Source organism: uncultured Altibacter sp. (assembly GCF_963972995.1).
Lineage (GTDB): Bacteria > Bacteroidota > Bacteroidia > Flavobacteriales > Flavobacteriaceae > Altibacter.
Genome location: NZ_CAXAXI010000001.1, coordinates 56,812 through 223,707 on the forward strand (window position 1 = coordinate 56,812; position 166,896 = coordinate 223,707).

Here is a 166,896-nt window from a genome sequence, read left to right on the forward strand (position 1 = left end):
CAGCAACTTGCTCGTCGTATAATTGTGTAGCTTCTTCCAAGGTAAGGTCCGGTTGTTCTACCACACCTCTTTTTAATTGAATGAGTGCCATCACCGAATAATTGATGATCCCAATAAACTCACTGGCAGCTCCCTCGTCCACTTTTCGTTCGGCATTTTGCTGCAATCCGCGAATACGCTGGGCTTTTATAAAGATCTGGTCGGTTAGCGAAGGCAATCTAAGAATGCGCCAAGCACTTCCGTAATCCTTCATTTTATTGATAAACAGGGCTCTGCATCGTTCAATAACATCGTTATACTGTTCTGAAGTGTTGGGCATGGGGTTTCTACTATTTTGCGTAAATTTCGGGTAAATAAATCAATTTAAAAAATTGCAAACCATCAATTGTAACGGGAAACTTTTTGACCTCTCTACTCCCAGGGTCATGGGCATCATCAACGTAACCCCTGATTCTTTTTACGATGGAGGAATGACGGTTGCTTCGGAAGCAATTTTGAAACAAGCCGGAAAAATGCTTTCTGAAGGAGCTTCCATACTCGACATAGGTGGTTACAGCTCGCGCCCCGGCGCCTCAAGCGTTTCTGAAGCGGATGAATTACACAGGGTACTTCCTGCCATTGAAACAATCCTTGCAGAATTTCCCGATGCGATCCTTTCCATCGATACCTTTCGGGCCTCCGTCGCTAAACAAGCAGTCATGAAAGGTGCAGCCATTGTCAATGATATTTCTGGGGGACGTTTGGATGATACTATGTATCATACCGTGAGCCAATTGGGCGTCCCTTACATCTTAATGCACATGCGCGGTACACCTCAAACCATGACACAGGAAACCAACTATGACGATGTCACACGAGAGGTGCTTTTCTATTTTTCTGAAAGGCTGGCTTTGGCCAGAGCAGCCGGGATCAATGACATTATTGCAGATCCGGGTTTCGGCTTCGCCAAAACCCGACAACAGAGCTTCGAGTTATTAAACCATTTGGAGCAGTTTCAAAGTCTTGAGATTCCTTATCTGGCCGGGGTCTCTCGAAAATCGATGGTTTATAAATCACTGGATTCCACACCGGAAGACGCATTAAACGGAACCACGGCACTCAATACAGTTGCATTATTAAAGGGAGCTTCCATCCTGCGAGTCCACGATGTAAAGGAAGCGGTAGAATGTATCACTTTGGTTCACAACCTAAAATCCAAACCATAATTTTCTATATATTTAACCTACATTTACAAAAAGCGAAACGCCCTTGGAACTCTTAGATTTTACCCAAATTAAGATCATCGATATCATTGACGTAGTGCTCGTAGCTTTTTTAATGTACTACATCTATCGCCTTGTAAAAGGGACAGTGGCCATCAATATCTTTGTGGGAATCGTAATTCTCTATGGCATTTGGAAACTCACCGAACTTCTTGAAATGGAATTGTTCAGCAAGATCTTGGGAGGATTCTTGGGAGTGGGAATGTTTGCCTTAATCGTGGTTTTCCAACAAGAGATCAGAAAATTTTTACTCATGTTGGGGTCAACGAACTTTGGAGCACGCCGTAAGTTTTTAAAACAATTCAAACTCTTATCAAGTGAAAGCGGAACCATCACCAATGTAAAAGAGATCATCGAGGCTTGTAAAAAAATGAGCACCACGAACACAGGTGCTATCATTGTCTTGCAGCGTAATAACAGTCTGGATTTTGTAAAGAATACCGGTGATGAGATGCGTCTCGAGGTCAATCAACCTATTATTGAAAGTATTTTTTATAAGAACAGCCCTTTACACGACGGAGCCATCATCATTGAAGAGAATGTCATTACCGCTACCCGCGTGATCCTCCCGGTTTCCAATGATCGATCCATTCCGCTTCGTTTTGGGTTGCGACACCGTGCAGGCGTTGGAATAACCGAAAAAACAGATGCTGTTTGTTTGGTGGTTTCAGAAGAGAACGGACAAATATCCTACCTAAGGGACGGGGATTTCGTGTTGTTTGAAAACGTAGACGATTTAAAAAAACAACTTGAAAAAGACCTAACCTATTAAAGGCATGAATTGTAAAAATTGCGAGCACCCACTTCATGAACAAGACAGTTTCTGCAGCAACTGTGGAGCTAAGGTCGTACACCACAGACTTACTTTGAAATATCTATGGCACGAGATCACAGAGAAGTATTTTAATGTAGAAAATACATTACTACGCACCTTCCTGAAGTTATTTTCCCACCCCGAAATTGTAATTGGCGGATATATTGAAGGCGTACGAAAAAAATATGTAAATGCAGTAAGTTATTACGCTATTGCGCTCACCATTGCAGGATTACAATTATTTATACTGCGTAAATTCTTTCCTGAAGCATTGGATCTCTCAATTATGATCCCTGAAAGTACGCCTCAGGCAGATATGGATATGGAATGGACGTACGACTACTATACTATATTGGCATTAATCAATATTCCGATTTATGCGCTTATGGCCCGACTTACTTTTATTGGATTGGATACGTTCAATTTTACCGAGCATCTAGTGATCATGGCCTACGTGTTCGCACAATTCACTTTAACTACCTTCCCCATTATTATGACCATGGTGTTACTTGGCGGTAATTTTTACATTGCCAGTTATGCGATGTTTCCCTTTCTTTTCTTGTATACGGCCTTTGCCTATAAGCGCTTATATATGTTATCCATCTGGAACATCCTTTGGCGCTCTTTATTCTTTATAGTGGTTGCCGGGATCCTCATGCTTATATTAGGACTAATACAGGTTGTTGTATTGATTTTTACTGGAGATTTTCAGGAAATGATAGAGCTGGAAAAAGCCAAAAGAGGTGTTTCCTACAGCATTTCTTCAGCCATGAACTGGACCTCATACAGGTTCCGGTAGTAGCCGTCTTGTTTTTTGAGTAATTCTTTGTGGGTTCCCGTTTCAACAATCTTACCGGCATCCATAACCAATATGGTATCAGCTTTCTTAATCGTTGCTAAACGGTGGGCTATGACTATAGAAGTACGCCCCTGAGTAATCTTCTCGGTAGCAGTTTGGATCATCTCTTCAGAATAGGTGTCAACTGACGATGTTGCTTCATCTAGAATAAGGATGCTTGGCTTACTCACATAGGCTCTTAAGAATGCGATGAGTTGCCGCTGTCCGGAGGATAACATGCTCCCGCGTTCTTTCACATTGTAATGATACCCTCCGGGCAGCGTCTTAATGAATTTGTGAACTCCTATTTCCTTGGCAGCTGCAATCACTTCTTCTTCGGTTATTGCGGGATCATGGAGGGTGATGTTATTGAGTATGGTATCTGCAAAAAGAAATACATCTTGTAGAACGATAGCAATATTGCTGCGCAGCGAGGCCAAGGTGTACTCTTTGATATTGACCGTGTCAATATGGATCGAGCCGCTGTTTATTTCATAAAACCGATTAAGAAGATTGATAATGGTAGATTTTCCTGCTCCTGTAGCACCAACTATGGCAACGGTTTGCCCCGGCTGCACCGTAAAGGAAATATCTTTTATCACCGCTTCATTCTCATTATACCCAAAACGCACATTCTTGAATTCTATCAGCCCTTTGGTATGCTCCAGTGTTATGGTCCCTTCATCTGATATGTGAGATTTTGTGTCTAAAATACCAAAAACCCGATTGGCTGCAACCATCCCCATTTGCAGGGAATTGAACTTATCTGCGATCTGTCGTAAGGGGCGAAAAAGCATTTGTGCCAATTCAATGAACATGGTGATGATCCCTAGTGTGATGATGCCACCGCCTACAGCATTCAATCCGCCGTACCAAACTACTAAACCGATCGCTACCGATGAGGCCATCTCTGCAATCGGGAAGAAGATCGAGTTATACCACACTGTTTTTACCCAGGCTTTTTTATGTTTTTCATTTATTTCCTTAAAATGCCGGTATTCTGTCTCCTCACGTGTAAAGATCTGCACGATCTTCATCCCTGTGATGCGCTCTTGAACAAATCCGTTTAAATTGGCCACCTGATTTCGCACTTCTTCAAACGCCACTTTCATTGCCTTTTGAAACACCCGTGTGGCATAAATAATTAAAGGCAGTATGGTAAAGACAATTAATGAAAGGCGCCAGCTTTGATATAGCATAAAGCCGGCGATCACGAACATCTTCAACAAATCACTAATGATCATGAAAAGACCTTCGCTAAAAATGCTCGAAATGGTCTCAATATCATTAACCGCCCTTGTGGTCAAACGACCCACGGCACTTTTGTCGAAGTATTTCATTCGGAAGCTCATCATCAATTTAAAGAGCTTGACACGAATATCTTTGATTACACTTTGTCCCAACCAAGTGGCATAAAAAATAAAGGCGAATTGAAAGAGTACCTCAAGCAAAAGCACTCCAAGCATCAACGTAACAAAATACACCAATTGATCACCGTCTTGAGGGACGATGGACTTATCGATGGTTTGCTGTAATAAATAAGGTCTCAAAATAGCGAGACCGGACATAACAATCGCAGCAAAGGCCACAAAATAGAAGATCAAACGGTAGGGTCTCGTAAAGGCCAATAACCGTTTGAAGAGTTTAAAATCGAATGCTTTTCCGGATTCTTCCATAGTACTACTGCCCCAGCGCCTCGTTTACATGATTGTTTACAAAGATACGCTTTGGATATTGAACACGCGTTAAAAATAAACCATGCGCAGGTGCCGAAGCTCCCGCCTTAGTTCTGTCCTTGCTTTTTAGAATGGTATGAAAATCATCTAAAGTAATTTTTTCAAAACCTACTTCCAATAACGTTCCCACGATGGCTCTCACCATGTTGCGTAAAAACCGATCTGCCACTATTGTAAAAACCAACTGCCGGTTCTCTTCTTTCCAAAAGGCCTTACTAACTTTGCAATGATACGTCTTTACATCTGTTCTAGATCTGGAAAAACATTGAAAATTGGTATAGTCCAATAATATCTTTGCGGCTTGGTTCATCAATACTACGGAAGGCTTTTGATGGATTAAATAAGCAAGATCGGTAGAAAAAGGATCTTTCTCCAAATTGATCACATATATGTACTCGCGTTCTATTGCGTCAAATCTGGCATGCGCTTCTTCTTTGACTTCCAATATGTGTTTTACAGAAATATCCTTCGGAAGGAGTGAATTAAGCCTAAATTGTAAGACCGAAGCATCCTCTAATGCTTCAGTATCGAAATGCGCAAACATCTGTTTGGCGTGAACTCCCGTATCTGTGCGTCCTGCGCCGGTTACCTTGATCTCTTTCCGAAGCAAGGTAGAAAGACTTTTTTCAAGAACCTCTTGTACACTTATGGCGTCGGGTTGTACTTGCCAACCGTGATAGTTTTTTCCGTTGTAGCTTATTTCAATAAAATAGCGCAAGAATCTGTACTTTTGAACTACCGTCAAAGATACGCAAACCTAACACTTCATAAGACAGAAGCCTTTCAGAAATACATGAAAAAAATCTTATTGCTTAGCGATACCCATGGTTATATGGACGACAAGATATTGAAATACGCGCAACAGGCCGATGAGGTATGGCATGCCGGTGATATTGGAGATCTTTCGGTGACCGATGCCATACAAAAATACAAACCCTTGCGGGCCGTATACGGAAATATCGATAGTACCGTAGTGCGCACATCGTTTCCGGAGCATCAGCGTTTTCGGTGTGAAGATGTTTCGGTGTGGATTACCCATATTGGAGGCTATCCGGGTCGTTATGCTTCAGGAATAAGCGCAGAGATACAGGTCAATACGCCTCGCCTATTTATCTGCGGACATTCTCACATTCTAAAAGTAATGCCAGATAAAAAGTACGGATTGCTACATATGAACCCCGGTGCTGTGGGAAAACATGGTTTCCATAAAGCGCGCACGATGCTTCGGTTTGAGATCGACGGCGACCGAATCCAAAATCTGGAAGTGATTGAATTTCCAAGATAGGCACCTTTTACAGTAAACACAAAAAACCCCCGAAGATGGCATTCTTCGAGGGTCTTGCACTAATAGATACTAAGACGTAGTTTAACGCAATCGGTCTACAGATTTTACGAGATCCTCGTCCCTTTTGATGGCCTTATTGGCCAGCACTAAAAAAACGATAGAAATGATGGGAAAAAGCACCCCAATACCCTTCTCTGAGACCCATGTCTCTCCGGATAAGGTTAGCGACCTGTATACGAAAACTCCCAGTAATACAAAGTTTAATATGATCGTTAAACGGTTTAGCACAAATTGCATCTGCCGTTTTTTAAAACTTAAAATTGAAATAATGGTTAAAGCAATACTAACAAAAATAAGACCAAAAACAAGAGGCTCACTTCGTTCTATCACGGTTACGCCGGCTGCATCCCGCACCACGGGAAACCATACATACAATGCACCCATCACCAATATGGAGATGATTAAATAGATGGTTTGAATGCGTTGCAACATAAATAAGCTTCTTTGGCTGCAAAAATAGAACTTATTTATAAAAAATTTAAATGTAAAATTTAATTTATTGTCGTATACTTGCAGTATCAATTCGTAACCACTTCAATAACGGTTACTTAGTCTTCGATAATTTTTCAGCTAACTACACACGTATCTAAGAAATTAGTATCAATTTAAAATCATAGTATTTTTACATGTTTGAAATTTCAGAATTAAAAGCAAAATTGTTACCTGAGCTTCAGGAACTTGCTAATGCTTTGGGTGTTCCAAAATACCGAAGCTTAAAAAAACTAGACCTAGTCTATCAGATCCTTGATTACCAAGCAGCGAATCCTAAAGCTGTAAAGTCTGTTACCCAAGAAGAGAACACTTCAAAAGACACTTCAGAAAAAAAGGAAAGCAATGAGAAAAAGGACACACGATCTTCTTCTCATAAAGACAATCGCGATCGCAAATCGCGAAATGATAACCGTAATCAAAAAAATCGTTCCAAAGATCAAGATCCAAGATCGCAAAAGGAGGACTCGAAGAAGTCCGATTCCGGTTCCGATCAAAAAGATACTAACAGATCCAAGGACGGGAATCAACAAAAGAATACCAAAGACAATCGCAACCAGAAGGACGGGAACCAGCAGAGCGCTTCAAAGGATAACCGAAATCAAAAGGACGGGAATCAGCAAAACACTTCAAAGGACAACCGCAACCAGAAAGACGGCAATAAACAAAACAATTCGAAAGATAGTAGATCCAACGGGAACAAAGACAATCGTAACCGATACAAAGAACCCGATTTTGAGTTTGACAGTATCATTGAAAGCGAAGGTGTATTGGACATCATGCAGGATGGCTATGGTTTCTTAAGATCCAGTGATTATAACTACTTGTCTTCTCCGGATGATATTTATGTATCTCAATCGCAAATTAGATTGTTTGGCCTTAAAACAGGTGACACGGTTCTTGGCGAGGTACGTCCTCCAAAAGAAGGTGAAAAGTATTTTCCTTTGATAAAGGTGAATAAGATCAACGGACTAAACCCTAATGTGGTTCGTGACCGTGTTTCATTTGAGCATTTAACACCTTTATTCCCGCAAGAGAAATTTAACATAGCCGATAAGCAGAGTACGATTTCTACGCGAATCATCGATCTATTCGCCCCTATTGGAAAAGGACAACGGGGTATGATTGTTTCGCAACCTAAAACAGGTAAAACCATGTTGCTTAAGGATATTGCAAATGCAATAGCCGCGAATCACCCGGAGGTTTATCAAATCATCTTATTGATCGATGAACGCCCTGAAGAGGTGACCGACATGCAACGAAATGTGAGTGGCGAAGTTGTTGCATCTACATTCGATAAGGAAGCAAGCGAACACGTACGTGTCGCCAATCTTGTGATCGACAAAGCTAAACGTTTGGTAGAATGTGGTCACGATGTAGTGATCCTGTTAGATTCCATTACGCGTTTGGCAAGAGCTTATAACACCGTACAACCTGCCAGTGGTAAGATATTAAGTGGTGGTGTGGATGCCAATGCATTACACAAACCGAAACGATTCTTTGGTGCTGCCAGAAATATAGAGAACGGTGGTTCTTTGAGTATCATTGCAACTGCTCTTACCGAAACAGGCTCTAAGATGGACGAGGTGATCTTTGAAGAATTTAAAGGAACCGGCAACATGGAACTTCAATTGGACAGAAAGATCTCCAACCGAAGAATTTTCCCGGCTATCGACCTTACGTCTTCAAGCACACGTAGAGACGACCTATTATTAGACGAGAATGTTATCCAACGCATGTGGGTATTGCGTAAATACCTTGCAGATATGAACCCGGTGGAAGCTATGGAATTTATTAATGAGCGTGTAAAGCAGACTCGTAATAACGAAGAGTTCTTGATCTCAATGAATGCTTAATACATTCAACTGAATTAATACGTATAAAATCCAAGGCCGGAATTAAATTCCGGCCTTGGATTTTTTTATAAGTTTGAACAGCATTCGAATCTAAATAAATAACTGGACATCTTGAACATAAAAAAAGCCTCGCTATATGCGAGGCTTTTCAATTTATAAGATATTTCTTACTTCTTAACGATCTTGTCAACAAGCGTACCAGCAGAAGTCTTTACATTTAACATGTAAATTCCTTTCGCTAGCGAGGAAGTATCGAACGTACCGTTCACCAAACGAAGACCGGTATCTTTTCCTAAGATGTCGTAAAGCTTTGCTTCATTTACGGTGATGTTTGATGGAATCTTAACATTCAATATGTCACCAGCTGGGTTAGGGTACACAGAAGCGATGTTGTTGATGTTGTCTTCAACTCCCAATACTTCTTCCCCTACTAAGTTCATAATCAAAACTTGCGTCAATCCTAAAGTAGAAAAGTTTGTTGGAGTTGCAGCACCACAATCTGCCGCCTGAATAAAGTTAATCCCGGAAGGTCCTTGCTGGTTAGCAGCAAAACGTGTAAAGTTAGTATCTGTACCATCATCTACCAATACTGCCTCGTAAACAATATTGTCACCGGCTGGAATAGTAGCCGAAAGCGGCACTGAAATAATAGTTTCTGCATCAGCAGTTGTGATAGTTACAGTTGCTGTTCCTTGAAGTGTTTGAGTCCCTCCTGGAAATGCACCGCCATTACTGGAATACACATTTAAAGTAAGAGGAAAACCTGCTGGAGAGATAACGGGTCCAATACCGATCTCAGCGTCACTCACTTCAAAAGCATCAGTAATACCGAAATCACCTGCAAGATCAAACTCAATAAAAAGATTGTTGTTTCTGAAACTGGTTGGGCTTGCACACGCAATTTCTTCTCCGGTTTCAATAGCTTGACTGTTATTGTAGGTAATGGTGACCGAACCACCCTTATTGGTTGCAGTACCGGCTGGTCCGTTGTTTATCACAGTTCCATCACCTCCAGGACCAACCATTGAGGTTTGAGCCTGTAATGCAAATGAAGCTGCGACAGCTGTCAGAAATAAAGTAATTTTTTTCATAATTCTTTGGATTTAAAGTTTAACATTGAGTAACAAATATAGAAAAGCAATTCATAAAAACATATTTTTTCTGTTAAAAGTTTAAGTATATATTGACTTAAGCTATTAATGCTAGTAGAGTTACTTGGAATTTTGTTATTTAGCTAAATGAAAAAATCGATCCTTTTTCTTGTCGTCCTTTTAAGTATTTCCTGCGGAAAATCTAGTGACACAAATGATTTTGATTTCACTATTCCTTTTGAAAAAACAGAGGGTACCGAAACAAGTACCTATCAAGAAGTCGTGGAATTCTATACGCAACTTTCAGAAAAATATACTGAAATTGCCATGTATACCATGGATAAGACCGATAGCGGTGAACCACTCCACCTTATCACGTTTAATCCGAATCGCTCTTTTGAATCTGAATTCTCTTCAGAAAAAGATAAAAATATCCTGCTTATAAATAATGGTATTCACCCGGGAGAGAGTGACGGCATTGATGCCTCTATGATGCTACTTCGGGATCTTGCAGCAGGAAAGATTCCTGCACCTCAAAATACGATCATAGCAGTCATTCCTGTATACAATATTGGAGGCGCTTTAAACCGCAACAGCACCAGTCGCACCAATCAAAACGGCCCGAAATCATACGGTTTCAGAGGGAACGCCCGCAATTACGATCTCAATCGGGATTTTATAAAAGCAGATACTCGCAATGCCTTGGCATTTATCGATATTTTTAAAACGGTCAAGCCCGATCTTTTTATCGATACGCATGTGAGTAATGGTGCCGATTATCAATATGTGCTTACGCATCTGTTCACGCAGCACAACAAGCTTGGCGGCGAATTGGGAAACTACCTTCATGAGGCCTTTATGCCAAAACTGGAGGATTCACTTCGCAAAAAACAATGGGACATCACACCCTATGTGAATGTGTTCAATCAAACACCCGAGAGTGGATTCACTCAGTTCATGGATGGTCCCAGATACTCCACAGGGTATACAACACTCTTTAATACTTTGGGCATGATGATAGAAACTCATATGCTAAAACCGTATAAAGATCGTGTTGAGGGAACTTACGAGCTTTTAAAAAGCTTTATAGCAATTGCAGATGCTGAACATGAAACCATCAAACACTTACGTGAAAAGGCCAACAAGCAATGGCAGGTTGGTGATCATTATCCTATACAATGGCAAGTGGATAGTTCAAAGACCTCTATTTTGTCCTTTAAAGGATATGAAGGTGAAATGATTCCTAGCGAGATCACGGGAGCACCACGACTTAAATATAACCGAGAGAAACCATTTGAAAAGGATGTGATCTATTACGATTACTTTAAACCGGCCGATTCCGTTACTATCCCGGAGTATTACATTATTTCCAAAGGCTATCACAATGTGGTGAACCTTCTAAGGGCGAACGGCATTAAATGCGATTTGATTCAAAAAGATACTACCGTAACTGCGCAAGTCTATTATGTAGACACCTATGAAACGGTTCGAAACCCTTACGAAGGACATTACCTCCACTATAACACCAATGTAAAGACCAAGACCCAATTAGTAAAGGTTTCAGAAGGAGACTATAAGGTGGCTACACAACAGGAAGGCATTCGCTATATCTTGGAAACATTAGAACCGCAAGCAACCGATTCCTTTTTCAATTGGAACTTCTTCGATACCATCTTACAACAAAAAGAAGGATTTTCACCCTATGTTTGGGAGGATAAGGCCCAACATTTTTTGGAGGAGAATCCAATTATTAAGAAACAATTTGAAGCAAAAAAAGAGACCGATCCTGCGTTTGCAGCAAATTGGTTTGCGCAATTGGATTGGATCCACAAACAATCCCCCAATTACGAAACATCACACCTGCGTTATCCTATCGTTCGGGTGGGTGGTTAAGTATTCCTTCGGAAAAAGCAACTTGATATTCTCATAAGAATCCTGAAGGGCTTTCTGTGTTTTCTCAAAGTTCTTCCAACGTACTTTTTTAATACCTTCTGAAGGTTCCGGGATCAATGGACCATCGTAGGTTGAATACATTTCGTACCAGTAGGTAACCTTCAATTTAAACTTTTCATTGCGCCTAAACACATGATAGGTTTTTGTAAGAAAGCGTTTTACCACCAGATCCTTTACTCCGGTTTCCTCAATGGTTTCCCGAACGGCCGCTTCTTCGTAGGTTTCACCTTTTTCTACTTTTCCCTTCGGAAGGTCCCATTTCTTGTTGCGTCTAATGAACAGAATCTCCTTCTTATCATTAAACACCATACCCCCGCCGGCCTCAACAACGGGTAATTTTTTCCGAAGAAATTGTTCCAGCTTTTCAGGATTCTTATGGTAGAGGTTTACATAGGTAAGTTCACCATTATTGATCGCATTGATCAATTTCTTGAACTTCGCTAATTTAAGGGGGATGGCCGTATACTGTTTCCCTATTTTTTTTTCCGTAGAAAGGATTATAGGAATATCATTGACAAAAACTTTATACATTTGCACTATGATTTTAAATAAAGAAACAGCACAAAAAACGGCTGAATTATTATTGCAAATTAATGCAATTAAATTGCAACCACAAAAACCTTTTACGTGGGCTTCGGGATGGAAATCGCCTATCTATTGCGACAACCGGATCACCTTATCCTACCCACCTATTCGAAATTTCATTCGTGAACACATGGCGGCACAAATTGAGCAAGTGTATGGGCGCCCCGATATGATTGCCGGCGTGGCAACCGGTGCTATAGGAATGGGTGCACTGGTGGCAGATTATATGAACTTGCCGTTTTGTTACGTTCGCCCCGAGGCCAAGCAGCACGGTCGACAGAACAAGATTGAAGGTATGGTTGTCGAAAATCAGAGCGTGGTAGTTATAGAGGATCTTATTAGCACCGGCAAAAGCAGTTTGTTGGCTGTTGAAGCATTGCGCGAAGCGAATATGAACGTAAAAGGCATGATGGCCATTTTTACATACGGTTTTGCCGTAGCCGAAGAAAATTTTACAAAAGCAGCGGTTTCTTTACATACGTTGAGTAATTACGACAATCTATTGAAGCAGGCGGAGAAATCGCGTTATATTTCTGCCAAAGAATCGAAGCTACTGTCGCTTTGGCGTAAGGACCCCTCCAACTGGGACCCTACCGCAACCCCCGTTTCCAAAAAGGCATAGTTATTGTCTGTTACCATCACCTCTAAAAAATCTGCTATGGAATTGAAAAGTAAAAAAGTAATCGTTCAAAAGTCGGCATCGCAATTATGCGACTTTCTTAGTGAAGTGAAGAATTTTGAGCAACTCATGCCCGAAAGCATCAGTAAATTTGAAGTGATCAAAGAAGATGCTTTCGTTTTTGCCCTTAAAGGAATGCCGGAGATCGCCTTGGAAGTAAAAGAGGTTGACGCGCCAAACAAAGTGGTCCTAGGCGCTATAAGCGACAAGATCCCTTTCACTCTTATAGGGCATATCAATGCGGTTACCGAAACCTCCTCGGAAGCCGAGCTTCATTTTGAAGGTGATTTCAATCCAATGATGGCCATGATGATCAAAGGGCCAATATCCAAGTTCTTAGAGACCCTATCCGATAATTTGGAAACGATCTAGAACAATAATTTAATTTCTTTTAGCCCGAATTCCTTCACCGAATCATCCTCTAGGGAAATCTTTAACTTTCCTTGGGAGCTAACACCTAGTATAATACCGTTAAAACGATTTCTGAAGGCATCTTCAAACACCGAAACCTTTCCTCTTCGGAACATGCTGTCTTCATATTTTTTCTGAAATGTTTCTAAAGGGGTTGTGGCGATTAGTTGCAATTGTAGCTGCATCTCCTTTGCAAGATCACGAAGTATCGTGTCGAGGTCGTATGTTTTTCCGGTTGAAAGATACAAGGAAGACGCTTGCGGAAGCTCCGAAAGATCCTCGTTGTTCACATTGAGGCCCAACCCTATAATCGATCCAACAATGTTTGATCCCTGCAACTGATTTTCAATGAGAATGCCACCAATTTTTTTATTGTATGACAATATGTCGTTTGGCCACTTAATAGAAAGTCCGGGAATGTTGAGACGCTCTAACGTTTCTTTTGTCGCTAATGAAACTGCAAAAAGCACCTTTTCCGCATCCCTTGCAGGCAGATCTTCAAATCGCTTGAACATACTAAATGTAAGGCTTTTGGACGCTTGGGATAACCACTGAGATCCCATTTGCCCTCGTCCATGTGTTTGTCTGGCGGCAACTACTACCAACCCATCCTCAACAGCGTAGCCCTTACTTAATTCTTTCAGGTAGCTATTAGTGGAATCAATGGCACTAAGTTTGATTATTTTCAAATCACAAAAGATTGTGTTAATGTTACGCTCACAAAGCGTTTCAAGAAACAAAAAAGTAATAACTTTGTGCAAATAAATAGTATTAATGTCGAAAAAAGAAGTAGGAACAGATCAACTTGTAACACAAATTATTTCAGGAATTGAAGAAGTAAAAGGTCAGAATATTGAAATTCTGGACCTCCGCGAGATAGAGAACACCGTATGCGACTATTTTATCATCTGTGATGGTACCTCCAATACGCAGGTCAATGCGATTGTAAATTCCGTTCAAAAATTAACCAGCAAAGCCTTAAAGGAGAAACCCTGGCACGTTGAAGGAAGCGACAATGCCGAGTGGGTATTAATGGATTATGTTCATGTCGTTGTGCATGTGTTCCAAAAACACATTCGCGAATTCTACGATATAGAAGGACTTTGGGGAGATGCGAAGTCGGTTAAGATTGAAACAACTTATTAAAAAGAAAATAGCCTCATGGCAGAAGAAAATAAAAAACCCGAAAATAAAAAACCAAGGTTCAATGCCTATTGGATCTACGCTGCGATCATTTTAGTTTTCCTCGGAATTCAGTTCTTTGGCGGCAATAGCTGGTCGCAACCGGCCAAAACCACACAAGCGCAATTCCAAACCTATTTAAAGCAGGGGGATGTTGAAAAGATAGAGATCATCAATAAGAAGATCGCTAAGGTCTATTTAACGCCCGATGCCAAAACTAAAGAGGTTCACTCTAAAAAGGACGGAAATTCTATTTTCCCTCCGGGCGCCAACGATCCCACATATCAATTTGAATTTGGAGATCTTCAAAATTTTGAGAACAGCATTAAACAAATTAAGGAAGAGAACAATCTGGATACTCAGATCGTTTGGAACACCGATAGCAATATGTGGGGTGAGTTGTTTCTTACCTTGTTACCCTTTATTGTGATCATTGGTATTTGGATTTTTATCATGCGCCGTATGTCATCGGGTGCCGGAGGAGGTGCCGGGGGACAAATTTTCAATATTGGAAAATCGAAAGCGAAGTTATTCGATGAAAAAACCGATGTAAAAACCTCGTTCAAAGATGTGGCAGGATTAGAAGGCGCCAAAGAAGAGGTTCAAGAAATAGTTGATTTCCTGAAAACACCGGCCAAATATACAGCTCTTGGAGGCAAGATCCCTAAAGGAGCCTTGTTGGTAGGACCTCCGGGAACCGGTAAGACCTTATTAGCAAAAGCCGTTGCAGGAGAAGCAAAAGTGCCATTCTTTTCCTTATCGGGATCAGACTTTGTGGAGATGTTCGTGGGTGTGGGAGCCTCTAGGGTTCGCGATCTTTTTAAGCAAGCAAAAGAAAAATCCCCTGCCATTATCTTTATCGATGAGATCGATGCGATTGGTAGAGCCAGAGGTAAGAATAATTTCTCGGGGTCCAATGACGAGCGTGAAAACACACTCAACCAGCTACTTACCGAAATGGACGGGTTTGGCACCAATACCAATGTGATCGTATTGGCAGCTACCAACCGTGCCGATGTTTTGGACAAAGCATTAATGCGTGCCGGGCGGTTCGATCGCCAGATCTATGTAGATCTGCCGGACGTACGAGAGCGTAAAGAGATCTTCGAGGTGCACCTGCGTCCTATCAAGATCGATGATTCACTGGATCTCGATTTCTTGGCAAAGCAGACTCCCGGGTTTTCCGGAGCCGATATTGCGAATGTTTGTAATGAAGCGGCACTTATCGCTGCCCGACAGGAAAAGACGTATGTGGGCAAACAAGACTTCCTAGATGCCGTAGATCGAATTGTTGGGGGGCTTGAAAAGAAAAACAAGATCATTACTCCTGAAGAGAAAAAAGCGATCGCTTTCCACGAAGCCGGTCATGCCACAGTAAGCTGGATGTTGGAGCATGCCGCTCCTTTGGTTAAAGTTACTATTGTCCCCAGAGGGCAATCCTTAGGTGCTGCCTGGTACTTGCCTGAAGAACGATTGATCGTGCGTCCCGAGCAAATGTTAGATGAAATGTGTGCAACCATGGGAGGTCGCGCTGCCGAGAAAGTAATCTTCGGAAAAATTTCTACAGGAGCATTAAGTGATCTTGAAAAAGTAACTAAACAGGCACGTGCCATGGTAACCATCTATGGTCTTAATGATGCTGTTGGCAACCTAACGTATTATGATTCTTCGGGTCAAAATGAATACGGGTTTACCAAGCCATATAGTGAAAAAACCGCAGAGTTGATCGATAAAGAGATCTCAAGGATCATTGAAGAACAATACCAACGTGCGGTTGATTTGCTTGAGAAGAACAAAGACAAACTTACGCTTCTTGCGAATGAACTTTTGGAAAAAGAAGTGATCTTTAAGGACAACCTTCAAAGAATTTTTGGAGACAGACCTTTTGAAAAGACAGAAGAAGAAAAAGTGGCAACAACATAAGTTGCCACTTTTTCGTTTCTATAGGTAAACTTTGGATTTAGGCATACTAACTTCTGTTTAGATTTTATATATTTGAAGAATAACCTAATAAAACTCCTCAATACCCCTAGTACATGAGTCTATTTAAAAGACTTTTAAACCCAAACTACAAGTCAGAAGAAAAAGCAAAGAAATCTGACCAGAGTAAATATTATCCCGAGGAGAAACTACCGACCGACGAAAAATTTACCTACAACTTCAATAAAAATGGCGGAAAGTTCTTGTATTGTGAAAATCAAGAAGAGGTATCTGAAGCATTCGACAACATATTATTAGAAAACGATTGGTACGAGCGGGATGTGTTTTGTATCAACGACCAATTGACATCGCGATTTGACGGTTACAACCTCAACTTTAGTAAAAAAACAAACGCTACCTTTTTCTTATCTACCTGTGAATCATTGGTCGCTAATAATGGCTCCATTCTTTTAAGTTCTAATCAGATAAAGGAAAAGAAGCTAAAAGAACTTCCATCAAACTTTATTATTTTCGCTACTACCAGTCAATTGGTGGAAAACATTAGCGAAGGGCTGCGCAAAATAAAAAATCAAAGTCAAAGCCATATTCCCAGTAATATTACCACCATTCAAGACTTCGAGACCGAAAAAGAAAAGGACTTCATGAGTTATGGAAGTAGCACAAAAAACCTATATTTGCTGCTACTGGAAGACCTATAATCTATGAAGGAACTTATCGTGCGATCCATATCGGGTGTCTTGTACATTTCGATCATTATCTTTTCTATGTTTGCGTCGCGCGAATGGTTCATGGGACTCTTTTTTATCCTTGCATTAATCACTCTAAACGAATTTTTGCGATTGGTTCATCTCACCAGCTATTTAGCTTATGTGCTACTGGCTGTAGCACTCTATTTCTTGAGTTATTCGGTTTTTGATATAAATGCTGTTTATCTATTCTTGATCCTTTCGTGTTTTGTGAACTTATTCCTTTTAAAAGATGTTTTATGGGTCAATAAGATTCCCATGTTTGAGAAAAAGAAATACATAACCATAATTTTTTATATCATTAGTGGCTTTGTATTCTTGACCTTAATTCCTTTTCGTGACCAAGAATTTACACCAAAAGTGGTGATAGGGGTTTTTGTATTGGTTTGGGCCAATGACAGCTTTGCCTATCTTATAGGAAAGAATTTTGGACGCATCAAGTTGTTGGAGCGTATCTCACCAAAAAAAACCGTGGAGGGATTTTTGGGCGGTCTGGTAGGGTCCATTTGTGCTGCTTTTATTATCTTTAAATACACAGACTTATTTGATCTTGCTACGTGGTTCACATTGGCAGCAATCGTAACTGTTTTTGGTACCATAGGAGATCTTATACAATCAAAGTTCAAACGGCAGGCCGGTGTAAAGGACAGCGGTATTTTAATGCCGGGGCACGGTGGGCTTTACGACCGACTGGACAGTATTATTTTTGCAAGCCCGTTTGTATATGCTTTTTTAGAAATTGTAACCTATGTTTCATAAGGAAGGACATAAAATTATTTTAGTCGCATTTTTTCTATGTGTGGTACTTAGCCTCACGACACATTTTATTACTGAAAACACCACCATAAAAGCGGTGATCATCATTTCGCTGTTGGTATTACTTGGATTGGTTTTGCAGTTTTTCAGAAACCCGAAACGGAATTTTAATCCCGATAATGCACAGGTCCTCTCCCCGGTCGATGGAAAGGTTGTGGTGATTGAAGAAGTGTTTGAAAAAGAGTATTTCAACGATAAACGCCTTCAGATATCGGTCTTTATGTCCCCTATCAATGTGCATGTCACTCGTTATCCGGTGGGTGGCAAGGTGATTTACAGTAAATACCATCCCGGAAAATATTTGGTGGCCTGGCATCCAAAATCTTCCGAAGAGAACGAAAGGACCACCGTAGTCGTAGATAATGAAGAATTTGGTCCGGTACTGCACCGGCAGATCGCCGGAGCCATGGCAAAACGTATCGTGAACTATGCCCAAGAAGGACAAGAAATACACCAAACAGATGATAGTGGCTTTATTAAATTTGGATCGAGAGTAGACGTGTTCTTACCATTAGACGCAAAAATAGATATAAAGCTTCACGCCAAAGTGAAAGGCGGATTGACTGTATTGGCTTCAAAATGACACCCGAAGAATTAAATACTGCTTTTGAAAGTGCGGTGGAAAGTATCAACAACCACACCGAACCCTTCCCTGCCGATGTTTTATTGAAACTCTATGCCTATTATAAACGTGCAACCAACTCCCAAGACCAACCCAGTAGTGATAATCCGCTTATTGGCGCCTTTAAGACCAATGCACTGTTCCAAACACGCGAACTGTCCAGTGAAGAAGCCAAACTTCTATATATCGAAGCTGTAAAGCAGTATTTTTTATACAGAAAGTAGCTGTAAAAAGACTTCATTCGCACGTATACTGCTCAAAAATACTTCAACTCCAAACATCCCACTTCAAACTTCGATTATTTTAAGTTAGCCAACGAAGCTTTTAACGTTTCGATCTTTGCGATCGCATCGGCTTCTTTTTGCTTTTCCATGGCAACTACCTGCGCGGGTGCCCCACTAACAAATCGTTCGTTTTTCAACTTTCCTTGAACACTTTTTAAAAAACCTTCAGTATATTTCAGTTCTTCCTGTAATTTTTCAATTTCTTCGGCTACGTCAATGGCACCGGCCATAGGAATAAAATACTCATTGGATTTTACACGAAACGTAAGTGCTCCGTCTATCGCTTCGGAAGTATATTTCAATTCTGAGATATTTCCTAGCTTCTGAATAACGGGATCAAAATCCTTAGACTGCCCTTCATTATTAATCACCCACAAAGAAATAGAGTCCCTAAATGAAATATTCTTCTCTTTCCGAATCGTACGTACACCCGAAATCACTTCCGAAGCAACCCCAAAATCGGCGATCAATTTATCATTAGTTTGAACCTCATTAGGCCATGAAGCAATGATGAGGGCATCTTCGGGACTACGCTTTGTAATATGTTGCCATATCTCTTCAGAAATAAATGGAACGAAGGGATGTAAAATCTTTAAATTATCTTCCAGGATCGTGATTACCTCATTGTATGTTGAAGTTGCAATGGGATCCCCATACCCGGGTTTTACCATTTCCAAGAACCACGAACAGAAATCATCCCATATAAGTTTATAGGTAGCCATGAGCGCATCGCTTATACGATACTTACTGAAATGGTCCTCGATCTCGGCCAATGTCTTCTGAAATTTTGCCCGATACCAGTTGATAGCGATCGTAGCTGTTTCGGTTGGTGCTTGCGTTTCTGAAACATCCCAACCGTCGATCAACCTATATGCATTCCATATCTTAGTCACAAATCCGCTTCCCTGTTTACACAGATCTTCGTCGAACATGAGGTCGTTTCCGGCCGGAGAACTCAACAGCATTCCTACGCGAACTCCATCGGCACCGTATTTATCCATGAGCTCAATGGGATCTGGAGAGTTCCCCAAGGATTTACTCATCTTTCTGCGTTGTTTATCGCGTACAATACCTGTAAGGTAGACGTTGGTAAACGGTTTCTCATTTCTATATTCGTAGCCAGCAATGATCATACGGGCAACCCAGAAAAAAAGGATCTCGGGAGCCGTGACCAGATCATTGGTTGGATAATAGTAATTGATCTCCTTATTATCCGGTTCTAAAATACCTCCAAAGACACTAATGGGCCATAACCATGATGAAAACCAAGTATCAAGTGCATCGGGATCCTGCGTAAGATCTGCCCGCGTAAGCTTCTCGTTACCCGATTTCTTTCGCGCTTCTACAAGAGCATCTTCCAAGGTCTCTGCAACAACAAAATCGTTCTTCCCTACACCATAATAATAGGCAGGGATTTGTTGACCCCACCATAACTGACGCGAAATATTCCAATCTCGCACATTTTCCATCCAATGACGGTAGGTATTGACAAACTTTTCCGGAACGAGATGAACCTCTTTTTCAAGAACAGCATCCAAGGCGGGCTGTGCCAATTCTTTCATTTTCAAAAACCATTGGTCGCTCAATTTCGGTTCAATGATAGCTCCCGTACGTTCACTTGTTCCCACCTTGTGCGTATGCTGTGCGGTTTTGAGAAGCACTCCCATAGCATCCAATTCTGTCACAATCTCTTTTCTAGCTACAAAACGGTCTTTGCCCTCGTACTGCATTCCGTACTGATTTAAACTACCGTCCTCATTTAAAATATCAATCACTTCCAAATGGTGCTTATCCCCTAGCGCCTTATCGTTCTCATCGTGTGCCGGCGTTACCTTTAAACAGCCTGTCCCAAACTCCATATCGACATAGTCGTCTTCAATAATAGGAATAATACGGTTGCAGATAGGGACTACCGCTTTTTTTCCTTTTAAATGAGAAAACCGTTCGTCATTAGGGTTGATACAAATGGCAGTGTCACCCAATATGGTTTCCGGTCTGGTCGTAGCGATGGTTAAAAATTCTTCACTGCCTTCGATCTTATAATTGAGATAATATAGATTTCCTTGTTTCTCTTCATAATTTACCTCTTCATCAGACAGGGTAGTTTTGGCTTGCGGATCCCAGTTCACCATGCGATATCCCCGGTAAATATGACCTTTTTTATAAAGGTCAACAAAGACTTTAATAACAGAGGCTGACATATCGTCATCCATGGTGAATTTGGTGCGTTCCCAATCGCAGGAGGCTCCTAGTTTCTTTAGTTGCTCAAGTATAATACCCCCATGTGTATGTGTCCAATCCCAAGCATGTTTCAAAAATTCATCACGGGTAAGATCTGCTTTACGGATTCCTTCCTGTTGGAGTTTGGCTACTACCTTCGCTTCTGTAGCAATGGAGGCGTGATCTGTTCCGGGCACCCAACAGGCATTGAAACCTTTTAAACGGGCTCTTCGAATCAATACATCCTGTAGTGTATTGTTCAACATATGCCCCATGTGCAGTACCCCGGTTACGTTTGGAGGTGGGATGACGATGGTGTATGGCTCCCTATCATCTACTTCACTATGAAAATAGTTATGCTCCATCCAGTAGTTATACCACTGCTCTTCCACCTTTTGAGCATTATATTTTGCCTCTAATCCCATGTTTGGTCTGATTTTTGAAATGTAGTATGCAAAAGTAGTTATATCTGCAAGATTACAAAAGTGAATAACTTATTTTGCAGTTTGTAAGAAAGATACTTACTTTAGCTATTCAAAATTATAGAAAATATGAAGAAATTGGTACTTATAGCCTTAATTGCTTTGGTGAGTTTTAGCGCACAAGCACAAGCAAAGATCAGCTTTAAAACTGACACCATAGACTATGGTGAAATTGCAAAAGGAAGTGATGGAGTACGTGTGTTTGAATTTACAAATACCGGCAATGCCCCGCTTATCATTTCAGATGTGAAATCCAGTTGTGGATGTACTGTTCCTAAAAAACCGGATGGTCCGATAGCTCCCGGTGAAAGCAGCACGATTCAGGTAAAATACGATACAAATCGAGTGGGTCCCATACGAAAGACCGTTACCGTTTATTCGAACGCCGATGAACCCATCAAAGCCCTTAAAATTAAAGGTGAGGTTTTGGATGAAGGAAAAAGCGTTCTCGAGAAGACAGAATAATTACGTTAATTATTTTTACTTGACCGTCCGCCACAGTGCGGACGGTTTTTTTATAGCACTTCTTTGAGTACAAACTTTTTTATAAGCTTTACACCGTTTCGTTCGATTTGAAGTTTTATGCGTTTGCCTTCTTGAGAACTGAAAAGTGCAACGATTTCATATAATTTATATTTATAGGCAGGTCTCCCGTTGATTGATAGGATCTCATCGTTCTTTAGAAGACCCGCCAATGCTGCAGGGGAATTCTCTCGAAGTTCGGCAACAATGTATCGTGGCACTAAAAAAAAATTAAAAATTGTCTTGAACTGTAAGGTAAATGCATTGTCGTTTTCGGAAGAAATATTAGTTGGAATTTTTACACTATCTGATGTTTGTTCCTCTTTGACGACGACCAATCCGTCGTGCTCGACCGTAATTCCGCTCATATTGTAATAAAAGGGATCGCTAAATGAGTTATTTTTTTTTAAGATCATTTGTTGTGAGGAATAATCCATTGTTACTGTAAAGCGTTTTAAAATACCTCCTCCAAGACTTCCACTACGATCATCATAGAACTTAATGTCTTCTAATGCGTCTTCACTAGGGTAAGCAACATTCACATTAGCAAGAACATACGTCCCAAGCTGTGCTTTTTTTAGCTTAGAACGTTTGCCATAAATATTCCCGCTAAGTCCTAATCCTAAAAAATCTTCAAAATAATTTTGGGGAGCTTCTACTATCCCAATCGTTTCGTCAAAGATCCACAGCGCATCACTGGCTCCGGAATCTATCAATAGGGTAACATCAACCAAAGTGTCACCCGAACCCACCTTCATATCTATATAGGGTTTGTTCTCATACAATCTAATTGGAAAAACCTCGCACCTGCTACATACCTTCGGTTCGTATTTTTCAGGATCGAAAAAGGTGAGTTTTTTTCTTGTATAATCAGTCTTTACGATAAACTTCTTAAAAAAATCGTATCCAATAATCCCATGGATGGGCAAACCCATTCTTGGCGAGAGGTTCAAGGATTGTTCAAAGATCACATAAATAGTATGCTCTTCGTCCACTGCATTCCCAACAGTTACCTTATTTCTTTCTGTACGCAGTGCATCAATACTTCCTCCCGTTCCAAGACCACGAATACGAATAGGTCTGGTATTCTTTAACTGTATAGAATCCTCTTGGGACAATCCAAACAGTATGGTTGTATTGACTCCTGTATCCAGAAGAAAGGAGAACTCTGTTCCATTTATGGTGACAGGAATAACCACTAAGTTATTAACCAACTCAAAATCGATCTTATCTTTGATGGTTCCATCCGGCAACGTAAATCCTTCCTGCCCTACTACAGAAGGAGGCAGCAACACAAAAATTCCCAGAAAAAGGGACAGGAAGCGTATTTTAGAAAATGTTTTCAACAGTATTGAAGATATAAAAATTTGGTGAAACATGCTCTTTGCCGCATGGGAATCTTAAATATATTTCGGAACTTTGCTCTTAAATTTCATCACTATGCCTTCAGTATCCAACAAGGGAAAGAATATGCCGGAATCACCTATACGAAAGCTGGTTCCATATGCCGAAAAAGCATATAAAGACAAAAAAACAGTATACCATCTTAATATAGGGCAGCCGGACATAAAATCACCACAAATTGCCATGGATGCTGTCGCCAATCATCATTTGGAAGTATTGGCATACACGCGATCTGAAGGGTCTGAAGAATATCGAAAAAAGATAGCGAACTATTACAACCGGCTGAACATTCCTGTAGATGCCAATGATATAGTTGTCACAACAGGAGGTAGTGAAGCATTATTATTCGCTATGGGAAGCATCGCCGATGTTGGTGACGAGATCATCATACCTGAACCTTTTTATGCAAACTATAACGGCTTTGCTACTGCTTCCGGGGTAACGATCGTACCCGTGATTTCAAAAATAGAAAACAATTTTGCGTTGCCCCCCATTTCAGAATTTGAAAAATTGATCACTCCTAAGACCAAGGCTATTTTAATTTGTAATCCGGGCAATCCTACGGGATATCTATATTCCAAAGAAGAGATTAAATTGTTAGCGGCTATGGTAAAAAAGCACGATCTGTTCTTGGTGGCAGACGAGGTGTACCGTGAATTCACATACGATGGCTCTAAGCATTATTCGATCCTTGAGGAACTCGGCATGGCAGAGCATGGCATACTTATCGACTCAGTATCGAAGCGCTATAGCATGTGTGGGGCACGCATTGGGTGCTTGGTCTCGAAAAACAAAGAAGTTATTAGAACCGCTCTTAAGTTTGCGCAAGCACGTCTTAGCCCACCTACCTTCGCTCAAATTGCCAGCGAAGCTGCCTTACTAACACCCCAAAGTTATTTCGATGAGGTAATTTCCGAATATCAAGAAAGACGTGATATTCTTGTAAGAAGTCTAAAAGAGATCCCCGGAGTGAAGGTGGGAGAGCCCAAGGGTGCGTTTTACTGTATCGTAGAACTTCCCGTTAAGAACAGTGATGCGTTTGCCCAATGGTTATTAGAATCATTCGATCATAACGGCGAAACGATTATGGTGGCTCCTGCCGCAGGCTTTTATTCAAGTCCGGGTGTAGGGCTTAATCAAGTACGAATTGCCTATGTGCTTCGGAAAGAAAGTCTTATCCGCTCGGTTGAGATCCTTAAAGCAGCGTTAGAAGAATACAACGATTAATGCATCTCGAAGAGTACACATCACTGAAAGCGTATAATACCTTCGGAATTGATTCGAAAGCCAGATATTTTATAGAGATCAACGCTATTTCAGAATTGATTGAAGTACTTAAAACGCATCGAAACAAAACGTTATTTGTACTTGGGGGAGGTAGCAATATGCTGCTCACAAAAGATATTAATGCATTGGTTCTTCATATTAATCTTAAGGGCATTGAGGTAGTGACAGAAGATGAAGATCGAATTTCACTAAAAGTTATGGCCGGAGAGAATTGGCATGATTTTGTCATGTACTGTATCTCACATAAGTACGGTGGTGTGGAGAATCTCTCGCTTATCCCCGGAAATGTAGGCACCGCTCCTATTCAGAATATAGGCGCATATGGGGTAGAATTGAAAGATGTGTTCCAATCCTGTACAGCGGTGGAAGTCGCAACGGGTGAAATAAAAGTATTCAATAAAGAGGCCTGCGACTTCGGGTACAGGGATTCTATCTTCAAAACCAGATTTAAGGGAAAATATATTATCACCAGTGTGACTTTATCCCTCACTAAAAGAAATCATTTGACCCACACTTCGTATGGCGCAATTAAAGAAGTATTGGCTGAAAATAATTGTACAGATCCCACCATTGCAGATATATCCCAGGCGGTGATCGCCATTCGACAATCAAAACTCCCCGATCCTAAAATTTTGGGAAATAGCGGAAGTTTCTTTAAAAATCCTATTATTGACACCGATGCCTTTAAAGCTTTTCGCCTTGCGTTTCCTGATGCTCCCTTTTATGAAGTATCTCCTACGGAATTTAAGATTCCGGCAGGTTGGCTGATCGAAAAAGCGGGATTTAAAGGAAAGCGATTTGGTGACGCAGGTGTCCATGAACATCAAGCACTGGTTCTGGTAAATCACGGTAATGCCACCGGTCACGAGATATGGGAGCTTGCCTTAAAAATACAGAGGGAAGTGAAGCAAAAATTCGGGATCTACATCGAACCCGAAGTAAATGTCTTTTAGTTGGCTACGAAGACAGCGTCCACAACGTGAACCACGCCGTTGGAACCATGAATATCACTTTTCCCAATTTTTGCCTGTACTCCTGAAGCCGAAGAGATCACAATATCATTACCTTCTTTAGTAACCGTAAGAGTTTCACCGTTCAAGTTGGTTAGGGTATAGTTACCGCTCTTACTATTTTGGAATAAAGTAGCCGAATCCAACGATCCACTCACAATATGGTTTTTCAAAATGGCAGAAAGTTGGTCTTTGTTTTCTCTGCGGAACAAACCATTTCGAAGTTCTTCCTCAAGATTGTCAAATGCCTCATTGGTAGGAGCTAATACAGTATAAGGCCCTTCATCCTTCATCATAAGATCGGTCAACTGAGCACTTACCAAAAAGCTTGTAAAGGCTTTTAACTCGGGGGTGACCATCAATTTACTCAAGACGCTCTTTGCTTGTTTCTTTTCAGCTTCCGTAGGGATCTTCCGTTCCTTTACCACAGGTTTTTCGGAAACGACCTGCGTGGTCTCTCCTGAAGTATCTCCGGTTGATTCCTTCGCGTCGTTCTTACAACTTAGAAGAGTGACAAACACAAGCAACGGCAAAAGAACTCGGTACATATATTTCATACTTTTTTGGCTTCAAATTTGTGCTAAAAATAATCAAATTACGAGCACATGACAAAGAAAGATTGTACTTTTGTGCTTTAAAATTGCGCTATGGAACTTTTAGTGATCACCTTAATTTTATTATTCTTAGCCATCGCAGGAATCGCCATAAAATTATGGGCGAAGAAAGATGGCAAATTTGCGGGAACCTGTGCAAGCCAAAATCCTTTTTTAAACAAAGAAGGTGAGAGTTGTGGTTTTTGCGGAAAGACGCCGGACCAGTTTGAGAACTGCACCGAGACGTCTCACAAACAATAACAATAGGACGGTGTATGGTGCTATTTTACGTTTTTACGGCAGTGGTCATTATTAACTGTTGCTATTTCCTCCTCTTTTCTAAATTTTCTTTCCTCAACCCTTCTAAAAGCCTAGTACAGGACATCGCTCCGGTTTCCTTATTGATATGTGCCAAGAATGAGATTGAGAACCTACAAAAAAATATTCCGCTGTGGCAAAGACAGTCCTATCCTAACTATGAAATCATCTTAATCAATGATGCCTCGTTCGATGACACATTGGAGGTGATGGAGCACTTTTCTGAAAAGGACCCGCGCATTAAGATCGTGAATGTAGAGAACAATGAAACCTTTTGGGCCAGTAAGAAATATGCCCTCACCTTGGGTATAAAACGCGCCAAACATCAACGAATGGTTTTTACCGACGCCGACTGTAGTCCGGCAAGCGATGCCTGGTTGAGCCAAATGGCTTCTCATTTTTCTAAGGATAAGCAGCTTATTTTGGGATATGGAGCTTATGAAAAACGTTCGGGTTTCTTAAATAAGATCATTCGCTTCGAAACCGTGCTTACTGCCCTTCAGTATTTTTCCTATGCCAAAGCAGGGATGCCGTACATGGGCGTTGGAAGGAATCTGGCGTATACTAGTGATCTCTATTATGCCAATAATGGTTTCATATCGCATGTGAAGATACCATCGGGCGATGACGATTTGTTTGTAAATGAGGTCGCCACCGGCGCTAATACAACTATTTGTTTTGATGAAATGGCTTTTACCTATTCAGCTCCAAAGAATACCTGGAAAGAATGGATGCATCAGAAAAGACGCCATATTACCACAGCAAGTTATTATAAGCCCAAACATAAATTTCTATTGGGACTTTTTTACTTGACCGGCTTCTTATTTTGGCCGCTGGCGGTCGTAGCCTTATTGATAAATTGGAAACTGGCCTTACCGATTATTCTTGCTCGAGTGGGCTTTCAGTATCTAGTCTTTGGAAAGGCTGCCAAGAAATTGAAAGAAACAGACCTTATCCCCATATTGCCCTTATTAGATTTATTTTTAGTATTCCTACAATTGAGTATCTTTATTTCCAATAGCAACTCAAAACCGAAGCGGTGGAAATAACGCAACAGGATATAGATCATCAAATTCAGAAAGCAAAAAAGGGAAAACAAAGTGCATTCAAGTTCTTGTTGGATCATTACTGGAATGAAGTATATGGCTTTCAAATGAAGCGGGTTCGGGATGAGTATGAAGCCGAAGATATCACGATCGAGACATTTTCCAAAGCATTTGATAAAATAGATACTTTTGATGAGAATTATGTATTTAGCACCTGGCTTGTGGCGATTTCAAAGAATATCCAGATAGACAAGACCCGAAAAAAAAATGCTTCCATCTATTCCCAAACGACCGATGCCAGTGAAGATCATATTCGAAAAATAGCCGATGCGAATCCTACACCGGAAGATAAATTGATCACAGAACAGAATTTGGCAGAGTTGCTCCAATTCATAAAAGAGCTAAAACCTCACTACCAAGAGATCATTAACCTGCGCTATTTTCAGGAAATGAGCTATAATGAAATCTCCGAAGCCTTGGAAGAACCACTCAACAACGTAAAAGTAAGGTTGTTGCGAGCCAAGAAATTATTGGCCGAGATCATTACCCAACATCATTAGACGCAATGAAGATCCTCAAGAGACTCGGACCCGGTTTTCTGTTCGCTGGAGCTGCCATAGGTGTTTCTCATTTGGTTCAATCCACGCGTGCCGGAGCCGATTTCGGATTTGGATTGCTGTGGGCACTGGTATTGATAAACGCCATAAAATACCCATTTTTTGAGTTTGGACCGCGCTATGCTGCCGCTACGGGAGAAAATTTACTGACTGGATACGCCAAAATGGGAAAAGGTGTTCTTGTCGCCTACTTTATCATCACATTGGGGACCATGTTTACCATTCAAACAGCAGTTACCATTGTAACCGCAGGGATCGCCTCCTCCTTATTTGGCACAGGATCTGTAGTACTCTGGACTGCAGTGATCACAGGAATTTGTTTTTTTATTTTGATCTTAGGCAGGTATAAGATCTTGGATTCCTTAATGAAAGGAATCGTTCTTTGCTTAACCCTAAGTACGATCTTCGCTGTTGTATTAGCAGTTAAGCCAGAATCGAACCTCTCTTTTACGCAAATCCTACCAACAGATGCACTTTCGGTAGCGTTCTTGATCGCTTTCATGGGCTGGATGCCTGCGCCTCTCGATATCTCTATCTGGCATTCTATTTGGACGGTAGAAAAGAAGAAACTAGATGCTACGATCACTTCAAAACAGTCTCGTTTCGATTTTAATGTAGGATATCTTAGTACGACACTGCTCGCCATAGGTTTTTTAGCGTTGGGCGCTCTAGTGATGTATAATAGCGGTGAACGATTTTCAGAAAATGGAGGGGAATTTGCCAATCAGTTGATCTCAATGTACACCTACAGCTTGGGAGAGCCTACAAAGATCATTATTGGCATTGCGGCCCTAACCACCATGTTCAGTACTACGCTTACCACGCTGGACGGCTCCCCAAGGGTGATGAATGCTTCCGTAGAAATCTTAACCGGCACGCCTTCCAAAAGAGGATACCTGTTTTGGCTACTCATTCTGGTAACGGGCACCTTGTCCATCTTTTTCTTTTTTGTTTCTGAAATGGGCCTGCTTATAAAAGTAGCGACCATACTTTCCTTTTTAACCGCACCATTCTATGCCATTATCAACTATAGTCTTCTATGTGGAAGCCATACCCCCGCCGAAGCCAGACCTTCCATATTTATGCGTTACTACAGTCTCGTATCCATTGTAGTGCTTATTGCTTTTAGCTTCTGGTTTCTCACAACAATCTAATACGTTTTTCTAGGTATTCTTTGTACCTTTGTATCTACTTATGAATACAGAAACCATAGAACTGAAAAAACCAGCCCCAAAGCCAAAGTGGCTGCGGGTGAAACTGCCTACCGGTAAAAAATACACGGCACTTAGAGGCCTGGTAGATAAATATGACCTCCATACTATTTGCACCTCCGGAAGTTGTCCCAATATGGGAGAATGTTGGACCGAAGGAACCGCAACGTTTATGATCTTGGGTAATATTTGCACGCGTTCTTGTGGCTTTTGCGGTGTAAAAACCGGCAGACCCGAAACGGTGGATTGGGACGAACCCGAAAAAGTAGCGCGTTCCATTAAACTTATGGAGATAAAGCACGCTGTGATCACATCGGTAGATCGCGATGACCTCAAAGACATGGGTTCGATTCTTTGGGCTGAAACGGTTAAGGCCATCCGCCGAATGAACCCCGAAACCACATTAGAGACACTTATTCCCGATTTTCAGGGCGTGACACGCCATATTGATCGTATCATTTCGGTACAGCCCGAGGTTGTATCACATAATATGGAAACCGTAAAGCGCTTAACCCGTGAAGTTCGTATACAGGCAAAGTACGAACGTAGTTTGGAAGTGCTTCGCTATCTGAAAGAGCAAGGGATTAAACGCACCAAGAGCGGGATCATGCTGGGGTTGGGTGAAACCGAGAACGAAGTGATCCAAACCCTGGAAGATTTGCGAAACGTAGGACTTGATATTGTTACTATTGGTCAATATCTTCAACCTTCCAAACGGCACCTTCCGGTGAAAGAATTTATTCACCCGGATCAGTTTGAGAAATATGAAAAAATAGGACTGGACATGGGATTTCGTCACGTAGAAAGCGGAGCTCTGGTGCGCTCTTCCTATAAAGCCCAAAAGCACTTAACGTAGTTTATGCACACGGAGGCCCCTATTCGAATTGGCATTAACGGCTTCGGACGTATTGGTCGTAATTTGTTTCGATTATTACTACACCACCCTACTATTGAGGTCGTGGCCGTAAATGATATTGCCGATGCTAAAACGTTGGGTCATTTGCTAAAATACGACAGCATTCACGGAGTATTACACGAATCCATTGAAACCAGTAAAGACACGATCACGGTGGCGGGAAAAACAGTTCGGTTTTCTTCGGAAAAAGATGTGTCGGCATTGAACTGGCAAGGAATTGATATTGTTGTTGAATGCACCGGAAAGTTTCGGTTTCGGGAACAGCTTCAGAAGCATTTGGATAACGGAGCCAAAAAAGTGATCCTATCGGTTCCCCCTTCCGAAGATGATATTAAAACAGTAGTACTGGGTGTGAATGAAGGAATCTTAAACGATGAGGACACTATAATTTCCAACGCTTCTTGTACCACCAATAATGCGGCCCCAATGCTCCAGGTTGTCGATAAATTATGCGGTATAGAACAAGCCTACATTACTACCATACACTCCTACACTACCGACCAAAGTTTGCATGACCAACCGCATAGAGATTTACGAAGAGCACGTGCCGCAGGACAGTCGATCGTTCCTACCACAACGGGTGCTGCCAAGGCATTGACAAAGATCTTTCCGGAGCTGGCTTCAGTGATTGGCGGCTGTGGTATTAGGGTTCCTGTCCCAAACGGATCGTTGACGGACATTACGTTGAACGTTCGAAGAGAAGTTACCATTAAAGAAGTGAACGAAGCGTTTAAGCAAGCTTCAGAAAAAGAATTGAAAGGGATCCTTCAATACACGGAAGACCCTATCGTTTCTATTGATATTGTAGGGAATACCCATTCCTGTATTTTTGATGCACAAATGACCTCGGTCATTGGTAAGATGGTCAAAATAATAGGTTGGTACGATAATGAAATTGGTTATTCCTCTCGAATTGTCGATTTAATCCTACAATTTTCCTCAAAAAAGACCTCATTATCGAGGAAATGACTATATTTATCGCCGAAGTACATAAGATAAATGAAGAGTATCTCTCTAACATACAAGATATTACTCCCCGCCTTCTGCTGTCTTATGCTCTCTTTTGGTGCTTTGGCACAAGAGACGGCATTAGATACTATTGGCACAGTTAAGAAGTTTCAAAAAGAAGCTAAGACAGCCGTGCAAGCACAGGATTTCGAGACAGCCATGATTCGGCTTAACAAAGCCAATAAATTAGTAAGTACATCCACCGACCTGTTATTACGGATTGATGTATTATTAAGTATTGCAGAGCTGAACTATTACCTTCAGAACTATTCAAAAGCAGCTTCAGAAACAAACAATGCCATCATCCTGCTCAATAAGATCAACGATCAGGAAAAGTTGGCGAAAGCATATAGCTTATATGGGTTTATTCTAACCCGTACGGGCGATTTTACCAATTCTGAAAAATTTCTAAGAGAAGCCGATAAGATCATCACTCAGTTAGGCGATGAAAAAAAACAGGCCGACGTCGTCTTAGGCTTTGGAATATTAGAATTAAAAAAGAAGAACTTTAAAACAGCTATCAACTATTTTGATGCTGCCATACCGCTATTTCAAACCTATAATCTTAACTATCAAGAAGCATTTACGCACCTAAATAAAGCCGAAGCCTTGCTTAGCTTATCCCCTGAGGAGGTAAGCTACAATCCTTTAAAACAGGCTGAAGCCTCACTTCAGAAATCGATAGCGATCAGCGAAGCTAACACCTACGCTAAATTAAAGATAGACAGCTATAAGATCGCTTCTTATATTGCCATTCGCCGTAATAATAACAGTATGGCACAGGAGTACTTGGACTTATACGAAAGAAAAAGTGATTCGCTATATCAACTGTATCTTAGTGCGATCTCGAAAGGAGTAGATGCCGAAACCGATGTTGGAAATTTGGAAGAGATCATCGTGACACAACAAAATGACCTTGACAAAAAGCAAAAGTCGATCAATTTTGGTAAGATGACCACAGGTTTGAGTATCGCGTTGATCGTGATCCTGTCGTTGCTTACACTGTCACTTTATAAAAACAACAATTTACGAGCCAAAGCAAACGAGTTGCTGCAAGACAAGAATAACGAGTTACTCTTGGCAAAAGAGAAAGCCGAAAAAGCTTCTTTGGCGAAAGCACAATTCCTCTCTACCATTACACACGAATTGCGTACACCATTATATGCCGTAACTGGTCTCACACACTTATTACTGGAGGAAGACCCCAAACCTCATCAAAAAGAACATCTAAACTCATTGAAATTCTCCGGAGAATATCTCTTATCGCTCATCAACAACATTCTAGACCTCAACAAACTGGAAGCCAACAAGGTAGAAATAGAGAAGACCACTTTCTCCTTGAAGAAGCGCATCAATGATGTATTGGTTGCCTTAAAAAAATCGGCAGACGACCGTAAGAACAACTTACACCTTGAATTTGACGAATCCATCCCCGATAAGCTCGTGGGTGATCCCTTGAAGTTATCCCAGGTATTGATCAACTTAATTGGCAACTCGGTTAAGTTCACTCAAAATGGCGATGTGACCGTTCGAGTGCAAAAGCAGGAACAAACGGATAAAAAGGTAATGCTTCATTTCGAGATCGAGGATAACGGTGTGGGTATTTCTAAGAAGAAGCAAAAAAGTATTTTCGAAACTTTCTCTCAAGCTTCCTTACAGATCAACCGAAAATTTGGCGGTACCGGCTTAGGGCTTTCCATTGTTAAGAATCTCTTGGAACTCATGGGCAGTAAGATTCAGCTCGACAGTCAGTTGGGCAAAGGATCCAAATTTTGGTTCAATATCAAGTTCGATATTTCCGAAGAGGTACAAGTAGACACAAACCCCAAGAACATTATTTACGATGTAGATTACGTAGCTCTAGAGAATAGAAAGGTATTGGTGGTCGAGGATAATAAGATCAACCAAATGATCACGAAGAAGATCCTTGAAAAAAACAAAATGCAGTGCATGGTGGCAGACAATGGTATGGACGCCATCGATCTCGTAAAAACACATGATTTCGATGTGATCCTCATGGACATCCACATGCCGGGAATAAGTGGTATCGAGGCGACCCAAAAGATCCGTGATTTTAACAAACATTTGCCGATCATCGCCCTTACTGCGGTTACCATTGACGAGAATCTGGACGAATTCTACCGCGCCGGATTTAATGAGATCATTCCTAAACCCTTCAAGACTGAAGAATTCTTCGAAAAGATTTACCGTACCTTGGAAGGACGCAAGTTTCCGGTGAATACTTAATCGGCTTTTTTTAATGTAAACCTAATTTGCTTTCTTATAAACTCCTGGAAAAACGCTTCCTGCTCATTGAGAAAGATGGTTTTGATAGGCAGGTAGTACAATGCAAATTTCTGAAGCTTAGGCTGTAGCCTCATATAATCCTTTTCTGTTGTAAGAATGATGTCTTTCTTTTGTAATTTTTTTACTTCTGAAGCACTAAAATCGTGATGGTCTGCGAATTTTTCATGCTTAAAAACATATCCGTTTTTTTTCAGAAAATCCACCAATGGCTGCGGGTTCGCGATACCCGTAACCAAAGTGAAAGGTTTGTCCATAAGGTATTCCAATTGTAAGGTTTCGGTCTTCCCGTAGATAAACGAATCGTAACCAATCCGGGTGAAATACAGTTTTTGATGGGGTTTCAATTGCATTCTAAACTGGATCTCTTGTTGCTTGGCATAGGAAACTCCTTCAGGACATTTGGTCACTAGGATCATATCGGCCCGTGCCGCGCCTAAGCGGGATTCACGAAGGTTTCCGGCAGGTAATAGATAATCATCCAGATACAAGTTCGAGAAAGAGGTGAGCAGTATTGATGTGGAGGGCTGTACTTTTCTATGCTGAAAGGCATCATCCAATAATACAACATCCACTGAAGCTTCCAACTTCTCAACACCTGTACGCCTGTCGGCACATACTGCTACTTTCACATTCGGGTAATTCTGTTTTATTTGAAGCGGCTCATCGCCAACCTCATCTACAGTGCTATTCGTTGCTACTTCCAGATAACCGGAGGTTTTTCGTTTATATCCTCTACTTAGAACAGCCACAGTATAATCCTCAAGCAGAAAAGACAACAAGTACTGTATCATAGGTGATTTACCTGTGCCGCCTGTGGATAAGTTTCCAACGCAGATAAGTGGGGTTTTATACGATCTGCTTTCCCACCATCCACGATCATAAAAATAATTACGCATCCCGGTGATAGCACCGTATACTACCGAGAAGGGAAACAATAAGATACGAAGTCGCTTCATGCAACGAAAATACTAATTCCCTTTTAAAGGAACGTTCCCATTCTTACATTTCGAATTTGCGTTACAGAAATGTTTTCCGGTGGCCGGAAGATTCTGTTATCTTTACGCTAAATTATCACAGTATGAAGATAAAGGAAGTTATATCGATCTTGGAATCATGGGCGCCGAGAAGCTATGCAGAAGATTTTGACAACACCGGATTATTAGTAGGGGATGAAAATACTTCAGTAACGGGTGTTTTGGTCACCTTAGATACTTTGGAAGCAGTAGTTGATGAAGCGATATCAACCGATTGTAATCTAATTGTAAGTTTCCACCCCATTATTTTTTCAGGATTAAAAAAAATAACCGGGGCTACCTATGTTGAACGGGTAGTGCAAAAAGCCATCAAGCACGATATTGCCATTTACGCCATTCACACGGCCTTGGATAATGCTTGGGAAGGGGTGAATGCAAAAATATGTGCGCAGTTGGGCTTAACCAATAGAATGGTGCTGATCCCGCAGTCGGGAACCATAAAAAAACTACGTACCTTCGTTCCGCTATCAGCTGCAGATAAGGTTCGCAGCGCGCTGTTTACTGCAGGAGCAGGTGCCATTGGCAACTATGAGCATTGCAGCTTCAATGTTGCCGGAAAAGGCAGCTTTAAAGGAAATGAAGCATCAAATCCCACACTTGGCACAAAGGGTGAGCTGCATTTCGAAGAAGAGATACAAATAGGGGTCACGTTTCAAAAACATCTAGAATCCAATGTACTTCAAGCCCTGAAAGCAGTGCATCCGTATGAAGAAGTAGCCTATGAGATCACTACACTAGAAAATACCAATCAGCATATTGGCATGGGTATGGTAGGTGAATTGGAGCAGGGTCTTTCAGAAAAGGATTTCCTAAATCACCTGAAGTCAAAGATGAAAACCGAAGGGATCCGTCATTCGGCTTTTTTGGGTCACACCATACACAAAGTGGCTGTTTTAGGTGGAAGTGGTAGTTTTGCGATAGATGCCGCCAAACGCCTTGGAGCAGATGCATTTGTGAGTGCAGATTTTAAATACCACGATTTTTTTAAAGCTGAAGGTGCCATCCTGCTTGCCGATATTGGGCATTATGAAAGTGAACAGTTCACAAAAGAGCTTTTAGTTTCTTTCCTTAACAAAAAAATTAGTAATTTTGCAATCGTTTTATCTAAAATAAACACCAATCCTATTAGCTATTACTAGAATATGGCAGCAAAAACAGAAAGTACTGTAGAAGAGAAGTTAAGAGCATTATTCGATTTGCAATTAATCGATTCTCGTATCGATGAAATCCGCAATGTTAGAGGGGAACTTCCCTTGGAAGTAGAAGACCTGGAAGATGAGGTTGCCGGAATGAATACGCGTCTTGAAAAATTGAAGTCGGATCTCGATGTCATCGACGAAGAGATCAAAGGAAAGAAAAACCTTATCGAGGAGGCAAAGAGCCTAATTAAAAAATATACCGGACAACAGGACAACGTTCGCAACAACCGCGAATACAATTCTTTGAGCAAAGAGATCGAGTTTCAGGAACTGGAGATCCAATTGGCCGAAAAGCACATTAAAGAATTTAAGGCACAGATCGAGCAGAAGAAAGAGGTTATTGACGAGACTAAAGCTCGTTTAAAGGAACGTCAAGAGCACCTAAAGCATAAACAAGGTGAATTGGACGAAATTCTTTCAGAAACAGAAAAAGAAGAACAAGCCCTCATTAAAAAATCTGAAGATTACGAGAAGCAGATCGAAGAGCGCTTGATAAAAGCGTACAAGCGCATTCGTTCCAACGTTAAGAATGGCTTGGCTATTGTTCCCGTCGAGCGTGGCGCTTCGGGTGGTTCTTTCTTTACCATTCCTCCACAAGTACAAATGGAAATCGCATCGCGTAAAAAGATCATTACAGACGAACACAGCGGTCGTATTTTGGTAGATCCTGAGTTGGCCAACGAAGAGCGTGAGAAGATGGAGAAATTATTTGCGAAAGTAAAATAATACGCTTTTGAATATTATAACAAAGCCTTCACACTACGTGAAGGCTTTTTTTATTACTTTGAAAGAAAGGAACAGTACATATCCCCGACTCTATTAAAAAAAAAGAATATGAAAAAGAACATTCTCGCACTTACAGCAACACTTCTTATCGCTTTTGCCGGCTCATGTAAGCCTTCTAATGAAACAAACAAAGAAGCCGAAGCGAAAGCACAACAACAGATCATTCCCACAGAGGTCCCTGCTCAAGATGGTTTAAAACGGGCCTATTTTGCCAGCGGATGTTTTTGGTGCGTGGAGGCCATTTACGAGAGTGTGAAAGGTGTAAAAGAGTCGATCTCCGGTTACAGCGGCGGTCATACCGAGAATCCTACTTATGAAGAAAGCAACACGGGACGCACCGGACATGCCGAAGCTGTAGAGATCATCTACGATCCTCAGGTGGTGTCATTTGAAACGCTGGTGGATGTGTATTTCGGTTCACAAGATGTGACGCAGGTGAACGGTCAAGGTCCCGATCGAGGTTCTCAATATCGCTCTATTATCTTTTATCAAAACGATACTGAAAAAAGGATCATTGAAGCTAAGATCGCGGCACTCAACAAGACATTGGGGGATGAAAAAGTAGCCGCTCAGGTGCTGCCTTTCCAAAAATTTTGGGAAGCTGAAGGATACCATCAAAATTACGAGAAACGCAATCCCAACAATCCCTACATCCAAAATGTATCAATCCCCAGACTGAAACGTTTTCAGCAAAAGTTTCCGGAACTTTTAAAAGAGGATGCAAAACATTAGTTGTTTTTAGTCGCATGCACTTCGAAGACCAAGGGATATAATTTGTTTTCCAATTCATACATGCCATCTTTATTTTTTTGAAGCTTCGGAAAGATAGCATACGGCGATGCGTCGTGTTCGTGCAAGGAATCGATTCGCAACCCTGCACCGGTCAGCGCAGAGACTACCTCTCCTAAAGCGTGGTTCCAACTATATTCCTTACTTAGTATCGGGGCTTCCATATTGGCGTAGGTGCCTTGATATTCTTCATAGATCACATCCTTTTGATGGTAGCCGTATCGCATTATAGGAGGTGACTGGGTATAATCGAACATCCAAGCGATGGGATGAAACTCTATCATATAAAAAACACCTCCCGGTCTTAGCCGCTCGGCAATCATTCGTGCCCAAGGCTGTAAATCGGGCAACCACCCAATCACTCCGTAACTTGTAAAAACGACATCGAAAATTTCTGAAACAAACTGTGATGTATCCAATACGTTGCAACACACAAAATTTGCGTTTAACGATAGAGATTCATTTAATTGTTGGGCAAATTCGATCGCTTTTTCAGAAATATCCACACCCGTAACTTGCGCACCTCTTCGAGCCCAGCTTAAGGAGTCCTGGCCAAAATGACATTGCAAATGCAACAGAGAGGCTCCTGAAACATCGCCTAGCGCGGCTACTTCATATTCATTCAATGAACATTTTCCTTTTAAAAATGCCTCGACATCATAGAATTCGCTGGCAGCATGAACGGCTACTTTTTTATTCCATGTTTCTTTATTTATGTCAAATGCTTTTTGAAAGTTCATAGATTATAAATGTAGGTAAAATTAGAAAAGTGAAAGATTAACACAACAAGGATGTTTTAAAAATACGTGAGTAAGCACTACTGCTTTGTATTCTTGCTAACACAAGAACAAAACACATTTCTAACAATTTTAACAGCTTTCGTTAAACAGGGGTTAAACTTGAAGCATTGAAAGACCGAATATTGTAGCTTTAGTACACTAATCTAAAACACCAATAATTATGAGAGATTTAATTTGGTTAATCGTAGTGATACTTCTAGTAGGATGGCTGGTAGGTTATTTTGGCTTCGGAGACGCAGTTGGAAGCCTTATTCACATTCTGCTCGTACTTGCCATCATCGGTATCTTATACCGTTTGGCAACCGGACGCAGACCGTAACCTTGTAACAATTTAAAGCTATAAGCCCTTTTAATGATTTAAAAGGGCTTACACCGTATATCCCGAAGCCAAAAGAGTTTTATATTCGGGGTGGCGTTTTACATAGCTAGCAATGAAAGGACAGAGCGGAACTAATTTCAGACCATCTTCTTTTATTTGTTCCAAGGCGTGTTTTGCCATGGAAGATGCGATACCTTGCCCTTCCAACGCATCGGGAACTTCGGTATGTGTCAAGTACATCTTATCTTGAGCACGAATGTATTCGATCACACTTGTCTTTTCTTCCACGGTGGTTTCGAAGCGTTTCTTTTCTTTATTCTCTATTATTTCCATGATTACATTTTATGAGAGCCGTCACAAAAAGGTTGGTTACCACTTTGTCCGCAACGGCAAAAGGCCGTAGCTCTCGCTTTCTGCTCTTCTCGACCATCATCGTGTACAATGGATATGGCCCCATAGACCATTAAGGGACCATTCTCCATGATCTCGATTCGCATCATTTCCTTTTTTGTTTCGCGATCAACTGTCGCGGGCCCGATGGCATTCAAATAATGACTTAAAGCTCCGCTAGGGCATGCCTTTACCGTATTGATGATAGCTTCCGTATTGGAATTTGCTACCTGTACCCAAGGTTTTTCCTTGGGCTTAAAGACTTCCGGCAAATTGTGCACACATTTAGCAGAGTGGATGCAAAGCTCAGGCTTCCATAATACCGTTACCTCTCCGTTTGAATATTCTTTTGTCTTTCCCATTCTTAAAGTTACAAAAATTATCGATGCTACATTAGTTTGTGTATTTTTACTGAAAATCAAATTCAAATGCATAGAATTTTACTCCTCTGTCTGCTTTTTTTAAGTTTTGTGAACTGTAAGAACCCTTCTTCTTCTGAAGCAGATCGGGAAAAAGAAGCTACATCCAATCGGGAATTGACTACTGCCGAAGCTATCGCCTATAAAAATGGCTACGCAAAATGGAAAGAGGTCTCGGAGCTCACGTTTACATTTAATGTAGACCGTGGCGATACTCATAGTGAGCGCTCGTGGATCTGGAATCCGCAATCGCAGCAGGTAACCCTTATCACAGGAAAAGATACTGTTTCGTACAATCGCAAGGAAACAGATAGCATTCCTACCCGGGCCGATGCTGCTTTTATCAACGATCGATATTGGCTGCTAGCTCCCTTTAATTTAATGTGGGATGAAGGAACGACCTTTTCGGAAGCAGCCAACGTCATCGCTCCTATTTCAAAAGATACCTTAAACAAATTAACGGTAGTATATGGTTTGCAAGGCGGATATACACCCGGCGATGCCTACGACTTCTTCTATTCCAAGGATTTTATAATTCGCGAATGGATCTTCCGGAAAGGAAACGACAGCCTTCCGTCCCTTATAACTACCTGGGAGGATTACGCGCAATTTGGCGGACTCGAACTGGCAACCATGCATAAGGACAGTACAGGCACTTTTAAACTTTATTTTACAGATATTTCGGTGAAATAGACGCCTAGGACTTGATCATTTTTTGAGACCAAACTACAGCATCTCCGTCGTACAAGAGAACCAAATACATTCCTTGTTGTAGTTGCGAAATAGGAAGCTGAAGACTTTCCCCATTACTGAAATCGGCAGGGGTCGAATACACCTTTCTGCCTTGCAAAGCGAATACCGAAAGTTTCAACGGGCGATTTGAGCGGTACAGTACATTGACTATCTCCTGTGCCGGATTGGGATACAGAACTCCTTCCGAAGCTATCTTCCCGGTAAAGAATCGTTCTGCAAACGAAAACGCTTGTTTCCCTACTTTAGCACCAATGATCCGCCCGGGAATGTCATCAATGGGAGGATGAATTCCTCCCCAAATACGTGATAAACTAGTCTGATCACTTGCGTCTTGATAGGTTGCCCATTGTAATTCCATATCCACCGAAGGACCCTTTTCGAATTTTAAAAAGGTGTCTTTCTCGATAGTGAACGTACCCATGCCCCCTGGAAAATATTCATTGCCGGTTAGTGTGGTCAAAATTTCGGCAGCTGCCCTCGAAAATGTAGAATGGCCCGAAACATAACCTGCAAAAGGAGGTGTTACAAAAGAAGGACGTTGGTACGGAAACCATTCTTCCGCCAGGATCCAATCGACACCAGCAATATCATTTACGGGATCTACTATAAATCCCGGTCCGCGCCACGTGAACAGCTTAAGCTTATGCAGATTTTCTTCAAACGCTCCCGCAAGTGGGTCGCCTTCTTTCACCAACTCAATAAACCCCGGAACGAGGGGCAAACCATGCGGGTGATAATTCGGTTGTGCAGGATCGCTGGACTGACCTTTGTCGGCCATGTACCTAAGAGCGCTTATGGGCCGCACATAATCGTAATATCCTTTAATGCCCCAAGCGGTAACAGCTACATCGTGCATAGCTCCTCCTAAAATTAAATACGATTTTACATCCCATTCGAGATCGCTTAATTCGGGACCTACACCTTTTAGCTTCTTAACAAGGGCAGGATGATCACTAACATAGTTAAGAATCGTAAACCAATGGCCCGGCGGTGTCTCACTATCGGGTCCGTCGGCCCAAAATTCGGCTAGTACTCTGGTATAATCCCCTCTCGGAACCCACTGCTCTTCATAAGGTGTTCCGGTAACCGGATTGATATCTCTTCCCGTACTGGGGTCTCCCCCATTTTGGAAATCGTAGAAATGAGTGTACTCTTCAAATTCCTTCGGATAGGATTCCATCGCCAAGTTCCCCAGATTTTTAGGAGAAATATCTATGAGTGTAGGATCTGCCGGGTCGAGATGTGACCCCCAGGCGGCTACCATAGAAAAACCCCATTTGTAAGGGTCTGCAATCCCAAGTCCTTCCTGTATAAAGGAAGGTGGTCCGGGATCATGGTAGACATGATAGGTATTGCCGGAAACATCTATGGTCTTTTTATCCTCTTCTGAAAGAGAGAAGGGCGTAACCGCACCCCACTCTGGACCCAGAAAAGGTGGTTGTCCCCCCGGAATCGTGTTTCCACTTTGATCCACATAATTTTCTACTTTCAAGGGTTGCCAATGGTTAGGGAACGCCATATCGGGATTACCCGAAACATCGGTGTTTAAAGGATCATTGAGTGGCTGGTAGAACCTATTCTCATAATCATTCGCTTCATTGGAACCGTCTTGCAGTCCAAAGGCGATCATCTGTGCTGCTACATAATTCCCCAAGGCCGCCGGATCTCCACTGGAATAATTGGTAGTGGTATTGTCGGTGGGATACCCATAGGAATCCATCAACGCGTCAATGGAGAGGAGGATCTCCTCATGACCTGGTGAATTTACGAATCGGTGACGCATCAATCGATAGACCGCATAGCTCATGGCTTTTTTTTGTGCTTCGGAAGGAGTTTCGGACGTGACAAAACCATCAAACGGGCAGGTAAAGCCGCCTACTTCCTTTCCGAGGAAATAAGGCTCCGCCGCATCATCAAATACCGCCCACATATCGTAGAGCAAAACAGACGAGTGGAAGAGGTTTCGGGCATGTACGGTAGGTCTTGCAAAGTCATTGCGAATAGCATGCAATAGCTCTTCGTTCCATTGGCGTGCTACAGACTGCCCGAAAGAGGTCCAGCCAATGGCGAGTAGAAGCAACAAGAATACGCAACGTTTGCCCATGATTTTTTTTTTCAAATATACTACGAAGGTGTATCAATCCCAAGTGCCGATGTACCGATACTTCAAATATTAATTGCTATTTTTGTTAGGATTCGAAAAACCAGCCTGCGTCTATGTTCCATAACAGTTTAGATTTCGCCAGAAAGTGTGATGCGGAAGACCCATTATCCCCTTTTAGAGATCAATTTCATATCCCAACCGATGCTTCGGGAGAACCTCTTATTTACCTCTGCGGAAATTCACTAGGACTTCAACCCAAGATCACTTCTGAATATATTCAGAAGGAATTGAAAGATTGGGCTGTGCTAGGCGTTGAAGGACACACCGAAGCCGAACATCCTTGGCTCCCATATCACGAGTTCCTTACCAAGAACATGGCGACCTTGGTAGGAGCTAAACCTAAGGAAGTGGTCATGATGAACACCTTGACTACTAATCTCCATCTAATGATGGTATCGTTTTACACCCCTACACCCTCCAAATATAAGATCGTAGTGGAGAGCGATGCTTTCCCAAGTGATAAATATGCCGTGGAGAGTCAGTTACGGTTCCACGGATTTGATCCCAATGAGGGACTTATTCTATGGAAACCCAGAACCGGTGAGGAATTGTGCCGATTTGAAGATTTGGAAGCCATTATGGAAGAACACGGAGACACTGTGGCACTGCTCATGATTGGCAGCACCAATTATTACACCGGCCAGGCATTTCCGCTCAAAGAAATCACACACCTTGGGCATCGTTTTGGTTGTAAGGTTGGGTTCGATCTTGCACACGGCGTGGGGAACATTCAGCCAAACCTTCATGACGTAGGTCCCGATTTTGCGGTGTGGTGTAGTTATAAATACCTTAATAGCGGTCCCGGAAGTCTGGGTGGCTGTTTTGTACACGAACGCCATGAAAGCAATGACAATCTGAAACGTTTTGCCGGTTGGTGGGGTCATAACAAGAAAACACGTTTTAACATGCGCCACGATTTCGATGCGCTTCCGGGTGCCGAAGGATGGCAGTTAAGCAACCCCCCCATCCTGTCCATGGCTGCGATCCGGGCATCGCTCGACACCTTCGCAGAAGCAGGATTTGACAATCTTCTTAAAAAAAGTGATAAACTCACAGGATTTCTGGAGTTTCTCATCGATGCACTAAAGAACGATCATATTCGCATCATCACCCCTCGGGACCCTAAGGAGCGGGGATGTCAATTGTCCATACAGGTAAAGAATGCCGATAAAACGTTACATACAAGATTGACCGAAGCGGGCGTCATTAGCGATTGGCGTGAGCCCGATGTAATACGTGTTGCCCCTGCACCCTTGTACAATAGCTTTGAGGATGTATTCCAATTCACCCAACGATTAAAAGATGTGTTACAGTAAATGAAAAACGACAAGATCCTTATCATTGGCGCAGGCCTTTGCGGGAGTTTATTAGCCCTGCGTATGGCTCAGCGAGGGTACGATGTGACCTTGGTAGAAAAACGTCCCGATCTTCGGAAAGTGACACAAGATGCCGGACGCTCCATTAATCTTGCTCTGAGCAATCGTGGATTGAGAGGTTTGCGATTGGCCGGTGTTGAAGCTGAAGCAAAAAAACTGTGTATCCCAATGTATGGAAGAATGATACACGATACGCAAGGAAAAACTTTTTTAAGCAAGTACAGCGGACGACAAAACGAATACATCAACTCCATCTCCCGACCGGGATTGAACATGCTCCTACTGGATGCAGCAGAAAAAATTCCCAATGTCAATATCGTTTTCAATCATGGCTGTAAGAGTGTTGATCTCGAGCATGCTTCCGCAGTCTTTAAGGATTATGAAACCGGAGATGAAATCACCATTCAAGGAGATATAATTATGGGTACCGATGGAGCAGGCTCTGCCGTTCGTAAAAGTATGTTTCAGCATAAAAAATTTCTCTTTAGCTTTTCACAGCAATGGCTTACTCACGGTTATAAAGAATTGGAGATACCGGCCACTAATGAGGGAGGGTATCGTACCGACAAAGGTGCACTGCATATTTGGCCGCGTGGCGAAGATATGCTCATCGCATTACCCAATTTGGACGGCAGTTTTACCGTGACGCTTTTCGCACCCTATGAGAACAGTGAATACTGTTTTAAAAATTTAACCTCCCAAGAGAAAGTTATAGCTTACTTTAGTAAAGAATTCCCGGATGCCTTAGCATTGATGCCGCGATTGGGAGAAGAATTCTTCCAAAACCCCACAGGACCTCTAGGTACAATTAAATGTTCCCCTTGGAGTTGCTACGGAAAAGCACTGCTGCTGGGCGATGCGGCACATGCGATCGTACCATTTTACGGACAAGGGATGAATGCTTCTTTTGAAGATGTGGTCGTGTTCGATGAGATTTTAACATCGCATGAAGGAGACTGGGACCGAGTCTTCAAGGAATACGAAAAAGTACGTAAAAAAGATACAGATGCCATTGCCGATCTAGCCGTAGATAATTTTCACGAAATGAAGGAGCATACGGCCAGCCCGCTGTTTCAACAAAAACGAAAATTGGAAACCGCGTTTGAAGCCGAGTTTCCTAACGACTACTACTCCAAGTATTCCTTGGTGACGTTCAATGAGAAAATAAGTTATGAAGTGGCTATGAAAAAAGGAAGAGCACAGGACAAAGCCATCCTGAACTTGCTTGACGATGGCAAACTCCGTGAAGAAATGAACTTAGCTGAGAAATTGAAACTTGTAAAAAAGGTAACAGATGAGATCCTCCACGACGATGCCGTGGCACGAAATTTAAAATAAATATCATGAGTAATAAAAGCAGATTAGTTGATGGTAAAGCAACTCCCCGTGGGGCATATCCTCATGTGAAAAGGGTTGGTGACTTTATTTTTGTAAGCGGAACCAGCTCGCGATTACCCGACAATACTTTTGCAGGTGTCCATCAGGTAGATGAAATGGGCAGTATGCGATTGGATGTGCGTGAACAGACACGCGCGGTTTTGGAAAATATAAAAGATTACTTAGCCACCGAAGGAGCTACATTGGAAGACGTGGTAGATGTCACTTCTTTTTTGGTGAATATGAACGATTTTGCAGGTTATAATGAGGTATATGCTGAGTTCTTCGAAAAAGAAACCGGTCCGGCACGCACTACGGTGGCTGTTCACCAACTACCTCACCCCTATCTGGTGGTTGAGATTAAAGCCATGGCGTATAAGCCCACAGGAAATTAGACACCGAAAGTAAACTGATCCTGTAAAATAATGAACGTATGCAGAAAATCCTAAATTATATAAACGGCAACTACTGCGATCCTATATCCGGCGATTGGTTGGATAATTATAATCCCAGCAATGGGGAAGTATATGCTCACATAGCCAACAGCAATATAAACGATGTCAACGCAGCCTATAAGGCGGCTCGCAATGCCTTTCCTGCATGGTCCAATACGCCAATTGAAGAACGCAGTCGTATACTTTTGAAAATCGCATCATTGATCGAAAAGAACATGTTGGATTTAGCGACAGCCGAAGCTAAGGACAACGGAAAACCTTTGAGTCTTGCATTGGCAGTAGATATCCCTAGGGCATCTAGTAATTTCCGTTTTTTTGCGCACGCCATTACACAGTTTTCGAGTGAAGCGCATGAGAGTGTAGGTCTAGGCTCCATGAATTTCACCTTGCGACAACCCATTGGTGTCGTAGGATGTATCTCTCCCTGGAACTTACCGCTGTACTTGTTCACCTGGAAGATCGCACCGGCTATGGCAGCAGGGAATACCGTCGTTGCCAAACCCAGTGAAGTAACCCCCATGACCGCCTCTTTGCTAGGTGATATTTGCAGTGAAGCCGGGCTACCTAAAGGTGTACTTAACATCGTACATGGGGATGGTCCCACGGCCGGTCAGGCCATCGTAGAACACCCACACATTAAAGCAATCTCTTTTACCGGAGGGACTAAAACCGGTGAACACTTGGCGCGTACGGCCGCTCCCATGTTTAAAAAATTATCGTTGGAATTGGGCGGTAAGAATCCCAACCTCATCTTTGCCGATTGTGACTATGACACCATGCTGGCTGTTACCGTAAAATCTTCCTTTGCCAACCAAGGGCAGATATGTCTCTGCGGAAGCAGGATCTTCATTGAACGACCTTTATTCGAGCGCTTTAAGAAAGATTTCGTGACAAAAGTGAGTAAGCTCAAGGTAGGTGACCCTTTTGATGCCGAAAGCGACTTGGGAGCATTGGTCTCTAAGCCACATTTGGAAAAGGTTCAGTCTTATATTCGGTTGGCTGAAGAAGAAGGCGGAACCATCCTCTATGGAGGGCAAGCGGTGACCGTGAATGGACTAGAAAACGGATATTTCTTGCAACCTACCGTTATTGAAGTTTTCGACGACCAATGTCGGGTAAATCAGGAAGAGATCTTTGGACCGGTGGTCACGCTTATGCCTTTCGATACCGAGGAAGAAGCGTTAAAAATGGCCAATGGCGTTCGCTATGGCCTGTCTGCGACGGTATGGACCAACGACCTAAACCGAACCATGCGTGTCTCAAAACAATTGGAAGCAGGTATTGTGTGGGTAAATACATGGCTCAATCGTGATCTCCGTACACCCTTTGGTGGTGTGAAAGACAGCGGCGTGGGCCGCGAAGGTGGTTTTGAAGCCTTACGGTTTTTTACGGAAGCAAAGAATGTGTGTATTAAGTATGAGTAGGAAGTTGGAAGTTGGAAGTTGGAAGTTAATTTAAAAAACTAAGAATATGAATTTAGATCTCACAAATAAGAATGCCTTGATCTGCGGAAGTACCGCCGGAATTGGAAAAGCGTCTGCGATTCAATTGGCCAAGTTGGGAGCTACCGTTACTTTGGTCGCTCGTGATGAAGAAAAACTGAAGCATACCTTGTTGGAACTTCCATTTGAAAAGGGACAAAAACACAATTATTTTGTAGCCGATTTCAATAATCCCGATACGTTGAGAGAGAAAGCATCCATTGCGACCGCAGAAAAAACATTCCATATCTTATTAAATAATACCGGAGGTCCCAAAGGAGGTCCCATTTTTGAGGCCGCTACTTCTGAATTTGAAAAAGCTTTCACCCAACACCTTATATGCAACCAAATCTTGGTACAGGCAGTGGTACCCGGCATGAAGAAAGCAGATTATGGCCGTATTATCAATATTATCTCGACCTCGGTGAAGCAACCCATTGACGGATTAGGTGTGAGTAACACCATACGGGGTGCGGTGGCCAATTGGAGCAAGACCTTGGCGAATGAACTGGGAGCCCACGGCATTACCGTGAACAATGTCTTACCCGGATTCACGGCTACAGACCGACTTGACGATATTGTTGCAAATGCAGCCAATAAGATGAATAAGTCTGAGAAAGAGGCAGGCGAATTCATGAAACAATTAGTTCCCGCAAAACGTTTTGCACAACCGGGAGAGGTTGCTAATGCGGTGGCTTTTCTTGCCAGTGAGGCTGCGAGTTATATCAACGGAATTAACTTGCCTGTTGATGGTGGAAGGACGAAAAGTTTGTAACTTTAACCTGACATCTGTGCCCAAACCTTGAGCTTTAGGAATCGGTGCTTCCATGGAGTCCGGGCAGGGATTGGAGCAAGCTACCGTGTAGCGCGGAAAGCCCGGTCGAGCGATCGAGCGAGAGTCCGCCAAAAAACAATGAAACGAAACCTATGAAACGAAAACTTCGCATAAATGGTCATTCACACCTTCTTCCGTATCCGGAAGAGATCCCGCAATTCATGAAGGATAAAGGGATTTTTTGGGTGGACAAGGACCGAAAGTTCATGCTTCAGAAAAACTGGAGTCGTCCCGTAACGGATTCGAGTTTTTTCCTAAACGAAAAACTGGAATGGATGGAGCGTTTTAAGATCGACCATGCGGTGGTCCTTAATTTGTCACAGCTTTACGGGAACGGGTTACGGGTGGAAGAAATGAAACAGGCCCTTCGGTTTCAGAACGATTTTAACGCTAAAGTACAACACGACCATCCGTCGAAATTCACTTGTGGGTTTGTGGTCCATCCGGGCTTTGTACGGGGTGCTTTGTGGGAAATAGAGCGTTGTGTGGAGGAATTGGGCTTACAGTTGTTGTGTCTGCCCACGCATTACATGGACACTATTGGCACTTGGCGCTGTATCTTTGATGAAGAGAACGAACCCATTTTTGAGCTGGCCAGCAAATACAATCTGGCTGTGGAAATCCACCCCTACGACGGGGAGAAATTTATCTTATTGGAAAATACGGCCTGGCGGTTCCACTTAATATGGATGCTGGCGCAGTGTGCAGATGCTTATCATTTTTTAACTCTGAACGGCTACGCCGATAAATTTCCGAACATGCGTACCTGTTTTGCACATGGGGGACAATTGGCACAGATCAACCTGGGAAGGCGCATACAAGGTTTCGATGGCAGACCCGACCTTTTTGAAGGTAAAGTACATCCGCGGAGAGCCGTTGGTCATAAGAATATATTTTTCGATACCCTTGTACATGATACAGGTTCTCTGGAGCTTTTGGTAAAGAATCAGGGAGCGAAACAAGTTCTTATGGGATTAGATGATCCGTATCCGTTGGGAGAAATGGAAAGTTTACAGCAGTCTTCGTATCCCGGGAAGATCCTAGATCTTGCTATGGAACGAAAGATCCTCAATTCTGAACAGTGCGATGCGATATGGGAAGACAATGTGATCCAATGGCTGTGCGGAGATGATGAAGCAGCCAAGAAAAAATTAATGAAACGGATCTTAGGTGAATAATCTAGTTAGTTGGAAGTTGGCGCAAGGAAGCAGGAAGAGGGAAATTGCTTCCATACAACCAATACTCCATTCTCAATTCGTAATACTCAATACAAATACATGGATTTTCTTCCTCCAGAAATAGATGCCTACGCAGTTGATCATTCGCAGCGGGAACCCCAATTATTACAGGAATTGAACCGAGAAACTTGGTTAAAAGTCTTGGCTCCACGTATGCTTAGCGGGCATTTTCAAGGACGGGTGTTAAGCATGATCTCAAAACTTATTCGGCCAAAGTACATTCTGGAAATAGGCACTTACACGGGGTATTCGGCGCTGTGTTTGGCTGAAGGAATGGCTTCGGAAGGAGTGCTGCACACGATCGATCATAATGAGGAGCTGTACGATCTTCAGCGTAAATATTTTGACAAATCCGGTTGGGGTGCACAGATCATTCAGCATACCGGAGAGGCATTAGAGCTCCTTCCGAAGTTACAGCAACCCTTCGACCTGGTCTTTATCGACGCAGACAAGATCAACTATCCACGGTATCTTGAGATCCTTCTTCCGAAGCTATCCAAAGGCGCTGTCATTTTAAGTGACAATGTACTGTGGAGCGGCAAGGTAGTGAGATCTATAGCAGCGGATGACGAAGACACCAAAGCGCTAGTAACCTACAATAAACTGTTGAACGAACATCCGCGTTTAGAGACCGTGCTGCTTCCTATTCGCGACGGACTCACCATTTCACGCGTAAAAGATTAAGGTATAAAGATCTTATTTTTTATGGCATAAAGCACCAAGCCGGTACGGTTGCGCAGGTTTAATTTTTCAAACAATACATTTCTGTAACCTTCTATGGTCTTATAACTTAAGCACATTTGATCTGCGATCTCTTTATAGGTCATTTCGGTACAGGCATGTTTAATAAACTCGATCTCGCGCTCCTTTAACGAAGCTACTGAACTTTCTTTTGGCACCAGTGAGTCGACCAATATCTTTGCTACGGTATTAGTGTGGTAATACCCTTTTTTTATAACTTCAAGCAGGGCATTTTGCAGTTCGCTCTTTTTGGCGTCTTTCATGAGATATCCTTTGGCACCGGCGCGCAGCATTTTAAGGATGGTGTTTTCATCTTCTTCAATGGACAATGCCAATACTTTTACTTGGGGAAAATGTTGCCGTAAATGGTCTGTGGTCTCAATACCATTTAAGATAGGCATGTTGACATCCATGAGAACGATGTCCGGAATATTTCTGGGATTCTTAAACTTCTCTATTAGTTCTTGTCCGTTATTACACAGATATAGTATTTTGAACTGTTCAAAATCATCTATAAGACCTCCTATGGCCTGAGAGAGTAAATTGTGATCGTCTACAACAACTACCGAATACTTCATAACACATCAATTTGTATAGGTTAGTGAAAACTGGGTTCCCTCGTTAGGTTCCGAAGTTATTTTCACATCGGCTCCTATTAGTCTGGCTCTGTTTCGAATGTTGCTTAAACCAATTCCTTTCTTTATGGTACTTTCTGAAGTATCGAATCCCACCCCATTGTCCCGCGCTATTATTTGAAGAACATTGTTACTGTAATCCACATTCACACTAAGATTCGAGGCTTTGGAATGTTTCACGGTATTGGTAAAGAACTCCTGAAGCATCCTAAAGATAATGATCTCTTTCTTATTATCAATGAAAAAAGAAGTTCCGGTATGACTTAGCGAAGCTTCCAGGTACTTCAAACGATTAAAACGCTCTACTTCCTGTTGCAAGGCCTCCACGAGCGACAAATTGTTTAGCGTACTGGGATTGATGAGTTTGGAGAGACTGCGCAATTCATTTAAACTCGTGCCAATGGTCGTTATGGCTTCTTCGATCGCCTCCGGACTCCCTTTTGCATTTTGCAACTGTATTTTTGCCAATGTTAACAGTTGACCAATATTATCGTGTAATTCCCAGCTCACATTGCGCAATGTGTCTTCTTTGATCTCGATCTGGGTCTCTATCAATTCCTCCTGAAATCGATTTTCGGCTTCTTGTTGCTCCTGAATCAATTTGTTCTTTCGCTTCTGAAAAATGGCAAATAGAAGTATAACAGTGAGTGCCAAAAACAGGGCAATAACCGAGAATATAATTAAAAACGATTGTACTTCTTTTTCGTCCATATAAATCCGATGCTATAGCAGCCGTAAAGAATACTATTAAGAATTAATAAAATTACCAAATAACTCAATCCTCTAAATTCAATGTATCCAGATAAAGAAAACAGTGGGATCATTCCCATATAGAATAACAAAAGCGCTGTAGAGATCCAAAAACTAAGTTTGTATTTCACTATTAGTACTTCATCACTATTCAACAATTGGTAAAAGTGGAACAGTGTAAGAATAAGGACACTTAGTGCACCCGTAATAAATGTGAATTTATGATATTCCACCCAGCTTTGATACACCAAACTCCAAGCAGCTACAATCAAAAAAATTGCACTCAAAAGAAACACAAGCCTCTTAAATAATTGACTCTCTAAAATACTGTGATACCAATAAAAGTAAAAAAGGAAACTAGTAATGGTAAATGCATTGTATAGCCAGAAATTTTTAACATCGGCCACATATCCCAAATAGGCACCTAGAAGTTCAACCATAAAAGTATACCATAGAAAATACAAGAAGAACTTTTCGGTGGACTCCTTATATTTTCCAAAATAAATTGTTGCAAGAATGGCTGCCGTAAGCTCTAGAACTAAAGGAATTATGGACAATGGTTGAATCTCCATACGCTATGGAATCAATAGTTAGTTGGGGGTTGCCCTCCTTGAGAATAATTTAAAGGTGGTATTCCGCCAATATTGTTGTTGGATGGTTGCACAGGCAGGAATCCTTTTCTAAGATCGGACGGAGCCTGTTGTGTAGTAGGCACCAAAAAAACCGTAGAATAGCCGGCATCGGGATAATTGCTGTTTTGCGGATAGGCCCCAAAATAGATACGCATACCTAAATTCTCTAGCCCTTGGTTACGCGCTTCGTACTCTACATACTCAATATACTTTTTAAGAGTATCCAGCGAGAACCAAAATTCACGGGTATCTTGGTATCCAAGAGCGGCATTGATTACATTATAGCGTGTTTCAATAAAATCTTCTTCTAACGCATTCGCTTCTTCGTAGCTAATGGTTTGTTGGGGCGGTTCCACTTGAGGATCGCAAGATGCACATACAATAACAAGTGCTATTACTGCAGAACATGCTAGCATGTTTTGAAAAAATGATTTCATAATCTATTGATTTTTAAGGTTTCCGTAAAATTAGGTATTTAAATCTTACAAAAATGCAGCCTAAAACTTAGGCAATTTAGAAATCAATGTATATCTCTGTTTTTCAGACCTTTATCATGTTTTCTATGACAAAGAATAGGGGTTTTTCCCCTAAGACCTGCCATGTTTTACCTCGCTACTCTTAAGGGGTATCTTGGACATATCTTCTTTTTTATAACATTAAAAAACAGGAGTTATCTCGTGCTAAAATCAGTTGTTTTACTCTAGATACCCGAAAATAAATATCGCATCTTTGAAGTGTTCAGAAAAAGTATAATTAGCCAATAGTATCCAGCAATGCCCTCTTCAAGACGTAAGCAGCTTTGGGGAGGGTATTGTTCTTTTATTATTCTAACGATTTGGACGATCTATCACCTTCCATGTACCGCAACACCCGCTTCGATACTTTGTAGAACAAATACCCCATGATCGTACCTACCATAGCGCCTACAAGGATATCACTAGGATAATGAACCCCTACGTAGATTCTGCTCAATACAAAGATCAGCGGCCATAGGTACATGAGGTAGATGGAGTGATTAAACCGCCGGAGGGATAGTACAGTAAAGGTGGTAATTGAAAAACTGGAAGAAGCATGACCCGAAAAGAAACTAAAGGTAGCGGGCTTTTGTAAGATGCGGATGAGTTCAGAAAAAGCAACTACATTGTTAGGGCGCAACCGCGCCACAAAATCTTTGGTCGTATCTGTGATAAAAAGCGTTATAGCAAAAGTTAACAGGACAAACGCAAAAACTACAGCTCCTTTTCTTCCTTTATAGTAATAGAAGATCAACGCTACAATGAAAAGAAAAAGAGGAATCCAAGATTCGATTTGTGTAACAAACAACCAAAAACCATCGTATTGCTCAATTCCCAGATTATTCAGGAAAATGAATAGTTTACGATCCCATTCTTTGAGTGCCTCGAACATTTAGAATTTTCTTTTTACCGGCCCGGTGATCTCGTCCACATCCTCCTTCACTTTATCGATCTCCTTTCGCACGTCTTTGGTGATATCGAGATCGATGCCTTGTTTTTCGGCGCTCTTACTTATTTCGCTTTTAATGTCATTGGTCGCATCCTTGATCTGCCGCATTCCCTTACCCAATCCGCGAGCGATCTCCGGCACTTTATCGGCACCAAATACCATGAGCACGATAAAGAGAATAAATGCGATCTCCGCACCACTTATGAATAAAAAGAAACTACTGAAATTCATACCGCAAATATACGGAAGTTTCGCACTCGACATAAAAAAGCCCCGTTAAAGTAACGAGGCTTTCAGTTTATATAAGAGAGGTTTATTCTCCCTTCGTATCATTCTTGAACTGATCGAATTCACCTAATTGTTTGCGTTTTGGCCAAGTGTTATTAGATGTATCGATATCGGCAGTTTCCTCGTCGGGATCCACAACGATCTTGGTGATCTCTTTTTCTGAAGCGATCACTTTTCCAACAGTTTCATCGTTCTTCCTCCAGATCTCGGCCGGATAGGTGATTCGTTCGGTGGTTCCGTCACTGTATGTATATTCTGCAATGATAGGCATGGGGATTCCTCCCGGTTTTTCAAAAATCACTTCATAGAAATACTTAGGACTCTTCAATTTCGCGCGATCCTGTGCTGAAACGTTGTCCATAATGTACTCCTGAAGCGTTTTTACATCTTCTAATGTTGCATTACGCATACTTTCCTCAAAATCTTCGCTTCCCTCCTCTACCAAATATACCAAAGGCGGCAGGTCACTTTCCTTCATGCCTCTCGCTTCCATCATCTCTCTTACTTCTTTATTCATTTTTGAAGTCACGTAGAATTTCTTTACTTCCTTCACACCGATATCTGTAAAGTCGGTGGTATAGAACCAAGCCCTCCAAAACCAATCCAGATCTACTGCCGAAGCATCTTCCATAGTGCGGAAAAAATCCTCAGGCGTTGGATGTTTGAACATCCAACGTTGTGAATAGACCCTAAAGGCATAATCGAACAACTCACGGCCCATAATGGTTTCTCGCAGTATGTTCAATCCGGTGGCCGGTTTTGAATAGGCATTAGCACCAAAATTATAGGTGTTCAATCCTTTGGTCATGATAGGCGCCAATGAACTTTGGTCTCCGGCCATGTAGTCCACAATATTCTTAGCCGGGCCGCGACGGGAAGGATAGGATTTGTTAGGAGCGATCGCTTCCGGATACCATTCGCCAAAATCCTGCTCGGCCACGTATTGCACAAAGGTGTTTAATCCCTCGTCCATCCAAGTCCATTGCCGCTCATCACTATTTACGATCATGGGGAAATAATTGTGCCCCACTTCGTGGATGATGACACTTATCATTCCGTATTTAGTGCGTTCGCTGTAATTTCCGTCTTCATCCGGACGCCCGTAATTCCAGCAAATCATTGGATATTCCATTCCTTGATTCTTTGCATGTACAGAGATGGCTTTGTGATACGGGTAATCGAAGGCCATTCGAGAGTAGGTCTTCAAGGTACTGGCAACCACCATCGTGGAATAATCTTCCCATAACGGATTTCCTTCCGGCGGATACACCGATACGGCCATCACATCTTTGTTGCCAATCTTTACGGCCATCATATCCCAAATAAAGCGCCGTGATGTGGCAAATGCATAATCACGTACGTTCTCTGCTTTGAATTTCCAAGTCTTGGTATTTGTTGCAAACCCTTTAGAGGCTGCTTCTGCTTCGGCTTGCGTTACAATAAGCACCGGCTTATCGTACGTTTTCTTAGCTTGCTCGTAACGATTCATCATTTCTTTCGAAAAGACCTCTTTTCTGTTTAACAAAACTCCTGTAGCATCCAAAGTATGGTCGGCCGGAACTGTAATATTCACTTCGAAGTCTCCGAAAGGTAAAGCGAACTCATCCCGCCCCCAGAACTGACTGTTTTGCCATCCTTCCACATCATTATAGACAGCCATACGCGGATAGAACTGTGCAATCACATACCCACGGTTCCCGTCGGCAAAGGTCTCGTACCCACTTCGAGCACGGTCCACGGTATGATCCGGAATATTGTACCACCATTTAATAGAAAAAGTAAATTTTTCGCCCGGCTTTAATGCTGAAGGCATTTCTACACGCATCATGGTCTGGTTGATCGTATAAGGAAGATCTCCTCCTTTGGCATTCTTCACTTCCTGAATATTGAACCCTCCATCAAAAGGCGCGCCCATATATTGACCTACAAAACTACCTGTCATTTGTGCAGGTGTTGCCCCGCTAGGTTCTATCAACGGCGATTTTGAATCTTTGGCACGAACATTTTGGTCGAGCTGTACCCACAAAAACTCCAGAACGTCGGGTGAATTGTTGGTATAGGTGATGGTTTCATTTCCGTATAGCTTAGTGTTCTTATCATCTAAAATGATATCCATTACATAGTCGGCTTGTTGCTGATAGTATTGGGGGCCCGGGGCTCCACTAGCCGTTCTAAACACATTGGGTGTTGAGAATTCTTCGTACAATTGCTTGAAGCGGTTGTTGTTGTAATGTCCGGGTTCCCTTTTAGGGGTTTCACTTTCATCTTGAGCGTGACTTATTCCTGCGATTAGGAATAGAACGACCATAGAGAGGTACTTTGCTACTTTCATAATGGTAAGAGAGATTTTATAAAAATTTTAAGAGTTTAAAAATAGGTCTAATTATATATTTAAGAGGCGGTTCATTCTAAATTTAACAATCCTTTAGGATTGTCTTTATCCAAAACCATACTCCTGCGTTTTGCCGGTGTTTTTAAATGAATGATATTTTGCTGATCCTCGAACATTTCAAACAAGATCTCATTTTCGACTTCTAAGGAAGAAAGCTTCGGAACTTTGGTGATCTCAATATATACTTTAAGCACGTCAATATCGTATTCCTTTCCTATATACGTGAGGGTAACGGGTTTCCCGTTGACTAAGACTTTGAACTTTTGAAGGATATATTTTTTCAAGTATTCGGCATCTTCTCCCGTTTCTTTTTTCGTACCGATTGAAATAGAAGGATCATACCGTAGTTGTAAAACATCCTCAATATCGTCCACAAAGATCTTACTAATTATTTGCAAGGACTGTTTTTCTTCAACATACTCGATGGTCGTGGTACTCACATAGAACTTATGGGCTTCAGAACCACTTGTAAGTATCGGGAATACTAATAGCAGAACACTATAGAATAAAAATCTCATTAAATGAATGTTTCAAATGGTATTAGACGCTGTGTGAAGGTATTCGTTACAAAGACTATTCCTTTTTTTCAAAACTTCGTGCATTGTAAATAGCGCTTCGGATTTGAAAGGTTTCTAACACCAATGCATATTGTTCATTCTCAAAATCGCTTTGCAGATTGGAGGTTTCGATACAAAACAGTAAGAAATCCTCTAATTTTCCCCTTGGTATCGTATAGGCTTCTTCAAAGAAGGACGCCGTATAAAAAGCGATTATATGCTGTACTGTTACATTCTCATGGTCCCATTTCCTTTTCAGTTTCAATTTTCGGTAATACCCACTTAAATGCTTATACATGGCCTCCAGATCTACGGCAGTTGCAAGTCCTAAATAAGGCACGATAGGCACGATCTTTTCCTCCCCCTTTCCTTTGAAGCCGGGAATGCCGACATCATTAAAATTTAAAGGCTTTTCGGTTTTTATGTTTTTAATGTCGGTTTCTAAATTTCCTGAAAGATTGGGACCAAAAACGACTTCCTTTAGTTCATTCACAAGCGGGTTTAAAAAAATTACAAGTATTCGATTTTCATAGTGTTCTTTGGTGACAATGATGGTTTGTGGAACAAAATTCACAGAAGAGATTAAAAGGGTATCCTGCTCCCGTACTGTGATCGAAAAATTTCCCAGAGCATCTGTTACCGAATTGTAATGGGAACTTTTATTTAAAATGTGGATACCTTCCACATCCGCTTCGTTGGTGATTTTCCCTTGCAGTATTCGCTCTTGTCCTGCTGACTTCCAAGCAAGAAAATAAAAAACACCTGTAATAAAAAATTTATTTACTGTCAAGTTTTTTCAGGTACATTGCGCTTTCACGCTGTATAAAAGCCAGCAACAGCAATTCATTTTCGGCTTTTAGTAATTCTCTTTTCACCCCCCTTTCTTCCAGGAAATAAAGAAAGTCATTTACCCGATTCTCCGGTATACCGAACGTTTCAGAAACGTAGGAGTTGCTAAAACGCTGTCGCAGTGCGGTGTGTAATATAAGTTTATTTGCAAACTCTTGTTCGGCATTTTTATTCTTCTTCGGAAAAAGAAGTCCTGCCAAGCCTACAAAATCTAAACTAGCTTGTTTCTGCCCGTTGTAATAAGCTTCTTCGGCTTTATTGCCTTTTACGGAAGTGGACTCGTCTGCAGAAAATTCGTATTCGAACTCAAGGGTTTCATACGAGAGGTCCCACCCCGGATTGATCGTAGCTGTTTTAATACGATTGAGATCGGCTATGATGTTCCCTGAAAGGTCATACGGGCGAACAATCACTTCTTCCAATTGATTCACGGCAGGGTTGAGGTAGATCGCCATGCGCTCACTTTCAATCACGCCGGCATCCACGATGACCGTGAAACTTTGAAACTGTAAAGCCGTGACTTGCACCCGGTCATTCTCTGCCACTTCCAATTCAAAAAGACCTTCGGCATTGGTGATGGTTCCTTTTTGTGAAGAAATATTATAGACACTTACACTTTCTACATCCTCCCCTATGGGCGCCGTGATCTTTCCTTTGACCAACACCCGCTCAATGTCCTGCTGTGCCATTCCGCATAGCGGAACAAAGATTAGTAGAAGTAAAAAGTACTTTTTTCTCATACTTTAAAAGTATGGATTTGTTTTCTTATCAAAGTCATAAGGTTTCGGTGGATATTGTTAAATTTACTCTTTTAGAACCTACCCTATGAAGAATCTAATTGTAGCAAGTACCTCGACGGTGTACGGCGGCGGCTATTTAGACTATTTATCTGAAACACTTTCCGAATTATATAAAAACACCAAAGAAGTGATCTTTATTCCCTACGCTCGACCCGGCGGAATGACACACGATGCCTACACCGAAAAAGCTTCCGAAGCTTTCAAGAAAATAGGAAAAGAACTGCGAGGACTTCACACGTTTACAAACCCACAACAAGCTTTGCGGGAAGCCACAGGTGTTTTTACGGGAGGCGGCAATACCTTTGTTCTTGTCACAGCGCTACATCAATTGCAATTAATGCAACCCTTAAGGGAAGTGATCTTCAACGGCATTCCCTATTTAGGTACGAGTGCAGGCAGCAATATTTGTGGTGTTACCATGCAAACTACTAACGATATGCCCATTGTCTATCCTCCCTCCTTCAAAACGTTGGGGGTTCTTCCTTTTAATATCAATCCGCATTTCTTGGATCCCGATCCCTCCAGCAACCATATGGGCGAGACCCGGGAAACACGCATCAAGGAGTTTCACACACAAAACACCATTCCAGTGATAGGGCTTAGGGAAGGCAGTTGGCTTGAAGTGAACGGCGACACTATCACGTTACGAGGTACCTTAAACGCACGTATCTATAAACAAGGAAAGGACCCGTATGAACTAGACACGAACTCGATAGTGTCTTTCTAAACGATTTACAATTCTTTAATGAAGTGATACCCCTTAGCGACAAACCCCTGATTGTAATAGAATTTATGCGAAGGAAAATTATGTACGTATGTGTTTAACTCAATCCAATTGCAATTTTTTTGCCGAGCGTAGGCATAAATAAATTCCATAAGATCTTTACCAAGGCCACGATTGCGATAAGCCTCTTCAATGATCACATGATCGATCTCCATGCTTTTCCCCGCATAATGTCTGGTTTGGAACCACATACCGCACGTACCTATTAGCGTTTCTGAAGTATAAATGCCAAGACATTGGTAGTTTTGGGAGGCCATCTCCTGTACCCGTTCCGTTAGAACAGCTTCAGAGATACTGTAACTCCCCAATTTTTGCAGCAAAGGCACGATGCTTGTGATATCTTGTTTGGCGATTAAACGGATCTCGATATTGGTATCTTTCAAAATAGTACTACTTTTAGAACAGGACTAAGATATAAAATGAAGCGAAGTAAATTCATAAAAATAAGCGGGGCGGCTGCACTGGGTGTAAGCTTAGTGCCACAATTCTCCTTTACAGTCTTGCAAGATATTTTTACGCGGGATCAACTTATAGGCAAAGGCAATCCGGACATCACGGGTGATTCGTATACTTCCAAGATGCACAAAGAAGCAAAAGCAGCTTTTGAAAGAATGAAGCAAGAAGCGGCTGCGGAAGGGATTACGATTGAAGTCGTTTCTGCCTACCGAAGTTTTCAACGGCAAAAAGAGATCTTCGAAGGCAAGTACCGTCGCTTTACAGATCAAGGCTTATCTCCTTCCGAAGCGATTACAAAAATTATTGAATACTCTACCATTCCCGGTACTTCAAGACATCATTGGGGGACAGACCTGGACCTTATAGACAGTAGTGTTCCTCGACCTCAGAATGTACTTCAACCGGAACATTTTCACGGCACAGGTCCTTTTTGCAGACTTAAGGAATGGATGAACCGGCATGCCAATACATTTGGTTTCTACGAAGTATACACAGACAATGCACATCGAAAAGGATTTAAATACGAGCCGTGGCACTTTAGCTACGCACCCGTTTCTATACCCATGCTGAAAGCCTACAAAAAGCTAGATGTGCAAAAGATCCTTCAGGAAGAGAAGATCCTGGGAGCGCAGCATTTTTCCGAAGCATTTATCGCTACCTACCGAAACGAAAATATTTTAGATATCAATCCCGAATTACTTTCGTAAATTTAGAATTCAAAATCTGAAACTCATGAGAGGTAGCTGGAAAATTCGCATACTGATTGGATTGGCCATAGTCGCTTTTGCATTTTTTAGAAAATGTGCCATGACCGAAGAAAACCCATACACCGGCAAGGAGCAAGCGATCTCATTGACCACAGAAGAAGAGATCGCCATTGGCTTGCAAAGCGCCCCACAGATGGCTGCCGAATACGGCGGACTCTACCCGGACGAACAGATGCAGGCATATGTAGATATGGTTGGTGCCAAGTTGGTTGACAACACGGTGGCTCGTGACACCCCCTATCGTTATGAATTCCATTTGCTGGCCGATCCCAATACTATTAATGCTTTTGCACTTCCCGGCGGACAGATATTTATCACGTATGCCTTGCTTTCCAAACTGGAAAACGAAGATCAGTTGGCCGGAGTATTGGGGCACGAAGTCGGTCATGTACTAGGACGACACTCTGCCGAACGTATTGCCAACAGCGAGTTTTGGCAAACACTGGCCCAAGGTGCTTCGGTGGGAGCCGATGCCGGAAATGTTGTGGCAGGTATCGGTCAAAATGTGTTACTAGGTAACGGTCGTGATGACGAACTGGAGAGCGACGATCTGGGCGTACGCTTCATGATCAAGGCAGGCTACGATCCGTATGAAATGATCGAAGTGATGCAAATCCTTAAAGATGCCGCTGGACCAAACCGTGCTCCCGAATTTAAGAGTACGCATCCTGATCCGGAGAACCGAATAGAACACATTATGGAGGCCATTAAAAAATACGGAGGATCGTGAATAATTTCATTATACCAAAGATCCAAACGCTCAAAAACTAAACACTAAAACCAATCAACATGAAAAAATTAACCAACAGACTGTTATTGCTTACATTGTTTTTTGTCGTGGCTTTTACATTCCAAAGTTGTGAAGAAAAGGAAAAAGAGGAAACCAAAGAAGTTGAAAAGGAAATGATCGTGGCCTCTGAAAAGCCTGAGTATTTCTCGCTTCGACCTGAAGTAGAAAAAGCGTATGGGTACTCCCATGCCGTAAAAATTGGGAACAGTATAAAAATCTCCGGTGCTGTGAGCATGGACGATCAAGGAACTCCCACGGCAATTGATGACATGGAACAACAAATGAAAAATTGCTACGCAGACATTGAGAAGATATTAAACCATTACGGCTGTACTTTTGATGACGTAGTGGTTGAAAACATTTTTACAACCAATATGCCGCAATTACTCGAAAAATCAGCTTATAGAGCCGATATCTACAAAAATCAGTTCCCAACGGGCACATGGGTTGAGGTAACATCCTTGGCACTACCTGAGTTTATGGTAGAAATAGAGATTGAGGCACATAAATCTGAGTGATCACTGCAAGCACTAAACAAGCGGTGAAGGGGGAAGTGCTCTTTTTAGGTAAGCACGCAACCGGCTTTTAAATAGTAAAAAACCTTTATTTTTTTACACGTACTTTGTGAGTATCTTTGCCGTATGAACAAAAAGGTCCTTCTCTTGATCCTGGATGGTTGGGGTGTAACGCAAGATCCTTCGGTGTCTGCCATCGCTCAAGCCCATACCCCTTTTATCGATTCGTTGTATAAGAAATATCCAAATGCGCAATTACTTACACATGGAATGAATGTGGGACTTCCCGATGGACAAATGGGAAACAGCGAGGTAGGACACATGAATCTTGGAGCCGGTCGCATTGTATACCAAGACTTGGCCAAAGTCAATCTTGCCATTCAGAACGGCACATTGCAAGACGAACCCGAGTTGAAAAAGGCGTTTCAGTATGCCAAGGAATATCATAAAAAAGTACATTTTCTTGGGTTGGTCTCTAATGGAGGCGTTCATTCGCACATAGAACATTTAAAAGGACTATTGACAGCCGCACAAACCACTGGCCTTACTGATGTTTTCGTACATGCCTTCACTGATGGACGTGATGTCGATCCTAAATCGGGTGCAGGGCATATAAAATCGTTGGAGGATCACATGGCTAAGACTACAGGCTCCTTAGCTTCGGTGATAGGAAGGTACTACGCCATGGATCGCGATAAGCGCTGGGAACGTGTAAAAAGAGTATACGATCTGTTAGTCTTCGGAAAAGGTACAGCTTCAGAAGACGCAGTTCAAAGTATTGAGACTAGTTATTCCGAAGGGATTACAGATGAATTTTTGGAACCTATTGTGATGACAAACCACGGTGAGCCGCGAGCTACCATTTCTGAAGGGGATGTAGTACTCTTTTTTAATTTCAGGACCGATCGCGGCAGGCAACTCACCGAAGTGCTCACTCAAACCGATTATGAAGGTTTTGGTATGAAAAGTATACCGTTGTATTACGTAACACTTACCAATTACGACGATTCCTTTAAAGGTATCAAGGTGATCTACAACAAGGAAAACATTACCGAACCCTTGGGCGAAGTGCTGGAACGTCACGGAAAAACGCAAATACGCATCGCAGAAACCGAGAAGTATCCGCACGTTACTTTCTTTTTTAACGGCGGACGGGAAACGCCTTTTAAAGGTGAAAAACGTATTCTTTGTCCTTCTCCAAAAGTGGCTACCTACGACCTCCAGCCCGAGATGAGCGCCTACGAGGTGCGCGATAAGATCTTACCGGAAATCAAAAACAAAACGGCTGATTTCATCTGTTTGAATTTTGCGAATCCTGATATGGTGGGACACACGGGCGTTTTTGAAGCAGCCGTCAAAGCTTGTGAAACAGTGGATGCTTGCGCTAAGATCATTGTGGAAGAAGCATTGGTCCAAGGGTATGCCACCCTCCTCCTGGCAGACCATGGCAACAGCGAAACCATGCGCAATCCGGACGGATCTCCCAATACAGCCCATACCACCAATCCGGTGCCCATTATCATTATTGATCGCGAAGTACAATCTATACGCGATGGCATCTTAGGTGATGTAGCTCCTACCATCCTTGCCTTGATGGGGATCGAAAAACCGGAGGTAATGACGCGTTGGTCTTTGTTGTAAGCCTTCTTACACCATCTTTTCTTCTGAATATTAAACTTTAAGAATGGTAATATTCTTCGTATTTTTGCCGTTTGATTGACGTATCATGCACGAAACCTATACCATAGCGGTCGATTTTGACGGAACTATTGTTGAGGATGAGTATCCCAAAATAGGCAAGCCAATTATCTTTGCTTTCGACACCTTGAAGAAGCTACAAGAACGCGGTCACCGATTGATCCTTTGGACCTATCGAAACGGACGAGCCCTTGATGAAGCAGTAGCCTTTTGTAAGGAACACGGTGTCACCTTTTATGCGGTTAATAAAAGTTTTCCCGAAGAGGAGTTCGATCCTAAATACAGCAGAAAGATCAACGCCGATCTCTTTATTGACGACAGGAATGTGGGCGGACTGAAGAGTTGGGGAGAGATCTATCAGGATTTGATTGGCGAAACCAAATCTGATACCGGAAATACAAAAAAGAGAAGAAAAGGTTGGTTTTCCTTTTAAAGACATACTATGATTATACCAAAGACTTCGGAAGAAATTGAACTCATGCGTGAAGCGGCGCTCGTGGTGTCCAAAACATTGGGGGAACTTGCCAAAGAGGTGAAACCCGGTGTTACAACCCTGTATTTAGATTCTATAGCCGAAACCTGTGTGCGTGATCATGGAGCCGTACCCGGATTTTTGGGATTATATGATTTCCCGAACACCCTGTGTATGAGTCCTAATGCTCAAGTCGTGCATGGAATCCCGAACGATACACCTCTGCAAGATGGGGATATTATTTCAATTGATTGCGGTGCAATAAAAAACGGCTTCTACGGTGATCACGCCTATACTTTTGAAGTCGGGGAAATAGCACCTGACGTAAAAAAATTACTGAGAGTGACCAAAGAATCCTTGTATGTTGGTATTCGGGAATTTAAAGCCGGTAACCGCACGGGAGACGTTGGGTATGCCATTCAGCAACATTGTGAAGCACATGGCTACGGCGTTGTACGCGAGCTGGTAGGTCATGGATTAGGAAGAAAGATGCATGAGGATCCGGAAATGCCTAATTACGGCAAACGCGGACGAGGCAAAAAATTCATTGAAGGGATGACCGTCGCCATCGAACCCATGATCAACCTTGGCACTAGACGTATTGAACAGTTACAGGATGGCTGGACGATCTTAACGCAAGATCGCAAACCCAGCGCCCATTTCGAACACAACGTCGCTTTGGTAGATGGCAAACCCGAACTGCTTTCCACCTTTGCCTATATCTATGAGGCTTTAGGAATTAAAAGCAATGAAGAGGACGAATTTAGACAGAAAGCGCTGGTATTGTAACACCATACACAATGCATCAGCTCTTTAAATATTTTCTGAATCTCATTCCTAGAACGCTCCTCATTAGACTTAGTTATCTGGTACGTCCGGTGGTGGCCTTCTTTCTTCGTGGAAATCGGTATACCGACCCTATAGACGGGCAGTCCTTTCGAAAATTTCTTCCCTACGGCTACGAGAAGGTGCGTGACAATGTATTAGCGCCCGGTACACTGTCTTTAGAACGGCACAGATTGTGCTGGTTGTATCTGAAACGTGAAACAACCTTTTTTTCACAGCCACATAAGGTATTGCACTTTGCACCGGAACAGGCGTTCTACAAACGATTTCGTAAACTGAAACACCTCAACTATACAACTACCGACCTCAACTCGCCTTTGGCTGATGTAAAAGCAGATATTTGCGCACTTCCATTTGACGATGAAAGTTTCGATTTTATTATTTGTAATCACGTTTTAGAACACATCCCAAACGACACCAAAGCGATGCAGGAGTTATACCGTGTCTTGACACCGGGTGGCATGGCTATTCTTCAGGTTCCGTATGATGCCGAAAGGAAAACGACCTTTGAGGACAACACCATTACCGATCCAAAGGAACGCGCCAGGATCTTTGGGCAATATGATCACGTGCGTATCTACGGAATGGATTATTTTGAAAAACTGGCGAACGCAGGCTTTAAAGTACACGCAGTAGACTATACCAAGACACTTTCCGAAGAAGAAATCGACACCTACCGTCTGGCTCAAGGAGAACTCCTTCCCGTTTGTAAAAAACTACTTGTTAAGTAACCTCTTAAAGCCCTCGGTCATAAATACCTGTGGCGCATCTAATGTATCACTGTACGTAAGATAGGCTTCCAATTGTGGTGACTTTTCCAGCAAAGCTTTGGATCGCTTTAGCCCCAAGGCCATAAAAGCGGTCGCATAGGCATCGGCTTCGGCACAGGTTTCTGCCACTACCGTTGCACTGGTCACATCACTTTGTTCGGTCGAACCGGTGAGCGGATTGATAGTGTGAACGTATTTCTTTCCGCTTACGGAGTCCACCCGAAACTTTCGGTAATTCCCTGAGGATGCCATCGCTTTATCTTGAAGTTGAATGGTAATTTGAAACGTACGGTCATCAAGTTGAGAATCCACTGTCTCGATTCCAACTACCCAAGGTTGCCCCTTGGCGGGGTTGGTCCCTTTGGCTAAAATTTCGCCCCCCAATTCAATTAAATAAGCATCTACTCCTTCCGCCGTGAGAAAAGCACCTATTCTGTCTATGCCATATCCTTTTGCTATGGCATTGAAGTCGAAATAGATCTCAGGATGTGATTTTTCTACGGTTCCTTCGGAAGTAAGACGCACTTTGTCGAATCCAACATACTGCAATAAAGAATCGAGTGTTGTGCTGTCTATCTTTTGAAGTGGATTTTCGTCACCAAATCCGTAGGCATTCCGAAGCACACCAACAGTTGGATCAAAATATCCTCCAGAACGCTTATGTACTTCTTCAGAAAGTCTAAACACAGCTTTAAAATCGGTGTCCACTACAAGGTCTGAAGCTCCTTTATTAATCTTTGAGATATCACTATTGGGCATGTACGTGCTCATGGAGCGATTGATCGTATGAATAACCGAATCGACTCCTTTTTCAATACCGGCTAGATCGCCACCCACATATTGAATGGTATAGGTAGTTCCAAAAGCATCGCCTTGTAACACGGTTACTTTTGAAGTCTCATTTTTACATGAGAGCAATACTAGTAAAACCGCAAAAACACCAAATTTTCTCATACGATTTCCTGTAAACCATTATAGACCATTGTATAATCTTCCCCTTTTATAACCGGCTTGGCGTAGTCGCTTCCGTGTCCTAATCCCACTCCGGCATAAAAAGTTTTCGCTTCAAATTTAAGTGCGTGTTCCTTCATTGTTTGCATGAGAACAGGATCATACACATCTGCATTTTTAGGATAGGAAACGGCGCGCACTACCACAAAATGTAAATTTTTATCCCGAAGTGCCACGAATTGAGGATCCTTTTTCAATTTTGAATTTACGCCTAAAAATTCGAAACCGTTTTCCTGTAATTCCTTGCCCACGATGTTCATGGCGAGGTTGTGCAACTCCTGTGCTGTTAGCTCTTCTTTCATATCAACTACAAAGATACACGAGCTGAAGAAATTGCCTCTAAACTTCCATAAAAAAAACCGTTCCCAGGCAGAAACGGCTTTTCTCAAAAAAAAATTATGGAATATTACTCTTTAATAATGCGTTTTGTTACTGTTCCGTGTTCTGTTGTAATCGCAATAAAGTACATGGCAGAACGCAATGATGACACATCCAAAGTGTAATTGGCACTTTGGTTATACTGTATCTTTTGAACGCGTCGTCCGGTGACATCCACTATCTCTACTGCTAGGACCGGTGTCCGCGGTGAGAGAATGGTGAGTATATCCCGTACCGGATTTGGATAGATCGATATGGTTTCTAAGACAACATCGGGCGTCTCTAAAATTACTTCAGGTTCAAATTGAAGTCTGAATCGCTCATTAAAAGTTCCTTTTATGCTTGAGAATGTATACTCTGAAACCGTAAGATCTGTAACCGTATTTTCAAAGGTATCAACTAAATAAATTGCCCCTTGAGACACCTGAGGCCCTTCAACATTGGCCAATGAGATCACAAAATTGGTTTCCGCTTCCACTTGGGTTGCAAAGCCCATAGGCACCTTCACCGTGCTTTCAAATACACCTCTGTTTTGAATACCTAATTGTTCACTTCCATCGTCTAAATGTGAATAAAGAGAAATAGCAGTTGCCATACGATTGGTATCGTAACCTTGGTCAAGACCGTTGCTTGCCATGGGGTTGAAGCCTACCAATGCATAACTTCCAATATTGTAAGCATCATTTCGTACACGAAGTAATACTTTCTCTACATCTGCCAAGGGCGTTCTTAATGTAGTGTTACCCGTGGTAAGACGCATAGCGTTGGTAAAAGTGACCGATCCGGTTCCTGGATTGGCACCTCCATTTACTTTAATCCCGAAGCCTTGACCCGTGGCGACAATACCGTTAGGCGTCGTTGATGTACCGGGGTCGTTGGCCGCAGGTAATGCTCCACCCGGAGTGTACATAGAAATATCTCCCATACTGAAATTGATACTTCCATATCCCGGAATGCTGGAGCTTGGTGGCGTAAGATGTTCCCAGAAGTACAATTCGTTGATAAATGGATTATTATTTATAAGATCGTCTCCAGAAATCGCTGAAGGATACGGATTTGCCAAGGCATTGGGCGTACCATCCGGATTGATCCCTGTCCCATTGTAGGTTACTGTTCGAGTTACATCTCCGTTATTAAGCGTTCCTTGATCGTAGACAAAAGAATAGGTTTGATTCGCAGGATCTGTATACCCCGATTGCGGTCGTACTATATATCCTTCGCCCACATTGATCACCCCGTTGTAGGAGTTCCAAAAATCTCCATTGTCATCGGCAAAATTAGTTCCCCCTGCAGGAACCCCTGTGTGGGGAACGAAATTCCCCGGTGTGTGATCTAAAACTAAAAAGGCTGAATTAAACACTCCGTTTCTCGTCTCTGCACTCATAGGGCTACCCATAACCATAAAATCACGAGTTTGTAAGACAGGTGTTGTAAGATATACCTCGATGGTTCCGTTGTTTGTTACCGTGGCTGCAGGATCTACTTGTACAACGCTGCCGGTATGTAATACATCCATATCACCATTCACCGTAATATTTCCATTTACTTGTAGAAAGTCATTGGGAGAAACCGTAAGGAACACTCCATTATTTACAATTAAAGTACATGCACTAAGGTCTCCATGGAGCGCTGTATCATAATTCCCGGAGAGAATCACAGGATTTGATGTAGTGGGCACTCCAACCGGTGACCAGGTACTGCCATTCCATGTTTTGGTTACACCGGGACAGTTTACAAAAGCGCCAATCGGTCCAAAATAATAAGTGCCATCAAGGCCCGTAAAGTTTCCTGTGAGCGTCACATTAGAACCAAAGGCACCTACAGTTAAGGTTGCTGTTTCAGTGAAACTAGAGGCATTCCCTCTAGCGGCTACAAGGTTATTTCTTGTAACCCCTACCGTTCCACCTACGGCGGTTTCCCAACCTGCTATTTCAGCTTCGGTAAAATAAAAAGTGATGCTTGTATCTCCTGCACCAGTTGTGGTTGCCGGGTTAATATCGAATGTTTTGTCCATCACCAAATTTGGTATGGTGCTTCCGTTATAGGCTTGTGCTCCTGTTCCCGCCCGTGAAACTGACATGTCTACACAACCGTAATTGTGCGTATTGTTATTGGTAATGGACATCATGATGGCTCCCGAACCGGCATCTGCACCGTACAAGGTTCCCATTCCCGGTACCAATACGAGGTCGTTGGTCGTAGCTGTATTCACAGCGGTTTGAATCGGTGATTCTACAGTAGCCACAACATCTAACGCATCGAACAAGAGAATTCCGTTATTTGCTGATGAATTGTAGTGGCGGATGACAAAATAGCCGGTTTGTCCGGCCAAGCTAGTATTGTTTACCGTTCGTATATCTCCAGTATTTGCAGTAGCATCTCGTTCTTCCAAGATGATCCCTGCATCAATGGCAGCATAGGAAGCTATACTCGTTGTCCATTGCAGACGATAATGCTCTATTGTGTTGAATCCTGCAACGGAAAAAGTAAAGGCCGTGTTGGTCGTCCCTGCAGGGATCGTGATCTGTGGACTGATCAAATAATTATTGGCTGTAGCCTTTGGCGGATTTGCGGACGGGTTCAATACGGTAAGGTCTGTCTCTGAAGCTGCGAACTGTCCGGTAAAACCTGTATAGCCTCCGGATGTAAAGGACAGCGATAAAAATCCGTTTCCATCCCCGTCTCTGTCGAGGTTGGTCCATCCTGTCCAATCTTCAAAATCTTCACTATAAACGTTTATATTTTGTGTACTGGCAGGAACCAGATCGTCATCATGGATGGTAATCGTAACTGAATCGGCGTTGGTATTGGCAGTGGCATCACCTCCATTAGGATTGACGGTAAAGTCTACCGTAAGGGTTTCAGGCACTTCCACAAAACCATCGTGATAGACCCGAACGATCATATCCTGTGACGTGGTTTGTCCTTGTAAAAAAGTTAATGATGTTGTGATCAGGTCGAAGTCTGCTCCACTAGTAGCTGTTCCTCCCGAAACCGTGAAGGTTACATCGGCATCTTGAGAAGGTGCCATAGCGATGTTCACCGGAATGGAAACATCGGTAAAACTACAGTCCGTTTGTTCTGTTGTGGTAGCAGTGGTTGTCCCGAAAGAGATCTCCGGTGATGCTGCTGCAATGATTCCTCCGGTAACAATAAGAGAGAAATTTTGCGAACCGCTTGAAAGGGTTCCTTTATGTGTTACGGTAAGGGTATATTGTCCTGAAGCACCGGCGATATCAATTCGTTCGTATGGATCTACCGTGTTGTCGCCAAAACCATTGGTTGTCACACCGGTTAAACGCCATGGTGTATATACGGTACCATTACTCAGCCGAAGATCAAGGTCATTGACCAGTGCAGGTGTATTGCTGTTGGTTCCGTTATTTACAGCACCGGCAGGATCGGTCCAAGAGATCGAAGCTTTGAGTGGGTTCACGCCGTCCGACTGTATGGTTACTTGGTAAGATTGCCCCTGATTCAAGGTAAGTTCAGAAATTACCGCACCGGTAGGTGCCGCGGTGATCGCTTCGGCAGCAGCTTTAGTATTCATTTGCCCCCAACCCGTGTTGGCATCGGGACCGGTAGGCGCCACATCGTCTGCGGTATGAAGTGCCAGACCTTTCAGTGTAGCGGCTCTCATGAAGGTAGCATTCAGATCGAAATAATGATCCTGCAACAATAATAAGGATCCGCTTACATTGGGTGCCGACATTGAAGTACCTGTCAAATTTCCGTAGGCACTATCACTCGTTTCCAAGGAAGAATACAAGCTTGTCCCGTTCCCCATGATATCCGGTTTAATACGGTAGTCGTCTGTAGGTCCTTCGCTACTTCCGGAATTTCTGGTAACTGAGATCAGGTTTCCATTGGCATCCACATTCGCATCTTGTCCGTTGGCAATCACAAAATTGTTCTTGGCCGTGGCCGTTCCATTCAATTTATCGTATGCTGATTGGCCATTGAGCGGAATTGCATTGGCCGTATTGTTTGCACCGTCGTTTCCTGCGGAATTTACCATTAGGTAATAAGGCGCACTGTACATTAGTTGATCCCATTCTCTGGCATCTTGGCCATATTGACCAAACCAAGCGTCCGGAATGGCCGTTGCATTATAACCATACGAGTGATTAGAAATAAGCATCCCTGCTGAAGCTTCCGCAGTCGCCTCGGCTAGATCGTTGTTCCAGTCGTGTGTCTTGGCATCGGCCTGCCACGCCATTCCTTTGGCCGCGGCTACCAATCCTGAAGCGACAATAGTTCCTGTTACGTGTTGCGCATGAAAACTGTTGCCGTTGATAGCGGTGACACCATCATTAATAGACACTCGATTTGTTCCTCCCGGACCATCAAATTCCTGATGTGTAGGGCGTGCGGGACCGCCGTCCCAAACATGGGCAGTCAATCCATCTCCATTTACATTGAGTCCCAAGGTACCACCGGTATTTAAATGGTTCGCCCGTGTAGAGATAGCCGCATTCACATTGTGTAGGGAATAGTAGAGCAAGGTTCCATTGGGGCCTATGCGTTGTAATTCATCGAAGGTTCCGTCTTCATTATATTTTTGTATGGGCAAGTTGTTCACCAATGCATAAGCGATGGCTTCCTGTTTCTCTAGGTTTCTTCGTGTTGAAAAAATACTGTACAAGGCGGCAAGTTTACCTTGGTCGTATTCTGCCGTGATCTTTTGAAGTGCTTTGGCGTATTGGGTAGTATCAACTTTTCTCGGCGTGTTGGCTTTCCCTTTAGTTAGTGTTTGCGAAGAAGCCGTAAAAACAGCTAATAGCAGCGCCAATAGTAGAAAATTTTTCATAAGCAATGTGATTTAGGGGGCTTAAAAAACTCTGTTTGAACGAAATAAACATGCCAAAAATAATATTTTATCGTTATAATGCAATTTTTTATCGATAAAATACATGTTTTTTTAAGAACTAAATTAAAAAAGCCGTTCCAATATATTGAAACGGCCTTGTTTTTATTATAGTATGTGTTTATCCTCCAAAGTCATCAAAACGTATATTCTCGTCCGGGATCCCAAAATCCTCGCCCATTTTTTGAACCGCTTGGTTCATTAAAGGAGGACCACAGAAATACAATTCGATATCTTCAGGCGCTTCATGATGATTCAAATAATTATCGATAACGACCTGATGAATGAAACCAACAAAGCCGTCTCCTTCATCGTTGATATCCTTCTTCACTTTCCAGTTGTCCTCAGGAAGCGGTTCAGAAAGTGCCATGTAGAATTTAAAGTTCGGAAAATCCTTTTCCAAGTTTCTAAAGTGATCGATATAGAATAATTCACGTTTAGAGCGTCCTCCGTACCAATATGTTACCTTTCGGCCGGTCTTCAACGTTCTGAAAAGATGGTAGAGGTGCGAACGCATAGGCGCCATTCCTGCTCCCCCGCCAACGTACAGCATTTCTGCTTCAGAAGGATTGATAAAGAACTCCCCATAAGGCCCTGAAATCACCACTTTATCGCCCGGCTTCTTATCGAAGATATACGAAGAAGCGATCCCCGGATTTACGCTCATCCATTGATTCTTCGCTCTGTCCCATGGTGGTGTGGCGATACGAACGTTCAACATGATCTCACGTCCTTCGGCAGGATAGGAGGCCATGGAGTATGCACGCTCGACTGTTTCGGTATTCTTCATGACCAACGGCCACAACCCAAATTTGTCCCACTCTTCTTGAAACTTATCCGGTGTCTCGTGTTCTTCAGGATGTGCAGTGATATCAATATTCTCATATTTAACTTCACAAGGAGGTATCTCAATTTGAATGTATCCACCAGCCTTATAATTCATATCTTCAGGTATCTCTACCACAAACTCCTTAATAAAAGAAGCTACGTTATAGTTACGCACGACAGTAGCATCCCATTTCTTTATACCGAAAACCTCTTCAGGTATATGAATATTCATATCCTGTTTTACTTTTACCTGACATGACAAGCGGGCGCCTTCTTTCAATTCTTTTCTGCTGAAATGCGGTGTTTCCGTAGGAAGTGCTTCACCACCTCCCGAAAGGACGTGACATTCACATTGAATACAGGTTCCTCCACCCCCGCAAGCCGAAGGCAAGAAGATCTTTTGGTTACCCAAGGTAGATAATAAGGTACCACCGGATTCTACCTCAATGACCTTTTCATCGTTGATGGTAATCTTTACCGGTCCTGAAGGTGATAATTTTTGTTTAGTAAAGAGCAATAGGGCAACCAATAACAAGGTCAAAACCAAAAAGGCTACTACGGTCGCAATAATGACTCCTAAGGTACTTGCTGCTAAAAACATATTATTGTTGTGTTATTTCTGAAACCTCAGTGATCTCAATAGTTTCTGAATTATCTTGTATAGTTTCTTCGGTTTTAAGACCTACTTCACCATCAGTTTCCAAAGAAGAAGTTTCCTCTCCCCCGCCTGTTAACATTCCTCCGAAGCTCATAAATCCAATCGCCATAAGCCCTGTAATAATAAAGGTGATCCCCAATCCTCGAAGCGGAGCCGGTACGTTGCTATACCGGATCTTTTCGCGAATGGCTGCAATTGCCACGATCGCCAAGAACCAGCCTATCCCGGAACTGAACCCGTAATTTAATGCCAAACCAAAGGTAGCAATATCACGTGATTGCATGAACAATGAACCTCCAAGTATCGCACAGTTTACAGCGATAAGTGGTAAAAAGATCCCTAATGAATTATACAATGACGGAGAAAATTTCTCCACTACGATCTCTACCAACTGAACCATGGTAGCAATGGTAGCAATAAAGAGAATAAAGGACAGAAAGCTCAGATCGTAATCGGCGTATCCTTCACCTAACCAAACCAATGCTCCTTCTCGTAAGATGTATTGATCCAGCAGCCAGTTCATTGGCACTGTCACGGTTAATACAAAAATAACCGCTGCCCCAAGTCCCACTGCCGTACTTACTTTTTTGGAGACCGCCAGGTAGGAGCACATTCCCAAGAAATAGGCAAATACCATGTTGTCTACAAAGACCGACTTAAAAAACAATTCTATATGTTCCATTTTTCTGTTATTCTAATATTGTGTTATTCAGCAAAACGAATTTCTATTTATTCTTTTCGTTCTATTCTGAATATTAATTCTCTTCGATCAATTCCTTATTTCTGCTTCGTTGTACCCAGATGATCAATCCTACAACGATCAATGCCATTGGGGGTAACACCATGAATCCATTGTTTTCGTATCCAATGGCATAAAGACCCGATTTTTCAACGGGGTCACCCAACACCTTAAAACCAAATAAGGTTCCCGATCCCAACAATTCACGGAAGAACCCAACAATAATGAGGATCACGCCATAACCTGCTGCATTTCCAATTCCGTCAAGGAAGGATCTCCAAGGGCCATTCCCTAAGGCAAAGGCTTCAAAACGCCCCATAATGATACAGTTGGTGATGATCAATCCAATAAATACCGATAGTTCTTTACTCAATTCATACGCGAATGCCTTCAGCACCTGATCCACGATAATTACCAACGTAGCAACTACAATAAGCTGCACGATGATACGTATTTTCGACGGAATGATATTTCTCATCAAAGAGATCACCACGTTTCCTACACCCAATACAAAAACCACCGAAATCGCCATTACGATCGAAGGTTTCAACTGAGCCGTGATCGCCAAAGCCGAACATATTCCCAACACCTGAATCGTGATCGGGTTGTTATCTGCTAACGGGTCTAAAATTAATTTACTGTCCTTTTTTGATAGAAGTCCCATAGCTTACTGATTTAATTTTTGAAAATAGGGTACGTACATTCTAATATCCTTTTTAAGCATGGCAGAAACTCCGTCGCCGGTAATAGTCGCTCCCGCTAAGGCATCTACTTCATTATCTGAAGTATCTGTATTCTTAGGATCGTTGTTTCCTTTGGCTACCGTGATTCCTTCAAAAGCATTTCCATTTAAGAAGCTTTCTCCGGTAAAATCATCCATAAAGTACCGTTGCTTGATCTCTGCTCCAAGTCCGGGTGTCTCTCCTTTATGATCAAAATAAACGCCTTGAATTGTCATTCCCTTATCTACAGCAACAAATCCCCAAATGGCATCCCAAAGACCTTTCCCACGCACCGGAATCACATAAAGTTCCTTTCCGTCCTTTTCGCCAATAAAGAGAGGCAATCTGCGTGTATAACCTTCCTCTTTTGCCAAGGTTTCTTCTTTTTTAAGATCGATCAAAAATGCCTGATCGTCTTCTGTAATATTATCTCCTTGGATCACCAATTGTTTGGTGATATACTTATTGAACTCTTCCTCAACCCTATCTGTTGGAATAAAGGTAACATCGTTTGGGCCTTCATTGTCATTGACATTCATGGCATATAAGATGTTCTGCATCTTTTCATACTTCTCATTTGCTTTCACAAGCGGTTTAAGTCCACTGGCAAACCCTGCCAAAATAGACCCAACCACGATCACCATGACAATGGCGAAGATGACGGTATAACTGTTCTTATCTGTGTTAATAGCCATTCTTATGCTGTTTTAACTTTTAAACGTTTCATTCTTCTCTTAATGTTGCCTTGCAACACATAGTGGTCAATGGTTGGAGCAAAGACATTCATTAGCAGGATTGCTAAGAAGACACCTTCGGGATACGCAGGATTGAACACACGTATCAGTATGGATATAAATCCGATAAGGAATCCGTAAATCCATTTTCCTTTGTTAGTCTGAGATGCCGTAACAGGATCTGTTGCCATATAAACCGCACCAAACAATATACTTCCTATAATCAGGTGTTGCCAAAACGGAACGGTCATCAATCCATAGAATTTACTTCCTTCATTAATCCAACCCATTTCCACCACACCATTGAAGATCAATCCCATAGCAAGGGCTCCTATGAGTGTGCTGAAAATAATTCGCCAGCTTCCCACTTTGGTAAAAATAAGGAACAAGGCGCCAAATATGATCAACAATTTCGAGGTCTCTCCAACAGATCCCGGGATAAACCCTAAGAACATATCTTGCAGGCTATAGACGACATCTTGATTTTGTGCATAACTACCCAAAATGGTCTCACCCGAAATGGCATCTGCATTCGATCCCGCTGCAATTTCTTTCGCTCTTTCTACCGCACCATGAACCCAAACCTTATCACCACTCATCCAAGTAGGATAGGCAAAGAATAAAAAGGCACGGATGGTAAGCGCCGGATTTAAAATATTCATTCCGGTACCGCCAAATACTTCTTTTCCTATCACCACCCCAAAGATCACGGCTACCGCCAACATCCATAGCGGAATATCTACCGGCACGATCAACGGAACTAACATTCCCGTCACCAAATACCCTTCTTCTACTTCATGACCTTTTATCACAGCGAATAAGAATTCTACCGCCAGTCCTACTCCGTAGGATACAATAACCAAAGGTAGTACGGTCCAGGCGCCCATGGCAAAGTTTTGCCACGACCAAAATTCTCCACTGAAAAATCCTGCAGCGGCTTCGATCTCTCCTGTGGCTAAATAATGCTGGTATCCTGCATTATATATTCCAAATACCAAACAAGGGATCAAGGCCATGATCACCGTATTCATGGTACGCTTCAGATCGTCCGCAGCGCGAACATGCGACCCGGAGTGTGTCGTTTCATTGGGTAGATACAAAAAGGTGTGCAAGGCATTGAATGCCGGTGCCATTTTTTTTCCTTTGTATTTTTCTTTTAGCGTATGTAATTTTTGTTTCAATCCCATAGCATTATCCTATTTCTTTATACATTAAGTCAAGACCTTTTCTTATGATCTCCTGGTGGGGTTGTTTTGATACACAAATGAACTCGGTAAGTGCGAAATCTTCCGGGGCCACCTCGTACATCCCCAAGGCTTCCATAGCATCGAGATCTTCTACCATACAGGCTTTTAAAATTTGCAATGGATAAATGTCCATTGGGAAAACCTCTTCATAATTTCCGGTGACCACAAAAGCTCTGTGTTCGCCATTGGTATTTGTGTCCAATTCGAATTTCTTATTTGGAAAAAGCCATGAGAAGGTCAATGCTCTTGATGTGGATATCTTATCGAACACGGGCTTGTTCCATCCGAAGAACTCATAATCGTCTCCTTCCGGGATCACAGTAACGGTATTGTTGTAAAATCCAAGATTGCCTTTTACCGAGATCTGCTTTCCGGTAAGTACGTCGCCGCTTATCACCCGAACGTTCTCCTCGGTCAATCCTGAATCATATAAAAACGTCGCCACTTCAGCGCCGATCTTGGTCGTATAATATTTTGGTGTCTTAACAGAAGAACCTACCAAAGCGATCACGCGTTCTGCGTTAAATTTACCGGTAAGCAATAAATCCCCTATGATCACCAGATCCTGAGCATTCACTGTCCAAACGGTTTCACCTTTGTTCACCGGATCGATCTTTGCAATCTGCACTCCCACATTTCCGGCCGGGTGCGGCCCGCTCACTGTATGAAGGGTGATGTCTTTTAATCCTTCAAAAGGAGATACGCCTGTTTTTCCTACAGAGACATGCACTTTCCCCTCGGTAAGTTTGCTCAGTGCGGTAAGGGCTGCCTGTAATTGTTTTTCTTTACCGCGCAAGGTCACATCATAATCGGCCGCCAGTGGCGCTGTGGCATAACCCGAAATAAAGATAGCTTTTGGAGTGCTATCCGGATTGGCAATCACGTGATACGGACGCTGTTTTATAAACGGCCAACATCCTGCAGCCAGTAAATGCTGCTTAATGGCTTCCGGTTGCATGGAAGACGGGTCTGCCACACCAAAATCTTTATAGGTATCTTGAGGTTCGGCTTCAATGACCAGTTCGGTAATAACGCGTTTTGCGCCGCGCTCTATCTTGGTGAGTGTTCCGCTAACCGGTGAAACGAATTTGATCGCTTCATTTGCCTTTGCGTAGAAAACAGTGTCTCCGGCTTGTAGTTTAGCACCTTCTTTAACTACCATTTTAGGAGTAATCAAGTGAAAGTCTGAAGGTCTAATCGAGAAGGTTCTGGATCGCGGCGCGTTGGATATTGTTTTATCGGCTTCGCCTTTCAATCGTATGTTTAGACCCTTTTTAATCTTAATGTCTTTGGACATAGGATGCTAGTGTTAAATTTCTTTTTCTTCCCGTCCCGATGAGTATCGGGATTTAAGGGAGTGCAAATTTATAAATTTAATGTAGCATCACATAATAATTGCGTATAATTTTAGCAGCATTGGGTACGGATTTTTTTCAAGAAATGCTGTGTACCGAATAGCTCCCTAAAGGCGGCATCTCAAGTAGGGTAAATAACAAGAAGGAATGTGCTGTAAGACATCTTCTTACTTTTTAATAAACTTTTTTATTTCAGTTTGACCCAAGGAGTCTTGAATACGAAGAAAATAAATACCTCGCGAAAGCATAGACACATCTATCATTTTTTCTGAAATGTTTTCCGAAGAAGGCCGAAGAACCCCCATACCCTGTACATTGTATATTTCCAATGTGAAGTTGGCCATATCCCGTTCTGAAACAAGATACAGTTGGTCCCCCACCGGATTGGGAGCTACCTGAAACATGCTAAGATCGAAAGCAGCTGCGGATAGCAGTTCATTCCCATACACCGCTTGGTCTCCGTCTGCGTTCTCAATGGTAAGGACTACTTCCCCGTTTCCTCCCGAACTGAAGGAATAGGTGAAGGGGTTTTTGGCAAAATTATTATCCAGATAATAAATTTCATAGTGATCTTCCATGAATTCCCAAAGAATAGGATCTCCACAAACTCCCGGAAGCACAACACCTCCGTCCCCTATTTCAAACACATCGTTATTAGTATATTGAATAATATTCTGAAAACCTTCTTCACAAGATGGATGTACCACTTCAATAAATTCGGAATTAAAATAAGCCCTTCCTTCAAAAGAAGGATAGGGAGGAAAATAGTCTGTTTCTTCAATTATAAGTTTTTGCAGATACCAATCATTATCAAACAATTGCGGGTCTTGGGCAATGCCGGTAAAACTTAGAGCGATAAAAAACAAGAAGGATAGGGCTTTCATGGTTTAAAAATTTTAATTAATTTACAAAATTATTCTTTAACCAAATTTTTGGAAGCAACTATTTCTCCATCACAAATCAAAGCAACAGAATAAAATCCCGGTTGATAGTTGGAAATATCTATAACAGCCTCAAATAATTCAGTATCTAAAATATAATTGTTTGAAGTACCACTGTGCGTATCCACCACCATTAAATAAGCAGATGTCGCTTCATCTGCTTCATAAGAAACAGTTACTATACTTGAAGCAGGGTTAGGCACTAAAGTATTTAAACTATATGGGTTTACAATCACTTCCACTTCGTCATAATCCTTATAGCCGTCGATGTCTGAGATAATTTCCAATTTATATGTTTGTGTCACATTAGGAGATACCGTTAAATCAGTACCTGTGTAGATGAGATTTCCGGCAGGATCATACCAATTGTATATAGCGGCTTCGTTAATCTGTTCCGCGCTAATGGTAATATTCTCGTTCTTATCTATCTCTTTGTCTTGTCCCGCATCTGCCGTAAATGTATCTCTCGGGATTCGCTTTATTTCAAAAGTTTCTCCCCCAATTACTTCATCGGTATCATTGTCTCTTTGTGCTAAGTGATAAATAAATTCTCTTTTAGAAGTCGATTCCTTTGTTAAAAAGTTGAACGTAATATAAGCAGTACCGAGTTCGTTTGGATTGAATTGGATATTATCCAATCGTGCGTTATTTCCTTTAATTATTTTTGTCCTGCTTATTCTTGTAGAATCTAAATTATGTGATAGTCGCCCTCCTCTAACCCATGCATTATATAGCACATCATCCATCTCAAGGGTAACTTCTGCTTCTTCATAAATTGATTTCCCTGTCTCATTAGCCTCCTTACTCAATTCTAAATTATAGGTTTTGGTAGTAGAGAAAGGATTTCCTACACCCACTACACCTCCAATTAAAGAAGATATATCTGGAATAATATCTACTACCGTTGTATTTTTCCATGCAATATTATTATTATTCAAAACATTTTGAACAATTGAGATTCCTTCAGGAAAAGTCATGGGATCATTAGGTGTATCAATTCTTGCCAACAAACAGAAATGCCAAGGATTAGAATTGATATTAATATAATCCTGTGGGTTGGGCATATTAGTCCATTCAAATTCAATGATAGCCTCCTCTCCTATTCCTAATGGAGGAATGGTTATTGTCCCTATCTCATCTCCCATTAAAACAAAGTTGCCTGAGCCCGGCGGGTTTTCAATAGAAAAATTTCCCTCCCAATGTAAAGGCCATTGCAATGAAGTGTTAGCCTTTGACCAATATAGTTTCAGATTGTCCCCACCAGTTGATGCTTGACAACTATTATTTGTGACTCGTACATATACATAATTGGAGTTATTTGGATCGTATTCGGGGTTTTGATGTTCTTTGATGAGCTTTCCATCATTTTGGTTTCTAACCCAAATATCTTCACTGCGCCAAGGTTGAGTAGTCGCAGTATTTGGTTCCGCAAATCCATCAACGTGAGAATCTTGCATTGCGAGATCAAGACCGGGGGCAGGGTTAAGGGTACATTGTGCTGTTAGGACAGCCCGATACGCATTAATTCTTCCTGTGCCCAAAAGACCAATATAAGGCTGATTGTGTGGAATACAGTAAATATCATCTGTAGTATTTCTTATTATGTCTTTAACTTCGAAAAGGGTTAAACTAGGATTTACAGAAAATATTAGGGCTGCCAAGCCTGTAACATATGGAGTTGTTATTGAAGTTGCAGATGCTATTCTATATCCAGAAGGGTGTTCATCATATTTATCGGTGATTGCTAACACAAGTTGTCCCGGAGCACTTACGTCCACTTTATCATTGTGGGTATGTGAATGCGTTTCGGAAGGTACATGTGGTCGAAATTCATGAATATCCAACCATGATCTTTCCCAATATATATTACCATCCGGATTTACAATATTATGATGATAGCCAATTGGAAATCTTGCACCTACGCTGGTTACAGAAAGTGTAGCATCATAAGACGCCGGATAGGCATATCCATTCCCATCTGCACCACAACTGTTCCCTATTACACCATTACCTGCTGCCGCAACAACCAAAACACCATTTTCAGTTACTTCAGCAATTACATCATCCAAAAATTGTTTGCTTGGGCTTTGTTCGCAAATCACCCAACTACAATTGATTACCCTTACACCGGGATAATTAGACAGCACAAGTAAACCATTAATCAAACCACTTGCGTAACCTCCACATGTTGCTCCCACTAATTTTGCGTTATATGCTAAACCTGCAATGCCTACATTATTATTTGTTTTTGCAGCGATGCCTCCTGCAACACCTGTGCCATGGTTTGTAGTATTATTAACAAGTATTATATTATCAATCATTTGACCATTTAAATCTTCGTGGTTAAGATCAAATTTTGAATCTGCTACACCAACTAAAACATTCGGATCACCTGCAGTAATCGTCCATGCTAAGGGAGCATTTATGAGTTCTAAAGCTGCATTTCTACCACCAGTAATTATATCATCATAATCATTAGGATATATAGGGGAAGTGTCTGTGACTGGCATAGAGCCATCTGTAAAAACAATCTCTTCATTTATCACTACTCTTTCAACTTCATTTCGAGTAGAAATATCATTGATTTGTGAATTAGAATCCATTGTAATAACATAAACTCTTTGCAACCTAGGAGTTTCTGCTGTAGGAAAAGCTTTCTCAAAAGAATAAACTGTTTTAGCATTAATGATTGATGAAAAATCATTAATGTTGGTAGTTATGGAGATAGTACCATCAGAGTGGGTAGTTCTTTGGATACCTCCTAAATCATATCCGTCTTTCAGCTCAATATAATAACTTTGTTGATTTTGAGTAAAAACAACATTTATAGAACAAATAAATAGTAAGAAAAATACAGCTTTTTTCATTGGATGGTTAGTTAAAGTTAATTAGTATGTATTCAATCTAATTTGCTTAAGTATAAATTTGAGATAAATAATAATTCTTTACAACCAATTATATAAAAAACAGGAAAAATCCTGTTGGAAAAGAAGGATTTTTCCTGTTCCATCAACAACCGCTTTTGCTGAAATTTTTAAGGCACAAAATTTGTTTATCTTTAGCCTCATAAAATTGTCTCTATGTTACAAAAGTTTGTTGTCCTTACGCTTCTTGTCTTGCATGCTTTTCCCTCCTTCTCCCAAGCCGAAGAAAAAGTTGCACCGCCTTACATCAGCACCATACAATTTAGCGGAACCACTTCCCAAAGTCAGTTGCCCATCATTCGTTTAGGGGAACGGTTGCAGCTTTCCTTTGATGCATTGAACGGACAGGAAGAAGATTTTTATTACACCATCACACATCACAATTTCGACTGGACGCCCAGCGATCTGTCAAAAGGTGAATATCTGGACGGCTTCGATGAGGTGCGTATTGAAACCTACGAGAACTCCTTGAACACCCTTCAAATCTTTTCGCATTACACCCTTACCATTCCCAATCGTGAGACTAGAAGAATTGAAAAGAGCGGTAACTATCTACTCAGCATCTACAACGACGATAACGAACTTATTTTCTCTCGAAAATTCATGGTGATCGAGAACATTGTAGGGGTGGGTGTAGAGATAAAACGTTCCAGAGACCTCAATTTCATTGAAGAAAAGCAGGTGGTACAGTTTACGGTCAACTCACCTAGCCTGTTGCTTATCAATCCGAAGCAAACAGTAAATACGCTGGTGCTTCAAAATAGCAATTTAAAATCGGCCATTACCAACCTCAAACCACAATACACTATTGGCACAGAACTTATCTATCGCTACGATCAGGAAGCTGCGTTTTGGGGCGGCAATGAATTTCTTAGCTTCGACAACAAGGAAGTTCGCTCGGCGACCTTTGGCGTACGTCGTGTCTCCCTGAGCGATGTGTATGAGAATTTCTTATATACAGATGCAGCGCGCAAGGACCGCCCCTATACATACAATCCCGATATCAACGGTAATTTCGTGGTGCGCAATGTGGATGCCCAGAACCAAAATATAGAAGCCGAATATGTACGCATGCATTTTAACCTTCAGTTCTTCGAGGACATTGGCGATAAGGAGATCCACCTCTACGGCAATTTCAACAATTGGACCATCGACGGAACCACGTATATGGAGTATGATCCTGCGAGTGATACCTATCGCAATTCGCGCCTCTTCAAACAAGGGTATTACGATTATAAGTATGTGGTGGTGGATCGTGACGGCTCCGTAGACGGAGGTGCCATTAGCGGAGATTTCTGGCAAACAGAGAACGAATATACCGTGTTGGTCTATTATCGTGATCTCGGGGCGCGCTTCGACCGCATTATTGGCATGGGAACCGCCAGTTCCATCAATATCACCAATAATTAAGTTACTGTTTTTCTGAAAGTGATTTCTTCTGAAAGTGAATTCTTCTGAAGTGTTTCTCTACTGAAGTTCTTTCCGAAGCATCCATAAAAAAAGGCACCCCTTCCGAAGCGAAAACGGACTTTTACTATCTTTAGGGCATGGCCAACGATAAACTTGTAAAGGGAAATAGCAGAAAAGCGTTCAAATACCGAAGCACCACCTGCTTGAATTGCGGTCATCCTTTGGACCTTAGTGATCGCTACTGCTCGTAATGCTCGCAATTAAATACGAAGAAGCAGTTGTCGTTAACAGATTTCTTCAGTGAATTTATGGGAAGCATTTTGGTATACGACTCCCGGCTGCGCTATACCATCAAAGATCTGTTAATTAAACCGGGCACCATTACTCGCAATTATGCCGAAGGCCAACGATTGAAATATGCAAACCCGTTTCGCTTCTTCTTAAGTGTTTCCATAATTTACTTTTTACTGCAAAGCCTTATCGCGTTCTTTGGTACGGGATCGAGTCCTTTTGTTAACTTTAAATCTAACGACACCGCCGTTCCGTTAGACTCACTTCAAAACCAAACCTTCACGTACAAAAATGAAGAGGGAACCGTAGATACCCTAAAAATTAACGAAGGTGCTGTGGTGATGAACCGGGATACCCTGTCCAAACCCAACCCGGACGTTACAGAAGATACTTTTACATACATCTCTGAAGCCGATCTGGATACCCTTAGTAGTGGAGAGCGATTGGTAGAGCGCTTCATGCTCTATCGTGATTTCTATAAATTACACGACATCAAGAATGCCAATACAGCCTTAGACAGCCTGAAGCATTCCAAGACCGCATTGAATCGATGGCTGTACAACAAGAACGGTGCAATAGACCGCATTTCCGAAGACCCCTTTGGCTTCGTCGATTACCTAATGGGAAAAACCCCGTTCTTCCTTTTCTTCTTTACGCCTTTCTTTGCCTTCTTCTTTTGGCTTATGTACTCGCGCAGGAAATATACCTATATGGAGCATATGATCTTTATCTTCCATATTTTCAGCTTTCTCTTTTTAGCGCTTCTCATTTGTATCATCCCGGATACGTTACTTAATGACGGCATATTCTCCGGGATTGTTTTTGCGTTCATTGGTCCGTTCTATTTTTATAAAGCCCTTCGGAATTTCTATAAACAAAGCCGTTTGATAACAATCTTAAAATTTGTATTTTTAAACATTGTTTTTTGGATAAGTTCCAGCATAGCCGCTTTGATTTTCTTTGCGGCGACGGCAGCAACCTATTAGTATGGTACAACAGGTTACACAAGGCATTAAGGTTTCGGTAGAGACCTCTTTTGAAGGTACATTTTATAAGAACTATAAAATATACTATGCTTTTGGCTATACCATCACGATCGAAAACCAGAGCAAAGATGTTGTACAACTCACGACCCGCCATTGGAAGATCAAAGATGCTCTAAACGATCTTGAGGTCGTTGAGGGTGAAGGCGTGATAGGAAAAAAGCCCGTACTACAACCCGGTACTTCCCACTCGTACAGCAGTGGTTGTTTGTTACTTTCTCCCTTTGGAGCAATGCATGGTTACTATGCTATGGTCAATTTTTCTTCTACCCGTAAGTTCCGGGTGGCGATTCCCTCTTTTAAATTGAGTGCTCCCTTTGCTATGAATTAAAGGCTGCTCCTGTTTCAGTTTAACAATTTTTAATTATTTACTGCAAATTTTGACGCAAGGTCATCCATATGCGTCAAAAGTGTTAGTACTCGCTTGTTTTTTATAAACTTCTCTATATCAGCAATCTTACTTTTGGTGCAGTCAAAAGGATTAACCAATTTAAAAAGTAAGATCATGAAATTCAAAATTACACAAACTCAAAAACTCACAATGTACGTGCACACGCTCTTAGTTGTCGTATGTTGTATTAGTCTCATTTTTATGTGCTACGAGTATTCATCATCCATGATGGAGCACATTATGGAGCATGCAAGTCTAGAACTTGATCGATGGACATCGGCACCTATTACAATGCAATAACAATCATTTTTAAATTACATTCATATGAAATCACCTGTATTTTTATCCATCTTCATTTTATTTACGACCACTACCGTCGCTCAATCCAAGACTGACGAGCAAGCCATTAAGCATACCATTCAACTCATTCAAAACGGTTGGAACAATGCCAATGGTGAGACCTTTGCAAGCGCCTTTTGGGACTCGCACGACTTCGTCGTTTGGAACGGGTATTATTTCAAAGAGCAATCTCTTGAAGCAAACAGCATGGGACATCAACGTATTTTTGACACGATGTACAAAGAGACCCAGCTTTTTTATACCATCGATAAAATTAAATTCTTAACAACTGATTTCGCTTTGGTACATGTATTTGGCGCTGTTACTTCAAAAGATGAACAACGTCCAGAGCATCCCCAAGTACTAATCTCAATGCTATTGGAAAAGAAACAGAACGACTGGAAAATTATCTCGTTTCACAATTTAGATCTCGAGGTATTTCAGAACGAAGAAATGCTGAAACGCGCTCCAGTACCTGTTTCCATAATGTATGCAAACTGGTATGCTATGGCAAGTAAATAACTATTTTGAAGGCAGCGATGTATGCCTTAAGGGATACGTCGTTGCTTTTTTTTAGTATCTTAACTATCAAATACATACACTAGCGAACCAATGCGATTTACCTTACACATATGGCTTCTTATTTGTTTTTTTGGAAGCATGCTGCATGTCGTTTCACAAGAACCGCATTCAAATGACACAACCCGTGTATTTACTTTAGATGACACATATCCTATACAATCATTGTTTTCAAAAACTGATTATTTCATTGCGTCTGAAAAAAATTATAGTATAGATGGTATTTTAAGAACTAGTCATTCGAATTTATTTCAACCGTTGAAGGATTCGATTATAATTTCCGAATACCCGATATGGCTTCGGGTTTCCATACAACCGAGGCTTACACTTACCAATCAGCATTTGGTTTTTAAAAGCATTTACGAGAATTTCAATTACGTTACTCCGCATGATAGTATAAAAGCATACTACGTGCAGAACCAGGTAGTAAGAGATAGCCTGATAAGCGGTGTGTATGTGGCTGCATCAAAAAAAGCTGTTCCTTTTCCCGCCTCACTGCTTCGGTTTCCCATTTCGCTAGTGCAAGATGAAGCAACCACTGTATATTTTAAAATTTACGACAAGACAAAAATTTATACACAAATTGAACTCCGAGATCCCGCGATTGCATTTAATCAAAAAGAGCAACCTGTTTGGATCTCTGGATTTGCAATTATTCTTTCTATCTATGTGCTGGCATTTTTCTTTTATACAAGAGACCGTTCCTATTTATATCTGTTTGGTTATTTTGCCTTTGTGGGTATTTACGAACAATCGGTTATTCTTGGATTGCCATTTCTAGAAACTCTCTTTTCTGAATTCCCAAAAGCCTCTATCATTGCTTGGATTTTCTTAACAATGGGCAGCAAAGCAATTTACTTGCAGTTTGGCAGGAAATTCACCAATTTAAAACAAATCAATGCGTTATGGGATAAGATCGTGGTAGGTGTAATTTGCTATTTCCTAATCGTTATTCCCACATCTGTGGTAATTCTTAGTATTGGTATCAACCCATTAGTTTCTGTCCAATACGTATTTGCAGGAATAGGGTTTTTATTGGTTTTACTTATTACAATTAGGTTGGCGTTCTATAAAGATACCATGCTCCGTTATTTTGTTGCATCGTCAATTTGGTCATTTATTTTTTCCATTTTGGGAATCTTATGGCAAAATGGGCTTATCCCATTTTGGGAAACTCCCAACCCTTGGATGATTGCCAATATGGGTCTAATGTTCATATTGGCATTGGCCATTGCCAGAAAAATGCAATTAAGTGAACGCGCCAAATCTGAAGTAGCGAAGGTACGCGAGATAGCTTCTATAAAATCGAAGTTCTTTGCCAATATTTCGCACGAGTTTAGAACACCTCTATCATTGATTCTTGGCCCCATTAACCAGTCACTTGAAAATATTCCTGCTTCTGAAGCTATTGAAGATAGCCACGAAATACCGGTTAGAGGAAAACATCTAAAGGTGATGAAACGTAATGCTATACGACTTCAAAATTTGGTAGATCAAATTTTAGATCTTTCAAAATTAGATCAAGGTAGAATGAGCTTGCAAGTGAGTAAAGGAGACCTTATTCAATTCGTGAAATCGATTGTCTTTTCTTTTGAAAGCCTTACCGAGATCAAGCACATTCAGTTCCAGACACATTTTCCAAAAACCATAGAAAATTCATATTATGATCGGGATAAGCTGGAAAAGATATTGGTAAATTTATTGTCGAATGCAATTAAGTTTACTCCCGAACACGGAAGAGTTACCGTTACCGTTGAAGATAGAAACGGCTTAATTAAAATAAAAATAAGTAATACAGGCAGCGGGATTCCCAAAGAAGCTATATCACATATTTTTGATCGATTTTATCAGACAGAAACAACACAAGATCAAGGAACGGGTATTGGATTGGCACTAGTAAAGGAACTTGTCGGGCTGCACGGAGGACATATTAGCGTGACTAGCACCGAGGGGATTGAAACTGTTTTCAAAGTAATTCTTCCATATCGTAAAGCCCATTTTAGCGCCGAAGCAATTATTGATGTTTCTACTGAGAGTGCGCTGAATTTTGCAGATAGCACACAAATTGCGTTAGAAGCTACTTCCTTTTCCGTAGAACATAATTTCGATACAAAAAGCCCTCTGTTACTAATTGTGGAGGACAATCCCGACCTAAGAGCGTATATAGCAGAACAATTGGAAACAACTTTTAACATACTTGCCGCAACAAATGGGAAAGAAGGCATGAGCATTGCATTAACGAAGCTGCCTGATCTAATTATTAGTGATGTTATGATGCCAGAAATGAACGGAATTGAACTTTGCGAGGTGTTAAAAACAGATATCAGGACTAGTCACATACCCATCATTCTTTTAACCGCTAAAGCCGGCCAAAAGGCCAAAATAGAAGGCCTGGAAACCGGCGCCGACGATTATCTCATAAAGCCTTTCGACGGCCGTGAATTGCTTATCCGTGCTAAAAATTTGATCGATCAACGCGCTCAACTCCGTGAAAAATTTGGAGGTGAGCTAAAGGTTGGTCCTTCCGAAATAAGATTGAGCTCCATGGATGAACGTTTTATCAAGGAGGTTATCAAAACAATAGAGGAGCATATGGATAACGAATTTTATTCGGTAGAAGACCTTGCTTGTTCGGTAGGTTTCAGCAAGTCCCAACTAAATAGAAAGTTGAAATCCATCGTAGGAAAATCGCCCAACCAAATGATTCGGGAATTCCGGTTAACGAGAGCCAAAGATCTCTTAGAACAAAAAGCGGCATCGGTATCTGAAGTGGCATATCAAGTAGGCTACGCTAACCTGTCCTATTTCTCAAAAAGCTATAAAGAGGCTTTTGGGGTGCTGCCTAGCGATGTTTAAAGGGCAAGAGAATGGGCAGCGATCTTTCCCGTTTGCAGATCTTCATACCGCATTTTCAAGGCTCGTTCCTTTACGATCTGTGTAATACTTTTTGTTTTTACAAAGCCCCTATCCATGATAACGTCGGATTCTTTGTTTCCATCACCTGCCGTTTTATGAAATTGTAGCAGTGTTGCTTCGGAAGGCGTTACATCTTTCAATAAAAATTGGGAGAACCACTGCTCTCTCTTTCGTTTCACCTCTTCAGAATACAGCAGCGAAGATGACCAAATATGGGGTGCCAAAGGCTTTTCAGCAATATGAGCCTGTTCACCGTCCCACACCAATTCTACCAATTGTAAATCCCTTTTCCAATCGACCATAATAATAGTGAAGGGTTCTATATTGGTATAATCATAGTGTTGCATGGCAGAACGCCCTTCCGAAGCAACCAAGAGATCCTTCACAATGATTCCTCGACTCATGCGGTAATTGTCTTTTCGTTCGTGCGCCGTAAAACCTCCATTGAGTAAGCAGACCATTCGCCGGGCACCGCTCACACCTATCCAAGTACCGCCCGCAATCGAATCTTTAGGAAACAAGACCGTGACTGCATCGATCTCATATAATTGTGGAGCCAATGTGTGACGCATGGGCGCCTCATCCCTATTGGATGTAACTATAAAGTCCTTATTCCCCTTTGGAACAAATGTTACTGTACACATCTACTGTGTTCTTTATTTTTGCAAAGTAAATTACAAAAAAGCGAGGGAATTACGTACAACTTATCACATTAGCGATTTATTTATCCCTTCTGAAATTTGTACCTTTGCCACTTCAGTTTTTAGAATGCTCAAACAGAACTACTAACAATCCCCCGCAAGGGTGGAAAAAATGAAAATAAGTATGGGAAAAGGATTTTTTGAAGTACCCGTTGCCGTGAACGAACCGGTAAAAGAATACAGACCGGGATCTCCGGAACGTGAAGAGGTATTGGCCACCTACAAAAAGATGTACAATAGCACAGTTGAAGTTCCGCTATTTATAAACGGAAAGAACGTAAAAACGGGGGACACGGCTACCATGAGTTGTCCTCACGATCATAAGCACATTTTAGGTACCTATCATAAAGCGACAAAAAAGAATGTTAGTGATGCTATAGAAACAGCCTTAAAAGCTCGCACCGATTGGGCCGCGACTCCTTGGGAACAACGCGCCGGTATCTTTTTACGTGCCGCCGAACTAATTGCCGGTCCCTACCGTGCAAAGATCAACGCTGCAACCATGTTGGGTCAATCAAAGAACATCTATCAGGCGGAGATCGATGCAGCCTGTGAGTTGATCGACTTTTTACGTTTCAACGTACAGTTCATGACTGAGATCTATGCCGAACAACCGGAATCTACTTCGGGAGCATGGAACAGACTTGAATACCGTCCGCTGGAAGGTTTCATCTATGCAATCACCCCTTTCAATTTTACGGCAATTGCCGGAAATCTGCCTGCGAGTGCTGCGCTCATGGGGAATGTTGTAGTATGGAAACCCAGTGACAGCCAAGTATATTCAGCAAAAGTGATTTTAGATGTATTCAAAGAGGCAGGAGTACCTGCCGGGGTGATCAATATGGTCATGGGCGATCCTGTAATGATCACCGATACTGTTTTAGCAAGTCCCGATTTTAGCGGACTGCACTTTACCGGATCTACCCATGTATTTAAAGATATTTGGCAAAAGATTGGAACGAACATTCACAACTACAAGACCTATCCGCGTATCGTAGGTGAAACAGGGGGAAAAGATTTTATCGTGGCCCACAAGACCGCCAACCCACAACAGGTAGCTACCGCCATTGCGAGAGGTGCCTTTGAATTTCAGGGACAGAAATGTAGTGCTGCAAGTCGCTGCTATATTTCAAAGAGTATTTGGGAAAAAGTGAAGAAAATACTTATTGCCGATGTGAATTCCTTTAAAATGGGAACTCCCGAGGATATGAGCAACTTTATTACGGCGGTGATCCATGAAGGGTCATTTAAAAAGCTCACTAAGTATATCGACCAAGCAAAAAAGGATAAAAATGCAGAGATTGTAGTTGGCGGCAACTACGATAAAAGCAAGGGATACTTTATAGAACCTACCGTTATTGTAACCAAGGACCCTAAGTACGCTACCATGTGTACAGAATTGTTTGGTCCTGTGGTGACCATCTATGTATTTGAGGACAAGGATTGGGAAAAGACCTTACATTTGGTGGATGAGACCGGTGAGTATGCTTTGACGGGTGCCGTATTTAGCGAAGATCGTTACGCTTTGGAAAAAGCGGTGCGTATCCTAGAGAATGCCGCAGGCAATTTTTATATCAACGATAAACCTACGGGTGCAGTGGTGGGTCAACAACCTTTTGGCGGTGCACGCGCAAGCGGCACCAATGACAAAGCCGGCAGTAAACTGAACCTGTACCGTTGGGTTTCTCCTCGCATGGTCAAGGAAACCTTTGTTTCTCCTACCGATTATAAATACCCGTTTTTAGGATAACAAAATGCAGTGCGAATAAAAAACCCAAGGTTTCAAGCCTTGGGTTTTTTTTAGTAAGTCGGGTATTAAATTACTCGTAACCTTTATCTGAATTCACGGGAGCGTGTTGTGAATTTCTTGCAGTATTGTCTGCACTTACCACCATGGCTACCAATTCGAGGTTTTCTACTACATAATCGGAAGGCAATGAAATTGTAAAGCTGGCACTATACGCTCCAAAAGCCGGCGTACTTGATATCTCGTCCCCGAATATATCGGTAAGCGATAGGCGCAGTACCTCGTTGTGTTCAAAATCGGGAATAGGATTTCCCATGTTATAATACGGGCTCGTAGGATCTGTGTCATAATAGTTTGTTTGCTGATAGATAAGACCATTCTCTACCAGATAGAGTACCAATTTATCTCCCGGTTGAGAACCTTCTTCGTAAAGCACACGCACATCTGCGGAAAGGCTGGAACCGGAAACTTGAGAACGTATCGCGATAGAAAGATTTGTTGGCTCCCCTGCCAATGCGGTAACATCGCTTACTTCGTATGGATTGTTCCAATTGGTGGTTCTATTAATACGGGCTGCCGGCAGACCGGTTACCCCGAAGGCATCTTTTAATAATTGAACCTGCGGAAAATGGAAGGGATCGGGATTGCTGTTTGCTGTTTCATGTATCGCGACTACCGATATGTCATCGGTTTGGGCATGGGCATCGATAATGGCTGCGGCCACACTGGGACAGAAACCACACCATGTACCTGTATAATCTTCAATGACCACTTTTCTAACCGGAACAAATATTTCGAACGATTTATTCTCTGTGTCAAAGGTAGAACCTGCAATTTCATAACGGGCATATACCGAATAGGTCCCGGTCGTGGCAGTAGCATAGGTGTTTCCTGTGATTGCCGTATCATTTACATAGAAGGTTGCTTCAGAAGTAGCATCATTCCCTTCAGAATCCACCATTGAAAATGTGACAGTTTGATTGCGTAGTGCCTTAGTATGGTCTATAAGCACAACTCTTTCCGAAGCGCCTATTACTTCAAAATCCAACGTATTACTATTCACCCCTAAGTAAGAAGCGTAGACACTGTAACTTCCTTCCCCATTAAAAGCATAGGTAGCACCTGAGATTTCGGATTGATTCACATAGAAAACTGCTTCATTGGTGTAATCGACCCCATCATCACCCGTGACCGAAAACGTAACGGTCTCGTTAATGACCAAAAAATTGTCCGGAGAATCACTTGAAATGACAAGTGTTTCAAAATTGGCACTGCCCTCGAGTGGTACATTCTCTTCCGGTCTACTACAAGCAAGAAGAATAAAAGCGCAAAAAAACAGGGATATTTTGAATACTATATGACCCTGAATACAGACGGTTGGGGTGAAGAATGTACTTGGAATGTTAAGGACATCGATGGAAACATTTTGTACAGTGGTGGTCCTTATGCCGATAATATAGAGATCAATGAGACCTTCCAATTATCTGCAGACTGCTACACCTTCAATTTAATGGATTCTTACGGAGATGGTGGCGGCGCCGTTACGCTTATAGATGCTGAAGGCACCACAGTATATTCCACAAATGGAAATTACGGTTCCGGAGAGAGTAAGAACTTTTCTACTAATGGGGTTCTTGGCATTGAAGATCTTGACAGCCTTTATAAGTTCATTGTATATCCAAATCCGGCACAGGACCAACTTTTTATCGTAAATGCTGAAAATGCTACGATCGAGTTGTATGATATGCTTGGGAAATTAATCCTAACACAAAGCAACATCACGGCTTCTGAAACAGTGAGTGTTTCAAGTTTACAGAACGGAACCTACTTTTTGAAAGTCACCAGTGAGAATGCCTCAAAAGTAGAAAAAATTATAATTGCAAAATAAATAGAATACTTTCTGAAGAAAAACTCCGGTCATGACCGGAGTTTTTTATGCCTTATATTTTAGCGGAAGGTGCACCACACTCTTCGTCTCGAAAAAATCTTCAGTAAAATAACCCTGAAGATTGTATACAGTGGCTTTTGGAAATGGGGCCAGCTCTTCGGTAAGATCCCCTCCTTTTAGATAAAGTATACCGTTCTTAAGCTCATGCCGAGATTTTTTGACTACACGTCCTTTTACCCAGTGAACAAATGTCTCCATTTGTGCCACAGCCCTGCTAATGATAAAGTCGTATTGTCCGTCCAACGTCTCTACCCGAGCGTTCGTTATTTCCACATTCTCTAAACCAAGCCCCGCGGCAACTTCTTCCACGACCTTTATTTTCTTACCGATGCTGTCTACCAAATGAAATTTTGTTTCAGGAAAAAGAATAGCCAATGGAATCCCGGGAAAACCTCCTCCAGTTCCAACATCCAGAATTTTTGCGTCCGGAAGAAACTTTTGCACTTTAGCGATCCCCAGCGAATGCAATACATGACGTAGGTATAATTCGTCAATATCCTTCCGGGAAACTACATTGATCTTCACATTCCAGTCTTGATACAGCTCCTGAAGCTTATTAAACTGTTCTAATTGAGTATCAGAAAGTTGCGTAAAATAGTGTTTCAATAATTCCATAGCGAGATATTAACGGCAAAAGTAGCTTTTCTTTGATAAATTTATGATTTCATACCATTTTTTTACAGCTAAGATGCGTATTTTAGCCCTTTCCTAAAAAGGGATCCCCATTTAAAACAAACACATTGTGATACAAACACAAATTACCTTCTCAAGAGTTGATTCTGCTAAGTTTTTTAGAACCCTCAACAAACGTGTTAATGATTATTTTAAAGAAAATAACATCTCCCGTAATGGTAACTGGAAGCTGCATATAAAGACTATTGTCATGTTTTCCCTCTACCTAGCGCCCTATTTCTTATTCCTTACGCTTAACTTTCCTTGGTGGGCCCAACTCTTACTTACCATTGTGATGGGTGTTGGAATGGCCGGCGTAGGTATGAACGTGATGCATGATGCCAATCACGGAGCATATTCTTCAAAAAAATGGATCAATAAGGTCTTGGGCGGAAGCATGTATATTTTAGCCGGTAATGTATATAACTGGCAAGTACAACACAACGTCTTACACCATACGTACACCAATATTCACGGGCACGATGAAGATCTCGAGGCCGGAAGGATCCTTCGGTTCTCGAAACATTCGAAATGGCGAAGACTTCACAAATTTCAGCACTATTACAGTATCTTTTTTTATGGCTTACTCACCATCAATTGGGTATTGACATCAGATTTCCTGCAGACCAAACGATATTTGGCTCAAAAATTATCTTATGGGAAACTACCCAAACCGGCAACACAATGGAGCATCTTGATCGTGACTAAAATAATCTATGCCGCTATCTGGATCGTTTTACCTATTTTATTCTTCAATATTGCATGGTGGAAAATATTGATCGGGTTCTTTATTATGCATTACGTGGCCGGACTTATACTTAGTATCGTCTTTCAATTGGCACATGTGGTGAAAGAAGCTGACATTGTACTTCCGGACCCTTCCGGCACCATGAAGAATACTTGGGCTATCCACCAGTTGTTCACCACGGTGAATTTTTCTACCAAAAACAAGATCATGAACTGGTTTACCGGCGGATTGAATCACCAGGTAGAGCATCACATTTTTCCAAACATTAGCCACATTCACTATACAAAGATTTCCCAGATCGTAAAACAAACCGCGCAGGAATTCAACCTACCTTATAACGAGTATAAAACAACTCGAAAAGCAATTATCGCACATTTTGAACATTTAAGAGAAATGGGACTGAAACCTGCAGTTTCCGCATAACACCCTATGAATCCAAAACTTTCGAATCGAGTCAACGAGATGGCAACTTCTGCCACATTGGCCATGGCGGCTAAAGCGCGTGAACTACGCGAAGAAGGAAAAGATATAATAGGCCTAAGTTTGGGAGAACCGGACTTTACAGTTCCTGAGTTTGTAAAAGAAGGTGCCATTCAAGCTATAAAAGACGATTACCACACATACACCCCTGTAGATGGGTATGGCGATTTGAAGAAAGCAATTATTACCAAGTTCAAACGCGACAATGACCTAACGTATACTCCTGCTCAAATAGTAGTGTCCACGGGTGCCAAGCAATCTCTGGCAAATCTGGCTATGGTTCTTTTAAATGAAGGGGACGAGGTCTTACTACCCGCTCCTTATTGGGTGAGTTATGCCGATATTAGCAAATTGGCAGGCGGTGTTCCGGTTGAGATTCCAACTACGATCGAATCCGATTTTAAAGTGACTCCAAAAGCATTGGAGGCAGCGATCACTCCCAAAACCAAAATGATTATTTACAGCTCACCTTGTAACCCCAGCGGATCGGTTTATAGTAAGGAGGAACTTCGCGCGTTAGCCGATGTTCTGGTTAACTATCCTAATATTATTGTGGTGAGCGATGAGATCTACGAACACATCAATTTTGTTGGGGAACACGCTTCCATGGCTGCATTCGAAGATATGTATGATCGCACGGTCGTTGTAAATGGCGTCTCAAAAGCGTATGCCATGACCGGTTGGCGTATTGGATATATTGGAGGACCCGAATGGATCGCTCGAGCCTGCAATAAGATGCAGGGGCAAATCACAAGTGGTGCCAATTGTATTGCCCAACGCGCTACCATCACGGCTTTAGAGAATCCACCAAGTAAGATCCGATATATGGTCGATGCCTTTAAGGAACGTCGTAGTCTCATCTTGAACTTACTTTCTGAAATTCCCGGTTTTAAAACCAACGAGCCGGAAGGAGCTTTCTATGTATTTCCGGATATTTCCTATTACTTCGGAAAAACACTTCGGGGTAAAAAGATTGAAAATGCTTCAGACTTTTCGTTGTATCTCTTGGAAGAAGCGACCGTAGCTACGGTTACCGGGGAAGCTTTTGGAGATTCTAACTGCATCCGGATTTCGTACGCTGCTTCCGAAGCAGAGATAAAGGAAGCCATGAAACGCATAAAAGCTTCTCTTACTGCATAAAATTTAGTACATGGCAAAAATCTTACTTCTAGGTAGTGGCGAATTAGGTAAGGAGTTCGTTATCGCAGCGCAGCGTATAGGTCAAACCGTAATTGCAGTTGACACTTATGCCAATGCACCGGCCATGCACGTGGCCAATGACTTTGAAGTGATAAATATGCTTGATGGGGATGCCTTGGATGCCATTGTGGAAAAACACCAACCCGACTTTATTATTCCGGAAATTGAAGCCATTCGAACCGAGCGCTTCTATGAATACGAACGCCAAGGATATACCGTGATCCCTTCCGCAAAAGCGGCTAATTACACGATGAATCGTAAGGCCATTCGAGATTTAGCAGCGAAAACCTTAGACCTCAAGACCGCTGCGTATCGGTATGCCACCTCAGCGAAGCAATTAAAAGAGGCGGTAGATGAAATTGGGATGCCATGTGTGGTAAAGCCATTGATGTCTTCCAGCGGAAAAGGTCAAAGTACCATCCACACGGAAACCGATATTGAAAAAGCTTGGCAATATGCTCAAGAAGGTTCGCGCGGTGATGTCGCCGAAGTGATCGTAGAAACCTTTGTAAATTTCACGTATGAGATCACCTTACTTACGGTAACACAGCGCAACGGCCCTACCCTGTTCTGCCCACCCATAGGGCATAGGCAAGAACGTGGTGATTATCAAGAAAGCTGGCAGCCGGCCGCCATGGACGAAATTCATTTGCGCGAAGCACAGCACATGGCACAACAAGTGACCGAAGCCTTAGGAGGTGCCGGTATCTGGGGCGTAGAATTCTTTGTAGGCGATGATGGTGTCTATTTTTCAGAACTATCACCGCGGCCGCATGATACGGGGATGGTAACCTTAGCAAAGACACAAAACTTCAACGAATTTGAACTACACCTGCGAGCGGTCTTAGGACTTCCTATTCCTGAAGTCACGTTAGAACGCATAGGTGCTTCGGCCGTGATCGCAGCTTCAGGACATTCTGAAAACCCATTGTACGAAGGCTTGGAAGCTCTTTCCGAAGCCAAAAAAACCGATTTCCGAATCTTCGGAAAGCCAACGGCAAGACCCTACCGAAGAATGGGTGTAGTATTAACCTACGATATCCTTACAGGCGATGTTTCCGACGTAACGCAACGAGCAATGAAATTAGCCAAGCAAGTAAAAGTTCAGCTGTAAGCTTATCGATTTCTCCAGAAGAATGGGGTGAGCAGAATCAATACCGTAAAAAGTTCCAATCGGCCAATTAACATTAAAAAGGAAGACCACCATTTGGCTGGATCCGGCAGGTTGCCATAATTATTTACGGGCCCCAGATCACCTAAGGCCGGCCCTACATTCCCTAAAGTTGAGGCCGCGCCCCCTAGTGCTGTTTGGAAGTCTAGTCCTAACCATGAGAATACCAATACCCCTATAATAAAAGAAAGCATGTAAAGAATAAAGAATCCAAGAATGTTAAACACAATGGGTTGCTGAACAGCTTTGTTGTTATAACGTACCGGCAATATGGCATGAGGATGTAAAGTGCGCTTAAACTCTAGTATTCCATTCTTTATCATGATCAAGTGGCGCACGATTTTAATTCCTCCTGCCGTTGATCCTGAAGAGCCCCCCAAGAACATCAACCCAAAGAAAAAGATGGTTAAGAATGGTGTCCATAAGGTATAGTCGGCAGTAACAAAACCTGTGGTGGTGACAATTGCCAGCACTTGAAACAATCCATGTCGCACCGCACTCTCAAAGGCACCCCACACCATGGGATGTGCAATACTCGAATCACTCACATCGGCTTGAAAATAGATGACCAATGCCGCAATACCAGTAAAAAGAAGTATCGCATACGTGTATAATTTAAATTCTTCGTCTCTAAATACCTTGCTGAACTTGGTCTTAAAAGCAAAATAACTGAGCACAAAATTTGTTCCCGCCAAGAACATAAACACCATGATGATGTATTGGATAATCGGTTGATCGTTCCAATAGGCAACACTGACATTCTTGGTAGAAAATCCTCCGGTACTAAGTGTACTTAGCGAGTGATTAATCGCATCGAAAAAACTCATGCCCGCAAGGCGAAGCAAAATGGTTTCAGCAATGGTATACCCAACATAAATAAGCCACAATCGTTTGGCGGTGTCGGTAATACGTGGATGTAGTTTATCTCCTCCCGGGCCCGGTGCTTCTGCGGCAAAAAGTTGCATTCCTCCTATACCCAATAATGGTAAGATGGCAATCGCAAGAACAATGATCCCCATTCCTCCTATCCAGTGGGTGATACTACGCCAGAACAAGACCCCATTCGGGATACTTTCAATGTCACTTAATATGGAAGCTCCGGTAGTAGTATACCCGCTCATGGTTTCGAAGAAGGCATTGGTAAAATTAGGTATGGCTCCTGTAAAAAGGTAAGGCAAAGTTCCCGCCAGCGACATAAAAATCCAACCTAAGGTTACTATAATATACCCCTCTCTTTTCTGTATTTCTTTACGATGGTTACGCGTAAAGAACATGACCAGCGCTCCAACAGCAACGGTCACTGCTCCGGCCATCAATATTTCTTGTGTAACTCCATCTTTGTAATAGAAGCTCACAAGTGATGCTAGCAGCATAAAGCCTCCGTTCACCCCAAGGAGTAAACCCATTAAGTGAGATATGATCTTAAAATTGATGGTGGATATAGCACGCATTATACGAACAATTTTTCCACTTTCGTAATAGATTGCGGCAAACAACAGACCACGATACGGTCCCCGCTGGCAATCTTAAAATCACCCAAAGCAATGATCCCTTCTCCATTGCGCACTACACCGCCAATGACCGCAGAACGCGGAAAATCGATCTCTTTAATGATCATATTGCAAACCTTGGATGTTGGAGAAACTATGAATTCTAAAAGTTCGGCATTCATATTGTTAAGTTTGGTCATGGCAACCACCTCCCCTTTTCGAACATACCTGAAAATATTGTTTGCTGCCAGTAATTTCTTATTGATCAACGTATCAATCCCAATCGAATGAGAAAGTTGGAAGTAATCCATGTTCTCAACCAATGCAATGGCCTTTTTTACACCTTTGGATTTGGCCACCAAACAAGACATGATATTCGTTTCACTGTTTCCGGTCACCGAGATAAAAGCATCCATTTCTTGTATGGATTCTTCCTGAAGCAGTTCTACGTTTCTTCCGTCACCGTTGATCACTAAGCAACTGGGGATATCATCTGCGATCTCAAACGCCTTATTCTTATCATTCTCAATAAGCTTCACATTAAAGCTGCTCTTGCAAAGATCACGTGCCGTTTTCCGTCCAATATTACTTCCTCCCAAGATCATCACATTCTTTATTTCTTGACGAACTTTGCCCGTAAGCTTATAAATGTGTTCAACACCTGCTTCTGTGGTGATAAAGTATACTTGATCGCCCTCTTTAAATTGAGTGTCTCCTCTCGGAATCAATGTATACTGAGTTCCATAGCGTTGTATCGCAATGGGCACATACTTCAATTCCGGATATAACTGACCTACTTCTTTCACAGTTTTACCTACAAAAACCGCAGTACGCGATAAGGAAAGACCTATCATGGTCAAGGCACCTTCTTCAAATTGGTACGTATCGTTGAATGCGCTTTGGTTAAGTAACAGCTCTATTTCATTTGCTGCCAGAGATTCTGGCGAAATGAGTTCGTCGATACCAAATTTCGTGAACCCAACTTCGTCTTTATTGTCAATAAATTCGGTATTTGAAATACGCGCGATGGTACGTTTTGCACCTAATTGTTTGGAGAGCACGCAAACCGTAATATTAGTTGTCTCACTAGATGTGACTGCGATAACAAGATCGGTATTGTCCACTTTAGAGTCCTTTAAAACTGAAATAGATGTAGCGTCTCCACGCACCACCCGAATATCCAAATGAGTATCGGCATAGGCCAACGATTCTCTATTGGTATCTATGAGGGTGATGTCCTGGGATTCGAAGGAGAGAAGTTTTGCTAGATGGAATCCAACCTCGCCGGCACCGGCTATTATTATCTTCATATTCTATTGCGCAATGAGTCCTGCAAAGGTATTGAATTTTAGTCGAATCCTGAGATTGGGAATACATTTCTCTTGTGACAGGTTTCTCGTTGAAATAGTAAAAAAGTAGTAGCTTTGCAGCCTTGTTTGCACTTCGATCGTGCACATCCTTAAAAAAGAGCAAACAAAAAATACAATGAGTAAAAAAATAACGCCGTATAAAGAGTCATCGCTCAACAAGAAAGAGCAGGTCGAGCAAATGTTCGACACGATTTCCGGGAATTACGATGGATTAAACCGTGTGATCTCTTTGGGAACTGATACTTCTTGGCGTAAAAAGATCATTAAAATGGTGGCTAAGAGACATCCAAAGAATGTGTTGGACATTGCCACCGGAACAGGCGATCTGGCCATTCAATTTGCAGAGAAGACAGGCATTCCTCGTATTGTGGGATTAGATCTTTCTGAAGGCATGTTGGGAGTGGCACGAAAAAAAATAAAAGGCAAATCGTTTTCAGAGCGAATCGAATTCATTAAAGGAGATTCTGAAAAACTTCCCTTTGAAAACAATTCTTTTGAAGCGATCACGGTGTCTTTTGGCATTCGAAATTTTGAAGATCTTGAGCAGGGACTTTCGGAAATATACCGAGTGCTAGAGCCTCAAGGACTTTTTGTTATTTTGGAAACTTCCGTCCCTACCAAATTTCCGTTCAAACAAGGGTACTATTTCTACAGTCGAAGATTACTTCCTTTTATTGGCAGGATATTCTCTAAAGATAAAGTTGCCTACAAGTACCTAAGTGAAAGCGCTTCGGTTTTCCCGTACGGCGAAACCCTCAACAATATTTTAAAGAAAATCGGGTTTATAGAAGTGGAAAATAAACCGCAAACCTTTGGGGTGGCCACAATTTATAAAGCCACAAAATAAGTATGAAAAAAATTCTTTTTATCGTCACATTTTTAGTAGGCGTTCAAGCGGCTCAGGCTCAATTGTTCACCAAAGAACGGCTGGCGAATCTTGAAACCTTCGATAATCGCTTTTTGAGTTGGGGATATTTTTTAGGATTCAACAGTTACGATTTTAAGTTTGATTATATTGACGATCTCGGAGATCAAAATACTGAGGTGCTGGTAGAAGGGCAGGCGGGCTTCAATGTGGGGCTTATAGGTGATATGCGTATCAATAAATACATCAACCTTCGCCTTGAACCTGGACTCTACTATACCCAACGCAATCTACTATTTCCGGGATTTGCGGAAGAACGTGACCAACTTCGGGAGGCTAAATCCACGTATATCCACGTACCGCTTCTTGTGAAACTTTCAACCAAGCGACTCAATAATTTTAAGCCGTTTATTGTAGGAGGTGTCTCCACTTCATTTAATTTGTCCAGCAACGAGAACAATCCTGAAGATAACCGCAGCGGCCAATTTCGAATGACCAATACCACCAGCTACTATGAGCTAGGGTTTGGCATTGATTTTTATCTTTACTACTTTAAGTTTACACCTTCCATTCGCGGCGTTTTTGCGTTGAGTGATGAGCTGGTACGCGATAACGACCCTAACAGTCCTTGGACCGGGAATATCGACAAGATGGCATCCAGAGGAATTTTCGTGAACTTTACATTTCAGTAGACCGTCTCACCTCACTTAATAAAATTGCTCCTGCGGTAGCCACATTAAGGCTTTCCGTTTCTTGTTTTACGCCAAATTGCGGAATAGTGACCCTTTCCTGAAGCAATTTCATTATTGGATCCGAGATTCCATTTGCTTCGTTCCCCAACACCAAAATACCTTCCTTGGACCATGTTTTTTGATACGCATTCGTCCCTTCCATACAGGCTCCAATTACAGGAAGTGTTGTATTTTGAAGATAACTGGTTAACGCTACATAATGTACAGCTACTCGGGAAATGGATCCCATAGTGGCCTGCACCACCTTCGGGTTATAGCAATCGGTCGTGTCTTTAGAGCAAACCAATTGTTGGATGCCAAACCAATCGCAGAGACGGATAAGCGTACCCAGATTTCCAGGGTCCCGCACCGCATCCAAGACAAGAATCCATCCGCTTTCCTTAAGAGGAACTTCGGCTGGGATCGCAAAGATGGCAAGGGCAGTATTCGCTGTACTCAAAAAGCTGATTTTTTTAAGGTCTGCTTCAGAAATGTGATAATGGTTATCTGAAGGCTCGGTAATAACTTCCGAAGAAAAAAGCATATGAAGCTTGAAACCCGCCTTCAGCAATTCTAAAATTACTTTGGGTCCCTCCGCCACAAAAAGTCCTGTTTTATCACGGTACTTTTTTTGGCCTAGACTCGTTATTAATTTTATTTGACTTTTACTTATCAAAATTATCCTATTTTTGAAATGCACTCCAACAAATGTGTACTTTTACAGTAAGTTTTCATGCAACTTTTGTTGGACCAGATAGTTGGTACCGTTAAATGTAAGTAAACCCGAACGATTGACCCTACGCCTCACAAAAATATCATTTTTTTTAGGAGTTACGATACTGCTTTTCTCTTGTAATGCTGTGAAAAGGGTCGATGAGGATAGCTACCTCTTAACCGAGAACACTATTGTGGTAGATAGTGTGGAGATCAAGGATACAAGAGTCTACAGTCAACTTTCTCAACGGCCAAACTCACGAGTGCTTGGGGTGCCCATAGGCATCTTCATATACAATCTCGCCGATCCGAAACCAGATTCTACCTTCCAGAAGTGGCTCCATAGAAATCCTAAGCGAGAAGAACGGCTGGTGCGATTTCTTTCTGCTAAGCAAGTAGAAGAAATAGGGAACAGCTATGTGGGATTTAACAAATGGCTTGAAAAATCGGGTGATCCCCCAGTTGTGATCGAAGAAGCGAAGATTAAAAAATCCGTAGATCGATTAAAACGATATTATGCCAGTTATGGTTATTTTAATACGAAAGCCGATTATTCCATTATCCCAAATGAAAAGAAAGAAAAAAGAGCCGCTGTAACATATTTTGTAGACAGACAACAGCCCTATTTTGTTGATAGTATCACAAAGAAGATAAGTTCACCTATTGTAGATTCGCTCTTTAAAGCCACGAGACAAAATACCTTTATAGTGCAAGGAAAGCAATATTCGGCGAACGACTTCGTAAATGAACGCGATCGATTGACCATTCAATTTCGAAACAGCGGACTTTATTATTTTGATCAAGATTATGTAGGATTTGAAGCCGATACGGTAAATACAGGACACAAAGCCAACATTACGTATATCATTCCAGATCGTAAAATTGACGAAGGAGACAGTATCCGTACCGAGCCTTTCAAAGTTCACACCATCAATGAGGTGCGTATCGTCACCGATTATACCTTTGCCAATAGAAACGAGTCGATAACAGACACCGTCTCGTATAACGGTTATAAACTGTTTAGTTACGACGAATTAAAATTTCGGCCAAAGGCCATTACAGACGCAATATCAATCACACCCAATAAGATCTTTAAGGACATTGACCGCACCCTTACCTACAATCAGATTAGCGACCTTCGTATCTTTAAGTATCCGAATATTTCATATCAAGAAGATCCGGCAGATACCACCGGAACCGGTTTGATCGCTACCATCCTCCTCACACCGCAAAAGAAGTACACCTTGGGGGTGGATTTTGATGCGTATACATCCACCATTCAACAATTTGGGATTGGATTTAGCTCAACGTTTTTGATACGGAATATCTTTAGAGGGGCCGAAATATTGGAGATTTCCGGAAGAGGAAGTGTAGGATCGTCGAAGGACGCTGCCGATAGTGACAGTAGGTTCTTTAATATTTCTGAAGTGGGAGGCGATGCTAAACTTACCTTTCCCAGGATCCTGTTCCCGCTTCGCACCGAAAAGTTGATTCCAAAATTCATGTCACCTTCCACGAGCATAAGCCTGGGAGCTAATGCACAAAGCAATATTGGATTGGACCGACAAACCCTGAATTCGGTGTTTAGCTATCGATGGAAACCTTCTAAGGTGAGAACTAATAAATTAGATCTTGTCAATGTACAATATGTAAGAAACCTGAATACCGGAAATTATTTCAATGTATACCGCACATCGTATGAACGGCTTAATGAGATCGCTCAAGACATCGGCTACGATTTCAACAATCCTTCAAACGATCCTATGCTTGAGATCCCCGATGAAACCAGTCAATTTATAAATGATGTCCTTTTTGGGGATACAGCGGCTTCCGAAGAAAATTTTCAGGAAGTACTTAGTATCGCAGAACGCCAATTTCGTCTTACCGAAAACAATTTGATTTTCGCTTCAAATTTTACTTGGACACGTGACAGTAGGGAAAACATCTTCGACAATAACTTTTCTCGACTGCGTTGGAAACTAGAAGCAGCGGGTAATCTCTTAGCGGGAATTTCGAGCCTAGCGGGGTTTGAAAAGAACGAAGATGGTAATTATAAAGCATTGGGGGTTGTGTTCTCACAATACGCGAAAGGAGAAGCCGAATACATAAAACATTGGGAACTCAACGATAATAACATTTTTGCTATCCGGGCTTTTGGAGGAATCGCTATTCCCTACGGCAACAGCAACAGCATTCCTTTTACCCGCAGCTATTTTGCAGGGGGTGCCAATGACAATCGTGGGTGGCGCGCGTATGATCTGGGACCGGGAAGCAGTGGAAGTATCTTAGACTTCAACGAAGCGAACTTTAAGATCGCGCTCAATGCCGAATATAGGTTTACGATACTGGGAGATTTTAAAGGCGCATTCTTTGTGGATGCCGGAAACATTTGGAATGTATTCGATAACGTGGAAGATGAAGCTTCTACCTTTAATGGAATTGCCGACCTTAAAGAGATTGCTATCGCTTCGGGTATTGGAATTCGCTACGATTTTGGATTTTTCGTACTGCGATTCGATATTGGGTTTAAGACCCATGACCCGGCTCGTCCGGTTGGAGAACGCTGGTTTAAGGATTATAATCTAAACAATGCCGTCTACAATATAGGGATCAACTATCCCTTCTAAACGATTAAATTTTGTTATTTTTGCATACCAAATTCAATCAACCATGAGTCATTCCATTCAGCCCGGTGTCGCCACGGGAAGAGACGTTCAAAAAATACATGCATACGCAAAAGAAAAAGGATTCGCCTTACCCGCAGTTAATGTAGTAGGCTCCAACAGTATTAATACTGTATTGGAAACAGCAGCTTCTTTACGATCGCCGGTGATCATTCAATTTTCCAATGGCGGTGCACATTTCAATGCCGGAAAGGGATTGTCGAATGAAGGACAGAAAGCAGCGATCGCCGGCGGCATTGCCGGAGCAAAACACATCCATGAACTAGCGAAGGTATACGGCGCTACCGTGATACTTCACACAGACCATTGCGCAAAGAATCTCCTTCCATGGGTGGACGGACTAATAAGTGCCGGAGAAGAGTTTTACAAAAAGAACGGGGTTTCCCTCTACAGTTCGCACATGCTAGACCTTTCTGAAGAACCTATCGAAGAAAATATAGAGATCTCCAAACGTTATCTGGAACGTATGAGCAAAATGGGGATGACCTTGGAAATTGAATTGGGCATTACTGGAGGTGAAGAAGACGGTGTTGATAACAGTGATGTAGATTCTTCAAAATTATACACCCAGCCGGAAGAAGTAGCATATGCTTATGAGGAGCTTATGAAAGTGAGCGATCAATTTACCATTGCCGCTGCCTTCGGAAATGTACACGGTGTCTATAAGCCCGGTAATGTGAAATTAACTCCTGTTATCCTTAAGAACTCGCAAGAGTTCGTTCAGAAAAAATTCAACACGGGACGCAATCCTATTGATTTTGTTTTTCACGGCGGAAGTGGTTCTACGCTCGAAGAGATCCGTGAAGCGATTGGATACGGTGTAGTAAAGATGAATATAGATACCGATCTTCAATTTGCGTTCAATGAAGGGATTCGCGATTATATGGTCAATAATATTGAGTATCTTAGAACACAAATTGGAAATCCAGATGGTGCCGATGCTCCAAACAAAAAGCACTACGATCCTCGCAAATGGTTACGCGAGGGAGAGTTAACATTTAAAAAACGTCTTGAAAAAGCGTTCGAAGATCTAAACAACATACATACATTATAAACGAAACCCAATATAATATGTCTTGGTTTAAAAGAACAAAAAAGGGGATTCAAACCCCAACGGAAGAGAAAAAAGATGTTCCAAAAGGTCTTTGGTATAAATCTCCCACAGGGAAAATTGTAGATTCCGACGAACTCGAAGCAAACTATTATGTAAGTCCGGAGGACGGCTACCACGTTCGAATTGGAAGCAAGGAATATTTTGAGATCCTCTTCGACGACAATAAATTTAAGGAACTCGATAAGAATCTAGCATCAAAAGACCCACTCAAATTCGAGGACAATAAAAAATATACCGATAGATTGAAAGAGGCTCAGGACAAGACCGGATTGAAAGATGCGGTTCGCACTGCCGTAGGGAAGTCTATGGGCGAAGACATTGTGATCGCCTGTATGGATTTTAGTTTTATAGGCGGTTCTATGGGAAGTGTTGTGGGTGAGAAGATCGCACGTGCAGCCGATTATTCGTTGAAAAAGAAAATTCCATTCATGATCATATCCAAGAGTGGTGGTGCCCGAATGATGGAGGCCGCTTATTCGCTCATGCAACTGGCAAAAACCAGTGCCAAACTAGCTCAACTTTCAGAAGCTGGGATTCCCTATATTTCTTTATGTACAGATCCTACTACCGGAGGTACAACGGCTTCTTTTGCCATGTTAGGAGATATTAACATTAGCGAACCCGGAGCACTTATCGGTTTTGCAGGTCCCAGAGTGGTACGGGATACTACAGGAAAGGAGCTACCGGACGGGTTCCAAACTGCAGAATTTGTCTTGGACCACGGTTTTCTAGACTTTATTAGCCACCGAAAAGACCTCAAGCGAAAAATAAACTTGTATCTCGATCTCATTCTTAACAGACCCCTTAGAGAGAAATCAGCCAAGATAGCTTAATAAAAAAAGCCGCTTTTTAGCGGCTTTTTAATGTTTTCATAATTAGAAGATTTATTGTCCTAAGATGATGGTGTAATCTTGTCCGTTAAATGTGAAGACCGCTATATTGTCACAGCTACCATCCCCAAAATCGAGCGTTCCGGTTAGGGCCTGTTGAGAGATATCCAGCGTACCGCTTACCAGATATAAGCAATTCAATTTTCGAATAAGAGGTTGGGTGACTTCTCCGCTTCGGCTAAAACCGTTTGAAAAAGTTGTGTTCCAGTTTCCGGTAATGCTATATACATTGTCCGTCCAAGTACCGCTTCCTACCCCTTCGATCCATTCAGCAATGCGCAATCCTACCCGAGTGGCAGTTATTGCGGTACCTTCAAAACTAACGGTTATCGTCTCGTTCACCGTAGAGGAAGGATTTCCATTCTCGTTCTCGATATCGCGAACGATCTCGCCACCACCTTCGACGCCGTGGCCATTGTAGGTATAGTTCTCGAAAGAATAGTTGATGGTTCTGGTCCCGTCCACTATGGCACCATATTCTAAGTTAATTTTTCCCGAAACCACACTTCCGTTGTTCAAGGTGCAGGATGTACCAAAATCCAATACAATAGTACCGCCGCTCCCGTTGGGAGTGATCGTGATGGTAGTACAGGAGGGAAAGAATGAGACCGAACTGTTTCTAGTCTCTTCATTTTCCACATAGCCGTTCTCCATAATATTCAAGGTATTTTCAACAATAATATCGGCTTGTGCTGCCCGGGTGGCATCTTCTGCCGAATAGTTTACATCTACGGTGCCGCTGTCGTCTGAGGTGTCACAACTCGACATTAAAAGCGCTGTGGTGATGCAAGAAAATAGGGCGATCTTCTTTGTTAGGTTTTTCATACGTTTGTTTTAGAGTTATTATTTGTTGACCATTCAAACGTAAAAAAGTTTAATTTCGTACACAATTTGTAAGAATTTGCGTAAGAACCCGATCATTTAGAAATAGATTTTGTACTTTTGCCGCTCGATTACCAAAGCGGTCATCGGTACATAAAAATCATTTAAATAATATTGGCATGTATTTAGCACCAGAAGAAAAAGAAAAGATCTTTGCAAAACACGGAAAATCTAAAACAGATACCGGTTCTGCCGAAGGTCAGATCGCGTTATTCACGTATCGCATCGAACATTTAACAAAACACCTTAAAAACAACCACAAGGATTACAATACAGAGCGTTCTTTGGTTAAATTGGTAGGTAAGCGTCGTTCTCTCCTAGATTATCTTATGAAAAAGGATATCTTGAGATATCGTGCCATCGTTAAAGAATTAGGTTTACGTAAGTAATACAGAGAGGGGCGCTTTTCGCCCCTTTTTATTTATTTTTATATTTTTTCTGAAATTATTTCTTCAGAAACACATAGAAAAGCTACCCTTAGGTTTTTCATTGGTCACCACAACAACACAACAACAACGCGACCGATAGCCGGTCGTTGACCATTTAGTAACCCCACACAGCTCCCATGCAGTGGTCTTGGGCTTGTGGAAAATGAAAAACAAATGATACCTAAAGTATTTAAAGAGGTCATAGACCTTGGCGACGGTAGAGAGATCTCTATTGAAACCGGAAAATTAGCAAAACAGGCCCATGGTTCTGTTGTTGTACAATCGGGAAAATGTATGTTGTTATGTACGGTTGTTTCCAACTACAAACAAAGCGACGTAGATTTTTTACCCCTCACGGTAGATTATCGTGAAAAATTTGCCGCATCCGGGCGCTACCCGGGCGGATTCTTTAAAAGGGAGGCACGTCCCAGCGATGGAGAGGTATTGACCATGCGTTTGGTTGACCGAGTGTTACGTCCTCTATTTCCAAAAGACTATCATGCTGAAACACAGGTGATGATCCAACTCATGTCTCATGACGACGATGTGATGCCGGATGCCATGGCCGGATTGGCAGCTTCAGCAGCCATTCAGTTATCCGATTTCCCTTTTGAATGTCCTATTTCCGAAGTACGTGTAGGCCGTGTGGATGGTAAATTTATCATTAACCCGACACGTGCACAACTGGACGCGAGTGATATTGATATGGTGATCGGTGCCTCTGCAGATTCAGTTATGATGGTAGAGGGCGAAATGAAAGAAATTTCAGAAGAAGAAATGGTGGAAGCCATTAAGTTCGCGCATGACGCCATTAAAGAACAATGTGCTGCACAGGTACGTTTGGCAGAAGCTTTTGGCAAGAAAGAAGTACGCGAGTACGAACCCGAACGTGAAGATGAAGGACTTGCCAAGAAAATTCATGAGATGTCTTACGATAAAGTGTATGCCATTGCAAAGGCAGGTTCCTCTAAGCATGAACGCAGTGCTGCGTTCGATGCGATCAAGGAAGAAGTAAAGGCTTCTTTTTCTGAAGAAGAATTAGAAGACTATGGAGATCTTATTTCGCGATATTATTATCAGGCCGAAAAGGCCGCGGTTCGAGATCTAACCTTAAATGAAGGATTGCGCTTGGACGGAAGAAAGACCGACGAGATCAGACCTATTTGGTGTGAAGTAGATTACCTACCTTCCACACACGGTTCTGCGATCTTTACCCGTGGGGAAACACAGGCGCTGGCAACAGTTACCTTGGGGACTTCAAGAGAGGCGAACCAGATTGATATGCCTTCGTTTGAAGGTGAAGAAACATTCTATTTACACTATAATTTCCCGCCGTTCTCGACAGGAGAAGCAAGACCTATTCGTGGAACCTCGCGACGAGAGATCGGTCATGGGAATTTGGCACAACGTGCCTTAAAAGGAATGATCCCTGCAGATTGCCCCTATACCGTACGTGTGGTAGCCGAAGTGTTAGAATCTAATGGTTCTTCGTCTATGGCAACTGTTTGTAGTGGTACTATGGCATTAATGGATGCAGGGGTACAATTGAAGAAACCTGTTTCGGGTATTGCCATGGGGCTTATCTCCGACGGAGATTCCGGAAAATACGCCGTCTTGTCCGATATTCTTGGTGACGAAGATCATTTGGGTGATATGGACTTTAAGGTAACCGGAACTGCCGATGGGATTACAGCCTGTCAAATGGACATTAAAGTAAAAGGATTGTCGTATGAAATTCTTGTGAATGCACTAAAACAAGCAGCTAAAGGGCGTCTACACATCCTGGAGAAATTGACCGAAACCATTGCAACACCTAACGAAGATGTGAAGCCGCACGCGCCGAAAATGGTGACGGTGACCATCCCGAACGAATATATTGGTGCCTTGATAGGTCCCGGTGGAAAGGTGATCCAGGAATTGCAAAAAGCAACAAAGACCACCATTGTTATCAATGAAGATCCTGTTACTGAAGAAGGAATCGTTGAGATTCTAGGAACCAGTCAGGAGGGAATTGATGCAGTATTAGCTAAGATCGACTCCCTTACTTTCAAGCCTGAAGTAGGAAGTGTATATGAGGTGAAAGTGATCAAAATGTTAGATTTTGGCGCTGTAGTTGAATACACCGAAGCACCGGGCAACGAAGTTCTGTTACACGTTTCTGAATTGGCGTGGGAACGCACCGAAAATGTGAGCGATGTAGTGAACATGGGTGATGTTTTTGATGTGAAATATTTTGGGGTCGATCCAAGAACACGGAAAGATAAAGTATCCCGCAAAGCATTGTTACCAAAACCTGAAGGGTTTAAAGAACGACCTCCACGATCTGACAATAAGGACAGAGGACGTGACAATCGCGGACGTGACAATAGAAATAGAGATCGTAAAAGAGATTAAATTTTATTGATCCCTTAATAAATAAGAGCGCCTCCAACTATGGAGGCGTTTTTTATTTGAATCCATAAATAAGCCCCACAGTGACGTACTGCATCCCAAAATCGGAAGGCAAGTGCTTGGTAAAAAGATTATAGGGCACTAAAAAATAGTCGATTTTGACACCAATGTTCTCATTAAATATCGGGGTTCTAAATGCGGTCCCGACACTTAGAAACACCGTTTCCGAACCATACACCGTATCGTTTGCGTCTGCCGGTTTTCCGGTTTCTATATCGGTTTGAAAAAAGCCCAGTCCCGTCCCAGCCCTAGTGTCCCAATACCACGAGCGCCCCAATCGTTTTACCCGGGTGGCCCAAATCCCGATAGTGCCGCTTAACGACGCTCCTCCCTCCTCTACACCCTCGTCTGTGGTATATTGAATGGGGTGTTTGGTGACCGGAAAGAAGACCGAAGTTCCTATATCAATTCGCGTGCGATGATCTACAGGGAATCCTGCGTACAACCCGAACCCCACACCGGGTTTTAAAGTTTCTGAAAGATTACCTATAGGCATAAAACGGTTTACTTCTACTGAAAATATGTTTGCCAATTCCCAATGGTCCAAATTGTTTCTTTCTACAACCGAAACATTCTCCTGTGCGATTCCCAGGTTAGCTAGAAAGAATAAAGCTGCACTTATTATATACTTCATAAAAGTTTAATTTAAAAATATGATCAAACTTATTGCTTATATCACAATTATTTAAAGTATATTCACAACCCACACTTTTATTTTTTGCGTTTTTCGCAATTATTGATGTATTATGATGCAGGAAAACCTCTTTTCTGAGATCGCCTCGAAATTGGAGGCAGGCACTTCATTACTGGATACCGTAGCAATGCTGTTGGACATAAGCTATGATGCAGCGCATCGACGCACCAGTTTGAAAGCCAAACTCTCCTTAGAAGAAAGTATCATATTGGCAAAACATTTTTCAATTTCTTTAGATCAGCTGTATATTGCGCAGGATCCTGAGCGGGTTATTATGAGCAAGACCGCTACGATAGCTTCGGAAAGCGAATTGCATCACTATTTTGAAAATTCGTATGCGTCTTTAGCTCCCTTGCTCGCTCATCCCGAAAGTTCCCTTACCTACTCCGCTAAGGACCTCCCTCTTTTCTATACCCTTACCGGTACTTTGTTGGCCAAGTTCAAAATATACGTATGGTTGAAGTTGCTACATCCCCGGTTTCATGACATTCCTTTTGAAAGTTTTCATCCCGGGCTGGATGTATTGAGATCTGCCAAGCGACTCGGAGATTTGTATGAATCGGTCAGCACCACCGAGATCTGGGACACCACCACTATAAATAGCACGTTAAAACAGATCCACTTTTATTACGAAGCCGGTCTCGTATCGGTTTCCGATGCAAAGCAAATATGTAATGAATTACGAGGCTTACTGAAGCATCTTCATGGAAAAATAGCCGATGGGGCCAAAGGATATACGTTGTATTTCAATGAACTTTTGCTAATGAATAACAATGTGTTGGTGAACACTCCAAAAGGAAATAGAGTGTTCGTTCCGTTTACCCTGTTGTCTTATGTTAGCACCGGCGATGTCCTGTTTTGCGAACAGGCATCGGAATATTTGAACAAACAATTACAGCATTCGAAATTGTTGAATACTGCCGGCGAAAAGGAGCAGCATCGCTTTTTTAATTCGTTGTATTCCAAAATAAGTGCGTTGGAGCAATGGATCGACTCGAAGCAGCTGTTGGATTTTAATTGACCGATTAAAAATCCGCATTAGCGATAGCAGCGGCAGCCTCTCCCTGCGAAGTAGGGGGAGCTAAAGCGGATAGCGCGGTCCCGTGGTGCGGTCGCAGCCGGGAAATGCCCAAAAAAAACCTTCCACACATTTTATAAAATTAATTTACACGCTTTTGTAACATTTTTACGTTTTGTTACGTATAACCTAATGCACAAGCAAATTTAACTTAGTAATACAGGAGACACCTTAAATGAGACAACTTAAAATTACGAAGCAGGTCACCAACCGGGAAACCGCTTCTTTAGACAAGTACCTTCAGGAGATTGGAAAAGTTGACTTAATTACCGCAGACGAAGAAGTAGAGTTGGCACAACGTATAAAAGCGGGGGATCAACGTGCTTTGGAGAAGTTGACCAAAGCGAACCTACGTTTTGTTGTATCGGTAGCAAAGCAATATCAAAATCAGGGATTAACCCTACCCGATCTTATTAATGAAGGGAACCTCGGTCTTATCAAAGCCGCGCAGCGTTTTGATGAAACGCGTGGTTTTAAATTTATTTCGTATGCTGTTTGGTGGATTCGCCAGTCGATCTTACAAGCCTTGGCTGAGCAATCTCGTATTGTTCGTCTGCCATTGAACAAGATTGGCAGCATCAACAAGATCAACAAGACGTTTGCCTTTTTGGAGCAAGCACATGAACGCCCGCCTTCGGCCGAAGAAATTGCCAAGGAATTGGACATGACGATCAACGATGTGAAAGAATCCATGAAGAATTCGGGCCGTCACGTATCGATGGATGCCCCTTTGGTGGAAGGAGAAGACTCCAATTTGTATGATGTATTGCGGAGTGGAGAATCCCCGAACCCCGACCGTTCCTTATTGCATGAATCACTAAGAACTGAAATAGAGCGTGCTCTGGAAACTCTTACGCCAAGAGAGGCCGATGTGATCCGTCTGTATTTTGGCTTAGGAGATCAACACCCTATGACCCTGGAAGAGATTGGCGAAACCTTTGATCTAACTCGTGAACGTGTTCGACAGATCAAGGAAAAAGCGATACGTCGTTTAAAGCATACTTCCAGAAGTAAGATATTGAAAACGTATTTGGGATAAGCGTATCCTATAAAGATAACTTACAGTTAAAAATAACTGTTCGTTTTTTGATTGATGAATGACCTCCGGCTGATTACCGGAGGTTTTTTTATATATTTACCTCAACAACCTTTCTAACCACACATGCATACAATTTGCTATTTGAGCAATAAAGTCCCTCATCTTGATCTCAAGGACATTGAGGAATTGTTCGAGACCACGCAGCGCAAAAACCACTCCTTAAATATCACCGGTATACTGTTGTACCTTGACGGTAATTTTCTTCAGGTTTTAGAAGGAAAAAAGGAAGTGATAGGTCCGCTGTTCGATCTTATCAAAGAAGATTCGAGACATGCCAGTATTTTTGTGATATTGGACAAATCCATTGAAGAACGAACCTTTAGTGATTATAAATCCGGGTTTAGTGTCGTCAAGAACAAGTCAGACCTCAACAACTTAAAAGACTATCTAAATGCTACGGTGGAGATCAAAACGCTATCCAAAAGCATGTTAGGAATTCTAGAACCCTTCTTATTATAATTTTTTGAATGCTGCTACGCGAATACATGATTTTTACAATTTCTTACATTTTTGTATCTTGAAAACTAACGAACGTTACCATGAACCATACTATTTGTTATGTAAGTAAAGCGAGACAAGGGCTCTCAGAGGAAGAAATAGAAGCAATCTTTGCTAAAACCCAACGTCATAATACGAATGAGAACATCACGGGTATCCTACTCTACGGGTTTGGTAATTTCTTTCAGGTCTTAGAGGGTGAAAAAAAACAAATCACCACGCTCTTTGACACAATTTGTGAGGATCACCGTCACGATCGAATTGAAACCTTGATACATCATCCTATTAAAAAACCTATCTTTGGCACTTACAATTCGAAGTTTAACGTCGTGAAGACTCAAAAAGAATTATCTGAGATTAAAAATTATCTCGATGTCTTCAACAACAAAACTTCTTTTTCCAGTAAAATTAACCGATTGATCCATCCTTTTTTGTTAGCGATATGAACAAAACCTTTATTGCCCCTTCGATCCTTGCTGCCGATTTTGCCAACTTACAACGTGACATTGACATGGTGAATGCCAGCGATGCAGACTGGTTCCATTTGGACGTTATGGATGGGGTGTTTGTTCCTAATATATCCTTTGGAATGCCTGTAATAGAAGCAATTTCCAGATATGCCAAGAAACCTTTGGACGTACATTTGATGATCGTAGAACCGCAACGCTATATTAAAGATTTTGCCTTACTGGGTGCAGACACCCTGACGGTACATTATGAAGCGTCCACACATTTACACCGGACCTTACAAGCTATTAAAGCAGAAGGAATGAAGGCAGGCGTGGCTTTGAATCCGCATACTTCCGTAGAATTACTTCGCGATACTATTGTAGACATCGATCTGGTGTGCATGATGAGCGTGAACCCCGGTTTTGGAGGACAGCGCTTTATTGAAAATACGTATGATAAAGTAAAGCAACTTCGCGCTATGATCTCAGAAAAAGGAGCAACCACCAAAATTGAGATCGATGGTGGCGTAACCAATAGCAATGCAGCACAACTTGTTGCTGCGGGAGCCGATGTGCTAGTCGCAGGAAGCTATGTTTTTGGAAGTTCCAACCCTGTTGAGACAATTTCAGGATTGCGGGATCTGGTAAGCAGATAGGAACTTAAAAGGTTTCTTTTTATAAGTATACACTCCATTTTAAAATAGGAGCACTATTTTAGCGATCATTGTGATGACAACACCTAGCTTCGATACTTGGACGTCCCTATTTCTATTTGCGGTTGCCATGGGATTATTCTTGTTCACCGTATTGATTACTAGTGGACAGAAAAAGAACCATCCAATTGCATTCCTTCTTTTAGCCTTTGCTGTTATTCTATTCCAATATGTATTATTTTGGACTCGCTATGAACGCATATACCCCTATTTCATATTCCTGCCCCCGGTATGCTATTTTGCGTCCGGACCACTGCTCTATCGGTATTTTTTAAACCTATATCAGGCAAAGATTACCACGAATTATTGGATGCATTTTATACCGGCACTTATTGCGGTAGTGCCTACCTTAGTGCTTTGGCTGCGTTTAACCGGTTGGACCGATACTGAAATCCCTTTACGCTGGTTTGTAGGCGCCTACTGGGGGATTGCGGCCCACATGGGAGTTTATTGTTTCCTTATTGCGAAAAAAATAAGAGTCCACACATCTCCCGAGACAGAATATAAGAAGGTACGACATCGGTGGGCATTGGTTCTATTAAGCCTCTACGGCTTGTTTCTTCTTTCGTACGTTTCATATTATGTATTGGTCAATTTTCAATTCTTTAACAGCGAATGGGACTATATGATCTCTGCAATGATGACGCTTTCTATATATACTATTGGCTATTTCATTATTAAAGAACCCCGCATCTTTGACGGAGCGCTCTTTGCTGAATTATTCCTACCCATACGCAACAAAGACGAATCGTTCGAAAACTCCCTACTCAATGAGTTCTTCGACCATCTTACCGCTTATATGAAACGAGAAAAACCCTATCTTGATAACGAGCTGCGATTGGTACATTTGGCCGATCAGGTTGGATTTTCCACACATTTATTGTCGAAGGTGATCAATAAGAAAGCCGGAAAAAGCTTCAATCACTTTGTAAACGAATATCGCTTGGAAGAGGCAGAACGTCTGCTTCAGAAGGATTCAAACCAATACGTAAAGTCTATATATTTCGACGTAGGGTTTAATAACAAAGCTACTTTCTACAAAGCCTTCAAAAAGAAGCATCAATGTACCCCGTCTCAATACAAGGACCAAAACGCATCCTAATGGGTTAACTTTTATAAGATTGTACCCTTTATATACCAGGGATATCGACATTCGTGCCATAGAACTCTTAAAAAGCACAAGTCATGAAAAACAATCTTTTACTTTCCATTGTATATTTGATTACAGGCCTAATGCTCTATGGGCAGGAAATGGCAGTTTACGTAAGCGATGCGGGCAATTTCAACGTAGGTCCATGGCAAATTGCCAAGTTCGACGCCGACGGAACATTTTTAGGAGCCTTGATAACTTCGGAAAATGACGGGATCGTATGGCCACAGGATATTATATTCTTAGAAGATGAAGAAGCAGTACTTATTTCCAATCTCAGTACTGCCGGAATCATCTCAAAACACGATTGGGCTACCGGAGATTTCATCTCTAACTTCGCTGAAGGTCTAGGCGGACCTACACGTATGAAGGTAGGACCAGACGGTCTCCTATACGTTATCCAATGGGATACTACCAACAATAAAGTACTTCGTTATTCGCTTGAAGGAACCTTTGAGGGTGAATTTACTGCAATAGGTGTTCCCAGAAGTATTGGCATGGCTTGGGACAGTGCCGGAGATCTGTATGTTTCTTCTTATTCTGAATCGACCGTTCGAAAATTTAATGGCACTACGGGTGCAGACATGGGGCTTTTTATTGACAGTGGCTTAAACGGTCCTACCAATATCTTTTTCGAAGCGTCAGGGAACATGATCGTGTTTAGTTATAACAATGGTATTATAAAGAGATATGATGCATCGGGAAATTTTATCGAAGACCTTATAACAGGTCTTAGCGGCCCCGAAGGTGTTGCTTTCTTTCCTAATGGCGACATTCTTATTGGTAATGGGGGTGACGGAACCGTGAAACGGTACGACAGCAATTATAATTTTATAGAGAATTTTATAGAGAGTGGTCCTTTGACAACACCCAATGCCATTGTAATACGCGAAGACATTCCTCTTTCAATACCTTCAACGATTGAAAAAAAAACCTTCGTACTCCCCACGATAGGAACTAAATTTCGGTTGAATATGCCCATGCTTTCCGGTTATTCACACTTGAATGTCTATTCAATTTCCGGGACGTTCGTAGAAACCATTGTACTTTCAGAAACCACTATTTGGGACGCTTCTAATCTTACCGAAGGGGTCTATATACTTACAGGAATGCAAGAGGGCGTGCGCTCGCAACAACGGGTGCTGGTGAAAAAGAAATAAATAATAAAATGGAAATATCCCGGGGTAGCGTTGCTTTGGATATGCTACCCTTTTCTAATAGCCGGCAAAATTAAAATTTAGGAGTTGTCGTGTGTGTTGATAAAGTTTAGGAAAGTGCATTTTAAAATCACCCGGCGATTCTATAAAATATTCGGTGAGCACTGCCATAAACTCGTATTGATTGGTAAATGCATACGCTCTAAAATATCGTGTTTCATCAAGCTTATCTTTTACTTCCTGTTGTGTGAGCTGTTGAAGAATCTTTTGGAACTGTTTCCCAAAGCGTGAAGAATCCAGATCCCGACTTTTTAAGGATTCGAGTTGCATGGCATGCATAAATTCATGTATGCCCAAATTCAGGTTATCGTCTGTGATCTTATACCCATTTTCAAAATCACTCCATGAAAGCACGAGGGCGCGCTCCCGCGGATTGAACTCACCTTTGTGATATGCATTGTTCATAGTGCTGTAAAATTCATTCGGATATAACAGGATATAATCGATCAATGAATATTCATAATTCTTTCTTCCGAAACTAAGCATACATCCCATAGCCGCAATCAATACCTTCATACGCTCTTTGACCACAAGTTGGTCTCGCCCTACAAATTTTTTATCCCCTAGGAAGGTTACCATCCTGTGCTGAAATTGACGCTTGTGTTTTGAAGATAGCTTATTGTAAAAGGTAAATTCCTCTTCCAGGATCCGAAGTTGTGATGCAGACAGCCTTTTGTAAACAAAGTAATGGCGATACAGGGGTCTGTTAAACTGATTGGCATACCAGTTCTCAAACACCCTGAACAAAAAGAATGCTATCCCTAACAAGACAATAGTATAGGCGTAAGGTGCGAGCCATGCTGCATTCTCGTCGGCTTGTAACAGTAGCATCATACACATTTGGGATGTTGTAAGGGTTCAGTCGATTATCACTCAAACTATATGTCTGAATGTAAACGTTTTATTTAGCAATTTTAGTACATACTACCAAAGTATCAATCCCTAGAGAGAATACTTAAAATGTACCAAAACAATAACATGAGGGATGCGAACAGACCTAATGATGCAGCTACGTATTGATCTTCACTGTACCGATGTACCATATTGGACGTTTGGTATAATATGGATCCTGAAGCCAGTACCACCATGCCAACACTAAACCAAAGGCCTAAATTGAAACCAAATAGTACGCCAGCCACGATTAAACCCAATGCAATGAAGAATCCGATCGCCAAAATGGATTTTAAAAAAGAAAAATCTTTTTTGGTTAACAGCACCACGGCTGAGAGTCCGGAGAATAAGGATAATGTTAGAATGGCTGCTTGATTGAGTATCTCCATCCCACCGTCTTCCGCAATCATCATCGCCATAAAAATGAGAGGAATAAAAATAAAAGCTTCCGCAACTACGTATAACAACAGAGCGAGATACTGCTTATTCTTGTCATGATTGGTAAGCGCCATTTTTTCAGCATAATTGGTCACCAGCATGAATCCTCCCAGCATCAATAACCACAGCCAACCTTCGGTTAGGGAAAGAGCAAATTTCAGCAAAGCAGGAATCTGAAAGAAAATCATTTCTACCAACACAAAGAGTAATACAGCTAACGCAAGATGTGTATACGTCTTTTTATAAAAAGCGACGCGTTTTTCATCACTAAGGGTAACAATGGTTGGGTACGTGGGTTGTTGTTGTAGTTCTTCCATGGGAAATTAAGTTGGTTACATTTACTTGGAGCTTTCGCCTTTGAATTGTTGTGATTGATTTTTAAAAAGCACGTTAAAAGTAGTTAAGCTACCATAACAACGTGTAATATATTGCTGAAGGTCAATTTTATATTGGTCATCGAGTACTTTACTAGCATTGATTTTCTGCTCCATTACGCGCAACCTGTCACGAAGCATTACGATCTTATGAAAAAAGGTTTCAATAGGTATTTCCTTATTGGAAAGGCTACTGTCTTTAGGCTGAAGGACCATTGTTCCCCCTCGAAATTTGTCGGCTATAGGTACGATCTCACTGGCATCACTCCATTTTTTCAAGATCTCCCGAAGGCTTTTTTCTACTTCGTAAAAGCTCACTGTATCCACCTCGCCTTCTACCGCCTCGATCACAGTGAAATCAGCATCTGTCGCAATAGTTTCAAGACCTTTATCCATAAATGTCACCCAATACATTTGTGAGGTAACATTGGTAATTACTCCTTTACCGTGGTCGGGGTGTTCAATTCGCGATCCTATTCCTAAAATTCTGTTCATACTATAGTATTTCTGAAAAAGTGAAAATACACATTTTTGTTTTTTCTGAAAGGATTTTCGGGAATTTAAAATTGCACATGCATAGGCTAGATTAAGCGGGCCCTATCACGAAAAATTTACCATAAAAAATAAAATTGTACTTTTAGGTTAAACAAAAAGACTTTGAATCAAATTACGGTAAAATCATTGCCTCTGTATGAGGTGATTAGGGATATCGCCGAAGCACTTGACACCACATATGAAGAGAATTGCGGCGAGTATTACGTTCGTATTCCCGACCATTGCGGAACAGGAACCATTCGAGGTATTAATTTTCACGGTGGTTTCGGACTCATAATTTATGAATGTACGTTTCATGAAGATCTGGAGATCCATTTTATAGTCAGTAAGGTGCATCCGCTTAAATTTTTGTTTTGTTTAAGCGGAGAATTACTTCATCGCTTTGAAGATGAATCTTCCTACAACGAGATCGATCAGTATCAAAGTTCTATTGTTGCAAGCAAAAGCTATAACGGACATATCCTTCAGTTTAAGGGCCAGCAAAAGATAAAAGTGAGTAGTCTTGAGATCGATCGTGAAAAATTTCAGGAAAAGATGGATTGTGAATTGCGCAATCTTGACCCTAAGTTGAAAGAGCTCTTTATGGACTCTAAGGCTAGCAATCCTTTTTATTATGCCGGTTTCTACAGTTTACAAATTGCAGATCTTTTCAGAAAAATAGATACGTTTGAGAATAATGACTTTATTAGACGCATTTTTTTGGAAGGAAAAGCCTATCAGATACTCACGTATCTGGTACTCCAATATCATGATGACCTCAAAGATGCAGGTAAACGCTCCCTCTTACGAGAGCATGAGATTAATTTGATCGAGAAGGTAGCAGGGAAAATCGACATGAATCTCTCACAACCCGAAACCATTGATTCATTGGCCGAAGAGATTGGACTCAATGTTAACAAATTACAAGAAGGTTTCAAGTATTTGTATGGTAGTACGGTGAATAGCTATATTCAAAAAAGTCGTCTTGGTTTAGCGAAACACCTGCTCATTTCAACGCAATTAAACATTTCAGAAATTGTAGAGAAAATTGGATTGTCAAGTAAAAGTTATTTCTCTAAAGTATTCAAAGAGCAGTACGGTATTACGCCTTCAGAATTTAGGCAAAAAAATCGCAATCTGCTGCGAAGCAAATAAAAAAAGCCTCTTTGCAAAAGCAAAGAGGCTTTGGCTTACAACCAATGAAACAAAAAAATTCAAGTCTACCAAATTGATTGAATTTTTTAAAATAACCGTAAAAGTCACCTGTAAACTAACTAAAACCCATACGAGGTGATCCTACCAATTATTTCGGTTTAAAAATACCTCTTAGGGTTTAAACGCAGTATCTCAAAACGCATTTTTTGTAACAAAATACCTCTAAAAAACAGTATCCCACCTTGGTGCACCTGTCCATTGTCTTACGCGTGGAACTCATGCAACGAATTTTGTTTTCTGAAATAAAAAGCAGCATCAAACACGGATTACAGATCCCAAAAAACACTCCCCTTTGCAAATACAATGTTCGCAAGGCATTCGCCTTGCACTTTTTGTTTTCTCTCCAAAACTGAAGCAACAAGGGATTACAGATCCCAAAAAACACTCCCCTTTGCAAATACAAAGTTCGCAAGGCATTCGCCTTGCACTTTTTGTTTTCTCTCCAAAACTGAAGCAAGCTTCGTTTTCTTCCGAAAACAAAAAGTTCTGCAATTTTCATTGCAGAACTTTGTGCTTGTAGTGACCGCGGAGGGATTCAAACCCCCAACCCTCAGAGCCGAAATCTGATGCGCTATTCAGTTGCGCCACGCGGCCTTATACTTTATGACAATCTTTTTTTTACTACTGTCGAAATGGTTTTTCCGTCTGCCTTTCCTGCCAGTTGACTGTTCGCCATACCCATTACCTTACCCATGTCTTTCATCGAGGTCGCCCCGGTTTGAGCGATGATCTCATTCACTATTTTTGCCACTTCTTCTTCACTAAGTTGCTCAGGTAAAAACTGTTCGATCACAGCTGCCTCTGCCAATTCAGGCTCGGCAAGATCGGCGCGCCCTTGCTCCATATAGATGGCAGCACTGTCTTTTCGTTGTTTTACCAGCTTTTGAAGTAGTTTCAGCTCATCAGCATCAGAAATACTTTCCTTTGCGCCACTTTCAGTTTGGGCTAATAAAATCCCCGACTTTACAGCACGCAGTGCTTGAAGCGCAACAGTATCCTTTTCTTTCATCGCCTTCTTCATGGCGTCCATAACCTGTTGCTGTAAACTCATAACACTTTTTAAATAGAGTGCGAAGATAGTAATTCTATGGTTTCTGAAAAAGAAGTTCTGCCCTAAAAAAATCCGAATGTTTTAAAAAAACATCCGGATTTCGTCGTGTTACAGCAATTGAACTATATAGATATTTTTACAAGACTTCTAGTCTACATTATCGTGAAGGAAAGAGTTATTGGATCGCAATTCAATATCGTCATCATCCGTATTTACAGACGTTCGTGAGATACTTACTTTTGAGTCGGAAGTTTCATCCAAATCAATACCCATTCGCTTATAGGCAGGTTGTTTTTCAATATCCTCAATTTTCGAGGCACTGTTTCTAAACTTATAATTGAACTCCTTCATCTTCTTCTTACGCTCTTCAGATCGATCTCTCAATATTTTAGAAATAGGAGAGTTCATCGGGTCGGCAGGCTCGTCCAAATCGGTTGCGGGAGCTTCGGGAGCTGCAACTGTCTTTTTCTCGAAAACAATCTCTTCTTCTTCAAGAGTCTCTGTACCTTTCGCAGCGGGTTTTGCTTCATTAAGCATGTTTTCAACCTCCTGGTAATCATCTAAACTGTATCGTTTGATCCCTTCACCGGACACTTCAGTTACCGGAATGATCTCCACGTGGTCCTTTACTTCGATCTCTTCCACCCGTGAAGTGGCAACCTCAGCCTCTTCTTCTTTCTTCTGTTTCTTTTCAGTCTCACCTTCGGAGCTGTGCAATGGAAGGTCGAACATGAGCATTTGCTCATCTGCTTCGGAAGTTTGCTTCGGTTTTGTATAGGTATATTCTTCTTCTGAAGCTTTTTCAGAAACAATCGGCTTACGTACTTCTTCTCTAGGTTTTGGTTCAACGATCACAAAATCGTTCACATCAATCTCGTTGATAAGGATTTGCTCGAACTCTGCCAAATGATGGATATCGATCGCTTCATATTGAACGTCAATATTCTTAATCAATTCTGAAGTCTTAATGTAACCGTCAAAAGGAAGGCTCATTTGTGGTTTGGGCGTTTCTTCTTCCGCTTCAAACAAAGTATGCTTTATAATGGGTGCTTTTTCCGAAGGTGCTGCACTAGGCTTGGCATTTCCTTGTTTCGGCAATTCTACAGGTCCTGCCGAAGGCTTGGTAGTTAATACTTGCTCTGCGCGTTGCTCTTCTTCCAACGTATGGATAATCTTCTTGGATTCGGTATTCACGATCTCATGTTGTTGCTCGGCGTTGAATCCTGTGGCGATCACGGTAATAGAGATCGCGCCGTCTAAGGTTTCATCTTCCCCAACCCCCATGATGATATTAGCACTGTGACCTGCCTCATCTTGTATATAATCACTAATTTCTCCTATCTCGTCAATCGTGATTTCCTCGCTTCCTGAAACGATTAACAACAGCACATTCTTTGCGCCTCGAATCTTATTATCATTCAACAAGGGCGAGTCTAGAGCTTTACTAATGGCTACGTGTGCTCTGTTCTCTCCTATCGCATTGGCACTTCCCATGATGGCAGTACCGCTGTTTGAAAGTACGGTTTTCGCATCCCGTAAATCTATGTTTTGCGTGTAGTGATGGGTAATGACCTCGGCAATTCCTCGGGCAGCCGTGGCCAATACTTCATCGGCTTTGGAAAAACCGGCTTTAAAACCCAAGTTTCCATACACCTCACGTAATTTATTGTTATTTATCACAACCAACGAATCTACATTCTGACGCAAATTCTCCACACCTATCTGTGCCTGATCGTTGCGTATCTTCCCCTCAAACTGAAAAGGGATTGTGACGATCCCAACGGTTAGGATGTCTAATTCCTTGGCCATTTTAGCGATGATAGGCGCAGCACCGGTACCGGTACCACCGCCCATCCCTGCGGTAATAAAGATCATTTTGGTATTGGTAGCAAGCATGTTCTTGATCTCTTCAAGGCTTTCCACAGCCGATTGCTCACCGATCTTTGGGTTGGCGCCTGCTCCCAGCCCTTCGGTTAAAGACACGCCAAGTTGGATCTTTACAGGTACAGGACTATTTTCGAGTGCTTGGGCATCGGTGTTGCAAATAACGAAATCCACGCCCTTGATACCCTGGCTAAACATGTGGTTGATGGCATTACTTCCGCCACCTCCCACGCCAATGACCTTTATCACGTTGGATTGGTTTTTTGGCAGATCAAAAGAAATGTTGTCAAATTCTGTGTTGCTGCTCATATACTTAATTTTGTGAGGTTTTTAATTTCATTTTAATTGGGTTTATTCTGCGTTGTCTAAGAATTCCTTAAACTTCTCAGCCCATTTATCAAAAAAGCGTTTCCGCTCTTTTGGTGTCTCTTCAATTTCTTCTTCGTCCATGTTCTGGTCCTCGGGAGTCTCCTGAGAGGCTTCCATGGTAGAAAAAGACGTTGCTTGTTTAAATTTTGGTTTGCTTTTCAAGCTGTTCAACACCAATCCAACCGCTGTGGCATACATAGGACTGGTCGTTTCACTGTCTGTATCCCCTGCCAAGTGCTCATTGGGATATCCAATTCGAGTATCCATTCCGGTGATGTACTCCACCAATTGCTTGATATGCTGTAGTTGCGCACCACCACCTGTCAATACAATACCAGCTATTAATTTCTTCTTTTGTTCTTCATGGCCGTAGTTCTTGATCTCTAAGTACACCTGTTCAATGATCTCCACGACCCGAGCATGGATGATCTTTGAGAGGTTCTTCAACGTGATCTCTTTTGGCTCTCGACCCCGTAATCCCGGAATGGAAACAATTTCATTATCTTTATTTTCACCAGGCCACGCCGAACCAAACTTTATCTTTAACAGCTCTGCTTGTTTTTCTATGATGGAGCAGCCTTCTTTGATGTCTTCAGTAATCACGTTGCCCCCAAAAGGAATGACCGCTGTGTGACGTATGATGCCATCTTTAAAGATGGCTAAGTCTGTGGTGCCTCCACCAATATCGATCAATGCTACTCCGGCTTCTTTCTCTTCTTGACTCAACACAGCATTTGCAGAAGCCAAAGGCTCCAGGGTTATGCCTGATAATTCCAATCCGGAGCTTTTTACACACCTTCCAATGTTGCGAATGGAAGAGACTTGCCCTACGACCACGTGAAAATTAGCTTCCAAACGACCTCCGTACATACCAATGGGCTCCTTGATTTCTGCCTGTCCGTCTACCTTAAAATCCTGTGGCAATACATGAATAATCTCTTCTCCGGGCAGCATCACCAATTTATGCACTTGATTGCACAGGCGATCGATATCCCCTTCATCGATCACTTCGTCACTATTGGTTCTTGTAATATAATCACTGTGCTGCAGGCTTCGAATGTGTTGTCCTGCAATACCCACCACAACTTCTTTGATCTTGATCCCCGAAGATGTTTCGGCATCTTGCACGGCTTGTTGAATGGACTGAATGGTTTGGGTTATGTTATTTACAACACCGCGATGGACGCCAAGGCTTTTGGATTTACCAATGCCCAGAATCTCCATTTTTCCATATTCATTCTCCCTACCAATCATGGCAACAATCTTGGTAGTTCCAATATCTAAACCTACAGCTATGTTGTCGTTTTCCATTCCCTTATTTTTTTGTGGCTACCACTTGATTCTCAAATTGTAAATTCACCAAACCGTAGTTCGATAGCGTACTGTCCTGTTTCGTTTTCTTATAAAATGCCTTGAAATTCTGAAATTTCTTCTCGATTGCCGTTGGTTTCCCAAACAACACCTTACAATCGTGTTTTCGCAATCTCAGATCGACGGTCCCGTTACTGTGTACATGGACCCCCACGACACTACTCTTCATAAAAGGATCTTCCTTAATTTTTAGAAGCAGGGGCGTTACTTCTGAAAAATCCGATACCGATGTTCCGGTGATCAAGGGCACTCTGGCTGCATAAACCGATGACAAAGGCATCTTTTTTCCGTCACTATCCAAATAAAAATGTGGCGAAGCAGCAACTCTTCCAATGGGCTCGCGTTGTTCAATTTTCGCCCCCAACACCCCGTCTACAGTTACAAATACCTCGGCATCACGGATCATAGGGTTTTTCAGCAGCCTATCTTCCATCTCTTTCAAAACTAAAGTTTCTTTATCGATACTCGTAACGCTGTCCTTATTTTGTATTAACAATTTATTAACCGTGTTTACTGTGATAAAAGGGTCGTTCTCATCTATAAATTCAATTTTTATCTCTGTCAATTTCCTGTTTTCGTTTCTGCTTTTTGAAAAACTGAACAAGAAGACGACGAGTCCACTTACAACCACAAATTTGATAAGTCCCCAATTAACTTTCATGACTCAATATTTTTGTGATTTTTCCTACTTCGGCTCCAATATCGCCCGCACCTACAAGCATTTTAATGCGGCAATGCGATGCCTGTATCTTATGGACCAATTCTTCTTTAGTAATAAGTTGTTTGTTCGATGCGGTAATTTGACCAAGCAACCATTCAGACGTAATTCCCTCCATAGGTTCTTCCCGCGCCGGATAAATATCGAGTAGTAAGATCTCATCAAACTTAGAAAGGCTTTGTGCAAATCCCGAAGCAAAATCTTTGGTCCTGCTGAATAAGTGGGGCTGAAAAACGATCAATTTCCTATCCTGCGGATACATTTCTTCCACAGCCTGATGTAATGCATCGATCTCAGTGGGATGGTGCGCATAATCATCAATGAGTACCAAGTCCTCACGTTTTATCTTATAAGAAAAGCGTCTTTGCACGCCTTTGAAGTTTTGTAAAGCTTTGGGCAGGCCGGGTGTTGGGATACCGGAAAGAATGGCCATGCCCAAAGCAGTTACAGCATTGTGTAGGTTATGATGTCCGGGCAGATTAAAAACAAGATCTCGTAGTATTGTATTGGGTGTCTTCAGGTCGAAACGATAACTTCCATCTTCGATTCGAATGTTTTGCGCTTCAAAATCTGCTGTCTCCCCCACTGCTACGGTTTGCCCTTTCAGCGGTAAGCCTTTTCGGAACAACAAATTAGTAGTATCGGGAAGCAATGCGGCAAAACTTTTAAATGCTTCTTCAATGGTTTCAGAATTACCGTAAATATCCAAATGATCCGCGTCCATCGATGTGACACAAGCAATATCGGGTCGAAGTGTGAGGAACGAACGATCAAACTCATCGGCTTCCACTACTGTGATCGCTGTCCCGTTACTTATAAAATTACTGCCGTAATTTTCGGCAATACCCCCAAGAAAAGCCGTGACGGGCATGTCACACGCAGCCAAAAGATGCCCTAAGATCGCCGATGTTGTTGTTTTTCCGTGTGTACCGGCCACCGCAAGACACAAAGAGTTCTCTGTGACCGCACCAAGAAGGGACGAGCGTTTCACCACTGTATACCCTTCCGAAGTAAAATAATGCAAAAGTCGACTTGAGCCCGGGATTGCCGGGGTATAGACGATTAGTGTTTTTTCTTTATTCTGAAATGCTTCAGGAATTTCACTAACGGCATCTACATACGTCACATCAATACCTTCGTCCATCAACGCTGCGGTAAGATCGGTAGGTGTTTTATCGTATCCCGACACAGTTTTGCCCAATAATTTACAATAGCGCGCCAAGGCACTCATCCCGATGCCTCCAATACCCACGAAATATAGGGCCTCTATGTCCTTCATCTCTTTCATGGCGCGTTATTTAATAGTTTTTCGATCTCTGCAACGATCTCTTGAGTCGCGTTAGGCTTTGCCAGTTCCTTGATATTTTCCGAAAGAAGCTTGCGGGTAGTTTCCGACTCCAAAAGCGCTGAAAATTCTGCTTCGAACTTATCGTTTAGCTCACTCTCCTTTAATACTAACGCTGCATTTTTTTCTGAAATTGCCATCGCGTTCTTTGTTTGGTGATCTTCTGCCACGTTAGGCGAGGGAATGAATAATACAGGTTTTCCTACAAGACATAACTCAGAAACCGATAAGGCGCCTGCTCGCGATATAATGATATCGGCCGCAGCATAGGCCAAGTCCATACGGTTCAAATACGCATGTACTTGAACCAACCGGGTGCCTTCGTCTTTGTAGGTCGTTTCATAATGCGCTCCACACTGCCAGATCACTTGCAGGTCATGACGCTCGAAAAAGGGAAGCGAGGTAGCGATCAATTCATTAATGCGCTTGGCACCGAGACTACCGCCTAACACAAGTAATGTTTTCTTTGCAGCGTCCAACTTAAAAAAAGTCTGAGCTTCGGCACGTTTTGATCCCACCGCAAGCAGGTCCTGCCGTACCGGGTTGCCGGTAAGGATTATTTTTTCTGAAGGGAAGAATGCATCCATTCCCTCATAAGCCACACAAATGCGTTCCACCTTACTGCCCAACCATTTGTTGGTGATCCCGGCATGACTGTTCTGCTCTTGGATCAAACAAGGAATTCTTCTCATGGATGCAACTCGAAGCAAGGGTGCACTGGCATAACCTCCGGTCCCTATAGCAACGTTAGGTTTAAATTTTTTCAGAATGCTTCGAGCCCTTATAAGGCTAGAAGCCAGCTTTAGGGGAAATAAAAGATTCTTAACAGTCAAATTTCGCTGCAATCCGGAGATCCAGAGCCCTTCAATAGGATAGCCTGCCTGAGGCACTTTTTGCATTTCCATTCTGTCCTTAGCACCAACAAAAAGAAATTCGGCTTCCGGATAGCGGATGCGCAATTCGTTCGCAATCGCTATGGCCGGGTAGATATGACCTCCGGTTCCTCCTCCACTTATGATGAATCTATAGGGCTTCACTCAATATATCTAAAGGGTTCTCTTCTTGTTCTTCTTTTTTAACCACTTCTCGCTTAGCACTTACACTTAGCACCATCCCTAATGCCAAACACGTCATCCAGATCGCAGTTCCACCGCTGCTTATAAGCGGAAGGGTCTTTCCTGTGACCGGAAACAATTCGACTGCAACTCCCATATTGATAAGGGCTTGAAACACAATAGGCAGTCCCACTCCTATCACCAATAATTTCCCGAAGACCGACTCGGCCTTATATGCGACGATCACGAGTCTGAACAAGAGAAACAGATACAATGACATGAGAAAAAGTGCTCCAAGTATTCCAAATTCTTCTACAATAATCGCATAGATGAAATCGGAAGAAGATTGAGGTAAAAAGTTCTTCTGTATGCTTTTACCAGGTCCTAAACCGGTCACACCGCCCGAAGCGATGGCTATCTTCGCCTTTTCAATTTGGTAATCGGCTTCCGTGTCTTCCCCGTTGGTGAAATTATCAATACGACTCATCCAAGTATCCACACGATTGGGAAATAACGTAGGAAAGGCTTTTGCAGTAGTAATGAACAAGGTGAGAAACAACAGTCCCGCTCCCAAAATAATGCCTAAGTATTTAATAGGATAGCCCCCCACAAAGACCAGCATCACCACCATACTGAAAAGAATTGCGGTTGTTGAAAGATTGGCAGGTAATATCAAGGCTAACACAATAAAGACCGGGAGCCACAGCGGCACTATGGTCTCTTTAAAAGTAATTGCCTTATCTTTAATTCGAGAAAGATAGCGGGCCACATAGGTGAGTAATACGACAGATGCCAATGTCGATGTTTGAAACGTAACCCCCACAAAAGGTACGCGTATCCATCTACTCGCATTGGCTCCTTCTACGGTCGTGCCTTCAGATAAGGTGATCAATAGCAAAATAATAACAATTGGCAGTGCGATGATCGAAAGCCCTCTGAAATAATGATAGGGAATCTTGTGCACTCCGTAAAGGATGGCAAAACCTAAAAGTAAGTGCGCAAAATGCTTCAGCAGATACGGAAGTGTGCTTCCATCGCCATACAAATAGGCCAAATTACTACTGGCACTATACACAGGCAAGAAGGAAAAGAGCGCCAGCAGTCCTACAACTGCCCAGATTGCTTTATCTCCTTGAATATGTTGAAAAATAGCACGCATTATTTCATCCTATAGGTTTCGAACAGCCTCTTTAAATTGTCTACCACGGTCCTCGTAATTCTCAAAAAGGTCAAAACTGGCGCAAGCAGGAGAAAGCAGGACAGTCTCTCCTCTGTCTGCCATTCGATAGGCTATCTGCACTGCATCCTGCATCGACTGAGTTTCCACCATAACATCTACAACATTCCCAAATGCATTAACGATCTTTTCGTTATCTACTCCTAAGCAGATGATCGCTTTCACTTTTTCGTTGACCAAGGGTAGCAATTCACTATAGTCATTTCCTTTATCTTCACCGCCAACGATCCATACGGTAGGCGTTTCCATACTGTCCAACGCGTAAAAAGTAGCGTTGACATTGGTAGCTTTTGAATCATTAATATAAAGTACCTTGTTGATTCGAAGTACTTTTTCCAAACGATGTTCCACCCCTTGAAAACTTTCTAAGCTTTCCCGAATCGTGGCTTTTCTAATTTTTAGCAGCGTTGCTACCGTAGACGCCGCCATAGCGTTCTTGATATTATGTTGACCTTGTAATCCTAATGTTGCAATTGGCATAGTGAGATTGGTATTATCTATTGTTAGTATTATTTGTTTATTTTTTATGTATGCTCCTTCTTCGAGTTCCTTTCTTACTGAAAAAGGTATCTTTTTAGATCGTATGGGGTGCGTGGCTAGCCACTTTGCTATTTCTTCATCATCGGCATCGTAAATAAAATAATCATCGGCGGTCTGATTCATTGCGATTCGGAATTTGGCAGCGATATAATTTTCATATTTGTAATCATATCGGTCCAAATGGTCCGGACTTAAATTTGTAAGCACTGCAATGTGCGGATGAAACTTTACGATCCCGTCCAACTGGAAACTGCTTAATTCCAAGACAAAATGTGCATATTTATCTTCGGCTACCTGTTCGGCAAAACTCTTTCCTATATTTCCTCCTAAAGCAACGTTTAGCCCCCCGTCCTTAAGTAATTGGTAGGTAAGCGTTGCTGTCGTGGTCTTTCCGTTGCTTCCGGTAATTCCTACGATGGTAGCTTCAGTGTAAGCAGCAGCAAACTCTATTTCAGAAATTACAGGAATGCCTTTTTCCCTCAGTGTTAGTACTATAGGAGCGGCATCCTTGATACCCGGACTTTTCATTACTATCGTTGCTGAAAGTAATGTAGCTTCGGTGTGACCTCCTTCTTCCCATTCGATCTCATGATGTAAAAGAACTTGTTTGTATTTGTCCTTAATTTTTCCGAAGTCTGAAACAAACACCTCAAACCCCTTCTTCTTTCCTAAAATGGCGGTTCCTACCCCACTTTCTCCTGCACCCAATATGACCAATCTATCTGCCACCCTTATCTTATTTTTAATGTAACGATGGTAAGAATGGCCAGAAAAATTCCAACGATCCAAAATCGTGTTACGATCTTACTTTCGTGAAACCCTTTTATTTGATAATGGTGGTGTAGCGGCGACATCCTAAAAATGCGTCGACCTTCACCAAACTTCTTCTTTGTATACTTGAACCAGCTTACCTGTAACACCACCGAGAGGTTCTCCATTAAAAAGATCCCACATAGAATAGGAATAAGCCACTCTTTGCGAATTGCGATAGCGATCACCGCAATAATACCCCCTATGGTCAAACTGCCTGTATCTCCCATAAAGACCTGAGCCGGATAGGCGTTGTACCAAAGAAAACCAATGAGTGCCCCAACGAAAGCTGTTATAAAAATGGTAAGCTCTCCTGTATTGGGGAGGTACATGATGTTGAGATAGTCTGAAAAAATTACATTTCCGGAGACCCATGCAAAAATGGCAAGAGTTAATGCAATGATGGCCGAACTTCCGGCGGCAAGACCATCGATCCCATCGGTGAGGTTGGCTCCATTCGATACTGCAGTGATAATAAAAATCACGATGGGTATAAAAATGATCCAAGCATATTTCGTATAATCCGGTCCCGCCCAGGCGATAAGACGTTCGTAATTAAACTCATTTTCTTTTACAAAAGGGATTGTGGTCAATAATGTCTTTTCGGAATCATAGAACTCCCGCGGAGAATTTTGAGTGATGGATTCGGTGCTGTTCACCGGATTGACTTTTTCCCGCTTTACGGTGATATCCGGATGGAAGAACATAGTCGCCCCGACAATAATTCCCAAACCTACTTGCCCTACAACCTTATACCGTCCTGCGAGACCTGCTTTATCGTTCTTGAATTTTTTTAGATAGTCATCTATAAAACCAATCGTTCCCATCCAAAGCGTCGTTATGAGCAATAAGATCACATAGATATTCTCTAGGCGTGCAAAAAGCAACACAGGCACAACCGTCGCCAAAATAATAATGATCCCTCCCATGGTAGGCGTCCCCGCCTTTTCACTCTGCCCCTCCAACCCAAGATCGCGTATGGTCTCACCCATCTGCTTGCGTCGCAAGTAATTTATGATCTTCTTACCGTAGACGGCTGCGATAAATAAGGAAAGAATCACCGCCAATGCTGCCCGAAAAGTGATGAACTGAAACAGTCCGGCCCCCGGTAGTTGGTAGGTTCTTTCTAAATATTCAAACAAATAATACAGCATGATCTACTTATTTAGGGCATTGATATATTCGTTCACTATTTTAAAATCGTCAAAATCGAAACGCTCTCCTTTGATCTCCTGATAGGTCTCATGTCCCTTCCCGGCTACGAGAATGATATCTCCGTCTTTTGCTAGTTGGCAAGCCGTTTTAATAGCCTGTTTCCTGTCTGTAATGGAAATTATTTTCTTATAGTGTTCCGGCGATACTCCTGCTTCGATCTGCTTTATAATAGTGTCTGGGTCTTCACTTCTAGGATTATCGTTGGTAAAAATGACCTTGGTACTCAGGGCGGCTGCTATCTGCCCCATCTTGGGTCGTTTTTGCGTATCACGGTCTCCACCACATCCCACAACGGTGATGAGTTCTTCGTTCCCGGTTCGTATACTATTGATTGTTTCTAATACATTCTGCAATGCGTCCGGTGTATGCGCGTAATCCACAATGCTGGTAATGTTGGTAGGTGACACACGATATTGGAAGCGGCCATCGACACTTTCCAGTGTGCTCATTAACTGAAGGATCTCCAGTGTTTCTAACCCTAAAAGATCAGCTGTTGCGTAGATGGCCAGCATGTTATAGGCATTGAAGGAACCTATGAGTTTTACCCATAACTCGCTGTTGTTTATCTTCAGAAGCAATCCTGTAAATTGATTCTCTAAAATTTGAACTTTATAGTCTGCATACGACTTGAGCGCGTATGTGTATTTTTTAGCTCGTGTGTTTTGAAGCATCACCGGACCATTCTTATCGTCGGTATTGACCAGTGCGAATGCTGTCTTCGGAAGCTGGTCAAAAAACTTCTTTTTAACATCCCTGTACTCGGCAAAATCCTTGTGATAATCCAAATGATCATGCGACAGATTAGTGAAGATACCTCCGGCAAAATGAAGTCCTTCTGTACGCTTTTGATGGATCCCATGGGAGCTCACTTCCATAAAACAATATGTGACACCTGCATCAACCATGTCGCGCAAATACTTATTGATCGTTAAAGAATCGGGGGTCGTATGGGTAGCCTTGTGCTCCTCATTCCCCACCATAATCCTCACAGTTGACAGCAATCCTACTTCATAACCCGCTGCTTTAAAAAGATTATATAATAATGAGCTTACCGTTGTTTTGCCGTTGGTGCCCGTAACGCCAATTAGTTTAATTGCTTCGGAAGGATTCTCGTAGTAATTAGCAGCCATTAAAGCCAGTGCCCGTTGCGCGTCCACTACCTGCACGTATGTGATCCCATTAATGATCATGTCCGGAAGGACTTCACAAATAATAGCGATCGCTCCCTTATTGGTTGCCATTTTTATAAAATCATGCCCATCGGTTTGAGTCCCCCGTACCGCCACGAACACATCGTTCAGCCCTATATTCCTAGAGTCGAATTCAAGATTCGTGACTGCCACAGAGGTATTCCCGATCACTTTTTCGATCGTTACCTTATAGAGTATGTCTTTAAGCAGTATCACGATAATTTTAATAGTATTTGTGTGCCTTGTTTCAAAAGCTCTCCCGGTTCTATCGATTGTGAGGTCACGGTACCATTGCCCTCAATTTTTACTTTCAACCCTAGATTTTCCAAAAGAGATACAGCATCCATTCCGGCCATTCCTTTTACATTGGGAATTTTCTCGTGTCGGGTCTGCACCTTGGCATAGTAGTTCTCAAAATCTTTGGTTATGGCAGGATCTGAAGTATCGATACTAGCTATCTCTGCCACCGTTGGAGCATCTGTAAAGATCTTTTGCGCAATACGCTGAAAGACCGGCCCCGAGACATCTGCCCCGTAATACCCCTTTTTAATGCTGGGTTTATGTATCACTACAATGCAGGAGTATTTTGGTTTTTCAGCCGGAAAATAGCCCGCGAAGGAAGAAACATACCGTCGGTTCTCGCGCCAATCGTCCATCCAATATTCCGTTTGTGCGGTCCCTGTTTTTCCTGCCATAGAGAAATGAGGCGAATACAAGGATTTACCCGTACCACGCTTCACTACATTTTTAAGGATCTCTTGGATCTTTTTCAAGGTTTCGTCTGAACAGATCTTGGAATCGATCACTTTGGTATCGTAGCTTTCCACTTTCCGATTCCAAGCGCGGACTTCCTTGATGAAGCGAGGTTTTACCATGACACCGTTATTGGCAATGGTGTTGTAAAAATTCAAGGTTTGTAGTGGGGTGAGCCGAAGGTTGTATCCGTAAGAAATAGATGGCAGGGCATTCTTAGACCATTTGCTGTGACCGGGTTCCGGAATAAAGGGCTCTCCTTCTCCCTTTATAGCAACGCCCGTTTTTTCTGTAAGATGCCAATTTTTAAAGCGATCGATCAATTTTTTCGGATTGGCGGCATAGTGCTCATCAATAATGGTCGCTAAACCAATGTTGGAAGAGACCTCTAATGCTTTGGCTGCAGAAATCTTTCCGAAGCCTCCGCGATGCGAATCATAAATCTTTCTACCATAGAAACTTTTTACACCCTCCTTGGTATCTACAACAGTAGACGTGTCGATCACTTTATCTTCCAACGCAGCCATGAGTGCCATCACCTTGAATGTAGAGCCGGGTTCGTGCGATTCGCCAATAGCGTAATTCAATTTCTCGTAATACGTACCATCCTTGGTCCGACCTAAATTGGAGACCGCTTTAATCTCACCGGTCGCCACTTCCATTACGATCACCGTTCCGTGCTCGGCTTCGTAATATTCCAATTGCTTTAAAAGAGCATGATGTGCAATATCCTGAATGTTCACATTAATGGTAGATACGATATCGAAACCATCCTGTGGCTCCACCTCATTATCGTCGTACACAGGCTTCCATTGTCCTTTAGCGATCTTTTGTTTTAATCGGTGTCCTTCCTTGCCTTTTAATAATTCATGAAATGCTCCTTCCAGACCCACCGCATAGTATCCCGGTCTGTCATACGCTTCATCCCCGACAGTACGTTGAGCGATTTTCCCTATGGGATGCTCCCGTACCGTGCGCTGTTCTACTATGATCCCTCCTTTGTAGGGCCCCAAACGGAACAGAGGCATTTTTTTAACACGTATATAGTCTGAATACCCCAGATTCTTTGCAACCAACATGTATCGGTTCTTGTTGGCGCGTGCTTTCCGGAAACTGTTTTGATAGAATGAAGCAGGCTTGCCAAACATCTTGGAAAGTTCTTTGGAAAGCGGCACTAGGTGTTCTTTGAAGTTTTCGGGAGACACAGTCACGGCGTCAAAACGGATATCGTATTTAGGTACCGATGTTGCCAACAGACTGCCGTCATCTGCATATACATTTCCCCGATTTGCCGGGATCGTAAAGTTCTTTGTGGTGTTCTTGAGCGCAAGATCTCTGTACTTCTCCCCTTCCACAAATTGAATTTTGATCAAATTCACAGTAACAGCTATCGCAAAGACGAACATACATCCGGCGACAAAATACAAGCGGTTCAATATGTTCTTTTCCTCAATGGCCACCGCGTTACTTTTTTGTTGTTATCTTGATCTTTTGCGGAGGCGTGACCGAAGGTTGTAGTCCCCGTCGGGCCATCGCCGCTATGATCTTGCTTTCCATCTTTGTTTGCATGAGTCGCATGCGCACATCAACATATTCACTTTTTAACTCCTTTACCTCGTTGTTGAGTTGCGCAATTCGATGCACTTTTTTATCGGCACTATGGGAGCTTGCGATCATGATTAGCGCCAACACCGACAGGAAGATGATAAAGCGCCAGTTCTTAAAAGCATCATCACTTATTAAGAATTTTCCTTTCATGATATTGTAAAAGCTCTTCTTCATCTGTTTAGCCGTTACGCTTGTTCCTTGGTTATTAAAGTTTTTCTGCAACACGAAGCTTGGCACTTCGAGCGCGGTTGTTCATTTCTATTTCTGCTTTGCAAGGAATACTAAACTTTCCTACTGCTTTGAAGGGTACTTCCACCCTTCCGAAGACATCCTTCTCCGGCTCTCCTTCAAACAATCCATTCCGAATGAATCGTTTTACCAATCGATCTTCCAAGGAGTGATAGCTTATTAAACTAAGACGACCTCCCGGACGAAGTACTTCTTGCGTTTGTAATAAAAATTCTTTTAGAGCTTCCAGCTCCTGGTTAACCTCAATGCGAATCGCTTGATAGATCTGCGCGAGGATCTTGTTCTCTTTATGCTTTGGAAGAAACCGCCCTAAAGCCTGCTTCAACTGCTCACTGGTCTTTATGGGCTCTTTGGCCCTGGCTGCCACGATCACTCGTGCCATTCCGGGAGCCGCTCGCAATTCGCCATATTGGAATAAGACGCTTCGCAATTGAGCCTCCTCATATTTATTGACCACATCGTACGCCGAAAATGCACTATTCTGGTCCATACGCATATCCAAATTGGCCTCAAATCGTGTAGAGAACCCTCGTTCGGCTACATCGAATTGATGGGAAGAGACTCCAAAGTCCCCTAAAATACCATCGACTTGCTTGTAGCCATGAAAACGTAAGAAGCGCTTGAGAAACCTGAAATTCTGATTGATCAATAAAAATCTCGGGTCGTCGATAGCATTCTCAAGCGCGTCTTTATCTTGATCGAACGCGATCAAAGTTCCGTTTTCATCCAGTCGCGAAAGAATTTCTCTGGAGTGACCGCCGCCGCCAAAAGTTACATCCACATAGACCCCGTTGGGGCGGATGTTCAAACCGTCAACCGTTTCTTTTAATAATACCGGTTTATGATATTCCATGAGCAGCATCGCTTGCATCTCCCATTACTTCTTCAGCCAGATCTGCAAAATCGTTGGCAGCGTCGTCAATGGCTTGTTCGTACTTTTCTTTATCCCATATCTCCACAATGTTGATCGCAGTAGAGATGACAATTTCTTTAGTGATTCCCGCAAATGACAACAAATCCTTTGGGATAAGAAGTCGGCCGGTAGCATCCAGTTCTACAGTTTTTACACCGGCAGTAAACCTTCTTATAAAATCGTTGTTCTTACGGTTGAATCGATTGAGCTCACCCATCTTTTGCATTAATGCATTCCATTCGTTCATGGGATACATTTCAAGGCACGGTTGAAAAACCGCTCGCTTAATTACAAATCCCTCAGTCATTACAGGGGTGAGCTGCTTCTTCAATGGAGCAGGCACCATAAGCCTTCCTTTCACGTCGGCTTTACACTCGTATGTCCCTATAAGATTGACCATGAGAGGTGTTCTTTAACAAAATTTTAAATTCAAATATAGAGAACTTTTCCCACAATTTACCACAATTTACCACATTGTTGATAAGTTTTACCACTCCAAATCTATTTAAAGGGTGTGTGAGGAAATGTGAGCAGGGAATTATAAATTGAATCAGTGAAATAAATTTGTGTACTTTTGCCTTTGTTAATTGCATTAACCACAATGACGAACCAGCTAAAGAAAGAAGGAAAATTTAATTACTTAGAATTGGGCGAAGGAACCCCAATCATTGTGCTTCACGGACTTATGGGAGGGCTAAGTAATTTTGACGGGGTGACCCAATTTTTCCCACCGAAAGGATATAAGGTATTGATCCCCGAATTACCCATCTACAAGATGTCCCTTTTAAAGACGAACGTAAAGAATTTTGCTAAATACGTTTCAGAATTCATTGACCATAAAGGATTCAAAGATGTGATCTTGTTGGGAAATTCGTTGGGTGGACATATTGGTTTGCTGTGCGCAAAACTATATCCCGAAAAGATAAAAGCCCTCGTCATCACAGGTAGTTCGGGTTTGTACGAAAGTGCCATGGGCGAGAGTTATCCTAAGCGAGGTGACTACGATTACATCCAGAAAAAGGCCGAAAATGTATTCTATGACCCTAAGGTTGCGACGAAAGAGATTGTAGACGAGGTGTACGCCACTGTGAACGACCGCAACAAATTAATTAGAACCCTAGCCATTGCTAAAAGCGCTATTCGTCACAACATGTCCAAAGACCTACCTCACATGAGCACACCCACCTGTATCATTTGGGGTGAGGATGACAATGTTACCCCACCGGAAGTTGCCAAGGAATTTCATGATTTGCTTCCGGACTCCGATCTTTTTTGGATCGCCAAATGTGGTCATGCCGCTATGATGGAACATCCGGAAACATTCAATGAGCTTCTTTTTGCTTGGCTTCAAGAGCGCAATTTTTAGAATTGATCCGTTAGGATATTTCTACTTTAATTAAGAACGTAAAAATTAGAGCATGCAGATCAAATCGGCAGAATTTGTAATGAGCAACAGCGATGTTGCTAAATGTCCTAAAGACCGCCTGCCCGAATATGCCTTTATTGGTCGCTCTAATGTTGGGAAATCGTCGTTGATCAACATGTTGATGCAACGAAAAAGTTTGGCCAAAACGAGCGGACGTCCCGGGAAAACCCAGTTGATCAATCATTTTCTAGTCAACAAGAACTGGTATTTGGTCGATCTTCCCGGTTATGGCTATGCGCGTGTTTCCAAAACAGCCAAAAAGACCTTTCAAAAATTTATCACGAACTATTTTAGTAAGCGAGAACAATTGGTTTCGGCCTTTGTACTCGTCGATTGCCGTCATGAACCTCAAACTATAGATCTGGAATTCATGCACTGGATGGGCGAAAATCAAATTCCTTTTTCTATTGTATTTACCAAAGCCGATAAATTAAAACCGAAGGCCCTCTCTAGAAATATAGAAGCTTATCTGCAGAAATTGTTGGAAACGTGGGAAGAAGCGCCGCAATATTTTGTCACTTCAGCTACTTCATCCGAAGGGCGGGATGAGTTGCTTCAGTATATCGATTCCATCAACGATTCCATTCACAGCGCCTAAATGGCGCAACAAAAACTTCAGCACAAGAAAACCTGAAGTTTCAGAGGGATTCTTTACGTCTCCATGGGCTAATTCAATTTAGACCTATTCTTTTTTCAGCTCAAGTTTTTCGGCAAAATAATGGCAAAAATCCCGCATGGTCGCACTCATCTTTTCATCGGATGTTGCACGCTCAAAGGTATCTGCCATGGCCGTTAAGGTTTGATGGAAAAAGATCTTCATTTCGTCCAACGGCATGTCCTTGGTCCAAAGGTCTATACGAAGCGCTTCTTTGGCCTTATGGTCCCAAACCGACAAGAATATAGCTTTGGCCGCTTCGTTAGTGATCCCTCCATCTTCGGCGGTCCATTGAAGATTCTCAGGAATCTTGTTCTCATCAAGATCTACTTGAATTTTTATTTCTGAAGTATGTACTGCCATTAGTTCTTTTTTGGTTTGTATTTAGAATTTTTAAAGATCTCTTCGGCCTCAAGGATGCTTAGTTGCTGAAGGCTTGCCGCGTTGTTCTCCATATAGGATGCCACGATCTGCCATCCTAAATATCTTCCGGTCATGCCGGGTGATTCGTTGTCGATCTCGAGATAGAATTTAGAAAATGGCGCCGGATTGATAAAGCGCGGCGGCAACTTTGGATCGGTACTATATAATAATTCATTCTCCACGAAATAGCGCCACATATCGACCTCATTGTCTTCGACCCATTGGTATTCGGCTTCGGTATATCCCAGTTTTTCGGCATTGGAAACCTTGGGCAACCACAAATCCTTGAGATACAGAATTTTTCCGTAGTAGATCATAAACGAAAGCAAGCTCCGGTCTCGCGGCGGTGCGACATACCTTTGCGCATACGCTTCGGCAACGTCCACAGGGATTTGAGACGGCTTCATATTCTTTACTGTATATCTTTGAATGCCTTCATAAAAGGGATGTGCTTCCCCCAAATACGTGTCTAGGGCGATAATGAGTAAGCTGTCTGTTGCGATCACCTTGTTTCGGTAATCAACATCCGATGTCGTGGTATAGACCTTAGGTGTTTCAAACTGTGGAAAATAGTATTTTATATGCTGAAAAAGCGGAGTGAGGTCGTCTTCCAAGACTGAATTGTCCGGGAAACGTTGTACTACTTCGCTGTGCAATTGCTGCTGAAGTGTGTCTTGCATCCGTTGCACCCAAATGCTGTCTGCGTATTGTTCCGGAAAGAACAGCGGGTAGGTTGCTTTAAGACTTGGAAGATCTGCGACCGAAGCATTCGCGAAGGTTTTGTCGAATCGAACAATGGTAAGATCTACCGGGATCTTTTCGATCTCATCTGCCTTCTCTGATTTCGTTTCACAGGCTAGAAAAGGCATGGCGAGCGCAATGAAAATGAAATATTTCATCATACTGTGGGTTTGGCTTGTCTTTAACGTCATTCCCTTTTTTAAATTTTACTTTTAGCGTACTTTTGTGTGGCAAAGGTATTATTATAAACGATTAAACCGTAGAAAATGCACACAGAAAAAGTAGTGGACCACATTGTAAATTGGCTAAAACAGTATGCCGTGACTGCAAAAATGGAAGGCTTCGTAGTAGGCATTAGTGGCGGTATCGATTCTGCGGTAACCTCAAGCCTTTGTGCACGAACCGGTTTGCGAACGCTTTGTGTTGAAATGCCCATCCACCAGGCGCAAAGTCAAGTGGTGAGAGGAGAAGCGCATATTGCCTTGCTCAAACAACAATTTGCAAATGTGAGTGACGTACGCGTGGATCTCACTCCGGTCTTTGAAAGTTTTAAAAAGCAAGCTCCATTCACGCTGAACGATACACATTTAGATCTTAGTCTCGCCAATACACGCGCTCGTTTACGCATGACAACCTTATACTATTTTGCAGGACTGCATCGCTATCTGGTATGCGGGACCGGAAACAAAGTAGAGGATTTTGGGGTTGGTTTTTACACCAAATACGGTGATGGCGGTGTAGACTTAAGCCCCATCGCAGATCTGCTTAAAAGCGAGGTCTATACACTTGGAAGGTATTTAAACGTCCCCGACTCTATTTTAAAAGCAGCTCCAACCGACGGCTTATTTGGTGACAGTCGTACCGATGAGGATCAAATTGGTGCCAGTTATGACGAATTGGAGTGGGCCATGAAAATGAAAGATGAAGGAAAGGTATTAAGTGACTTTTCCGGACGTCAAAAAATGGTTTTTGAGATCTTCACCAGACTCAATTCTGCCAACCAGCACAAAATGAAACCCATTCCAATCTGCGAAATACCCCCCTCTCTAAAAAGTTAACCGTTATTTAACGAGTTTTCGTGTTGTTGGACGAAATTAATCTTAAGTAGTTTAACTTTTTTTTAGTTTTGATTTGTAGTATAAATATTACAAAAACCTCACACTTTTAGCATCGCAATTGTTTTAAGTGTCTTTCGCATCGTTAAAGACTATAAAATGAAGAAAATCATTATTGCAGATCATCATCCAGTGACCCGGAAAGGGATCGCCTGTATGTTAAAAAAGAACAGCAACTACACCATCATCGGGAAAGCCAACAACGGTGACGAATTGTATAAGAACTTACAAGAAGAACAACCAGATATTCTTATCATGGAGATCGACATGCCTAATTTGAATGGTATAAATGCCTTGCGAGGGATCAAAACCGAGTTTCCAAATATGCGCGTTCTTATCTTCTCCACACATCCCGAAGAGATATATGCCTTGCGATCTATAAAATCCGGTGCAGCCGGTTACGTTCCAAAAACTGCATCCACTAAAGTATTCTTAAAAGCTCTTAAACAAATTGCGAAAGGCGGTATCTTCCTCAATGAAGAACTAACGTCTACCTTTACAAGCCGTAATGTGGGTGAAACGAGTGCCATAAGCCGGTACAAAAAATTATCTTCCAGAGAGATCGAAGTTTTGAATTTACTATCCAGCGGCAAACGCAATAAAGATATTGCCAACGCACTTAACATTAATGAGAAAACTGTAAGCACGTACAAGACCCGCTTGTTAAAAAAGTTAAAGGTGGATAACTTGGCAGATCTTATCCACCAGTCCAGAATGTTTCAATTCGGGTAAATTACAGCACCCGGTTCAATTTTTCAGAAAGAACCTTTTTCAAGGTAATGTAATCTACAATATCTTGAAGTCTTGTTTCTTTATCGGCACTGTCGCCATCCTTAATTTCATTGGAAAGTTCATTGATCTTCTGTGAAACCAAAAATCTTCGTAGATTTAAAATGGTCTCACTCACTACTTGAGCAATCGAGGTATTTTTTTCCTTCACATAAATATCCTTACCCTCCCAATTGTGTAATTGGTACTTTTCTTCTTCCATGAGAATGTGAGAGATCGTTTCGGCGGGTCCGGGTTCAAGTTCGTTTACTAAGGTATTGATCTGAAAATTGGTGTCTTGAGTCAATTTATTGATTATTGCATAATACACTTCTTTAAAAGTGTCATTCGCAAATTCGATCTCATCATCCTGTAGGTCCAAATAGATCTTTTCATATACTTTGGCTTTATGGGTCTCCGGTTTTAACGCAATGGCTCCTTTCTCATCGGTTTCGAGCAAAATTTCCTCAAAGTCTTCCTCCTCTTTTCCGTAGAGAAGTAACAATTCAATGAGTTTGCGTTCCAACTCAAATTGGACGTCGACTTTAGCAACCGGTTTACTCTCTGAAGCAACAACCTGCATCTCACCCGACTCCTGTGGCGTTTTCTTGGCTGCATCCCTTTTGTCCTTCTGAAGGATCTGTGCCAAAGTATTGAATAAGACCGCTTCGCTTATATCCATTCGCCTAGCACATTCTTGAATGTATACTTCGCGCTTAATAACATCCGGAATCTTCGAGATACTTAGTACCATATCCCGAATAGTATCTGCCTTCTTTACCGGATCGTTCTTAGCTTCGGAAGCCAAGAGTGAGGCCTTAAAATTGATAAAATCCTGACTGTGTTCTTCAAGATAAAGCGTGATTTCTTCAAGTGAATTACTGCGAGCAAAACTATCCGGATCCTCACCCGCGGGAAACGTACATATCTTTACATTCATCCCTTGCTCCAAAATGAGGTCTACACCTCGTAAGGAGGCACGTACGCCTGCGGCGTCACCATCGAACAACAGGGTAATATTTTTTGTAAGTCTGTTGATCAAACGAATCTGTTCCGGAGTGAGGGCTGTACCCGAAGATGACACCACGTTGTGTATCCCTTTTTGATAGAATTGGATGACATCGGTATATCCTTCTACTAAATAGCAATTATCTTCTTTCGCGATGCTTTGTTTTGCATGATAGATCCCATAAAGCACTTTGCTCTTGTGGTAAATATCACTTTCGGGCGAGTTAAGATATTTCGCTGCCTTCTTGTCATTGGTGAGTATCCTTCCGCCAAAACCAAGCGTCCTTCCGCTTAAACTAAGAATAGGAAATAGCACCCGGCCTTTGAAACGATCGAACTGCTTCTCTTCTTTAACAATTGTGAGTCCGGTCTTTTCAAGATATTCAAGCTGATATCCTTTCTTAATGGCATGACTTGTAAATGCCTCCCAGGAGTTGGGTGAATATCCTAATTCAAATTTCTTGATCGTCTCTTCCGTGAAGCCTCGTTCTTTGAAATAAGAAAGGCCTATGGCTTTGCCTTCCTCTGTTTTAAGCAAGGTTGTATGAAAATACGCTTTGGCAAATTCACTTACAAGATATAGACTCTCGCGCTCGTTAGCCGATTCTTTTTCTTCGTTGGTTTGCTGTGTCTCTTCAATCTCGATCCCGTATTTTTTCGCCAGATACTTGATCGCTTCAGGATAGGTGAAATGCTCGTGTTCCATTAGGAATGCCACGACATTCCCTCCTTTTCCGCTTGAAAAATCCTTCCAGATCTGTTTAACGGGTGATACCATAAAACTGGGGGTGCGTTCATCACTAAACGGACTCAAACCCTTAAAGTTACTCCCCGATTTCTTTAGCTGCACAAAATCTCCAATAACCTCCTCCACGCGGGCGGTTTCGAATACTGAATCGATAGTGGTTTTTGAGATCAATGGACTGAATGTATTTTCTGTAAAAATACTATTAAATATTTACACTTCTATACACAGAAAAAAGCCCCTTTACAGGAGCTTTAAATCAAAATAAAATAGAAGGTTCGTTAATCCATATCAAATCGTAACCCTAGAGAAACGTTGCGCATTTCTGTTGGATTATCTTTAAAAATGGTATTTAAATCGTACTTCACATACAAGGCTGTCTCACGCCAACCCACATAGGCACTCAAACCGTATATGAAATTATTGGTATTATAATCGGCCTTAAGCTTTTCCTTTACATCCTCACCATCGGCTGTATACTTTAATTTCTGGCGTGAACTAAGTTTGAATCCGGCATAGCCTCCTATTCCAACCTTTACCTTATTATAGGTTGAATATCGAAAATAATTTTCTCCTTCTATCTTTTTAGATGGCCCTAATTCGAAGTGGACCGGAAATACAAGATTATCTATTCTGAACTTCGATTTGTCCAGCTCCTCCGGAAATTCTTGCAGTTCAGTTTGAGTTCCGGTATCTACAAAAAACCGATTGTCGGTAGGTTTCAATCCGTTGAACTGAAAAGAGAACCCGTATTTAATACGAAGCCAGTTACTTTCGTCAAAAACACGTGTTTTCCACGCCCAACCAATCTCAGCAAATCGGCTGCCACCAATTTTAAAATCGCTGTCGTTTAGCGACTCCCCTTTTGTGATCACATTGTTCAAACCCACGGCCAACACAAAATCGCTATAGGTACGTCGGTCATATTTTCTCTCATTCGATGTGTTAAATTGAATACCAAAAATCGATCTCCCGGTTTCACCGTCTTTGCCGAGACCAATAACAATAATGCTGTCTTCCTCCTCTTCCACTCCATTTCGTTGTATCAAAGCGATCTTATTATCAACAATTGCGAGTCGGTTCTCGATATTCATAGCCCGTTTCTCGGCGGCTTCATTCTTTAATGTTTCCGCTTCCTCATAAGAGATCTCCTCATCTTCCAACTTACGATTAATTTGTTCGACCTCTTGTTTTAACGCGTCCTTTTCTTCATTGATGATGCGTTCTTTGGTGGCCTTCAAAAACTCGATGGTGTTCTCTTGATCGGTTTCCTGCGCCATACTAAAAGACATAGCGATAGCCCAAAGCACCGCTGCGATGCAATACGTACTAGTTTTCATACTGTGATTTTGATTTAGTGCTCTTCCGGCATCCCTCCCGCCCGGAGAGGGATGAGAAAAGCTTGATTGATGAATGATTGTTAATTGTTTCGTTCGGTGACGGCGGTTCGGATCTTCTCAAAACCATCTCCCAATGCGTCGAATACCTTGTCCCTAAAGCTACGTTCCAACTCCAGTTCCACATCCAAAAGCAATGCTGCAGCATCTACTTTTTGTGTGCTCTCCGTAAGGATACGCCGGGTTTGTATCTCCCGTTGCGCCTTGGCCAAAAGCGCATCGACCTCCTCTATACTGATCTCGATATTCGATTCTTTTAATTTTTTAAGTTCATGGATGACCTCCTCTGCCTTGGCATCCTCGAAGGATTTTTGCTCGACCGCGACAGCTTCCGCAGTAGTAGCTTCTTTTTTAAGATCTTTTGAAACCTGTGCGACTGCTTCGGAAGAAATAGTACGACGCTCCGGTCTTGTATTTTTATTGACACGCGGGATACTTTCGGTGACTGAAACTTCTTCGGCTTCGCGCTCTTCCGAAGTACTCGTTTCTGAAGCGATTTCCACAACTACATTCTCGTTAGGTTGTGCAAATTCTGTTGGTTCTGCACTGCGCTCTTCTGAAGGATTTTCTTCTACGACAATGGCATTATGCTCTTTTAAAAAAGGGTTATAGACCAATGCTCCCACGACCAGCAAAGTAACGACCGCGGCTGCCACGGCAAACCATACTGTGGTTGTCCGCTTTTTTGGCTCTTGAGCATCCAGTTGTGCTTCCAGCTTGCTCCATGCATCTTTGGACGGTGACAGCTCCCGTTCTTGCAACTTCTCTCTAATATTCTCTTCAAATTTAATGGGTGCCATAACTAATTGTATTTGGTTCTAACTTCGACTGAAGCATTTTTCTAGCCTTGAATAATTGCGATTTCGAGGTACTTTCACTTATCTCTAATAATTCGGCGATTTCACTGTGTTTGTATCCTTCCACGGCATACAATACAAAAACGGTCTTGTAGCCATCCGGAAGTGCATCTATCATTTTCTGTATTTCCTCTACTTCCAACGCAGTCTCGATATAGGCCACATGATCTAAGGAATTCTCGATCTCGGTTTCAGCAGTGAAGCCCAGTTTTTTTTCCTTACGTAGTTGCGAAATGGATTCGTTTACCATAATACGGCGTATCCATCCTTCAAAACTTCCTTGTGCCGTATAGGTGTGTAAATACTTGAACACCTTCATGAAACCTGTAAGCATGACATCCTCGGCCTGTTCGGTATTCTTGAGGTATTGTCTGCAAACGCTCAGCATCTTAGGCGCAAAAAGTTCATAAAGGTCGTGTTGTGCCCTGCGGTCACCTTTCCCTGCTTTGGCGATCAATTTACTATAGTTCTTATGTAAGGATACGATCTTCACAAACTTCGTTTTTTAAACGCTTCTATTATTAAAGACGCAGTATTTTAGGAAAAGGTTGCCTGAAGGTAAAAAAAATGTGAGAGTTAGGGATTGTTTCTGAAAATCACTTCTTTCGATCGATCACGTAATTCACCATGAGCTCCAGCGATTCTTTATAGGGAGAGTCGGGATAGGTTTGCAGGATCTGAAGTGCTTGTTGTTGATATTCCTTCATTTTGGTGACTGCGTAGGAAAGTCCGCCAATCTCTTTTACAAAATCGATCACCTCCTTAACTCGTTCTTTGTCTTTATTGTGATTTTTTACTGAATTGATCAACCAACGTTTTTCCTTTTCCGAAGCAGTATTCAAGGCGTAAATAAGCGGCAAGGTCATTTTTTGTTCCTTGATATCGATACCTGTGGGCTTGCCTATCTTCTCCTCGCCATAATCGAAGAGGTCGTCTTTTATTTGAAAGGCTGTTCCAATAAGCTCCCCAAATTTGCGAAGCGATTCCACTTCTTTTTTAGGCGCATTTACAGATTGTGCCCCCATGGCACAGCAGGCAGCTATCAAGGTGGCCGTCTTTTGGCGAATAATGTCGAAATATACAGCCTCGGTAATGTCCAGTTTTCGGGCCTTCTCAATTTGAAGTAATTCGCCTTCGCTCATTTCCCGTACGGCCACCGATATGATCTTTAGCAGGTCGAAATCGTTGTTATCTATGGAAAGTAAAAGCCCTTTGGACAACAAATAATCTCCTACCAAAACTGCGATCTTGTTCTTCCACAGCGCATTAATTGAAAAGAATCCACGGCGGCGGTTGCTGTCATCTACAACGTCGTCATGAACCAAGGTGGCTGTGTGGATCAATTCGATCACCGAAGCTCCCCGATAGGTACGGTCATTTATTTCGCCGTTGTTGGTCATTTTCGCGATTAGAAATACGAACATAGGACGCATCTGTTTGCCTTTTCTGTTTACCACATAGTGCGTGATCCTATTTAAAAGCGAAACCTTTGAAGACATGGCCACGGAGAACTTTTTTTCAAAAAGTTCCATCTCAAATTCGATGGGCTGCTTTATTTGAGAGACTATTTTCATCTGGAAGTAAAAATAAATAAAATCGAAACGTATCGTACAATTCACTAAGATTTCTTATTTTTGATACTTCATAACTCTCTAAAAACAATTAAAATGAAAAAAATTACTTTACTGGCAGCAATGTTTGCTGCTTTTGCTATGAATGCACAACTTATCGACGAAGGATTCGACGATATAACCACACTTACAGATTATACTGTAGTAAATGTGAGCGATAGTCCAAATACAGATATTTTCCAAGGAAATGATACGGTGTTTCCAGCTTTCGACGGTGATCCTACTTCATACTTAGGAATGAACTTCAATGCTACCGCTGGTACATTGATCGACCTTTATTTGATTTCACCAACGCTTATGTTGCAAAATGGTGATATCATTACTTTTTACACAAGAACCGGAACCGGAAGTACGTTTCCTGACAGATTGGAAGTACGTCTAGATGTTGATGGTTCTGGTACGTTACCAACTTCAGGTGATGTTGGTTCGTATACTGGTCTTTTATTAGAGATCAATCCAGGATTAACTCAAGGTGGTTATCCTGAAACTTGGGAGCCACAACAATCTGTAGTTGTTTCCGGACTTCCTGCGGGAGAAACTGCAACTACTTTTGCATTTCGCTATTGGGTTACAGATGCTGGTCCTACTGGTGCTAACTCAAACTACATTGGTATTGACAGATTGGTTGTTGAAGAAGGGCTTAGCGTAGGTGACGAAACATTCCAAGGATTCAACTACTTTGTAGATGCTAACAATGGATTGAACCTAAAAGCGAATGCGCCTATCCAAACTGTTGCGCTTTACAACATCTTAGGACAAGAAGTGATCGCTCAAAAATTGAACACTACCAATGCCGTAGTGGACATGGCTTCTTTAAAGTCTGGCGTGTATATTGCGACTGTAACCATTGACGGTGCAAGCAAATCATTTAAAGTGATCAAGAAATAACATTCTTGAACTTAAAAAAAGAAAAGCGACCCAAGGGTCGCTTTTTTATTGCTTATTTGCGAGCTGCCCGCAGGCAGCATCAATATCCTTCCCGCGGCTGCGACGTACCGTAACAGGTATCCTATGCTTTTCCAGTGCAGCAATATAGGCTTCGGTGGCCTCTAATGACGCCTGCTGAAACTGCCCATCGTCAATAGGATTGTACTCAATGAGGTTCACCTTACAGGGTACATACTTACAAAATTGCACCAATGCCTCAATATCTTCTCTTGCGTCGTTAATTCCTTTCCAAACGACATATTCATAAGTAATCCTGCGCTGGGTCTTGTCATACCAATACTCCAGCGACTCCCTAAGATCGTCCAAGTGAAAACTCTTTGCAAAAGGCATGATTTGTTCCCGTTTCTCTTGGATTGCAGAATGCAACGAAACGGCCAAGTGAAATTTTACCTCATCGTCTGCAAGTTTCTTAATCATTTTAGGTACTCCCGAAGTTGAGAGTGTGATACGTTTAGGGGACATCCCCAAACCTTCCTTATGAGTGATCTTATCGATGGCCTCAAGTACGTTCTTATAGTTCATGAGCGGTTCTCCCATGCCCATGAATACAATATTGGACAAGGGCCTGTCGTGATATAGTTTGCTTTCTTGATCGATCGCCACAACTTGATCGTAGATCTCATCAGGATTTAAATTCCGCATGCGTTTTAGACGTGCAGTCGCACAAAATTTACAGTCTAAGCTGCATCCTACCTGAGAAGACACACAGGCAGTTGTACGTTTCTTTGTAGGTATTAACACAGATTCCACCACCAGACCGTCATGTAATTTTACGGCATTCTTAATTGTGCCGTCATTACTTTTTTGCAGGCTGTCAACGTGTATGTGATTGATCACAAAATTTGCTTCCAGATGTGCTCTTGTCTCTTTTGAAAGATTCGTCATTTGGTCAAAAGTATGAATGCCTTTTCCCCAAAGCCACTCATACACTTGGTTGCCACGAAAGGCTTTATCCCCAATACTTTCAAAAAAAACTCGAAGTTCTTCTTTGGATAATGCGCGTATGTCCTTCTTTTCTGAAATCATTGTTGCAAAAATACAGTATCCTGTGCACTAAGACGGCTGTCTTAGTAGTTTTTTAGCATTCAGAAAAAGGGGTGTACTTATTTTTGAATTAAAATCTTCTTAGTGATCTCTTGATTGGATTCCTCATCCTTAAGTCGGAGAAAATAGATTCCTTCCGCAAAAGAAGCCACGGGTATAACATTCATGGTGTTGGACACAGCACCCGAAATAATTTTTTGTCCCAACACATTGAAGAATTGATACGAAAGATTTGGATACCGACTATTCATGACCGTAATGTAGGTATTTGCGGGGTTTGGAAATATCTCAAGTGTTCCGGTAAGTTCAATATCCTGCACATTCAAAATATTCTGTAGCGTTTCTATTGTGGTCTGCCCGCTATTGATAGGATCCAGCCAATCCTTCAAGCGCGTTTCTGGTGTATTGCCATAATCCCATGAAACAGCGAATCGGCCATAAATATCAAATTGCCCGTTGTTACTCGTTCCGTCGCAAAAGGATTGCCCGCCGTAAAGTTGACCAATGATATGTCCTTTCTCATTGAAAAGTGGTGAACCGGAGGAGCCGCTCTCGGTAGTTCCAATCTCCCAACCATTCCCTGTACCGGCAGCACCGCCTCCTATAAGCCAAACATCGGTACCTGAAGCGACATCTTTAGTAGCGCCACTGTCATCTCTACACACTTTCATGATATCGCCGTTAGGATGATGTATTCCCACTTCAAATCGTGGCATTGCATCCGAATTGTTCCAACCGGCAAAAGCGATGTCCCAAGATTCGGGTATAGTATTGAAAAGTTCGACCAGTGCGAAATCACTTTTCGAACTGCTGGCTCTTAATTGGCCGCCACTCATTGTGAAGTTTGTTTGAATATCGGCACTTTCAGCATCTTCCCCACACACCGGTGTAGGGCTTATCCAATTAAAACGTACCGACCAGAATTCAGGATCGCTATCTTGAAGACAATGGTTGGCAGTAAGCAGAAATGGTGTTTTATCGGCTGCGGTATTATTCACCAAAGAAGCAGTACAGAGGTATCCATTCCCAAGATTCAGTAATGTAACAGCTTTCTTAATAACATCCTTTAGATCGTCAAAGTCTTCCCCAATAGAACAATTCACATCATAATTACAACTTCCGGAATCATTGAGACCTCTAATATTTTGGGCAATGGATGTGATGTGACCCATGCGATAGCCATGAATCACGCTTTTTACAGATAATTGAACTTCTTCGGAAACGGAAGGTGGTTCAAAATATTCTAACCACACCACATCTCCTTGAAGAAACCATGAGCCTAAATTGGCACTGGATCGATTTGAAGCATCGGTATACGGAACAGAAACGTCAGATTGGTCACCGTTGAACAGAAAAAAACGCCCACCCTTAGGAATGTAAAACATATCCAGATTAACACTTACATTTATTGCATCGGTTGATTTGATCGCTACCTGCCAGATCCTACCCGCATTATTGGGAAGCACAGTCCACACTCCATCTCTTTCAATGTCGATCACTATGGGTCGGGTAAGTCCATAGCGCCATGGCTGACCTTTATCAAGGTCATTGATAACATCTTCGGCATGTATGGCTTCAAGATCCAGCGGAGGTAATTCTATAGGTGTATTTCGCTGTTGTAGGTTCAATTGCCAACTTACAGGAATGTCTTCAGCGAAATCCTGCGCATAATCCATCCCCGGAATCAATACTATAAAAAACAGTAGTAGAAGTTTTTTCATAATAAGACGTTAGCGCTGCTACAATATACTAAGGTACTTTTTTATTTTGATATTTGAAAACCAAAAGTTTAGAAATAAAAAACCCTTGCTGAAAACAGCAAGGGTTTTTTAAAATTCTTTAGCCAAATTTAAATGATCAACATGGCATCACCATAGGTATAGAACCTATATTTTTCTTTGATCGCTTCGGCATAGGCTTCCTTTATAAAGTCATGACCGGCAAAAGCCGACACCATCATTAGCAATGTGGATTTTGGTGTATGGAAATTGGTCACCATTGAATTGGCGATGCTAAAATCATACGGAGGAAAAATAAATTTATTGGTCCAACCGCTATAATCATTTAATGTATGGTCTGATGACACCGAACTCTCCAGCGCTCGCATCACCGTAGTTCCAACAGCACAAACACGACGTTTCGTTTTAATCCCCTTATTGATTGTTTGAACAGCATCTTCCGTAATGATGATCTCTTCCGAATCCATTTTATGCTTCGACAGGTCTTCCACCTCTACCGGGCTAAAAGTTCCCAGACCTACATGAAGGGTTACCTCTGCAAAGTTGACACCTTTGATCTCGAGACGTTTCAAAAGATGTTTAGAAAAGTGGAGTCCTGCCGTAGGTGCGGCGACAGCCCCTTCTTTCTTAGCGAAAATGGTTTGATATCTTTCGGCGTCCTCGGGTTCTACCTCTCGTTTGATATATTTTGGCAAGGGAGTTTCGCCAAGTTCGGTGAGTTTGCTTCGAAATTCTTCGTAAGAACCGTCAAATAAGAAACGAAGTGTTCTACCGCGCGAGGTCGTGTTATCGATTACTTCGGCAACCAGGGACTCATCATCACCAAAATAAAGTTTGTTCCCAATACGGATTTTTCTTGCGGGATCAACGAGTACATCCCATAAACGGGTTTCCGAATTAAGTTCCCGGAGTAAGAACACCTCAATGCGCGCTCCCGTTTTCTCCTTATTTCCAAAGAGGCGTGCCGGAAAAACCTTGGTATTGTTGAGTACCAGCACATCATCTTCTTTAAAATAATCGATAAGATCCTTGAACATCTTGTGCTCTATGGTCTTTTCCTTACGATTAAGTACCATTAACCGCGACTCATCCCGATTTGCTGCAGGATATTCGGCAAGTAATTCTGGTGGTAGATTGAAGTTGAAATGTGACAGTTTCATTCCCATAATGACGATATTTTGTTGACTTTAAAAGGTGGCAAATATACAACCTCCACATAGGGGTTGTCAAGTAAAAGTGTATTTATTATTGGAAATCGGTTGAAATGCCGCACTTTTCGAGATCTCCCCAAAATCCCGGAAAGGATTTAGAAACCACCTTCGGATCTTGAATGCGTATTGTTGTTCTCAATCCTAAAGGGGCGAAAGCCATGGCCATTCTATGATCGTTATAGGTTTCGATAGTGACTTGTTCTTGAATCTTTTCTGAAGAGGTCAATGTAAGCGAATCTTGGGTGATTACAACGGAGGCCCCCAATTTTTCTAATTCAGTCTTTAATGCTGAAAGTCGGTCGGTTTCCTTGATCTTCAAGGTATGCAAGCCTGTGAGATGGCACCCCACTCCCAGTCCGAAGCACGTAACGGCTATTGTTTGCGCAATATCCGGGGTGTCTGAGAGATGCAGCAATAGACTATCCGGGAACGTAACTTTCTGTTTGCGAAGTGTGATCGATGCTTCCGAAGCATTAAAAACGGTAATAACTCCTAACGTCTCAAACAATGAAACCAACGCACGATCTCCTTGCAAGCTGTTTTCCTTAAAGTGTTTCAGCGTGACCGACAATCCTTCAGAAAGAGCTACCAAACTATAAAAATAGGACGCCGAACTCCAATCGGATTCTACTGCAAAGGTAACAGGAGTGATCTTTGCAGCAGCTTCCACCCGAATGGTATTTTCAGAAAAAGAACACGAAACACCCATTTTTTTTAAAAGCTGTAAAGTCATTTCAATATAGGGTATGGAGGTGACAGTTCCTTCTAGCTGTAGTGTGAGTCCGTTTGGTAATGAGGGCGCAATAAGCAGTAAAGAGGTGATGTATTGGCTGCTTACGCTTGCATGAATTTTAACCGAGTTGCTGGTGAGTACGCTCCCTTTGATACGGAGTGGAGGAAATCCCTCAGCCAGGGTATAGGTTATATCTGCTCCCAAATCCCGTAATGCATCTACCAAGATCCCAATAGGTCGTTGTTGCATACGCTCACTGCCTGTTAATAGTACCTCTACCCCGTCTCGACTTGCAAAATAAGCCGCAAGGAATCGCATGGCAGTTCCTGCATGATGGATATCGATAGTTCCGCTTTGCTGCTGCAGCGCTACCTGAAGGACCTTGGTATCATCGCTGTTGGATAGGTTTGTTAATTTTAAATCCGGAAAGAGGGCTTTTAATATCAACAAGCGATTCGATTCGCTCTTAGAACCGGTGATCGTCAGAGAAACCGATTGCGCAGGAAATTGTGTTTTTTGCAATAACACCGTCATTCTCTGTTCTCTTTAGCCTTCAATTTTACGCTAAACTTTCCAAAACTTACAAAAAACCCATATACAAACCCGGCCGCCAAGGTGCCGAGGATAAAGAATAACGGATCACTATCTGTAAGATAGGCAAACGAAAATCCTTCGATCGCCCATTTAATAAGAAGGAACAGCAGTACAAAGGCCAGTCCTAAGGAAACCACAGATTTCCAGAATCCGGGATAGGTCACAACTTTTTTAAACATTATAGAAGTTTTTCGTTTCCGTGGTGTCTGTCGTGGTCTCGTTTCGCTTTAAGCGCCAATTTCTTATCGAACGCCTCTTGAAGGTTCACCCCTGTTTGGTTGGCCAAACACAGCACTACAAAGACTACATCGGCCAATTCCTCTCCCAGATCCTTCTGGGTATCACTTTCCTTTTCGCTCTGTTCTCCGTAACGTCTGGCAATGATACGAGCGACCTCGCCCACCTCTTCGGTGAGCTGGGCCATGTTTGTCAATTCATTAAAATACCGAACGCCATGATTCTTGATCCAACTATCTACGGCTAACTGGGCGTCTTGCAATTGCATACTCTATGTTTTAGAAAGGACTATCTTTTCGTTCTCTTTATCGATTAGCATCTGATAGAATTTTTTCAGATTTACATAATCGGTAGGTAAAAATAAGGCTTCATTCATAGATAATTCCACAGAAACCTGAATTTTATTTCCTGAAGCACTTGCAGCATATCGAAAACTACAGGCATTTCCATCCAATGCGAAGGTTACAGGCTCGGGAAGAACCTCTACTTGGTACCCTTCAGGAATGTCCAATGAAATAAGATATCGGTCTTTAAAGGGATATTGGAAATCAATGGGGTACTGTCGTTCTTCAGCTTTAAAAGGGTTTTCGGCTTCGGTCAAGAACAGCAATGGCGAAACATAGAGTTTCCCATTGATATTCTCCACGGCATCAAAGGATTCGAATTCATAGGTAAGTTCCACAGGTTCGTAAAGAATGTTCAGGTTGTTAAAAGCTATCGCCGATGTTTCCAGCTCTCCTTTCCCGTTCTCTATCTTCTTACGTTTCTCGTCGTCGCTAATCCCGCTAAATTGTTCACGGTATTCTAAGGCATAATGCCCTGTAAATCTATTTTGAGCATTGCCGGCTATGGAAAGGTCTTCGGCGATCGTACCCTGCAACATGGTGTTATTAACTGCATGTTCCCTTGGACTAAGGGGCACCCAATTAGAACTACCGTCCTGTCGAATGAGGCGCCCTTGCCAGTTGAGTAATTTTGGCTCGAGCAGCCCTATTTCGCCTCGTTTGTTTGTAGCATCCAATAGTAACACATTATTTTGCACTTCAACGCCGGCAATCACGTAGTTGAAGCCGTTCATGGTGGGAAAAAGAGGAATCCCATTGGATTTTGTACTAACCAAAATTGGGTTCGCATTCACTCCGGCATAACGAAGCATTGCGGTAAGCATTAAGTTGATATCTGCCACGTTTCCGGTACTACTTTTATAGGCTTTTTTAACGCCTTCGTTGGCAAACATACCATGATATCCGTTCCAATTCATCTTCGATTTTACAAATTCGAATATCTTGAGAATCTTCTCCTCCTTGTTGGTTACACCGCTTAACAATTGGTCAATATCATCTTTAAAATAATTGTCTGTTGCCAGTTCATCACCAAAAGAGTTATAGCGGTGAATGGTTTTAGATACATCTTCCCAAGTGGTAGAATATGTTTTAATGGGTGAATTTGGATATTGAATATAGGATAGTTCAAACTTCAAGGCAGCGCTGTAATTGTCAATATTCCCTGCTCTTTTTTCCTCTCGCAACGCAGGAACATTTTCTAAGTCTATGGTATAAATGTTCTCTTTGAAAGTTATTTCAGTTCTAACAGATTTGTGAGAGTCTATTAAATCTCTTGCGCTGCCACTACCCGCAGAAGGTTTATAAGAGTAGGACATTGTTCTATCTTTCATATCGGTATTAATAGCAAAGTTCATCCATCCCTTTTGGTGCATTTTATAATTAAAATACTCGGGTGCTACAAATTTCACAAATACCTTTTCAACCGGAATTTGTTCTTGAAATCTGTATTCATCGATATTAGTAATAAAAGGAGATTTTATTTTATATCGGTATTCCACCACACTACCTTCCTTTAGGTCGGGCATTGTAAACTTTAATGTCTTTAGATACTTATGCTCCTCCTGTTCAAAGATACCATCATTTCGAAGCTTTTCCTCCTTAATGTCATTGCCTTGCAAATTATAGGTGTATGCCTTTAAACCGGAAACGGTCTCATCTTCATTATTATCACTTTGATAGAGCCTTACGACCTTAGTAGCCCATGAGAACCCCTCTTTCGTATAGATTTTAATTCTTTCATAGACCTCTGTCTCAATGTAAAATCCCTCTTCTTCGGTGTAAAGAAAGTGGGTGGCAATCTCTCGGTATAATACTGCAGCATTGGCTGCAGGGTCTTGAGGATGTGCTTTTTGCTGTAATTCTTCTTTAGATACTTTTCCAAATCTGTAGTCCTGTGCAAAAGAAATTTGCAAAAGACAGACGGTAAGTAAGGTGGTTAGGATGGTTGTTTTCATGGTATTATAATTTTAGCTACTATTTCTGAAATTAATTTTTATTTATTGATTATGCACAAGCAAATGAGATTTACCTATACCTTTTTTAAGAGTATCTTGGATTTATCCCACTTTGCAACATTTCTTCTGAAGTTTCTATAGGCTGTATACTCTTTGGCCGAAAAGGTCCCTTTTTTTATAATGAAGGTTCGTGTATAACGTATTTTTGTTGCCGAAACCCTCTCTACATGTGCGCTGTATGAACCAAATTGGGTTTCTTCATTAAATCCTTCCGGTAGGTCTTCTAACACAAAACCCTTCGGCAACTCGATGTCAATTTCGTCTACATCCTTAAATCCGATAGGAAGGAACAATGGTTGTTTACGATCTGTAATTCGTGGCGGGATATATTGGGATTGATTGAATACGTTAGGAGTAAATAACAGGTCTTCTCCTACTGAAGAACTATATTTTGGAATGGATAATTTCAATACTTCAGTAAAGACAATATCTTTTTTATCATTTTGCAGTGCGACCGAATCTATGCTGAAGCCGTTAATGTGATCCCAATGTTCCTTGTAATGTTGATCCAGCTTCTTAGCGTCTAATTTCTCTAATTGATACCAATTATCGTACTGAAGACCCATAGACTTACGTTGAAATTGAACCTTTAATCCCCCTTCTGTATCTAATTGTATACTTCCTGTATTATGCTGAAGACTTTCATCGAAAGGATATTTCTTGGTATGCATGATTTTTCCTCCTTCGGGGGTAATGACCAATACATCCCGATCATCACTGTGCGTCCCCCCAAATCCGAAGGGAACGTCCTGACTGGTGCACTCTAACCAAACGATATCGTCCCCGTTAGGGATACCCAAGATAACATGATCCCCTTGCATGACCGAAAAATCCTCATCGAAATCACGTCCGTTGGGTCCGGAATACAGTACCGTATAATACGATGGAACTCCCACGGCATCCAATAAGGCCTTGGTATAATTTGTAAGTGCCTTACAGTCGCCATAACTTAATTTATCAACTTCTGAGGCCAACATTGGCTTCCAACCTCCTACCCCAATTTGCACGCTTATATAACGCACTTTGTTCTGAACAAATTCGTATATTTTCCTTGCTTTGTCAAGCGCCGTTTTTTCTGAGCTTACCAAAGATCGAACCTGAGCTACCGTCGCTTCGGGAAGATCGTTCACATCCCCCAATAAAGATCGTTCCATCCACCTTCCAAATTCGTTCCAATCCTTTCCGTAACCGGCAACGCCCTTTAGGTAAAAGCGGTCCAAAGCGAATAACACCAACGGAATCCGCTGGAAATATGGCGGGCTGTGTTCTTCGTATTTCATTACCGGAATATTGGTCGCTGTACATTTAATTTCGGTAGGTGTTTTTGTTACAGAAATGTCATATCCATCTAAATTCTCAGCTTTAAAGCGTGGTTTGTTTACGGGACTAAATTGTATCACATACGTGCTCTCTAAAGTACTGGACGCCGTTCCTTCGAGGGGGAACCATTTGGGAATAAAGGCAGTTGTTCTACTCTCAAGTTCAAATGAAAATGCTACGGTATATGGATACGAAATAGGTGTATAATCTAAAAAGAGCACCCGATCATCACTATACAAAGAAAACCCGTCTGACGCCGCTACATCTCTAAAATCGTTCTTTTTAAAATGTTCGATCTCGTTGCCTGCCACATCATAGACGTATGCTTCTATCTTCCTAACCTTACTGTCATTATCGTAGTTTACACTTGCGTTCACATATTCGTCTCCCTTTTTGTTCAAAACGGTAACTACACGACGAACCTGATAGTTCATTCGGGTAGGATCTGTGACATCTACAAGCACATCTTTTGAAACTAAGACGCTGTTAGCTCCTTCCAAAAATTTTGAAGGTATAGAAGAAATTGCATAATTCGACTGGCCCACCATGATACCTGTAAACAGCATGGAGGCAATGGTTAAAATAATTTTACGAATTCGACGTGCAACGATGAAGCTCATACGCTATGTACTATGGGGTTAGTTTTTTTTTTGATTCTTTTAGTATCGAATTTATTTTTGTTCATCAATTTTTCCCAGAACGATCTTGGCATTCGAAATTTCCAAGAACGTCCCATACAGACGTTTCAATCCTTCGTAATACTCCGGCGGAATAGTTGCCTTTAGAATTTCAATCTGATAGGAGACCTGAATGGTATTACCTTGTGCGCTAATATTATATTTTAAACTTGCTACATCATCTCCTACCAGAATACTAATGGGTTCAGGGAGACTTTCAGGAATATAGCCTTCCGGCAGTTTTATCTTAAAAATACAGCTTGAAACAAATGGGAAATCTTCTTCTACAGGATACAGGCGATCTGTGTCCTTATAAGGGTTTTCAATGATCCCGAGAAATAGTAACGGACTCACATATAATTTGTCATTTATTGTTTCTATAAAATCTGAATATTCAAAATCATAGGAAACATCAAGAGGCTTTTCAATCTCATTGAAATTATTTGTCTTTACATTGTTTACCTCTAATAACTCTACAGTATTTTCCATTTCTTCTTCAAAAGATCTGCCTCGGGCGGCTGAATAGGTATCACGAAACTCCCAGGCATAATGGTGTTGGTATCTTGTTCTTACACTACCTGTAACGCTTTGGGATTCCGGTTCTAATGAAGCGGTAACGAGCGTGGTCATCTTAGAGATATCTGTCTTGTTAGTCGATACTAGTTTGTAGGTATCATCTTCGTATATAATGATCCCGTTCCCATTCATGAATGTCTTTCGCAGCAAGCCGAAAGGCGCAATCTTGTCGGTTGCATCCAATAAATATGTTTCACCGTCTATTTCTGCCGCGGCTATTAAGTTGTTTAGCCCGTAAATAGTGGGCAACACAGGCCTCCCCCAATATTTGGAAGCAACTAGAACGGGGTTAGCCTCAATACCAGATTTCCGAAGCATAAAAATTAAGAGTAAATTGATATCTGCCGCATTGCCTCGTTGCTCCATGTAGCTTTTCCGAAGATTGTCCGATCCTCTACTGTACCTTTCATTCCAAGTCATGCGATTTTGTAAAAAGGAATAGATTCGTTTTGCTTTAATTAAAGGATCCTTTTCGGTGCCCAAAAGTGCGGTTATGTCACCCTCAAAAAAATGTCCGTTTTTCTCGAGTTCTTCAGCATACCAACCATAATCATTGAATATCTTGCTTACCTCACTCCAATCGGAAAGCATTTCTTTACCTTTGGTTCGAACCTGTTCGAGAAATATCTTTCCTCTGTAATTATTAAGATTGTAGATATGACTCTCGCGTTTTAAAGCAGGAATATTTTCTCCCAAGAAACGTATTTCCGACCTATCATTCTGTCGAATTAAATCGATGGTTGCCAAAGGATTCTCTACAATTTTTAAGCTGTAGTACCCCGGATTTTGAATGGCAATCTTTAATTTTTTAATGGGAATAAAACTTTGCGCATTGAGCCATCGCATTCCAACATAATGCACTTTATAACTCAATTCTAATATAGATCCTTCCTTTACATTAGGGAAGGCTATTTTAGTCACCTCATATCCATCTTCGATCTTTTCTTTGAAAATATTATCGCGATCTATTTTGGTTTTTGTGACCACACCATCTTCCAGATTATAGATATAAGCCCTAAGACCGCTAATATCATCGAACTGACTGTCCCAATTGGAAAATTCAAAACCATCCTTGGTGTAGATTTTAATTCGTTCATTAACATATAGTTCATAACCATATTTAAAGCGAATATCCTGTACAAGAAGTACCGCCGGTGCCTCCGGAAAAACATCATCCCGCAGCTTCGAAAAGTCTCTTATCCCGATCTCATCAAACTTGTATGTTTGTGCCGCTAGCGTTGTACAAAATGCAAGTGTGAGACTCAATAAAAAAGTGTAACGCATAAAGTATTCTCCCGCGGCAATATATTAATTTACCCGAATCTAAAAAAAATTATTCTTTATTTTTTGAATCTATAAAAAGGGTCACGGGTCCGTCGTTAACCAAAGCTATGTCCATCATCGCACCAAAAACCCCTGTCTGTATCTTGGTCGAAACTTGGCTAGAAAGTTCATTTACAAATGATTGGTATAAGGGTATCGCTATGTCGGGGCGAGCGGCTTTTATAAAAGAAGGACGATTTCCTTTTTTGGTGCTTGCGTGCAATGTAAACTGACTTACCACGAGGATCTCTCCTCCAATATCCTCCAAAGAAAGGTTCATAGCGTCATTCTCATCTGAAAAAACACGCATTCTGGCAATTTTGCCTGAAAGCCAATCGATATCTTCTTTATTGTCTTCAGCTTCAATTCCCAACAAAATTAGAAATCCGTTGCCAATTTTTGAAACGAGCTTACCATCTACCGTCACCGAAGCTTCTTTTACACGTTGTAGGATTGCTCTCATGGGTTGTGAATGTCTTTTCGATACTGCTCGTCTTCCCCCTCCAATATTTGAAGATAGCTCTTATAACGTGACCATGCGATCGTCTCGTTTTCCAAGCCCTCTTTTACAGCGCAGTGTGGCTCCTCCAAATGCAAACAATTGTTGAATTTGCATTGGTTTTTTATCGCGAAGAATTCGGGAAAGTAATCTCCCAGTTCTTCTTTTTCCATTTCAACGACCCCGAAACCTTTAATGCCCGGGGTATCGATAATTTGTGCCCCAAAGGAAAGGTCAAACATCTCGGCAAATGTCGTGGTATGTTGGCCTTGTTGGTGTTGCTCGGAGATCTCCGAGGTCTTTAGGTTCAATCCCGGCTCGATAGCATTGATAAGCGTCGATTTACCCACACCACTATGTCCTGAGAACATAGAAACCTTATGTTGCATGAGTTGTTTTACTTTTTCGACATTTTTACCGGTCTTTGCCGAAATCCCTAAGCATTCATAACCAACATTTCTATATAAAGCAGCGAGATACTTAACCTCCAGTAATTCTTCTTCGGTGTACGTATCGATCTTATTGAACAGTAACACTGCTTTAATATGGTATGCTTCGGCAGTGACCAAGAAACGATCGATGAAGGTGGTGAAGGTTGGCGGATTGTTAAGGGTAATCACCAAGAAGGCAATGTCGATATTGGCGGCAATGATATGTGTTTGCTTAGACAGATTGACCGATCTGCGAATGATGTAATTCTCCCGTTCCTCTATGCCCGATATGACCCCGATGGTCTCGTCTCCTTTGGTTTCAACTTCAAATGTCACTTCATCTCCAACGGCCACCGGATTGGTACTCTTTATCCCCTTGATCCTGAATTTTCCTTTGATACGACACTCGTAAAAATCACCCTGTTGTGATTTCACGGTGTACCAGCTTCCAGTAGATTTATAAACAGTGCCTTGCATCTCTTGCAAAATTCAGAAAATAAAAAATAACTCATGCTATAAATATTTATTTTTACGCTGTAAAAACCATAAAACTCAATTAACATGAAAAAAACACTTATCACATTGCTTTTAATTGTCTTGACGGCTGTTGAACTTCAAGCACAACAATACGAGGTAAAGGTGGTCACTAGCGTAGAATCGATCGTTCCAAACGGACTGGGTCGTTCGCGTCTCATTTCAGCCAATGCCGAACGCGATTACAAAGAATTTACCACCACGCAAACCGAGGACGACAACTCCCGGAACAAATCGGATCGATCTGATATACGCGTGAAAGACTTTGATGAAACGAAACTCCTAAACTTCTACAATCTTGGCGGGATCCGTTTCCAAAATATCGCTGCCAACGATGCGCTAATTACTTCAAAAATCAATACGATGTTAGCCGAAGGATGGGATCTGGCCTTTGTAAGCAGTGCTGTAGAAAGTGATTCGGGAAAAGATGACGGACAAGGAATTTTTATAACACGCTATATCTTTAAAAGACTAAAGCAATAACCAAAAAGACCCGCACATAGCGGGTCTTTTGTTATTCATTGATTACTTTCTTTTGATGGTTGATGGACTCTTGGTGAATGGCTTTGTAGATACGCAAAATAAACTCTTCACTTAATTGGTTCTCCTCACCCTCCAGTATCATGCGCCCCAGTACTTCGTTCCAACGCTTTACCTGAAGGATGGCCACGTTGTTCTTCTTCTTAAGCAACCCAATAGAGTCTGCTATCTTCATTCGCTTTCCTAACATCTCGACCAATTTATTATCGATCACATCTATTTGGGTACGCAAGGTGTTCAACTGATTGTTGAATTCTACGGCATCATCTTCCGTTTTACGAATACGAAGGTCCACCGTCATTTGATCTAAGGTAGCCGGTGTTATTTGTTGCTTTGCGTCACTCCATGCATTATCAGGGTCGTAATGTGTTTCAATCATAAGTCCGTCGTAATTGAGGTCCAAGGCTGTTTGGCAAAGATCGAAGATAATGTCGCGCCGTCCCGCAATATGCGAGGGATCCAAGATCAAAGGCAGGTCCGGAAATCTATTTTGAAGGTCGATGGGAATCTGCCATTCCGGATTGTTGCGATAGCGTGTCTTTTCGTAGGTTGAGAATCCGCGATGGATCACACCCAAGTTTTTCACCCCTGCTTCATAGAAACGTTCAACAGCGCCTAACCACAATGGAAGATCGGGGTTCACCGGATTTTTTATAAGTACCGTCTTATCTGTTCCTCGCAGCGCATCGGCGATCTCCTGCACCATGAATGGAGATACGGTAGTCCTGGCACCCACCCACAGAATATCGATATCATGTGCCAACGCAAGGTCCACGTGATTTGCATTGGCCACTTCGGTAGTGGTTAATAGACCTGTTTCATCTTTGGCGCGTTGTAACCATTTCAGGCCCAAGGCGCCCACACCTTCAAAATTTCCGGGTCTTGTTCGCGGTTTCCATATACCGGCACGCAAAACGGTAGTATCGGTTTCCTTAAGCTCATGAGCTATCCTAAGCACTTGGGCTTCTGTTTCGGCGCTACACGGACCGGCAATGACTAAAGGATGACTTAATTTGAACGCATCCAACCAATTTCTCAATTCTTTTTTATTCTCCATAACGGTTTTCAGAAATAAAAAAAGCCCCGGAAGGGACTTTCAACACACTGCAAATTTATATACATACAATAATCCCTCTTAGCAACAGTTCATTGAATGACGCCATCTAATAAAAATAAGGGGTTCTTGTACGGTTCTAATCATAGCAGCTAAAGTAGCTAATAATTTACGTACTGAAAATCTTTTATTAAAAATTTTACATTTTAGGAAGCTACTGCTGCGAGAGAATTTTGTGTAGTTTTGTTTTTCTGAAGAAATTATGTCCATACACGTAGAAAATATCACAAAAACCTACGGCGAACAAAAAGCACTGAACGCCGTAAGCTTCTCTATAGAAAAAGGAGAGATTGTCGGATTTTTGGGACCAAACGGCGCCGGAAAATCTACCATGATGAAAATCCTAACTACCTATTTGAAACCTACGGAGGGAACGGCAATAGTGAACAATCATGTACTATCTAAAAATGATATAGACATCCAAAAGAGCGTGGGGTATTTACCGGAGCATAACCCCTTGTACCTTGATATGTATGTACGTGAATATCTTGCCTTTAACGCAGCGGTCTATAAGGTACCGGACGCAACGATAGAAGATGTGATACGTCATACAGGACTTTCTCCCGAAGCGCATAAAAAAATAGGACAACTCTCAAAGGGATACCGCCAGCGGGTAGGACTTGCCAATGCCTTGCTGCATGATCCTGATGTCTTGATCTTGGATGAACCCACTACCGGTTTAGATCCTAATCAATTAATCGAGATCCGTGAACTTATAAAAAGTATCGGGAAGCAAAAGACGGTGTTACTTTCTACGCATATCATGCAGGAAGTAGAAGCGCTTTGTGATCGAGTGATCATTATCAATAAAGGAGTTATCGTGTTGGATAGAAAACTTCAAGATCTAAAAAAAGAGAAAACACAGATCATTGAAGTGGAATTTGATTACCGTGTCGAGGAGATTGCCCTTCAGCAACTACCCAAAGTAACAAAAGTGGACAATGTTGTAGGATTTGTATACCACATTCATTTTGAAACGGATAACGATATGAGGGCCCAAGTCTTTGACTTCGCGCATGATAATGGCCTAAAGATTCTTCAGCTTCATCAAAAAAACACCACGCTGGAAAAACTTTTTACCGAACTCACTACTCAAAAATAAGGCGGCCTTGGTATAATTCTTCCACATCGACCAGTCCCGGTCTATTGGTCGCATACACATTACCCAAACTCACTATTTTACCTTGAATAGAATTCATAGGTCGTACTCTAATCAAATTTGTGCTTCGGTGAAAGATCACAAGATTCTGAATTTCAAAGTTCCCTGCTTCAATACGAACATCGCCGTCAATGGCAGCAAAATTGGCGTTAAAGGCTCTTCCACTTATATAAAAATTGGAAAGTCCATTTCCCCGAATGAGCAAACTTCCTACATTAAGATCGTGCATGATAAAATCCCCGTCCTTATGAAAAACGCCTTCCCTAAGCGGATCTTCTGACACTAAGGTGAGTACGGGAAATCGAATGACGCCGATACTCTCTACAGGCAATCCCGAACTGTTTTGAATCTCTTCCACATTCGGGGCTGTCACATAGACTTTCGTTACTCCGTAATCACGAACAAAATTACAACTGTTTCGGTCGCTCACTTTTAGAATACTGTCCTCGACCCTTACTAAGACCTCATCGATAAGATTGGAACCCGATTCTACCCGAATCTCCTGCGGACCTTGTGATATAAACAGTTGAACACGATTCCAAACGATGATTCGTTTAAAGGCATCCACATCGTATGTTTGTGATACAATCTCGCCGGTTGCTTGAAAGCAATCGGGTGCCTTTTCTGAATCGCAGGCGGTCAAACAAATCAATGTTAGTATGTAAAAGAGGTATTGTTTCATTTTTTTCCTAATCGTATCCCAATACTAAATTCAACAGCTTCGGCTTTGGCATAATGAGCCTTTACCGTAGCGCTGGCAAAAATTCGGTCATTATAAAAATAGCGTTTTAATCCCAATCGATTGTATACACGGTTTTCGAATTCATACGGCCAGTATGCATAATACCCCAGCTGCGAAACAAATGCGATCTTACTAAACCGCAATTCATGTCCCACAAATACACCAATGCGCCGGTAATCTTCATCTCCGGTTAGACCGTCTTCAGGAAAGGCGATAGACCGGAAGCGAATCAATTCTATCAAAAAATGTGAAAAGAATACATCGACTCCGGCTTGAACAGTACTCTTATAATTTAATCTTTTGTCTGCAAACAGGGAAAAGGTGTAAAAAGGAAATTGTCCCAGTCCGTTCACATCGGCTTCATTCACACCGGTACGTACTACAAAATTGTATTGGATAGGCTCGGCATAATTGGAACTTGGCCAAGACCCCAAGGGAATATAACCCGGAAAATCATAATGGTCAAACTGATAACTTATCCCTGCATTAAAGTAAAAAGTATTGGTACTGTTATTGGGTGCTTTGAAGTTTGCGTTAGAATAATGTATAACTCCCACGCCGGCTTGTACGCCAAAACCGTCAAAAAGGTTTTCCTTTACGAAGTTGGCACGAAGAATGGTGGAGCTCAACAATTTGCTTCCGTAGGCATTGTTAATAAAATTTGTTTCGGGATCGTAGGGATTGGTGGCATAGGCAATGCCTTGCCCTATGCCTACGGTGAATGTTCGGTTCAAAAAATACCAGTTAAAATGTCCGTAGAGCGAATAATTCTCTCCCAGAAATGGATTCTTAAGATCTTGGTATATAAAAGTTACGCCCCA

The 166,896-nt window shown here is 41.9% G+C and carries 161 protein-coding genes and 1 tRNA gene (1 of these 162 only partly in view); 77 read left to right on the forward strand and 85 right to left on the reverse strand.

The window, feature by feature from the left end; genetic code table 11:
- On the reverse strand, positions 1-319 hold the 5' portion of the coding sequence (locus tag AACZ11_RS00305; protein WP_290628354.1) for a DUF1599 domain-containing protein. It extends 224 nt beyond the left edge of the window; 319 of the gene's 543 nt are visible here — the first part of the coding sequence; its start codon is at positions 317-319; its stop codon lies beyond the left edge, outside the window.
- A gap of 106 nt (positions 320-425) precedes the next feature.
- Here AACZ11_RS00305 and folP point away from each other — a divergent pair, with 106 nt between their 5' ends.
- Genes folP through AACZ11_RS00320 form a run of 3 tightly spaced genes read left to right on the forward strand, consistent with a single transcriptional unit; the run spans position 426 to position 2,875 of the window.
- Positions 426-1,205: a dihydropteroate synthase gene (gene folP, locus AACZ11_RS00310; protein ID WP_290628399.1), complete on the forward strand. Its 780-nt coding sequence runs from the start codon at positions 426-428 to the stop codon at positions 1,203-1,205.
- Positions 1,206-1,248: 43 nt separating this feature from the next.
- Positions 1,249-2,034 carry a diadenylate cyclase gene (locus AACZ11_RS00315; RefSeq protein ID WP_339831144.1) on the forward strand — a complete coding sequence of 262 codons (786 nt, stop codon included), beginning with the start codon at positions 1,249-1,251 and terminating at the stop codon, positions 2,032-2,034.
- Between the two features lie 4 nt (positions 2,035-2,038).
- The gene (locus AACZ11_RS00320) at positions 2,039-2,875 is read left to right on the forward strand and encodes a DUF3667 domain-containing protein (RefSeq protein WP_290628358.1); all 837 of its coding nucleotides are present in this window, start codon (positions 2,039-2,041) and stop codon (positions 2,873-2,875) included.
- On the opposite strand, the gene AACZ11_RS00325 is transcribed toward AACZ11_RS00320, so the two are convergent.
- Both AACZ11_RS00325 and truA read right to left on the reverse strand, forming a co-directional pair.
- Positions 2,827-4,590: an ABC transporter ATP-binding protein gene (locus AACZ11_RS00325; RefSeq protein WP_290628360.1), complete on the reverse strand. Its 1,764-nt coding sequence runs from the start codon at positions 4,588-4,590 to the stop codon at positions 2,827-2,829. The two genes, AACZ11_RS00320 and AACZ11_RS00325, sit on opposite strands and share 49 nt — an antisense overlap.
- 4 nt (positions 4,591-4,594) lie before the next feature.
- Positions 4,595-5,368: a tRNA pseudouridine(38-40) synthase TruA gene (truA, locus tag AACZ11_RS00330; RefSeq protein ID WP_290628361.1), complete on the reverse strand. Its 774-nt coding sequence runs from the start codon at positions 5,366-5,368 to the stop codon at positions 4,595-4,597.
- Between the two features lie 75 nt (positions 5,369-5,443).
- Here truA and AACZ11_RS00335 point away from each other — a divergent pair, with 75 nt between their 5' ends.
- Complete coding sequence (locus AACZ11_RS00335) at positions 5,444-5,935, forward strand: metallophosphoesterase family protein (RefSeq protein WP_290628363.1); 492 nt, start codon at positions 5,444-5,446, stop codon at positions 5,933-5,935.
- An 81-nt stretch (positions 5,936-6,016) separates the two neighbouring features.
- Here the strand turns inward: AACZ11_RS00335 and AACZ11_RS00340 are convergent, their stop codons facing one another.
- Positions 6,017-6,427 (reverse strand): DUF4293 domain-containing protein, encoded by a 411-nt coding sequence (locus AACZ11_RS00340; RefSeq protein WP_290628365.1) that lies wholly within the window; start codon positions 6,425-6,427, stop codon positions 6,017-6,019.
- Between the two features lie 194 nt (positions 6,428-6,621).
- Here AACZ11_RS00340 and rho point away from each other — a divergent pair, with 194 nt between their 5' ends.
- Positions 6,622-8,340 (forward strand): transcription termination factor Rho, encoded by a 1,719-nt coding sequence (rho, locus tag AACZ11_RS00345; RefSeq protein WP_290628367.1) that lies wholly within the window; start codon positions 6,622-6,624, stop codon positions 8,338-8,340.
- 167 nt (positions 8,341-8,507) lie between these two features.
- On the opposite strand, the gene AACZ11_RS00350 is transcribed toward rho, so the two are convergent.
- Positions 8,508-9,431, reverse strand: coding sequence for a T9SS type A sorting domain-containing protein (locus AACZ11_RS00350; RefSeq protein WP_339831149.1), 924 nt, complete (start codon positions 9,429-9,431; stop codon positions 8,508-8,510).
- Positions 9,432-9,578: 147 nt separating this feature from the next.
- Between AACZ11_RS00350 and AACZ11_RS00355 the strand changes: the two genes are divergently transcribed.
- Positions 9,579-11,324 (forward strand): M14 family metallopeptidase, encoded by a 1,746-nt coding sequence (locus AACZ11_RS00355; RefSeq protein WP_290628371.1) that lies wholly within the window; start codon positions 9,579-9,581, stop codon positions 11,322-11,324.
- Here AACZ11_RS00355 and AACZ11_RS00360 read toward each other — a convergent pair.
- A complete protein-coding gene (locus AACZ11_RS00360; protein WP_290628373.1) occupies positions 11,286-11,915 on the reverse strand; it encodes an NUDIX hydrolase in 630 nt (209 codons plus the stop codon). The genes AACZ11_RS00355 and AACZ11_RS00360 overlap by 39 nt on opposite strands.
- A 7-nt stretch (positions 11,916-11,922) precedes the next feature.
- Between AACZ11_RS00360 and pyrE the strand changes: the two genes are divergently transcribed.
- Both pyrE and AACZ11_RS00370 read left to right on the forward strand, forming a co-directional pair.
- The gene (pyrE, locus tag AACZ11_RS00365; RefSeq protein WP_290628375.1) at positions 11,923-12,591 is read left to right on the forward strand and encodes an orotate phosphoribosyltransferase; all 669 of its coding nucleotides are present in this window, start codon (positions 11,923-11,925) and stop codon (positions 12,589-12,591) included.
- A gap of 36 nt (positions 12,592-12,627) precedes the next feature.
- Positions 12,628-13,020, forward strand: coding sequence for an SRPBCC family protein (locus tag AACZ11_RS00370; RefSeq protein ID WP_290628377.1), 393 nt, complete (start codon positions 12,628-12,630; stop codon positions 13,018-13,020).
- Here AACZ11_RS00370 and AACZ11_RS00375 read toward each other — a convergent pair.
- A complete protein-coding gene (locus AACZ11_RS00375; RefSeq protein WP_290628379.1) occupies positions 13,017-13,748 on the reverse strand; it encodes a biotin--[acetyl-CoA-carboxylase] ligase in 732 nt (243 codons plus the stop codon). The two genes, AACZ11_RS00370 and AACZ11_RS00375, sit on opposite strands and share 4 nt — an antisense overlap.
- Before the next feature lie 85 nt (positions 13,749-13,833).
- Between AACZ11_RS00375 and rsfS the strand changes: the two genes are divergently transcribed.
- The 6 genes from rsfS to AACZ11_RS00405 all read left to right on the forward strand — a co-directional run bounded on the left by rsfS (position 13,834) and on the right by AACZ11_RS00405 (position 18,590).
- Positions 13,834-14,205 carry a ribosome silencing factor gene (gene rsfS, locus AACZ11_RS00380; protein WP_290628381.1) on the forward strand — a complete coding sequence of 124 codons (372 nt, stop codon included), beginning with the start codon at positions 13,834-13,836 and terminating at the stop codon, positions 14,203-14,205.
- 15 nt (positions 14,206-14,220) lie between these two features.
- A complete protein-coding gene (ftsH, locus tag AACZ11_RS00385; protein WP_290628384.1) occupies positions 14,221-16,164 on the forward strand; it encodes an ATP-dependent zinc metalloprotease FtsH in 1,944 nt (647 codons plus the stop codon).
- A gap of 113 nt (positions 16,165-16,277) precedes the next feature.
- A complete protein-coding gene (locus tag AACZ11_RS00390; protein WP_290628386.1) occupies positions 16,278-16,880 on the forward strand; it encodes an LUD domain-containing protein in 603 nt (200 codons plus the stop codon).
- A gap of 3 nt (positions 16,881-16,883) precedes the next feature.
- Positions 16,884-17,687 carry a phosphatidate cytidylyltransferase gene (locus AACZ11_RS00395; RefSeq protein ID WP_290628389.1) on the forward strand — a complete coding sequence of 268 codons (804 nt, stop codon included), beginning with the start codon at positions 16,884-16,886 and terminating at the stop codon, positions 17,685-17,687.
- Positions 17,677-18,327: a phosphatidylserine decarboxylase family protein gene (locus AACZ11_RS00400; RefSeq protein ID WP_290628391.1), complete on the forward strand. Its 651-nt coding sequence runs from the start codon at positions 17,677-17,679 to the stop codon at positions 18,325-18,327. Before AACZ11_RS00395 ends, AACZ11_RS00400 begins: the two co-directional genes overlap by 11 nt.
- Entirely contained in the window at positions 18,324-18,590 is a 267-nt protein-coding gene (locus AACZ11_RS00405; RefSeq protein WP_290628393.1) for an acyl-CoA-binding protein, read from the forward strand. The genes AACZ11_RS00400 and AACZ11_RS00405 overlap by 4 nt, the downstream gene beginning before the upstream one ends.
- A gap of 74 nt (positions 18,591-18,664) precedes the next feature.
- Here the strand turns inward: AACZ11_RS00405 and AACZ11_RS00410 are convergent, their stop codons facing one another.
- Positions 18,665-21,295 (reverse strand): valine--tRNA ligase, encoded by a 2,631-nt coding sequence (locus AACZ11_RS00410; RefSeq protein WP_339831155.1) that lies wholly within the window; start codon positions 21,293-21,295, stop codon positions 18,665-18,667.
- Between the two features lie 126 nt (positions 21,296-21,421).
- Here AACZ11_RS00410 and AACZ11_RS00415 point away from each other — a divergent pair, with 126 nt between their 5' ends.
- Complete coding sequence (locus AACZ11_RS00415; RefSeq protein ID WP_290629021.1) at positions 21,422-21,817, forward strand: DUF1573 domain-containing protein; 396 nt, start codon at positions 21,422-21,424, stop codon at positions 21,815-21,817.
- 50 nt (positions 21,818-21,867) lie between these two features.
- On the opposite strand, the gene AACZ11_RS00420 is transcribed toward AACZ11_RS00415, so the two are convergent.
- Positions 21,868-23,220, reverse strand: a complete 1,353-nt coding sequence (locus tag AACZ11_RS00420) for an aspartyl protease family protein (protein WP_339831159.1) — start codon at positions 23,218-23,220, stop codon at positions 21,868-21,870.
- Between the two features lie 94 nt (positions 23,221-23,314).
- Here AACZ11_RS00420 and AACZ11_RS00425 point away from each other — a divergent pair, with 94 nt between their 5' ends.
- Positions 23,315-24,505 carry a pyridoxal phosphate-dependent aminotransferase gene (locus tag AACZ11_RS00425; protein ID WP_290629018.1) on the forward strand — a complete coding sequence of 397 codons (1,191 nt, stop codon included), beginning with the start codon at positions 23,315-23,317 and terminating at the stop codon, positions 24,503-24,505.
- The gene (gene murB, locus AACZ11_RS00430) at positions 24,505-25,518 is read left to right on the forward strand and encodes a UDP-N-acetylmuramate dehydrogenase (RefSeq protein WP_290629016.1); all 1,014 of its coding nucleotides are present in this window, start codon (positions 24,505-24,507) and stop codon (positions 25,516-25,518) included. The genes AACZ11_RS00425 and murB overlap by 1 nt, the downstream gene beginning before the upstream one ends.
- Here murB and AACZ11_RS00435 read toward each other — a convergent pair.
- Entirely contained in the window at positions 25,515-26,123 is a 609-nt protein-coding gene (locus tag AACZ11_RS00435) for a fasciclin domain-containing protein (RefSeq protein ID WP_339831162.1), read from the reverse strand. The two genes, murB and AACZ11_RS00435, sit on opposite strands and share 4 nt — an antisense overlap.
- Before the next feature lie 99 nt (positions 26,124-26,222).
- Between AACZ11_RS00435 and AACZ11_RS00440 the strand changes: the two genes are divergently transcribed.
- From AACZ11_RS00440 to AACZ11_RS00470, 7 genes are read left to right on the forward strand one after another with little or no spacing between them, the layout of a single operon-like run.
- Positions 26,223-26,429 carry a membrane or secreted protein gene (locus AACZ11_RS00440; protein ID WP_290629013.1) on the forward strand — a complete coding sequence of 69 codons (207 nt, stop codon included), beginning with the start codon at positions 26,223-26,225 and terminating at the stop codon, positions 26,427-26,429.
- Between the two features lie 14 nt (positions 26,430-26,443).
- Positions 26,444-27,535, forward strand: coding sequence for a glycosyltransferase (locus AACZ11_RS00445; protein WP_339831164.1), 1,092 nt, complete (start codon positions 26,444-26,446; stop codon positions 27,533-27,535).
- Complete coding sequence (locus tag AACZ11_RS00450; protein ID WP_034261356.1) at positions 27,526-28,092, forward strand: sigma-70 family RNA polymerase sigma factor; 567 nt, start codon at positions 27,526-27,528, stop codon at positions 28,090-28,092. Before AACZ11_RS00445 ends, AACZ11_RS00450 begins: the two co-directional genes overlap by 10 nt.
- Positions 28,093-28,097: 5 nt before the next feature.
- Positions 28,098-29,303: an Nramp family divalent metal transporter gene (locus tag AACZ11_RS00455; protein WP_290629010.1), complete on the forward strand. Its 1,206-nt coding sequence runs from the start codon at positions 28,098-28,100 to the stop codon at positions 29,301-29,303.
- A gap of 40 nt (positions 29,304-29,343) precedes the next feature.
- Positions 29,344-30,216 carry a lipoyl synthase gene (lipA, locus tag AACZ11_RS00460; protein ID WP_339831167.1) on the forward strand — a complete coding sequence of 291 codons (873 nt, stop codon included), beginning with the start codon at positions 29,344-29,346 and terminating at the stop codon, positions 30,214-30,216.
- Positions 30,217-30,219: 3 nt separating this feature from the next.
- Positions 30,220-31,245: a type I glyceraldehyde-3-phosphate dehydrogenase gene (gene gap, locus AACZ11_RS00465; protein WP_290626135.1), complete on the forward strand. Its 1,026-nt coding sequence runs from the start codon at positions 30,220-30,222 to the stop codon at positions 31,243-31,245.
- A 30-nt stretch (positions 31,246-31,275) separates the two neighbouring features.
- Positions 31,276-33,531, forward strand: a complete 2,256-nt coding sequence (locus AACZ11_RS00470; protein ID WP_290626137.1) for a response regulator — start codon at positions 31,276-31,278, stop codon at positions 33,529-33,531.
- Here the strand turns inward: AACZ11_RS00470 and lpxK are convergent.
- Positions 33,528-34,547: a tetraacyldisaccharide 4'-kinase gene (lpxK, locus tag AACZ11_RS00475; RefSeq protein WP_290626139.1), complete on the reverse strand. Its 1,020-nt coding sequence runs from the start codon at positions 34,545-34,547 to the stop codon at positions 33,528-33,530. The genes AACZ11_RS00470 and lpxK overlap by 4 nt on opposite strands.
- Before the next feature lie 122 nt (positions 34,548-34,669).
- On the opposite strand from lpxK, the gene AACZ11_RS00480 reads away from it, so the two are divergent.
- The 3 genes from AACZ11_RS00480 (at position 34,670) to msrA (ending at position 37,342) form a co-directional block, all read left to right on the forward strand.
- Positions 34,670-35,764 carry a Nif3-like dinuclear metal center hexameric protein gene (locus AACZ11_RS00480; protein ID WP_290626141.1) on the forward strand — a complete coding sequence of 365 codons (1,095 nt, stop codon included), beginning with the start codon at positions 34,670-34,672 and terminating at the stop codon, positions 35,762-35,764.
- Positions 35,765-35,767: 3 nt separating this feature from the next.
- Complete coding sequence (locus tag AACZ11_RS00485; protein WP_290626143.1) at positions 35,768-36,550, forward strand: C4-type zinc ribbon domain-containing protein; 783 nt, start codon at positions 35,768-35,770, stop codon at positions 36,548-36,550.
- Between the two features lie 108 nt (positions 36,551-36,658).
- Positions 36,659-37,342: a peptide-methionine (S)-S-oxide reductase MsrA gene (gene msrA / locus AACZ11_RS00490; RefSeq protein ID WP_290626145.1), complete on the forward strand. Its 684-nt coding sequence runs from the start codon at positions 36,659-36,661 to the stop codon at positions 37,340-37,342.
- Here the strand turns inward: msrA and AACZ11_RS00495 are convergent.
- Entirely contained in the window at positions 37,339-38,139 is an 801-nt protein-coding gene (locus tag AACZ11_RS00495) for a class I SAM-dependent methyltransferase (RefSeq protein WP_290626147.1), read from the reverse strand. The two genes, msrA and AACZ11_RS00495, sit on opposite strands and share 4 nt — an antisense overlap.
- Positions 38,140-38,359: 220 nt before the next feature.
- On the opposite strand from AACZ11_RS00495, the gene AACZ11_RS00500 reads away from it, so the two are divergent.
- Entirely contained in the window at positions 38,360-38,518 is a 159-nt protein-coding gene (locus AACZ11_RS00500) for a lmo0937 family membrane protein (protein WP_152558187.1), read from the forward strand.
- Positions 38,519-38,566: 48 nt separating this feature from the next.
- Here the strand turns inward: AACZ11_RS00500 and AACZ11_RS00505 are convergent, their stop codons facing one another.
- The gene (locus AACZ11_RS00505) at positions 38,567-38,851 is read right to left on the reverse strand and encodes a GNAT family N-acetyltransferase (RefSeq protein WP_290626151.1); all 285 of its coding nucleotides are present in this window, start codon (positions 38,849-38,851) and stop codon (positions 38,567-38,569) included.
- Positions 38,852-38,853: 2 nt separating this feature from the next.
- Complete coding sequence (locus tag AACZ11_RS00510) at positions 38,854-39,270, reverse strand: (4Fe-4S)-binding protein (protein WP_290626153.1); 417 nt, start codon at positions 39,268-39,270, stop codon at positions 38,854-38,856.
- Positions 39,271-39,336: 66 nt separating this feature from the next.
- On the opposite strand from AACZ11_RS00510, the gene AACZ11_RS00515 reads away from it, so the two are divergent.
- Entirely contained in the window at positions 39,337-40,020 is a 684-nt protein-coding gene (locus AACZ11_RS00515) for a hypothetical protein (protein WP_290626155.1), read from the forward strand.
- 4 nt (positions 40,021-40,024) lie between these two features.
- Here AACZ11_RS00515 and AACZ11_RS00520 read toward each other — a convergent pair whose 3' ends face one another.
- On the reverse strand, positions 40,025-42,184 hold the full coding sequence (locus AACZ11_RS00520; RefSeq protein WP_290626157.1) for a T9SS type A sorting domain-containing protein: 2,160 nt from the start codon (positions 42,182-42,184) through the stop codon (positions 40,025-40,027).
- 113 nt (positions 42,185-42,297) lie between these two features.
- Here AACZ11_RS00520 and kynU point away from each other — a divergent pair, with 113 nt between their 5' ends.
- From kynU to AACZ11_RS00555, 7 genes are all read left to right on the forward strand, one after another.
- Complete coding sequence (gene kynU, locus AACZ11_RS00525) at positions 42,298-43,560, forward strand: kynureninase (RefSeq protein ID WP_290626159.1); 1,263 nt, start codon at positions 42,298-42,300, stop codon at positions 43,558-43,560.
- Positions 43,561-44,958 (forward strand): NAD(P)/FAD-dependent oxidoreductase, encoded by a 1,398-nt coding sequence (locus tag AACZ11_RS00530; protein ID WP_290626161.1) that lies wholly within the window; start codon positions 43,561-43,563, stop codon positions 44,956-44,958.
- A gap of 5 nt (positions 44,959-44,963) precedes the next feature.
- Positions 44,964-45,392, forward strand: a complete 429-nt coding sequence (locus tag AACZ11_RS00535; RefSeq protein WP_290626163.1) for a RidA family protein — start codon at positions 44,964-44,966, stop codon at positions 45,390-45,392.
- A 38-nt stretch (positions 45,393-45,430) separates the two neighbouring features.
- Positions 45,431-46,876: an aldehyde dehydrogenase gene (locus tag AACZ11_RS00540; RefSeq protein WP_290626165.1), complete on the forward strand. Its 1,446-nt coding sequence runs from the start codon at positions 45,431-45,433 to the stop codon at positions 46,874-46,876.
- 46 nt (positions 46,877-46,922) lie between these two features.
- On the forward strand, positions 46,923-47,708 hold the full coding sequence (locus AACZ11_RS00545; RefSeq protein ID WP_290626167.1) for an SDR family oxidoreductase: 786 nt from the start codon (positions 46,923-46,925) through the stop codon (positions 47,706-47,708).
- Between the two features lie 152 nt (positions 47,709-47,860).
- A complete protein-coding gene (locus AACZ11_RS00550) occupies positions 47,861-48,946 on the forward strand; it encodes an amidohydrolase family protein (RefSeq protein WP_290626169.1) in 1,086 nt (361 codons plus the stop codon).
- 99 nt (positions 48,947-49,045) lie between these two features.
- The gene (locus tag AACZ11_RS00555) at positions 49,046-49,690 is read left to right on the forward strand and encodes an O-methyltransferase (protein ID WP_290626171.1); all 645 of its coding nucleotides are present in this window, start codon (positions 49,046-49,048) and stop codon (positions 49,688-49,690) included.
- On the opposite strand, the gene AACZ11_RS00560 is transcribed toward AACZ11_RS00555, so the two are convergent.
- From AACZ11_RS00560 to AACZ11_RS00605, 10 genes are all read right to left on the reverse strand, one after another.
- Entirely contained in the window at positions 49,687-50,325 is a 639-nt protein-coding gene (locus AACZ11_RS00560; RefSeq protein WP_290626173.1) for a response regulator transcription factor, read from the reverse strand. The genes AACZ11_RS00555 and AACZ11_RS00560 overlap by 4 nt on opposite strands.
- Before the next feature lie 6 nt (positions 50,326-50,331).
- On the reverse strand, positions 50,332-51,093 hold the full coding sequence (locus AACZ11_RS00565) for an ATP-binding protein (RefSeq protein WP_290626175.1): 762 nt from the start codon (positions 51,091-51,093) through the stop codon (positions 50,332-50,334).
- On the reverse strand, positions 51,063-51,704 hold the full coding sequence (locus tag AACZ11_RS00570; protein ID WP_290626177.1) for a hypothetical protein: 642 nt from the start codon (positions 51,702-51,704) through the stop codon (positions 51,063-51,065). The genes AACZ11_RS00565 and AACZ11_RS00570 overlap by 31 nt, the downstream gene beginning before the upstream one ends.
- 11 nt (positions 51,705-51,715) lie before the next feature.
- Positions 51,716-52,201 (reverse strand): hypothetical protein, encoded by a 486-nt coding sequence (locus AACZ11_RS00575; RefSeq protein WP_290626178.1) that lies wholly within the window; start codon positions 52,199-52,201, stop codon positions 51,716-51,718.
- 385 nt (positions 52,202-52,586) lie between these two features.
- Complete coding sequence (locus AACZ11_RS00580; protein WP_290626179.1) at positions 52,587-53,171, reverse strand: phosphatase PAP2 family protein; 585 nt, start codon at positions 53,169-53,171, stop codon at positions 52,587-52,589.
- Positions 53,172-53,492: a twin-arginine translocase TatA/TatE family subunit gene (locus AACZ11_RS00585; protein ID WP_290626181.1), complete on the reverse strand. Its 321-nt coding sequence runs from the start codon at positions 53,490-53,492 to the stop codon at positions 53,172-53,174.
- A 49-nt stretch (positions 53,493-53,541) separates the two neighbouring features.
- A complete protein-coding gene (locus tag AACZ11_RS00590; RefSeq protein WP_290626183.1) occupies positions 53,542-55,848 on the reverse strand; it encodes a M1 family metallopeptidase in 2,307 nt (768 codons plus the stop codon).
- A 71-nt stretch (positions 55,849-55,919) separates the two neighbouring features.
- Positions 55,920-56,426 (reverse strand): DUF6702 family protein, encoded by a 507-nt coding sequence (locus AACZ11_RS00595; protein WP_290626185.1) that lies wholly within the window; start codon positions 56,424-56,426, stop codon positions 55,920-55,922.
- A gap of 55 nt (positions 56,427-56,481) precedes the next feature.
- Positions 56,482-57,255, reverse strand: a complete 774-nt coding sequence (locus tag AACZ11_RS00600) for a carboxypeptidase-like regulatory domain-containing protein (protein ID WP_290626187.1) — start codon at positions 57,253-57,255, stop codon at positions 56,482-56,484.
- Complete coding sequence (locus AACZ11_RS00605; RefSeq protein ID WP_290626189.1) at positions 57,242-58,054, reverse strand: carboxypeptidase-like regulatory domain-containing protein; 813 nt, start codon at positions 58,052-58,054, stop codon at positions 57,242-57,244. Before AACZ11_RS00605 ends, AACZ11_RS00600 begins: the two co-directional genes overlap by 14 nt.
- 85 nt (positions 58,055-58,139) lie before the next feature.
- On the opposite strand from AACZ11_RS00605, the gene pepE reads away from it, so the two are divergent.
- On the forward strand, positions 58,140-58,841 hold the full coding sequence (gene pepE / locus AACZ11_RS00610) for a dipeptidase PepE (protein ID WP_290626190.1): 702 nt from the start codon (positions 58,140-58,142) through the stop codon (positions 58,839-58,841).
- 5 nt (positions 58,842-58,846) lie between these two features.
- On the opposite strand, the gene AACZ11_RS00615 is transcribed toward pepE, so the two are convergent.
- The gene (locus AACZ11_RS00615; protein ID WP_290626192.1) at positions 58,847-59,281 is read right to left on the reverse strand and encodes a GNAT family N-acetyltransferase; all 435 of its coding nucleotides are present in this window, start codon (positions 59,279-59,281) and stop codon (positions 58,847-58,849) included.
- 36 nt (positions 59,282-59,317) lie between these two features.
- Between AACZ11_RS00615 and AACZ11_RS00620 the strand changes: the two genes are divergently transcribed.
- The 7 genes from AACZ11_RS00620 to AACZ11_RS00650 all read left to right on the forward strand — a co-directional run bounded on the left by AACZ11_RS00620 (position 59,318) and on the right by AACZ11_RS00650 (position 65,173).
- On the forward strand, positions 59,318-60,061 hold the full coding sequence (locus AACZ11_RS00620; protein WP_290626195.1) for a M15 family metallopeptidase: 744 nt from the start codon (positions 59,318-59,320) through the stop codon (positions 60,059-60,061).
- Positions 60,062-60,086: 25 nt separating this feature from the next.
- Positions 60,087-60,851, forward strand: a complete 765-nt coding sequence (locus AACZ11_RS00625; RefSeq protein WP_290626197.1) for a M48 family metalloprotease — start codon at positions 60,087-60,089, stop codon at positions 60,849-60,851.
- Between the two features lie 59 nt (positions 60,852-60,910).
- On the forward strand, positions 60,911-61,429 hold the full coding sequence (locus AACZ11_RS00630) for a Rid family hydrolase (RefSeq protein ID WP_290626199.1): 519 nt from the start codon (positions 60,911-60,913) through the stop codon (positions 61,427-61,429).
- A gap of 123 nt (positions 61,430-61,552) precedes the next feature.
- Positions 61,553-63,067, forward strand: a complete 1,515-nt coding sequence (gene gpmI / locus AACZ11_RS00635; protein ID WP_290626201.1) for a 2,3-bisphosphoglycerate-independent phosphoglycerate mutase — start codon at positions 61,553-61,555, stop codon at positions 63,065-63,067.
- An 85-nt stretch (positions 63,068-63,152) separates the two neighbouring features.
- Positions 63,153-63,557 carry a hydrolase gene (locus tag AACZ11_RS00640; protein WP_290626203.1) on the forward strand — a complete coding sequence of 135 codons (405 nt, stop codon included), beginning with the start codon at positions 63,153-63,155 and terminating at the stop codon, positions 63,555-63,557.
- 9 nt (positions 63,558-63,566) lie between these two features.
- A complete protein-coding gene (map, locus tag AACZ11_RS00645; RefSeq protein WP_290626205.1) occupies positions 63,567-64,385 on the forward strand; it encodes a type I methionyl aminopeptidase in 819 nt (272 codons plus the stop codon).
- 11 nt (positions 64,386-64,396) lie between these two features.
- The gene (locus AACZ11_RS00650; RefSeq protein ID WP_290626207.1) at positions 64,397-65,173 is read left to right on the forward strand and encodes a class I SAM-dependent methyltransferase; all 777 of its coding nucleotides are present in this window, start codon (positions 64,397-64,399) and stop codon (positions 65,171-65,173) included.
- On the opposite strand, the gene AACZ11_RS00655 is transcribed toward AACZ11_RS00650, so the two are convergent.
- From AACZ11_RS00655 to AACZ11_RS00705, 11 genes are all read right to left on the reverse strand, one after another.
- Entirely contained in the window at positions 65,159-66,166 is a 1,008-nt protein-coding gene (locus AACZ11_RS00655) for an FAD:protein FMN transferase (protein ID WP_290626209.1), read from the reverse strand. The two genes, AACZ11_RS00650 and AACZ11_RS00655, sit on opposite strands and share 15 nt — an antisense overlap.
- Positions 66,163-66,525 (reverse strand): Na(+)-translocating NADH-quinone reductase subunit F, encoded by a 363-nt coding sequence (locus tag AACZ11_RS00660; protein ID WP_290626211.1) that lies wholly within the window; start codon positions 66,523-66,525, stop codon positions 66,163-66,165. Before AACZ11_RS00660 ends, AACZ11_RS00655 begins: the two co-directional genes overlap by 4 nt.
- Positions 66,526-66,629: 104 nt before the next feature.
- Positions 66,630-71,411, reverse strand: coding sequence for a S8 family serine peptidase (locus AACZ11_RS00665; RefSeq protein WP_290626213.1), 4,782 nt, complete (start codon positions 71,409-71,411; stop codon positions 66,630-66,632).
- Between the two features lie 178 nt (positions 71,412-71,589).
- The gene (gene nqrF, locus AACZ11_RS00670) at positions 71,590-72,897 is read right to left on the reverse strand and encodes an NADH:ubiquinone reductase (Na(+)-transporting) subunit F (RefSeq protein WP_290626215.1); all 1,308 of its coding nucleotides are present in this window, start codon (positions 72,895-72,897) and stop codon (positions 71,590-71,592) included.
- Between the two features lies 1 nt (position 72,898).
- A complete protein-coding gene (nqrE, locus tag AACZ11_RS00675; protein ID WP_290626217.1) occupies positions 72,899-73,636 on the reverse strand; it encodes an NADH:ubiquinone reductase (Na(+)-transporting) subunit E in 738 nt (245 codons plus the stop codon).
- A 73-nt stretch (positions 73,637-73,709) separates the two neighbouring features.
- Positions 73,710-74,357 (reverse strand): NADH:ubiquinone reductase (Na(+)-transporting) subunit D, encoded by a 648-nt coding sequence (locus tag AACZ11_RS00680; protein WP_290626219.1) that lies wholly within the window; start codon positions 74,355-74,357, stop codon positions 73,710-73,712.
- A 3-nt stretch (positions 74,358-74,360) separates the two neighbouring features.
- A complete protein-coding gene (locus AACZ11_RS00685; RefSeq protein WP_290626221.1) occupies positions 74,361-75,110 on the reverse strand; it encodes a Na(+)-translocating NADH-quinone reductase subunit C in 750 nt (249 codons plus the stop codon).
- A gap of 2 nt (positions 75,111-75,112) precedes the next feature.
- Positions 75,113-76,336, reverse strand: coding sequence for an NADH:ubiquinone reductase (Na(+)-transporting) subunit B (locus AACZ11_RS00690; RefSeq protein WP_290626223.1), 1,224 nt, complete (start codon positions 76,334-76,336; stop codon positions 75,113-75,115).
- Positions 76,337-76,340: 4 nt separating this feature from the next.
- Positions 76,341-77,693 (reverse strand): Na(+)-translocating NADH-quinone reductase subunit A, encoded by a 1,353-nt coding sequence (locus AACZ11_RS00695; RefSeq protein WP_290626225.1) that lies wholly within the window; start codon positions 77,691-77,693, stop codon positions 76,341-76,343.
- 225 nt (positions 77,694-77,918) lie between these two features.
- A complete protein-coding gene (locus AACZ11_RS00700) occupies positions 77,919-78,635 on the reverse strand; it encodes a T9SS type A sorting domain-containing protein (RefSeq protein ID WP_290626227.1) in 717 nt (238 codons plus the stop codon).
- Between the two features lie 29 nt (positions 78,636-78,664).
- Positions 78,665-81,559 carry a S8 family serine peptidase gene (locus tag AACZ11_RS00705; RefSeq protein WP_290626229.1) on the reverse strand — a complete coding sequence of 965 codons (2,895 nt, stop codon included), beginning with the start codon at positions 81,557-81,559 and terminating at the stop codon, positions 78,665-78,667.
- A 213-nt stretch (positions 81,560-81,772) separates the two neighbouring features.
- Between AACZ11_RS00705 and AACZ11_RS00710 the strand changes: the two genes are divergently transcribed.
- The gene (locus tag AACZ11_RS00710; RefSeq protein ID WP_290626231.1) at positions 81,773-83,026 is read left to right on the forward strand and encodes a DUF5103 domain-containing protein; all 1,254 of its coding nucleotides are present in this window, start codon (positions 81,773-81,775) and stop codon (positions 83,024-83,026) included.
- Here AACZ11_RS00710 and AACZ11_RS00715 read toward each other — a convergent pair.
- Positions 83,023-83,244 (reverse strand): hypothetical protein, encoded by a 222-nt coding sequence (locus AACZ11_RS00715; RefSeq protein WP_339831190.1) that lies wholly within the window; start codon positions 83,242-83,244, stop codon positions 83,023-83,025. The two genes, AACZ11_RS00710 and AACZ11_RS00715, sit on opposite strands and share 4 nt — an antisense overlap.
- A 60-nt stretch (positions 83,245-83,304) precedes the next feature.
- On the opposite strand from AACZ11_RS00715, the gene AACZ11_RS00720 reads away from it, so the two are divergent.
- The 5 genes from AACZ11_RS00720 (at position 83,305) to AACZ11_RS00740 (ending at position 88,525) form a co-directional block, all read left to right on the forward strand.
- Positions 83,305-84,303 carry a DUF3667 domain-containing protein gene (locus AACZ11_RS00720; RefSeq protein WP_339831193.1) on the forward strand — a complete coding sequence of 333 codons (999 nt, stop codon included), beginning with the start codon at positions 83,305-83,307 and terminating at the stop codon, positions 84,301-84,303.
- Between the two features lies 1 nt (position 84,304).
- The gene (gene apaG / locus AACZ11_RS00725; RefSeq protein WP_290626235.1) at positions 84,305-84,691 is read left to right on the forward strand and encodes a Co2+/Mg2+ efflux protein ApaG; all 387 of its coding nucleotides are present in this window, start codon (positions 84,305-84,307) and stop codon (positions 84,689-84,691) included.
- A gap of 174 nt (positions 84,692-84,865) precedes the next feature.
- Entirely contained in the window at positions 84,866-85,051 is a 186-nt protein-coding gene (locus AACZ11_RS00730; protein WP_339831195.1) for a hypothetical protein, read from the forward strand.
- Between the two features lie 24 nt (positions 85,052-85,075).
- Entirely contained in the window at positions 85,076-85,612 is a 537-nt protein-coding gene (locus tag AACZ11_RS00735) for an SgcJ/EcaC family oxidoreductase (protein ID WP_290626237.1), read from the forward strand.
- 138 nt (positions 85,613-85,750) lie between these two features.
- Positions 85,751-88,525: an ATP-binding protein gene (locus AACZ11_RS00740; RefSeq protein WP_339831235.1), complete on the forward strand. Its 2,775-nt coding sequence runs from the start codon at positions 85,751-85,753 to the stop codon at positions 88,523-88,525.
- On the opposite strand, the gene AACZ11_RS00745 is transcribed toward AACZ11_RS00740, so the two are convergent.
- Positions 88,522-89,229, reverse strand: a complete 708-nt coding sequence (locus tag AACZ11_RS00745) for an NRDE family protein (RefSeq protein WP_290626241.1) — start codon at positions 89,227-89,229, stop codon at positions 88,522-88,524. The genes AACZ11_RS00740 and AACZ11_RS00745 overlap by 4 nt on opposite strands.
- A 181-nt stretch (positions 89,230-89,410) precedes the next feature.
- On the opposite strand from AACZ11_RS00745, the gene pruA reads away from it, so the two are divergent.
- Positions 89,411-91,036, forward strand: a complete 1,626-nt coding sequence (gene pruA, locus AACZ11_RS00750) for an L-glutamate gamma-semialdehyde dehydrogenase (protein WP_290626243.1) — start codon at positions 89,411-89,413, stop codon at positions 91,034-91,036.
- A gap of 70 nt (positions 91,037-91,106) precedes the next feature.
- On the opposite strand, the gene AACZ11_RS00755 is transcribed toward pruA, so the two are convergent.
- On the reverse strand, positions 91,107-92,255 hold the full coding sequence (locus AACZ11_RS00755; protein WP_290626245.1) for an Omp28-related outer membrane protein: 1,149 nt from the start codon (positions 92,253-92,255) through the stop codon (positions 91,107-91,109).
- A gap of 135 nt (positions 92,256-92,390) precedes the next feature.
- On the opposite strand from AACZ11_RS00755, the gene AACZ11_RS00760 reads away from it, so the two are divergent.
- Entirely contained in the window at positions 92,391-92,921 is a 531-nt protein-coding gene (locus AACZ11_RS00760; protein WP_290626247.1) for a T9SS type A sorting domain-containing protein, read from the forward strand.
- A gap of 45 nt (positions 92,922-92,966) precedes the next feature.
- Here the strand turns inward: AACZ11_RS00760 and rsmG are convergent, their stop codons facing one another.
- Positions 92,967-93,596 (reverse strand): 16S rRNA (guanine(527)-N(7))-methyltransferase RsmG, encoded by a 630-nt coding sequence (gene rsmG, locus AACZ11_RS00765; RefSeq protein WP_290626249.1) that lies wholly within the window; start codon positions 93,594-93,596, stop codon positions 92,967-92,969.
- A gap of 130 nt (positions 93,597-93,726) precedes the next feature.
- Here rsmG and AACZ11_RS00770 point away from each other — a divergent pair, with 130 nt between their 5' ends.
- From AACZ11_RS00770 to purT, 3 genes are read left to right on the forward strand one after another with little or no spacing between them, the layout of a single operon-like run.
- On the forward strand, positions 93,727-94,824 hold the full coding sequence (locus tag AACZ11_RS00770) for an acyl-CoA desaturase (RefSeq protein WP_290626257.1): 1,098 nt from the start codon (positions 93,727-93,729) through the stop codon (positions 94,822-94,824).
- Between the two features lie 6 nt (positions 94,825-94,830).
- Positions 94,831-96,021, forward strand: coding sequence for a pyridoxal phosphate-dependent aminotransferase (locus AACZ11_RS00775; RefSeq protein ID WP_290626251.1), 1,191 nt, complete (start codon positions 94,831-94,833; stop codon positions 96,019-96,021).
- A 10-nt stretch (positions 96,022-96,031) separates the two neighbouring features.
- Positions 96,032-97,195 (forward strand): formate-dependent phosphoribosylglycinamide formyltransferase, encoded by a 1,164-nt coding sequence (gene purT, locus AACZ11_RS00780; protein WP_290626253.1) that lies wholly within the window; start codon positions 96,032-96,034, stop codon positions 97,193-97,195.
- Between the two features lie 2 nt (positions 97,196-97,197).
- Here purT and AACZ11_RS00785 read toward each other — a convergent pair whose 3' ends face one another.
- Both AACZ11_RS00785 and trkA read right to left on the reverse strand, forming a co-directional pair.
- Positions 97,198-98,703: a potassium transporter TrkG gene (locus tag AACZ11_RS00785; protein ID WP_339831201.1), complete on the reverse strand. Its 1,506-nt coding sequence runs from the start codon at positions 98,701-98,703 to the stop codon at positions 97,198-97,200.
- Positions 98,703-100,052, reverse strand: a complete 1,350-nt coding sequence (gene trkA, locus AACZ11_RS00790) for a Trk system potassium transporter TrkA (RefSeq protein WP_290627079.1) — start codon at positions 100,050-100,052, stop codon at positions 98,703-98,705. Before trkA ends, AACZ11_RS00785 begins: the two co-directional genes overlap by 1 nt.
- A gap of 175 nt (positions 100,053-100,227) precedes the next feature.
- Between trkA and ubiE the strand changes: the two genes are divergently transcribed.
- Together ubiE and AACZ11_RS00800 are read left to right on the forward strand one after the other, a co-directional pair.
- The gene (gene ubiE / locus AACZ11_RS00795; protein WP_290627078.1) at positions 100,228-100,959 is read left to right on the forward strand and encodes a bifunctional demethylmenaquinone methyltransferase/2-methoxy-6-polyprenyl-1,4-benzoquinol methylase UbiE; all 732 of its coding nucleotides are present in this window, start codon (positions 100,228-100,230) and stop codon (positions 100,957-100,959) included.
- Positions 100,960-100,961: 2 nt separating this feature from the next.
- The gene (locus AACZ11_RS00800; protein ID WP_290627076.1) at positions 100,962-101,669 is read left to right on the forward strand and encodes a porin family protein; all 708 of its coding nucleotides are present in this window, start codon (positions 100,962-100,964) and stop codon (positions 101,667-101,669) included.
- On the opposite strand, the gene AACZ11_RS00805 is transcribed toward AACZ11_RS00800, so the two are convergent.
- Entirely contained in the window at positions 101,656-102,309 is a 654-nt protein-coding gene (locus AACZ11_RS00805) for an RNA methyltransferase (protein WP_339831204.1), read from the reverse strand. The genes AACZ11_RS00800 and AACZ11_RS00805 overlap by 14 nt on opposite strands.
- A 259-nt stretch (positions 102,310-102,568) precedes the next feature.
- Here AACZ11_RS00805 and AACZ11_RS00810 point away from each other — a divergent pair, with 259 nt between their 5' ends.
- The 3 genes from AACZ11_RS00810 to accD are packed head-to-tail and all read left to right on the forward strand — an operon-like array spanning position 102,569 to position 107,053.
- Entirely contained in the window at positions 102,569-105,049 is a 2,481-nt protein-coding gene (locus AACZ11_RS00810) for a BamA/TamA family outer membrane protein (RefSeq protein ID WP_339831207.1), read from the forward strand.
- A gap of 43 nt (positions 105,050-105,092) precedes the next feature.
- On the forward strand, positions 105,093-106,160 hold the full coding sequence (gene fbaA, locus AACZ11_RS00815) for a class II fructose-bisphosphate aldolase (protein ID WP_290627070.1): 1,068 nt from the start codon (positions 105,093-105,095) through the stop codon (positions 106,158-106,160).
- A 17-nt stretch (positions 106,161-106,177) separates the two neighbouring features.
- Complete coding sequence (gene accD / locus AACZ11_RS00820; RefSeq protein WP_290627068.1) at positions 106,178-107,053, forward strand: acetyl-CoA carboxylase, carboxyltransferase subunit beta; 876 nt, start codon at positions 106,178-106,180, stop codon at positions 107,051-107,053.
- A 51-nt stretch (positions 107,054-107,104) separates the two neighbouring features.
- Here the strand turns inward: accD and AACZ11_RS00825 are convergent, their stop codons facing one another.
- A complete protein-coding gene (locus tag AACZ11_RS00825) occupies positions 107,105-107,935 on the reverse strand; it encodes a hypothetical protein (protein WP_290627066.1) in 831 nt (276 codons plus the stop codon).
- Positions 107,936-108,111: 176 nt separating this feature from the next.
- Here AACZ11_RS00825 and rpsO point away from each other — a divergent pair, with 176 nt between their 5' ends.
- On the forward strand, positions 108,112-108,381 hold the full coding sequence (rpsO, locus tag AACZ11_RS00830; RefSeq protein WP_034261252.1) for a 30S ribosomal protein S15: 270 nt from the start codon (positions 108,112-108,114) through the stop codon (positions 108,379-108,381).
- 213 nt (positions 108,382-108,594) lie between these two features.
- Positions 108,595-110,814 (forward strand): polyribonucleotide nucleotidyltransferase, encoded by a 2,220-nt coding sequence (locus AACZ11_RS00835; RefSeq protein ID WP_290627063.1) that lies wholly within the window; start codon positions 108,595-108,597, stop codon positions 110,812-110,814.
- Between the two features lie 52 nt (positions 110,815-110,866).
- Here the strand turns inward: AACZ11_RS00835 and AACZ11_RS00840 are convergent, their stop codons facing one another.
- Positions 110,867-111,505: a hypothetical protein gene (locus AACZ11_RS00840; RefSeq protein WP_290627061.1), complete on the reverse strand. Its 639-nt coding sequence runs from the start codon at positions 111,503-111,505 to the stop codon at positions 110,867-110,869.
- 112 nt (positions 111,506-111,617) lie between these two features.
- Between AACZ11_RS00840 and AACZ11_RS00845 the strand changes: the two genes are divergently transcribed.
- The 7 genes from AACZ11_RS00845 to AACZ11_RS00875 all read left to right on the forward strand — a co-directional run bounded on the left by AACZ11_RS00845 (position 111,618) and on the right by AACZ11_RS00875 (position 117,712).
- Complete coding sequence (locus AACZ11_RS00845) at positions 111,618-112,586, forward strand: hypothetical protein (protein WP_290627059.1); 969 nt, start codon at positions 111,618-111,620, stop codon at positions 112,584-112,586.
- A 232-nt stretch (positions 112,587-112,818) separates the two neighbouring features.
- Positions 112,819-113,682 carry a sigma-70 family RNA polymerase sigma factor gene (locus AACZ11_RS00850; RefSeq protein ID WP_034261238.1) on the forward strand — a complete coding sequence of 288 codons (864 nt, stop codon included), beginning with the start codon at positions 112,819-112,821 and terminating at the stop codon, positions 113,680-113,682.
- A gap of 123 nt (positions 113,683-113,805) precedes the next feature.
- Positions 113,806-114,201, forward strand: coding sequence for a BLUF domain-containing protein (locus AACZ11_RS00855; protein ID WP_290627055.1), 396 nt, complete (start codon positions 113,806-113,808; stop codon positions 114,199-114,201).
- A gap of 80 nt (positions 114,202-114,281) precedes the next feature.
- Positions 114,282-114,686, forward strand: a complete 405-nt coding sequence (locus tag AACZ11_RS00860; RefSeq protein ID WP_290627053.1) for a BLUF domain-containing protein — start codon at positions 114,282-114,284, stop codon at positions 114,684-114,686.
- Positions 114,683-115,345, forward strand: a complete 663-nt coding sequence (gene rpe, locus AACZ11_RS00865) for a ribulose-phosphate 3-epimerase (RefSeq protein WP_290627051.1) — start codon at positions 114,683-114,685, stop codon at positions 115,343-115,345. The genes AACZ11_RS00860 and rpe overlap by 4 nt, the downstream gene beginning before the upstream one ends.
- Positions 115,346-115,418: 73 nt before the next feature.
- The gene (locus AACZ11_RS00870; protein ID WP_290627049.1) at positions 115,419-116,504 is read left to right on the forward strand and encodes a helix-turn-helix domain-containing protein; all 1,086 of its coding nucleotides are present in this window, start codon (positions 115,419-115,421) and stop codon (positions 116,502-116,504) included.
- Positions 116,505-116,587: 83 nt separating this feature from the next.
- A complete protein-coding gene (locus AACZ11_RS00875; protein ID WP_290627047.1) occupies positions 116,588-117,712 on the forward strand; it encodes a hypothetical protein in 1,125 nt (374 codons plus the stop codon).
- A gap of 54 nt (positions 117,713-117,766) precedes the next feature.
- Here AACZ11_RS00875 and AACZ11_RS00880 read toward each other — a convergent pair whose 3' ends face one another.
- The 3 genes from AACZ11_RS00880 to AACZ11_RS00890 form a co-directional block, all read right to left on the reverse strand.
- Entirely contained in the window at positions 117,767-118,603 is an 837-nt protein-coding gene (locus tag AACZ11_RS00880; RefSeq protein ID WP_290627045.1) for a zinc-dependent peptidase, read from the reverse strand.
- A gap of 101 nt (positions 118,604-118,704) precedes the next feature.
- Complete coding sequence (locus tag AACZ11_RS00885; protein ID WP_290627043.1) at positions 118,705-119,415, reverse strand: Bax inhibitor-1 family protein; 711 nt, start codon at positions 119,413-119,415, stop codon at positions 118,705-118,707.
- Between the two features lie 21 nt (positions 119,416-119,436).
- Positions 119,437-119,967: a hypothetical protein gene (locus AACZ11_RS00890; RefSeq protein WP_290627041.1), complete on the reverse strand. Its 531-nt coding sequence runs from the start codon at positions 119,965-119,967 to the stop codon at positions 119,437-119,439.
- A gap of 162 nt (positions 119,968-120,129) precedes the next feature.
- On the opposite strand from AACZ11_RS00890, the gene AACZ11_RS00895 reads away from it, so the two are divergent.
- Complete coding sequence (locus tag AACZ11_RS00895) at positions 120,130-121,161, forward strand: AraC family transcriptional regulator (protein WP_290627039.1); 1,032 nt, start codon at positions 120,130-120,132, stop codon at positions 121,159-121,161.
- Positions 121,162-121,741: 580 nt separating this feature from the next.
- Here AACZ11_RS00895 and AACZ11_RS00900 read toward each other — a convergent pair.
- From AACZ11_RS00900 to mraZ, 15 genes are all read right to left on the reverse strand, one after another.
- Positions 121,742-121,815, reverse strand: a tRNA-Arg gene (locus AACZ11_RS00900).
- Positions 121,816-121,822: 7 nt separating this feature from the next.
- Positions 121,823-122,272, reverse strand: coding sequence for a GatB/YqeY domain-containing protein (locus AACZ11_RS00905; RefSeq protein WP_290627037.1), 450 nt, complete (start codon positions 122,270-122,272; stop codon positions 121,823-121,825).
- 147 nt (positions 122,273-122,419) lie between these two features.
- Positions 122,420-124,465 (reverse strand): cell division protein FtsZ, encoded by a 2,046-nt coding sequence (ftsZ, locus tag AACZ11_RS00910; protein ID WP_290627035.1) that lies wholly within the window; start codon positions 124,463-124,465, stop codon positions 122,420-122,422.
- A 42-nt stretch (positions 124,466-124,507) separates the two neighbouring features.
- Positions 124,508-125,836, reverse strand: coding sequence for a cell division protein FtsA (ftsA, locus tag AACZ11_RS00915; protein ID WP_290627033.1), 1,329 nt, complete (start codon positions 125,834-125,836; stop codon positions 124,508-124,510).
- A 4-nt stretch (positions 125,837-125,840) separates the two neighbouring features.
- Complete coding sequence (locus AACZ11_RS00920) at positions 125,841-126,557, reverse strand: hypothetical protein (RefSeq protein WP_290627031.1); 717 nt, start codon at positions 126,555-126,557, stop codon at positions 125,841-125,843.
- Positions 126,547-127,902, reverse strand: coding sequence for a cyanophycin synthetase (locus AACZ11_RS00925; RefSeq protein ID WP_290627029.1), 1,356 nt, complete (start codon positions 127,900-127,902; stop codon positions 126,547-126,549). Before AACZ11_RS00925 ends, AACZ11_RS00920 begins: the two co-directional genes overlap by 11 nt.
- Positions 127,899-128,996 (reverse strand): undecaprenyldiphospho-muramoylpentapeptide beta-N-acetylglucosaminyltransferase, encoded by a 1,098-nt coding sequence (murG, locus tag AACZ11_RS00930; protein WP_339831218.1) that lies wholly within the window; start codon positions 128,994-128,996, stop codon positions 127,899-127,901. Before murG ends, AACZ11_RS00925 begins: the two co-directional genes overlap by 4 nt.
- A complete protein-coding gene (locus AACZ11_RS00935; protein ID WP_290627025.1) occupies positions 128,983-130,173 on the reverse strand; it encodes an FtsW/RodA/SpoVE family cell cycle protein in 1,191 nt (396 codons plus the stop codon). Before AACZ11_RS00935 ends, murG begins: the two co-directional genes overlap by 14 nt.
- 9 nt (positions 130,174-130,182) lie before the next feature.
- On the reverse strand, positions 130,183-131,520 hold the full coding sequence (gene murD, locus AACZ11_RS00940) for a UDP-N-acetylmuramoyl-L-alanine--D-glutamate ligase (RefSeq protein WP_290627023.1): 1,338 nt from the start codon (positions 131,518-131,520) through the stop codon (positions 130,183-130,185).
- A gap of 2 nt (positions 131,521-131,522) precedes the next feature.
- Entirely contained in the window at positions 131,523-132,755 is a 1,233-nt protein-coding gene (gene mraY / locus AACZ11_RS00945) for a phospho-N-acetylmuramoyl-pentapeptide-transferase (RefSeq protein ID WP_290627021.1), read from the reverse strand.
- Positions 132,756-132,758: 3 nt separating this feature from the next.
- A complete protein-coding gene (locus AACZ11_RS00950) occupies positions 132,759-134,222 on the reverse strand; it encodes a UDP-N-acetylmuramoyl-L-alanyl-D-glutamate--2,6-diaminopimelate ligase (protein WP_290627019.1) in 1,464 nt (487 codons plus the stop codon).
- Positions 134,219-136,219, reverse strand: coding sequence for a penicillin-binding protein (locus AACZ11_RS00955; RefSeq protein WP_290627017.1), 2,001 nt, complete (start codon positions 136,217-136,219; stop codon positions 134,219-134,221). Before AACZ11_RS00955 ends, AACZ11_RS00950 begins: the two co-directional genes overlap by 4 nt.
- A gap of 4 nt (positions 136,220-136,223) precedes the next feature.
- Entirely contained in the window at positions 136,224-136,541 is a 318-nt protein-coding gene (locus tag AACZ11_RS00960; RefSeq protein WP_034261204.1) for an FtsL-like putative cell division protein, read from the reverse strand.
- A gap of 31 nt (positions 136,542-136,572) precedes the next feature.
- On the reverse strand, positions 136,573-137,469 hold the full coding sequence (gene rsmH, locus AACZ11_RS00965) for a 16S rRNA (cytosine(1402)-N(4))-methyltransferase RsmH (protein WP_290627014.1): 897 nt from the start codon (positions 137,467-137,469) through the stop codon (positions 136,573-136,575).
- Positions 137,456-137,929 carry a division/cell wall cluster transcriptional repressor MraZ gene (gene mraZ, locus AACZ11_RS00970; protein ID WP_034261202.1) on the reverse strand — a complete coding sequence of 158 codons (474 nt, stop codon included), beginning with the start codon at positions 137,927-137,929 and terminating at the stop codon, positions 137,456-137,458. Before mraZ ends, rsmH begins: the two co-directional genes overlap by 14 nt.
- 201 nt (positions 137,930-138,130) lie before the next feature.
- On the opposite strand from mraZ, the gene AACZ11_RS00975 reads away from it, so the two are divergent.
- Both AACZ11_RS00975 and yihA read left to right on the forward strand, forming a co-directional pair.
- Positions 138,131-138,895: an alpha/beta hydrolase gene (locus tag AACZ11_RS00975; protein WP_290627011.1), complete on the forward strand. Its 765-nt coding sequence runs from the start codon at positions 138,131-138,133 to the stop codon at positions 138,893-138,895.
- Between the two features lie 52 nt (positions 138,896-138,947).
- Positions 138,948-139,553, forward strand: a complete 606-nt coding sequence (yihA, locus tag AACZ11_RS00980) for a ribosome biogenesis GTP-binding protein YihA/YsxC (protein ID WP_290627009.1) — start codon at positions 138,948-138,950, stop codon at positions 139,551-139,553.
- Positions 139,554-139,637: 84 nt separating this feature from the next.
- Here the strand turns inward: yihA and gldC are convergent, their stop codons facing one another.
- Positions 139,638-139,973 carry a gliding motility protein GldC gene (gene gldC, locus AACZ11_RS00985; protein WP_290627007.1) on the reverse strand — a complete coding sequence of 112 codons (336 nt, stop codon included), beginning with the start codon at positions 139,971-139,973 and terminating at the stop codon, positions 139,638-139,640.
- Complete coding sequence (gene gldB / locus AACZ11_RS00990; RefSeq protein WP_290627005.1) at positions 139,973-140,935, reverse strand: gliding motility lipoprotein GldB; 963 nt, start codon at positions 140,933-140,935, stop codon at positions 139,973-139,975. The genes gldC and gldB overlap by 1 nt, the downstream gene beginning before the upstream one ends.
- A 105-nt stretch (positions 140,936-141,040) precedes the next feature.
- On the opposite strand from gldB, the gene nadE reads away from it, so the two are divergent.
- On the forward strand, positions 141,041-141,832 hold the full coding sequence (gene nadE / locus AACZ11_RS00995) for an NAD(+) synthase (RefSeq protein ID WP_290627003.1): 792 nt from the start codon (positions 141,041-141,043) through the stop codon (positions 141,830-141,832).
- Positions 141,833-141,988: 156 nt separating this feature from the next.
- The gene (locus AACZ11_RS01000) at positions 141,989-142,621 is read left to right on the forward strand and encodes a response regulator transcription factor (protein ID WP_290626983.1); all 633 of its coding nucleotides are present in this window, start codon (positions 141,989-141,991) and stop codon (positions 142,619-142,621) included.
- Between the two features lies 1 nt (position 142,622).
- Here the strand turns inward: AACZ11_RS01000 and dnaG are convergent, their stop codons facing one another.
- The 5 genes from dnaG to AACZ11_RS01025 all read right to left on the reverse strand — a co-directional run bounded on the left by dnaG (position 142,623) and on the right by AACZ11_RS01025 (position 148,238).
- Positions 142,623-144,584, reverse strand: a complete 1,962-nt coding sequence (gene dnaG / locus AACZ11_RS01005; RefSeq protein ID WP_290626982.1) for a DNA primase — start codon at positions 144,582-144,584, stop codon at positions 142,623-142,625.
- Positions 144,585-144,691: 107 nt separating this feature from the next.
- On the reverse strand, positions 144,692-145,750 hold the full coding sequence (locus AACZ11_RS01010) for a hypothetical protein (protein ID WP_290626980.1): 1,059 nt from the start codon (positions 145,748-145,750) through the stop codon (positions 144,692-144,694).
- Between the two features lie 80 nt (positions 145,751-145,830).
- Positions 145,831-146,607, reverse strand: a complete 777-nt coding sequence (locus AACZ11_RS01015) for a hypothetical protein (protein ID WP_290626978.1) — start codon at positions 146,605-146,607, stop codon at positions 145,831-145,833.
- On the reverse strand, positions 146,594-147,157 hold the full coding sequence (locus AACZ11_RS01020) for an RNA polymerase sigma factor (RefSeq protein WP_290626976.1): 564 nt from the start codon (positions 147,155-147,157) through the stop codon (positions 146,594-146,596). The genes AACZ11_RS01015 and AACZ11_RS01020 overlap by 14 nt, the downstream gene beginning before the upstream one ends.
- A 103-nt stretch (positions 147,158-147,260) precedes the next feature.
- The gene (locus AACZ11_RS01025; protein WP_290626974.1) at positions 147,261-148,238 is read right to left on the reverse strand and encodes a polyprenyl synthetase family protein; all 978 of its coding nucleotides are present in this window, start codon (positions 148,236-148,238) and stop codon (positions 147,261-147,263) included.
- Between the two features lie 93 nt (positions 148,239-148,331).
- Between AACZ11_RS01025 and AACZ11_RS01030 the strand changes: the two genes are divergently transcribed.
- On the forward strand, positions 148,332-149,183 hold the full coding sequence (locus AACZ11_RS01030; RefSeq protein WP_339831224.1) for a choice-of-anchor J domain-containing protein: 852 nt from the start codon (positions 148,332-148,334) through the stop codon (positions 149,181-149,183).
- A 45-nt stretch (positions 149,184-149,228) separates the two neighbouring features.
- On the opposite strand, the gene rlmN is transcribed toward AACZ11_RS01030, so the two are convergent.
- The 11 genes from rlmN to rsgA form a co-directional block, all read right to left on the reverse strand.
- Positions 149,229-150,269, reverse strand: coding sequence for a 23S rRNA (adenine(2503)-C(2))-methyltransferase RlmN (gene rlmN / locus AACZ11_RS01035; RefSeq protein WP_290629084.1), 1,041 nt, complete (start codon positions 150,267-150,269; stop codon positions 149,229-149,231).
- A 77-nt stretch (positions 150,270-150,346) separates the two neighbouring features.
- Entirely contained in the window at positions 150,347-152,008 is a 1,662-nt protein-coding gene (locus AACZ11_RS01040; protein WP_290629086.1) for a T9SS type A sorting domain-containing protein, read from the reverse strand.
- A 128-nt stretch (positions 152,009-152,136) separates the two neighbouring features.
- Complete coding sequence (queA, locus tag AACZ11_RS01045; protein WP_290629088.1) at positions 152,137-153,186, reverse strand: tRNA preQ1(34) S-adenosylmethionine ribosyltransferase-isomerase QueA; 1,050 nt, start codon at positions 153,184-153,186, stop codon at positions 152,137-152,139.
- Between the two features lie 85 nt (positions 153,187-153,271).
- A complete protein-coding gene (gene aroA / locus AACZ11_RS01050) occupies positions 153,272-154,504 on the reverse strand; it encodes a 3-phosphoshikimate 1-carboxyvinyltransferase (protein ID WP_290629090.1) in 1,233 nt (410 codons plus the stop codon).
- Entirely contained in the window at positions 154,501-154,743 is a 243-nt protein-coding gene (locus AACZ11_RS01055) for a hypothetical protein (RefSeq protein WP_290629092.1), read from the reverse strand. The genes aroA and AACZ11_RS01055 overlap by 4 nt, the downstream gene beginning before the upstream one ends.
- The gene (locus AACZ11_RS01060; protein ID WP_290629094.1) at positions 154,743-155,069 is read right to left on the reverse strand and encodes a nucleotide pyrophosphohydrolase; all 327 of its coding nucleotides are present in this window, start codon (positions 155,067-155,069) and stop codon (positions 154,743-154,745) included. Before AACZ11_RS01060 ends, AACZ11_RS01055 begins: the two co-directional genes overlap by 1 nt.
- 3 nt (positions 155,070-155,072) lie before the next feature.
- On the reverse strand, positions 155,073-157,100 hold the full coding sequence (locus tag AACZ11_RS01065) for a DUF3857 domain-containing protein (protein WP_290629096.1): 2,028 nt from the start codon (positions 157,098-157,100) through the stop codon (positions 155,073-155,075).
- Between the two features lie 74 nt (positions 157,101-157,174).
- A complete protein-coding gene (locus tag AACZ11_RS01070) occupies positions 157,175-159,100 on the reverse strand; it encodes a DUF3857 domain-containing protein (RefSeq protein WP_290629098.1) in 1,926 nt (641 codons plus the stop codon).
- 51 nt (positions 159,101-159,151) lie between these two features.
- On the reverse strand, positions 159,152-160,999 hold the full coding sequence (locus tag AACZ11_RS01075; protein ID WP_290629100.1) for a DUF3857 domain-containing protein: 1,848 nt from the start codon (positions 160,997-160,999) through the stop codon (positions 159,152-159,154).
- 67 nt (positions 161,000-161,066) lie between these two features.
- On the reverse strand, positions 161,067-161,519 hold the full coding sequence (dtd, locus tag AACZ11_RS01080) for a D-aminoacyl-tRNA deacylase (protein WP_290629102.1): 453 nt from the start codon (positions 161,517-161,519) through the stop codon (positions 161,067-161,069).
- On the reverse strand, positions 161,516-162,463 hold the full coding sequence (gene rsgA, locus AACZ11_RS01085) for a ribosome small subunit-dependent GTPase A (RefSeq protein ID WP_290629104.1): 948 nt from the start codon (positions 162,461-162,463) through the stop codon (positions 161,516-161,518). Before rsgA ends, dtd begins: the two co-directional genes overlap by 4 nt.
- An 84-nt stretch (positions 162,464-162,547) precedes the next feature.
- Between rsgA and AACZ11_RS01090 the strand changes: the two genes are divergently transcribed.
- Positions 162,548-163,003: a hypothetical protein gene (locus AACZ11_RS01090; RefSeq protein WP_290629106.1), complete on the forward strand. Its 456-nt coding sequence runs from the start codon at positions 162,548-162,550 to the stop codon at positions 163,001-163,003.
- Between the two features lie 31 nt (positions 163,004-163,034).
- Here the strand turns inward: AACZ11_RS01090 and AACZ11_RS01095 are convergent, their stop codons facing one another.
- Positions 163,035-164,117, reverse strand: coding sequence for a bifunctional 3-deoxy-7-phosphoheptulonate synthase/chorismate mutase type II (locus AACZ11_RS01095; RefSeq protein WP_290629108.1), 1,083 nt, complete (start codon positions 164,115-164,117; stop codon positions 163,035-163,037).
- Positions 164,118-164,376: 259 nt separating this feature from the next.
- Between AACZ11_RS01095 and gldA the strand changes: the two genes are divergently transcribed.
- Positions 164,377-165,276: a gliding motility-associated ABC transporter ATP-binding subunit GldA gene (gene gldA / locus AACZ11_RS01100; RefSeq protein WP_290629110.1), complete on the forward strand. Its 900-nt coding sequence runs from the start codon at positions 164,377-164,379 to the stop codon at positions 165,274-165,276.
- On the opposite strand, the gene AACZ11_RS01105 is transcribed toward gldA, so the two are convergent.
- Both AACZ11_RS01105 and AACZ11_RS01110 read right to left on the reverse strand, forming a co-directional pair.
- Positions 165,263-166,015 (reverse strand): DUF2807 domain-containing protein, encoded by a 753-nt coding sequence (locus AACZ11_RS01105; RefSeq protein WP_290629112.1) that lies wholly within the window; start codon positions 166,013-166,015, stop codon positions 165,263-165,265. The genes gldA and AACZ11_RS01105 overlap by 14 nt on opposite strands.
- On the reverse strand, positions 166,012-166,896 hold an 885-nt coding region (locus AACZ11_RS01110; RefSeq protein ID WP_339831232.1), incomplete at its 5' end, for an acyloxyacyl hydrolase. The genes AACZ11_RS01110 and AACZ11_RS01105, both read right to left, overlap by 4 nt.

Bases quoted from the DNA above. Each gene is read 5' to 3' on its own strand.
- folP (WP_290628399.1), top strand. From the start codon at position 426: ATGGGCATCATCAACGTAACCCCTGATTCTTTTTACGATGGAGGAATG.
- AACZ11_RS00320 (WP_290628358.1), top strand. From the start codon at position 2,039: ATGAATTGTAAAAATTGCGAGCACCCACTTCATGAACAAGACAGTTTC.
- AACZ11_RS00325 (WP_290628360.1), bottom strand. From the start codon at position 4,590: ATGGAAGAATCCGGAAAAGCATTCGATTTTAAACTCTTCAAACGGTTA.
- AACZ11_RS00335 (WP_290628363.1), top strand. From the start codon at position 5,444: ATGAAAAAAATCTTATTGCTTAGCGATACCCATGGTTATATGGACGAC.
- AACZ11_RS00340 (WP_290628365.1), bottom strand. From the start codon at position 6,427: ATGTTGCAACGCATTCAAACCATCTATTTAATCATCTCCATATTGGTG.
- rho (WP_290628367.1), top strand. From the start codon at position 6,622: ATGTTTGAAATTTCAGAATTAAAAGCAAAATTGTTACCTGAGCTTCAG.
- AACZ11_RS00350 (WP_339831149.1), bottom strand. From the start codon at position 9,431: ATGAAAAAAATTACTTTATTTCTGACAGCTGTCGCAGCTTCATTTGCA.
- AACZ11_RS00355 (WP_290628371.1), top strand. From the start codon at position 9,579: ATGAAAAAATCGATCCTTTTTCTTGTCGTCCTTTTAAGTATTTCCTGC.
- AACZ11_RS00360 (WP_290628373.1), bottom strand. From the start codon at position 11,915: ATGTATAAAGTTTTTGTCAATGATATTCCTATAATCCTTTCTACGGAA.
- pyrE (WP_290628375.1), top strand. From the start codon at position 11,923: ATGATTTTAAATAAAGAAACAGCACAAAAAACGGCTGAATTATTATTG.
- AACZ11_RS00370 (WP_290628377.1), top strand. From the start codon at position 12,628: ATGGAATTGAAAAGTAAAAAAGTAATCGTTCAAAAGTCGGCATCGCAA.
- rsfS (WP_290628381.1), top strand. From the start codon at position 13,834: ATGTCGAAAAAAGAAGTAGGAACAGATCAACTTGTAACACAAATTATT.
- ftsH (WP_290628384.1), top strand. From the start codon at position 14,221: ATGGCAGAAGAAAATAAAAAACCCGAAAATAAAAAACCAAGGTTCAAT.
- AACZ11_RS00390 (WP_290628386.1), top strand. From the start codon at position 16,278: ATGAGTCTATTTAAAAGACTTTTAAACCCAAACTACAAGTCAGAAGAA.
- AACZ11_RS00395 (WP_290628389.1), top strand. From the start codon at position 16,884: ATGAAGGAACTTATCGTGCGATCCATATCGGGTGTCTTGTACATTTCG.
- AACZ11_RS00400 (WP_290628391.1), top strand. From the start codon at position 17,677: ATGTTTCATAAGGAAGGACATAAAATTATTTTAGTCGCATTTTTTCTA.
- AACZ11_RS00405 (WP_290628393.1), top strand. From the start codon at position 18,324: ATGACACCCGAAGAATTAAATACTGCTTTTGAAAGTGCGGTGGAAAGT.
- AACZ11_RS00410 (WP_339831155.1), bottom strand. From the start codon at position 21,295: ATGGGATTAGAGGCAAAATATAATGCTCAAAAGGTGGAAGAGCAGTGG.
- AACZ11_RS00415 (WP_290629021.1), top strand. From the start codon at position 21,422: ATGAAGAAATTGGTACTTATAGCCTTAATTGCTTTGGTGAGTTTTAGC.
- AACZ11_RS00425 (WP_290629018.1), top strand. From the start codon at position 23,315: ATGCCTTCAGTATCCAACAAGGGAAAGAATATGCCGGAATCACCTATA.
- murB (WP_290629016.1), top strand. From the start codon at position 24,505: ATGCATCTCGAAGAGTACACATCACTGAAAGCGTATAATACCTTCGGA.
- AACZ11_RS00435 (WP_339831162.1), bottom strand. From the start codon at position 26,123: ATGTACCGAGTTCTTTTGCCGTTGCTTGTGTTTGTCACTCTTCTAAGT.
- AACZ11_RS00440 (WP_290629013.1), top strand. From the start codon at position 26,223: ATGGAACTTTTAGTGATCACCTTAATTTTATTATTCTTAGCCATCGCA.
- AACZ11_RS00445 (WP_339831164.1), top strand. From the start codon at position 26,444: ATGGTGCTATTTTACGTTTTTACGGCAGTGGTCATTATTAACTGTTGC.
- AACZ11_RS00455 (WP_290629010.1), top strand. From the start codon at position 28,098: ATGAAGATCCTCAAGAGACTCGGACCCGGTTTTCTGTTCGCTGGAGCT.
- lipA (WP_339831167.1), top strand. From the start codon at position 29,344: ATGAATACAGAAACCATAGAACTGAAAAAACCAGCCCCAAAGCCAAAG.
- gap (WP_290626135.1), top strand. From the start codon at position 30,220: ATGCACACGGAGGCCCCTATTCGAATTGGCATTAACGGCTTCGGACGT.
- AACZ11_RS00470 (WP_290626137.1), top strand. From the start codon at position 31,276: ATGAAGAGTATCTCTCTAACATACAAGATATTACTCCCCGCCTTCTGC.
- lpxK (WP_290626139.1), bottom strand. From the start codon at position 34,547: ATGAAGCGACTTCGTATCTTATTGTTTCCCTTCTCGGTAGTATACGGT.
- AACZ11_RS00480 (WP_290626141.1), top strand. From the start codon at position 34,670: ATGAAGATAAAGGAAGTTATATCGATCTTGGAATCATGGGCGCCGAGA.
- AACZ11_RS00485 (WP_290626143.1), top strand. From the start codon at position 35,768: ATGGCAGCAAAAACAGAAAGTACTGTAGAAGAGAAGTTAAGAGCATTA.
- msrA (WP_290626145.1), top strand. From the start codon at position 36,659: ATGAAAAAGAACATTCTCGCACTTACAGCAACACTTCTTATCGCTTTT.
- AACZ11_RS00495 (WP_290626147.1), bottom strand. From the start codon at position 38,139: ATGAACTTTCAAAAAGCATTTGACATAAATAAAGAAACATGGAATAAA.
- AACZ11_RS00500 (WP_152558187.1), top strand. From the start codon at position 38,360: ATGAGAGATTTAATTTGGTTAATCGTAGTGATACTTCTAGTAGGATGG.
- AACZ11_RS00505 (WP_290626151.1), bottom strand. From the start codon at position 38,851: ATGGAAATAATAGAGAATAAAGAAAAGAAACGCTTCGAAACCACCGTG.
- AACZ11_RS00510 (WP_290626153.1), bottom strand. From the start codon at position 39,270: ATGGGAAAGACAAAAGAATATTCAAACGGAGAGGTAACGGTATTATGG.
- AACZ11_RS00515 (WP_290626155.1), top strand. From the start codon at position 39,337: ATGCATAGAATTTTACTCCTCTGTCTGCTTTTTTTAAGTTTTGTGAAC.
- AACZ11_RS00520 (WP_290626157.1), bottom strand. From the start codon at position 42,184: ATGGGCAAACGTTGCGTATTCTTGTTGCTTCTACTCGCCATTGGCTGG.
- kynU (WP_290626159.1), top strand. From the start codon at position 42,298: ATGTTCCATAACAGTTTAGATTTCGCCAGAAAGTGTGATGCGGAAGAC.
- AACZ11_RS00530 (WP_290626161.1), top strand. From the start codon at position 43,561: ATGAAAAACGACAAGATCCTTATCATTGGCGCAGGCCTTTGCGGGAGT.
- AACZ11_RS00535 (WP_290626163.1), top strand. From the start codon at position 44,964: ATGAGTAATAAAAGCAGATTAGTTGATGGTAAAGCAACTCCCCGTGGG.
- AACZ11_RS00540 (WP_290626165.1), top strand. From the start codon at position 45,431: ATGCAGAAAATCCTAAATTATATAAACGGCAACTACTGCGATCCTATA.
- AACZ11_RS00545 (WP_290626167.1), top strand. From the start codon at position 46,923: ATGAATTTAGATCTCACAAATAAGAATGCCTTGATCTGCGGAAGTACC.
- AACZ11_RS00550 (WP_290626169.1), top strand. From the start codon at position 47,861: ATGAAACGAAAACTTCGCATAAATGGTCATTCACACCTTCTTCCGTAT.
- AACZ11_RS00555 (WP_290626171.1), top strand. From the start codon at position 49,046: ATGGATTTTCTTCCTCCAGAAATAGATGCCTACGCAGTTGATCATTCG.
- AACZ11_RS00560 (WP_290626173.1), bottom strand. From the start codon at position 50,325: ATGAAGTATTCGGTAGTTGTTGTAGACGATCACAATTTACTCTCTCAG.
- AACZ11_RS00565 (WP_290626175.1), bottom strand. From the start codon at position 51,093: ATGGACGAAAAAGAAGTACAATCGTTTTTAATTATATTCTCGGTTATT.
- AACZ11_RS00570 (WP_290626177.1), bottom strand. From the start codon at position 51,704: ATGGAGATTCAACCATTGTCCATAATTCCTTTAGTTCTAGAGCTTACG.
- AACZ11_RS00575 (WP_290626178.1), bottom strand. From the start codon at position 52,201: ATGAAATCATTTTTTCAAAACATGCTAGCATGTTCTGCAGTAATAGCA.
- AACZ11_RS00580 (WP_290626179.1), bottom strand. From the start codon at position 53,171: ATGTTCGAGGCACTCAAAGAATGGGATCGTAAACTATTCATTTTCCTG.
- AACZ11_RS00585 (WP_290626181.1), bottom strand. From the start codon at position 53,492: ATGTCGAGTGCGAAACTTCCGTATATTTGCGGTATGAATTTCAGTAGT.
- AACZ11_RS00590 (WP_290626183.1), bottom strand. From the start codon at position 55,848: ATGAAAGTAGCAAAGTACCTCTCTATGGTCGTTCTATTCCTAATCGCA.
- AACZ11_RS00595 (WP_290626185.1), bottom strand. From the start codon at position 56,426: ATGAGATTTTTATTCTATAGTGTTCTGCTATTAGTATTCCCGATACTT.
- AACZ11_RS00605 (WP_290626189.1), bottom strand. From the start codon at position 58,054: ATGAGAAAAAAGTACTTTTTACTTCTACTAATCTTTGTTCCGCTATGC.
- pepE (WP_290626190.1), top strand. From the start codon at position 58,140: ATGAAGAATCTAATTGTAGCAAGTACCTCGACGGTGTACGGCGGCGGC.
- AACZ11_RS00620 (WP_290626195.1), top strand. From the start codon at position 59,318: ATGAAGCGAAGTAAATTCATAAAAATAAGCGGGGCGGCTGCACTGGGT.
- AACZ11_RS00625 (WP_290626197.1), top strand. From the start codon at position 60,087: ATGAGAGGTAGCTGGAAAATTCGCATACTGATTGGATTGGCCATAGTC.
- AACZ11_RS00630 (WP_290626199.1), top strand. From the start codon at position 60,911: ATGAAAAAATTAACCAACAGACTGTTATTGCTTACATTGTTTTTTGTC.
- gpmI (WP_290626201.1), top strand. From the start codon at position 61,553: ATGAACAAAAAGGTCCTTCTCTTGATCCTGGATGGTTGGGGTGTAACG.
- AACZ11_RS00640 (WP_290626203.1), top strand. From the start codon at position 63,153: ATGCACGAAACCTATACCATAGCGGTCGATTTTGACGGAACTATTGTT.
- map (WP_290626205.1), top strand. From the start codon at position 63,567: ATGATTATACCAAAGACTTCGGAAGAAATTGAACTCATGCGTGAAGCG.
- AACZ11_RS00650 (WP_290626207.1), top strand. From the start codon at position 64,397: ATGCATCAGCTCTTTAAATATTTTCTGAATCTCATTCCTAGAACGCTC.
- AACZ11_RS00655 (WP_290626209.1), bottom strand. From the start codon at position 66,166: ATGAGAAAATTTGGTGTTTTTGCGGTTTTACTAGTATTGCTCTCATGT.
- AACZ11_RS00660 (WP_290626211.1), bottom strand. From the start codon at position 66,525: ATGAAAGAAGAGCTAACAGCACAGGAGTTGCACAACCTCGCCATGAAC.
- AACZ11_RS00665 (WP_290626213.1), bottom strand. From the start codon at position 71,411: ATGAAAAATTTTCTACTATTGGCGCTGCTATTAGCTGTTTTTACGGCT.
- nqrF (WP_290626215.1), bottom strand. From the start codon at position 72,897: ATGTTTTTAGCAGCAAGTACCTTAGGAGTCATTATTGCGACCGTAGTA.
- nqrE (WP_290626217.1), bottom strand. From the start codon at position 73,636: ATGGAACATATAGAATTGTTTTTTAAGTCGGTCTTTGTAGACAACATG.
- AACZ11_RS00680 (WP_290626219.1), bottom strand. From the start codon at position 74,357: ATGGGACTTCTATCAAAAAAGGACAGTAAATTAATTTTAGACCCGTTA.
- AACZ11_RS00685 (WP_290626221.1), bottom strand. From the start codon at position 75,110: ATGGCTATTAACACAGATAAGAACAGTTATACCGTCATCTTCGCCATT.
- AACZ11_RS00690 (WP_290626223.1), bottom strand. From the start codon at position 76,336: ATGGGATTGAAACAAAAATTACATACGCTAAAAGAAAAATACAAAGGA.
- AACZ11_RS00695 (WP_290626225.1), bottom strand. From the start codon at position 77,693: ATGTCCAAAGACATTAAGATTAAAAAGGGTCTAAACATACGATTGAAA.
- AACZ11_RS00700 (WP_290626227.1), bottom strand. From the start codon at position 78,635: ATGAAAGCCCTATCCTTCTTGTTTTTTATCGCTCTAAGTTTTACCGGC.
- AACZ11_RS00705 (WP_290626229.1), bottom strand. From the start codon at position 81,559: ATGAAAAAAGCTGTATTTTTCTTACTATTTATTTGTTCTATAAATGTT.
- AACZ11_RS00710 (WP_290626231.1), top strand. From the start codon at position 81,773: ATGTTACAAAAGTTTGTTGTCCTTACGCTTCTTGTCTTGCATGCTTTT.
- AACZ11_RS00715 (WP_339831190.1), bottom strand. From the start codon at position 83,244: ATGACCGCAATTCAAGCAGGTGGTGCTTCGGTATTTGAACGCTTTTCT.
- apaG (WP_290626235.1), top strand. From the start codon at position 84,305: ATGGTACAACAGGTTACACAAGGCATTAAGGTTTCGGTAGAGACCTCT.
- AACZ11_RS00730 (WP_339831195.1), top strand. From the start codon at position 84,866: ATGAAATTCAAAATTACACAAACTCAAAAACTCACAATGTACGTGCAC.
- AACZ11_RS00735 (WP_290626237.1), top strand. From the start codon at position 85,076: ATGAAATCACCTGTATTTTTATCCATCTTCATTTTATTTACGACCACT.
- AACZ11_RS00740 (WP_339831235.1), top strand. From the start codon at position 85,751: ATGCTGCATGTCGTTTCACAAGAACCGCATTCAAATGACACAACCCGT.
- AACZ11_RS00745 (WP_290626241.1), bottom strand. From the start codon at position 89,229: ATGTGTACAGTAACATTTGTTCCAAAGGGGAATAAGGACTTTATAGTT.
- pruA (WP_290626243.1), top strand. From the start codon at position 89,411: ATGGGAAAAGGATTTTTTGAAGTACCCGTTGCCGTGAACGAACCGGTA.
- AACZ11_RS00760 (WP_290626247.1), top strand. From the start codon at position 92,391: ATGACCCTGAATACAGACGGTTGGGGTGAAGAATGTACTTGGAATGTT.
- rsmG (WP_290626249.1), bottom strand. From the start codon at position 93,596: ATGGAATTATTGAAACACTATTTTACGCAACTTTCTGATACTCAATTA.
- AACZ11_RS00775 (WP_290626251.1), top strand. From the start codon at position 94,831: ATGAATCCAAAACTTTCGAATCGAGTCAACGAGATGGCAACTTCTGCC.
- purT (WP_290626253.1), top strand. From the start codon at position 96,032: ATGGCAAAAATCTTACTTCTAGGTAGTGGCGAATTAGGTAAGGAGTTC.
- AACZ11_RS00785 (WP_339831201.1), bottom strand. From the start codon at position 98,703: ATGCGTGCTATATCCACCATCAATTTTAAGATCATATCTCACTTAATG.
- trkA (WP_290627079.1), bottom strand. From the start codon at position 100,052: ATGAAGATAATAATAGCCGGTGCCGGCGAGGTTGGATTCCATCTAGCA.
- ubiE (WP_290627078.1), top strand. From the start codon at position 100,228: ATGAGTAAAAAAATAACGCCGTATAAAGAGTCATCGCTCAACAAGAAA.
- AACZ11_RS00800 (WP_290627076.1), top strand. From the start codon at position 100,962: ATGAAAAAAATTCTTTTTATCGTCACATTTTTAGTAGGCGTTCAAGCG.
- fbaA (WP_290627070.1), top strand. From the start codon at position 105,093: ATGAGTCATTCCATTCAGCCCGGTGTCGCCACGGGAAGAGACGTTCAA.
- accD (WP_290627068.1), top strand. From the start codon at position 106,178: ATGTCTTGGTTTAAAAGAACAAAAAAGGGGATTCAAACCCCAACGGAA.
- AACZ11_RS00825 (WP_290627066.1), bottom strand. From the start codon at position 107,935: ATGAAAAACCTAACAAAGAAGATCGCCCTATTTTCTTGCATCACCACA.
- rpsO (WP_034261252.1), top strand. From the start codon at position 108,112: ATGTATTTAGCACCAGAAGAAAAAGAAAAGATCTTTGCAAAACACGGA.
- AACZ11_RS00835 (WP_290627063.1), top strand. From the start codon at position 108,595: ATGATACCTAAAGTATTTAAAGAGGTCATAGACCTTGGCGACGGTAGA.
- AACZ11_RS00840 (WP_290627061.1), bottom strand. From the start codon at position 111,505: ATGAAGTATATAATAAGTGCAGCTTTATTCTTTCTAGCTAACCTGGGA.
- AACZ11_RS00845 (WP_290627059.1), top strand. From the start codon at position 111,618: ATGATGCAGGAAAACCTCTTTTCTGAGATCGCCTCGAAATTGGAGGCA.
- AACZ11_RS00850 (WP_034261238.1), top strand. From the start codon at position 112,819: ATGAGACAACTTAAAATTACGAAGCAGGTCACCAACCGGGAAACCGCT.
- AACZ11_RS00855 (WP_290627055.1), top strand. From the start codon at position 113,806: ATGCATACAATTTGCTATTTGAGCAATAAAGTCCCTCATCTTGATCTC.
- AACZ11_RS00860 (WP_290627053.1), top strand. From the start codon at position 114,282: ATGAACCATACTATTTGTTATGTAAGTAAAGCGAGACAAGGGCTCTCA.
- rpe (WP_290627051.1), top strand. From the start codon at position 114,683: ATGAACAAAACCTTTATTGCCCCTTCGATCCTTGCTGCCGATTTTGCC.
- AACZ11_RS00870 (WP_290627049.1), top strand. From the start codon at position 115,419: ATGACAACACCTAGCTTCGATACTTGGACGTCCCTATTTCTATTTGCG.
- AACZ11_RS00875 (WP_290627047.1), top strand. From the start codon at position 116,588: ATGAAAAACAATCTTTTACTTTCCATTGTATATTTGATTACAGGCCTA.
- AACZ11_RS00880 (WP_290627045.1), bottom strand. From the start codon at position 118,603: ATGATGCTACTGTTACAAGCCGACGAGAATGCAGCATGGCTCGCACCT.
- AACZ11_RS00885 (WP_290627043.1), bottom strand. From the start codon at position 119,415: ATGGAAGAACTACAACAACAACCCACGTACCCAACCATTGTTACCCTT.
- AACZ11_RS00890 (WP_290627041.1), bottom strand. From the start codon at position 119,967: ATGAACAGAATTTTAGGAATAGGATCGCGAATTGAACACCCCGACCAC.
- AACZ11_RS00905 (WP_290627037.1), bottom strand. From the start codon at position 122,272: ATGAGTTTACAGCAACAGGTTATGGACGCCATGAAGAAGGCGATGAAA.
- ftsZ (WP_290627035.1), bottom strand. From the start codon at position 124,465: ATGAGCAGCAACACAGAATTTGACAACATTTCTTTTGATCTGCCAAAA.
- ftsA (WP_290627033.1), bottom strand. From the start codon at position 125,836: ATGGAAAACGACAACATAGCTGTAGGTTTAGATATTGGAACTACCAAG.
- AACZ11_RS00920 (WP_290627031.1), bottom strand. From the start codon at position 126,557: ATGAAAGTTAATTGGGGACTTATCAAATTTGTGGTTGTAAGTGGACTC.
- AACZ11_RS00925 (WP_290627029.1), bottom strand. From the start codon at position 127,902: ATGAAAGAGATGAAGGACATAGAGGCCCTATATTTCGTGGGTATTGGA.
- AACZ11_RS00935 (WP_290627025.1), bottom strand. From the start codon at position 130,173: ATGCGTGCTATTTTTCAACATATTCAAGGAGATAAAGCAATCTGGGCA.
- mraY (WP_290627021.1), bottom strand. From the start codon at position 132,755: ATGCTGTATTATTTGTTTGAATATTTAGAAAGAACCTACCAACTACCG.
- AACZ11_RS00960 (WP_034261204.1), bottom strand. From the start codon at position 136,541: ATGAAGAAGAGCTTTTACAATATCATGAAAGGAAAATTCTTAATAAGT.
- rsmH (WP_290627014.1), bottom strand. From the start codon at position 137,469: ATGGAATATCATAAACCGGTATTATTAAAAGAAACGGTTGACGGTTTG.
- mraZ (WP_034261202.1), bottom strand. From the start codon at position 137,929: ATGGTCAATCTTATAGGGACATACGAGTGTAAAGCCGACGTGAAAGGA.
- AACZ11_RS00975 (WP_290627011.1), top strand. From the start codon at position 138,131: ATGACGAACCAGCTAAAGAAAGAAGGAAAATTTAATTACTTAGAATTG.
- yihA (WP_290627009.1), top strand. From the start codon at position 138,948: ATGCAGATCAAATCGGCAGAATTTGTAATGAGCAACAGCGATGTTGCT.
- gldC (WP_290627007.1), bottom strand. From the start codon at position 139,973: ATGGCAGTACATACTTCAGAAATAAAAATTCAAGTAGATCTTGATGAG.
- gldB (WP_290627005.1), bottom strand. From the start codon at position 140,935: ATGATGAAATATTTCATTTTCATTGCGCTCGCCATGCCTTTTCTAGCC.
- nadE (WP_290627003.1), top strand. From the start codon at position 141,041: ATGCACACAGAAAAAGTAGTGGACCACATTGTAAATTGGCTAAAACAG.
- AACZ11_RS01000 (WP_290626983.1), top strand. From the start codon at position 141,989: ATGAAGAAAATCATTATTGCAGATCATCATCCAGTGACCCGGAAAGGG.
- AACZ11_RS01010 (WP_290626980.1), bottom strand. From the start codon at position 145,750: ATGAAAACTAGTACGTATTGCATCGCAGCGGTGCTTTGGGCTATCGCT.
- AACZ11_RS01015 (WP_290626978.1), bottom strand. From the start codon at position 146,607: ATGGCACCCATTAAATTTGAAGAGAATATTAGAGAGAAGTTGCAAGAA.
- AACZ11_RS01025 (WP_290626974.1), bottom strand. From the start codon at position 148,238: ATGAAAATAGTCTCTCAAATAAAGCAGCCCATCGAATTTGAGATGGAA.
- AACZ11_RS01030 (WP_339831224.1), top strand. From the start codon at position 148,332: ATGAAAAAAATTACTTTACTGGCAGCAATGTTTGCTGCTTTTGCTATG.
- rlmN (WP_290629084.1), bottom strand. From the start codon at position 150,269: ATGATTTCAGAAAAGAAGGACATACGCGCATTATCCAAAGAAGAACTT.
- AACZ11_RS01040 (WP_290629086.1), bottom strand. From the start codon at position 152,008: ATGAAAAAACTTCTACTACTGTTTTTTATAGTATTGATTCCGGGGATG.
- queA (WP_290629088.1), bottom strand. From the start codon at position 153,186: ATGAAACTGTCACATTTCAACTTCAATCTACCACCAGAATTACTTGCC.
- aroA (WP_290629090.1), bottom strand. From the start codon at position 154,504: ATGACGGTGTTATTGCAAAAAACACAATTTCCTGCGCAATCGGTTTCT.
- AACZ11_RS01055 (WP_290629092.1), bottom strand. From the start codon at position 154,743: ATGTTTAAAAAAGTTGTGACCTATCCCGGATTCTGGAAATCTGTGGTT.
- AACZ11_RS01060 (WP_290629094.1), bottom strand. From the start codon at position 155,069: ATGCAATTGCAAGACGCCCAGTTAGCCGTAGATAGTTGGATCAAGAAT.
- AACZ11_RS01065 (WP_290629096.1), bottom strand. From the start codon at position 157,100: ATGAAAACAACCATCCTAACCACCTTACTTACCGTCTGTCTTTTGCAA.
- AACZ11_RS01070 (WP_290629098.1), bottom strand. From the start codon at position 159,100: ATGAGCTTCATCGTTGCACGTCGAATTCGTAAAATTATTTTAACCATT.
- dtd (WP_290629102.1), bottom strand. From the start codon at position 161,519: ATGAGAGCAATCCTACAACGTGTAAAAGAAGCTTCGGTGACGGTAGAT.
- rsgA (WP_290629104.1), bottom strand. From the start codon at position 162,463: ATGCAAGGCACTGTTTATAAATCTACTGGAAGCTGGTACACCGTGAAA.
- AACZ11_RS01090 (WP_290629106.1), top strand. From the start codon at position 162,548: ATGAAAAAAACACTTATCACATTGCTTTTAATTGTCTTGACGGCTGTT.
- AACZ11_RS01095 (WP_290629108.1), bottom strand. From the start codon at position 164,117: ATGGAGAATAAAAAAGAATTGAGAAATTGGTTGGATGCGTTCAAATTA.
- gldA (WP_290629110.1), top strand. From the start codon at position 164,377: ATGTCCATACACGTAGAAAATATCACAAAAACCTACGGCGAACAAAAA.
- AACZ11_RS01105 (WP_290629112.1), bottom strand. From the start codon at position 166,015: ATGAAACAATACCTCTTTTACATACTAACATTGATTTGTTTGACCGCC.